This window comes from Paracoccus sp. NFXS7 (assembly GCF_040148865.1).
Classification (GTDB): domain Bacteria; phylum Pseudomonadota; class Alphaproteobacteria; order Rhodobacterales; family Rhodobacteraceae; genus Paracoccus; species Paracoccus marcusii.
Genome location: NZ_JAKEKV010000009.1, coordinates 1 through 166,404, shown reverse-complemented (window position 1 = coordinate 166,404; position 166,404 = coordinate 1). Strand labels below are relative to the sequence as shown.

Genomic DNA, 166,404 nt, shown 5'->3' with positions numbered 1-166,404 from the left:
CCATCGGTCCAAGCGGCCATGCGACGCCAAGGGTCCCACTTCACGTCGTTTGCCTGGACAGACCGCCTGCGACGGTCGGGCGTCCGCATCTCGATGGATGGCAAAGGCGTTCGCAAGCGCACCTTGGGCAACATCTTCATCGAGCGCTTGTGGCGCACCCTGAAATACGAATGCGTCTATTTGCATGCTTGGGAGACCGGATCACAGGCACGCACCGGTGTCCGCAACTGGATGGAATTCTACAACCACCGCCGGCCGCACAAGGCTCTTGGCGGCCGACCGCCAGCAATGGTCTGCTCACTGACAGGAGAAGCAACGCAACCCGATCAGCAGGAGCAGATCAGAGCTTAAAAAGCGCCAGATCCTGTCAAAAGAATGGAGAGCACATCACATCGCAACCCCGGCCTAGGGCATGTTCATCATTCGGATCGTGGATCACAATACTCCTCTGTCGACTACCAGTCGCTGCAAATGCGGCATCCTGATCTTAATGAGCGGGCGCAGGAACTGTTACGACAACGCGATGATCGAGACGGCCTTCAAGACCCTCAAGTCCAAGCGGGTTTGGCTGGTCAACTGGCAGTCCCACCAGCAGGCTGAAAAAGCCGTCGCCAGATACATCGACGGGTTCTGTAACCCCGTTAGGCGACATTCATCGCTCGGCTTCCAAAGCCCCACCGCCTTCAATCGTAAGGCCCCGGACGTGAGCTAAACGCTCTTTACAAAAGCCGGGCAAGTCCAATGATGGTGTGCTGCTTCAGTAGGTAATCACGATAAAGTGATGACCAGCGTCTTGCGGAGATTCCAGATCTTACAACCCAAGAGTGCGTAGAGTTTAAATTGCTCACCTTTAAGACTTTCTGCACTTTCTGCATTTATTTTATCTAAACATTTCGGTACGTTTCACCTCCGTTTCAGCGATAATTCACGTTGGTGAGAGGCGACGTGTCCTTAGCAGATTTCGTTCGCTCTGAACGTATCACTGCTAGAGTTGCAGCCCATCTCGACTGGAACCGTACCGTTCGGTTCTTTCTTGGTCATGCATCTTCGCGTACATAATGTGGTAATGAAGGTTAACAGGGTCGCCGTCGCGATCCTGCACTTGGCCCCTGCAGTATTTGCGCACGGGCCCCGATCGGAGCGAGGCCAGACCATGCGACACGGCATCCGACCCCATCCCCCGTGCCCGCACTGGCCGATCGCTTACTGACCCCTGAAGGGTGCCTTCGGGCGCCCCGGCAATTCCGATTACCTGATTGGCCCCCAGAGCTGTTCTGCGGGGACGGACCTCTTACGCCCCTGTTCCAAGGAGACGCCCATGCCCGTCCTTACCCAACTTGAAGGCACGACCATTACCGGAACCGTCGACTCTCCGGTGGTGACGCTGCCGCCCACCTCCGTGCTGAATGATTTCGGCGCCGGCCAGTCCTTCGACGGCTATCGCGTCCAGGACGATGAGACCGGACCGAACACCGTTACTGCCGGTGAGTTCCTGACGCCGATCATCGATGGAGAGCCCCTGCCGGGCACGTATCTAGGGTCCGGCGTCCTGTCGACAGCGGCCGCCAATATCGGTCAGCTGTCGGGTGCGTTGACCAACGGCGTCCGCCTGCAGGTCAATCCAGTGGACGTCGACTACTTCCGCGACAATGACGGCAACGTGTATTTCATCAGCGATCAGCCCCTGACCGCAGACCGCCTTCAGGCGACCCTCACTGTTCGGGTCCTTGGTGTGAACACGACCGTGACGGTTCCGCTCAACGAGGTGAACCAAACCATTGCAGGGCTGGACCCGACAGGGGCTCTGCGTGCCGCGCTGCCGCAGGTCACAGGATTGACCCAGCAGGTGCTTGATACCGCCGTGATCAACACCACGATCAGCGGTGACGGGACGCTCGTGCTGGCGGATGACGATATCGAAATCGTGTGCTTTGCCGCCGGCACCCTGATCGACACGCCGGATGGGCCGGTGGCCGTCCAGACCCTTCGCCCGGGCGATCTGGTCATGACGCGCGACAACGGGGCGCAGCCGCTGCGCTGGACGGGATCGCAGCGCCTGTCCGCGGTGGCGCTGGCGCGCAATTCGCGCCTGACGCCGGTCCGCATCGCGGCAGGTGCCCTAGGCATCAACACACCGTCCCGGGATCTGATCGTCTCTCCCCAGCATCGGGTGCTGGTGCGGTCCCGGATCGCGCAGCGCATGTTCGGTACGTTCGAGGTGTTGGTCGCCGCCAAGCAACTGCTGTCGCTGGACGGGTTCGAACTGGCCACCGATCTGGCCGAGGTCGAATATTTCCACATCATGTTCGACCGCCACGAGGTAATCCGGTCCAACGGGGCGGATACCGAATCGCTCTATACCGGCGTGCAGGCCCTGCGCATGGTCGGCCCGGCCGCACGGCAGGAGCTGCTGACCCTGTTTCCGGACCTGGTCGATGCGGGTCGCGCGACCCTTCCTGCACGCGATCTTCCGCAGAACAGGATGGTGCGCAAGATGGCCGAACGCCATCAGCGCAACGCCTGCGCACTGGTGGGCTGAACCGCCGGCGCGACAGCAAGAAGGCCGCCCGTCACGGGCGGCCTTTTCGATTCAGGCCCGTCGTGCCTTGCGGGCACGCTGCCAGGGGGCGCCGTGCTCCAGCCACAGGGCCGACACCCACCACAGCGCCACGCAGGCCCACAGATCGACCGCAAGACGCCGCCAAGTGGGCTGGTCCTCGGGGGTCATCTGGAACGCGTCGCCCAGCACCGACAGCAGCACGCAGGCCACGAAGGCGAACAGTCCGCCCTTGCCGATCTGCTGCAATGCGACGCCGGGGCGGGTGGCCGCCAGCCATTCCATCGGCCGTGCCAAGGGGACAGAGACCAGCCACGCGGCGGCGACGATCGCCAGATAGCGGGTGCCGTCCAGGCTCCATTTGTCGATGGTGCCATAGACCTGCATCAGCGCTTGGCGGAAAGCCAGCGCGGGCTCTCCGATCCGGGCGCCGATGACGATGGCGCTGCCGAAGGCGAACATCCCGATCGCCAGCACGGTCAGCACGTGCCGCCACGGCCACAGCACCGCCATGATCGTCTGGCGATAGAGGCCGATCGCCGTGCCGGTATAGAACAGCATCTGCCAGCCGAAGGGGTTGAAGAGAAAGCCGTTCTCGGTCCGGTGGTTCGGGATCATCGCGTTCAGTTCGGGCGCGTGCCACCACAGCAGGACCGACCCCAACGCCACGATCAGCGGCCAGCGCAGCATCAGCGGCACCACGACCACCGAAAGGGTGATCAGGATCACGTAGACGGCCAGCACATCGATGATGTTGGGCTGGACCCAGAAGGTGGCGACCGTGCCGACGAAGCCCAACGGGTTCTCCAGGATCCAGTTCGCGTACTGATTCCAGATCGCCGTGTGCGGACGATCCAGCGCCAGCAGGGCCGCCGACAGCAGCGCCATCAGCACTGCGCCGATCAGCATGGCGCGCCAGACCTCGAACGCGCGGCGGGCGAACCGGCGCTGGGCCATGCGGCGTCCCTCGCGAGTTTCGACGCTGCGCCAGACGAGGCCCACCAGGAAGCCGGACAGCAGCACGAACATCTCGGACGCATCGAAGATCGAGAAGTTCGGCAGCGTCGTCCCCCGCAGGACCGAGATCGGCATGTGGTTGATCATGATGCTGACCAGCGCGTAGCCGCGCAGCATATCCAGCGCAATCAGACGGTTCATGCGGGCAACCGGCTCCACCGGGTCAGGAGGGCCGGATCCAGCAGCATGGCATCCGTTTCGGTGCGATCCATGTCGTCAAGGGCGGCGACCTGTCCGCTGGCATGCTCGATCTTGGCGCCGGCGGTGATCCGGGCCAGGCGGACCGCGCGGGGCAGGTCGTCGGGCAGGGGGGCCAGCATCGCGACATGGCGCGCCAGCAGGTCCGCGTCGGACCCAAGCCGCAGCAGGCTGTCGCGCCCGGTCATGGCCTGGGGCAGGGACCGGCTGATGGCCGCGGCCTCTGTCAGGATGGCGGGGGGATCGCGTTCTTCGGGGGTGACCAGCAGGCCGCGCAGACGTGCCCACCGGCCGAAGACCGGGCTGGCCGACAGACGCGAGGTCAGAGGCGACAGGATCAGCCCCGCCAGGATCGGCGACAGCCAGATCAGCTGGGCAGGAGAGAAGGTCGCCAGCACGATCAGCGTGCCCAGGCCCAAGACGACATGCGCCCAGTGATGGCGCAGCACCACGCCCCAGGACGGCATCGACCCGGCGCGGGTCTGCGCGTTCCAACCGCTGTCGCGGCCCGACAGGATCTCGAAGATCTGGCGGGTCTGGACCAGCATCTGCACGGGCGCGATCAGCGCGGACAGGACCGTCTCGAAGATGGCGCTGGCAAAGATGCGTACGCGGCCGCCGGAATTGCGCGCCAGGGGACGCGCCCAGGCCCGGAAGGTCGCGATGAACTTGGGCAGAAGCAGCAGGCCCATGGCGATGGCGAACAGCCACAGCATCCGGCGGCTGTCGAAGACCGGCCATTCGGGGAACAGCTGATAGGCGTTGGGGAAATATTCCGGCGTCGACAGCAGCACGGTGGCCGACAGGACCAGACCCACCAGGATCAGGGCCAGCCACAGCGGGCTCATCAGAAAGCCCATGATGCCGATGATCATGTGCGCCCGGCTGACACCGCGCAGGCCCTTGACCCCCAGCAGGCGGGAATGCTGCAGGTTGCCCTGCGCCCAACGGCGTTCGCGCACGGCCATGTCCAGCAGCGTGGGCGGGCATCCCTCATAGCTGCCGCGCAGGTCGTGATCCAGGCGCACGGCCCATCCGGCCCGGCACAGGGCGGCGGCCTCCACGAAGTCGTGGCTGAGGATGGTGCCACCAAAGGGCGGATTGCCGGGCAGGCGGGGCAGGCCGCAGGCCTGGGCAAAGGCGCTGACGCGGATGATCGCGTTGTGACCCCAGTAGTTGCCGGTATCGCCCGACCACGCGGCCACGCCGCGCGCGATCATCGGTCCATAGACGCGGCCCGCGAACTGGGTCAGGCGGGCAAAGATCGTCTCTCCGCCGACCAGCATGGGCATGGTCTGGATAAGGCCCGCCTGGGGGTCCGCCGACATGCGCGCCGACAATGCGCGGATGGTGGCGCCCGACATCACGCTGTCGGCGTCCAGCACGACCATCTGGTCATAGCGTCCACCCCATTGGCGCACGAATTCCGCCAGGTTGCCGGACTTGCGATCGTCGTTGGACAGGCGGCGGCGATACCACAGGGGCAGCGGCGACAGGGCGCGGGCGCGGTCGATCACCAGCGTCTCGTTGACGGCGATGGCGGGGTCGCGGGTGTCCGACAGCACGAAGATCTCGGTCCGGTCGGCCATGCCCTCGGCCTCCAATTCTCGGGCGAGGGCGACCAGAAGGCCCGTGCTGGTCGCGACATCCTCGTGATAGATCGGCATGACGACGACGACGCGGGCATCGTTCGGCCCATCCGGCGTGGTCAGGCGGGGGGCCAGGAACCCTGCCAGCGTCCCGCAGAACGAAAAGCCCACCCAGGCAAAGGTCGGCACGAACAGCACCAACAACGCGATCTGCATCGGCGTGGGATCGGCGCCGAAGGCCGCCAGCATCTGCGAAAAGCCCACGACGGCCAGGACCGCGGTGCCGCCAAAGGCAATCAGCCGCGCCAGCCAGACGCGAAGGCTGTTCATGCGCCGCGCGGGCCCCGCCTGCGGGTGGCGCGCGAAATCCTGCACGGGCATCGTCAGCGGCGCCATAGGCGGCACAACGGGTGCCACGGCCGGCGCGTCGGAACGACCGGCCGTCGTCATGTCATGGTCCATGGTCATGCCGTCCAGCGCGTCAGCCAGGTCTCGCTGAGGGCGAGGCCGTCGGGATCGGTCAGCAGCGCGCTGAGTTCGGACAGCTGCGTCCGCCCCGGTTCGAATTCGAATGCCAGGCGCAGCACGCCCTGTTCCGGCAGCGGTTTCAGGTAGGCATGCGCGATCCGGCCCTCGGACGCGCTGACCTGGTAGTTGGGCAGCGTCTCGCGGAACATGCCAAGATCGAAATCGATGATATAGCTGCGCGTCGTCTCGACATTGATCGACCGGCCGGACCGCACCTGCCGGACCTTGGCCAGCGGCAGGTTGCTGGGCGGCAGACCCGCAAAGCTGAGGCGATAGCGGAACTCCGTCCGCTCTCCGCCGGGGATCGTGTCGGAGGGCAGCCAGTAGCTGACGATGTTGTCGTTGAACTCGTTCTCGACCGGGATCTCGATCAGGCGCACCTCGCCCGCGCCCCAATCGCCCTCGGGCTCGATCCAGGCGGAGGGACGCAGATGGTACATCGCCTCGGCATCCTGATAGGTCTCGAAGTCGCGGGGCCGTTGCACCAGGCCAAAGCCGCGCGGATCGGTGTCGACGAAACTGCTGATCTGCAGGTTGCGCGGCGACATCAGCCCGCGCCACAGCGACTGGCCCGCACCGGTCTGCATCTGCAGCCCGTCGCTGTCGTGGCAGGCGGGGCGATAGTCGTCGACGACCCGGCGGCTGGCCGGGCTGAACCAGAACATCGACGTCAGCGGCGCCAGGCCCGTCTCGCGCAGATCGACGCGCGGGAACAGCGCGACGCGGGTCCGCACCATGGTCACTGCGCCGGGCGTCACGTCGAACTGGAACGCTGCCGCGACCGACTTGCTGTCCAGGATCGCATAGATGCGGACGCTTTCGGCGCCGGGCTTGGGCTCGACGATCCAGAAGTCGGTGAACAGCGGGAATTCCTCGCCGTCGGGGCTGCCGGTCTTGATGGCCAGGCCGCGCGCCGACAAACCATACAGCGTGCCGCGCGCCACCGCGCGGAAATAGCTGGCGCCCTGAAAGACGATGAACTCGTCCATGACGCCGGGGCGGTTCAGCGGCGTGCGCATCCGGAACCCGGACCAGCCCATGTTGCCGATCGTGTTCAGGTCCGGGCCGTCGGGGAAATAGCGTTCGTCGAATTCCAGCAGCGCCGGGTCGAACGTGATCGGCCGGGTGACGCCGTCGCGGACCAGGTTGATCTGCACCGGTTCATAAAAGATCGAACCGGGCGACAGCAGGTCCACCCGGAAGGTCGCGTTGCCCGCCAGCGGGTCCTGGTCGCGGCGGAAACGGATGCCGCGATACTGGTCATAGTCCAGGTTGGCAAAGCTGCCGACCAGTTCCGCGACCGGCTGGACGTACAGGCGCGCGGACCGTTCCTGCGCCAGCGTCGCGACCTGTTCAAAGTCGAAGGGCTGCGGGGCAGGGGGCCCGAAGGCTGCGGGGTCCATGCCTTCGGCAGGCGCTTGGGCCTGTGCCGGGACCGCCATCAGCGATCCGCCGGCAGCCAGGGCGGTGGCAGCATTGAGAAATTGACGACGTTTCATATCCGGGGATGTCTCGACAAGGATAAGCGAATATACGGGGCACGCCGCAGTGCAGCAAGCGTGCCGGGCGGTTTGCTCGCTTATCGGCCGATATGGGCCCGCCGGGCAAGCAGGAATCGGCCTTATCGGTTCATTGTCGTGCAAGCCAGGCCGTCACGGGGCCGCGCACGCTGGTCAGGCCCTCGGCCTCGGCCTCCTCGATGACGCGGGCCAGCTCGACGATGCTGATGCGCCGGATGAGGTGCTTGACCGGTCCGATCGACGCCGGCCGCATCGACAGGCGATGGATGCCCAGAGCCGCAAAGACCAGCGCCTCGACCGGCCGCCCGGCATCCTCGCCGCAAAAGGACAGCGGCACGCGGGCATCGGCGCAGCGCGCGATGATCTGGCGCAGCATCGACAGGAACGACACGTTCAGCGTGTCATAGCGGCGGCGGACCCGCTCGTTCTCGCGGTCGGCGGCAAAGAAGAACTGCTTCAGGTCGTTGCCGCCGATCGAGATGAAGTCGCACATCTCGAAGAACCGCTTGGGTGCGAAGGCCAGCGACGGCGTCTCCAGCATGGCGCCGACGCGGATGTCGCTGGGCATGGAATGCCCCAGGCGCTGTTCGCGCGCCATCTCCTGCATCAGGATGCGGTGCGCGGCCTCGTATTCGGTGATGTCCGCGATGAAGGGGAACATGACGTGCAGGGGCCGGCCCACGCTGGCGCGGATCAGGGCCTGCAGCTGCATCCGCAGCACGCCGCGCTTGTCCAGCCCCACGCGGATCGCGCGCCACCCCATCGCGGGGTTCGGTTCGTCCTGCGGCTTCATGTAGGGCAGAACCTTGTCCGACCCGATGTCCAGCGTGCGGAACATCACCGGCTTGCCCTGGGCGTTGTCCATGACGCGCGCATACAGACCGGCCAGCTCGGCGCGCCGGGGGACGTGGCTGCGGACCAGGAACTGCAGTTCGGTCCGGAACAGGCCCACCCCCTCGGCGCCCGACCCCTCCAGTGAGGGCAGGTCGGCCATCAGGCCAGCGTTCATGAACATCTGGATGGTGGTGCCGCAGGTGCCCGTGGCGGGCTGGTCGCGCAGGTCGGCATAGCGGTCCTGCGCCTCGGCCTGCATGGCGATCTTGTCCAGGAACGCCTTGTGAACGGTCTCCTCGGGGCGCAGGTGGACGACGCCCTGATCGCCGTCGACCAGGATCGGGTCGCCGTTCAGCGCCTCGGTGGTGATGCGGGTGGCGTGGATGACCAGCGGAATGGCCAACGCGCGGGCGACGATGGCCGCGTGGCTGCCGACCGATCCCTCCTCCAGCACGACGCCCTTCAGCCGACGCCCGTATTCCAGCAGCTCGGCCGGGCCGATGTTGCGGGCGACCAGGATCGGGCGTTCGGGCATCTCGGCGCCGGTGTCGTGTCCCTGTCCGGTCAGGATGCGCAGCAGGCGGTTGGACAGGTCGTCCAGATCGTGCAGGCGATCGCGCAGATAGGGGTCGGCGGCCATCTCCAGCCGGGCGCGGGCGCCGGACTGCTCCTTCTCCACCGCGGCCTCGGCCGAAAGGCCAAGGCGGATGTCCTCCTCCATGCGCTTCAGCCAGCTGCGCGAATGGGCGAACATCCGATAGGTCTCCAGGACCGCGGCATGATCGCCGTCGCCCATGTCGACCGCGCCCAGCATCCTGTCGACCGTCTCGCGCAGGGTCTCCACGCCCTCGTGCAGGCGGGCCAGTTCCTTGTCGGGGTCGTCGCCGACCGGGTTGGCGATGACCACGCGCGCCTCGTGCAGCCAGACGCGCCCTTCGGCCACGCCCTCCTGCCCGGTGGCGCCGCGCACCAGAAGCGGAAAGCGGTGCGCCAGCGGCAGGCTGTCGGACTGGCTGCCCTGGAACGCGCCCAGTTCGGTCATCTCGGCCAGGACCATGGCCACGACCTCCAGGCCATAGACCTCGTCCTCGGAGAACTGCCGGGCGGTCGCGCATTGCACGACCAGGACGCCAAGCCGTTCCCCGACCCGCTGGATCGGCACGCCCAGGAAGGCGGGGAACACCTCCTCGCCGGTCTCGGGCATGAACCGGAAGCCGGGCTGGGCGGGGGCGTTCGCGGTGTTCACATTGCGCCCGGTACGGGCGACGCGGCCGACCAGACCCTCGCCCAGGCGCAGCCGGGTCTGGTGGACGGCCTCGGGGCGCAGCCCTTCGGTCGCGCACAGTTCCAGCGTGTCGGCATCGCGGAACAGATAGATCGAGCAGACCTCGGTGCCCATCGAATCGGCGATGTGGTGGGTGATCTGGTCAAGCCGATCCTGCCCACCGCCCGCCGCGGCCAAGATTTCCTTGAGCCGCTTCAGCAGCTTGCGAGAGTCGCTGTCGGTGCGATCCTGCATCGCCTGCCCCGCCTTCTGCCGTTACGCGCGTCCCCGACCGGGGAACCAACCAGAGGGCGTTATGCCTTCTCCAGTTCGAAGGCATCATGCAGCGCCTGCACGGCCAGTTCCATGTATTTCCGATCGATCAGCACCGAAATCTTGATCTCGGAGGTGGAGATGACCTTGATGTTGACGTTTTCATCGGCCAGCGCCTTGAACATGCGGGCGGCGACGCCCGCATGGCTGCGCATGCCGATGCCGACGACGGACACCTTGGCGACCTCGGTGTCGACGACCAGTTCGTCATAGGCGATGTGGCCGGCCTGGCGGGCCTCCTCCATCGCACGCTTGGCGCGCTCGACCTGGTTGATCGGCACGGAAAAGGTCATGTCGGTCACCGAACCCGGGTGATCGTCATAGTCCTTTTCCGAGATGTTCTGAACGATCATGTCGACGTTCACGCCCGCATCGGCCAGAGGCGCGAAGATCGCGGCCGAGATGCCGGGACGGTCCTCGACCGTGACCAGGGTGATCTTGGCCTCGTCGCGCGACGAGGCGACACCGTTGACGACTTTCGATTCCATGATTTCATCCTCATCGCAGATCAGCGTGCCGGAATTTTCGTCGGTATCCTCGAACGAGGACAGCACCCGCAGGCGCACCTTGTAGCGCATCGCAAGCTCGACCGACCGCGTCTGCAGCACCTTGGCGCCAAGGGATGCCAGCTCCAGCATCTCCTCGAAGGCGATACGGGGCAGCTTGCGCGCGCGCGAGGTGATGCGCGGATCGGTGGTATAGACCCCGTCCACGTCGGTATAGATATCGCAGCGTTCCGCATCGAAGGCGGCGGCGAACGCCACCGCGGTCGTGTCCGATCCGCCGCGGCCAAGCGTGGTGATGCGGCCTTCGGGCGACAGGCCCTGAAAGCCCGCGACCACGGCGACCTTGAAGCCTTCGGCGAACTTCTGGTCCAGGTTCTTACGCGGGATGTCCACGAAGCGCGCGGCCGAATAGGCGGCGGTCGTGTTGATCGGCACCTGCCAGCCCTGCCAGCTGCGTGCAGGCACGCCCATCTCCTGCAGGGTCAGGGACATCAGGCCTGCGGTCACGTTCTCTCCGGAACTGACCACCGCGTCGTATTCGCGCGCGTCGAACAGCGGAGAGGTCTGTTCGACCCATCCGACCAGTTCGTTCGTCTTACCGGACATGGCGCTGACGATGACGATCACGTCATAGCCCCGCTCGACCTCGCGCTGCACCTTGCGGGCGGCGTTCTTGATCCGGTCCAGATCGGCCACCGAGGTGCCGCCAAATTTCATTACCAGAAGCGGCATCAAGGGCCTCCAGCCAAAGGATGTGCGTCGGCGGGGCTTTTAGGGGCGGTGCGCGCGAACCGCAAGGGGCGGCGCTAGTTCGTCTTGGGACGCGGGACGAAGGGCAGGGGGGCCACGGGAACGCCGTCCTCGATCAGCTTGCGCGCATCCTCGGGGCGGGCCTCGCCATGGATGGCGCGGGCGGGCCGCGTGCCCTCGTGCATCGCGCGGGCCTCCTCGGCGAAGGACAGGCCGACATAGTCGGAGCTGGTCTCGATCTTGCGGCGCAGCGCCTGCAAGGCGGCCTCGGCGGGGTTGCGGGGGGCGGTCAGGGTCTTGTCGCTGACCGCCGGGGCCATCAGCGCCCGGTCGACCTTGGTGGCGCCGCAGACCGCGCAGCCGACCTGACCCGCATCGCGCATCGCCTCGAACCCGTCCGAGGACCGGAACCAGCCGTCGAAATCATGCCCCTGGTCGCAGCGCAAGGCATAGCGGATCATCGCAACAACTCCTGTCAGATGATCCCTATATCGGGTCCGCCGGGGGCGCGTGCAAGATCGTCCAGCCGCGCGATCAGCGCCGCAGGATCGCCCGCCCGGTCCACCAGCACGGCCCGCGCCGCGCGGCCCATCGCACGGGCCTCGTGGGGCGTGTCGGTCAGCCGCGACAGGGTCGCCGCCAGATCGCCCGCGGGTCGCGCCGCGCCGTGCCCGTCCAGCACATCGAAGGCCTCGACGAAGTTCCCGACATGGGGCCCGTGGATCAGCGCGCAGCCATGGGCCGCGGGCTCCCACGGGGTGTGGCCGCCATGGTCCTGCAGGCTGCCGCCGATGATGCAGATCCCGGCGCGCGCGTACCAGCGCGCCATCTCTCCCAGGGTGTCGGCCAACAGCACGCCGCCCGGCGGCGCATCGTCCGCGCCCGCGCTGCGGCGCGCGAAGGACAGGCCGCGCGCCGCGATCAGTGCCGCGATGGCATCCCCCCGGTCGGGATGGCGCGGCGCCAGGATCAGGCGCAGGTTGGGCCGGGCATCCCGCAGCGCGGCAAAGGCGTCCAGCACCGGCCCGTCCTCGCCCTCATGCGTCGATGCCGCCAGGATCACCCGGTCGCGGGCCGCGCTGTCCGGGGGCGCGGGCTGCGCCGCAGGGGCCAGCAGCTTGAGGTCCAGCCGCGGCAGCAGCGCGCGGGGCGGCAGGCCCAGGTTCAGAAGGCGCGCCTCGCTGCCCTGATCCTGCGCCGACAGGGCCGCGACGCGTCCCAGCATCGGCCCGATGATGCGCGGAAACCGCGCCCAGGTGCCCGCCGACCGTTCCGACATGCGCGCGCCGATCATCGCCTGGCGGATGCCGCGTTCGGCCAGCAGGCGCGACCGCAGCGGCCAGAACTCTCCCTCGACGGTGATCGCCAGCGCGGGGCGCGCGGCATCCAGGAAGCGCGTCAGCGCGCCGGGCAGGTCAAGGGGCGCCAGCCGCGCGGGCAGGCCCCAGTCCTGCGCCAGCGCGCGGCCCGTCTCGCTGTTGGTGGTGACCGCCAGGGGGTGGCGCGCGGCCAATGCCTCGATCACCACGCGGGCCGAGGTCAGCTCTCCGACGGATGCGGCGTGCAGCCAGATCGCGGCGGGGCCGGGCGCGCCCGTGCAGACCAGACGCTCGCGCAGCGCCCGCGATCCGCCCAACCGCGCGCGCAGGCACAGCGCGGCCTCGGCGATGCGGGTCGTGGCGTCATAGATCATGCAGGAAGGTCCCCTCGGTCAGGATGAGGTGGAGGCGGGTACCGGAATCGAACCGGTCTTCACGGATTTGCAATCCGGTGCGTAACCTCTCCGCCAACCCGCCGCCGTCGAGAGTGGCCGTGTCCTAGCGGATTGCCGCGACCCTTGCAAGACGCGAAGCGCGGGGCCGATGTCCTGCGTTGCCCAACTGCGGGAAACATGGCAATAGTCGGCCAAACAGGTCCAGCAGAGGTTCCCCGACATGAGCGATTTCGCCGCGCGCCGCACGACGATGGTGGATACGCAGGTGCGCACCAGTGACGTCACCAAGTTCCCGGTGATCGACGCGATGCTGACCATTCCGCGCGAGGAGTTCGTACCCGCCAGCCGCCGCTCTGTCGCCTATTCCGGCGAGAACCTGGACATCGGCCACGGCCGCGTCCTTCTGGAGCCGCGGACCCTGGCCAAGATGGTCGATGCGCTGGACATCCAGCCCGACGAGCTGGTCCTGGACCTGGCCTGCGGCTATGGCTACTCCGCCGCCGTCATGGCCCGCATGGCCGAGGCCGTCGTCGCGATCGAGGACGACGCTGAACTGGCCTCCGAGGCCGAACAGCGCCTGTCGGAGGCGGGCATCGACAACGTCGCCGTCCTGCACGCCCCCCTGACCGAAGGCGCGCCCAAGCAGGGGCCCTATGACGTGATCCTGATCGAGGGCGCGGTCCAGGACATCCCCGCCGCCATCGTCGAGCAGCTGCGCGAGGGCGGCCGCGTCGCCGCCCTGTTCGTCGAGGGCGCGCTGGGCGTCGCCCGGATCGGCACCCGGCAGAACGGCCAGCTCAGCTGGCGTTATTCGTTCAACGCCAAGGCTCCGATGCTGCCCGGGTTCGGCCTGCAACGCGGGTTCGCACTGTGACCCCGCTTGCGCGGTTCGCGGGGGGTGCGCTGCTGGCCTTGGCCGCGGCACTGCCCGCCCGCGCCGAATCGCTGGCCGACACCATGGTGGCGGCCTATCGCCATTCGGCGCTGATCGAACAGAACCGCGCCGTCCTGCGCGCCGCCGACGAGGATGTCGCGGCCTCCGTGGCGGCCCTGCGCCCGGTCGTCGAATGGGTCGCGCGCCAGTCCGCCTCGCGGACCGAGGGGGGCACGACCGTGCGCTCGACCTCGCTGTCCCTTGGCGCGCAGCTGACGCTTTATGATTTCGGACGCTCGCAGCTGGCCATCGACGGGGCCAAGGAACAGGTCCTGGCCACGCGACAGGCGCTGGTGGGGGTCGAACAGGACATCCTGCTGGCCGCGACCGTCGCCTATTTCGACGTGCGCGAGGCCATCCAGCAGGTCGGGCTGCAGGAAAACTCGGTCGACGTCCTGTCCAGCGAGCGCCAGGCCGCGCAGGACCGATTCGACGTGGGCGAGATCACCGTGACCGACGTGGCGCTGGCCGAGGCGCAGCTGGCGGCGACCCGCGCCGCGCTGGCTGCCGCCAACGGCCAGCTGGAGATCGCGCGCGAGGCCTATCTGGCCGTGACCGGCCGCCAGCCGGGTCGCCTGGACGCGCCGCCGCCGCTGCCCAACCTGCCCGCCACCCTGGACGAGGCACGCCAGATCGCGCAGCGCACCCACCCCGCCATCGGCCAGTCGCAACGCCAGGCCGCCGCGGCCGAGATCGGCGTTGCCGCCGCCGCCGCCGAACGCAACCCGACCCTGTCGGGCACGGCCAGCGTCGGCGTGACCCGTGCGCCCGAAGCCAGCCTGGGCGGCCGCTATGGCAGCCGCAATTCGTCGTCTGTGGGGCTGGAACTGAGCCAGACCCTGTATTCGGGCGGGCGCCTGTCGGCCGCGCATCGCCGCGCGATGGCACAGCGCGACCAGGCGCGTTCGGCGCTGCTGAACACCGCGCGCCAGATCAGCCAGCAGGTCGGAGAGACTTGGGCGAACATCGCTGTCGCCCGCGCGCAGATCACCGCGATCAACCAGCAGATCTCGGCCGCGCAGCAGGCCTATGACGGCGTCCGCGAGGAGGCGCTGCTGGGTGCGCGGACCACGCTGGACGTGCTGGACGCCGAACAATCGCTGCTGGAGGCGCGGGCCGACCGGATTTCCGCGGAATCGAATCTGCAGTTAGCTCATTATCAACTTCTGGCTGCTATGGGTCTGTTGACGGTAGAAAACCTGCAACTGGGGATACCCACCTATGACCCATCGCAATATTACAATGCTGTGCGGGACGCGCCCGCAACCAGCAAGCAGGGCGAAAGCCTGGACCGCGTGCTGCGCGCCATCGGCCGGAACTGATCCGGCCCCGGCGGTGCGCCATGACTGAGGCGCGCCGCATGACCCCCGTCGAGGATTCGGCGACCGACACCCCCGCACCGCGGCGCAGCACCGCCAAGGCCGCTGCGGCGCCCAAGGCACCCCGCCGCCGCAGTGCCAAGGCCGATGCGGCCGCCCCCGCCACCAAGCCTGCCCGTGCCAAGGCCCCCCGCGCCAAGGCCGACCCGGAGGCCAAACCCGCCCGCGCGCGCACCCGCAAGGTCGTGCAGGCGCAGCCCGCTCAGGTCGTCACCCTGCCGGTCCTGACCCAGGATCAGCCGATCGGACAGGCCGCCCAGGAAATCGCCCGCATCCGTGCCGAAATGCAAAGCATCCGGCACATGATCGACGGCCAGCCCGTGATTCACAGCGACGCGCGCCCGATGCTGCACCGCCTGTCTCAGGATCCGACCCCGCGGGGCATGCTGGCGGGCAGCACGGCCTCGGTCATCCAGCTGGCCCCGCATCTGCGCAGGGCGGTCGCGGATCTGCCGGACGACGGCGTCCCGCCGTCGCGGCCCCGGCGCGCGACAGGCAAGGCCCGCGGCAGGATGGCAGCGGCGCTGGCCCTGCCTGACGCGGTCGCCGAGGCGCCCATCGCCGATGCCCTGACCGAGGAGGTCGTGGTGCCTGCCGTGGCACCGGCGGTCATCCCGGCCGCAGCGGCGCCCCGGTCCCGCATCGCACGGCTGCTCTCTGCCTGGGGCGACTGGCTGCTGTGGCGCCTGCTGCCGCCGGCGATGCCCGCCCAGGCATCCGCCCAGGATGCGGCCGTCGGTCCTGCGCAGGTCTGCGGATCAGCGGCCGCCGATGTCGTCCCTGCGCCGCAGGCCCATGCGCCCGCGGGCGACGGTCCCGACCGTCCGCGGGCGGGCGATGCCGCCGCGCTGCCGCATTTGCCGGTCGCGCAGATCGTTGCCCAGACCGTCGCGCAGATGATGGACGACAAGACCATGCGCGCCCACCTGCAGGAGATGATCCGCGAGGAGCTGGAGGGAGAGATGGGCGCCCGCTTTTCGGGCAACCTGCGTGCCGTGGTGCGACGCGAGATCGCGACGGCGCTGGATGAACGCCTGACGCATCTCTGATCCCCGTCCGGGGATCAGTTCAGGTACCGCTCGGGGTCGACGCTTTCGAACCCCCGGCGGATCTCGAAATGGACGAAGCCCGCGTCGCCCGCCTGGCCCAGGGATTGTCCCGCGCTGACGCTGTCGCCCTTGGCGACGGCGACATCGCCCAGGTTGGTATAGACGCTCATCAGGTCGCCCTCGTGGCGGACCACGATGATCGGCGTGCCCGCGCTGTCGCGGGTGATCGCGGCCACTTGGCCGCTGCCTGCCGCGGTGACCGCTGTGCCGCCCGAGGCCGCGATGTCGATCCCGTCGTTCTGGCCCTTTTCATAGACCCGGATGATTGACCCCTGGACCGGCATGCGGAACTGGCCGCCGCCCGATGCCGCCGTCCGCGTGGATCCCAGGTCGGTCTGGGGCGTGTCGGGGGCGGGGGCTCCCGCGGGTGGGGTCTCCTCGGCGGGCAGGGGACGCGTGGCCGATGGCGGGGTCGGGGTCGGGCTCCCCGCGCCGGGGGCCGTCGTGGCCAGCCTGTCGGGTTTCTGGCCGGGCTGCGGCACCAGAAGACGCTGGCCGGTCCGCAGGCTCATGTCGGCCGGCAGGCCGTTCCAGCTGGCCAGATCCTGGACGCTGACGTCATAGCGGCGCGCGATGGCCCAGGCCGTCTCTCCGGCGGCGACGACATGCTCGCCCGGGTTTGCAGCGGCGGCAGGGGCCGGGGCGGCGCGCCGCGGCGTGGGGCTGGCCGGGGCGCTGCCGGCAAAGGGGTCGGTCACGATCGCCGTGCCGCCACCGGTCGCGGCCCCCGCGGGCGCACCGGCGGCGACCTGCGTCGGCAGGACCAGGACCGCACCCGCCAGCAGGGGCGCGTCGGCGGGCAGGGCATTGTGGGCGGCCAAAGCCGCCGCATCCAGCCCAAGCCGGGCGGCGATCGATGCGGGCGTGTCGCCCGCCTGCGCGACCGCGACCTGGCCGCTGGAAAAGCTGATGACGCCGCGCGCGTCGGGCGCCGGACGGGGTGCCGCGGCTGCGGCCGCGGGGGCGGTGTCCATGCCCCCGATCAGCCCGCGCAGGTCGGGGTCGAAACTGCCGTCCGGCCCGCAGGCCGTCAGCGCCAGCACGGCCAGCATGGCGCAGCCGGTCCGAATATCACGTCTTGTCATGGTCCTGTCCTCGGCCTGCCTGATGGTGGCCGGGGGTCATGTCTGGCCCAACCCCTCGACCAGCGGAACGAACCGCACCTGCCGCAACTCGTCGTAATCGAAACCCTCTTGGGTCCGCGTCACGCGGATCAGGGTCTGGACCGCGTCCGACTGTCCGACAGGCACCACCATGATACCGCCGATCTTCAGCTGTGCCAACAGGGGCCCGGGCGGATCCTCGGCCGCGGCGGTCACAAGTATGCGGTCGAAGGGGGCCTGGTCGGGCAGGCCCCGCGATCCGTCGGCCACCTGCGCGATGATGTTGTAGAGACCCAGTTCGCGAAAGATCGCCTCGGCCTCGTGGACCAGGCGGCGGTGGCGGTCGACGGTGTAGACGCGCCGGCACAGTCCCGACAGGACCGCGGCCTGGTATCCCGAACCGGTGCCGACCTCCAGCACGGTGTCGCGGGGACCGACGTCCAGGGCCTGGGTCATCAGGCCGACGACCGAGGGCTGGCTGATCGTCTGGCCGCAGGGGATGGGCAGGGGGGTGTCCTCATAGGCGCGGTCGGCGAACTGGCCGCGCACGAACAGGCCGCGGTCGATCCCCTCCATCGCGGCCATGACCCGCGGATCGGTGACCCCGCGGGACCGCAGCTGAAAGACGAACCGCATCTTGCGTTCCGCGTCGTCGTCCTCGTCGCTCATTCGGCGGCCCGTGCCAGCGGATCGTCCAGCGCCGCCGCCAGTCGGTCCAGCGACGCATGGCAGGTCAGGTCCGCCCGCATCGGCGTGACCGAGACGAACCCCTCCATGTTGGCGGCCACATCGGTCCCGTCGCGCGCCGGCGCCTGCTGCGACCCGCCCGCGATCCACATGAACCGGCGCCCGTTCGGCGCGCTGTAGGGCTGAGCGGCAAAGCGCGATCCCTGGCGCTGGCCCTGGGGTGCGACGCGCAGGCCCCGGACCTCCGCGGCCGGGACCGGCGGAAAGTTCACGTTGTAGAACAGGCGGAAGTCGGCATCCGTCGACCAGTCGCCATGATCCAGAAGGCGGCGGATCACCGCGGCGCCATGCGTGCGCGCGCCTTCGAAGGGGTCGGCAAGGTCCGCGGTGCGCGGGCCCAGGTACTGCGACAGCGCGATCGCGGGAAGGCCCTGCAGCGCGGCTTCCATCGCGCCGCCGATGGTGCCCGAATACATGGCATTCTCTCCGGCATTGTTGCCGCGGTTGACGCCCGACAGCACCAGGTCGGGGGCCGCGCCCACGATGTCGCCCAGGGCCGCCAGCACGCAGTCGGCGGGGCTGCCCTCGGCGGCATAGCGGCGTTCGGCCAGGCGGGCGACCATGGTGGGGTGGGTATAGCTGATGCAATGACCCACGCCCGACTGCTCGAACGCGGGCGCGACGGTCCAGACCTCGCCATGCGGGCCGGCCAGTTCGGTGGCGATCTGGTGCAGCACCTCAAGGCCCGGGGCGTTGATCCCGTCGTCATTGGTGATGAGAATGCGCATCCTGTCCCCTGTTCCGGCTGACCGCGCCCCTGCGCACGCGGATGTGACCCGATCTGCTTAGCGGGGGCGGCTTTCTGCTTCAACCCGTTCCTGCGCCGCAGGACGGAAGCGGTTTGACGTCGGGCGCGCCGCGTTGCATCGTGGGACGGTGCGCAACGGGCCGGGATGCGATGCAGATCTATCTTCCCATCGCCGAGGTCTCGGTCAACGCCTTCACCCTGATGGGGCTGGGCGGGCTTGTCGGCGTCATGTCCGGCCTGTTCGGCGTGGGCGGGGGATTCCTGATCACGCCGCTGCTGTTCTTCATCGGCATCCCCCCGGCCATCGCGGTGGCGACGGGCGCGAACCAGGTGGTCGCATCGTCCGTGTCGGGCGTGCTGGCGCACATGAAACGCAAGACCGTCGACTTCCGCATGGGGGGCGTGCTGCTGGCGGGCGGCATGGTCGGGTCCGGGCTAGGGGTGCTGGTCTTCAACATCCTGCAGCAGCTGGGCCAGGTCGAGCTGGTCGTCCAGCTGTGCTACGTCGTCTTTCTGGGCTTGATCGGCGCGATGATGCTGCAGGAAAGCCTGCGCGCCCTGCTGCGCGCGCGAAACCCCACCGGGCGGCGGCGCCTGCACCAGCACATGTGGGTCCACCGCTGGCCGCTGAAGGTCAAGTTCCGCGCCTCGGGCCTGTATATCAGCGTGATCCCGCCTTTGATCGTCGGGGTCGCGGTCGGCATCCTGGCCGCGATCATGGGCGTGGGCGGCGGCTTCATCATGGTGCCCGCGATGATCTATCTGCTGGGCATGCCCACCAAGGTCGTGGTCGGCACCTCGCTGTTCCAGATCACCTTCGTGACGGCCTTCACCACGCTGATGCACGCGGTCAGCTACAACACGGTCGACGTGATGCTGGCGGTGCTGCTGATCGTGGGGGGCGTCATCGGCGCGCAGATCGGCACCACGCTGGGCGCACGCCTGCGGGCCGAACAGCTGCGCATCCTGCTGGCGCTTCTGGTGCTGGCGGTCTGCGGCAAGCTGGCGCTGGACCTGTTCCTGACACCTGACGACCTGTTCGTCATCACCACGCGGGGGCAATGATGCGGGGGGTCGTCCTGGCGATGATGCTGGCGCTGCTGCCCGGTGCGCTGATGGCGCAAGGGGCGGGATCGACCATGCCCACGGACCCGGATGCGGGCCTGATCCCCCCGGTGGACGCCCCCCAGGTCTGGCCGCTGTTCCCCGATCCGGGGTCGCCGCGCGGTGATCCGGTCGCCCCCGCCGACCAGGGGGGGGAGCAGGTGGTGGCGGGCCTGTCGAACAGCGCCGTGGCGATCACGACCAGCTTTGATGGCAGCGACATCCTGATCTATGGGGCCGTGCGGCGCGAGACGCCGATTCCTGACGGCCCCCTAGACGTGATCGTGACGATCGAGGCCCCGTCCGAACCGCTGACCATCTGGCAGAAGGCCCGCCGCTTCGGCATCTGGGTCAACACCGAACGCGTCGATGTGGGGGCCGCGCCCAGCTTCTATGCGGTGGCGACGACGCGGCCCCTAGACGACATCCTGGCGCCGGACTGGGACAACCGGTACCGCATCTCGCTGCCGCTGGTGCTGCGCGCCTTCGCCGGCGCCCCCGAGGTCGAGGATACTCTGCCCTATACCCAGGCCCTGCTGCGCCTGCGCCAGCAGAACGGCCATTACCGGATGGAGGAGGGGGCCGTGACCCTGGTCGAGGACACGCTGTTCCGCACGGACATCCGCCTGCCTGCCAACCTGATCGAGGGCGATTACCGCGCCCGCATCTTCCTGCTGCGGGAGGGGGCGGTGATCGACGCCTATGGCGCCGCGATCGAGGTGCGCAAGGTGGGCCTGGAACGCTGGCTGTACCGTTTGGCCTTCGACCAGCCGCTGCTCTATGGCTTGATGTCGCTGGCGGTGGCGGTGATCGCCGGCTGGGGCGCCTCGGCCGCGTTCAGGAAGCTGCGGCGCGCGTGATCGCCGATCATCTTGGCTGCGGGGCAGCGGCGTAGGGTCTCCCTGCAATGTTAATCCCGCGTCTGCACGTCTTGATGGGCTTACGTGGCAATCGTCGGGGGCACTGCATGATACAGCTTGTAGCCATTCTGGCTGTCGAGCCGTCCGGGTATGCCATCCGCGGGATCGATCAGTCGGCCTGATCGGCGGGCCGGCGCATGTGGTCAATGTATCCTATGGCCCAACGTCGTTGATCGTCGAGGCGGAGCTGGAGGCTTGGAGCCCGCTCCAATGCACGGCACCGGGCGGTACAAGATTCAATGGTGGACAACGGACCGCAGACGGCGGCAGCGGAGGGCGGTGCTCGATATTGCAGGGTGACCGACGGCGCGCCCATCGGATGACCGGAACTGTTCCGGCGTTTGATCGGTGGGAGCAATCCAGAGGGTCATTTTGTCCCTGGCAAGCCGACTTTGGACCTGCATCGGCCGGATGGCTGTAGAAACAGCAATGCGTGCGAATGAGGAACCGCGCTGCGCTTGCGCTTCCGCCGCCACGAGGTAACGCCTGCTAAGGCGACGCCCGCGCCGGCGCGCCGGTTGACGGCGCGCGTCGCGTCACCCTTCGGACATACCGGGATGCGCGGTGGGCGGTACTGCTGGAGTTCGAGGGGAAGCAAGGTCCAGGGCGGCTGACCGGGATGGCTGCCGTGGCCAGGACCGTCCATGGTCCGGCCATCGGCAGGCCTCACCCGCGGTCATGCGATAAGGCCCCGCGATCACTCGCGGGGCCTCTCCTCCCTCGTGGTGCGGGCCGTTCCCCTCCACTGGTCCGGCCCGCGGGGGGTCTTCAGGCGCCGATCAGGTCGGACTGGCGCAGGGTCACCTCGGCCTGCTTGATCGACGCGATGTCAACCAAGCGGCCCTTGTAGACGGTGGCGCCGGCGCCTTCGGCCTTGGCCTTCTCCATCGCGGCCAGGATCTCGCGCGCCTCGGTGACGGCGGCCTCGCTGGGCGAGAACACCTCGTTGGCCAGCGCGATCTGGCTGGGATGGATGGCCCATTTGCCGACCATGCCCAATGTGGCGCTGCGCAGGGCTTGGGCGCGGAACCCCTCGGGGTCGCTGAAGTCGCCGAAGGGGCCGTCCACAGGCAGCAGCCCGTGCGTGCGGCACGCCGCGACGATGGCGGTCTGGGCCCAGTGCCACGGATCGGGCCAGTATTTCTGGCCGTCCCGGATCATGTAGTAATTCTCCTGCGTGCCGCCGATGCCGGTGGTGGCCATGCCCATGGACGCCGCGAAATCGGCAGCCCCCAGGCTGATCGCCTGCAGGCGCGGGGACGCGGCCGCGATCTCCTCGACATGGCAGATGCCGGCGGCGGATTCGATGATGACCTCGAAGGCGATCGGCTTGGTGCGGCCCTTTGCGCGTTCGATGGCGGTGACCAGCGCATCGACGGCATAGATGTCGGCCGCGCATCCCGCCTTGGGGATCATGATCTGGTCCAGCCGATCACCCGCCTGTTCCAGAAGATCGACCACGTCGCGGTACCAGAAGGGCGTGTCCAGCCCATTGATGCGCACCGACAGCGTCTTGGTGCCCCAGTCGACGCCGTTGATCGCCGCGATGATGTTGGCGCGCGCCTGGTCCTTGTCGGCGGGCGCGACCGAATCCTCCAGGTCCAGGTTGATGACATCGGCGGCAGAGGCGGCCATCTTGGCGAACAGCGCGGGGCGCGATCCGGGGCCGAACAGCTGACAGCGGTTCAGACGCGCGGGGGGCAGGGGCTGTTGACGAAAGCTCATGGCAGGGTCCTGTTCGACAAGATTCGGGCCTGCCATCGGTAATAATGTTGCGCTGCGGTTGCAGCAAGCCCTATTTCCGCAATGCGGCATCGGGCGCGGTTCTTGACGCAGCGGGGCTTTGGGCGCAGGACCGGGCCCGAACACGCGACGGCACGGAGGCAGCGATGACGCGGACGGTCTATGTGAATGGTGATTACACCCCCGAGGATCAGGCCATGGTATCAGTCTTTGACCGGGGGTTCCTGATGGCCGACGGCGTCTATGAGGTGGTCAGCGTGCTGGGTGGCAAGCTGATCGATTTCGAAGGGCACATGGTGCGGCTGAAGCGGTCGCTGTCGGAACTGGCCATCGCCAACCCGCTGTCGGACGATGCGTATCTGGCCGCGCATCGCGACCTTGTGGCGCGGAACGACATCACCGACGGGCTGGTCTATCTGCAGGTGACCCGCGGCAATCCGGGCGATCGCGATTTTGCCTATCCGTCCGCGGACACGGTGCCGACGGTGGTGATGTTCACGCAATCGAAGCCCGGCTTGGCCGACGCCCCCGCGGCCAAGACCGGGTGGAGCGTCGTCAGCGTCGATGACCTGCGCTGGGGTCGGCGCGACATCAAGACGGTGCAGCTGCTGTACCCGTCGATGGCCAAGATGGAGGCCAGGGCGCGCGGTGCGGACGATGCCTGGATGGTCGAGGACGGGCGCGTGACCGAGGGGACCTCGAACAACGCCTATATCGTCAAGGGCAACACGATCGTGACGCGGGAACTGAGCCACGACATCCTGCACGGGATCACCCGCGCGGCGGTGCTGCGCTTTGCCCGCGAGGCACAGATGCAGGTCGAGGAGCGCGCCTTCACCATTGCCGAGGCGCAGGAGGCGGACGAGGCCTTTATCACCTCGGCGTCGGCCTTCGTCATGCCGGTCGTGTCGATCGACGGGGCGCGCGTTGGGGCGGGCACGGTCGGCCCGGTGGCCACGCGCCTGCGCGAGATCTATCTGGAAGAGAGCCTGAAGACCGGGGTCTGAGTTGCGTCCCGCGACGGCGGGGGGCCAGCCCCCCTCACCCCCCGGCGGCGTCACAACCCGCTGTCGGCCAGCACCTTCGTGATCACCGGCGCCAGCCTGTCGGCCCAGATCTGCTGGCCTTCGGGGGTGGCGATGAGGTCGTTGCGGACCTCGATCAGCATGTTCGGGCGGCCGTGGCGCAAGGCGTGGCGATCGACGCTGTCGCCGTCCAGATGCCCGTCATAGGGCTGGTTCTCTCCGGTGATCCAGCCCTGATCGCGGCAGGCGGCGACCATCGCGGGGCCAAGACGCGGATCGGCATGCGAATAGAGGATGCCGACCTGCCACGGCCGCGGCGGGCGCCCCCGCAGCTGCGGGGTGAAGCTGTGGACGGCGCAGATGCAGCGGTCCGGGTGCAGCGCCGCGACCCGGGCCAGCGCCGCGTGATAGGGGCGGTGCAGCCGGTCCAGCCGGCGCTGGCGTTCGGCCGTGTCCGCCAGGCGGTTCGTTGGGATCACCGTCCCGTCATAGAGCCGCATCAGCAGGGTGGGGTCGTCCTCTCCGCGGTTCGGGTCGATCACCAGGCGCGAGAAATCGGACAGGATCGCCGGCGCGTCCAGCCGTTCGGCCAGCCGTTCGGTCAACCCGGCCGCGCCGACGTCGTAGGCGATGTGGCGGGCCATGTCGGCGGGCGCGATGCCCAGAGTGCCGCCGCCGACCCAATCGGGCACGCGGTTCGTTGCGTGATCGCAGGTGATCAGCCACCGCGAGGGGCGGTCCTGACCCAGGATGCGGAAGGGCGTCGCTGTCGTGTCATCGGTCATGATGCAGGCTGTCTACGACGGATGGCGGACAGACGCCAGTTGCCGACCATCGGCATTTGCGGCATAGATAGCGCTAAACCTGAGACAAGGGCGGGATGATGAGACGACATCGCAACGTGAAGATCGTGGCAACCCTGGGACCGGCATCATCGTCGAAAGAGATGATCCGCGCCCTGTTCGATGCCGGGGCCGACGTGTTCCGCCTGAACATGAGCCATGGCAGCCATGACGATCACCGGGCACGCCACGACACGATCCGCGAGATCGAGGCCGAGACGGGCCGTCCCATCGCCATCCTGGCCGACCTGCAGGGCCCCAAGCTGCGCGTGGGTCCCTTTGCGGCCGGGCCGCACGAATTGGCCGTGGGCGATCATTTCCGCTTTGACCTGTCGCCTGATCTGGGCGATGCGACCCGCGTCTCGTTGCCGCACCCCGAGATCTTCGCGGCCCTGATCGAGGGATCGGAACTGCTGGTCAACGACGGCAAGATCCGCCTGACGGTGCAGAAATGCGGACCCGATTTCGCCGATTGCGTGGTCACGGTCGCAGGTGCGATCAGCGACCGCAAGGGCGTGAACGTCCCGGACGTGGTGCTGCCGCTGGCCGCGCTGTCGGACAAGGACCGCGCCGACCTGGAATTCGCCTGCGAATTGGGCGTGGACTGGCTGGCCCTGTCCTTTGTCCAGCGCGCCGAGGACGTCGAGGAGGCCAAGACCCTGGCCAAGGGTCGCGCCGCGATCCTGTCCAAGATCGAGAAGCCCGCGGCCGTGCGCGCCTTTGACGAGATCCTGCAGGCGTCCGACGGGATCATGGTCGCGCGCGGCGACCTGGGCGTCGAGCTGCCGGTCCATTCGGTGCCGCCGATCCAGAAGCGCCTGGTCCGCCTGTGCCGCAGCGCCGCCAAGCCGGTGATCGTGGCCACGCAGATGCTGGAATCGATGATCGACAGCCCGATGCCAACCCGCGCCGAGGTCAGCGACGTCGCCAACGCCATCTATGAAGGCACCGACGCCGTCATGCTGTCCGCCGAGAGCGCCGCCGGCAGCTTCCCGGTCGAGGCCGTGCGCACGATGGACAACGTCGCCCGGTCGGTCGAGGCCGACCCGAACTATCGCTCGATCATCGAGGCGGCGCGCAAGGCCAGCCTGTCGTCGGTCCCCGACGCCATCGTGACCGCCGCGCGCGAGATCGCCGAGACGACCGACGTGGCCGCCATCTGCGCCTTCAGCCAGTCGGGCAAGACGATCAGCCTGATCGCCCGCGAACGGCCCCGCGTGCCGATCCTGGCGCTGTCGCCGATCCTGACGGTCACGCGCCGCATGGTGCTAACCTGGGGGACGCATTGCGTGACGACCCCGCGCATGTCGCGCTTCAAGGAGGCCGTGATCATCGGCACCCGCGCCGCCCGCGAATACGGCTTTGCCGATGAGACGCGGCAGGTCGTGGTGATGGCGGGCGTGCCCTTCAACGTGCCGGGCACGACGAACATCCTGCGCATCGCGCCCTGCGATGACCGCTTGATCTTCGCCACCGACCCGGAATAACGCTGGGGCCTTGAAACCCGGGGGGTGGTGATGTCCGATCTTCTTTTGCTGGCAGGGGTTGCCCTGTGCCTTCTGTCCGTGGTGCTGGCGGTGGTCCAGCTGCTGCAGACGCAGCCGCCGCGCGCGGCGATCCTGGCGCTTCTGGGCGGGATTGTGCTGCTGTTCGCGGGGGCCTGGATGGATCCCGAACCCTTCAGCCCGGCCGACATCCCGGCCGCGCTGGACACGGTCACCGGCGGCACGCCCGCGTCCTGACCCCTTGCGCATTCCCGCGCGCCTGTGTAAGGCGACGCTTCCGTTCCCGTGCGGCCGGCCGACATGGCATTGCCGAGCCGCGCGTTCACTCTGATGAAGGAGATGAAAATGCCGAAGATGAAGACCAAATCCGCTGCCAAGAAGCGGTTCTCGATGACGGCCTCGGGCAAGGTCAAGGCAGGTCAGGCCGGCAAGCGCCACGGCATGATCAAGCGCACGACCAAGTTCATTCGCGACGCGCGCGGCACCACCATCCTGTCGGATGCGGATGCCAAGATCGTCAAGAAATACATGCCCTACGCTCGCTGATCAGGAGAACCACACATGTCCCGCGTTAAATCCGGCAAGGTGACCCACGCCCGTCACAAGAAAGTCCTTGATCAAGCCAAGGGCTACTATGGCGCGCGCTCGCGCAACTTCCGCACCGCCACCCAGGCCGTCGACAAGGCCAACCAGTACGCGACCCGCGACCGCAAGAACCGCAAGCGCAACTTCCGCGCGCTGTGGATCCAGCGGATCAACGCCGCCGTCCGCGCCGTCGATGCCGAGATGACCTATTCGCGCTTCATCAACCTGCTGTCGAAAGCCGGCATCGAGGTTGACCGCAAGGTCCTGGCCGACCTGGCCGTGAACGAACCCGATGCGTTCGGCGCGATCGTGGCACAGGCCAAAGCCGCCGCCTGATCGCGGCCACCGCATTGCCGCAAAGGCCCGTTCCCGATCCGGGGGCGGGCCCTTTTCATGCGCGGAACCCGCATGCGTGTCGGGCGTTCATTCCCCACAGAGACATACCCATCAAGGAGATCCCCATGGGCGAGATGACCGACAAGGCGAAAGCCGCAGGGAACAAGCTGGCAGGCAACGTCAAGGAGGGCATCGGCAAGATGACCGACAACGAGCGTCTGGAAGCCGAAGGCAAGGCCCAGCAGGCCAAGGGGACCGCACAGAACGTGTCGGGCACCGTCAAGGGCAAGCTGGGCGACGACATCTGATCCTCATGCATTGTCTGCAAAGGCCCCGCGATTGCGGGGCCTTTTTCATGTGGTGCGTCACCCCAGCAGTAGCTTGGCGGCGATGGACCACATGACGACGGCGATCACCGTCTCTAGGACGCGCCAGGCAGTGGGATTGGCAAAGACCGGCCGCAGCCAGGCGGCGCCATAACCCAAGGCGAAGAAGAACAGAAACGATCCCGTCACCGCGCCCGCCGCGAACGCGTCGCGGTCCCCCGCGAACCGGGTCGAGATCGTGCCCAATAGCACGACCGTGTCCAGATAGACATGCGGGTTCAGCCATGTCAGCGCCAAGCAGGCCAGCACCGTTCGCCGCAGCCCGCCCGGTCCGCGCCCGCCGCCTGCCTCCAGCGCCCCGGTCGCGCTGATCGCCGCGCGCAGGCTGCGCGCCCCGTACCAGATCAGGAACGCCGCCCCTGCCACGCGCATCACCGGGTCGATCCAGGGCAGCAACTGCGCGATGCAGCCAGAGCTGGTGACGCCCAGCACGATCAGCACCGCATCCGACAGCGCGCAGGTCAGGCAGACCGCCAGCACATGATCCCCGCGCAGGCCTTGGCGCAGCACAAAGGCGTTCTGCGCACCGATCGCCACGATCAGGCTGAGGCCCGTCATCAGGCCGGTCAGAAAGATCGCAGGGCTCATGGGGCGTCTCCGGTCATGGGGTCGGGGTTGATCTAGCCGCCCGTGGCGGATTAGACAAACTCATGCTGCTAAGGCCGGGTAAGGAAAACTGATGCTGGATTATGCCGCTGCCCGTGCCGTTGCGACGATCGTGCGGACCGGCAGCTTCGAGGCCGCGGCGCGGGCTCTTGGGGTGACGCCTTCGGCGATCTCGCAGCGGGTCCGCAATCTGGAGGAGCGGTTGGGCACCGTCCTGATCCGTCGCGGACAGCCCTGTACCGCGACCGAAGCCGGAGCCCGCCTGTGCCGCCACATGGACCATGTGGGCATGCTGGAACAGACCTTGGCGCACCACCTGCCGGGGATGGCCGACGGGGATGCCGCGCGGGTCACGGTGACGATCGCGACGAATGCCGACAGCCTGGGCACCTGGCTGATGCCCGCCCTGGCCGCCCATGCGCGCGACAGCGGGCACCTGTTCCAGATCGCCATCGACGACGAACAGCACACCGCCGATGGGCTGCGGCAGGGCAGGGTGCTGGCCGCCGTGACATCGCTGGACAGCCCGGTGCAGGGCTGCGCGGTGCGGCCCTTGGGGCGACTGCGCTATCACGCGACGGCCAGCCCCGATTTCATGCGGCGGCATTTCCCTGACGGGGTGACGGCGGCGGCGCTGGCCCGTGCGCCGGCGCTGGCCTTTGATCGCAAGGACGGGCTGCAGCTGGCTTGGGTGCGGCAGGTCACGGGGCAATCGCCGGTGCTGCCCGCGCATGGCCTCGCCTCGACCCAAGGCTTCGTGGATGCGTGCCGCGCGGGGCTGGGCTGGGGGCTGAATCCGGAGATGCTGGTGGCGGATGACCTGGCCTCGGGTCGGCTGGTGCAGATGGTGCCGGGCACGCCGCTGGACGTGTCGCTGTACTGGCAGATCGGGCGGCTGGCTGCGGATCGGCTGTCCGGGCTGACGCGCGCGGTGCAGGCGGCGGCGGTCGCGGCCCTGCTGCCCGCGACATCTGGGCCGCTGTCCAACGGTTGACCCGCAGCCCCCGCGGCCCCAGCTTTGTAGGACAGCCCCAGCCAGAGGCCGCCGCCATGTTCGACCTGCCCCAAGCCGATCCCGCCAAGGTGCCGTTGGCGACCGTCCCCCTTGGCCTGTGGGGCACGGCCATGACCGCGCGCCGCAACGTGCTGGAACTGATCCCCGCCATCGCCACGCGCCAGCCCATCGTGTCGGGCAAGACCGGCGTCAGTTGGCACATGGTGATGGACCCGACCGCCCTGCGCCGGATCCTCAAGGAGAAGCTGGACGACTATCCGAAATCGGTTACGACCAAGCTGATCCTGAACCCGGCCATCGGCGACAGCCTGTTCGTGGCCGAGGGTGCGCATTGGCGCTGGCAGCGCCGCGCCGCCGCCCCGGCCTTTGCCCAACGCCATGTCGAGGCGCTTGGCCCCGTGATGACCGCCGCCGCCGAGGCGTCCTGCCGCCGTCTGGCGGGCGCGCGCGGTCCGGTCGATCTGTTCCAGGAGACGGTGGCCGCCACCTTCGACGTGATTTCCGATGTGACCTTTTCCGGCGACGGGATGTTCGACCGCGATGCGGTGCATCAGTCGATCGACGCCTATATCGCGCAGACGGCCAAACTGTCGCTGATGGACGTGCTGGGCCTGCCCGCCTGGCTGCCGCGGCCGGGGCGGCTGTTTTCCGGTCCAGGGCTGAAGCGGATGAAGGCCATCGCGGACCAGTCCATCGCCGCCCGCGCGCAGGCCGTCGAAAAGCACGGGCCGCCCGACCTGCTGGACCTGCTGCTGGTCGCGCAGGACCCCGAGACCGGGCGCACGATGACCCGCGACGAGCTGCGCGACAACCTGCTGACCTTCATCGTGGCGGGGCACGAGACGACCGCCCTGACGCTGGCTTGGGCGCTGTACCTGATGGCCTTTGCCCCCGACATCCAGGAGGCCGCCGCCGAGGAGGCGCGCTGTGCCTTGGGCGACCGCGCCGCCACCGCCGCCGATCTGGGCGCGCTTCCCCTGACCATGCGCATCGTGAACGAGACGTTGCGCCTGTACCCGCCCGCGGCTTTCCTGTCGCGCACCGCCCAGGCCCGCGACACGCTGTGCGGACGCCAGATCAATCCCGGCGATACGGTCATGATGCCGATCTATGCGCTGCACCGGCATCACCTGCTGTGGGACCGGCCCGACGCCTTCGACCCCGACCGCTTTCTGACCGCGCCCGACCGCTATGCGTTCCTGCCCTTCGGCGCGGGGCCGCGCATCTGCATCGGCGCCAGCTTTGCCCTGCAGGAGGCGGTGATCATCCTGTCGACGCTGCTGGCGCGGTTCCGCTTTGCCCGCGTGCCGGGGCGAGAGCCGCAGCCGCGCATGATCCTGACGCTGCGCCCCGAAGGCGGGGTCTGGCTGACCGTGACGCCCCGCGACTAAGCGGCTTGCGATTGCTCACATGGCTGTTACAGACTGCCCCTTGAAAAGGCAGCGGAGAACGCCATGACCGCCATCATCGATTTCCTCAACACCATCTTCTGGGGCTATGTGCTGATCTACGGCCTGCTGGCCGTGGGCATCTACTTTACCCTGCGCCTGGGCTTCCTGCAGTTCGTCCACTTCGCCGAGATGTGGCGCTGCGTTCGCGGATCGGGAGAGACGGACAAGGACGGCATCACCCCGTTCCAGGCACTGTCGGTGTCGCTGGCCAGCCGCGTGGGCACCGGCAACATCGCGGGGGTCGCGGTGGCACTGACGCTGGGCGGGCCGGGCGCGATCTTCTGGATGTGGATGGTGGCGCTGGTCGGCATGGCCACGGCCTATGCGGAATCGACGCTGGCGCAGCTTTACAAGGTGCACGGGTCGGACGGGATGTATCGCGGCGGACCGGCGCAATACATCGCCCGCGGCCTGGGCCTGCCCTGGCTGGCCGCACTGTTCGCGGTCGCGCTGATCGTCGCCTTCGGCCTGGTGTTCAACGCGGTCCAGGCCAACTCGATCGCGCAGGCGGTCGAGGGCGCCTTCGGCATCGGCGCGGGCATGGTCGGCATCGGCGTGGCGATCCTGTCGGGCATCATCATCTTCGGCGGCATCCCCCAGATCGCGCGGGCGGCCCAGTTTATCGTGCCGATCATGGCGGGTCTGTACCTGCTGGCGGCGGTCGTCATCCTGGTGATGAACATCACCGAGGTGCCGGGCATCCTGGGCGGCATCGTGCGTTCGGCCTTCGGCCTGCAGGAGACCGTGGGCGGGGTCGCGGGCGGCGTCGCGGCGGCCATGCTGAACGGGGTCAAGCGCGGCCTCTTCTCGAACGAGGCCGGCATGGGCTCGGCCCCCAACATCGCCGCGGTGGCAGTGCCCAACCCGCATCACCCCTCCAGCCAGGGCTTCGTGCAGGCCCTGGGCGTCTTCATCGACACCATCCTGGTCTGCACGGCGACCGCGGTGATGATCCTGCTGGCCGATGTCATGCCTTCGGACCAGCTGACCGGGGTGAACCTGACCCAAGCCGCGCTGACCGACCATTTCGGCGGCTTCGGCCAGATCTTCGTGGCGGTGGCGATCTTCTTCTTCGCCTTCACCTCGATCATCGGCAACTATTCCTATGCCGAGAACGCCATCGTCTATCTGGGCGCGGGCAAGCCGGGCATCATGGTCCTGCGGCTGGCGGCACTGGGAATGGTGGTCTGGGGCTCGCTGCAGGCGGTCACGACCGTCTTCAACTTCGCCGATGCCAGCATGGGGCTGATGGCCACGATCAACCTGATCGCCATCGTCGCGCTGTCGGGGACCGTCGCGGTCGTCACCCGCGACTATCTGCGCCAGCGCAAGGCCGGGCACGAGCCGACCTTCCGCATCGGCGATCACCCCGGCATCGCGCCGGGCGTGAACCGCGACATCTGGAAATAAGGCGGCACGGGCGCGCGGTCTTTACCCCGCGCGCCCGGCCATGCTAACGCGGGCGCAACCAGGAAAGGCCCCGCGATGGACGATCTGACCCCCCTGCGCCAGCAATGGCTGGACCGCATTTCTGCCGCCTCCGACCCTCAGGCCATCGAGGACGTGCGCCTGTCCGCGCTTGGCAAGAAGGGCGAGCTGAGCCTGATGATGCGCGAGCTGGGCCGCATGTCCCCCGAGGAGCGCCAGACCACCGGCAAGGCGCTGAACCAGATCCGCGACGAGATCGACGCCGCCCTGCGCGCGCGCAAGCTGGCGCTTGAGGATGCGGCGCTGGACGCGCGTCTGCGCGACGAATGGCTGGACGTGACCCTGCCGGGCCGTCCGCGCCGCCAGGGGTCGATCCACCCGATCAGCCAGGTCACCGACGAGGTCACCGCGATCTTCGCCGACATGGGTTTCGCCGTCGCCGAAGGGCCGCAGGTCGAAAGCGACTGGTACAATTTCGACGCCCTGAACATCGCCCCCGAACATCCCGCGCGGCAGGAGCACGACACCTTCTTCATGCACCGCGCACCGGGCGACGACCGTCCGCCGCACGTGTTGCGCACCCACACGTCGCCGGTGCAGATCCGCGCCATGCAGGATCACGGCGCCCCGGTCCGCGTGATCGCGCCGGGCCGCGTCTATCGCATGGACATGGACCAGACGCACACGCCGATGTTCCACCAGATCGAGGGCGTGGCCATCGACCGCGACATCAGCATGGCGCATCTGAAATGGACGCTGGAGGAGTTCTGCCGGGCCTTCTTCGAGGTGCCATCGGTCGAGCTGCGCTTCCGCGCGTCGCATTTCCCCTTCACCGAACCCTCGGCCGAGGTGGACATCCGGTGTTCCTGGGAAGGCGGCCAGCTGAAGATCGGCGAGGGCAATTCCTGGTTGGAGATCCTGGGTTCGGGGATGATGCATCCGCATGTCCTGCGCTCTGGCGGGATCGACCCGGATCAATGGCAGGGCTTTGCCTTTGGCATGGGCATCGACCGGATCGCGATGCTGAAGTATGGAATTCCGGACTTGCGGGCTTTCTTCGAAAGCGATCTTCGTTGGCTGCGCCACTATGGGTTTGGGGCCGGTGATGTGCCTAGTGTTAGCGGTGGGTTGAGCAGATAATATTTTAGAACACTCGAAACTAAAAGTTTATCAAGCTTTTTGTTAGTTATGTCTTGATATAATTTTAATTTGAAAAGGCAAAATATGGTTAGTTATTGGGTTCTGATTCCAGCAGTCCTTGCTTCGGCAACGGCCATATGGGTAGCGTATTGGGTTTATCCTCATCAAAAAGAGTTGGACCGTGCTATTCAGATCAGAACAGAAAAAAGATCCTCAATTATTGAGTATTTAGAATCTTCGCAAGATTATGTCGATAGTTGGAATCGCCGCGAACGCGACGATACAGTAAAGACACAAGCAAGGTTCGAGGCAGCAACCAGAAAACTTATGCTTTTCATCAGCAATGATGAGGTAAGCGCGCTCAAGGAGAGCTACAACGCGGCCAAAGATTACGGAAAATCGGTTTCTAAGTGGGCCAAAGCGAAATTGGATGGAAAAGATGAAGACCGGAAAAAATATTATGCTGATCGAAAGTTAAACTGGGAGAAATGGCAGACTTCCCGCAACAATTTCATTGCGGTTTCAAGAGCTGAGTTTACTCGGGGAAGCCCAGAATCAGATGAAGTGATAAAATTGCTAACATCGGGAAGCATATTAAAACTAGAAGATAACGCCGAAAAGGACGTCGCATCCATAGGCTAAGCGTTACCACCGCAACCGCCGCCGAATATCCTCCCGATCCCCCCGGATCATCCCCGGAATGAGGAACAGGTCGATCACGCACCAGATCGCGATAAAACCGACCGCCGGCCAGCCGATCAGGATCGGCACCGTCAGCCAGCCCACGCCCCAAATAGCCAGCATGATGAACCCGCTGATCCAGCGGCCCAGATACATGCGGTGCACGCCGAACCCCCACAGGAAGATCAGCAGCAGATAGGCGATCAGCGGCGATTTCGCCTCGTTGGCCACCCGCTGCTCGATCAGCAATTCGCGCTGCACATCCATCCGCAAGGCTCTCCTGTTCCATGTCGCGCCCACCATCCGGGCGCATTGCAAAGATAGGAACGCCCCGCCGCCACGCAAGATCCGCACCGCAGAACCCGACGGACCCTGCGCGCGGTCAGTGACCCCGCGATGCCCGCGGCGTTCCGGCAGTACCGCCGACCACGGCGCCGTGCCCCGGGCCGATCGGATCGACAGCGTCCGCGGTCACTCGACGCGCTCGAACCGCTCGAACACCAGGCCCACGGGGCGGATCGGCGCGCCGGGCTGGTCAGGGCGGTTCACGTCGGTCAGCGCCATCCGGTACTCTCCGGGTTGCAGCACCACCGGCCCCAACCGGGCGTCCACGCTGCCGTCCCTGTCGTCGGCCTGCGCCACGACCGCCCCGTCCCGCGAAAACAGCGCCAGCTTGGCATCGACGCCGACCAGTTCGCCATAGGCGCTGACAATCAGCGCGGTCTCCTGGTCCAGGGTGAAGGTCAGCCATTGCGCGGTGCCGTCCTGCAGGACGACCGTCTCGCGGTCGGCGGCCAGGTCGATGGCCTGCATCGGATAGTCGCCATCCGTGGGTGGGGCCAGTTCGCCCTTGCGCCAGGCGGTGCGCAGATAGCTGTCGCGGTCCAGCGCCTCGACGCTGACGGTGATCGTGCCCTCGCCCGAGGAGATCGGCGCGACACCCAGGCAATAGTCGCCTCCGGCCAGACCGCTTGGGAAATCGAGGCGCGCGTTCAACCCGTCGGCATCGTCGTTGGCGGCGATCTGCGTGCCCGACCCGTTGAACAGGATCATGTTCGGGTCCAACCCGCCGCTGACTGCGCGCAGGGTCACGGAGGCGCTGCCGTCCAGCGCGAATCGCAGATAGCGGACAGTGCCGTCCGTCTGCGCCTCAACGGGCAGGGCGGCGTTCAGCGGCCCCTGGCCCAGGGTCTCGGCAGGCGTTTCAGGGGTGCAGGCGGCGATGGTCGTGTCCACGGGATCGACCAGCAGGGCGTGCATGTCGGGACGCGTCAGCTGGACGGTCGCGGTCATGTCCGCGTCCCCGACGGGGATCAGCCGCACGCAATAGTCGCCCGGTCCGACGGACTGTTCGATCCGCGAATTCAGCCCGACCGCATCGTCGTTCTCGGCCAGCAGGTCGCCGTCGGGGGTTTCCAGCCTGATCGACGGGTCGCCGTCAGACATCGCCTCCAGCCTCAGGGGCTGCATGCCGCCCGTCACCCGGAACATCGCATAGGGGTTGGTGCCGGCGGTCGTGGTCATCTGCCGCGACAGCGCGGCCCCCGCCGCTGTGATATCGCTGGCATCGGGATCGTCGCCCAGCCAGGTGGCGGGCTGACCGGAACACTGCGGCTGGGCCGGGGCGTCCTGCGCCTGCGCGGGCAGGGCTGCCAGCAGCAGGAGGGGCAGGGGGGCAAGACGGGACATGAGACTCATGATGACACCTTCGGTTTGCTTCGCGCTACAGTTGCACCCTGCGCAGGGCCCGGCAAGCGTGGTGACGGGACGGGGATTCGGGGAAATCCGCTGATCCGGCTTGACCCAGGACGCATGGCACGGTTCAAGGCGGCAAAGTCCCCGCGCGGGCCGACCCGGAAGGCAGACGCCATGAAGTTCACCCTCTCCTGGCTCAAGGAGCATCTCGACACCACCGCGACCATCGACCAGATCGCCGAGGCGCTGACCGATCTTGGCCTGGAGGTCGAGGAGATCGCGGACCCCGCCGCCAGGCTGGGGACCTTTACCCTGGCGCGGATCGATCATGCCGAACAGCATCCCGATGCCGACCGCCTGCGCGTCTGCCGGGTGATGACGGACGAGGGCGAAAAGCAGATCGTCTGCGGCGCGCCCAATGCGCGGGCGGGCATCACGGTCGTTCTGGCCAAGCCCGGCGATTACGTCCCCGGCATCGACACGACGCTTGGCGTGGGCAAGATCCGCGGCGTCGAAAGCCACGGCATGATGGCCTCCGAACGCGAGCTGGAGCTGTCCGAAGAGCATGACGGCATCATCGAGCTGCCGTCCGGCGTGGTCGGTCAGCGCTTCGTCGACTGGCTGGCGCAGAACGCGCCGGACAAGATCGACCCGATGATCCACATCAAGATCACCCCGAACCGCCCCGACGCCCTGGGCGTCCACGGCGTCGCCCGCGACCTGGCGGCGCGCGGCCTGGGCACGTTGAAGGCCGTGACGGTCGATGCGGTGCCCGGCGCCTTTCCCTGCCCGGTGGGGGTGACCATCGACGCGGGCGTGGCCGCCAAGGCGCCGTTCTTTGCGGGCCGCGTGGTGCGGGGGGTGACGAACGGCCCGTCGCCCGCCTGGCTGCAGAAGCGCCTGCGCGCGATCGGCCTGCGCCCGATCAATGCGCTGGTGGACATCACCAACTTCTTCACCTTCGACCTGAACCGGCCGCTGCACGTATTCGACGCGGGCAAGGTCGCGGGCGACCTGATCCTGCGCGGCGCACGGGCCGGAGAGGAGCTGGTGGCGCTGGACGACAAGACCTATGCCCTGCCCGAAGGCGCGGTGGTGATCTGCGACGACAACGGCATCGAGAGCATCGCGGGCATCATGGGCGGCGCGGCATCGGGCGCGTCCGAGGAGACGCGCGACGTCTTCATCGAGGCCGCCTATTTCGATCCGATCAGCACCGCCGCCACCGGCCGCGCGCTGAAGATCAACAGCGATGCGCGCTATCGCTTCGAACGCGGCATCGACCCGGCCTTCACCCTGCCGGGGCTGGAGCTGGCTACGCGCATGGTGTTGGACCTCTGCGGCGGCGAGGCCTCCGAGGTGGTGAGTGCCGGCGCGCTGCCCGACACGAGCCGCGCCTATCGCCTGGACCCCGCGCGCACCAGCCGCCTGGTCGGCATGGATATCGACGAGGCCGATCAGCGCGCCACGCTGGAAGCCCTGGGCTTCCGGCTGGAGGGCGAGATGGCGCATGTCCCCTCCTGGCGTCCCGACGTGCTGGGCGAGGCCGATCTGGTCGAGGAGATCGCCCGCATCGCCAGCCTGACCAAGCTGCAGGGCAAGCCCCTGCGGCGGGCCCAGGCCGGGGTGCCAAAGCCCGTGCTGACGCCCCTGCAGGTCCGCGAGAAGACGGCGCGGCGCATGGCGGCGGCCTTGGGCTACAACGAATGCGTGACCTACAGCTTCATCGACCAGGCCTCGGCGGCGCTGTTCGGCGGCGGGGACGATGCGGTGCGCGTCGAGAACCCGATCAGCAGCGAGATGAGCCATTTGCGCCCCGACCTGCTGCCCGGCCTGCTGCAGGCCGCGGCGCGCAACCAGGCGCGCGGTTTCGCCGATCTGGCGCTGTTCGAGCTGGGTCCGGTCTTTTCGGGCGGAGAGCCGGGCGAGCAGGCGGTTCGCATCAGCGGGCTGCTGGTCGGCCAGACCGCGCCGCGCGATCCCTTCGGCAGCCGCCGCAAGGTGGACCTCTATGACGCCAAGGCCGACGCCGAGGCGATCCTGAACGCCATCGGCGCGCCTGCGCGTGCGCAGATCAACCGCAAGCTGGATGGCTGGTGGCATCCGGGGCGTGCGGGCAACATCGCGCTCGGGCCGAACGTGCTGGCAACCTTCGGCGAGATCCACCCCAAGGTCCTGCGCCAGATGGACGTCAAGGGGCCGGCCGTGGGCTTCACGATCCAGCTGGCCGCGGTGCCCTTCCCCAAGGTCAAGTCGCCCACGCGCCCCGCACTGGAGCTGTCCGAACTGCAGGCCGTCGATCGCGATTTCGCCTTCGTCGTGGATGCGGGGGTCGAGGCGCTGACCCTGGTCAACGCCGCCGCCGGGGCCGACAAGGCGCTGATCGCGGGCGTGTCCGTCTTTGACCAGTTCCAGGGGTTGGAGGGCGGCCAGAAGTCGCTGGCCATCACCGTGCGCCTGCAGCCGCGCGACAAGACGCTGACCGATGCCGACATCGAGGCGGTCAGCCGCAAGATCGTCGAGAAGGTCGAGAAGGCCACGGGCGGCCGCCTGCGCGCCTGATCCGTCCGGTCACGGACATGAAAAGACCCCGCCCGGTGGTCCGGGCGGGGTCTTTTCATGTCGGCCGTCCGGCGCGTCTCAGAAGATCAGCGACAGGATGCCGATCACGACCAGCAGGCCGATGATGAAGATGATGCCGGCGGCGCCGCCGATGAACTTGAGCATGTCGGTCTCCTGTTTGTTACGCAGGACAACCGGAAAGGCGCGCTGTTGTTCCCCGGCACGGGCCGCGCGGTGCAGGAAATCCGGATGATCATGCGGGGAAACGGTGAGAGGCTGGACAACGACCCATGCGGGACTCGTTACGGCTGCTTCCTTCCGGACCTGACCGATTTGGCGAGGCGCTTGCCCGCGCCAACCTCTCGGGCGCACAGATAGGATGGTCGCGCGGCGGATGCAAGCCCATGCGCACGGCTTACAGCGACAGGCGCATCACCGCGAAACCGTCCTCGTTCAGTCCCACGCCCTGCAGCCGGTCTGGTTCGGGCAGGGGACGGTCCAGCGCGGCGGGCGCTGTCTCGAACAGGACGGTGGTGCCGGGCTGGGGCGCGAAGGCCCAGTTGGGCCGGGCCGGAATGCGGACGCGCCGCAGCTGTCGGACATAGCGGCGCAGAACGTCCAAAGTCAGCGCGTCACGGTCCAGGATCACCCGGTTGCACGAGACCAGCGGACTGAACAGCCCGCAGCTTGCCAGCCGATACGAGTTCGTGGCCAGCACGAAGGCCTGGTCGTCCGCGACGGGCCGGGTCTGCCAGGTCAAATCGCGGATGCGGTGGGCATTCGGGTCCGCAAGCCGCCCATCGGGGTGAAACCGCGCCGGGGCGGACAGGTCGATCCGCCAGCTGACCCCGTCGATGACATCAAAGTTGTAGGCCGGAAACTCGGGGTTCAGCAGCGGCGCGTCGCGCGCGCCGGGCTGGACGCGATGAAACAGGCTGGCCGAACGTTCCAGCCATCCCCGCAGCTGCGCGCCCGTCAGGCGGATGGCGGTGATCCGGTTCGGAAAGGAGTAGAGGTCGGCCAGGTGCCGCAGGCTCAGCGTGCCCGCCGGGACGTCGGTGTAATGCTGCGGCCCGCCCCGCCCCCCGGCCCGATAGGGCGCCGAGGCCGATAGCACCGGCAGGTCCGCATCCGGCGTGCCCGCCAGCCGCTGTCGGACATGCCAGCGCTGTGCGAGGTTCACTAGGCGCAGGCCACAATCATGGCCGATCACCGCGAAATGGCTGTTCAGGGGTTGCGCCGTGCGGCCGATGCGCGTGGACAGCTGCCGCAGCGTGGCCTTGTGCGCGGTCGCCACCTGGCGCGCCACCAGCACCGCGGTCGGCATCGCCGGCGTGACCGATTCGGCGCGCACGGCAAAGCGGTCGATCGCCAGCCCGCCATCCGCACGCCTGGCAAAGCGCAGGTCGATCACCCCCAGATGCGATCCGCCAAAGCCGGGCATGACCGCGGGCTTGCCCGCCAGCGTTCCCCGATCGGCGTCGATGCCGGGGCGGCCGCGCCAGCGGGGGCCGGGAAAGACCTCGTGCGTGTGGCCGGCGATCAGCACGTCGATGCCGGGCAGGGCGGCCAGCGCATGGGCGGCATGCTCCATCCGGGGCAGGGGCTCGGGGCCGCCGATGCCGCTGTGGGCCAGCGCCACGACCAGATCGACCCCTTGGGCGTGCAGCCGCGGCACCAGGCGGCGGGCACAGTCCAGGATGTCGTCGCTGCGCATGACGGCGCGCAGGTCCTGGTCCCATTCCTCGGTCTGGGGCGGCAGAAAGCCGATCACGCCGATGCGCAGCGGCAAGCGGTTGCCCTGCGGGTCGGTCAGCTCACGCTCGATCACGCAGGTGGCGGCGAAATCGGCGCCGCGGCGCACGGTCAGGTTCGCGGCCAGCATCGGAAAGCGCGCCCGTGCCACCGCGCGCCGCAGGAAGGGCAGGCCGAAGTTGAAATCGTGGTTCCCCAACGCCGCCGCGTCATAGCCAAGCGCGTTCATCGCCGCGATGGCCGGGTGGGTGCCGGCGAAGGGTCCGCTGCGCCGCGCGACCAGGTCGCCCATCGGACCGCCCTGCAGAAAATCGCCGTTGTCCAAGAGGATGCTGGCATGCGGCCCGGTCCGCCGCGCCTCGATCAGCGATGCGGTGCGCGCCAGCCCGATCCGGTCCGACGGACGATCCGCCAGGTAATCGTAGGGCAGCAGGTGCATGTGCAGGTCGCTGGTGGCCAGGATGCGCAGCGTCATGCCGTCCGGGGGCGGATCATCCGCGGCCGTTGCGGGCATTTGCATCGTCTTCCTGTCAAACATGTGATCGCCCGACGCCGCGTTGCGCATGCCGTCATGTCCTTTCCGGGCACGGACGACATACCGATACCATGCTTACTGTATACAATTCGAACCACACAACCAAAGATTGAAGAACGCACGCTTTATCAGGTCATTGTGGCACAGAATTTCACAAATCCGAAACGTTGCGATGAATTCGGGCGCGCCTTGGTTTTCGGGTGCCATGATCGCCGTTTGGTAATCCCCCGGTTGAACCTGCCGCACGATCCGGATTATCTGCCAAGGGAGGGGTCGGCGGTCCTGGCCGCCCCGGATGGGTCATTGGGTCGTTTCAGATGAAGTTCTCCACGCGGATCGACACGGACCTTCCCGCGGAACGCCTTTTCGAGGTGGTCGGGAATTTCGACGCGCTGGAACGGATGGTGATCGGCCGCGGCGCAACCGTGGCGCGCATCGATCCGTCGAACGAACCGGGGATCGGCATGGGCTGGAACATCGGGTTCGACTGGCGGGGCAAGGCGCGGCAGCTGCGGCTGGCCGTCACGCGGTTCGACCGCCCCGAACAGATGATGATGGCCGGTCATTCCGATGCGCTGGACCTGACGGTGGTGGCCACCGTCGTCGCGCTGAGCCGCGTCAAGTCGCGGCTGATCTTCGAGACCGAGGTCCGCCCGCGCAACATGAAGGCCAGGCTGATGCTGCAGACCGCCAAGCTGGGCAAGGCGCAGCTTGACCGCCGCTATCAGCGCCGGATCGAGGATTTCGTCCACCAGATGCGCAACTTTGCCCGCTAGGCGGGATCAGTCCGCCATGCTTGCCTGTCGCTGCGTCTCGCGCAGCGGATCGGCCGGATAGACGCCCAGGATGTCCAGGCTGGAGGTGAAGTAGCGCAGCTCGTCCAGCGCCCGGGCGACGTTCGCGTCTTCGGGGTGACCCTCGATGTCGGCATAGAACTGGGTCGCGGTGAACACGCCGTCGACCATGTAGCTTTCCAGCTTGGTCATGTTCACGCCGTTCGTCGCGAACCCGCCCATCGCCTTGTAGAGCGCCGCCGGGATGTTGCGGACCCGGAAGACAAAGCTGGTCAGCATCCGCTCGGCGCGCCGGCTGTCGTCGGCCTGGCGCGACATGATCAGGAACCGCGTCGTGTTGTTCTGCCGGTCCTCGATCCGGTCGGCCAGGCGGTCCAGACCATAGATCTCGCCCGCCAGGGGCGCGGCCAGCGCGGCCAGCGACGGATTGCCGCGCGCGGCGACCTCCTTGGCGGAACCGGCCGTGTCGGCCCCGGTGATCGCGTGGATGGCGTTCCGGCGCAGGAACCCGCGGCACTGGCCCAGCAGGACGGTGTGGCTCATCGCCTCGCGGACCTGATCCAGGGTCGTGCCGGGCACGGCCAGCAGGCTGATATGGACGCGCACGAAGGCCTCGTCGATGATGCGCAGGCCGGATTCGGGCAGCAGGTGATGGATGTCGGCCACCCGTCCATAGGTCGAGTTCTCGACCGGCAGCATGGCCAGATCGGCGTCGCCCGCGCGCACGGCCTCGATCACGTCCTCGAAGGTGCGGCAGGGCAGGGCCTCCATTCCCGGGCGCGCGCTGCGGCAGGCCTCGTGGCTGTAGGCACCCGGTTCTCCCTGGAACGCGATGCGATTCGTGGTCATGGCCGGGCCCCCGCTGTTCTAAATTTGAGCGTGCCGGGGTAACTATACCTTGATCCTTGAAAGCGAAAGCGGATACATACCGCACGACCTGACGAGCTTACCAAGGCGGGACCGCACGCGATGTTCAATACGATGACCCTGACCAAGGCAGCCGGCGCCTTCATTGGCGCGCTGCTGTTTTTGATGCTGGCCAACTGGGCGGCCAGCGGCCTGTTCACTGTCGGACATGGCGGCGGTCATCACGGCGACGAGGAAATTGCGCAGGCCTATACCATCCCGGTCCCGGAAACCGTTCCCGCGGGCGAAGAGGAAGCGCCGCTGGACTTTGCCGCGCTGATGGCCTCGGCCGATGCGGCCGCCGGCGAGCGTGAATGGGCCAAGTGCCGGTCGTGCCACGCCCTGGACGGCAGCGACGGAGTCGGCCCGCACCTGAACGGCGTCGTCGGACGCCCGACCGCCAGCATCGACGGGTTCAGCTATTCCAGCGCGATGACCGAACATGCGGCCGAATACCCCACCTGGGATCCCGACCACCTGCAGGCGTTCCTGGAGAACCCGCGCGGCTTCGTCTCGGGCACCGCGATGAGCTTTGCGGGCATCCGCGATCCGCAGGCCCGCGCCAACCTGATCGCCTATCTGGAAACCAATCCCTGATCGGTCCCGCCCGACCGTGCGCCATCCAGAAAACCCCGGCCCGGCGCCGGGGTTTTTTCATGGCCCGCGTTCACGAAATCGCGGCTTGAAGCCCGGCCCCCCGCTGGCCTAGCCTCTCGCTGGTCCAGACCGGAGAGACGACATGCGCCACGCCGCCCGCTTTGCCACGCTGCTTCTTGGGATCGCCGTGGTCCCAGCCTGGGCGCAGGACGCGGCCGGCGATCCGACGGTCATCAAGACGCATGGCATCGCCACCTTTGGCGAGCCCGCACTGCCCGCGGACTTTCCGCATCTGCCCTACGTGAACCCGGACGCGCCCAAGGGCGGCGAGATGTCCCAGCACGGCATCGGCACCTTTGACAGCTACAATCCCTACACGTTCCGGGGGCGGGCCACGGCGCCGTCGGTGATGATGCTGGAACCGCTGATGGAGTCGGTCCTGGACGATCCGTATTCGATGTACTGCCTTCTGTGCGAGACGGTCGAATATCCCGAAAGCCGCGACTGGATCATCTTCAACCTGCGCCCCGAAGCGCGTTTCAGCGACGGCAGCCCGCTGACGGCAGACGACGTCCTGTTCACGTTCGAACTGCTGCGCGACAAGGGCTTTCCGTCCTACAGCGAGGCGCTGAAGACACGCGTCGCCAGTGCCACGGTGCTGGACACGCACCGCATCCGGTTCGATTTCATGCCCGACATCGAACGCCGCGACGTGCTTGGGCTGATGGGCAACCAGTCGATCTTCTCGCGCGCCGAGTTCGAAGCGACTGGCCGTGACATCCAGCAGACCAGCACGACGCCGTTCCTGGGGTCCGGCCCCTATGTCTTCGACAGCGCGGATTTCGGGCGGTCGATCACGATGCGGCGCAACCCGGACTATTGGGGCAAGGACCTGCCCATCAATAAGGGCCGGCACAATTTCGACACCCTGCGGTTCGAGTATTTCGGCGATTTCGACGCGGCCTTCGAGGCGTTCAAGGCCGGCATCTATACCTTCCGGGTCGAGCCGTCCGAACAGCTGTGGTCGACCGGCTATGACTTTCCGGCGGTGGCGGCGGGCGCCGTCATCAAGGAGGAGATCCCCGACGGCGTGATCGCATCGGGCGATGCCTGGGTCTTTAACCTGCGGCGCGACAAGTTCAAGGACATCCGCGTGCGCGAGGCGATCGGGCTGATGTTCAACTTCGAATGGTCGAACCAGGCGCTGTTCTATGGCATGAACACCCGGCTGGACAGCTTCTGGGACAACAGCGACCTGCAGGCCGAAGGCCCGCCCACGCCTGAGGAACTGGCGCTGCTGGAACCCGTCGCGGCCGATCTGCCGCCAGGCGTGCTGACCGACGATCCGGTCTCGGCCCCGGTCAGCGGCGAACGCCAGCTGGACCGCGGCAATGCGCGCCGCGCGGCGGCGCTGCTGGACGAGGCGGGCTGGACGACCGGCACGGACGGCATGCGCCGCAACGCCGCAGGCCAGACGCTGCGGGTCGAGTTCCTGGACTTCAACCAGAGCTATGACCGCATCGTGAACCCCTATGTCGAGAACCTGCGTGCGATCGGCGTGGACGCGGTCCTGTCGCGGGTTGATCCGTCGGAACTGACCACCCGCACCCGCAGCCATGATTTCGACATCGTTCGCGACAGCCTGGGCAACGGTTACGGTATCGGCGGCGGCACCGCACAGGCCTTTGGGTCCGAGCACAGCGACGACGTGTTCAACCCGATGGGCCTGGCCAACCCCGCCATCGACCGCCTGATCGAGATCGGCAGCGCCGCCACGACGGACGCCGAGAACCGCGTCGCCATCCGCGCGCTGGACCGGGCGCTGCGCAGCCTGCGCTTCTGGATCCCGCAATGGTACAAGCCGGTGACGACGGTCGCCTATTGGGACGTCTATGACCGGCCCGAGACCCTGCCCGCCCTTGGCCTGGGGGTCACGGACTTCTGGTGGTACGACCAGACCCGCGCGGACGAGCTGCGGGCGGCGGGCCAGCTGCGCTGAGACGGCGATGCGCTTGATTTCCCGGCGCGGATTGCCGACAAGCCCAGATAACGACAAGGCCCCGCCAAGGGGCACGGACCCAACGGGGAAGGGCATGCGCTGATGGGCGCCTACATCTTGCGGCGACTGCTGCTGATCATCCCGACCCTGATCGGGATCATGGTGGTGAACTTTACCCTGACGCAATTCGTCCCCGGCGGCCCGATCGAACAGATCGCGGCCCAGGTCCGGGGCGAAGGCGACGTGCTGGGCAACCTGGCCGGCGCCACGGCCGACAGCGCCGAACAGCTGGGCGGCGATGCGGGATACGAGGGCGCGCGCGGCCTGCCCCCCGAATTCATCGCCCAGCTTGAAAAGGAGTTCGGCTTCGACAAGCCCCCGGTCGAGCGGTTCTTCTCCATGATGTGGAACTACATCCGCTTCGATTTCGGGACCAGCTGGTTCCGGTCGATCAGCGTGATGGACCTGGTCGTCGAGAAGATGCCGGTCTCGATCACGCTGGGGCTGTGGTCGACGCTGATCGCCTATGTCATCTCTATCCCGCTGGGCATCCGCAAGGCGGTGCGCGACGGATCGCGCTTCGACACCTGGACGTCGGGCGTGATCATCATGGCCTATGCGATCCCAGCGTTCCTGTTCGCGGTCATCCTGATGGTGCTGTTCGCGGGCGGCAGCTATTGGCAGATCTTTCCGCTGCGCGGCCTGACATCGGACAATTTCGCGGACCTGTCGGTCTGGGGCAAGGTCAAGGACTATGCCTGGCACGCGGCCCTGCCGGTGATCGCGGCCACGATCAGCAGCTTCGCGACGCTGACGCTGCTGACCAAGAACAGCTTTCTGGACGAGATCAACAAGCAGTACGTGATGACCGCGCGGGCCAAGGGGCTGACCGAACGCCGCGTTCTGTACGGCCACGTCTTCCGCAACGCGATGCTGATCGTGATCGCGGGGTTTCCGGCGATGTTCCTGGGCGTGTTCTTCGGATCAAGCATCCTGATCGAGACGATCTTCTCGCTGGACGGGCTGGGGCGCCTGGGCTTCGAGGCGGCGGTGCAGCGCGACTATCCGGTGATCTTCGGCACGCTCTACGTCTTCGGCCTGATGAGCCTGGTGGTCGGCATCCTGTCGGACCTGATGTACGTCTTTGTCGATCCGCGCATCGACTTTGAGAAGAGGGCGGGCTGATGGCGATGTCGGAACTGAACCGCCGCCGCTGGCGCAACTTCCGCCGGAACGGACGCGCCTTCTGGTCGCTGGTGATCTTTGCGGTCCTGTTCGTGACCGCGATGTTCGCCGAGATCGTGGCCAACGACAAACCCATCGTCGTCCGCTATCAGGGCGAACTGTACTGGCCCGCCTACAACTTCTATCCCGAAACCGCGTTCGGCGGCGATTTCGGGACCGAGGCGATCTATCGCGACGAGGCGGTGCAGTGCCTGATCGTGTCGGGCGGCCGCGAGGAGTGCTGGGACGAGCCGGAGGGCTTCATGGCGGCGGTGCGGTCGGGTTCGACCGATGTGCCCAAGGCCGAACAGGGCTGGATGATCTGGCCGCCGATCCCCTATCACTACCGCACCATCAACAACGTGGGCACCGCGCCCTCCGCGCCCGACGGCAACCACCTGCTGGGCACGGACGACACCGCGCGGGACGTTCTGGCGCGGGTGATCTACGGGTTCCGCACCTCGATCCTGTTCACGCTGATCGTGACGGTGGTGGCCTCGACCATCGGCATCACGGCGGGCGCGATCCAGGGCTATTTCGGCGGCCGCACCGACCTGGTGTTCCAGCGCGTGCTGGAGATCTGGGCTTCGACACCCAGCCTTTACGTCATCATCATCCTGTTCGCGATCCTGGGGCGCAGCTTCTGGCTTCTGGTCTTCGTCACCATCCTGTTCGGCTGGCCCGCGCTGGTGGGCGTGGTGCGGGCGGAATTCCTGCGGGCGCGGAACTTTGAATATGTCCGCGCGGCGCGCGCCCTGGGCGTCAGCGACCGCAAGATCATGTTCCGCCACATCCTGCCCAACGCGATGGTCGCCACGCTGACGATGATGCCCTTTGTCGTCACCGGCACGATCAGCGGCCTGGCTGCGCTGGACTATCTTGGCTATGGCCTGCCCGCCGGATCGGCATCCTTGGGAGAGATGGCGCTGCAGGCGAAACAGAACCTGCAGGCGCCCTGGCTGGCCTTCACGTCCTTCTTCACCTTCGCGATCATGCTGTCGCTTCTGGTGTTCATCTTCGAGGGCATCCGCGACGCCTTCGACCCCAGAAAGACCTTCCGATGAGCGATCAGCCCGTCCGCCCCGCCCCCGGCGCCCCCGTGGCCGAGAGCCATAGCGGCTCGATGCCCGGCGCACCGCAGGCGCGTCCCGTGCCCGCCCCGTCCAGCGATGCCGTGCTGGCGGTCAGCGACCTGCGCATCGGGTTCCGGTCCGAAGGTGTCCTGACCGCGGCCGTCAAGGGCGTCAGCTTTCACATCGACCGTGGTGAGACCGTGGCCCTGGTGGGCGAATCCGGGTCGGGCAAGTCGATCACGGCGCTGTCCACCGTGCAGCTGCTGGGCGCCTCGGCCGAGGTCCAGGGGTCGGTGAAATACGCGGGCCGCGAGATGGTCGGCGCATCGGACCGCACCCTGCGCGACATCCGCGGCAACGACATCAGCTTCATCTTCCAAGAGCCGATGACCTCGCTGAACCCGCTGCACACGCTGGAAAAGCAGCTGTCGGAAAGCCTGGCGCTGCACCAGGGGCTATCGGGCGCCAAGGCGCGGGCGCGGATCATCGAACTGCTGACCCGCGTCGGCATCCGCGACCCGGAAACCCGCCTGGCCGATTATCCGCACCAGCTGTCGGGCGGTCAGCGTCAGCGCGTGATGATCGCGATGGCCCTGGCCAACGGTCCCGACCTGCTGATCGCGGATGAACCCACCACGGCGCTGGACGTGACCATCCAGGCCCAGATCCTGGCCCTGCTGGCCGAGCTGAAGGCCGACGAGGGCCTGTCGATGCTGTTCATCAGCCACGATCTGGGCATCGTGCGCCGCATCGCCGACCGCGTCTGCGTGATGAAGGACGGAGAGATCGTCGAACAGGGCGCGGTCGAGGACATCTTTGCCCGGCCCCAGCACCCCTATACCCGCAAGCTGCTGGCCGCCGAGCCGACCGGGCAGGCCGATCCCATAGCCCCCGATGCGCCGGTCCTGGTCGAGACGCGCGACCTGAAGGTCTGGTTTCCCATCAAGCGCGGCCTGCTGCGCCGCGTGACGGGGCACGTCAAGGCGGTGAACGGCGCGACCCTGTCGCTGCGCGCGGGAGAGACCCTGGGCATCGTCGGCGAATCGGGATCGGGCAAGACCACGCTGGCCCTGGGCATCATGCGCCTGATCGAGAGCGACGGCCCGATCCTGTATCTGGGCCAGGACATCCAGGCCTGGACCAGCGGCCAGCTGCGCCGCCTGCGCCGCGACATGCAGATCGTGTTCCAGGACCCCTATGGCAGCCTGTCGCCCCGCATGACGATCGAACAGATCATCACCGAGGGCCTGGGCGTGCACGGGGTCGAACCCGGCCGGGACCGCCGCCAGCTGGTCACCGAGATCATGACCGAGGTCGGGCTGAACCCCCAGATGATGCACCGCTATCCGCACGAATTCAGCGGCGGTCAGCGCCAGCGCATCGCCATCGCCCGCGCGATGATCCTGCGCCCCAAGGTCGTCGTCCTGGACGAGCCGACCAGCGCGCTGGACATGACCGTGCAGGTGCAGATCGTGGATCTGCTGCGCGACCTGCAGCGGAAATACGGGCTGGCCTACCTGTTCATCAGCCATGATCTGCGCGTGGTGCGCGCGATGGCGCATCACATCATGGTCATGCGCGCCGGAGAGGTCGTCGAACATGGCAGCGTCGCGCAGATCTTTGATGCGCCCCGGCAGGATTACACCCGCGCCCTGCTGCGCGCGGCCTTTCCGATCCACGAATGAAGATCCTGTTCGTCCACCAGAACTTTCCGGGCCAGTTTCCGCATCTGGCCCCGGCCCTGGCCGCGCGCGGGCACCAGGTCCTGGCCCTGACGGATGAGAACAACCAGCGGCCCAGCCCGATCCGGACCCTGCGCTACAAGGCGCCGGCGGCGGTGCAGACCGACAGCGCCCTGGGCCGGACCTATGCGGACCATGCGGAACGCGGCCTGCTGGCGGCGCGAGGCGCGCGTGCGCTGCGCGACCGGCACGGATTTCACCCCGACATCGTCATCGGCCATCCGGGCTGGGGAGAGACGCTGTTCCTGAAGGAGATCTGGCCCCACGCGCGCCTGCTGGTCTATGCCGAGCTGATGTACCGCACCCGAGGCCACGACGTAGGCTTCGACCCCGAGATCAGCCCCGACCGGGACGAGGTGCGCTTCATGACCGTCGCGCGGTCGGCGCATCTGGTCCAGGCGATGGTGCAGGCCGAAGCGGCCATCGCGCCCACCCGTTATCAGGCCGACAGCTTTCCGCCCGAGCTGCGCGGCAAGATCACCGTCATCCATGACGGCATCGACACCGCCCGCGTGGCCCCCGATCCCGCGGCCCGCCTGACCCTTCCGGGTGGCACGATCCTGCGCGCGGGGGACGAGGTGCTGTCCTTCGTGTCCCGTTCTCTGGAGCCTTACCGCGGGTTTCACGTGCTGATGCGGGCATTGCCCGACGTGCTGGCGGCGCGCCCCGACGCGCAGGTGGTCCTGGTCGGCGCCGAGGGCACCAGCTATGGCGCCAAGCCGCGGGATGCGAACAGCTGGAAGGACAAGCTGCTGGCAGAGGTCGGCGCCCGGCTGGACCTGTCGCGGGTGCATTTCCTGGGCCGCGTGCCCTATGGCGACTATCTGTCGCTGATGCAGGTGGCGCGGGTGCATTGCTATCTGACCTATCCGTTCGTGCTGTCCTGGTCGCTGACCGAGGCGATGGCGGCCGGGGGGTATGTCGTGGCGTCCGATACCGAACCGGTGCGCGAGCTGATCACCGACGGGGTGAACGGGCGCTTGGTGCCGTTCTTTGACGGGCCGACCCTGTCGGCGGCCCTGATCCGCGGCTTGGCGGGCGACCCGCAGGCGGCGGCGATCCGCAAGGCGGCGCGGGCCACGATCCTGGGGGGCTATGATCTGGCGTCGCAATCGCTGCCGCGCCAGATTGCCTGGGTGGAAAGCCAGGGCGCGATGCGATAGACCCTTGGCCACGCTTGCCAAAAGGGCCGCATCATGACGCAGATCAGGCTGACCAACACCCGCACCCGCCGCAAGGAGGAGTTCGTCCCCATCGACCCGGCCAACGTGCGTCTGTATCTGTGTGGACCCACCGTCTATGACCGCGCCCATCTGGGCAATGCCCGGCCGGTCCTAGTGTTCGACCTGCTGGTGCGGCTGCTGCGGCATGAATACGGCGACCGTGCGGTCACCTATGTGCGCAACTTCACCGATGTCGACGACAAGATCAACGCCGAGGCGCAGCGCCGCCGTGCGGCCGGGTCCGACCTGTCCCTGGAGGCGCTGATCGCCGAGCGGACCGAGGAGACGATCGGCTGGTATCACGCCGACATGGACGCGCTTGGCGCGGCTCGTCCGGACCACGAGCCGCGGGCGACCGCCTATGTCGGCCAGATGATCGCGATGACCGCCGACCTGATCGCCAAGGGCCATGCCTATGAGGCAGAGGGGCATGTGCTGTTCGACGTGCGGTCCTTTCCCGACTACGGCACGCTGTCGGGCCGTTCGGTCGACGACATGATCGCGGGCGCGCGGGTCGAGGTGGCACCCTTCAAGCGCGACCCGATGGATTTCGTGCTGTGGAAGCCGTCCTCGGACGACCTGCCGGGCTGGGACAGCCCCTGGGGCCGGGGGCGTCCGGGTTGGCACATCGAATGCTCGGCCATGTCGGCGGCGCTGCTGGGGCCGCATTTCGACATCCACGGCGGCGGCATAGACCTGCAGTTCCCGCACCACGAGAACGAGATCGCGCAGAGCTGCTGCGCCCATCCCGGCGCGGGTTTCGCCAATGTCTGGCTGCACAACGAGATGCTGCAGGTCGAAGGCAAGAAGATGTCCAAGTCCTTGGGCAACTTCTTCACCGTGCGCGACCTGCTGGACCGGGGCGTGCCCGGCGAGGTGATCCGCTTTGTCATGCTGTCCACGCATTACCGCAAGCCGATGGATTGGACCGAGGCCAAGGCGCAGGAGGCCGAAGCCGTGCTTCGGCGGTGGCATGGGCTTGTTGCGGGCATCGAACCCGCAACAAGCCCGGCACCCGCGCTGATCGAGGCGCTTGCCGATGACCTGAACGCTGCGGGTGCCATCGCGGTGTTGCACGACCTAGCGGGTCGGGGGGACGCGGAGACGCTGTTGGCATCGGCCCGGATGCTGGGCCTGCTGCTGCCGGGCATGGGCGATTGGGCCCAGGCCGATGCCGGTGCGGCGGGCCAGATCGAGGCGTTGCTGGCGGCGCGACTGGCGGCGCGCCAGACCCGCGATTTCGCCCGCGCGGATGCGATCCGGGACGGGTTCGCGGCGGCGGGCGTCGAGGTCAAGGACACGGCCAAGGGGCCCGAATGGTCGCTGGCCGCGGGGTTCGATCCGGCACGACTGGCCGATCTGGCGCGGACCCACGGCACATGACCCTGGAGGCCTGCACCGAGGCACTGCGCCAGAATGACCCCGACCGGTTCGGTGCGGTGCTGGTGGCCGAGGCGGCGGACCGTCCGGCGTTGGTCACGCTCTATGCGCTGAACCTGGAGATCGCCCGCGCGCCGTTCCAGTCGGCCGAGCCGATGCTGGCCGAGATGCGGCTGCAATGGTGGATCGACCGGCTGGACCAGATGGGGCAGGGCACCGCGCCCCCGCTGCACGACGTGCTGACGCCCCTGTGGGAGGCTTGGGGGACCGATGCCGGCGCCCTGTCGCCCCTGGCCGAGGCCCGGCGCAGGGATTGCGAACGCCAGCCCTTTGACGGGCCGCAGGCGGTGCTGGCCTATGTCGACGCGACGGCGGGCGCGCTGATGTGGACCGCCGCGCGCCGCTGCGGCGCGCCCGAAGGCACGCGAGAGATCGTGGCCCATCAGGCCCGCGGTGCCGGTCTGGCCGCGTGGCTGCGCGCGCTGCCGCAATTGCAGGCAGTCCGGCTGGGGCTGGAACCGGCCCGCCCCGAGGACGCGCGGGCCTTGGCGGAACAGGCGCGCGACGGGCTGCGCATGGCCGCACGGATGCACCGCAAGCTGCCGCGCCGGGCGGCGGCTGCGCTGTATCCCGGCCCCCGCGTGCCGCGCCTGCTGTCCGAGATCATGGCCGGGCGCACCGATCCGTTCGAGGCCACCACCGCGATCACGCCGTTTCAGCGGCGCGCATCGCTGGCGCGGCTGGCGCTGACCGGGCATTGGTGGCGCTAGGCGGGCCAGAAACCTCTTTTCCTCGCGCGCGGCCTGTGACAGCAATTGCGAAAGGCCCGGCGGGGCGGACGGAAGGGGATCGCCATGGCAAAGGCCAAGTTCGACGACCAGGCACGGGCCGGGCTGTCGCTGATCGCGCCGCCGTTCCTGTATGCGCTGGTGATCCTGGCGGCGCCGCTGCTGACCATCCTGGCCTACAGCTTCCTGACCGACGGCTATCTTGAGATCATCCGCGACTTCACGCTGGACAATTATACCCAGGTGCTGACCGACCCGATCGTGCGCACCGTCATGCTGCGGTCGCTGGTCGTGGCGGCCATCGTGACGCTGGCGACCGTGGTGATGGCCTTTCCGGTCGCCTATTACGTCAGCTTCTGCGTGCGGCCCGAAAAGAAGGCCATGTGGCTGTTCCTGATCACGATTCCCTTCTGGACCAGCTATCTGATCCGGGTGTTCCTGTGGAAGGTGATCCTGGGATATAACGGGGTCATCAACTCGTCCCTGACCGGGCTTGGCATCATCGACGAGCCGCTGACCTTCATCCTCTACAACACCAACGCCATCGTGCTGACGCTGGCGCATGCCTATGCGCCCTTCGCGATCCTGCCGATCTTCGTGGCGCTGGAAAAGATCGACCGCTCCCTGCTGGAGGCCGGGCGCGATCTGGGCGAAAGCCGGCTGATGACCTTCTGGCGGGTGACGCTGCCGCTGGCGATGCCGGGCGTCATCGCGGCGGTGCTGATCGTGTTCATCCCGACCATCGGCGACTATGTCACGCCCGAGGTGATCGGCGGCGGCAAGATCCCGATGATCGCCAACCTGATCCAGGTCCAGATGCTGGCGCTGGACAACCGGCCCCTGGGATCGGCGCTGGCGGTGACGGCCATGGCCATCGTGGCGGTGGTCAGCCTGGTCTTCCTGTTCCTCAACCGCCGCTTCCTCAAGGTGCGCCAATGAACCGCCAGGGACGCGGCCTGCAGGCCTATGCAATCTTCTATCTGCTGTTCCTGTATGCGCCGATCATCCTGCTGCCGATGTTCGCGTTCAACTCGGGCACGATCATCGCCTTTCCGCTGCAGGGGGTGACGACAGACTGGTTCCGGCAGATGTGGGCCGACGCGACGCTGCGCCGGGCGCTGACCAATTCGCTGACCGTGGCGGTGGCCTCGTCCATCCTGGCCACCTGCTTTGGCATCTTCGCGGCGCGCGCCTCGACCCGCTTCGTGTTTCCGGGCAAGGGCGGGATGATGGGGTTCATCATGCTGCCCATGGTGCTGCCGGAAATCATCGTGGCCATGTCGCTGCTGGTCGTGCTGCTGGGCATGGGGGTGCAGCTGTCGCTGATGACCGTCATCGCGGGGCACACGCTGATCTGCATGCCCTATGCCATCGCCGTGCTGACCACCGCCTTCTCGTCGCTGGACCGCAGCCTGGAGGAGGCGGCCTATGACCTGGGCGAAAGCAAGTGGGGCGCGTTCCGTCTGGTCACGCTGCCCTTGGTCATGCCGGGCATCATCAGCGCGCTGCTGATCAGCTTCACCATCAGCCTGGACGAGTTCATCCTGGCCTTCTTTTTGGCAGGGAACGAACCGACGCTGCCCACCTACATCTTCAGCCAGCTGCGTTTTCCGCGCGCGATCCCCGTCATCATGGCGTTGGGCACGGTGCTGGTGATCCTGTCGGTCGTCCTTCTGGCGATCGGCGAATATTTCCGCCGCCGGGGCAATGCCCGCATCGGCGGCAAGCCCACCGGAGGGTTGATGTGACCGAAGCCAAGCCGATGATCGAATGTCAGGGCGTCCACAAGTATTACGGCGACTATCACGCGCTGCGCGGGATCGACCTGACCATCCGCGCCGGAGAGTTCTTCTCCCTGCTGGGCCCGTCAGGCTGCGGCAAGACCACGCTTCTGCGCACCATCGCGGGTTTCGAGGACATCAGCGACGGCGCCATCCTGATCGGCGGCAAGCGCATGGAGGAGGTGCCCGCGAACAAGCGGCCCACCAACATGGTGTTCCAGTCCTATGCCATCTTCCCGCACCTGACGGTCGCCGAGAACGTGGCCTTCGGCCTGCGCCGCGATCCGCGCGGCAAGGCCGAGAAGGCCGCCGCGGTCGAGGAGGCGCTGGCCATGGTCGGCCTGAAGGGATACGGCGCGCGGTCCGCCCATGCCCTGTCGGGCGGCCAGCGGCAGCGGGTGGCCCTGGCGCGCGCGCTGATCCTGAAGCCCAAGGTGCTGCTGCTGGACGAGCCGCTCTCCGCCCTGGACCGCAAGATGCGCGAGCAGATGCAGGTCGAGCTGATCAAGTTGCAGCGGCAGGTGGGCATCACCTTCGTCCTGGTCACCCATGACCAGGAGGAGGCGCTGGTCATGTCCGACCGCATCGCCGTCATGTTCGAGGGAGAGATCGCGCAGCTGGACGGCCCCGAGGCCCTCTATGCCCGGCCGGCCACGCGCCGGGTCGCCGATTTCATCGGGGTGATGAACTTCCTGCCCGCCACGATCCTGTCGGAGATGGGCGGCACGGTCACCGTCGATGTCGCAGGCCTGGGCAGGGTCGAGCTGCCCGAGCGCCAGATCAGCCGCGCCAACCCGGACGACGAGGGGGACGTGATCGGCTTCCGCCCCGAGACGATGACCCTGGTCGCTCCGGGCGCGACCCACACGCAGCCGCGCGAGACCAACGCCACCATCGACGAGGTCGTCTATTACGGCGACATGACCTATTATGACCTGCGCCTGGACGGGGTCGCGCGCGACGACGGCAGGTCGCGCACGGTCCGCATCTCCATGCGCAACGTCTTTGGCCGCGACGTGCAGGAGGTCGGCACGCGGACCCGCCTGGCCTGGTCGCCCGGATCGCTGGTGCTGTTTCGCTGACGCGAAGGGTGTCCTGTTCCGCTAGCGCGGCGTCAGCCTGACCCAGATCCCGTCGCGCGCCCGGATCGTCAGCCGCGCCACGGGCATCGGCTGGCGGTCGGTCACCTCCAGCCGCCACCGCGCGGTGATCGCGGCCAGCATCACCACCCCCTCGACCATCGCCAGCCCCGCGCCGGGGCAGGCGCGCGGCCCGGCCGAGAACGGCAGGAAGGCCGCGCGGGCGCTGGCCTTGCCCTCGGGGCTGTCCCACCGGGCGGGGTCGAAATCGTCGGGCCGGTCCCACAGCCGGTTGTGCCGGTGCAGATGCCACGGAGAGATGACCAGCTGCGCCCCGCGCGGCACGGGCCGGTCGCGGAACGTCTCGGGGGCGGTGGCCTCACGCGCAAACATCGCGACGGCCGGATACAGGCGCAGCGCCTCGCGGAACACGGCACGCGTGGCGCGCAACCCGCCGACGCTGGCGAAGTCGTTCAGGGTCGCGGCCTCTGCCGCCACGCGCTCCTGCCAGTCGGGATGGGCGGCCAGCAACCACAGCGCCCAGGCCAGGACCGAGGCGCTGGTCTCATGCCCGGCCAGGAACATGACCGCGACCTGGTCGATCATCTCGGCTTCGGAAAACGGCGTGCCGGTCTCGGGGTCGGGAGTGGTCATGATCCGCGTGGCCAGATCGTCGGGCGCCGTGCCCGCCGCGATGGCCCGGCGACGTTCGCGCACCAGATCGCCGATCAGCCCGCGAATGCGCGCGGCGGTGGCGCGGGTGCGGCGCGAATGGGGCCGCGGCATCCAGGCGGGCAGGGGCAGCAGGGCCGCCAGGTTCACCAGGGGTTGAGCGGCCTGATGGTCGCGGAACGCCTCGAACACGTCGGACGCAATGCGGTGTTCGACGGGCATCGAGAACAGCGTGCGAAAGATCACGTCGGCGGCGGCATGGGCGGCCTGCGGCTCGATGTCCTGCACCCCCGGCGCCAGCCGCTGGCTGGCCGCGCGTGCGGCGGCCAACACGGCGGGAAAGCTGTCGCGCAGGCGGCCGCCGTCAAAGGCCGGGTCGATGATGCGCCGCTGGCGCGCCCAATCCGTGCCGTTCGCGATGAAGACGCCGTTGCCTAACAGTGGCGCCAGACCCTCGCGCATGCGGTTCGATTTCGGGAAATCGCCGGGGCGGTCCTGCAGGATCAGCCGGATCAGCGCCGGGTCGTTGCAGAAGAAGCTGTGGATCACCGGACTGCGGAATTCCGCCATCCACGCGCCGTACAGGCGTTCCGGCAGCGCGCCCAGCAGGTCGCGCCTGAACCCGCGGATCAGCCCGCGCAGGGTGCCGCGCCCCTCCGCTCCCCGGGGCCGGGGCGTCACCGCGCGCCCACGGGCCGGGTGATCCGCCCCGGCGACGGCTTGCGCCCGGCGAACCGCTGCGCCAGCGTCCGCGGCCCGGCGGTGATCGCGAAATAGTCGTAATCGCCCGGCCGATCAAAGGCGCACAGATACTGGAAATGCAGCTTGAACCATCGGTTCTTCAACGCGGCCTGCCGGTCGGGCGACAGCGTGTGCGTGAACGCCGCCGAAATCACCAGCGGCCAGCGCTGGTCCAGGCCGGCCTGTCCGCAGACCGCCACCGGATCGCACAGCGCGAAACAGCAGGCATCGCCCGGCGCCGTCACGTCCAGCCAGAACAACCCGTCGCTGCGCGCAAGCCAGCCCAGGTCGTCGCGCAGCCGCCCAGCATCGGGCAGGAACGCCGCCATCGGCACCACATGCCCAAGCGTCAGCAGCGACAAAGCCGGGCCGGGGTCGACACGTTCTCGCAGCAGATCGGCCAACAGCGACACCGCCAGATAGGCGCCCGAGGAATGGCCGACGACCAGCACCTCGTCCGGTCCGTCGTCCAGGATCGTTATCAGGCGGGCGCGGAACTGGGCCAGCCGGTCCTCCAGCGCGGGGGGATAGGCGCCGCGATGGCGCGCGGTGAAGGCGTAATCGTGCATCAGGTAATAGGCGAACAGCCGGTGATCCAGCCGCCGCCCCAGGACCAGCACGCCCCAGGCCACCGCCAGCCCCACGGGCAGGCCCGGCCAACCGCCGACGGCCGACGCCGCCAGCCCCCCAGCCAGCAAAGCCAGCACCAGCTGTGCCAGCAGCACCGCGATGGGATAAAGCGCCGCGATGACCGGCCCGCGCCGCAGCCGCATCAGCCGCGACAGGGTGCCCGTCGCGATATAGGTCCAGGACGTCCGCGCCAGCTGTGCGAACGTCCCCGCGATGCCCTGCCGCATCGAGGCCTGAACGATGTCGGACCACAGCGCGACCTCGATCACGGTGGTGGTGTCGCGACCCTCGACCCGGCCGTGGACGGCCCAGGCAAAGCCCTGCGCCTGCGCCTTGGTGATGCGCAGCCGGTGGCCCGAAATCCGCGCCTGATCCGCGGCCTCGCGCCGATACAGCTCGCGATAGCGGCGCGGCGGGATGGGGTCGAAACCCGGCAGGTACAGGATGTGGCGGCGGAACGGTGCGGTCATGGGGGCCCTTGACTGTCCGGCACCACCTTAGGTGGAAATGCCGCGGCGGCAAGACCCGGTCAGCCGCGCCAGCGTGCCTCGTGCGCCTCGATCGCGGCGATGCGGCGGGCGGCGGGGGGGTGGGACAGGAACCATGCGGGGGCGCCTGCGCCACCGCTGCCGGTCAGGCGGTCCAGCTTGCGGAACAGCGATTTCTGCGGGGCGGTGCCAAGGCCCGCCTTGATCATCAGGGCGCTGGCGAAGCGGTCGGCCTCGAACTCATCCTGGCGCGACAGGCGGGCGGCGACGGCGGTCGCGATCAGGTTGGCGATCCAGGCGCCGATGCCCGGCAGGATGCGCCCCAGAACCCCGGCCAGCGCCATGCGGATCGCGTTCTGCCCCGCGAAATCGATCATCCGGCGGCGCGAATGGCCCAGGCTGACATGGCCCAGTTCGTGCGCGATGACGCTGGCCAGTTCCTCGGGCGTGACCTCTTCGGCGTCCAGCTTGCGCAGGAAGCCGCGGGTCAGGAAGATGCGCCCGTCGGGGGCGGCAAGGCCGTTCACCGGCTCGATCTCATAGACATGGGCGCGGATCGGGGGCAGGTCCATCGCGCGGCCAAGTCGGTCCAGCATGGGCGTCAGGCGCGGATGGGTCAGCGGCGTGGCCTTCTGGTTCAGCTCCTGCCGAAGGCGCCATGCGGAAAAGAACCACATCGCGACCAGATACAGCGCCAGCAGGATGAAGGGCAGGTAACGCATCATGGTTCTTATATGGCGGCGCCGGACCGGCGATGCCAGAGCCTGCGCCCCGCCCAGATTGCCGCAGCCAGCACCGCGGCCGCCGCCAGCGCCTTGAGCGCCGCGGCCTCGTCCCCGCGAAAGCCGCGCCCGGCCAGATGCCCCGCGCCCAGATGCAGCGTGGCCCAGATCGCCTCTCCGGGGACCGAGGCGGCCATGAACCGCGCCAGCGACAGCCCCGCGGCCCCCGCGACGTAATTGGTGGCCGGACCAAGCGGCGTGACCAGCCAGCGCGACAGGAACACCGCCCCCGCGCCGCGCCGGGCGATCAGCGCCTGCGCCCGCGCCAGGATCGCCCCCCGCCTGCCGCGCATCAGCCACGGCCGCATCCGGCGCGCCAGCAGGAACGCCGCCGCGTCGCCCGCGCTGGCCCCCAGCACCGCGCCCGCGCCGATCAGCCCCAGGTCCAGGTGCCCGGTCCCCGTCAGCGCCCCCGCTGCCACCAGCACCGCCGAGGTCGGCACCGGGACCATCATGCAGGACAGGAACGCCATCGCCCCCACCAGCCACGGCCCCCAGACCGGCAGCAGGGCCGTCAGCTGGGCGATCATCCCAGCACCCGCATGGCGCGCGTCAGCCCGTCCAGCGTCAGGGGCAGCATCCGGTCGGGAAAGACCTGCTGCACCATGCCGATGGACTGGGTGTATCCCCAATGCGCCTCGGGGACGGGGTTCAGCCAGGCATGGTCGGGCCAGGCCCCGGCAAGGCGCTGCAGCCAGACCTGCCCGGATTCGGGATTCCAGTGTTCGTTGGCCCCGCCCGGCACCGCGATCTCGTAGGGCGACATCGACGCGTCGCCCACCACGATGCATTTGTAGTCGCGGCCATAGCGGTGCAGCACGTCCCAGGTGGGCGTCTGCGCGTCCCACCGGCGGCGGTTGTCGGTCCACACGCCTTCGTACAGGCAGTTGTGGAAATAGAAATGCTGCATGTGCTTGAACTCGGCGCGGGCAGCGCTGAACAGCTCGTCCACCACGCGGATATGGTCATCCATGCTGCCGCCCACGTCCAGGAACAGCAGCACCTTGACCGCGTTGCGCCGTTCGGGCCGCGTCTGCACGTCGATATAGCCGTGGTCGGCGGTGGCGCGGATCGTGCCGGGCAGGTCCAGCTCGTCCGCGGCGCCGTGGCGGGCCCATTGGCGCAACCGCTTCAGCGCGACCTTGATGTTGCGGGTGCCCAGTTCGGCGGTGTCGTCGAAGTCGCGGAACTCGCGCTTGTCCCAGACCTTGACGGCGCGGCGGTGGCGGCTGCCGTCCTGGCCGATGCGCACGCCTTCGGGGTTGTAGCCATAGGCACCGAAGGGCGAGGTGCCCGCGGTACCGACCCACTTGTTGCCGCCCTGATGGCGCCCCTGCTGTTCGGCCAGCCGCTTGCGCAGCGTATCCATCAGCGCCTGCAGGCTGCCCAGGCCCTGGACCTGCGCCTTTTCGTCGTCCGACAGCAGCCTTTCGGCCAGCTTCTCCAGCCACCCTTCGGGCAGGGCGCGGGGGTCCAGCAGGTCGCCGACATCGACCTGTTCAAGCCCCGAGAACGTGTCCGAGAACGCGCGGTCGAAGCGGTCGATATGGCGTTCGTCCTTGACCAGCACCAGCCGAGCCAGGCCGTGGAACCCCTCGACCGTCATGCCGTCCAGGCCGGCGCCCATGCCCTCCATCAGATCCAGCCATTCCCGCAGCGAGACGGGAACCCCGTGCCTGCGCAGATTGTCCAGAAAGGGCAGGAACATCAGCTCATCCGATGAACGATGATCGTGGCGACGACGCCGATCATGGCCAGGCCAAGCGCGAAGGCCACCGCATACTGGATGCGGTCGGCGCGGGTGCCGCCCAGCTGGCCGGCGCGGCGCCAGCCCAGGATGGCACCGATGATGACGGCTGCGATGACGATCATGACGGTCCTTCCCATGGCACCCAAGGCCCCCAGCAGATACCGCGCCCGGCCCCCGCCCGCAACCGCGACCGCTTGTCCCCGCGCGGCCGTGCCACTAGCGTCGCCACCGGGACGGAGGATCGGCATGCAGGATTTCGGCGATTACGACTATATCATCGTGGGCGCGGGCTCGGGCGGGTGCGTGCTGGCGAACCGGCTGTCGGCCGATCCCGCGAACCGGGTCCTGCTGCTGGAGGCGGGGGGGCATGACAACCGCTTCTGGGTGCATGTGCCGGTGGGCTATCTCTATGCGATGGGCAACCCGACGCTGGACTGGTGCTATCAGACAGATCCGGAACCCGGTCTGAACGGCCGCCGCCTGAACTATCCGCGCGGGCGCGTTCTGGGCGGGTGTTCGTCGATCAACGGCATGATCTACATGCGCGGGCAGGCGGCCGATTACGACCGCTGGCGGCAGATGGGCAACGCGGGCTGGTCCTGGTCCGACGTGCTGCCGCATTTCCGCGCGACGGAGCGTCATTACGAACCGGCCTGCGACATCCACGGCGACCAAGGCGAATTGCGGGTCGAACAGCAGCGGCTGCGCTGGCCGATCCTGGACGCGGTGGCCCAGGCCGCGCAGGAGCTGGGCCTGCCCGCCAACCCTGACTTCAACCGGGGCGACAACCTGGGCGTCGGCTATTTTCCGGTCACGCAGCGCAAGGGCATCCGCTGGAACGCAAGGAAGGCCTTCCTGAACCCCGCCCGCGGCCGCCCCAACCTGCGGATCGAGACGGATGCCCAGGTCCTGCGCCTGCAGATGGACGGCCGCCGCGTTACGGGCGTCCTGTTCGACCAGCACGGCCAGCGCCGGCTGGCGCGCGCGCGGGGCGAGGTGATCCTGGCCGCGGGCGCAGTCAATTCGCCCGCGTTGCTGGAGCTTTCGGGCATCGGACAGCCGGATCGCCTGGCGGCCCTGGGCATCGCGCCGGTCCACGCCCTGCCGGGGGTGGGCGAGAACCTGCAGGATCACCTGCAGCTGCGCACCGTGTTCCGCATCCGGGGCGCGCGGACGCTGAACGACCGGGCGCGAACGATCTGGGGCAAGGCCGGCATCGCGCTGGAATACGCGTTGCGTCGGACGGGGCCGATGGCGATGGCGCCCAGCCAGCTGGGGATATTCGCGAAATCGTCCGATGCGTTCGACACGCCCAACATCGAATATCACGTGCAGCCGTTGTCCCTGGGCAAGTTCGGCGACCCGCTGGACGATTTTTCGGGGCTGACGGTGTCGGTCTGCAACCTGCGGCCTGAAAGCACGGGGTCCGTGCACATCACCGCGCCCGATCCCCGGACGGCCCCCGCCATCGCGCCGCGCTATCTGACGACCGAGGGCGACCGACAGGTGGCCATCGACAGCCTGCGCCATGCGCGCCGCCTGATGGCGACCGCCCGCATGGCCGAATTCGCGCCCGAGGAGCACAAGCCGGGCGCGCATCTGCAAAGCGACGCCGATCTGGCGCAGGCGGCGGGAGAGGTCGGCACGACCATCTTCCACCCGGTCGGCACGACGCGGATGGGGTCGGACCCGATGGCCGTGGTCGATGCGCAGCTGCGCGTGCACGGGCTGTCGGGCCTGCGCATCGCCGATGCCGGGGTGATGCCCGCGATCGTGTCGGGCAACACCCATGCACCGGTCACGATGATCGCGGACAAGGCGGCGGGGATGATCCTGGCGCGTTAGGTCAGCATGGCGCGGAACGCGTGCCAGCTGGCCTTGGGGGTCCGCACCATCGTGTCATAGTCCACATGGACCAGGCCGAAGCGCGGGCCGTATCCCCAGCCCCATTCGTAATTGTCCAGCAGCGACCAGTAGAAGAACCCGCGCACGTCCACGCCCTGATCCATCGCCGCCTTGGTCGCGCGCAGGTGATCGCCGATGAACCGGATGCGGGCCTGATCGTCGGTCGGTACCTCGGAGGCCATGCCGTTCTCGGTGACATACAGCGGCAGGTTGCCGGTGTGGTCGCGCGCCAGGCGGGTCAGGAATTCGGTCAGGCCCTCGGGGCGGATCTCCCAGTCCATCTGGGTCTTGGGCAGGGGGCCCGGCACCTCGGAGGCGTGGGGCCACAGCCCGTCGTTCCGGGTGTACAGGCGCCGGGTGTAGTAGTTGACCCCCAGCCAGTCCAGCGGCTGCGCGATCAGGTCCATGTCATCCTGCCAGCGGTCGGGCAGATGCGGCCCGATCCCGGCCAGCGCGGCGTCCGGGTATCCCTGGCCCATCAGCGCGCGGATGAACCACTGGTTATAGATCGCGTCCTGCGTCTCTGCCGCCTGTTCCGCCTCGGCGGTGGTGTCGGCGGGGTGGCTGGTCTCGAAGTTCAGCACGATGCCCAGGTTCGTGGCGCCATCCGCCCGCAGCGCCTGCATCGCGGTGCCATGCGCCAGCAGGACGTGGTGCATGGCGCGGCTGGCGGCGCGGATGTCACGCAGGCCGGGGGCGTGGTGGCCGAGGAAATGCGACAGCCAGGCGATGCACCAAGGCTCGTTCAGGGTGGCGGCCGATGCCACGCGGTCCCCGATGCGGGCGTTGATCGTGGTGCACAGGTCCGCGAAACGCTGCGCGATGTCGCGGTTCTGCCAGCCGCCCTGCGACGACAGCGCCGCGGGCAGATCCCAGTGGTGATAGGTCAGGAAGGGTTTCAGGCCGCGTTCCAGCATGCCGTCGACCAGCTTGTCGTAGAAATCCAGACCATCGGGGTTCACCGTCACCCCGTCCGGCATCACCCGCGCCCAGGAGGTCGAAAAGCGATAGCCGTCAAAGCCTGCGTCGCGGATCAGGTCCAGGTCCTGCGGCCACAGCCGCAGGTGATCGCAGGCGCGGCTGCCGTCGCTGTTATCCATGATGTTGCCGGGCGTGGCGGCAAAGGTGTCCCAATGCGACGGGCCCGCGCCGGCCGTGCCCTCGATCTGATAGGCCGAGGTGGCGGCGCCGAAGGTGAAACCTGCGGGAAAGTCGGTGCGGGGCGGCAGCATGGGGGATCCTCCTGATGGCGCAACCATGCTGGCATGTCCGCGCGGGGCGGGAAAGGGGTCAGGCGCCGCCGTTCACGCGCGCGGCGCCATCTGCCGCCTGGCAAAGGCCAGCACGAAGACCGCGGTCAGGATCACGATGATCGTGGGGGCGGGCGCGCTGTCCAGCCAGAAGCTGGCCCAGATGCCTGCCAGCGCGCTGGCCACCGCGATGGCGGTCGCCAGCGCCATCATCACGGCCAGCCGGCGGGTCAGCAGAAAGGCGATGGCGCCGGGCGCGATCAGCAGCCCCACGGCCAGGATGATTCCCACCGCCGACAGCATCGCCACGACCGAGGCCGCGATCATCGCCAGCATCCCGTAATGCAGCCAGCCCGCCCGCAGCCCCGACACCCGCGCCTGCACCGGATCGAAGGCCAGCAGCGCAAAGTCCCGCCATTTCAGCAGGAGCGCCAGCGTCACCACGGCGGCGATGGGCAGGGCCTGGGCAAAATCGCCCGGCCCGATGCCCAGGATGTTGCCGAACAGGATATGGTCCAGATGCACCCCGGGCGGAAAGACCGTGAACAGGATCAGGCCGACGGCGAACATGCCCGCCATGACCACGCCAAGCGCGGTGTCGGACTTGATGCGGCTGTTGGCGTCCAGCCAGCCCGACGACAGCGCGCAGACCATGCCCGCCGCGAAGGCCCCGACCAGCAGCGGCAGGCCCAGGGCATAGGCCAGCACGATGCCCGGCAGGACCGCGTGGCTGATCCCGTCGCCCATCAGCGCCCAGCCCTTGAGGACCAGAAAGCAGGACAGCAGCGCGGCGGGCACCGCGACGATCACCGCGATTAGCGCCGCGTCCGCCATGACGGGAAAGGTGAAGGGCAGGATCAGCGCATTCATGGCTGCGCCCTGACGGCATCACGGGCGCGGCGGCGCGTGGCGCGCAGCCCGTGGGTGGGGGCGAAGGTGAAGGCCGCCAGGAAGATCAGCGTCTGCAGCGTCACGATGATGCCGCCCGTGGCCCCGTCCAAGAAGAAGCTGGCATAGGCGCCGATGGCCGAGGTCGTCGTGCCGATCACGACCGAGATCACGATCAGCCGCGGAAAGCGGTCGGTCAGCAGATAGGCCGTGGCCCCCGGCGTCACCACCAGGGCGATGACCAGGAAGGCGCCGACGGTCTGCATCGCCGCCACGGTCGAGGCCGCCAGCAGGGTGAAGAACAGCGCCTTCATGCGGTTCGGATGCAGGCCGATGGTGCGGGCGTGAACCTCGTCGAAGAAGACCACCATCAGGTCGCGCCATTTCATCAGAAGGATCGCCAGCGAGACGGTCGAGATCAGCACCAGTTGGATCACGTCGCCCGGCGCGATGGCCAGGATGTTGCCCATGGTGATCGCCTGCAGGTCCACCGCGACCGGGTTCAGAGACACCATGAACAGCCCGATGCCGAAGAAGCCGGTGAAGATCAGCCCGATGATCGCGTCCTGTTTGAGCCCCGTCCGGGTGTTCAGGAACAGCATGGTCAGCGCCGCCAGCCCGCCCGACAGGAAGGCGCCAAGCGCGAAGGGCAGGCCCAGCATGTAGGCCCCCGCCACGCCCGGCACGATGGAATGGGACAGCGCGTCGCCGATCAGGCTCCACCCCTTGAGCATCAGGTAGGCCGAGAGAAAGGCGCAGACGCCCCCGACCAGGGCCGAGACCCAGATCGCGGTCGCCATGTAGCCATAGGTGAAGGGCGTCAGGGCCAGGTCGATCATCGGGGGTCGCGCGCGGGGGTTTTGCACCCCCGCACCCCCGCAGGGTATTGGCGCAAAGGAGAAATGCTCATGCGCCGCCCCCCGTCCGGTGACGGTCGTCGTAGAAGATCAGCGGGCGTTCGTCGTCAGTGAAGACGTCCACGTTGCGCGCGTCCGCGTCGGCGTGCAGGTCGGTGCCGCCCAGCATGAAGTGGCGCAGCGTGCCGCCGAAGGCCTGGCGGAGGTTGGCGGGGGTGAAGGTGGTTTCCGTCGGACCCGAGGCCAGCACCGTGCCTTTGACCAGCACCACGCGGTCGCAATATTCCGGGACCGAACCCAGATCGTGGGTCGAGACCAGCATCACCCGTCCTTCGTCGCGCATCTGGCGCAGCAGGGTGATGATCGTCTGTTCGGTCTGCACATCGACGCCGGTGAAGGGTTCGTCCAGCAGGATCACCCGCGCCTCCTGTGCCAAGGCTCGTGCCAGGAAAACGCGCTTTTTCTGGCCGCCGGACAGTTCGCCGATCTGGCGGGTGGCGTAATCGGTCAGGCCGACGCGGGCCAGTGCGTCGGTCACCGCCTGTCGGTCTGCAGGGCGGGCGCGGCGCAGAAAGCCCATATGGCCGTAGCGGCCCATCATCACCACGTCGCGCACCAGAACCGGAAAGGTCCAGTCGACCTCCTCCGCCTGCGGGACATACGCGACCAAGTTGCGCGACAGCGCATGGCGGACGGGCAACCCCAGGATGCGCACCTGGCCCGTGGCGTGGGGCAGCAGGTCCATCAGCGCCTTGAACAGCGTCGATTTTCCCGCGCCGTTCACGCCGACCAGCGCGGTCACCGACCCTTGCGGCACGGTGAAGCTGGCCTGCGCCAGCGCGCGGTGGCCGTTGCGATAGGCGACGGTCAGGTCGTTGACCTCGATGCCCAGAGGATCATGGGGGGCGTGGGGATCAGCCATCGGCCAGCGCGTCCACGATGGTCTGCGATGTGACCCGCAGCAGGTCCAGATAGGTGGGCACCGGCCCGTCCGTGTCCGACAGGCTGTCCACATAGAGGACGCCGCCATAGTCCGCCCCGGTTTCCGCTGCGATGCTGCGCGCCGGACGGTCCGAGATGGTGCTTTCCGAGAAGATCACCGGCGCGCCGGTGTCGCGCATGGCGTCGATCAGGGCACGGACCTGCTGGGGCGTGCCCTGGCCTTCGGCATTGATGGGCCAGAGATACATCTCGGTCAGGCCGAAATCGCGGGCCAGATAGCTGAAGGCGCCTTCGGAGGTGACCAGATAGCGGCGATCCTGGGGCAGGGCCCGGGCGGCGTCGCGCAGCGGGCCCACGACATCAGCGATCTGCTGCTTGTAGTCGTCCGCATTCGCGGCATAGGCGGCGGCATTGTCGGGGTCGGCCTGGGCCATCGCGGCGGCGATGTTGTCGACATAGATCTGTGCCGAATCCAGCGCCATCCAGGCATGGGGGTTCGGCTTGCCTTCGTAATCGCCGCTGCGGATCGGCAGGGGGTCGATGCCCTGCGTCACCGTGACGATGGGCACGTCGCCCGCACGGTCCAGGTATTGCTGCGCCCATCCGTCCAGATTCAGCCCGTTGACCAGCACCAGGTCCGCATCGGCGATGCCGATGATGTCGCGCGGGCTGGGTTGATAGTCGTGGATCTCGGCCCCCGGCGGGGTGATGGACCGCACCTCGGCCAGGTGGCCGCCAACGTTGCGGGCCATGTCGGCGATCACGGTGAAACTGGTGGCGACCTGCAGCTGGTCGGCGGTCGCATGGGTCGGGATCAGGAACAGGAACGGCGTCAGGAATCGATACATCGCATCCTCCAATGCCCCTGTTATCTGCGAACGGTTCGCAACTGTCAACAGTTGAGAACCAGTTGCAACTGGACCCCGGCTGCGGCAGAATGCGCGGATGACCAGACGACGTGCGGACAGGTTGGAGCAGGCGTTGCGGGATGCGGGGGTCCGCGTCACGCGCCAGCGCGCGGCGCTGCTGAAGGTGATCGCCGCGGCCGAGGACCACCCCGATGCGGCCGAGCTGCATGCCCGCGCGGTCACCGCCGGGGCGGGGGTGTCGCTGGCCACGGTCTATCGCACGCTGACGACGCTGCAGGCGCAGGGCGTGATCGAGAAGCTGGAATTCCAGGGCGAACCCGCCCGGTGGGAGGCCGCCGACCAGCGCCACCACGACCACATGATCGACGTGGACAGCGGCGAGGTCATGGAGTTCACCAACGAACGGATTGAGCGCCTTCAGGCCGAGATCGCCGCCGAGATGGGATATGACATCGTCCATCACCGGCTGGAGCTGTATGTGCGGCGGCGCTGATGCAAGTGTTCGACAAGATCATCAGCGACCGGGGCTCGCGCTATGCGGTGTCGGGCGGGCCGGCCGCCGACCGGGCGGCAGTGGCCGCGATGCTGGCCGAACTGACGCGGGTCAAGCGGTTCCAAAAGGCCACCCATCACAGCTGGGCCGCCATCGTGGGCGGAGAGGGCGTCAAGGACGATGACGGGGAAAGCGGCGCGGGGCAGCTGATCCTGCAGATGCTGGACCGCGCCGGCCTGCAGGATCATGTGGTCATCGTCACGCGCTGGTACGGCGGCAAGCATCTGGGCGGGGACCGGTTCCGGCATGTCGCCGATGCGGTGCGCCATTACCTGCGCGAGACGGGGGCGGGCTGACCCGGCGACGGGTCACCCCCTCGGTCAGGGCCGGAACATCACCTTGCCGGTGCGGCCCGGCGTCAGGGCGGCGGTGACGGCCTGGGTCGGTTCGTCCAGTCCGAAGGTGCCGCCCGCGGTCAGGTCCAGCTTGCCGTCCATGACCAGCCCGATCAGTTCGCCGAACATGCGCTGGCGATCCTCTGCCGGGGTGGCGGGCATCACCTTGGCACCCCAGAAGCCCTTGACGGACAGGTGCTTGAAGATGATCGGCCCGGCAGGCAGCTGCAGGTCCTCTCCGGTGGTCGAACCGAAGGTGACCAGCAGCCCCTCGGTCCCCAGCAGGTCGACCAGCCCCGCCGCGACCGCGCCGCCCACGGAATCGACCGCCGCGCGGGCGCCGTCCTTGCCGATGATCGCGCGGGCCTTGGCCACCCAGTCCGGGTCGCTGGTCGAGATGACGTCGGTCATGCCCATCGCGGTCAGTTCCTCGACCGCTTCGGGGCGGCGGACCAGGTTCAGCAGGCGCACGCCGCGCGACTGCGCCAGCACGGCCATGATCTTGCCCACCGCGCCGTTGGCGGCGGTCTGGATCACCCAGTCACCGCGCGATACGTGCAGGAATTCCAGCAGCGTGATGGCGCTGAAAGGCATGGCGATCAGCTGGGCCGCGGCCGCGTCGGGCATCTCGTCGGGGACGGGGATGGCGCCGGCGGCCTGGGCCAAGGCGTATTCGGCCCAGGACCCCTTGAGGCCCGCGACGGCAACGCGGCGGCCCTTCAGGGCGGGATCGACGCCGGGGCCGGTCTCCTCGACGATGCCCACGGCCTCGCTGCCGGCGGTGGCGGGCAGGTCGGGACGCACGCCGTAGTTGCCGCGGATGGTCCACAGGTCGTGATTGTGGATGGGCGACAGAAGCACGCGGACCAGCAGCTCGCCGTCCTGCGGGGCGGGACGGTCGGTGTCGGTCGACTGCAGCACATCGGCGGGTTCGCCGAAGCGGTCATGGGTGACGCTGCGCATAAGATATCCTTTCGGTCCTGTTCGTTGCAGCTGACCTAGGCATTGCCCCCCGCCGTTGCCAGTGCCGGCGCGCGCGCGGCGACAGGATGACTCCGCGTCAAGCGGCCCGTTCGGCGGGAACCTCGCGGGCCAGCGCCCGCGCCTCGGCCCGGTCCAGGGTGGCCAGGATCTGGCCGATCGTGGCCCCCCGCGCCCGCTGTCGCTGCCAGATGCGCAGGCAGGAGGCGGGCGACCAGGGGAGGGCGGCGCGGCTCAGCCAGGCGCGCAGCGGCGCAGGCAGCGCGTCGAAGGCCGCCATGGGGTCGCGCGTGCGCCGCCGCTGGCGCTGCGCGGTCCGGCCCAGATTGGCACAGCGGCGCATCAGCACGAGGCGGCCTCCTCCACCGGATCGACCACCACCAGCAGCCGCGTCTGGCCGGGGATGGCGGGCGGCGACCGGTGCAGGATGCCCGTCGGCTGGACCCCCCAGCTGCGGCCGCGGAACAGGGCGGCGGTGCCCGTGGGCATCTGCTGGATGCAGTCGACCTGGGCCGGACCACTGGCGGGACCGAACTGCGTGCCCGCCCCGCGCAGCGTGCAAAGCAGCCGTGCGCGCACTGCATCCAGATGCCATTTCGGACAGGACTGGCCATCCGTGACCTCGACCCGCAGGGTGACCATCAACGCGCCCAGGGAACGCGCCGCGTGCTGCGCCAGCTCGGCGATCTGGTCGATCAGCGCCCTGCGGTGATCGCAATCCGCCAGCGCGGCCGCGTCGCAGGCATGGCGCAGGGCCGTCGCGGCGTCCTGCGGGCGCAGGGTCTGGCGCAGACGCGGCAACCGGTCCGGCGGCAACGCGTCCAGCCAGGCCTGCCATGCAGGATCGGTGGTCCGCTGCCACAGCGCGACCGCGACGCCGGGCAGCGCGATCGTCCCCAGCACGCGCGGATCGTGGCCGCTGTTCATCGCCGTCGCGGGGGCGGGGGTCGGGCGCAGGGCGACGCGCTGGTTCATGCCGCGACCTCCGCCGCGCGGCGCCATGCGGGGAAGGGGTCGGGCAGGGCGGTCCAGCCGGCCGGGTTGTCGCCCCATTCCTCGCCCAGAAGGCAGGCGTCCAGGCGGGCGCGGATGCGATCCTCGTCCATGCCGGTGCCGATGAAGACCAGCTCCTGCCGCCGGTCGCCGAAGGGGTCGGACCAATGCGCGTCCAGATAGGCGCGCCCCTCGGGGTGGGTCGGCCAGCGGTCGCGCGGGACCGAGGCCCACCACTGCCCCAGGGGCCGGACCGAGGACAGCGCCCCCGCCAGAGAGAACTCGGCCACCCAGTCGGGCCGCGTGGCGACCCAGAAATGCCCCTTGGCGCGGATCACGCCGGGCAGGGGGCCGTTCAGCAGCTCGTGGATCTTGCGCGGCTCGAACGGCTGGCGGGCGCGATAGACGAAGCTGGCGACGCCGTATTCCTCGGTCTCGGGGGTGTGGTCGGCATGGCCGTACAGCTCCTTGGCCCACATCGGATGGGTATGGGCGCGGTCGGAATCAAACAGGCCGGTGTTCAGGATGTCGCGGGGCGCGACGCGGCTGTGATCCGTCTCGATGATGCGCGCGTCGGCGTTCAGCGCGCGGATGATCTTGCGCGCGGCGTCCACGCGGGCGGGTCCGGCATCGCTGCATTTGTTCAGCACGATCACGTCGGCAAATTCCATCTGGTCGGTCAGCAGATCGACCAGCGTGCGCGCATCGGCGTCGCCCATCACCTCTCCGCGGTCGGACAGGAAATCGTGGCTGGAGAAGTCGGCCGTCAGGTTCACCGCATCGACCACCGTCACCATCGTGTCCAGCCGCGCCACTTCGGACAGGCTGGCGCCGCTGTCATCCGCGAACTCGAAGGTGGTGGCGACGGGCAGCGGCTCGCTGATCCCGGTCGATTCGATCAGCAGGTAGTCGAACCGCCCCGCCTGGGCCAGGCGGCGCACCTCCAGCAGCAGGTCCTTGCGCAGGGTGCAGCAGATGCAGCCGTTCGACATCTCGACCAGAGTCTCCTGGGTCTGCGACATGCCGCCCTCGGCGCGGACCAGGTCGGCGTCGATGTTCACCTCGGACATGTCGTTGACGATGACGGCGACGCGCAGCCCGTCGCGATTGTTCAGGACGGCGTTCAGCAGGGTCGTCTTGCCGGCGCCCAGAAAGCCGGACAGGACGGTGACGGGCAGGCGGGGATCGTGGGTCATGGCAGGTCCTCGGTGCTGTGGCTGGTCAGGTTAGTTATAGTATAACATTACTGATGACAATCCTGCAGCCTGCCTTGCCCGCCCCATTGACGACCCGCCCCCGATGGGCCATGCCGCGCGGATGCTGCACATCGATGACATCTCCTATTCCATCCAGGGCCGCCCGCTGTTCGCCGGCGCCTCGGCATCCGTGCCCGAAGGGCACAAGGTCGGCCTTGTGGGTCCGAACGGCGCGGGCAAGACGACGCTGTTCAAGCTGATCCGTGGCGAACTGGGCCTGGACGGCGGCGCCATCAGCCTGCCGACGCGCGCCCGCATCGGCGGCGTGGCCCAGGAATCGGCCGCGACCGCGCTGTCCGTGCTGGAGACCGTCCTGGAGGCAGACCAGGAACGCACCGCCCTGATGGCGGAATCGCTGACCGCGACGGACGCGCATCGCATCGCGGACATCCAGACCCGCCTGACCGACATCGATGCCTGGTCGGCCGAGGCCCGCGCCGCGACGATCCTGGACGGGCTGGGCTTCGACACCGCAGACCAGCAGCGCCCGACGAGCGACTTCAGCGGCGGCTGGCGGATGCGCGTGGCGCTGGCGGGGGTGCTGTTCGCGCAGCCCGACCTGCTGCTTCTGGACGAACCGACCAACTATCTGGACCTGGAAGGCGCGCTGTGGCTGGAGACCTATCTGGCCCGCTATCCGCACACGGTCATCATCATCAGCCACGACCGCGGGCTGCTGAACCGCGCCGTCGGCCATATCCTGCATGTCGAGGACAAGAAGCTGACGCTGTATACCGGCGGCTATGACAGCTTCACCCGAATCCGCGCCGAAAAGCGCGCCCTGCAGGCCGCCGAGGCCAAGAAGCAGACCGAACGCCGCGCGCATCTGCAAAGCTTCGTCGACCGCTTTGGTGCCAAGGCCAGCAAGGCACGGCAGGCCCAGGCCCGCGTCAAGGCGCTGGCCAAGATGGAGCCGATCACCGCGCCCGAAGAGGCCAAGTTCTTCCGCTTCAGCTTTCCTCAGCCCGAGGAGCTGTCGCCCCCCATCGTCGCGATGGAAGGGGTCAATGTCGGCTATGGCGACCGCACCGTGCTGTCGCGCCTGGGGCTGCGCATCGATCAGGACGACCGCATCGCGCTGCTGGGCCGCAACGGTCAGGGCAAGTCGACCCTGTCCAAGCTGCTGGCCGGGCGCCTGACGCCGATGGCCGGCAAGGTGGTGCAGTCGAACAAGCTGCGCGTCGGCTATTTCGCCCAGCACCAGGTCGACGAGCTGTCGCTGGACGACACGCCGCTGGACCACATCCGCGCCGTGCGCCCGAACGAGGCGCAGGCGCGCCAGCGGGCCCGCCTTGCCGGTTTCGGCCTGATGGAGGCGCAGGTCGAGACCAAGGTCCGCGCCCTGTCCGGCGGCCAGAAGGCGCGCCTGTCGCTGCTGCTGGCCACGATTGACGCGCCGCATCTGCTGATCCTGGACGAACCGACCAACCACCTGGACATCGAAAGCCGCGAGGCCCTGTCCGAGGCGCTGAACGATTACACCGGCGCGGTCGTGCTGGTCAGCCACGACATGCACCTGCTGGGACTGGTCGCGGACCGGCTGTGGCTGGTCAAGGACGGCGCCGTCGCCCCCTACGAGGGCGATCTGGACGATTACCGCAAGTTCCTGCTGTCGGGCGACGCGCCCGCCGAGAAATCCGGCGAGAAGACCCCCGAGGCGCCAAAGCCCGCCGCCCCGAAAAAGCCGAACCGCGATGCGGTGCTGGCCCTGCGGTCCGACGTGCGCAAGTCCGAGGAGCGGGTCCAGAAGCTGACCGAGATGATGGGCAAGCTGGACGTCAAGCTGGCTGATCCGGGCCTCTACAACGATCCCTACGAGGCCGAGAAATGGGGCAAGAAGCGGGCCGAGGCCGTGCGCGCCCTGGCCTTTGCCGAGGAGCTGTGGATGGCCGCGCTGGAAAAGCTGGACGCGGCCGAAAAGGGCTGACGGCGGGGTGATCATCGCGCTGTTGCGAAAATGCGGCGCATGGCCCAGGATGAGACGCGGACAGGTTGTGCCTTGAGGGGCACGGCCATAGATACCCGGAAAGCCCTTTTTGCGCGGAATCGCCCCCATGAAATATGCCTTGGCCCTTGCCGTCCTGTTCGCCGTTCCCGCCCATGCGCAGGATTTCGGGGCAACCGGGGGGCGCACGTTCTCGGTCGATCTCGGCGTCGGTGCGGTGCTGCGCCCGGCCTATCCCGGTGCCGAGGATGCCGAGGTCGCGCCGTGGATCATCTGGCGCGACGCGGGCTTCGGTCCGGTCGGCACGGCCCCTGCGCAGGGATTCTCGATCGCGCCGTCCTTTGGCACCGTGGGCAAGCGTGAAAGCAGCGACGACGCGGCCCTGACGGGGCTGGACGATATCGACCGCGCCTATGAGCTGGGCCTGCGGGTCAGCTATGGCGCGGGGCCGGTGACGGCCTATGGCAGCGTGCGCCGCGGGTTCGAGGGCCATGAGGGCATCACCGGAGAGGTCGGCGCGAAGTACCGCACCGAGCTGAGCGACCGCGTGACCCTGTGGTCCGGGGCCGAGGTCGTCTATGGCAATGACGACTTCAACAACACCTATTTCGGCGTGACGCCCGCCGAAAGCGTGACCAGCGGCCTGCCCGCCAGCGCCCCCGGCGGCGGTCTGAACGAGGCCGCGATCACCTTCGAGGCGCGCTATGCCATCAACGACACCACCGCCGTCCTGGGCGAGGTGCGCTATGGCAAGCTGATCGGCGACGCCGGCGATTCGCCGGTCGTCCAGGAAGAATACCAGCCCTCGCTGCGCCTTGGCGTGACGCGTCGGTTCTCCTTCGGCTTCTGATCGCCGCAGGGTCAGGGGATCGGGGTCACGCGTGGCGCGGCCCCATTTTCTTGGCCAAATGTTTTAAGCCTGAAATAATTTCTTGACAGGTCGCGCCCGCCTGTTGCGTTCTGGTGTCAAGGCATCCGAACCGGGCCGCGACCAACGCGGTCCCCGCCAACAGGGAAAGACCGCACCATGACCCAGACCCGTTCGCTGATCGCGGCGCTTGCCGCAACGACCGCCCTGGCCGCCCCGGCCATGGCGCAGGACGACACGCTGACCGTGGGCGTGCTGCTGACGCTCTCCGGCCCCGGCGCCGTGCTGGGAGAGATGGCGCGCGACGGCTTCCTGCTGGCCGCCGAGGAGATCGGCGATCTGGGCGGCATGCCCACCGAAATCATCGTGGTCGATGACGAACAGAAGCCCGACGTCGCCGCCAACAAGGCGCGCGAGCTGGTCGAGCGGAACGGCGCGGATATCGTGGTCGGGCCGATCTTCTCGAACGTCGCGGGCGCCATCGTGCAGCCGGTGACGCAGGGCGGCGGCATCCTGATCAGCCCGAATGCCGGCCCGTCGAACCTGGCCGGGGCGGAATGCAACAAGGCCTTCTTCGCGACCTCCTATCAGAACGACCAGATGCACGAGGTGATGGGCGCCCATGCGCAGGCGCAGGGGTTCCAGAACGTCTTCCTGCTGGCCCCGAACTATCAGGCCGGGCAGGACGCGCTGGCGGGCTTCAGGAAAAGCTATACCGGCGGCGTCGCGGGCGAAATCTTCACCCAGATGGGTCAGCTGGACTATTCCGCCGAACTGGCCCAGATCGCCGCGATGCAGCCCGATGCGGTCTTTGCCTTCATGCCGGGCGGCATGGGCGTGAACCTGGTGCGCCAGTATCGCCAGGCCGGGCTGGAGGGCATCCCCTTCCTGTCGGCCTTCACCGTGGACGAGGCGACGCTGCCCGCGCAGGCCGAGGCGGCCTTGGGCTTCTTCGCCGGGTCGAACTGGGCGCCCGATCTGGACACGCCGGAAAACGCCGCCTTCGTCGCGGCCTATGAGGCGAAATACGGCCATGTGCCCGGCGTCTATGCCATGCAGGGCTATGACGCGGCGCGCCTGATCGACGGCGCGCTGCGCGAGGCGGGCGGCACCGACCGCGACGCGCTGATCGCGGCGCTGGAAAAGGCGCCCTTCACCTCGGTCCGCGGCGATTTCAGCTTTGGTCCCAACCACTTCCCGATCCAGGATTTCTACCTGACCACGGTCGTGCAGCGCGAGGATGGCAAGTTCGCCACTTCGGTCGTCGAGAAGATCTTCGACGACTATCAGGACAACTACGCCTCCAACTGCCAGATGAACTGAGCCGATGACCAGCCTGTTCCTGCTGCAGCTGCTGAACGGGGTGCAGCTGGGGGTCCTTCTGTTCCTGATCGCCGCCGGGCTGACCCTGGTCTTTGGGATCATGGATTTCGTGAACCTGGCCCATGGCGTGATCTACATGGTCGGCGCCTATCTGGTGGTGATGTTCGCGGGCCTGACCGGCAGCTACGGGCTGGGCCTCGTGCTGACGCTGCCCGCGACGCTGGTCATCGGGCTGGTGCTGGAGGCGCTGATCTTTCGCAGGCTCTATGACCGCCCGCATCTGGATCAGGTGCTGGCGACCTTCGGGCTGGTCATGGTGGTGACGGAGCTGGTCAAGATCATCTGGGGCCAGTCGCCGCTGTCGATCCTGCCGCCCGACGCGTTGTCGGGGTCGGTGCCGCTGGTGGGCGCGCTGCGCTATCCGGTGTTCCGGCTGGTGGTGATCGCGGCGGGGCTGGCGGTCGCGGTGGGGCTGTGGCTGGTCATCACGCGCACCCGCATCGGCATGCGCCTGCGGGCGGGCGCCACGAACCGCGCGATGGTGGGGGCGCTTGGCGTCGATATCGGGCGGCTCTTCACGGTCATCTTCGCCTTCGGCGCGATGCTGGCAGGGTTCGCGGGGGCGATGGTGGCACCCATCCTGTCGGTCGATCCGGGGATGGGGGAAAGCGTGCTGATCCTGGCCTTCGTGGTGATCGTCATTGGCGGTATCGGCTCGGTCAAGGGCGCCTTCGCGGGCGCGCTGCTGGTGGGCATCGTCGACACGCTGGGCCGCAGCTTCGGCCCGATCATCCTGCGCGCGGTGATGGAGCCGTCCGCCGCCGCCCAGACCGGGCGCGTGCTGGCGCCGATGCTGGTCTATGTGCTGATGGCCGCGATCCTGGCCGCCCGGCCGCAGGGTCTGTTTGGAGCGCGCCCATGACCCGCTGGCTGATGCGCCGCCGGGTTGCGGCCTGGGCGATCTTCGGCGGTTTCGCCCTGTTGCCGCTGATCGCGGCGATGACGGGCGACCCCTATCTGGTCGTGGTGGCGACGCGCATTCTGGCCTTTGCCATGGCCGCCTTGGCGCTGGACCTGATCCTGGGCTATGGCGGCATGGTCAGCTTTGGCCATGCGGCCTATCTGGGGATCGGCGCCTATGCGGTGGCGATCCTGTCGCGCGCGGGCATCACCGATCTGGGCGCGCATCTGGGCGTGGCGGTGGTCGCGGGGGCGGGTTTCGCGCTGGTCACCGGGGCGATCAGCCTGCGCACGCGGGGCATCTATTTCATCATGATCACGCTGGCCTTCGCGCAGATGGCCTATTTCTTCTTCGTCTCGCTCTCGGCCTATGGGGGCGATGACGGGGTGACGCTGACGGCGCGGTCCACCGTGCTGGGGCGGGACTGGCTGGCCGATGACCGGGTGCTCTATTACGCGGCGCTGGCGATGCTGGCGGGGCTCTATCTGCTCTGCGTGGCGATCACCGGGTCGCGCTTCGGCCGCGTGCTGACGGGCGCGCGCGAGAACCCGCTGCGGATGCAGGCGGTGGGCTTCACCCCCTTCCGGTTCCAGCTGACGGCCTTCGTCATCTCGGGCGCGATGACGGCCATCGCGGGGGTGATCCTGGCCAATCAGGCCAGCTTCGTCTCGCCCTCCTACATGAACTGGCACCGCTCGGGGGAACTGGTGGTGATGGTCGTCCTGGGCGGCATCGGCAACCTCTTGGGCGCCATCGCCGGGGCCACGCTGGCGCTGCTGCTGGAGGAATGGCTGGCGCTCTTTACCGAGCATTGGCGGCTGATCTTCGGCGCGCTGCTGATCCTGGTCGTGCTGTTCTCGCGCGATGGGCTGACCGGACTGTTCAGGGGGCGCGGGAAATGAGCCTTCTCTCCGTGCGCGGTTTGCGCAAGGCCTATGGCGCGCTGAAGGTCACCGACGATCTGGACCTGGAGGTCACCGAGGGCGAGCTGCACGCCATCATCGGCCCGAACGGGGCGGGGAAATCCACGCTGATCGCGCAGCTGTCCGGGCAGGCCGGGTCGGATGCCGGCTCGGTCCGCTTTGCGGGGGCCGAGATGATGGGCCGACCCATGCCCGCGCGGGTCCGGGCGGGCATGTCGCGCAGCTTCCAGATCACCTCGATCCTGCCGGGCTTCACCGTGCTGGAGAACGTGGCCACCGCCGTGCAGGCCCATGCGGGCAGCAGCTTCCGCTTCTTCGCCCCGGTGGCGCGGGATGCGGACCTGAACGCGCAGGCACTGGACGCGCTGTCCCGCGTGGGTCTGGCCGACCGCGCCGACACCCGCGCGGGCAGCCTGTCGCACGGAGAGAAGCGCGCGCTGGAGCTGGCCATCGCGCTGGCCACGCGGCCGCGTCTGCTGCTGCTGGACGAACCCCTGGCCGGGACCAGCGGGGCCGAGGCCGAGCGTCTGGTCCAGGTCATGGCGGGCCTGAAGAGGCAGGTGACGCTGGTGCTGATCGAACATGACATGGATGCGGTCTTTGCGCTGGCCGACCGGGTCAGCGTGCTTGTCTATGGCCGGATCATCGCGACGGGCACGCCCGATCAGGTCCGCGCCGATCCGGCGGTGCGCGCCGCCTATCTGGGGGATGCGTGATGCTGGTCGTCGAGGGGCTGCAGGCCGGTTACGGAGAGGCGCAGGTCCTCCACGACATCCACCTGTCGGTCGGGCAGGGGCAGGTGGTGACCCTGCTGGGCCGCAACGGCATGGGCAAGACGACGACGATCAGCACCATCTTCGGCCTGCTGGCGGCGCGGGGCGGGCGGGTCAGCATCGACGGGCGCGACGTGACCCGCGCCGCGCCGCACCGCATCGCGCGCGCGGGCCTGGGCCTGGTCCCCGAGGGGCGGCAGGTCTTTCCCACCCTGGACGTGCGCGAGAACCTGATCGCCACCGCGCGCCCCGGCCACTGGACCCTGCCGCGCGTCCTCGCGCTGTTCCCGCGCCTGGCCGAGCGCATGGGCCACAAGGGCAGCGAGCTGTCGGGCGGCGAGCAGCAGATGCTGGCCATCGGCCGGGCGCTGATGACCAACCCCCGCCTGATCGTGCTGGACGAGGCGACCGAGGGCCTGGCCCCCCTGATCCGGGACGAGATCTGGTCCTGCCTGACGCGCCTGAAGGACCAGGGCGAGGCGATTCTGATCGTGGACAAGAACCTGTCGGCCCTGACCCGCTTTGCCGACCACCATGTGGTGATCGAGAAGGGCCGCACCGTCTGGTCGGGCGACAATGCGCAGCTTTTGAACGATCCCGCTGTGGCAGAACGGCATCTGGGCGTCTGACGGACGCACATCCCCCTTTACCGGCGCGGCCTGCGCAACATAATAAGATGCATTGGTCTGCGGCGACTGCCGCCCGTTTTTTTCAGGAATTCATCATGCGTCCGTCCGCGCGAATCGTGACCCTCGGTCTTGCTTTCGCGCCGCTGATGCTGGCCGCCTGCCGCGTCGATGCCGGCGGAGGCGGTGAGGCACCGACCGTCCAATGCGCCCCGGCCCAAGGTGTGGACATGGTCCAGGCCGATGCCCTGTGCGACGCGCTGCGCGCCCAGGACCCGAAGGGCGGGATGCGCCTGCGCGTCCTGGCCACGGGGCCCACGGCGTTGTCCGCACAGCTGGACCGCGTGACCGACCAGGGCGACCGGCCCGGCCAGCGGATGGATTTCAGCGTCACGGACCGGGACCTGCAGCCCGACGATTTCACCAGTTTTGCCCGCGACCTGCTGCGATACGGGTTGCCCGATTAGGAAAGAGCCGCACGCATGTGCCAGATCTGCGCCAACCTTCGTCCCTATGACAAATCCTGCGCCGGGTCGGAGTTCGCGGGTTCCACCGTCGATCTGCTCAGCGCGACGCTGCGCGAACAGGGCGACGCGCCGGGGGGACGGGGAACCCCCTATCGCATGGCGCCGGGGGACGTGTTCAACGGCACGGTCGGGTTTTCGGGCGACAACGACTGGGTGGCCGTCCGTCTGGAGGCCGGCACGACCTATCGGATCGCCCTGAACGGCATCAGCCTGTCGGACCCCCTGCTGGAACTGCGCGGCCCCGATGGCCGCGTGGTCGCCGTGAACGACGACGGGGGGCCGGGGCTGGACAGCCTGATCACCATCGCGCCCACGCAGACCGGGACCTATTACGTGAATGCGGGCGCCTATTCCGCGGGCACCGGCAGCTATCAGCTGGTCGTGACCGAGGCGCCCGTGCCCCGGCCCGCCCCGATGGCAGAGCTGGCCACCTATCTGACCGACGGCTTCTGGGCCGATACCGGACAGTCCGCGCGGTCCTTCGACATGTCGCGCGACAACATCATCACCTATGACTTCAGCGGCCTGACGCCGCAGGGCCGGGCGCTGGCGCGCGACGCGATGCAGGCCTGGTCGGCGGTCGCCAACCTGCGCTTCGTCGAACAGCGCGGCGATGCCGACATCACCTTCGACGACAACCAGGACGGGGCCTTTGCTCAGTCGACGATCATGGGCGGGCGCATCCTGCGGTCGTCGATCAACGTCTCCACGGACTGGATCTCGCAGGATGGCGCGCGCATCGGCACCTATTCCTATCAGACCTACGTGCACGAGATCGGTCACGCGCTGGGCCTAGGGCACCAGGGCCCCTATAACGGCAGCGGCAATTTCGCCGATGACGCATGGTTCGTGAACGACAGCTGGCAGGCCTCGGTGATGTCCTATTTCGGCCAGGACGAGAACCCCAACATCGCCGCCAGCGACGCCTATCTGGCGTCGCTGATGCCCGCCGACATCATCGCCATCCAGCGCCTGTATGGCGCCGCGGGTGCGGGGTCGCTGACCGCGGGCAACACGGTCTATGGCGTGGGCCATACGCTGGGCAGCAGCTGGCTGGGGCGCGTGTTCTCGGCCCAGGACGGGGGCTCTCACCAGACCGTCCAGAACGCGCGCGGCGTGGCGATGACCATCTATGACGCAGGCGGCCATGACGTTCTGAACTTCTCCAACGACGATCAGGCGCAGCGGGTCGATCTGCGTCCCGGGGCCATGTCGGATATCTATGGCCTGCGTGGCAATCTGCAGATCGCCCAGAACACCGTGATCGAGGGCTATGTCGCGGGATCGGGCAATGACGCGGTCCATGGCAACGCTGCCGGCAACGTCCTGCGCGGCATGGGCGGCCACGATCGGCTGTCGGGCGGATGGGGCAACGACATCCTGCATGGCGGCGCGGGGAACGACACCCTGCTGGGGGATGTCGGTGCGGACCGGCTGTTCGGCGATGCCGGGAACGACGTGCTGACCGACCTGCAGGGCGACAATGCGATGGCGGGCGGGACAGGGGACGATCGCCTGACCGCGGGGGCCGGACGCGACAGCCTTTATGGCGACGATGGCGCGGACATCATCCTGGCGGGGGCGGGCGACGACTTGATCCGCGGCGGGGCGGGGTTCGACACGATCCGCGCCGGTGCCGGCCATGATCGGGCCGAGGGAGGCCTGGGCAACGACATCGTCGATGGCGGCTGGGGCAACGACCGCCTGTTCGGCCAGCAGGGCAACGACACGATGGTCGGCGGGCTGGGGGCTGATTCGATGGCGGGCGGACTGGGCGCGGACACGTTCCGGTTTTTCTCTGCCGCCGACAGCAGCCTTGCCGTGCCGGACCTGATCGTCGATTTCGACCCCGATCGGGACGTGATCGACCTGCGGGCGCTGGATGTCGACTATGTCGGACGCGGGCAGCTGGCGGGGGATGCCTCGGTGCGGTGGGACCACGCGAACGGGATGACCCGCGTGCTGGTCGACGTGGACGGCGACCGCCTGCCGGACATGCTGATCCGCCTGAGCGGCAGGCTGCAGCTCGACGCCGACAGCTTCCTGCTGTGAGGCGGCCCGCGCGGGGCTTGCAAATTCCCCGCGACCGGGTCCATCTGCCTGCCAACACCGATGACAAGGACCGGCCATGGCATATGCACAGACCCTGACCCCCCGCCCCGGATTGGGCCTTCCCGGAACCGGCGCACTGGTTGTCCTGGCGCTTGGCACCATCGCGCTGGCGCTGACCCAGGGGGCGGCGCAGGGCGCGCTGTTCCTGGTGGGGGGCGCCTTGGGCATGTCGCTGTACCATGCGGCGTTCGGGTTCACCTCCGCGTGGCGGGTGTTCATCCTGGACCGCCGGGGCAGGGGCCTTCGGGTGCAGATGCTGCTGCTGGCCATGGCGGTGGTGCTGTTCTTTCCGGCCCTGGCATCGGGAACGCTGTTCGGGAACGAGGTGCGGGGGCTGGTCTCTCCGGCCGGGCTGGGGGTGATCGCGGGGGCGTTCATCTTTGGCATCGGCATGCAGCTGGGTGGCGGCTGCGCCTCTGGCACGCTGTTCACCGCCGGGGGCGGCAATGCGCGGATGCTGATCACGCTGGTCTTCTTCATCGTGGGGTCCGTGCTGGGCACCGTCCATTTCGACTGGTGGGCCAGCCTGCCAGCGCTGGAGCCTGTCGCCCTGTGGCAGCCGCTGGGTCCCTGGGGCGGGATCGCGCTGTCTCTGGCCATCTTCGGGGCGATCGCGCTGATCACGATGCGGGTCGAACGCAACCGCCACGGCACGCTGGAACAGCCCCCCGAAAGTGAGCGTCACGGCATGGCGCGCTGGCTGCGCGGGCCCTGGCCGCTGGTCGGTGGCGCGGTGGCGCTGGTGGTCCTGAACTTCCTGACGCTGGCGATCTCGGGGCGGCCCTGGGGCATCACCTCGGCCTTTGCGCTGTGGGGGGCCAAGATCGCGCAGGCCATCGGCTTCGATCCCACCGCCTGGGGCTACTGGCAGCGCCCCGCCAATGCCGAGGCGCTGCAGTCAAGCGTCTTCTCGGACGTCACCTCGGTCATGGATTTCGGCATCATCGCGGGGGCCATGCTGGCCGCGTCGCTGGCCGGTCGGTTCGCGCCGTCGCTGCGGATCCCGATGCGGTCGGTGATCGCCGCGGTCGTGGGCGGGCTGATGCTGGGTTACGGCGCGCGCATCGCCTATGGCTGCAACATCGGGGCCTATTTCTCGGGGATCGCGTCGGGCAGCCTGCACGGCTATCTGTGGGCGGTGGCGGCATTCGCGGGCAACATGTTGGGCGTGGCCCTGCGCCCGTGGTTCTTCATGGAACGCCGCACCAGCCGCGCCGACGGCTGAGATGGACTGGCTGGCCCCCGTCGACGCCTATTGCGAACGCACCGGGCCGGAATACTGGTCCGAACCCGTAAATGCGCTGACCAACCTGGCCTTTCTGCTGGCGGCACTGGTCATGGCGCGGCGCCTGCGCGGGCCGGGATTGGCGACGGGGCGCGTGCTGGCCGGGGTGCTGTTCGTCATCGGGCTGGGATCCTGGCTGTTTCACACCCATGCCAACGGACTGACCGGGCTGATGGACGTCCTGCCGATCCTGACGTTCATCCTGATCTACGTGTTTGCCGCCACACGCGACTATCTGGGCGCCCGGCCTTGGGTCGCGGCGCTGGTGACGGCGGGGTTCATCCCCTATGCGGCGGTCACGGTGCCGCTGTTCGCGCAGGTGCCGGGGCTGGGATCGTCGGCCAGCTATGCCCCGGTGCCGGTGCTGATCCTGGCCTATGCGGTCCTGCTGCGGAACCGCCTGCCGCGCGTGGCGCGGGGCCTGGCGATCGGGGCGGGGCTGCTGACGCTGTCGCTGACCTTCCGCACGCTGGACCAGGCCAGCTGCGCCGTGCTGCCCATCGGCACGCATTTCATGTGGCACATCCTGAACGCGACCATGCTGGCATGGATGATCGAGGTCTGGCGGCGTCATCGGACCGGTTAGGGGATCTTGGTGCACCCGAAGGGATTCGAACCCCTGGCCTCTGCCTTCGGAGGGCAGCGCTCTATCCAGCTGAGCTACGGGTGCACGCGCCGCCTGATTACCCGGCGGGGTCAGGCGACGCAATGGTGAAAATCGATCAGGCGGCGTCCAGGGCCATGATGATCGGGACAAAGTCGGCGGCCTTCAGGCTGGCGCCCCCCACCAGGGCGCCGTTCACATGCGCGATGGCAAAGATCTCGGCCGCATTCGCGGGCTTGACGCTGCCACCGTAGAGCAGCGCGACATCGGCCCCGTCGGACAGGCGCGCAGACAGGTGGTCGCGCATCAACGCGTGAACCTGGGCGATCTGATCCAGCGTCGGCGTGCGTCCGGTGCCGATCGCCCAGACCGGCTCATAGGCCAGGACGGTGTTGCGGGCGTTGGCGCCGTCCGGGACGGACCGGGCCAGCTGCGTGGCGATCACGTCCAGGGTGCGGTCGGCGTCGCGTTCGGCCTCGGTCTCGCCGACGCAGATGATGGCGGTCAGGCCTGCGGCATGGGCGGCCTGCGCCTTGGCGCGCACCATGGCGTCGGTCTCGCCGTGATCGGCACGGCGTTCGGAATGGCCCAGGATGACGTGCGTCGCGCCAGCATCGCGCAGCTGCAGGGCGGCGATGTCACCGGTATGGGCGCCCTTGTCGGCATGGTGGCAATCCTGCCCGCCGACCAGCAGGTCGCTGGCGCCGATGCGGGCCATCATCGGGTGGATCAGCAGGGCTGGCGGGCAGATCAGGACGTCGCAGGTCGCGCCTTCGGCGGCGGCGGCCATGTCGTCCAGCTGATCCAGCGCGGCCAGATCGCCGTTCATCTTCCAGTTTCCAGCGGCAAGTTTGCGCGGTGCCATGGGGGTCCTCCGTGGGTTCGGGACAGGCTTAGCCAGCGTCCCGCCCCCGCGCAAGGCTCAGCTCTGCGCGCGGCTGCCCTCGATCGGGGCAAAGTTCACCGACTCTCCGCAGCCGCAGCTGTCGGTGACGTTGGGGTTGCGGAACCGGAAGCCCTGCTCCAGCAGACCGGTCTCATAGTCGATCTGGGTGCCGAACAGGAACATCTGCGCCATGGGCGCGATGATGACGCGCGCGCCGTCCAGTTCGACCACCTCTTCGTTCGCGGTGGGGGTCTGGGCCAGCTCCATCGTGTATTCCATGCCCGCGCAGCCACCCTTCTTCAGCCCGATGCGCAGACCATAGGCGTTCTTGCCCGCCATCAACCGCGCGATCTGGGCGGCGGCGGCGGGGGTGATGGTCACGGGAGGGGTGCCGGGCATGGCGAACATGGCGATATCCTTTCGGGCTTGGCCTCAAGATAGTCATCCGGGGGGCATCGGTTCAAGACCGCCCCCCGGCCGGCGATCACATGAAGCCTAGTTCCAGACGCGCCTCGTCGGACATCATGTCCATGCCCCATTGCGGCTGGAACGTCATCTCGACATCGACCTGCTTGACGCCCGGCACGGCCTCGACGGCGTCGGCGACCCATCCCGGCATCTCTCCGGCGACGGGGCAGCCGGGCGCGGTCAGGGTCATGATCACCCGCACCTCGGAGGCGTCGTTGATGTCGATCGTGTAGATCAAGCCCAGGTCGTGGATGTTGACCGGGATCTCGGGGTCATAAACCGTCTTGCACGCCTCGACGATGGGCTCGTAGAGGGGATGGTCGGTCGAAGACGGCGCGATCAGGGGCGCGCCTTCCATCAGGGGTTCGGTCATCGGAGCATCCTTCAATTCCGACCGATTATATAGGGCACCGACCGCCTGCGGTCCAGTGGGCGCCCCACATTGCGCCGGGCGGGGGGCGGCGCTACAAGCGCCCGGTTCCAAAGGCTCGGGCGGACCCATGACCACGCGTTTCAACTTTACCCTCCAGGCGACCGACGGCGCGGCGCGCACGGGCGTCATCGACACGCCGCGCGGACCGATCCGCACCCCGGCCTTCATGCCGGTGGGGACGGCCGCGACGGTCAAGGCGATGCTGCCCGACAGCGTGGCGGCCACGGGCGCCGACATCCTGCTGGGCAACACCTATCACCTGATGCTGCGTCCCGGTGCGGAGCGCGTCGCGCGCATGGGCGGGCTGCACAGGTTCATGAACTGGTCTAAGCCCATCCTGACCGACAGCGGCGGGTTTCAGGTGATGTCGCTGGCGGGCCTGCGCAAGCTGACCGAGGAGGGGGTGACCTTCTCCAGCCATGTGGACGGGTCCAAGCATTTCCTGTCGCCCGAGACCAGCATGGAGATCCAGAAGCTGCTGGGCAGCGACATCGTGATGTGTTTCGACGAATGCCCCGCGCTGCCCGCGACCGAGGAGGCGGTGGCCAAGTCGATGCGCCTGTCGATGCGTTGGGCGCAGCGGTCGCGCGACGCCTTCGGCGACCGTCCGGGGCACGCGCTGTTCGGCATCATGCAGGGCGGCGTCACGCGAGAGCTGCGCGAGGAGAGCGCGCAGGCGCTGCAGGCGATCGGCTTTGACGGCTATGCGGTCGGCGGCCTGGCGGTGGGCGAGGGGCAGGAGGCGATGTTCGGCGTGCTGGACTATGCCCCCGGTTTCCTGCCGGTGGACAGACCGCGCTATCTGATGGGCGTGGGCAAGCCGGACGACATCGTAGGCGCGGTCCAGCGCGGCATCGACATGATGGATTGCGTCCTGCCCTCGCGGTCGGGGCGGACGGGTCAGGCCTGGACCCCGCGCGGTCAGGTCAACATCAAGAACGCCCGCCACCAGGACGACCCGCGCCCGTTGGACGAGGATTGCACCTGCCCCTGCTGCACGGGCTATTCCCGCGCCTATCTGCACCATGTCTTCCGGGCCAAGGAGATGATCAGCGGCATGCTGCTGACCTGGCATAACCTGCATTACTATCAGCAGCTGATGGCGGGGCTGCGCGACGCGATCGCGGCGGGACGGCTGGACGCCTTTGTGGCCGAATTCCACGCGCGCCGCGCAGAAGGCGATATCGAACCCGTGTGACGCCGCGACCTTGGAAGGTTTTTCCCCGTGCAGGCCTTGGCGCGGGCGGGCTGGGGCGTTATCTTGACGGTGTTCTCAGGGCGGGGTGCAATTCCCCACCGGCGGTGACAGCCCGCGAGCGCCCCTTGCCATGGTAGGGGGGTCAGCAGATCCGGTGAAATTCCGGGGCCGACGGTATAGTCCGGATGGAAGAGAACCGCCCCGTGTGCCACCCCGGCGCGCGTGGTGGTATGCCTTGGGGGCCTGACGCAACTTACGTAAGGTTCCTGAAAGATGACCAAATCCCCCCGTATCGCCTTCATCAAGGCGCGCTGGCACGCCGATGTCGTGGACCGCGCGCACGAAGGTTTCCTGACCCAGGCCGCCAGCCTGATGCCCGGTGCGCAGATCGAGGCATGGGACGTGCCCGGCGCCTTCGAGATGCCGCAGCTGGCCAAGAAGCTGGCTTTGACCGGCAAGTATGACGCCGTGGTGGCCGCGGCCCTGGTGGTCGATGGTGGCATCTATCGCCATGATTTCGTCGCCGGCGCGGTGGTCAGCGGCCTGATGCAGGCGGGCATGGACACGGGCGTGCCGGTGTTCTCGGTGTCCCTGACGCCGCACAATTACCAGGAGACCGAGCTGCTGACCGGTTTCTATCGCGAGCATTTCGTGAAGAAGGGCGCCGAGGCCGCCCATGCGGTCGCGCAGATGCTGGTCGTCGAGGGGCGCCTAGCCCATCTGGATCAGGCCGACGCGGCCTGATCCATCCGCAGGCGGTGCCGCGTCAGCAACATCGCCTGTGTCTCCCTCAGTTCGCGGTCGCGCCGCGTGGCGTCCCAGTCCAGCGCCGCCGCGCAGAGATCGGCAATGCGCGCCAGGTCGCGGGCCGACAGATGGCCGGTGACGGCCAGCGCGGTGCGGCGCATGACCAGATCGGCCAGGGTGCCGACCTGTTCGTTGCGGATGATCCAGCCCAGCTCCTGTTCGCTGTGATCGCTGTCGGCCAGCATGATGGGCGCCGCGCCTTCGACCGCCAGGATCGCCGCCGCCGTCGTGCCGTAGCGCGCCAGAAGATGGCGCGCGCGGGCGGGCGCGGCCAGGGTGCGCCGGGCCGCATCGTCGCTCCACGCGCCCGCATCGGCCGGGTAATCACGGCCACCGCCGATGGGCAGCCTGTCGGTGGCGATGCGGCGGGACGCGTTTAGGCGCGTCAGAAGATCGTCGGCGACCTCCTCGGCGAAGCCGCGGAACGTGGTCCATTTGCCGCCCACCAGCGCGATGATCGGCCAGCGGCGGTTGGCGTCGGGGGCGATCTCCGGCGCGGAATGGTCGCGGCTGATCAGGCCGGGATTGGCCGCGTCCGAGGCGGGCAGGGGGCGGATGCCGGAATAGGCATAGACGATCTGGCTGTCGTCGAAATGGAGCCCCGGCAGCAGGCCGCGCAGCGCGTCGAGGAAATAGGCGACCTCGGCATCGTCGCAGGCCACGTCGTCGGGGTCGTCTGCGCGGGTGTCGGTCGATCCGACCAGCGCGCGGTCCAGATAGGGAAAGACCAGGCAGATGCGTCCGTCATCGGCCTCGAAATAGATCATGCGGCCCTTCAGCGCGGCCAGCAGCTCGGGGTGGTCCAGCAGGATGTGTGAGCCCTTGGTGCCGCCGATCATCCGCGTGATCGCGCCAAGGGTCGCGTTCACGCGGTCGATCCAGGGACCGGCGGCGTTCACCACGATGCGGGGGCGCAGGGACAGCGCGCCCTGCGGGCCGGTCAGGTGGATCACGTCGCCGTCGGTCCCGCTCAGCGCGGTGTGGTTCAGCGCGCGCGCGGCGGAATTGGCGCGCAGCCCGTCCGCCACCAGCTCCCAGACCAGCCGTTCGGGCAGGGTGACGGCGGCGTCGTAATACTGTCCCGCGGCCTTGATGCGCGGGGTCAGGGGCGGGATCTCGCGCAGCGCGCGGGCGCGCGACCACAGCTGATGGCGCGGCATGACCCGGTGGCGGCGGCCATAGAAGTCGTACATGGCCAGCCCCGCCTTCATCAGCACCGCGCCGCGGCTGCGGGGTGCGGTGGTCGACCCCATCAGCGTGCGCAGTGCCGGCCCGATGCCGCGCAGCCAGGAGAAGATCGGGATGACCGTCGGCAGCGGCTTGACCAGATGCGGCGCGTTTTTCAGCAGCAGGTTCCGCTCCAGCGTGGACTGGGCGACCAGACGCAGCTCTCCGGTCTCGAGGTACTTGATGCCGCCATGGATCAGGCGCGAGGGTGCGGCCGAGGTGCCGCCGCCGTAATCGGCCTTGTCCACGATCACCGCGTTGACGCCCTGTTCGCACAGATCGCGGAACAGGCCCGCGCCGTTGATGCCCGCGCCCAGGATCAGCACGTCGATATCTTGGGTCATGGGATGTCCTGCAGGGCCTCGATTCGCGGCCACAGCGGGGCCATGGCGGCGGCGATGTCGGTGAAGACCCCAAAGCGGCGCGCCATCTCTGCGGCACGGGTGGGGTCGGGATGATGGGTGGTGCTGATCGCGCCCATGTCGCGCGGATCGTGGCGCGGCGAGGCGAAGATCCCGACCCCCGCGCCCGCGCAGAGCGCCGCGCCCCAGGCTGCGGCCTCCTCGGTCGCGCTGACGGTCACGGGCATGTCCAGTACATCCGCGAAGAGCTGCGCAAAGACCGGCGCGCGGGAAATGCCGCCGGTCAGCCGCGCCGCCCTGGGGGCGAACCCGTCGCGCAGGGCGTCGACATGGTGGCGGTGGTTGAAGGCGATGCCCTCGATCACGGCGCGCAGCATGTCGCCGCGATCCTGCCAGCCGCGCAGGCCGAAGAAGCCCGCGCTGGCCTGTGCCCCGTGCGGTGATCCGAACAGGTAGGGGTGGAACAGCGCGCTGGAGGGGCGGGCCAGGGCGGCCTCGATTTCCGGGATGACGCGCAGATGGGCGGGCTGGTCGCCCCCTTCGCGGCACAGACTGTCCAGGAACCAGTCGTAATTCGCGGCGGACGCCGGAGAGATCGACATGGCGTTCCATTCGCCCCGCGCGATGCCGTTGCGGCAGAACCAGCGCGGATCGGACAGGGGTCGGTCGGTGACGGTCTCGTTGATGGAATAGGTGCCGGCGACGATGGCGACGCAGCCCTGCCCGTAGCCGCCCGACCCCAGGGCCGATGCCGTCACGTCATGCAGTCCGGCCACAACCGGCGTGCCCGCGGCCAGGCCGGTCAGGGCGGCCGCATCCGCCGTGACATGGCCCACGACCTGATCGGGCAGGGCGATGTCAGGCAAGGGCAGGCCCGGCAGGCCGAAGATGCCGGGGATGTCGGGGGCGAAGCCCTGGGTCGCGACGTCGGTGAAGGCGGTGCTGGCCTCGGTCAGGTCGGTGCCGATGCGGCCGGTCAGGCGATAGGTCAGCCAGTCCTTGCAGGCCAGCACATGGCCGATCGCGGCAAACCGCGCGGGGTCATGGTCGCGCAGCCACGCCAGGATCGCCGACGGCGCCGAGGCATGGGGCATCTGCCCCGTCCGCGCCAGCGCGCGCGCGGCGGTCCCGTCCGCGACCCAGCCGTCCGCGACGCCGCCCGCGCGGCTGTCCAGCGACAGGATGCCCGGTCCCAAAGGCGCGCCCGCCCGGTCCAGCAGATACAGCCCGTCGCCATGCGCGGTCGTGGCGACGGCGCCGATGTCGCGGGCCGGGCGGCCGCAGGCGGCGATGGCCTCGGCCACGGCGGCGGCTGTCTGGCGCCACAGGTCCTCCATGTCGCGTTCGACATGGCGGGGCTGCGGCATGACCTGCGCCACGCGGCGGCGCGCGGTGGCCAGGACCCGGCCGGTCGCGTCGAAGATCACCGCCTTGGTGACGGTCAGCCCGTTGTCGATGCCCAGGATCAGCATGGCGTCAGTCCCCCGTCACGGCGATCTGGACCTCGACGCCGCGGCGGCGCAGGGCGGTGATCTGGTCGGGGGGCGTGCGGTCGTCAGTGATGATCAGGTCGAAATCCTCGATGCCGCCCATCGAATGCAGGGCGCGGCGGGTGAACTTGGTGTGATCGGCCAGCAGGATGCGGCGGCTGGCGGCGTCCAGCATGGCGCGCTTCGTCTCGGCCATCTCGGGGGACTGGTGAAAGACCTGGTCGTCGGTGACGGCGGCCATCGACAGGATCGCCACGTCCGCGCGCAGGCGGCGGATCTGGGCGGTGGTCTGCGGTCCCATGAAGGCGTTGCACCAATGGTGGAACTGGCCGCCCAGACCCAGCAGCGTCATGTCGCCGATATCCTTGATCGCGCTCATCAGCGTCAGCGAATTGGTGATGACCGTCAGCGGCACCCGTGCGGCCAGATGCGGCACCATGCGCAGCACGGTGGTGCTGTCGTCCAGAAACACCGCTTGGCCCGGTTCGACCTGCTGGGCCGCCAGCTGCGCGATGGCGGACTTCTGCGGACCTTGGCGGGTGTCGCGATACAGGTCGCTGGCCTCGATCAGGCTGGTGGGGGCGGCGGACACGATGCCGCGCGACTTGCGCAGCAGGCCCTTGGCGGCCAGTTCGTCCAGGTCGCGATGCGCGGTCATCAGGCTGATGCCGAAGCGGTCGGTCAGATCCTCGATCCGCAGGCTGCCCTCGGCCATGACGGCCTGCGCGATCAGCTGGCGACGCGCCTGCAGGCGGGCCTGTCGGCTGTCCGAGGGGATCATGTCCATGGGGATGCGGCCCTTGCGTGGGTGGGGCGCGCGCGTGACGGCGCGCGCCCCGGTGGCGTCACTGGTCCAGAACGAAGGCGGCGCTGTAGCTGTCCACGTTCTCCGGCGTGATCAGCAGGCAGTCGAACAGCTGCTTTTCGGTCTCGACCCCGGTCTCTCCGGTCTTGATGAAGGTGTCGGCCTGGCGGACGGCCTCCTCGGCGAAGACAGCGACGGGCTGCAGGACGGTATAGGCCATCTCTCCGGCCTTCACCGCCTCGACGGCGTCGGGGCTGCCGTCAAAGCCGCCCACGGTCACGGCGTCCAGCTTGCCGGCCTCCTTCAGCGCGGCGATGGCGCCGAGCGCCATCTCGTCGTTGCCCGAGATGACGCCGGTGATGTCGGGGTTCGCCTGCAGCAGCGACTGCATGCGCTGATAGCCCTGGGTGCGGTCCCAGTTGGCGACCTCCTGGCCGACCTTCTCGAACTCGGGATATTGGCTCAGCACGGTCTCGTAGCCGTTCGAACGGGTCTGGGCGTTGTTGTCCGAGGGGTTGCCGAACAGCTCGACGAACTGACCGCCTTCTTCGCCCATGGCCTCGACCCAGGCCTGCGCGCCCAGGGCCGCGCCCTGCGCGTTGTTCGACACCAGCTGCGCCTTGGCCAGGCCCTCCTGGTTGATCTCGGCGTTGACCAGGAAGACCGGGATGCCCGCATCGACGGCCTTCTGGACGGCACCGACCGAACCGTCGGCATTGGCCGGGTCCAGGATGATCGCGACCGACTGGTTGGTGATCGCGGTGTCGATCAGCGTGCTTTCGGTGTTGGTGTCGCCGCGATGGGCGGCCACGTTGGCGGTATAGCCCAGCTCCTCGGCGGTGGCCTTGGCGACCTCGCCCTCGGTGAACCAGTAGGGGTTGGCCGGATCGTTCACGATCACGGTGATCAGCCCCTCGGCCCAGGCCGATCCGGCCATCAGCGGCACGGTGGCCACGGCGGCCATCAGCATCCGGCGCGTCATCTTCATCATTTGGACTCTCTCCCTTGGTGTGGTGATCCTGCCCGGTGCGGGGCAGTCTTTCCGCGCGCCATCCCTGTGGCGCGCGGGGAAGGTCGGGGGCAGGGCCTCACGTCTTGCGCGTGCTGCTGCCGTATTGAAGCGAGTTCATCAGCACGGCCAGCACGATTACCGCGCCGGTGAACACCGTCTGCCAGTAGGAGCTGACCCCGATGATCACCAGGCCCGCCGACAGGAAGCCGATGACGAAGGCGCCCAGCATCGTGCCGCGCACGTTGCCGCGCCCGCCGGTCAGGGCCGCGCCGCCGATCACGACCGCGGCGATGGCGGTCAGTTCATACGCGTTGCCCGCCGTGGGTCCGGCCGAGGTCAGCTGCGACGCCAGGACCAGCCCCGCGGCGGCGGCCAGCGCGCCCGACACCATGTAGACGGTGATCTTGACCCGCTTGACCGGCACGCCGGACAGCTCCGCCGCACGTTCGTTGCCGCCCGATGCGTAAAGCCAGCGCCCGAAGGCCGACCGGCCCAGCATCAGCCCCGCGGCGATCGCCACGACCGCCAGCACGATCACGCTGATGGGCACGCCGCCGATGCGGTAGAAGCCCAGCCAGTTGAAGCCGGTGTTGCCCAGGGCCTCGGAACCGCGCAGGTTGTTGTAGGTCAGCCCGTTGGTCATCAGCAGCGCGATGCCGCGGGCCACGTACATGACCCCAAGCGTCGCCACGAAGGGCGGCACCTTGAAGATCGCGACCAGCACGCCGTTGACCGCGCCCACGGCCGCGCCCACGCACAGCGTCAGCACCACGACCGCCCAGACCGGGGGATACAGGATCACGCCAAGCGCATCCAGTTCGACCCCCTGCATCATCGCGCCGGCGACCACGCCCGACAACGCCAGGATGGAGCCCACCGACAGGTCGATCCCGCCGTTCAGGATGACCAGCAGCATGCCGATGGACAGGATGCCGAAGATCGCCACCTGGCTGGACATGATTAGCAGGTTCGACAGCGTGAAGTAGTTCGGCGACAGAAACGAGAAGACCGCGATGATTGCGATCAGCGCGAAGAAGGCGCGCCCTTCCAGCAGCAGGCGGCCCAGATGGAACTGGCGGCCTTTCGCGGGGGCGGTCGTGGTGGTTGCGGACATGAGTTCCCTCCCTCGGGCGCGTCAGGCGGCCACGGACTCGCCCGAGGCGGCCATGATCCGGTCCTTGGACACGGTGCTGTCGAATTCGGCCGTGATGCGGCCCTTGTGCATGACGATGATCCGGTGGGCGATGGACAGGCATTCGCTGACCTCGGAGGTGGAATAGACCACCGCCAGCCCGGCGCGCGCGCCTTCCGCCAGCAGGCGGAACACCTCGGCCTTGGCGCCGATGTCGATGCCGCGCGACGGCTCGTCCAGCAGGATCGCGCGGGGCCGGGTGGCCAGCATCTTGCCGATCACGACCTTCTGCTGGTTGCCGCCCGACAGCGACCCGATGGGGGCGCCGCCGCCCGATGTCTTGACCGTCACGCGGCGGATGCTGTCGTCGATCAGGTCGCGTTCGGCGCGGGTGCTGGTGAACAGCCCCCGTGTGAACCGCGCGATCGAGGCCAGCGACAGGTTCTGGCCGACGCTCATGGTCTGGACCAGGCCGTCGCGCTGGCGGTCCTCGGGGACCAGGGCCAGGCCGCGGGCGATGCGGTCGCCGATGGACAGGTGGCTGATCTCGTGCCCTTCCAGCACGATCTGGCCGCCGGTGGCGCGCAGCCGCCCCGCGACCGTCTCCAGCAGTTCGGTGCGGCCCGCGCCCATCAGGCCATAGATGCAGACGATCTCTCCGGCGCGCACGTCCAGGTTCAGCCCGCGCACAAGGTCCTGGCCGGTGGCGTCCGGGACCGACAGGTCGCGGATCGACAGGGCGACCTTGCCCATGGTGCTGTCCGGGGGCGATCCCAGGTCGTAATTCTCGCCGACCATGTTGCGCACGATCCATTCCAGGTCGATGTCCGCGCGCGGCGCATAGGCGGTCATCACTCCGTCGCGCAGCACCACCGCATGGTCGGTGATGGTCAGCGCCTCCTCCAGGTGGTGAGAGATATAGACGATGCTGACGCCGCGCGCGGTCAGGTCGCGAATGACCTTGAACAGCACCTCGACCTCGCTGGCGGACAGCGCGCTGGTCGGCTCGTCCATGATCAGGATGCGGCTGTCCACCGACAGGGCGCGGGCGATCTCGACGATCTGCTGCTGGCCCAGGCGCAGGTCCTCGACCAGGGTCGCGGGGTCGATCTGCTCCTCCAGCTCCTCCATCAGGGCGCTGGTCTGGCGGTCCTCCTCGGCGTAATCGACGCCAAAGGGGCCCATGATCTCGCGGCCCATGAAGATGTTGTCGCGCACCGACAGGTTCGGGGCCAGCGACAGCTCCTGGTGGATGATGGAAATCCCCCGGTCGCGCGCGTCATTCGCATTGGCAAAGGCCACCGGCTGGCCGTCCAGCACGATCTGGCCCGATGTGGGTTGGATCACGCCCGACAGGATCTTCATCAGCGTGGATTTTCCCGCGCCGTTCTCTCCGAACAGGGTGGTGACCTGGCCGCGATGGATGTCGAAGTTCACGCCCTTCAGCGCGTGGACCTGGCCATAGGACTTGGCCACGTTGCGGGCGGCAAGGACGACCTGGGCGCTCATTGGACCTCCAGCGCGACGGGGGTGATCAGCCAGTTCGACGGGTTGATCAGCCGGAACGCCCCGGTCACCGTCACCTGCTTGCCCGCCAGGGCGGTGGTGTCGATGGGGGCCAGCACTTCGGCCGCCATGGCGCGGTTGATGCCCGATCCCGCGTCCTGGTATTCGATCTGGTTCTTGAAGGCGCCGAAGGCGATGTCGCCCGGCGCGTCGCGCAGGTCGGTGCCGTTGATCGCGGGGCCGGTCTGCACGCGGATGCGCAGATCCTCGGGCAGGCCCTCGACGGTCAGCGGATAGACCCCGGCCCGCGGCTCTCCGGCGGTGCCGGTCACGGTGACCATCATGATGGCGCCGGTCGATGCGGGCGTGCCGTATTCGGCGATGGCCGCGTCCTGATCGGCGGCGATGGCCGCGGCCAGGTCCGTCGCGGGCACTGCGCGTTCGATCACCGCGTCGCGGATGCGCGGGAATTCCTGCGTGCCATAGGTGTCGGGCGAAAACGCCTGCTGGCGGGCATCCGCCTCGGAGCCGACCTGCACCACGGTGGTATCCAGCGCGATGGCGGCCAGGACGGCCAGGCCCAGGGCCACGGACAGGATCAGGCCGCGACGGCTGGCGGCGGGGGCCCGGGGGGCGGTGGTGCTGTCGGTCATCGGTCTGCCTCTGGCTGGAACACGGGGCGGGCGGGCGCACATCTCATGGTTGATGATAACTTCACGTGATCGACCTCGCGGAGAACGTGCGCATCGGGGCCTGCCCTGCGGCGGTCGCCGCACGGGCCGCATCCATGGCGCGAAGGCATGCGGGGCGCAAGCCTGTGCTGGCGAAAGTCGTCATGCGGTCCGGCCTCCCCTCCGGTCGATTCGCGTGGCGCGGGCCTGTGATTGCGGCGATTCCGCGCATCCTGTCGGACGCGAACGGGACCAGCTTAGATGAAATAAATTGCCGTGTCCGTAAAAAAATACGTTCCCTGTGCGATCATCGTGATATAAACCGGGGCCAAGGGATGGAGGCATCATGACGGACAAGCAGCGCGACGTGCTGATCGGAATCGATGCCGGGACCTCGGTCATCAAGGCCGTGGGGTTCGATCTTTCCGGGCGTCAGCTGGGCGCGGCGGCGGTGCCGAATCGCTATGCGACCGGGGCGCAGGGCGCAGCGACGCAGGACATGGCCCGCACCTGGGATGATTGCGCCGCCGCGCTGCGCGGGCTGGCCGATCATATCCCGAACCTGGCGGGGCGGACCGCGGCGCTGTCCGTGACGGGGCAGGGCGACGGCACCTGGCTGGTCGGAGACGACGGCCCGGTGGGCGATGCCTGGCTGTGGCTGGACGCGCGTGCCGCACCGACCGTCGGCCGGTTGGGCCAGGACCGCGCCCGGTTCGAGGCGACGGGCACCGGCCTGAACACCTGCCAGCAGGGCGCGCAGATGGCCCATATGGACGCCCATCATCCGGACCTGCTGGATGGGGCACGGGTCGCGCTGCATTGCAAGGACTGGCTGTATCTGAACCTGACCGGCGTTCGGGCGACAGACCCGTCCGAGGCCAGCTTCACCTTCGGCAACTTCCGCAGCCGGGCCTATGACGACACGGTCATCGACGCGCTGGGCCTGACGCATCGGCGCGGCCTGCTGCCGCCGATCATCGATGGCACGCAGGTGACCCATCCGCTGACCGCGGATGCCGCTGCGGCGACGGGCCTGCTGGCAGGCACGCCGGTCAGCTTGGGCTATGTCGACATGGTGATGACCGCGCTGGGTGCGGGCGTGCTGGGTGGGGCGGGCGACGTGGCCTGTTCGACGGTCGGCTCGACCGGGGTGCATCTGCGCGCCGTGACCGCCGACCGGGTGCATCTGAACGATCAGGGCACGGGCTATGTCATCTGCCTGCCGGTGCCGGGCGTGGTCACGCAGGTCCAGACCAACATGGCGGCGACGCTGAACCTGGATTGGGTGCTGGGCCTGGCGGCGGGCATCCTGTCGGACATGGGCCAGCCGGTGACACATCGCGACCTTGTCGCGCGGCTGGACGGCTGGCTGGGCCAGGCCGCGCCGGGGCAGATCCTGTACCACCCCTATATCTCGGATGCCGGGGAACGCGGGCCCTTCGTCGATGCGGCGGCGCGGGCCGGGTTCACCGGTCTGTCTGCGGGCCATCGCTATCCCGATCTGGTGCGCGCCGTGGCCGAAGGGCTGGGCCTGGCCATGCGCGACTGTTACGCCGCAATGGGGCCGCTTCCGTCCGAACTGCGCCTGACCGGTGGGGCGGCGCGGTCGCCCGCCCTGCGGCGCATCCTGTCGGCCGCGCTGGATGCGCCGGTCCGCGTGTCCGACCGCGACGAGGCCGGGGCCGCGGGGGCCGCGATGATGGCCGCCGTGGCCATCGGCGCCTATCGCGACATGGACGCCTGCATCGCCGAATGGGTCACGCCCCTGCTGCGCGCCCCCGAGGCCCCCGATTCCCATCTGGCCGCGACCTATGCGCGGCTGTTCCCCGCCTTTGCCGCGACCCGCGCCGCCCTGCCGCCCGTCTGGGCAGCCATGGCGCGGGCCCGCACCACGACAGGAGAGTAGGATGACCCAAGGCCACGAGATGATCGATCTGTTCGTGATCGGCGGCGGCATCAACGGCGCGGGCGTCGCGCGCGATGCCGCGGGGCGGGGCCTGTCGGTCGTGCTGTGCGAAAAGGACGACCTGGCGCAGGGCACCTCGTCGCGCTCGGGCAAGCTGGTCCATGGTGGGCTGCGCTATCTGGAATATTACGAATTCCGCCTGGTCCGCGAGGCGCTGATCGAACGAGAGGTGCTGCTGGGCGCGGCCCCGCACATCATCTGGCCGATGCGCTTCGTGCTGCCGCACAGCCCCGACGACCGGCCCGCCTGGTTGGTCCGGCTGGGGCTGTTCCTCTATGACAACCTGGGCGGGCGCAAGAAGCTGCCGGGCACGCGCACGCTGGACCTGCGCCGCGATCCCGAGGGCGCGCCGCTGCTGGACAAGTACCACAAGGGGTTCGAATACAGCGACTGCTGGGTCGACGACGCGCGGCTGGTGGTGCTGAACGCGGTCGATGCGGCGGAGCGCGGCGCGACCGTCCTGACCCGCACCGCCTGTGTGTCGGCACGCCGCGAGGGCGACGCCTGGTCCGTGACCACCCGCGACACCGTCACCGGAGAGGAACGGCAGTTCCGCGCCCGTTGCCTGGTCAACTGCGCCGGTCCCTGGGTCAGCGACTTCATCACCCGCGTTGCGGGGTCGAATTCGGCCCGCAACGTGCGCCTGGTCAAGGGCAGCCACATCATCGTGCCGAAATGGTGGGCGGGGACCAACGCCTATCTGGTGCAGAACCACGACAAGCGCGTGATATTCATCAACCCCTACGAGGGCGACATGGCGCTGATCGGCACGACCGACATCGCCTATGACGGCCGGGCCGAGGACGTCACCGCCGACGAATCCGAGATCGACTATCTGCTGGCCGCCGTGAACCGCTATTTCAAGGAGAAGCTGCGCCGGTCCGACGTGATCCACAGCTTTTCGGGCGTGCGCCCGCTGTTCGATGACGGGCAGGGCAACCCGTCGGCGGTCACGCGGGACTATGTGTTCGACCTGGACCAGACCGGAGGCGCGCCGCTGCTGAACGTCTTCGGCGGCAAGATCACCACCTTCCGCGAACTGGCCGAACGCGGCATGCACCGCCTGACCGAGGTGTTCCCGCAGATGGGCCCCGACTGGACCAAGACCGCGACCCTGCCGGGCGGCGAGATCGCCAATGCCGATTACGAAAGCTTTGCCAACCTGCAGCGCGAACTGCACCCCTGGATGCCGCGTGCGCTGGTCCAGCATTACGGTCGCCTGTACGGCGCGCGGACCAAGGATGTCGTGGCGGGCGCCATGACCCTGTCGGACCTGGGACGTCATTTCGGCGGACAGCTTTACGAGGCCGAGGCGCGGTACCTGGTCGCCAAGGAATGGGCACGCACGCCGCAGGACATCCTGACCCGGCGCACCAAGCATTATCTGCACCTGAGCCGGGACCAGCAGGCGGCCTTTGCCGCGTGGTTCGACGACACCCTGGCGCCGGAGATCGCGTGATGCTGACCCTGTCGCTGAACACCAATCCGCTGGTCAACCGCTTTGCCGATCCGGACGACCTGATCGACACGGTCGCGCGGGATCTGCGCATTCGCGACCTGCAGTTGACGCATGAGTTCATCAATCCCTCCTGGCCCGCGCCGGTGATCCGTCGCCTGACCCGGCAGATGCGCGCGGCGCTGGACCGGACCGGGGTGCGCGTCACCAGCGGCATGACCGGGCCCTATGGTCGGCTGAATCATTTCGGCCATCCCGATGCGGATGTGCGGCGATACTATGTCGACTGGTTCAAGACCTTCGCGGACATCACCGCCGATCTGGGCGGTCGGTCGGTGGGCACGCAATTCGCGATCTTCACCTATCGCGATTACGACGGTCCGGCCCGGCGCGAGGACCTGATCCGCATCGCCATCGACTGCTGGGCCGAGGTCGCGGATCACGCGAAGGCCGCCGGGCTGGACTATGTTTTCTGGGAGCCCATGAGCGTGGGCCGCGAATTCGGAGAGACGATCCCGGCCGCCCTGGCGCTGCAGGACCGGCTGAGCGCGGCCGACATGGCGGTGCCGATGTGGATGATGGCCGATATCGACCACGGCGACGTCACCAGCCCCGATCCGGACGATCTGGACCCTTATGCCTGGGCCCGCGCCGTGCCGCGCGTCAGCCCGATCATCCACATCAAGCAGTCGCTGATGGACAAGGGCGGCCACCGCCCCTTCACCGCCGAATTCAACGCCAAGGGCCGCGTCCAGCCGGAACCCCTGCTGGCGGCGCTGGCCCAGGGCGGCGCGGTCGACAACGAGATCTGCCTGGAGCTGTCCTTCAAGGAACGCGACCCGAACGACCGGCAGGTCATCGCCCAGATCGCCGAAAGTGTCGCATTCTGGGCGCCGCATATCGACACCGGGGCGGATAAGCTGAATATCTGACCCATCATCGACAGGACGCCCCATGCCCCAGCTCTTTGCCTTTGCCACCGCCACCGAGATCCTGTTCGGCCGGGGGCAGGCGGCGATGGCCGCCGGGCGGGTCGCGGCCCTGGGGCGGCGGGTCCTGCTGATCCATGGCCGCGATCCGGGCCGCAGCGCGGCGCTGGCTCGCGATCTGGCCGCGGCGGGCTGTTCGGTCGCAACCTTCGCCGTTCCGCATGAACCCGACATCGCCCTGATTGAGGCAGGCGTCCGGACGGGCGCGGAGGTTCAGGTCGTCGTCGCGATGGGCGGCGGGGCGGTGATCGACGCGGGCAAGGCCCTGGCGGCCTGCCTGACCATGACCCGTCCGCTGATGGATCATCTGGAGGTCGTGGGACAGGGGCTGCCGCTGGACCATCCCCCGTTGCCCTTCGTGGCCATCCCCACCACCGCCGGCACCGGGGCCGAGGTCACCCGCAACGCCGTGATCGGCGTCCCCGAGGCGCGCCGCAAGGTCAGCCTGCGCGATGCGCGGATGCTGCCGGCGCTGGCCATCGTGGACCCGGCCCTGACGGACGGCTGTCCGCGCGCGGTGACGCTGGCCTCGGGGCTGGATGCCGTCACGCAGGTGATCGAGCCCTATGTCTGCACCCGCGCCAATCCGCTGACCGACGCCCTGTGCCGCGATGCGATCCCGCGCGGGTTGGCGGCGCTGATCCGCCTGATGCAGGCCGAAGACCCGCAGGCGCGCGACGAGATGGCCTGGGTCAGCTTGTGCGGCGGCATGGCGCTGGCCAATGCCGGGCTGGGCGCGGTGCATGGGCTGGCCGGCCCCTTGGGCGGGCTGACCGGGGCGGCGCATGGCGCGATCTGCGGCACGCTGCTGCCGCATGTGCTGGTGGCAAACCGCCGGGCGGTCACGGACCGCGCGCTGGCGGCCCGGCTGGACCAGGTGGGCGCCTGGATCGGGGCGGCGTTCGGGCGGGCCGATGCATCGGTCGCCGAGGCCGCAGCGCTGCTGGCCGACTGGTCCCGTGCGGCGGGCCTGCCGGGGCTGGACGCCCTGGAGATCGACGCGGCGGCATGCCAGGCCGCGGCGCAGGCGGCGGCCGGGTCGTCGTCGATGAGGGCCAACCCGGCGCCCCTGTCGGCCGACGATCTGGACGCCTTGATGCGGGCCGCCGCCTGATGGCCCGGCGGGGACCGGTCGATCCGGAGCAGAGCCTGGCGATCCGGGCGGCTTGGCTGCATTATGCGGGCGGGCTGACGCAGGCTGCCGTAGCCAAGCGGCTGGGCCTGCCCGGCGTCAAGGCGCACCGCCTGATCGCCCGCGCCGTGGCCGAGGGCGTGGTCAAGGTCACCATCGACGGAGAGATCGTTGAATGCGCCATGCTGGAGGATCAGCTGTGCGCGCGCTATGGGCTGGACCACTGCGAGGTTGCCCCCGACCTGGGCGAGGACGGCATGCCCCTGCGCGCCCTGGGCCTGGCTGGCGCAGGCTTTCTGCGCCGCGAGATCGAGCGGGGCGCACACAGGGTCATCGGGCTGGGTCATGGCCGGACGCTGGCGGCGGCGGTCCGGCAGATGCCGCGCTTTGACGCGCGCGCGGTGCGGTTCGTCGCGGTTCTGGGCGGGCTGACGCGCAATTATGCGGCGAACCCGCATGACGTGATGCATACGCTGGCGGAAAAGACCGGGGCGCAGGCCTTCGTGATGCCGGTGCCGTTCTTTGCCAATTCCGAAGGCGACCGGGCCGTGCTGCTGTCCCAGCCCGGCGTGCGCGACATCTTCGATCTGTCGAACAGCGCCACGCTGACCTTCGTGGGCATGGGCACGGCGGATGCGGGCGCGCAGCTGGTCGCATCCGGCATGATCGAGGCGCGCGAGATCGCCGAGATCAACGCCGCGGGGGGCGTCGGAGAGATGATGGGGTATTTCTTCGATGCCACCGGCCGTGTGCTCGACACGACGCTGAGCGCGCGGACGCTGTCGGTGGACCTGAACCGAGGGCAGGATCAGCGTATCGTAGTCATCGCCGGCGGCGCGGAAAAGGTCGCGGCCATCCGCGCGGTGCTGAACAGCGGGCGCCTGTCCGGGCTGATCACCGACGAGGCGACGGCGCGCGCGCTGATGGCGGGGTGACCCAAACGGGGACGGGTCGGGGAAACCCCGACCCGGTCGCTGCCGCTGGGCCCCGCGCGCGCTTTGCGCGCGTGGGAAGCATCGTGCCAAGGCCGCGTGCGGCCTTGGCCTTTGGATCAGTGGCCTGTCACCAAGCGGGCGCGGGCGATGATGGCCTCGGGGGTGATGCCGAACTCCTGGTACAGCCGGTCGATCGGGGCCGATGCGCCAAAGCCGGTCATGCCGATCACGTCGTCCTCGGTCGCGACATAGCGGGTCCAGCCGAACTTGCCCGCAGCCTCGATCGCAATGCGGGGTGCGGTGCCAAGCACCTGGGCGCGGTAATCCGCGTCCTGCGCCTCGAACAGCTCCCAGCTGGGCATCGACACGACCGCCACGGCCATGCCTTCGGCGGCCAGCGCCTCGGCAGCCTCCACCGCGATGGCGACTTCGGTGCCTGTGGCGATCAGGGTCACGTCGCGGCCCTCGCCGAACTGGCGGATCACATAGGCGCCCTTGGCAGTCAGGTTCTCGGACCCGGCCTCCGTGCGCAGCTGCGGGACGTCCTGGCGGGACAGGGCCAGCAGCGACGGCACGTTGCGGTTGCGGATCGCGATGTCCCAGGCCTCCAGCGTCTCGACCGTATCGGCAGGGCGCAGGACGGTCAGGCCGGGGATGGCGCGCAGGGACGCCAGATGTTCCACCGGCTGGTGGGTCGGGCCGTCCTCGCCCAGGCCGATGCTGTCATGGGTCATGACATAGATCGTGCCCACGCCCATCAGCGCCGACAGGCGGATCGCGTTGCGGGCATAGTCGGAAAACACCAGGAACGTGCCGCCATAGGCGATCACGCCGCCATGCAGGTTCAACCCGTTCATCGCGGCGGCCATGCCGAACTCGCGCACGCCATAGCCGATGTAGCGGCCGGGCGCCTCGCGCGTGAACTGCGTGTCGACGGCCTTGACGCGGGTCAGGTTCGATCCGGTCAGGTCGGCCGATCCGCCGATCATCGCGGGCACGGCCGGGGTCAGCGCCTCCAGCGCCATCTGGCTGGCCTTGCGGGTCGCGGCTTTCTTGGGCGCGGCGAACAGGGCGTCGCGTGCTGCGGAGACGGCCGCGTCATAGCCCTCGGGCAGATCGCCCGACAGGCGTTGCGTCAGGGCCGCGGCCTTGGGGGATGCCGCCAGACGGGCCTCCCATGCCTCGCGGTCGGCGGCACCGCGCGCGCCGATTTCGCGCCACTCGGCGGCAAGATCGTCGGGGATCACGAAGGCGTCGTGGCTCCAGCCCAGGGCCTCGCGGGTCAGCGCGCCCTCATCCTTGCCCAAAGGCGATCCATGCACGGAATAGCTGCCCGCGCGGTTGGGAGAGCCGAAGCCGATGATCGTCTTCATCGCGATCAGCGAGGGCTTGCCCGTCTCCGCCTTGGCGGCCGCCATCGCGGCGTCCAGGGCGCGGCCGTCATGGCCGTCGCAGCTCTGGACATGCCAGCCGCAGGCCTTGAACCGTGCCGGGATGTCCTCGGAGAAGCTGACCGACGTCGGGCCGTCGATGGTGATGCTGTTGTCGTCATAGAGCACGATCAGCTTGCCCAGGCCCAGATGGCCCGCCAGGCTGATCGCCTCCTGGCCGATGCCTTCCTGCAGGCAGCCGTCGCCCAGCATGACCCAGGTGCGGTGATCGACCAGATCATCGCCGAACTCTCCGGCCAGCGCGCGTTCCGCCAGCGCCATGCCGACGGCGGTGGCCAGGCCTTGGCCCAGGGGGCCGGTCGTGGTCTCGACGCCCTTGGCATGGCCGTATTCCGGATGGCCGGCGGTGATCGCGCCCCATTGGCGGAAATTCCTGATCTGATCCAGCGTCATGTCCTGATACCCGGTCAGGTGCAGCAGGCTGTAGAGCAGCATGGATGCATGCCCGTTCGACAGCACGAAGCGGTCGCGGTCGGGCCAGTCGGGATTGGCCGCGTCGAACTTCAGGTGGTTGCGGAACAGCACGGTGGCGGCATCGGCCATGCCCATCGGGGCGCCGGGATGGCCGCTGTTGGCGGCGTTCACGGCATCAATGGTCAGCGCGCGGATGCAGTTCGCCAGGGCGAAGTTCTGCGGGTCCAGATCGGCCTTGGCGGCGATGGCGGGGTCTTTGGGGGTGTCTAAGGGCATGGCGGTCCTCCTGTCGCGCCCTCCATAACCCGCCGCCGTCATCATCACAACAAAAAATCACAAAGTCACAAAGTCGGTGTTGTTATGTGCGCGGATCATGTTATGAAACCGGCGACCAGGGGAGGGTTTGGGTGAAACGCGAGGAACGCAGACAGGCGATCATGGATCTGCTGGTCGCGGCACGTGCCGTGGACCTGGACGATCTGGCGGCCCGTTTCGCGGTCAGCAAGATGACCATCCATCGCGATCTGGACGACCTGGAACAGGCGGGCCTGCTGCGCAAGGTCCGCGGCGGCGCCACCATCGAGGCCGGTACCCAGTTCGAGAGCGACTTCCGCATCCGCGCCCTGCAGGACGGAGAGGCCAAGATCCGCATGGCCCATGCCGCCCGCGCCCTGATCGAGCCGGGGATGACCGTGATGGTCAATGACGGCTCGATGGCGGCGCTGCTGGGCGCCAGCCTGACGGAATGCGCGCCCCTGTCGGTCATCACCAACAACGCCGCCGTGATCGAGCGGCTGAAGGATGCGCCGCGCGTCACGCTGATCGCGCTTGGCGGCATCTACAGCGCCAAGTTCAACGGCTTTTTCGGCATGGTCACGGAAAGCGCGCTGGCCGGGCTGCATGCGGACCTGGCCTTCATCTCGACCCCAGCGGTGGCGGGGTTGCGGGCCTTCCACATGGACGACAACGCGGTCCGGGCCAAGCGCGCGATGATGCACGCGGCGGAACGCAGCGTGCTGCTGGTCAATCACGCGCGGTTCGGGCGCAGCGCGCTGCATGCGCTGGCCGACCTGACCGAATTCGACGCCATCATCACCGACGCGCCCCCTGCGCCCGAGGATCGCGCCGCGATCGACCGGGCAGGCATCGCGCTGACCATCGCAAAGGACCCCGCATGACCCCATTCTGGATCGGCACCAGCTGGAAGATGAACAAGACCCTGGCCGAGGCGATGACCTTTGCCCAAGGCCTGCGCGGCACGCCCGCGCCCGCGGGCATCCAGCGTTTCGTCATCCCGCCCTTCACCGCCTGCCGCCAGGTGGCCGAGGCGCTGTCGGACACCGACGTCAAGGTCGGCGCGCAGAACATGCATTGGGACGACGCGGGCGCCTGGACGGGAGAAATCAGCCCCGTGATGCTGACCGATTGCGGGCTGGACATCGTGGAGCTGGGCCACAGCGAACGCCGCGAGCATTTCGGAGAGACGGACAGGACCGTGGGCCTGAAGACCGCCGCCGCCGTCCGCCACGGCCTGATCCCGCTGATCTGCATCGGCGAGACCCTGGCCGAGCGCGAGGCTGGCCGCGCCACGCAGGTGCTGGAGACGCAGGTCCGCGCCGCTTTGGAGCCGGTGGCAGGGTCCGACGCCACGATCCTGCTGGCCTATGAGCCGGTCTGGGCGATTGGCGCGAACGGCATCCCCGCGACCTCGGATTACGCCGACGCGCGTCAGGCCGAGATTATCGCGGTCGCGCAGGACGTGCTGAGCCGCCCTGTGCCCTGCCTTTACGGCGGGTCCGTCAATCCGGGCAACTGCGCGGAACTGATCGCCTGCCCGCATATCGACGGGCTGTTCATCGGGCGGTCGGCCTGGGACGTGAACGGCTATCTGGACATCCTGGCGCGCTGCGCCGCAACCATCGGAGATGACGCATGAAACTGGCAATCGCAGGGGACAGCGCGGGCGAAGGTCTGGCCAAGGTTCTGGCCGACCACCTCAGGGACCGCTTCGACGTGGCCGAGATCAGCCGCACCGACGAAGGCCCCGACGCCTTCTATGCCAACCTGTCGGACCGAGTGGCCAGCCAGGTCATGGACGGCACCTATGACCGCGCCATCCTGGTCTGCGGCACGGGCATCGGCGTCTGCATCGCGGCCAACAAGGTGCCCGGCATCCGCGCCGCCCTGACGCATGACACCTATTCGGCCGAACGCGCCGCGCTGTCGAACGACGCGCAGATCATCACCATGGGCGCCCGCGTCATCGGGGCAGAGGTCGCCAAGACCATCGCCGACGCATGGCTGGCGCACACCCAGAACTTCGACCGCAACGGCAAGTCGGCGGGCAATGTCGACGCCATCGACGCGGTCGGCGCCAAGTACGCAGGGCGGTGATGCTGCGCCTGCCGACGGACGGGCCCGCGACGGGGCCGCTGCTGGAAGCTGTGCTGGCGCGCGAGGGCGCTGCGGCCATCGTGGCGGCCATCGCGCGCGCGCTTCCGCCCCTGGCCGCGCGGCTGGCGGCGGGGCGCCTGCATGGCGACCCCGAAGCCATCGTCGGCACCAATGACAGCGGCGACCGGCAGAAGGCGCTGGACGTCGCGGCCCATGATTACATGATCGCCGCCCTGCGCGCGGCGGGCGTGCGGCAGGTCCTGTCCGAGGAGGCCCTGGACATCATTCTGCTGAACGAAGGCGGCGTCTTCGACGTGGCGATCGACCCGATCGACGGCTCGGGCAGCATCGGCATCGGCGCGCCCCTGGGGATGCTGTTCAGCATCCTGCCCGCCGATCCGCAGGGATTTCAGCGGACGGGCCGGGCGGTGGTGGCGGCGGGCTATGCCTCCTTCGGTCATTCGGTCGATTTCGGCTGGTCCACCGGCGCGGGCGTCCATGTCGCGACCTGGGACGCCGAGGCCCATGCCTTCCGCGTCAGCCGCCAGAACCTGCGGCTGAAGCCCCAGGCCTCGACCATCGCCTACAACGCGTCGAACGAGCGCCACTGGGCGCCGGGCCTGCAGGCCTGGGCGCGCGATCTGCGCGCGGGGCGCGACGGGCCGCGCGGACGCGACTTCAACATGCGCTGGCTGGCCGCCGCCGTGGGCGAATTGCACCGCATCCTGTTGAAGGGCGGCGCATTCCTGTACCCCGCCGATGCGCGGCCCGGATACGGCGACGGCCGGCTGCGGCTGATCTATGAATGCGTGCCCATCGCCTTTCTGATCGAACAGGCCGGGGGCCGCGCGACCGACGGGCATGGCCCGATCCTGGACCGCGTGCCGCGCGGGCCGCATGACTTCACCCCGCTGTTCTTCGGCGCGTCCGAGGAAATCGACGCGCTTCACGTCGCCCTTCAAGGATAACATCCCATGCCGATGATCACCCTGCGCCAGCTTCTGGACCACGCGGCCGAGCATGACTATGCCGTGCCCGCCTTCAACATCAACAACATGGAGCAGGGCCTGTCGGTCATGCAGGCGGCCCAGGCCACCCGCAGCCCGGTGATCCTGCAGGCCAGCCGCGGCGCGCGGGCCTATGCCAATGACGCGGTGCTGGCGGGGCTGATCGCGGGTCTGGCGCGGGCCTATCCCGACATCCCGATCTGCATGCATCTGGACCATGGCAACGGGCTGGAAACCTGCGCGACCGCGATCCAGAACGGCTTCACCTCGGTGATGATGGACGGGTCGCTGAAATCGGACGGCAAGACGCCCGCCGATTACGCCTACAATGCCGACATCACCCGCCGCGTGACCGAGATGGCCCATGCCTGCGGCGTGTCGGTCGAGGGAGAGCTGGGCGTGCTGGGCAGCCTTGAGACCGGCATGGGCGATGCCGAGGACGGCCACGGCGCCGAGGGCAAGCTGTCCGAGGATCAGCTGCTGACCGACCCGGACGAGGCCGTGCGGTTCGTCGAGGAGACCGGCGTGGACGCCCTGGCCATCGCCATGGGCACCAGCCACGGCGCGTATAAATTCACGCGCAAGCCCGATGGCGACATCCTGGCCATGCACGTGATCGAGGAGATCCACCGCCGCCTGCCCAACACCCATCTGGTGATGCACGGGTCCAGTTCGGTCCCCGAGGATCTGCAGGCGATCATCAACGCCCATGGCGGCGACATCCGCCCGACCTGGGGCGTCCCGGTCGAGGAGATCCAGCGCGGCATCCGCCACGGCGTGCGCAAGGTGAACATCGACACCGACAACCGCCTGGCGATGACCGCCGCGATCCGCCGCGTGATGGCCGAACACCCGGCCGAGTTCGACCCGCGCGCCTATCTGAAGCCCGCGATGGCGATGATGGCCCAGGTCTGCCGCGACCGCTTCGAGGCCTTCGGCACCGCCGGCAACGCCGACAAGCTGCGCCCGCTGTCCCTGCCCGAGATGGCCGCGCGCTACTGATCCGCGCGGGTCAGCAGCTCCTCGACCTTGGGGCCGATCGCATCCACGATCTGTTCGACGCCGCGCGCGTTGGGGTGGATGCGGTCGTCCTGCATCAGGTCCGACAGGGACAAGCCCTGCGTGGCCTTTTCCCCGATCGGACCCAGGAAGTCGGGGACCAGCACCGCGTCGTATTCAGTGGCCAGATCGGCATACATCGCCTCGAAGTCGCGCTTGAACTCGGGGCCATAATTGCCCGGCGCGGGCAGGCCCGCCAGCAGCACCGGCACCCCCGCCGCCTGCGTCTTGTCCAGGATCGCCGCCAGGTTCGCGCGGCTGGAGGCCGGGTCGATCCCACGCAACAGATCGTTGCCGCCAAGCGCCACGATCATCGCATCGGGCCCGTCCGCCAGCGTCCAGTCGATCCGCGCGGCACCCCCCGCCGTGGTATCCCCCGACACGCCCGCATTGGTCACCGCGACGTCCTGGCCGCGCTCGCGCAGCCACGCCTCCAGCACCGGGACGAACCCCTGATCCTGCGGCAGGCCGTATCCCTGCGTCAGACTGTCGCCCATCGCGGTCAGGCGCAGCGTCTCTGCGTCAGCAGGGGCTGCCCATGATGCCGCGATGGTGACCGCCAGCGCCGCGACGGCGGCCGTCAGGCGGTTGCCTTCGCGGGCGGGCCGACCATATCGTGCCCCGATACCCAGACCGCGACGAAGGAACGACCCGATGGCCGACCCCGTGATCCGCCTGTCCGATGCGCATCTGACGTTGCAGGGCAATGCCGGGCCGGTCCCGATCCTGCGCGGCCTGTCGCTGCAGGTCGAACGCGGAGAGACGGTCGGGCTGGTGGGTCCTTCGGGATCGGGCAAGTCCTCGCTCCTCATGCTGATGGGCGGTCTGGAACGCGCCACGGGCGGCCTGGTCCAGGCGATGGGTCAGGACCTGACCGCGCTGGACGAGGATGCGCTGGCGCGCTTTCGTCTGTCCCATATGGGGGTCGTGTTCCAGTCCTTCCACCTGATCCCCACCATGACGGCGCTTGAAAATGTCGCGACGCCCCTGGAGCTGGCCGGTGCGCCCGACGCCTTCGACCGCGCGGCGGCGGAACTGGACCGCGTGGGCCTGTCCGCAAGGCGCGACCATTACCCCGCGCAACTGTCGGGCGGAGAGCAGCAGCGCGTGGCCCTGGCCCGCGCTGCCGCGCCGCGACCGGCCATCCTGCTGGCGGACGAACCCACCGGCAATCTGGACGGGGCGACGGGGCAGGCGATCATGGACCTGCTGTTCGGGCTGCGCGCCGATCATGGCGCGACGCTGGTCCTGGTCACGCATGACCCGGACCTGGCGCGACGCTGCGACCGGGTGATCCGCCTGGCCGACGGCCGTCTGGCCGCCGAGGCCGCGGCATGAGTCTGGCGCTGGCGGCCCGGCTGGCGCGGCGCGACCTGCGCGGGGGCCTGCGCGGGTTCTGGGTGCTGCTGACCTGCCTGGCGCTTGGCGTGGCCGCCATCGCCGCCGTGGGGTCGGTGCGCGCGGCGATCCAGGCGGGGCTGACTTCGCAGGGCGCGATCCTGCTGGGCGGTGATGCCGAGGTGCAGCTGACCTATCGCTTTGCCACGCCCCCAGAGCAGGACTGGCTGGAGGATCGGGCCGTAGCGGTATCCGAAATCGTCGATTTCCGGTCCATGGCGGTGGTCGGGCAGGGGGACGCGTCCGAACGCGCCCTGACCCAGGTCAAGGGTGTGGACGCGGCCTGGCCCCTTCTGGGGCAGGCGGTGCTGGACCCGCCGATGCCGCTGGCGCAGGCCTTGGGGGCGACCCCGCAGGGCCTGCCCGGGGGCGTGATGGCGCCGCTGCTGGCGGACAGGCTGGGGCTGTCTCCGGGCGACGTGTTCCGCCTTGGCACGCAGGATTTCGTGCTGACCGCGCGGCTGGTCAGCGAACCCGATGCGGGCGCGGCCAGCTTTGGCTTCGGCCCCCGCACCCTGGTCCTGCGCGAGGCGCTGGCCGACAGCGATCTGTTGGGCGCAGGCACGCTGTATGACAGCAACTACCGGCTGGCGCTGCCGCAGGGGACCGATCTGGACGCGCTGCGGGCCGACTGGCGCGCGGCCTTCCCCGACAGCGGAGCGCGCTGGCGCGACAGCCGCCGTGGCGCGCCGGGCATCGACAGTTTCGTGGACCGCATCGGGGCGTTCCTGGTGCTGGTCGGGCTGACCGGGCTGGCCGTGGGCGGCGTCGGCGTGTCGGCGGCGGTGCGCGCCCATCTTGCGCGCAAGACCGAGACCATCGCCGTGCTGAAGACCTTCGGCGCGTCGGGGCGCACGATCTTTCAGGTCTACCTGCTGCAGATCGGGGCGGTGACCGCGATCGGCGTCGCGGCGGGGCTGATCCTGGGGGCGCTGGTGCCGCTGGCGCTGGCGCCGCTGCTGACGGCGCGCCTGCCGGTGCCGGCGGTCTTTGGCGTCTATCCGGGCCCCTTGGCGCAGGCGGCGGTCTATGGCGTGCTGACTGCGTTCATCTTTGCGCTGTGGCCCTTGGCGCGGACGCGGCGCATTCGGGCGGCGACCTTGTTCCGCGACGCGGACGCATCCGGGGGCGGCTGGCCCGAACGGCGCTATCTGGTGATGATCGTCGCAGCGCTGATCGCGCTGGTGGGGGCTGCCGCACTGTTTTCGGGGCTGTGGCGGCTGACGCTTGGCATGGCGGGGGGCGTCCTTGCGGCCTTTGTCGTGCTGGCCGGGGCGGCGGCGCTGGTCCGGCGCGCGGCGGGGGCGGGGGCGCGCCTGGCGCGACGCAGACCCGCGCTGCGGCTGGCGCTGGTAGCCATCGGCGGACCGCGCAGCGAGGCGCTGTCGGTGATCCTGTCCCTGGGCCTGGGCCTGACGGTGCTGGCGGCGGTGGGGCAGGTGTCGTCGAACCTGCGCCAGGCCATCGCGACCGAACTGCCCGAACGTGCGCCCAGCTATTTCTTCCTGGACATCCAGCCCGATCAACTGGACCCGTTCCTGACCCGGCTGCGGGACGATCCGCTGGTGGGCGACGTGCAGACCGCGCCGATGCTGCGCGGAATCATCACGCAGCTGAACAGCCGCCCCGCGCGCGAGGTCGCGGGCGATCACTGGGTGCTGCGCGGCGACCGGGGCATCACCTATGCCGCGACCCCGCCGCCGGGCACCCAGATCACCCGCGGCGACTGGTGGCCCCAGGATTACGACGGCCCCCCGCTGGTCAGCCTGTCCGAGGAGATCGCGACCGAGATCGGCCTGGACCTGGGCGACACCGTCACCGTCAACATCCTGGGCCGCGACATCACCGCGACCATCGCCAACCTGCGGGTGGTGGATTTCAGCGACGCGGGCATCGGCTTTGTCATGGCGCTGAACCCCGGCGCGCTGGCGGGCGCGCCATACACCCACATCGCCACCGTCCATGCCGATCCGGCGGCCGAGGCGCAGATCCTGCGCGATCTGGGCAACCGCTTTCCGAACATCACCGCCGTCCCCGTGGCCGAGGCGATCGACCGCGCCTCGAACGCCCTGGCGGGGATCGCTGCGGCGGTGGCCTGGGCGGCGGGGGCCACGCTGGTCACCGGCTTCGTCGTGCTGATCGGGGCCGCGGCGGCGGGCGAACGCGCGCGCGTCTATGAGGCCGCGATCCTCAAGACGCTCGGCGCGTCGCGCGCGCTGATCCTGGGCAGCTTCGCGCTGCGCCAGGCGCTGATGGGGGCGGCGGCGGGGCTGGTCGCGCTGTTGGGCGGGGGCCTCGCGGGCTGGGCTGTCAGCCGCTTCGTGATGGACGTGCCCTATCGGTTCGACATGGGCTCGGCGCTGCCCATCGTGGCGGGCGGCATCGCCGCGACCGTCGTGGCGGGGCTGGCCTTTGCGTGGCGCCCGCTGGCCGCGCGGCCCGCACAGGTCCTGCGAGCGCAGGACTAGGGGTCGACGGGACCGGGCAGGGGGGCCGCGGGCTGGGACACGTCGCGCTGCCATTCCCGCCAGATCGACATCAGCAGCGCCATCAGCACCGGCCCCACGAACAGGCCCACCAGGCCCATCGTCTTGATCCCGCCGATCAGCCCGAAGAACGTGGCCAGGAACGGCAGCTTGACCGGGCCGCCGATCAGCACGGGGCGGATGGTCTTGTCCACGATGAACAGCTCGACCGTGCCCCACAGGAACAGCGCGGCGCCCGCGACCGGCGTTCCGCTGAACACCAGATACGCCGAGATCAGCGTGAAGGACAGCGGCGCCCCGCCCGGGATCAGCGCCATGAACCCGGTCACGACCCCGAAGAACACCGGCGAGGGCACCCCCGCCAGCCAATAGGCCGTTCCCAGGATCACCCCCTCGCCGATGGCGATCAGGGTCATGCCGGTGACGGTCGCGCTGATCGTGGCGGGGACCACGCGCGACATGTGCGACCAGCGGCCGGGCAGGATGCGCGCGCCCACGCGGTCCAGTTGCGCCACGATGCGTTCGCCGTCGCGATAGAACACGAACAGCGCGATCAACGTGAACAGCAGGTTCAACATGAAGTGGAACGCGGTCGATCCCGCGGTCAGGATGCCGCGATAGACGGAATAGATGTTCGACCCGGTGACCGCCTGAACCAGCTGGCTGATCGCGCCGGGCTGACCGATATAGGTGCGCCATTGCTGGTCCAGCCATGGCCCCACGCGGGGGATGTCGGCGATCCAGGGGGGCGTGGCCTCGCCCATGGCGTTCACGTTGCCCGCCCACAGGATCCAGACGCGCAGTTCGGCCGCCGCATAGGTCAGCGCCATCAGCAGCGGCACCACCAGGATGCACAGGATCGCCAGCACCAGCAGCGTCGCGGCCAGCGTCGGCCCGCTGCGCTGTGCCAGACGCTCGCGGATGCGCCAGCTTGCCACGCAGATGATCGTCGCGGCCAGGACCGGGATCAGGAAGCCGTGGAAGAAATAGATCGACGCCGCAAGGATCCCCAGCAGCAGCCAGCGCGCGGCCGACAGGTCGGTGACCAGCGGGCGCGGCGCCGGACGGGGAACGGCGTTGCGGTCGGCCCCTGGGGTCATTCGCGCGGCTCCGGGTGGTCGTCGCCAGGGGCGGGGGGCAGCGTGCCCTCGGCCCGGTCGCGGTGCAGGGCGGCGCGGCCCAGCAGCATCAGCGTGACGGGGACCGTCGTCATGATGCCCAGGCCCACCATCAGCTCATGCAGGATCGGGCGCCCCTGCTGAAAGCTGGCCAGCAGCGCCGACCCCAGGATCACCCCGCCCGTCCCCCAGCTGGAGGCCAGCGTCGGCGCATGCAGCCGGTCATAGAAGCTGTTCATCCGCAAGAACCCCCAGGCCCCGATCAGCGTCAGCGTCGCGCCCAGCATCACCAGCCCCGCCACCGGAACGGCCAGCCACAGGGGAATGTCGTCAAGCGGGCTCATTCGATCACCTCTCCGCGGAACAGGAACTTGGCCAGCGCGATGGAGGCCACGAACCCCATCACCGCGATGACCATCGCGGCCTCGAACAGGTACAGTGAGCCAAGGCGCATCCCGGTGACCAGGAACAGCAGCATCACCGCGATATACAGCGTGTCAAGGGCCAGCACCCGGTCCTGGGCACGGGGACCGCGCAGGATGCGCAGGCCCGCCAGGCAGCCCGCCAGGGCCAGGACCACCTGGGCATAGCCGATGGCAAAGGTCAGGATCGTGCCGCTCATTCGAAGATCTCCTGCAGCATGGGTTCATACACGTCGCGGATGACATGCAGGTAATGGTCGGTTTCGGCCCCGTCGAAGACATGCAGGACAAGCGTCTGGCGGTCGTGGGAATATTCGATCCAGGCGGTGCCGGGCGTGGCGGTCAGGATGATCGACAGCACCGCCAGCCCGGTCGGGCTGCGCAGCTGCAGCGGCACCTCGAGGAAGGCCGAGCGGCGGCCCGACCGCCCCTCGGTCAGGATCAGCCGCGCCACGCGGATGTTCGACCGGACGATGTCGCCGAACAGCATGGCGATCAGTCGCGGCACCACGCGCCAGTTGCGCGGCGTGGCCCGTTCGGGGTGCAGCGACGACATCGCCCAGCCCGCCAGCAGCGCCAGCGCGCCCCCCAGCAGCAGGTGACCAAGCGAGAACCGCGTCATCACCATCCACAGCAGCGTCAGCAGGCCCGACTGGACGGGATAGGGGACAAGCCGGGTCATCATGGAACGTCCTCTGGGGTGGGCGGCTGCGCGTCGTCGGCACGGGGCGCGGTCAGCACGCCCTGGGCATAGCGCGACGTCTGGTGCAGCGCCTGTGCGGTGCGGTCGGTATAGCGCAGCACGGCCTCGGATTCGATGCTGATCACGGCCAGGACGGCGATCAGGGCCATGATCGGGGCGATCTCCATTGCCATGACGGGGGAATCGCGGTCGTCATTGGCCCAGAAGGTCTGGATGCCAATCCGCGCCAGCCCGATCAGCGTGGCAAAGCCCGACACTAGTAGCAGCGCGACGAAGGCCCAGCCCAGCCAGGGGCTGGTATCGGCCGTGTCGAAGACGCCCTGGATCATCGTCAGCTTGCCGATGAAGCCGGGCATCGGCGGCAACCCCGCCAGCGCCAGCAGGCACAGCGCAAAGCATGCCGCCAGCAAGGCGGGGCCCGCGGCGATGGCGGGGCCGTCCGGGCCGTCGTCGTCTGACGGCAGGTCGGCCTTGGCGCCATAGATCTCGGCCGTCAGGGCCAGCATGGCGGCAATGCCGCCGTCGTCGCGCGACATCGGCTCGACCATCAGGAACAGGGCGCCCGCGGCCAGGGTCGACGCGACCATGTAATGCAGGGCGCCCGCCAGCATCCATTCCCCGCCCCCCGCCAGCGCCAGCCCGGTCACGGCCAGCATGGTGCCCGACGACAGGATCACCGCATGCGCCGCGATCCGCCCCAGGCTTTGCGACGCCAGCACGCCCAGCATGCCGAAGACGACCGTGGCCATGCCCAGCCCGATCAGCAGCCCCGCGCCCAGCCCCGCAGACGGGCCCGATCCGGCCGCGAACAGCAACATCGTCAGGCGCAAAATCGCATAGATGCCCACCTTGGTCATGATCGCGAACATCGCGCCCACCGGCGCGGCGGCGGCCATGTAGGCGTTGGGCAGCCAGAAGGACAGCGGCCAGATTCCCGCCTTGACCAGGAAGGCCACCCCCATCAGCGCCAGGCCCATCTGAAGCAGGGGCCGGTTGGCGGCATCGATGTCGGGCATCATGCTGGCCAGATGCGCCATGTTCAGCGTGCCCGTCACGCCGTAGATCAGGCTGATCCCCAGCAGCAGCAGCAGGGACGCCGCCAGGTTGATCGCGATGTAATGCAGCCCCGCGCGGACCCGCACCTGCCCCGACCCGTGCAGCAGCAGGCCATAGGACGCGGCCAGCAGCACCTCGAAGAAGACGAACAGGTTGAACAGGTCGCCGGTCAGGAACGCGCCGTTCAGACCGACCAGCAGGAACTGGAACAGCGAAAAGTAATGCTGCCCCTGCCGATGCCAGGACGCCCGCGCATAGACCAGCGACGCCAGCGCCAGCACCGATGTCAGCAGCAGCATCATCGCCGCCAGGTGATCCAGCACCAGGACGATCGCCATCGGCGCGGCCCAGTCCCCCAGCAGGTAAAAGCCGATGTTCTCGGCCCCTTCGGACGCGCCCAGCTTGGCGCGCATCAGCAGCGCCACCGCCACCGCCAGCGTCAGCCCGGTCGCGATCAGGCTGAGCCAGAATTTCGCCGCGCGCTGGCGGTCGTCATAAAGCAGCATCAGCGCGCCGGCGACGAAGGGGATCAGGATCGGGGCGATGATCAGGTGCTGGCTCATGGCTGCTCTCTCTCGCGGCCGTCGACATGGTCGGTGCCGGTGAACCCGCGAGAGGCGATCAGCACGACCAGGAACAGCGCCGTGGTGGCAAAGCTGATGACGATGGCGGTCAGGACCAGCGCCTGGGGCAGCGGGTCGGCATAGCGGGTCGGATCGACGAAGCCGCCCTTGGGCATGATCGCGGGCGCCGACAGCGTCAGGCGCCCCATGGAAAAGATGAACAGGTTCACCGCATAGGACAGCAGGCACAGCCCGACGATGACCTGGAAGCTGCGCGGGCGCAGGATCAGCCAGATGCCCGACGCCGACAGAACGCCGATGGCCAGGGACAGCACGATCTCCATCAGCGGATCTCCTTTGTGGCGGGGGCGGCATCGTCCTGTTCGCGCAGGCGCGCGGCGCGCAGGGACTGGTGGGCGATGGCGATCAGCATCAGCACCGTCGCGCCCACGACCAGGGCAAAGACCCCCAGGTCGAACAGCAGCGCGGTCGCGGCGGGCACGTTCCCGATCAGCGGGATCGAGACATAGCGGGCATGGGCCGACAGGAACGGATAGCCGAAGATCCACGACCCCATCCCCGTGCCCACCGCGATCAGCAGGCCGATGCCCATCCAGCGGATCGGCAGGATGGTCAGCCGCGCCTCGACCCAACGCACATTAGTGGCCAGGTATTGCAGCAGGAAGGCGATGGCCATGGTCACGCCCGCGGCGAAGCCGCCGCCCGGCAGGTCATGGCCGCGGAAGAAGAAATAGGCCGCGACCATGATCAGCACCGGGAACATCCACAGCATGATGACCGACGGCACCATCAGGTAGTCGTCCAGCGCCTGCTGGCTGGTGGCCTGCTGCTGGTTGGGCTGGTCCACGCTTTCGGGGGCGGGGCGGAAGCGGCGCAGCAGCGAATAGACGGTCAGGCCCACGATCGCCAGCACGGCGGTCTCTCCGAACGTGTCGAAGGCGCGGAAATCGACCAGGATGACGTTCACCACATTGGTGCCGCCGCCTTCGTAATAGGCGTTGGCCAGGAACCAGTCGCCCACGTTCGGGACCAGCGGCCGTGTCATCACCGAATGCGCTACCAGCGCGATGCCCGACCCGCCCGCGACGGCCATCACCAGGTCGCGCATCCGCCGCCTGCGGGCGGATGCCAGGTTGTCCTCGGGCAGGCCCGCCCGGCGCTGGGGCAGCCAGCGCAAGCCCAGCAGCAGCAGGACCGTGGTCACCACCTCGACCAGCAGCTGGGTCACGGCAAGGTCGGGGGCCGACAGCCAGGCGAAGGTCAGGCAGGTGACCAGACCCGCGCCGCCCAGCATCGCCAGCGCGGCAAAGCGGTGGTACTTGGCCTGCCACGCCGCGCCCACCGCGCAGGCCCCGCCGATCAGCCACATCAGCGCGAATGCCGGGCTGAAATCGGTCACCCGCGCCGGGGGTGCCCAGGGGAACCGCGCGCCGATGGCCGCGACGGCCAGAAACAGCGCGACCGCCACCAGCAGGCGCAGCTGCGGCTGCAGCCGTTCGGTCGCCAGCCTGCCCAGCACGCGGCGGGGCAGGACCCACGCCCCCTTCAGCATCAGCCGGTCGAAGACGCGCTGCCCGCGCAGGCGGTGCAGCAGGGGCGGGCCTTCGGGTCCCAGGGGGATGCGGGTCCGGGTCATCGCATAGATCAGCGTGCCCACGCCCAGGGACACCAGGCTGAGCATCAGCGCCGCATTGACCCCGTGCCAGATCGCGATGTCGTAATAGGGCAGGTCGGGCCCAAGCACGGCGCGCGCGGCGCGGTTGATGACGGGGCCGATCACCGGCGCGGGCAGGATGCCCACCGCCAGGCAGGCCGCGGCCAGCAGGCTGACGGGCAGGCGCAGCAGGACCGGCGCCTCGGACACGCGGCCGCGCAGGGCGTCGGGCAGCGGACCGAAGAACACCGACGCGATGAACCGGATCGCATAGGCGGCGGAGAACGCGCTGGCCACGACCGCCAGATAGGGCAGGCTGTCATCCAGCCAGGTGCCGTTGTGCCAGGCGACGGCCTCGGCCAGGAACATCTCCTTGGACAGAAAGCCGTTCAGCAGCGGCACGCCCGCCATCGCGGCGGATGCGATGATCGCCAGCGTCGCGGTGAAGGGCATCACGCGCGCGAGGCCCCCCAGCTTGCGCAGGTCGCGCGTGCCGGCCTGGTGGTCGATGATGCCCGCGGTCATGAACAGCGACGCCTTGAAGACCGCGTGATTGCAGATGTGAAAGATCGCGGCCAGGATCGCGCCCTGGCTGCCGATGCCGGCCAGCGCGGTGATCAGGCCCAGATGGCTGATCGTCGAATAGGCCAGCAACCCCTTGAGGTCGTGGCGGAACAGCGCGATCACCCCGCCGGTCAGGAAGGTCGCCATGCCGATGCCGGTCACGGCCAGGAACCACGCCTCGGTCCCGCCCAGGACGGGAGAGAAGCGGATCAGCAGGAACACCCCCGCCTTGACCATCGTGGCGCTGTGCAGGAAGGCCGACACGGGGGTCGGCGCCGACATCGCGCCGGGCAGCCAGAAATGGAACGGGACCTGCGCCGACTTGGTGAACGCGCCCAGCAGGAACAGCGCCAGGATCGCGCCGTACAGCGGGTGGTCGCGCACCTGCGGCCCCGCAGCCAGCACCACGTCCAGATCGTGGCTGCCCACGACATGGCCCAGCATCAGCATCGCCAGCAGCAGGCACAGTCCGCCCATCGCGGTGATCAACAGCGCGGTGCGCGCCCCGTCGCGGGCCGCCTGGCCCTGATGCCAGAACCCGATCAGCAGGAAGGACACGACCGATGTCAGCTCCCAGAACACCACCAGCATCAGGATGTTGCCCGACAGAAGGATGCCCTGCATCGCGCCAGTGAACGCCATCATCAGCGCGAAGAACCGCGGCAGGCGGTCCTTGCCGGCCATGTAGACATGCGCATAGACGACGACCAGCAGGCCGATGGCCATGACCAGCGTCGCGAACATCCAGGCGAACCCGTCCATCCGCAGCGACAGCGACAGCCCCGCCGACGGCACCCAATCGACGGATGCGCGCAGCACGTCGCCCGACATCACAGGGCCGGCCAGCCCGGCCAGCAGTGCGATCCCGGCCAGCATCGCGACGCCTGCCAGGATGCTCGCCGCACGGCCCGACACGCTGATCAGCAGAAGCGAGGCCAGAAACGGCAGGACCGCCAGCAGCACAAGAAGGTTCTGCTGCGCGATGGCGGTGGTGCTGGTCATCAAGGGTGGTCCTCTGGTTGGGCAGGGTCAGGTGATGGCATGCCCCCCCGTCGGGGATCATGCCGGGGCCGCGTGACAGCGGCAAGGCGCTGGCTAGCCGGCAAGCCCGGCAGCAAGCGTGCCCAGCAGCATGGTGCCGGCGACAAGGGTCATGATGACGTATTTCACGGTCGGTGAGGTCATGGTGAGGATCTTTTCGTCCATGCCGGTCCCGTGGCGTTCGTGACGCGGACGGGCGGCGGTCCTTTGGTGACGCCCCGGCCTGCACGGCAGGTGCCGGGGGCGGGCGGAACGGGGCCGTCGGACCGGACAGCCGTGGCTGCCGGTCGCGGCGCATCACGCCAAGGGGGGACCGCGCGCGCGGGCAGGGTGGGTCTTGTCCTGCGCCAGGGGTACCGTGGTATCGGTCGCAGCGATCAGCGACGCCGTCTGCGCCGGGGCCGGACCCATCGTGGCGCGGTACCAGGGATCGGCATCGGGCAGCGGCGATTTCGCCAGCGGGCCTGGATGCGCCTTGGAGGACAGGACGGCGACCTGGGCGGGACTGTCGGAATACAGCCGCTGTTCCTCGGTCAGGCGCAGGAATTGCGGCCCCAGCTCGACCGAGGCAGGCGCGGTTGCCCCGTACAGCGCAAGCTGCACGATGCTGGCCATCAGGACCAGGACGCGCATGATGCGCGCCAAGGGGATCCGCTGTGCGTCCATGGCGCGGATATTGCAGGCGGGACCGGGGCGATGCAAGGCCGGGCGGGCGCAAGACGCGCGGTTTGTCACGCGACGGGCAGGTGCAGCTCGGCCCGCAGGCCGCGCCCGTCCGCGCCCGCGCGCAGCCGCAGGGTGCCGCCGAACAGCTGCGCGATCTCTGTCACAATGGACAGGCCCAGGCCGCTGCCGCCCGGTCGCGCCTCGGCCGACGCGCCGCGGGTAAAGCGCGATGTCAGCTGGTCCATCGCCGGGGGGGCGATGCCGGGGCCGTCATCCTCGACCGAGATCACCGCGACGCCGTCCTGCGGCTGCACGCGGACCGTGACCTCGGCCCCCTGGCCGGCATAGGCCAGCGCGTTGTCGATCAGGTTCTTCAGCGCCTCGGCCAGCAGGACGGGTTCGGCGCGGATGGTCACGGGCTGTCCGTCATATCCCAGGTCGATCCCGGCACCGGCGGCGCGCGGGATCATCTCTCCGGTCAGATCGCGGGCCAGGGCGTGGGCATCCAGCGGCGCGACCATCGGATGGCCCGCGGCCGCATCGACCCGCGCCAGCAGCAGCAGCTGCGCCAAGATCCGTTCGGCATCGGCCAGCGCCGCGTCGCCCTTGGCCACCGCCGATCGCGCGGCCTGCGCGTCGCCCGCCCGCTGCGCCAGGGTCAGCTGGGTGCGGATCACCGCCAGCGGCGTGCGCAGCTGATGGCTGGCATTGCCGGTGAAGTTGCGCAGCGCCGACAGCGCCGTGTCCAGCCGCACCATGAACGAGTTCATCGCCGCGACCAGGTCCTGGACCTCCTGCGGGACGTCGGTGGGCAGCGGGGACAGGTCGTCCGCGCGCCGCGCGCTGATCGCGTCGCCCAGCCTGTTCAGCGGGCGCAGCGCCAGTGGAACCGCGATCCAGATGATCGCCGCCGCCCCGCAGATCATCAGCGCCAACCTGGCCGCCGAGCGCAGCAGGATCGCCTGCGACAGCTGGTTCCGCGCCAGCTTGGATTCCGCGACCGTCACGCGGAACGGGATGGATTCGATGCCCGTCGACACGGTCCGCGCCAGCGTGATGACCCGGATCGGCGCGCCCGCGAACACCGCATCCGCGTAGCCCGCCCCATCCGAGCCCGGTTCGGCCAGCGGCAGGTCGGCATAGCCGGTCATGAACCCGCCCGGCCCGTCGACGCGATAGAACACGCTGTCCTGCGCGGTCGAGGTCAGCATCTCCAGCGCGGAATAGGGGATGTCGGCCTGCAGGGCGGCATCGTCGCCCACCGTCACCCGTTCCGCGATGGCCAGTGCCGATCCGGTCAGCACCCGGTCGGACACGGCGCGCGCGGTGGACACGGCCTCGGACCAGGTGTCGGCCATCGCCAGCGTGCCCAAGGCGGCCGTGGCCGCCAGCAGCCAGGCCAGCAGGCGGCGGCGAAGCGATCCCATCGGCGCTCAGACGCCCTTGTCGATGTAATAGCCGATGCCCCGCGCGGTGCGCAGCTGCACCCCGTGGGGCGCCAGCCTGCGGCGCAGGCGGCTGGCATATTGCTCGATCGCGTTGTCCGACAGGGTATCCTCCAGCGAGGTCATGGACTGCATGATCGTCTCCTTGGGGACGACCTTGCCGGCGCGCATGAACAGCAGTTCCAGCAGCGCATGTTCGCGGGCGGGCAGGTCCATCGGCTGCCCCTCGGCCAGGAAACGGCGCGCGGTCAGGTCCAGCATGACGCCGCCGATCGTGACCTCGGCCGCGCGCAGGCCCGCCTGGCGGCGCAGCAGCGACCGGACGCGGGCCTCGAACTCGGTGATCTCGAAGGGCTTGACCATGTAGTCGTCGGCCCCCAGGTCCAGGCCCCGGACGCGTTCCTCGGGCGTGCCGCGGGCGGTCAGGATCATCACCGCGGCTGGGTCGCGGCGGGTGCGCATGCGGCGCAGCACCTCCAGCCCGTCCATCTGCGGCAGGTTCAGGTCCAGGATCACCAGGTCGAACCGCTCCGCCGCGATCAGCGCCTCGGCCGAGGCGCCGTCATCGACGTGATCGACGGCATGCCCCGCGCCGGCCAGAAGCTGCACCAGCCCGTCGGCCAGCGCCGCGTTGTCCTCGACCAGCAGAATACGCATCGACCGTCCCCCCGGCGGCGATCTTAGGGCCGCGCGGGCCGGGCAGGCAAGGGCGCGCGGCCCGCTTGTCCGGCGGGGCGGCGGGTGCCACGATGCACCATGCTGGTGCGCATGATTCCCCGCCTTTCCTGCGTTGCGCTGATCCTGTCCGTCGTCGCCGGGGCGGCGGCGGCCGACACGCTGCGGTTTCCCGCGCCATCAGGCGCGCAGGACCGGCCGCTGCGCCTTTACATGTCGCTGGACGAGGATCTGGCCCGCCCGCTGATCCATGGGTTCCAGGCGCTGAACCCCGACATCGCCGTCGAATACCAGGACCTGCTGACCGGCCAGATCTTTGCGCGCATCACCGAAGAGACGGACGCCGGCGGCACCACCGCGGATCTGGCGTTCTCCTCGGCCATGGACCTGCAGATCAAGCTGGCCAATGACGGCTATGCCCAGGCGGTGGCCACGCCGTCCTCGGCCGACTGGCCGCGCTGGGCGAACTGGCGCGACACGGCCTATGCGATCACGTTCGAACCCGCCGTCCTGGTCTATCACAAGCCCAGCTTCCGCGACCGCCGGCCCCCCGCGACCCGGTTCGAGCTGCTGGACTGGCTGGATCATGGCGGGGCGACGGTGCAGGGGCGCATCGGCACCTATGACATCGCGCTGTCGGGGGTGGGATACCTGTTCCTGGCCCGCGACCAGGAGCATTTCTTCGACATCTGGAACCTGGGCCAGGCGATGGGTCGCGCGGGCGTCCAGCAGTTCGCGACCTCGCGCGAGATCCTGGAACGCGTGGCCGACGGGCGGCTGGCGGTCGGATACAACATCCTGGGGTCCTATGCCGCGGACTGGGCGCGGCAGGAGCCGGACGTGGGCCTGCTGTTGCCGCGCGACTTTACCGTGGTCGTGTCGCGGGTGGCGCTGGTGCCGCGTGCGGCGGCGCGGCCCGACCTGGGCGCGGCCTTCCTGGCCTTCCTGATGTCGCGCGAGGGCCAGACCATCCTGGCCGAGGAGCTGCGCCTGCCCGCCGTCAGCCTGGAGGTGTCGTCGGGCGCGGACGGCATGCCCCCGGCGCTGGGCGCGCAGCTGCGCCCCGTGGCGATCAGCCCCGGCCTGCTGGCCTATCTGGACCAGTCGCGCCGTGCCCGGCTGATCGCGCGATGGCAGCAGGCATTGTCCCCGCCGGAGCCGGAGCCGGGCCAGGAATAATCGCGCCGATGTCAGCTTTGCGTCAGGTTGGCGTGTCAGGATGCCCGTTGCCGGGTGGAGGCCCGGCCAATGGGGAGGACTATCTTGAAACACGCGATTCTTGCGGGCCTGTTCACCGCGGCCCTGGCCGCTCCGGCGCTGGCCACCGACTATACCATCCTGGCGCCTGCCGCACCGGGCGGCGGCTGGGACCAGACCGCCCGCACCATGCAGGAGGTCCTGCAGGCCGAGGGCATCTCTGATTCCGTGCAGGTCCAGAACGTTCCGGGCGCCGGCGGCACCGTGGGTCTGGCGCAGTTCGCGTCCTCGGCTACCGGAAAGGCCGACCAACTGATCGTGGGCGGCTATGTGATGGTCGGCGCGATCCTGACCAACGCCTCGCCCGTGTCGCTGGCCGACGTGACGCCCATCGCCCGCCTGACCGGCGAATACGAGGCGATCGTGGTGCCCACCGCATCCGAGATCCAGGACATCAACCAGCTGGTCGAGATGCTGAAGGCCGATCCCGGCTCTGTCAGCTGGGCCGGCGGTTCGGCGGGCGGCGCGGACCACATTGCGGTCGGCCTTCTGGCCAATGCCGCCGATGTCGACCCGACCGCGATCAACTACATCGCCTATTCCGGCGGCGGCGAAGCACTGGCTGCGATCCTGGGCAACCAGGTGACCGCGGGCATCTCCAGCCTCGGCGAATTCAAGCCGCAGGCCGATGCCGGGACGCTGCGCATCCTGGCCGTCACCTCCGAGGAGCGGATCGAGGGCGTCGACGCCCCCACCCTGACCGAGGTCGGCCTGGACGTCGTGCTGCAAAACTGGCGCATGGTCGCCGCCCCCGCAGGACTGTCCCCCGAGGACGAGGCCGCCATCGCCGCCGACATCGAGACGATGGCCAAATCGACCGCATGGCAGGAGGCGCTGGCGACCAAGGGCTGGGCCGACACCTATCTGGCGGGCGACGCGTTCCGCGCCCAGCTGGAGGAGGAGACCGCCACGACGGCCGCGGTCCTCAAGGACATCGGGCTGGTCGAATGACGACTGCCCCGGACACGAGACGCCGCCCCGACGGGGCGGCGCTGACCGTGGCGGCCGTGCTGGCGCTGATCGCGGTCATCATTTTCCGCGACGTGGCCACGCTGCCGCAGAACCGGGGCTATTCCGGCGTCGGCCCGGCCGACGTCCCGCGCTGGATCGCCTGGGCGCTGCTGGCGCTGTCGGCCTGGACCGCCGTCGCGGCATTCCGCGACGCGCCGGTCGAACGCCCGGCCCAGGATCCCGCACCCATCGCCTGGATCATCGGCGGCCTGGCCGCGCAGCTGGCGCTGCTGAACACGGCGGGCTTCGTCATTGCGACCGCGCTGCTGTTCGCGGCCACCGCCCGGGCCTTCGGCAAGCGCAACCTGGCGCTGACCCTGCCCATCGGGCTGATCTTCACCGGGACGATCTATCTGGTCTTCTCCCAGCTTCTGAACCTCAGCCTTCCGGCGGGTCCGCTGGAACGCCTGATCACGGGGGGCTAGGGGCATGGACACGTTCGGATACCTGTTCCAGGGCCTGATGGTCGCGACCGACCCGATGATCCTGCTCTACGCGCTGATCGGCGTGACCGTGGGCACCGCCGTGGGCGTGCTGCCCGGCATCGGGCCCGCGCTGACCGTGGCGCTGCTGCTGCCGGTGACCTACGGGCTGGACCCGGCCGGGTCGCTGGTCATGTTCGCGGGCATCTATTACGGCGGCATGTATGGCGGATCGACCACGTCGATCCTGCTGAACACGCCGGGCGAAAGCGCCTCCATCGTGACCGCGCTGGAGGGCAACAAGATGGCCCGCGCCGGACGCGGCGGGCCGGCGCTGGCCACCGCCGCCATCGGGTCCTTCGTCGCGGGGCTGGTCGCGACGCTGCTTCTGGCCTTCGTCGCGCCGACCGTGGTCAAGCTGGCCCTGACCTTCGGCCCGCGCGAGTATTTCGCGCTGATGGTGCTGGCCTTCGTCACCGTGTCGTCTGCCTTTGGCGACAGTGCGCGCAAGGGGCTGATATCGCTGTTCATCGGCCTGGCGCTGGCCCTAGTCGGCATCGACCAGCTTACTGGTCAGGCGCGGCTGGACTTTGGCGTCCCGCAGCTGCTGGACGGGATCGAGGTCACGACCCTGGCCGTGGCGCTGTTCGCCGTGGGCGAGGCGATGATCGTCGCCGCCAACCGTCATGGCGTCGAGGACAAGGTGACGGCGGTCAAGGGATCGGTCTGGATGACGCGCGAGGACTGGAAGCGGTCCTGGAAGCCCTGGCTGCGCGGCACCTTCATCGGCTTTCCCATCGGCGCCATGCCCGCGGGCGGTGCCGACATCGCCACCTTCCTGTCCTATGCCGCCGAAAAACGCGCCGCCAAGCGCCCCGAGGAGTTCGGCCACGGCGCCATCGAGGGCGTCGCCGGGCCCGAGGCCGCGAACAATGCCAGCGCCGCGGGCACGCTGGTCCCGCTGCTGACGTTGGGCCTGCCGACCACCGCCACCGCGGCGATCATGCTGGCCGGGTTCCAGCAGTTCGGCCTGCAGCCCGGACCGCTGCTGTTCGCGACCAACCCGGACCTGGTCTGGGGGCTGATCGCGTCGCTGCTGATCGCCAACGTGATGCTGGTGATCCTGAACCTGCCGCTGATCGGACTGTGGGTGCGCCTGCTGACCATCCCGCGGCCGTGGCTTTACGCGGGCATCCTGTGCTTTGCCACGTTGGGCACGATCGGCGCCAACCCGTCCCCGATCGAGCTGTCGATGCTGCTGATCTTTGGCGTCATGGGCTATCTGATGCGCCTCTACGGCTATCCCATCGCGCCGGTGGTCGTGGGGCTGATCCTGGGCCCGATGGCCGAACAGCAACTGCGCCGCGCGCTGTCGATCAGCCAAGGCGACGTGATGACGCTGGTCTCGACCCCGGTGTCCGCGGGGCTGATCGCGGTCGCGGCCTTTGCGCTGATCGTGCCGATGATCATGCGGGCCCGCGGCAAGGGTCAGGTCCTCAGCCAGATGGCATCGGACGAGGATTGACGCGAAACCCCGGCCCGGTGACGGGCCGGGGTCATGCACCCGGCGCAAGGCTGGGTTGATCGGATGCTGCATTGCAGAAACGGGGGTCGGACCCGATATCTCTGCTGTCACCTGATGACGGAAAGAGAGACCGAAATGACCACCCTGCGCAATGCCTGGAACCGCCTTCTGTCCGCGATGGACACTCTGGGTGCCAGCCTCGAGGCGGCCCGCGCCGTCCGCGCCCATCGCCGTCCCGCCGATGCCAGCCTGAAGCAGCTGGGCATCCGCCGCGACAGCTTTCCGACCCATATCTGATCGCGGCCCCGGCCCGATCCGCCACCCGGCGCGCCGCCCCCCGCGGCGCGTCTTCGTGTTTCCGGGCGACGGCGGCGGAAAACCGACGATTGCGTGAACGGACGCGGAAAGGTGCTGGTCCGATGGGGGGCTGTCGCCTATCGTGGCGGTCCAGGACGGCCATGACGCCGCCTTTCATCAGCTGACGAAAGTCCCATGCTCCTCGAAATCGCCATCGTCCTGCTGTTGACCCTGTTCAACGGCGTTCTTGCCATGTCCGAACTTGCCATCGTCTCTGCCCGGCCCGCCCGGCTCAAGACCATGGCCCAGCAGGGCAGCCGGGGGGCCGCGACCGCGCTGGACCTGGCCGCCGATCCGGGCCGGTTCCTGTCCAGCGTCCAGATCGGCATCACGCTGGTGGGCGTGCTGTCGGGCGCCTTCTCGGGCGCGACACTGGGCACGCGCCTGGCCACCGCCCTGGTCGCGGGGGGCATGCAGCCCGCGTTGGCCCATACGCTGGCCGTGGGCGGCGTGGTCGTCGCCATCACCTATCTGTCGCTGATCGTCGGGGAACTGGTCCCCAAGCAGATCGCCCTGCGCGCCCCCGAGGCCGTGGCCGCGCGCATCGCGCCGCTGATCCGGATGATCTCGCGCATCGCGGCGCCGGTGGTCTGGGTGCTGGACCGGTCGGGGCGGGTGCTGCTGGCCCTGCTGGGCCAATCGGGCAAGGCCGAGAGCAGCATGTCCGACGAGGAGATCAAGGTCATGTTGGCCGAGGCGCACAACGCCGGCGTCATCGCCCCGGCCGAGAACGAGATGATCGCCGGCGTCATGCGCATCGCCGACCGCACCGCGCGCGGCCTGATGACCCCGCGCCACGAGGTGCTGATCGCCGACGCGAACGCCACCCCCGACGATCTGGCGCAGGTCTTCCGCACCGGCCACCGCTCTCGCATCCTGCTGCGGGACGGGGCCGATGACGACATCGTCGGCGTCATCCATGCCCGCGACCTGATCCGACTGCAGGCCGATCCCGCCGCCGACCCGCGCGCGCTGATTCAGGTGGTGCCCGTCGTGCGCGACGGTCTGCCGGCGCTGAACGTGATCGAGCAGCTGAAATCCTCGCCCGCGCACATGCTGCTGGTCTTTGACGAATACGGGCATTTCGAGGGTGTGATCACCGCAATGGACGTGCTGGAAGCCATCGCCGGCGACTTCCCCGACCCCGGAGAGGACGAGCCCAAGGCCGTCCGGCGCGACGATGGCAGCTGGCTGATCGCGGGCTGGATGCCGGTGGACGAGTTCTCCGACCTGCTGGGCGTCCCGTTGCCCGAGGATCGCGATTACGAATCCGTGGCCGGCCTGGTTCTTGACCTTGCGGGCGTCCTGCCCGAGGTGGGCGCCCACGTGACCCTGTCGCCCTGGCGGATCGAGGTGGTGGACCTGGACGGCCGCCGCATCGACAAGCTGCTGGTCGCCCGCATCGACTGAGGAACGCCAGAACCGATGTCCGCCCCGCCGAACGCCGCATCCCATAACAGCCTCAGGACCGTTGTCCTGAGGCTGTGGGCCGTCTGCGCGGTCCTGCTGCTGGTCGCGGCGGTTGCGGTTTCCCATCCGGCCTGGCAACGGCAGGTGCCGCATCTGTCTGGCGACCGCCTGTCACAGCTCGGCCTGCCCGCGACCGTCGCGCTGGTCGACCGTCAGGGCGTGCCGGTGGTGCCGTCACCCGCCGCGGGGGCCGATCCGGAACCGTTTTCGCCGCCGCCCCCGCGTGCGCCCGTCAGGCTGGTCCTGCCGCAGGCACGCCGCGCCGCACCCCCGCGGCCTGTCCGGCGGACGCGCAGGCCCCGCGCGCCGCCACGCCCCTGAAACAATGACGATCTGAACGGACACCGCCCCGGCGGGCGGTTCGTCGCGACCTCATTCTTTCAGGACATCCAGATGACAGAGATGAACCAAGACCGGGCGGCCACGCCCCCGGCACCGACCGACATGGACGCGCAACCCGGCCCGGTCGATGACTGGCGCCTGGTGCAACCCCCGACCACGCCGCACAGCGTCCTGCTGCACTGGGCGATCTTCGCGCTGGTGTTCGGCGGGGTGATCGGTGCCCTCGTGCTGATCTACTGACCGGCGCGGCATGGCGCGGCGGGGCCGTGCCATGCCCGTGGCCTGTAGAAAAGGACAACTCTCAATTGGGCAGCGTTTTGGACTAAACCGACATAAGTCAGCGGGTGCGAATCGCCGGGCAGAAGCCCTCAGCGACCCGCGGCATGTGATGTAACCAGCGACATTGTGAGGACTATCCATGGCCGCAGATCTTCCCGGAACCACGGGTGACGACACGATCGTGGGCACCGCCGAGGGCGACACGATCAACGGCGGCCCGGGCAATGACACCATCGACGGCGGTCCCGGAAATGACACCGTCAACGGTGGCGAGGGCGCCGACCATCTGACCTGGAACGGGTCGGCCGAGGGCGGTGAGCACGACACGTATATCGGTGGCGACGGGCATGTGCCCGTCTTCGACGGTTCCTATGTCATCGGCATGACGGGGTCCGAGAATTACACCTTCGATCCCTACAACCACAACGGCGGCGACACGCTGAGCCTGAACCCGGACAGCGACGCCGACATGACGGTCACCTATTCCTCGACCGAGGCAGGGACCGCGACCGATTCCAACGGCAACACCATCGAATTCCAGGGAATCGAGCGGGTGTACCTGGGCGACGGCAACCACAATGTCGACGCCTCGAATGCCGACATCCTGTATGTCGACGGCCCGACGCACACGGTCGGCATGCGCCTTTATTCCGGCAACGGCAATGACACGATCCTCGGCAGCTCGGGCACGGACTACATCCAGAGCGGCGGCGGCAACGACATCGTCCATGGCGGCGACGGCAACGACGTGATCGAGACCGGCGGCGGCGACGACGTCGCCTATGGCGGGGACGGTGACGACGGCTATCGTTGGGGCAACGGCGGCAGCGACGCGCCGATCGGGAACGACCTGTACGACGGCGAAGGGGGGTACAACACCCTGAACGCTTGGCAGTCCGCCCCGTCGGAGCCCACCGAATCCGCGCCCGGCGTGCATGTCGTGCTGGACAGCTCCAGCTCGGGCGACATCGACGCCCTGGGCGGTGTGGACGGGCATCTGCGGTTCCTGAACATGCAGAACCTGCGGACCGGCGGCGGTCATGACGTGATCGACGGATCGGCTGCAGGCGTCGACGGATACCGCGTCTTTGCCGACGCGGGCGACGACATGATCATCGGCAGCGACGGCAACGATGTCCTGGAAGGAGGGTGGGGCGCCGATACCATCATCGGCGGCCTTGGCAACGACGAGATCTCGATGAACGGCGATCTGTTCGCCGCCGTCAGCCGTCCCGATGCCGAGGTCGACACGCTGGTCCTGACCGACGGCTTTGGCCATGACACGATCCGCGGGTTCGGGTTCGGGGACGAGCTGGACAGCGAGGGCAACCCCGCCGCCGCGGACGTGCTGGACCTCAGCGGCCTGCATGATGCCGATGGCAACCCGATCGACCTGTCAGACGTCAAGATCCGCGCCGATGTGGACGAGTGGGACAACAAGTACGCCGTCATCTCCTTCCCGAACGGGGAAGAGCTGTGGATGCGCGACGTCGATCCCGACAGCCTGACGCCGTCGCGCCTGAACGGGATGGGCATTCCCTGCTTCTGCGCGGGCACGATGATCCGCACCCCCGATGGCGACGTCGCGGTCGAGGACCTGCGCGTGGGCGACCTGGTCGAGACCCGCGACAACGGCGCCCGTCCGATCCGCTGGATCGGGGGGCGCGCGCTGGACCGCGTCGATCTGACCATGGTTCCCAAGCTGCGTCCGATCCGCATCCGCGCGGGCGCCCTGGGGCAGGATCTGCCAAGCCGCGACCTGATGGTGTCGCCGCAGCATCGCGTGCTGGTCCGGTCGGCCATCGCGCAGCGCATGTTCGGCACGACCGAGGTTCTGGTCGCCGCACGTCAGCTGACCGCGCTGGACGGCGTCGACGAGGTCGCGGTGGACTCGGTCCAGTACTATCACATCCTGTTCGCCCGCCACGAGATCGTCTTCTCGAACGACGCGCAGACCGAGTCGCTGTATACCGGGCCCCAGGCGATGAAGTCCTTGGGCCAGGCCGCGCAGGACGAGATCTTCACGCTGTTCCCCGAACTGCGTGCTGGCCCGTCGGAACCCGCACGGCCCTTCGTGCCCGGCGGCAAGGCCCAGAAGATGGTTCAGCGCCACCGCCGCAACGGCAAGACGCTGGTCTGCTGACCAGGACCAAGCGTTCGCGGCCACTGCATCCGAAGGCATGCCACCTTCGGTTGCGGTGGCCGGTCATTTCGGCGTCGGCCATCAAATTTCTGCATCCGAAGATGCGGTCACGTCGCGGGCGGGACAGTGTGCAATGCGCCGATGTCACCGGCGGCCACCGCCACGGTCTTCAGGATCGCGTGGCAGGGCTGCCCCGGCGCAAGACCCATCGCGGCGACGGAGCGGCGCGTCAGGCGGGCCGTCAGCGTGTCGGACCCGACGGTCAGGACGACCTGCGCGTTCGGTCCTTCCTCGGTCGTGATCGCGGCGATGCGGCCCGCCAGGATGTTCAGCGCCGACAGGCCCTGCGGCCGATCCCGTGACAGGATGACGTCGCGTGCCCCCACGCGCAGGCGCACATGCGTGCCGGGCGGGGCATCCAGGCGGGCGACGAAGACCGGACCCGCCCCCGTCTGCAGCCGTGTCAGCCCGTCTGCATCATGGCCGGCGACGCGCGCGGTCAGGACCGATGCCGTGTCCGCACCGACCGCGCCCGCATCGCCCAAGACCTGCGCCGGCGGCCCGATGGCCGCGATTCGCCCGGCCCGCAGCGCCACGACGGTGGTGGCCAGCCGCGCGACCTCGGCGCTGGAATGGCTGACATAGAGGATCGGCACGCCGGCCTCGTCGCGCAGGCGTTCGAAATAGGGCAGGATCTCGGCCTTGCGGGCCTCGTCCAGGGCGGCCAGCGGCTCGTCCGCCAGGATCAGGCGCGGGGCGGCCAGCAGGGCGCGCCCGATGGCCACGCGGCTGCGCTCTCCGCCGGACAGGGTTCCGGGACGGCGGGCCAGCAAGGGGCCGATGCCCAGCATCTGCACCACGCGATCCAGATCAGGCGCGGTGGCGTCGCGCGGCGCGAACCACCGGCCATAGAGCAGGTTCTGGCGGACCGACAGATGCGGGAACAACCGCCCTTCCTGGAAGACATAGCCAAGGCGGCGGCGGTGGGGGGGCAGGTGGCGCCGAAGGGCGCTGTCGGTCAGGACCCAGTCATCGACCGCGATCCGCCCCGCATCCGGTCGCAGCAGGCCCGCGACCGCGTTCACGACCGTGGTCTTGCCCGAACCGGATGGCCCGAACAGCACCGTCAGCCCCGGGGGGGCGTCGAACGCCACGTCCAGGTCGAACCCGGCAAACCGGTGGGTCAGGCGGACCTGCAGCGTCATGCGCCCGCCACCCGCCGCGCGACGCGGCGCGCCAGAACCTCTGACAGCAGCAGCGCGGTCATGGCAATGGTGATCGACACCAGGACCAGGCGCCCCGCCGCCGCCTCTCCACCCGGCGCCTGCAGCAGGGCATAGATCGCCGAGGGGACGGTCTGGGTCTGGCCGGGGATGTTCGACACGAAGGTGATGGTCGCCCCGAATTCACCGATCGCCTTGGCAAAGGCCAGGATCGATCCGGCCAGCACGCCGGGCAGGATCAGGGGCAGGGTCACCGTGGCGAACACCCAGGCCGGGCTGGCGCCAAGCGTGCCCGCCGCGGCCTCCAGCCGGGGATCGACGGCCTCTATCGCCAGGCGGATGGCACGCACCATCAGCGGAAAGGCCATGATCGCGGCCGCCAGCGCCGCCCCGGTCCAGCGGAACGAGAAGATGATGCCCACCGTCTCCAGCCATTGCCCGACGCTGCCCCGCCGCCCGAAGGTGACCAGCAGCAGATAGCCCGTGACCACCGGCGGCAGGATCAGCGGCAGGTGGACGATGCCGTTCAGGATCTGCTTGCCGGGAAAGGACCAGCGCGCCAGCGCATAGGCGGTCAGGATGCCCAATGGCAGGCTGACCAGCGTGGCGACCAGCCCGACCCACAGCGACAGGCGCACCGCCTGCCATTCGGTCGGTCCCAGCCAGGAGGTGACGGCGTCGGTCATTTCAGGGTCGTGAAGCCGTACTCTGTCCAGACCGCCCGTGCCGCGTCCGACGACAGATAGTCCAGAAAGGCCTGCGCCTGATCATTGTCCGACTGCGCGGTGATGGCGGCGGGATAGACGATCGGGTCGTGGCTGTCGGCGGGAAAGGTGCCCAGGATGGTCACGTCGTCCTGCGCGGCGGCGTCCGTGGCATAAGTGATGCCCAGGGGCGCCTCTCCGCGCGCGACGAAGGTCAGGGCGCTGCGCACGTTGTCCGATTGCGCGACCATGGGCGCCACCGCGTCCCATAACCCCAGATGGGTCAGCGCGGCCTTGCCATAGATGCCCGCCGGGACGCTGTCGACCATCGCCATGGACAGCCGCCCCCCGTCCAGCATCGCCGTCAGGTCCAGCGTCGTGTCGATGATCACCGGGGCCGCGTCGCCATGCGCGATCAGCACCAGGCTGTTGCCCAGCAGGTCGCGACGCGTGTCGGGACGGATGTCCTCCGAGGCCTGCACCGCGTCCATCCACTCCTCGCTGGCCGAGATGAAGATGTCCGCGGGCGCGCCCTGCTGGATCTGGCGGGCCAGAGCGGACGATCCGGCATAGGACATCACGGCCGTCCGGCCGGTCTCTTCGCTCCATTGGGCCGCAATGCGGTCCAGCGCGTCGGTCAGGCTGGCGGCGGCAAAGACGGTCACATCATCGGCCAGCGCGGGAGACGCGATCAGCGCCACGCAAGCGGCAAGGGCAAGGCGATCCGGGCCGGGCATGGCAATCTCCATCGGTGATATGTCCGGGTGGATATAACGCAACGAAGGGCGGACCTGGCAAGCGCTATTTTCCGGCGGACATATCGACGCGCGGGGCGGGTCAGGGTGCGGACGATCAGGTGAGTTGGGGATGGCGGAGGCGGTGGGATTCGAACCCACGGTGGACTTTCACCCACGTCGGTTTTCAAGACCGGTGCATTTAACCACTCTGCCACGCCTCCGACCGCTGCGGACTAGCGCGGCGCGGGCGTTTGCGCAAGCCTTCAGCGGGTCAGGGTGATTACGCGGTCGCCGCCCTCGACCTGGATCGCGGACAGGCGCGACAGACGCAGGAAGCTGATCGGCAGCGCCACCGTGATCGTGTCCGTGACGGGATTTGCGGGCAGGGCCGCCGCGGGGTTGTCCGCGACCGGAGGCGAGGCCACGAAGCGCAAGCGCAGGACGCCGTCAGAGTCGGGCTGCAGCTGGTCGCCGGACCGCGGCACCGACCGGACCAAGGCGGCCGAGTGATAGCCCTTGACCGGGGCAAAGCCGCGCAGCACCAGCAGGCGGCCGTCGCTGAGCGGTTGCCATTCGGCACCCAGGATCTGCGGCACCGGGGGGCGTTCGTCCTGGGCCGTGGGATAGCCGCCTTCCGGGGCCAGGGTTTCGGGGGTCGACGCACCCGCGCCACGCCAGCCAAGCGGGTTCCAGCCGCTGTCGCCGAACCGCCCGCAGCCGGACAGGATCAGGGCGCCGATCAGCAGCGGCAGGGTAAGTCTGGTCATGGCATGTCCCCTTGGCGGTCCTTGGCCCCGTGATAGGCGATCCGGGCCGCGCCGAAAAGCCTCTTTGACCTGACCGCCGCGGCGCGCTAGGCCATGACCCCTGATATCAGGAGAGACCCATGGCCACCCCCGCCTTCGAGGACATCGCCGAAACCTTCGACTTTCTGGACGATTGGGAAGACCGCTATCGTCACCTGATCGAAATGGGCAAGGCCTTGCCGCCCATGGACTCCGCGGTGCAGGTCCCGGCCACCAAGGTCGACGGCTGTGCCAGCCAGGTCTGGATCCTGCCGCGGATCGAGGGGCGCAGCTTTGACTTTCAGGGCGACAGCGATGCGCTGATCGTGCGCGGCCTGATCGCGGTGCTGCACGCGCTGTATGCCGGGCTGCCGGTGGACCAGGTCGAGGCGGTGGACGCCCAAGCCGCGCTGGCGCGCCTTGGGCTGGACGAACACCTGTCGGCGCAACGATCGAACGGCGTGCGCGCGATGATCGCCCGGATCAGGCAGCTGGCCGCCGACGCAGGCTGATCCAGCCGCCGCCCAGGACGCGCGTGCCCTCGGCCTCGTAGAAGACGCAGGCCTGGCCGGGGCTGACGCCGTCCTCGGGGTCCAGAAGTTCGACCTCGGCACGGCGGCCGGGCAGGGGGCGCAGGATCGCGGGCCGCGGCGGGCGGGTGGACCGAATGCGGACCAGGCAGGCGATCTCTCCCTCGAAGGGCTGATCGCCCAGCCAGTTCACCTCGGTTACGGCGATGGTGCGCGTCGACAGCGCCTCGCGCGGGCCGACGACGACGCGGCGCGTCTCCGGCTCCAGCCGCAGCACATAGAGCGGGCTGCCGCCGCCGATGCCCAACCCGCGCCGCTGTCCGATCGTATAGTGGATCACCCCGCGATGGGTGCCCAGAACGGTGCCCTGCTGGTCGACGATCTCGCCGGGATCTGCGGCACCCGGGCGCAGCTTCTCGATCACCGCGGCATAGTCGCCGTTGGGGACAAAGCAGATATCCTGGCTGTCGGGCTTGTCTGCGACGGACAGGCCGTAATCGGCGGCCAGGGCGCGCGTCTCGGCCTTGCTGACCAGATGGCCCAAGGGAAAGCGCAGGAAATTCAGCTGTTCCTGGGTGGTCGAGAACAGGAAATAGCTCTGATCGCGGTTCGGGTCGGCCGCCATGTGCAGTTCGGCGCGATGCGCGCCGTCCTTGCGCTGGATGTAATGGCCGGTCGCCATGCAGTCGGCATCCAGGTCGCGCGCGGTTTCCAGCAGGTCGCGGAACTTGACCCGCTCGTTACAGCGGATGCAGGGAACGGGCGTCGCGCCGGCCAGATAGGCATCGGCGAATTCGTCGATGACCGATTCGCGGAACTTGTTCTCGTAATCCAGGACATAATGGGGAAAGCCCATGCGTTCGGCCACGCGACGGGCATCGTGGATGTCCTGGCCCGCGCAGCACGCGCCTTTCTTGGCCAGTGCCGCGCCGTGATCGTACAGCTGCAGCGTGACCCCGATGACGTCATAGCCCTCGGATTTCAGCTGCGCCGCGACGACGGAACTGTCCACGCCCCCCGACATCGCCACCACGACACGCGTCTGCGCAGGGGATTTTGCGAAACCAAGGCTGTTCAGTTCGGTCGCGGGCGCATCGGCACGCAGGGCAGCGGTCAGGGTCATGGATGATCTTTCGGCCCGCCAGGGGCGGTGCTGGTCGGGCGGCAAAGGGATTTGCGTCAAAATATAGGCAAATTGGTCGGATTCTCAACCCCGGCCGGGGTCGAAATCCCGATCAGGCTAACCGCGCCTTAAGTGCTTTCGACCAGAACTTGCAGAACGTGACGGAAGGACGCTGCAATGTTCGTGAAAAAGACCACAGGCCCGCGGATCGTGACACTGGCGGATGGGCGCATCCTCAGCGTGGCGGATTTGCCGATGGCCGACACCAGATGGGTCGCCAGCCGCAAGCAGACGGTCGTGCTGGCGGTGTCGCACGGGCTGATCAGCCGCGACGACGCACTGCGCCGCTATGGCCTGTCGGAGGAGGAGTTCGACGGCTGGTGCACCGCGGTCGCGCGCCACGGAAAGGCGGCCTTGAAGGTGACGGCGCTTCAAAAGTATAGACAACCATAGGGTGCATGACGCAGAAGGAATGCAAGTGGTAACGACATATTAACCTGTTCGTCAGATTGTCGGGACATGACCTTCGGCGAATCGGGGAAAGACCAAGCCATGCGAATCCTTCTGGTAGAAGACGACCCAAGCACTGCACGGGCGATCGAACTGATGCTGACGGCGGCCAGCTACAACGTGTTCCTGACCGACATGGGCGAGGAGGGGATCGATCTGGCCAAGCTGTACGATTACGATCTGATCCTGCTGGATCTGGACCTGCCCGACATGCATGGGATGGAGGTCCTGCGCCATCTGCGCCTGGCCCGCATCGACACGCCGATCCTGATCCTGACCGGGTCCGACGACACGGAAAGCAAGCTGCGCGGCTTCGGCTTCGGCGCGGACGATTACATGACCAAGCCCTTCAACCGCGAAGAGCTGCAGGCCCGCATCCAGGCGATCATCCGCCGCTCCAAGGGGCACAGCCAAGCGCTGATCCGGACCGGAGAGATCACCGTCAACCTGGACGCCCGTTCGGTCGAGGTAAAGGGCAAGCCGGTGAACCTGACCGGCAAGGAATACCAGATCCTGGAACTGCTGAGCCTGCGCAAGGGCACGACCTTGACCAAGGAAATGTTCCTGAACCACCTGTACGGCGGCATGGACGAACCTGAACTGAAGATCATCGACGTGTTCATCTGCAAGCTGCGCAAGAAGCTGTCCGAGGCCTTGGGCGGTGAGAGCCATATCGAGACGGTCTGGGGCCGCGGCTATGTCCTGCGCGATCCAGGTCCGGGGCAGGCGGAACGACTGGCGATCGGGGCCTGATACGGCTTCTGGACGATTGCCTGCCCTTGGGCGATACCCACATCTGAGACGGTCGCGTGTTTCGGCTGGATGCGGATGATGGGGGCGGTGATGGCGCAGGACAAGTCGGTGGGGCAACCGGACCGGAAGATGGATCGCGGTCAGGCCGCGGACCGCATCGCGGATCTGGCGGCGCGGGTCGCCGCCGCGAACCAGGCCTATCACGCCGAGGACGCACCGCAGATATCGGACGCTGAATACGACGCGCTCAAGGCGCAGCTGGCGGCGCTGGAGCGGGACTTTCCCGATCTGGCGCTGCCCGACAGCCCGACCGGTAAGGTCGGCGCCGCCCCGGCCGAGGGCTTCGGCAAGATCGTCCACGCGCAACGCATGATGTCGTTGGGCAATGCCTTTACCGAGGGCGACGTTGCCGACTTCACCACCCGCGTCCGCAGCTTTCTGGGCCTTGCCCCCGACATGCCCCTGGAGGTGACGGCCGAGCCGAAGATCGACGGCCTGTCCCTGTCGCTGCGCTATGAGGGCGGCGTGCTGGTCCATGCCGCGACCCGCGGCGATGGCGTGGTGGGAGAAAACGTGACCGCCAACGCCCGCACGATTTCCGATATCCCCCACCAACTGGAGGGCGACGTCCCCTCCATCCTTGAGGTGCGCGGCGAGGTCTACATGGGGCATGACGACTTTGCGGCGCTGAACGATGCGGGGCGGGTCTTTGCCAATCCGCGCAACGCGGCTGCGGGATCGCTGCGCCAGATCGACCCGGCGGTGACCGCGCGCCGGCCGCTGCGCTTCTTCGCCTATGGCTGGGGGCAGCTGTCCGAACCGCTGGCGCCGACGCAGATGGCCTCCGTGGAGCGGCTGGCCGCCCTGGGGTTCCAAACCAACCCGCTGACGCGCCTGTGCACCGACACCGCGCAGATGATCGCCACCTGGGCCGAGATCGAACAGCAGCGCGCCACCCTGGGCTATGACATCGACGGCGTGGTCTACAAGGTGAACGACCTTGCGTTCCAGGGGCGGCTTGGCTTTCGGTCGACCACGCCCCGATGGGCCTTGGCGCACAAGTTTCCGGCCGAGACCGCCTGGACCCGGCTGGAGCGGATCGAGATCCAGGTCGGTCGCACGGGCGCCCTGTCCCCCGTCGCGCGGCTGGAGCCCGTGACCGTGGGCGGCGTGGTCGTGTCCAACGCGACCCTGCACAACGAGGATTACATCGCCGGGCGGGACAGCTCTGGCGCACCCATCCGTGACGGTCGCGACATCCGTGAGGGTGACTGGGTCAAGATCTATCGCGCCGGCGACGTGATCCCCAAGATCGCCGATGTCGACCTGTCGCGCAGGCCCGCGGACAGCGTGCCCTATGTCTTTCCGTCGCACTGCCCCGAATGCGGGTCCGAGGCGATCCGCGAGCCGGGCGACAGCGTGCGCCGCTGTACCGGCGGCCTGATCTGCCCCGCGCAGGCGGTGGAGAAGCTGAAGCATTTCGTCAGCCGCGCGGCCTTCGACATCGACGGGCTGGGCGCCAAGCAGATCGAGATGTTCTTTGCAGACGATCAGCTGCACATCCGCGAGCCCGCCGACATCTTCACCCTGGCCGATCGCGATGCCCGGAACTTTACCAAGCTGAAGAACCGCGAGGGGTTCGGCGAACGCTCGGCCGAAAAGCTGTTCGCCGCAATCGAGGATCGCCGTGCGATCCCCATGGCCCGGCTGATCTTTGCCCTGGGTATCCGCCATGTGGGCGAGGTCGCGGCCGCGACCCTGGCCCGGCATTTCCACGACTGGCCTGCCTTGATCGCCGCCATCGACGGGGCGGCACGGGAGCCCGCCTTTGCCGCCCCGGACGACAAGGCCCGTCGCGTGGCGTTGGCCGACAGCCCGAACTGGGCCGAGCTGACCGGCATCGACGGCATCGGCGCGGTGCTGGTCGATTCGCTGGTGACGACGTTCGCGCAGCCGACAGAACGCGCCAGCATCGACCGGCTGGCGACCCTTCTGGACATCCGGCCGGTGGATACCGCCAATGCGGTGCAGACCGAGATTTCCGGCAAGACGCTGGTCTTCACCGGCACGCTGGAGCGGATGACCCGTGCCGAGGCCAAGGCGCGGGCCGAGGCGATGGGGGCCAAGGTCGCGGGGTCCGTCAGCGCCAAGACCGACCTGTTGATCGCGGGGCCCGGGGCGGGGTCCAAGGCCACCAAGGCCGAGGCCCTTGGCGTCACCGTCATCGACGAGGACGAATGGCTGCGCATCGCGGGGGCCGGATGACCGCGCCCAAGGGCCGCCCGCCCGCGCTGTTCCCGCTGTTCGCGGCCATCGACACGCTGCCCGGCATCGGCCCCAAGGGGCGCGCCGCGCTGGAACAGATGGGCATCGACAAGCCGCGCGACCTGGTCCTGACGCTGCCGGCCAGCGGCATCACCCGCCGCCGCATCGCGCGCATCGCCGACGCCCGCGCACCCGAGATCGTGACGATCACGGTGACCGTCACACGCCACCATCCGCCCCAGGTCCGCGGCCGCCCGTTCCGGGTGCATTGCACCGACGGAGAGGGCGACCTGACGCTGGTGTTCTTCCGTCCGCGCGACAACTGGATCGAAAGCCAGCTGCCCGTTGGCGCACGTCGCATCCTCAGCGGCAAGCTGGAACTGTTCGACGGGCTGGCCCAGATGGTGCATCCCGACCACATCCTGGCGGATGGCGAGGCGCTGCCGCCGAGCTTCGAACCCGTCTATCCCCTGTCGGCGGGGCTGACACAGAAGGGCATGGCCAAGGCGGTCGATGCCGCGCTGACCCGGCTGCCCCCGGTCGAGGAATGGATCGACCCGCAGCTGATCGCGCAGCGAGGCTGGCCCTCCTTTGCCGATGCGCTGCACCAGGCGCATGCGCCGCAATCGCCCGGCGCGCTGTCGCCCGACAGCCCGGCGCGGGCGCGGCTGGCCTATGACGAATTTCTGGCCCATCAGATGACCTTGGCGCTGGTGCGGCGGGACAAGCGGCGGCTGAAGGGGCGGGCCAGCGCGGGTGACGGCACCCTGCGCGCGCGGGTGCTGCAAAGCCTGCCCTGGCCGCCCACGGGCGCTCAGAGCCGCGCGATCGCCGAGATCGCCGATGACATGGCCAGTGCGCGCCGCATGAACCGCCTGCTGCAGGGCGATGTCGGCGCGGGCAAGACGCTGGTCGCGCTGATGGCTGCCCTGGTCGCGGTCGAGGCCGGGGGCCAGGCCGTGCTGATGGCGCCCACCGAGATCCTGGCCCGCCAGCATGCCCGCGCGCTGGAGCCGCTGGCGCGTGCGGCGGGGGTGCGGCTGGCGGCGCTGACCGGGCGCGACAAGCGCGACCTGCGCGGGCAGATCCTGACCGATCTGGCGGACGGCACCATCGACATCCTGGTCGGCACCCATGCGGTGTTCCAGAAGGACGTGACCTTCCACGACCTGCGCCTGGCCATCATCGACGAACAGCACCGCTTCGGTGTAGCCCAACGGCTGGAGCTGTCGGCCAAGGGCGACGTGCCGCCCGACATGCTGATCATGACCGCGACGCCCATCCCCCGGTCGCTGGCCCTGTCGCAATATGGCGATCTAGACCTGTCGGTGCTGGACGAAAAGCCGCCGGGGCGCCAGCCCATCACCACGGTGATGATCGCGGACACGCGGTTGGACCAGGTCACCGAACGCCTGCGCGCCGCGATGGCGCAGGGCGCGCGTGCCTATTGGGTCTGCCCCCTGGTCGAGGAGAGCGAGGTCACCGACCTGACCGCGGCAGAGGCGCGGTTCACCCATCTGCGCGCGATCTTCGGCGACAGGGTGCGGCTGATCCACGGCCAGATGCCCCCCGACCAGCGCGACGCGGCAATGGCCGATTTCGCCGACGGTACGGCGCAGCTGTTGGTCGCCACCACCGTGATCGAGGTGGGCGTGGACGTGCCCCAGGCCACGATCATGGTGATCGAACGCGCCGAAAGCTTTGGCTTGGCGCAGCTGCACCAGCTGCGGGGTCGGGTCGGGCGCGGGGCAGGGGCCTCGACCTGTCTGCTGATGTATCATGGGCCCTTGAACGAGACCGGCGCCCGCCGCCTGACCACGCTGCGCGACACCGAGGACGGGTTCCGCATCGCGGAGGTCGACCTTGAGATGCGGGGCGCGGGCGATGTGATCGGCACTGCGCAATCGGGCCTGCCGCGGTTCCGCATCGCGGACCTGGAACACCAGGCCGGGCTGATGGCCGTGGCGCGCCAGGACGCACGGTCGCTGCTGGAACGCGACCCGACACTGGAGACCCCGCGGGGGCAGGCGCTGCGGCTGCTGATGTGGCTGATGCAGCAGGATCAGGCGATTCGACTGATCCAGGTGGGCTGACAAGGCGGAATGTTCTTAAAAAGTTCTTTACCGAATCAAGAGAACATGAGAACAAAGAGGCAACAGAGAGGAGTTGCCGTCATGACCAAAGACACCGCCATCGACCTGATCGGGGCCGCCGCGCTCAGCCTGACCACCATTGTCCTGCTGTGGCTGCCCGCCATGCTGCAGGTCTGACCGACTGCCCCGCGACGCAGGGATGGCGCCCCGCCTGTGCGCCATCCGTCCCCAAAGCTCGCGCACCTGGCCGGCCCCGCAGGGGGCCGGCCCTTTTCATGCAGATGCCTTGTCCAGCGCCTCCAGCGTGGCGTCCCAGGCCAGCAGGATCGACGGATGGCGGTTGGGATAGGCGCGCGCGGGCGTCAGCGCCTCGAGGTCGGAAAAGGGCGCGCCGGGGGCGGGGGCATCCTGGGTCAGCATCGCGCGCAGCTGATCGCGCGCCTGCACGATGCCCGCCCGGTCCATGCCGATCACCGCCTGTCCCAGCACGGATGCCGAAGCCTGACCCAGGGCGCAGGCCCGCACCTCCTGCGCGAAATCGCTGATGCGGCCATCGGCCATCGACAGGTGCACCGTCACGGACGATCCGCATTGCGGCGACCGGCGCTGGACGCTGGCCTGCGCGTCGTCCAGCCGGCCCTGATGGGGGATGGCGGTCGTCAACGCGAGGATGCGTCGCGAGTAAAGCTGCATCAGATCGGTTTCGGCCATGCGTCATCCCTTGGGGTTTCATCAGCGCGGGTCGATGAGTAGATAGGGACGGCCATGCCGAAAGGAAACCCGATGTTCGACCCCCTCAGCCTGAAATATGACGCGGCCGGCCTGATCCCCGCCATCGCGCAGGACGCCGCCTCGGGCGAGGTGCTGATGATGGCCTGGATGAACGCCGACGCCGTGGCCCGGACGCTGGAGACCGGGCGCGTGACCTATTGGTCGCGGTCGCGGTCGTCGTTCTGGATCAAGGGCGAAAGCTCGGGCCACGTCCAGGCGCTGGTCGAGATGCGCGTCGATTGCGACCGCGACTGTCTGCTGGTGCTGGTCGACCAGACCGGGCCCGCCTGCCATACGAACCGGCGCAGCTGCTTTTACACCGGCATCCGGGACGGGGCCGAGGTCGTGCTGACCGAACCGATGGTCTAAAGCCCGACCATGCGGCGGATGTCGTCGGGGGACGCGCCGTCCGCCCGGTACTGGCGGATCGCGCGGGCATCGTCGCGTTTCGCCAGCCGCCGCCCCGCCGTGTCGCGGATCAGCCGGTGGTGCAGATAGGCCGGCGTCGGCAGGTCCAGCAGGTGCTGCAGCAGCACGTGGATATGGGTCGACGCGAACAGGTCCATCCCCCGCGTCACCAGCGTGATCCCCTGTGCCGCATCGTCCACGACAACCGCCAGATGATAGGACGTGCCCATCCCCCGTCGCGACAGGACCACGTCGCCGATGCCCGCCAGGAACTGCTGACGGGTCAGGATGTGGCTTTGGCCTTGGTCCGTGAACCCGATGCTGTCCAGCCCAAGCGCGTCGAAGGCGCGACCGGCGTCCAGCCGGATCACGTCGTCGGGGCCGGCATCGCGCAGGTCGCGGTGGCGGCAGGTGCCCGGATAGATCAGGCCATCCGGCCCGGCGGGTAGGGTGCCCTCCTGCGGGGCGGACAGCGCCGCGCGAATATCGCCCCGGCGGCAGCGGCAGGGATAGGTCAGTGGCGCCAGCCGCGCCAGCGCGTCCTGATAGGCCGGCATGCGGTCGGACTGGCGCATGACCGGCTGCGGCCAGTCCAGGCCCAGCCAAGCCAGGTCTTCAAAGATCGCGGCCTCGTATTCCGGACGACAGCGATCACGGTCGATATCCTCGATCCGCATGTGGAAATCCCCCTGCGCCGCCGCGGTCAGGGCCGAAAACGCATGGCCCAGGTGCAGCAGCCCCGTGGGCGACGGCGCGAACCGTGTTACTGGGCGGCCAGCCATGCGTTGAAATCGTCCTTGGCGCGCTGCGTGTAGGCGGGATAGCGGTCCTTGCGGCCGCGGCGACCCGACCGGCTGTCGGGCAGGGGCGGGAACAGGCCAAAGTTCACGTTCATCGGCTGGAAGGTCTTGGCCTCGGCCCCGCCGGTGATGTGGTTGACCAGCGCGCCCATCGCGGTGGTGAAGGGCGGCGGCGCCAGATCGCGCCCCAGGGCCTGGGCTGCGGCCATGCGCCCCGCCAGCAGCCCCATCGCGGCGCTTTCGACGTATCCCTCGACCCCGGTGACCTGCCCGGCAAAGCGCAGGTTCGGCGCCAGGCGCAGGCGCATGCGGTCGTCCAGCAGCGTCGGGGAGTTCAGGAAACTGTTGCGGTGGATGCCGCCAAGCCGGGCAAAGCCGGCATTCTGCAGGCCAGGGATCATCCGGAACACCTGGGTCTGCGCGCCGTATTTCATCTTGGTCTGGAAACCCACGATATTGTACAGCGTGCCCAGCGCGTTGTCGCGGCGCAGCTGGACCACGGCATAGGCCTTTTCCTGAGGCTTGTGGGCATTGGTCAGGCCTACGGGCTTCATCGGACCGTGGCGCAGGGTCTCGCGGCCGCGTTCGGCCATGACCTCGATGGGCAGGCAGCCATCGAAATAGCCCGCGGTCTCGCCCTCGTGGAACTCGGTCTTGTCGGCGGCCAGAAGGGCGTCGATGAAGGCCTCGTATTCGTCGCGGTTCATCGGGCAGTTGATATAGGCCTTCTGCTCGGCCTCCGTCTCGCCCTTGTCATAGCGCGACTGCTCCCAGGCGATCGACATGTCGATCGTGTCGGCATGCACGATGGGCGCAATGGCGTCGAAGAAGGCCAGCGCGTCCGTCCCCGTCACGCCGCGGATCGCCCCGGCCAGCGCGTCCGAGGTCAGCGGCCCCGTCGCCACGATCCAGTTGCCGGTGCCGGGCAGTTCGGTGATCTCTCCGGGAACGATGGTGATCAGCGGCTCCGCCTGCAGCGCGGCGGTGACGGCGGCCGAAAAGGCCTCGCGGTCCACGGCCAGCGCGCCGCCCGCGGGCAGGCGGTGGCGGCCCGCCATCTCCATGATCAGACCGCCGGCGGCCCGCATCTCCCAGTGCAGCTGGCCGACGGCATTCATCACGTCGTCATCGGACCGGAAGCTGTTCGAACAGACCATCTCGGCGCAGTCGCCGGTCTTGTGGGCAAAGGTTTCAACCTGCGGGCGCATCTCGTGCAGCACGACGGGCACGCCCATCCGGGTGATCTGCCAGGCGGCTTCCGATCCGGCAAGGCCGGCACCGATGATGTGGACGGGTTCCATGCGTGTCTCCATGACGGGTGGGCTAGCAAGGCCGTGGCGGAATGGAAAGGGGCGGCGCCGTCGGCACCGCCCCCAGGGTCATGCGACCGATCCGCGCGGGATCACGCCTCGGCGGCTGCCTCGGCGGTGTCGCCGTCCTCTGCATCATCCTCGGCGCGCAGGGCCGACGGTGCGGCCAGGTTCGCGATGACGAAGTCGCGGTCGATCGTCGCCTTGGCGCCGTTCGGCAGCGTGACGTCGCTGATGTGGATGGTGTCGCCGATCTGGCGGCCTTCCAGGTCCACGGTCAGATGATCGGGGATGTCACCCGCGGTCACGACCAGCTCGACCTCGGGACGCACGGTGACCAGGGTGCCGCCGCGCTTGAGGCCGGGGCACTTGTCCTCGTTGATGAACTCGACCGGGATGAACAGGTTCACCTTGGACGTGCGGCGCAGGCGCATGAAGTCGATGTGGATCGGCAGATCCTTGACGACGTCGCGCTGGACGCCGCGGCAGATGACGCGGACATCGTCCTGTCCCTCGACCTGCAGGTTCCACAGCGTGGACATGAAGCGGCCGGCGCGCAGCGTGGTCAGCAGCTTGTTGAAGTCGAACGCGATCGAGACGGGCTCTTTGCCGTCGCCATACACGATACCGGGCACCTTGCCTTCGCGGCGGGTCTGGCGGGCGGCCCCCTTGCCTGACCCCGCGCGTGCCTCGGCCACCAGATTCGGAATCTCTTTGGCCATTTTCTTAATCCTTAACCATGATTGAAGACGCCACCCTCCAAGGGTGCGTGGCGCCAAGCGGTGCCCTTAGCGCAGACCGGCCCGGATGTGAAGTCAGAAATGCCACGCCGCGCGACGCATGCGCGCAGGTGAATTGACTTGCCGGTCCCCCCGGCCCTATGGGCCGACAGGGCCTGCGCGCAAGGCGTGGGCGGGGCTTGGGGGAAGCGGTGGACAAGACGCAGGCGCGGCTGATGTCGGTGGACTATCTGCGGGTGGTGCTGGCCGCCTTCGTGGTCGTCGCGCATTCGGGCCTGGCCCGAGAGACGTTCCGGAGCTGGGGCGATGCGGGCCTGGTCGCGCTGGCCACGGGCAACAGCGTGCTGCGCGTCGCGGTCCCGGTCTTCACGCTGATCGCGGGGTATTTCCTGGCATCGGTGCTGCGGCGGGCGCGGCTGTCGGATTGGGTGGGGCATCTGCTGGTGCTCTATGCCGTCTGGTCGGTGGTCTATCTGCTGTTCCTGTGGCCCTATTACACGAACCGGCCCCTCGGGCTGACTGCAACCGACCTGACGCTTGGCTTCATGCACCTGTGGTTCCTGGAGGGGCTGGCGATCTCCGGCGTGATCCTGGGCGCGATGCGGCTGCTGGGATCGGGGGCCGTGGTCGCGTCGGCGGTCGTGCTGGGGCTGGTGGGGGTCGCGCTGCAATACGCGCGGATGGCGGGACTGTCCGAGATGCCCGTCGAACATTATCGCAACGGCCCCTTCTACCTCTATCCCTATCTGGTGATGGGCTGGTTGATGGCCGTGCATCCGCCGCGCCTGTCGACGGCACTTCTGTGGGCGATGGTCGCGGGGGGGCTGGCCCTGACCATCTGCGAAAGCCTGTACTGGCTGCGCCGTATCGGAGAGGAGCCGCTGCTGGAGATCCCGGTCGGCCACCTGATCCTGTGTCCGGCGCTTCTGCTACTGGTCATGCGGCTGCGGGTGCCCGACACGGCGCTGCCCTTGGGGCGGGCGGCGGCGGGGATCTATGTGCTGCACGTGATCGTTCTGCAGGGGCTGCCGAAGCTGGGGGTGGACCATCCCGGCGTCACGGCGGTCCTGGGGATCGCCTTGCCGTTCCTGCTGGTCTGGGGCGTCAGCCTTGCGGGTCGACGCCACCGCTGGTTGTCGCGCCTGTTCTAGGCCGGCTGGCCGATCTGGTATTCGTCCAGGAAGTCGCGCGGGATCAGCAGATGCTCGGGCCCGATATTGTCCAGGTCGCGTTCGCCGCACAGCGCCATGCTGATGTCCAGCTCCTTGCGGATGATCTCCAGCGCGCGGGTCACGCCGGCCTCTCCCATCGCGCCCAGCCCGTGCAGCCAGGCCCGTCCGATCCAGGTGCCGTGCGCGCCAAGCGCCAGCGCCTTGAGCACGTCCTGACCCGACCGGATGCCGCTGTCCATGTGGACCTCGACCCGGTCGCCCACCGCCTTGACGATGTGGGGCAGCATCCGGATCGACGACAGGGCGCCGTCCAGCTGTCGCCCGCCATGGTTGCTGACGATGATCGCGTCGGCGCCGAAGTCGGCGGCCATGCGCGCGTCGTCGGGGTCCAGGATGCCCTTCAGGATCAGCTTGCCGCCCCACATGTCGCGGATTTTGGCGATCTTGTCCCAGTCCAGGCGTTCGTCGAACTGCTCCGCCGTCCAGCTCATCAAGCTGGAGGTGTCGCCGACGCACTTGGCATGGCCCACGATGTTGCCGAAAAAGCGGCGCTTGGTCTTCAGCATGCCCATGCCCCACCGCCAGCGGGTGGCCAGGTCCAGCACCGTGGGCAGGGTCATCTTGGGCGGCGCGGACAGGCCGTTCTTCAGGTCCTTGTGCCGCTGGCCCAGGATCTGCAGGTCCAGCGTCAGGACCAGCGCGCTGCAGTTGGCGGCCTTGGCGCGGTCGATGATCGCGGCCACGAAATCCTGGTCCTTCATCACGTACAGCTGGAACATGAAGGGCGCGGTCGTGTGCGCGGCCACGTCCTCGATCGAACAGATGGACATGGTGGACAGGCAGAACGGCACACCGAACTTTTCCGCCGCGCGGGCGGCGTGGATCTCTCCGTCGGCGTGCTGCATGCCGGTCATGCCCACCGGGGCCAGCGCCACTGGCATGGTCACGGCCTGACCCGCCATCTGGCGCGACAGGCGGCGGTCGGACATGTCCACGGCCACCTTCTGGCGCAGCTTCAGCCGCGCGAAATCGGTCGTGTTGTCGCGAAAGGTCTGTTCGGTGTAGCTGCCCGATTCCGCGTAATCGTAGAACATCTTGGGCGTGCGGGCGCGGTGCATCCGCTTGAGATCGTCGATGCAGGTGATGACGGGCATGGCATGGCCTTTCGCGAACTGGTAAAAACTTATTACCAGTTGCGCGGACCTCTGGCAATCACCCGCCCGCGCGTCCCCGCAGGCCCGGATCGACCACCGGGCCGCGCAGCGCATCGGCCCGCGCCTGCAGGGCGGCTGCACGGGCGGCGGTCGCATCCTCCAGCGGTGCGGGGTCGGTGCGGGCCGCGGTCGCATGGGCGGGCAGGGCGGGTTCGGCCAGCGCCTGTTCCGTCGGCAGCAGGCGGGGATAATCCCCGTCGGCGGTGCAGGCGGCCAGCGTCAGCGCAAGGATCAGGACGTGTCTCATGGCGGCGACGATACGCGGGCCGGGGGCGCCCGGCAACGCCTTCCCTCGGCCACGGCCGCGCGCTAGACACGGGGCCATGGCCCGCACCACCGGTTCCCGCGCTGAAATCACCGGCCCCCTGATCCGCGACAAGGCCCGCCGCCTGTTCGCGCGGCAGGGCTATGCCGCCGTGTCGATGCGCCAGATCGCGGCCGCCGTGGGCGTGCAGGCCGGCGCACTCTACGCCTATACGCCCGACAAGCAGGCGCTGCTGGCCGACCTGCTGGAAAGCCACATGCAGGAGCTGCTGGACGCCTGGTCGGACGATCCGGCGGCCGGTCCGCTGGCGCGGCTGGAACGCTTCGTGCGGTTCCACATCGATTTCAGCCTGGATCACAGCGACGCGGTGTTCCTGTCCTACATGGAGCTGCGCAACCTGACGCCCGACAATTTCGCCCGCATCGCGGCGCTGCGGGGCCGGTACGAGGCCGCGTTGGAACGGATCCTGCGCGACGGGGTCGCCTCCCGTTCCATGCGGATCGAGGATCCCAAGCTGACCACGCTGGCCCTGATCGCTATGCTGACCGGGGTGACGAACTGGTACCGCGAAGGCGGGCGCCTGGACAGGGGCCGCATCGCCCAGATCTATTGGGGGCTGGCCCGCGGCGCCGTGGGTGCCTGAAGGCGCTTGCTGCCCCCCGCGCCATGCCGGATAATCGCGCCCATGTCCCTGCCCCCCGGTTTCCTTGACGAGATTCGCAACCGCGTCCCGATCAGCCGGGTGATCGGCAAGAAGGTCACGTGGGATCTGCGCAAGTCGAACCAGGCCCGCGGCGACTGGTGGGCACCGTGCCCCTTCCACCAGGAAAAGTCCGCCAGCTTTCACTGCGACGACCAGAAGGGCTACTATTACTGCTTCGGCTGTCAGGCCAAGGGCGACGCCATCGGTTTCCTGCGCGACCATGACGGGATGGAGTTCATCGAGGCGGTTAAGCTGTTGGCCGCCGAGGCCGGGCTGACCATGCCCGAACCCGACCCCCGTGCCCGCGAAAAGACCGACAGGCGGACGCGGCTGCTGGAGGTGACTGAGGCCGCCTGCCGCTGGTTCCGCCTGCAGTTGCAGACCGGCGCCGCGGCGGATGCGCGCGATTACCTGGACCGCCGCGGCTTGGACGCGGCCGCACTGGACCGGTTCGAGATCGGCTTTGCCCCCGATCACCGCACCGCCCTGACCGCGGCCCTGCGCGACAAGGGCTTTGCCGAGGATCAGATCGTCGAGGCCGGCATGTCTGCCCGGCCCGAAGGCGGCGGCGCGGCCTATGACCGGTTCCGGGGGCGCATCATCTTTCCGATCCGCGACGGACAGGGCCGCTGCATCGGCTTTGGCGGCCGGGCGATGGACCCGAACGCGCGGGCGAAATACCTCAACAGCCCGGAAACGCCGCTTTTTGACAAGGGGCGCAATCTGTACAATCTGGGCCCTGCGCGCAGCGCGGTCGCCAAGGGCCAGCGGCTGGTCGTGGCCGAAGGCTACATGGACGTGATCGCCTTGGCCCGCGCAGGGTTCGAGGGGGCGGTGGCCCCCCTGGGCACCGCCATCACCGAGGAGCAGCTGCGCCTGATGTGGCGCGTCTCGCCCGAACCGGTGATCGCGCTGGACGGCGATGCGGCGGGCCAGCGCGCGGCGCAGCGGCTGATCGACCTGGCGCTGCCGCTGACCGGACCCGGACAGGCACTGCGCTTTGTCATTTTGCCCGCGGGGCAGGATCCCGACGATCTGATCAGGGCATCCGGCCCGGGCGCGATGGGGGTGCTGCTGGATCAGGCACGGCCCATGCTGGATCTGCTCTGGGCGCGCGAGACGCAGGGGCAGGTCTTCGACAGCCCCGAACGCAAGGCGGCCCTGGATCGCCGCCTGGCCGAGGCTGTTGCCCGCATCCCCGATGAACGTACCCGCGCGCTGTACTCCGAAGATATCCGGCGCAAGCAGTGGGAGCTGTTCGGCGGTGGCGCCCGCAAGACCACCCCGCGGGGGGGCGCGGCCGGGCGTGGCCCGGCCCGGCGCCAAGGGGCCTCGATGGCCCCGCGGGCGGCGTCCCTGCCGGTGGGGATCAACGTCCCGGAACAGGGAGAGGGGACGCTGGAGGGCGCCGCCCTGCTGATCTGTGCGTTGCGCCCTTCGGTCGTGGCGCATGTCGAGGCGCGTCTTGAACGCGTGCTGCCGCGCGACCCGGACCGCGCGGCGCTGCTTCATGATCTGCTGACCCATACCGACAGCCCGGCCGGGCGGCGCGGCCTTGAAACCCTGCGCCGCGACGCCCATCTGGGCCTGACGCCCGCAATCATCGAACGGAAGGACGACGACGGCGCCGTGACGATGCTGCTGGACCTTCTGGACCGCATCGAGGTCGCGCGGGCCACGACGCACGAACTGCCCCGCGCCGAATCCGAGATCCAGGGAGAGGCCGATGAGGGACTGACATGGCGCATCAGCCAGATAACCCGCGCCCGCCACCGGGCCGAGAACCCCGATATGGAGACGTCGGGCGACATGAACGAGGATCGCGACGCCATGTCGGCGCAATTGTCGGATTGGCTGTCGGGCCAGATCTGGCGCAAGCCGCCCCGGCGGTGACCGCGATTCGCAACCCCCGGGGGTTGCGAATCATCAGCGCGCCCGGCCTTTGATTCGGCCGGGAAGCACGCTAGAACCGAAGCAACTTTGCGACGATTCGCACGCACATGCGAATCACCCGCCCACGATCTCGCCGAGAAGGAGCCCTGGATGGCCGCCAAGGACGATGACCACGACAAGACCGACAAGGACGACAATGCCCATACGCTGGACATGAGCCAGGCGGCGGTCAAGAAGATGATCGCCGAGGCACGCGAGCGTGGCTACATCACCTACGACCAGCTGAACGCCGTCCTGCCGCCCGAGCAGGTCAGCAGCGAGCAGATCGAGGACGTCATGTCGATGCTGTCCGAAATGGGCATCAACGTCATCGAGGACGACGACGCTGCCGAGGAGTCGGAGGGCGGGGCCATCGTCACCACCGGGTCCGGGTCGCGCGAACTGGCCGTGTCGGCCAGCGAGACCGAAAAGCTGGACCGCACCGACGACCCCGTCCGCATGTACCTGCGCGAGATGGGATCGGTCGAGCTTCTCTCCCGCGAGGGCGAGATCGCCATCGCCAAGCGGATCGAGGCGGGCCGCAACACCATGATCGCGGGCCTGTGCGAGAGCCCGCTGACGTTCAAGGCCATCACGCTGTGGCGCGAGGAGCTTCTGGACGAAGAGATCCTGCTGCGCGACGTCATCGATCTCGAGACCACCTTCGGCCAGTCCATGGACGACGAGGAGGCCGAGGAGGTTGAACTGACCGTCGAGGGCGAGGCCAGCCCTGCCGCGACCAAGCGCGAGGAGTTCGACGCCGACGGCAACCCCCTGCGCGTCGAGGATGACGAGGACGAGGACGAGGGCGCCAACCTGTCGCTGGCCGCGATGGAGGCAAGCCTCAAGCCCAAGGTCCTGGAGACGCTGGAAGCCATCGCCCATCACTACGAGGGGCTGGCCGACATGCAGGACCAGCGCATGTCCGCGACGCTGAACGAGGACAACAGCTTTTCGGCCAGTGCCGAGAGCGACTATCAGAACCTGCGGTCGGAAATCGTCGTCCTGGTGAACTCGCTGCACCTGAACAGCGGCCGGATCGAGGCGCTTGTCGATCAGCTTTACGGCATCAACCGCCGGATAGTCACCATCGACAGCGGCATGGTCAAGCTGGCCGACGCAGCCCGCATCAACCGCCGCGAGTTCATCGACGCCTATCGCGGCAGCGAGCTGGATCCGAACTGGGTGGACCGCATGTCCGCGCAGGCCGGGCGCGGCTGGCAGGCGCTGTTCGACCGGTCGCGTGACCAGGTCGAGCGTCTGCGCGGCGACATGGCCGAGGTCGGCCAGTATGTCGGTGTCGACATCGAGGAATTCCGCCGGATCGTCAGCCAGGTCCAGCGCGGCGAAAAGGAAGCCCGCCAGGCGAAAAAGGAGATGGTCGAGGCCAACCTGCGCCTGGTGATCTCGATCGCCAAGAAATACACGAACCGCGGCCTGCAGTTCCTGGACCTGATCCAGGAGGGCAACATCGGCCTGATGAAGGCCGTGGACAAGTTCGAATACCGCCGCGGCTACAAGTTTTCGACCTATGCGACCTGGTGGATCCGTCAGGCGATCACCCGGTCCATCGCGGATCAGGCGCGCACGATCCGCATCCCGGTCCACATGATCGAGACGATCAACAAGCTGGTCCGCACCGGCCGCCAGATGCTGCACGAGATCGGCCGCGAACCGACCCCCGAGGAACTGGCCGAGAAGCTGCAGATGCCGCTGGAGAAGGTCCGCAAGGTGATGAAGATCGCCAAGGAGCCGATCAGCCTCGAGACCCCGATCGGGGACGAGGAGGACAGCCAGCTTGGCGATTTCATCGAGGACAAGAACGCCGTCCTGCCGCTGGACAGCGCCATCCAGGAGAACCTCAAAGAGACCACGACCCGTGTCCTAGCCAGCCTGACGCCCCGCGAGGAACGTGTGCTGCGCATGCGCTTCGGCATCGGCATGAACACCGACCACACCCTGGAGGAGGTCGGCCAGCAGTTCAGCGTGACCCGCGAACGCATCCGCCAGATCGAGGCCAAGGCGCTGCGCAAGCTGAAGCATCCGTCGCGGAGCAGAAAGCTGCGGTCTTTCCTTGACCAGTGATCTGGACGACCTGCAGGGCCTGGGCTTTGTCCTCTACCGCAGCACCGCGCGTGCCGGTCTGGACGGCTCGGCCATGCAGGACATCCTGCGCACCGCGCGCCATCGCAACCAGTCGCTTGGCCTGACCGGATGCCTGCACCACGAGGACGGCCTGTTCTTCCAGTGGCTGGAGGGACCGGCCGACGGCCTGCGGAAGGTGGTGGCGTCGCTGATGGACGACGACCGTCATTGCGATTTCGAGATTCTGGACCAGGGCGCTTTGGATCACCGGCGCTTTCAGGATTGGCGGATGCGGTTCTCGGACCGGGACAGGGCATCGCTGATGGACTGGTTCGCACGGTCCGACAGTTCGACCGTGCATCGCGGGGATTATGCGGGCGGCGTGGTCGCCTTCATGATGGGCCTTGATCTCTGACAGCGCCTTGCGCTTGCGGCACAAACTGTGAACACTGCCCCGAAACGACGGGGTGATGACAGGATGCAGTTCGACGATGCCGGGGCGTGGCTTTCCGACATGACGGTGATCGGGCCGGCCTTGGCGGTCGCGCTGGCGCTGCTGCTGTGGTGGCGCGGGCAGGTGGCACTGTCGCGGATGCGTGTGCGCGCGACACTGGCCGAGGATCGACTGCACGAGGCGAACCTGGACCGCACCCGCGCGCAGACCCGGGGCGAGGCGCAGGATGCCCGCCTTGCCGATCTGACCGAGGAGCGGGACGGTCTGTCCGACGCGCTGCATCACGCCCGCCGGCAGGCGGCGCAGCTGGAGACCCGTCTGGCTGAAACACGCCTGCGCGCCGAGAAGGACGCCGAGGCCAGCGCGCGCGAGGTCGCCACCCTGCGGGAACTGCGCGCCGAGATGACCCAGCAGTTCAAGCTGCTGTCGGCAGAGACGCTGCGCGCGCAGCAGGACGATCTGCAGCGGTTGCAGAACGACCAGCTGGCGGCCCTGCTGACCCCGTTCCGTGATCAGGTCGGCCGGTTCCAGACAGAGCTGCAGGCCCGCAACAAGGTGCTGGACGAGGAATCGGCCCGCCTGCGCGAACAGATCCTGTCCCTGCACAACCGCAGCGAACAGATCAGCCGCGAGGCCGTCAACCTGACCCGCGCCCTGAAGGGTGACAAGCAGCAGCAGGGTGCCTGGGGCGAGATGGTTCTGGAGCGCATCCTGGAGGATTCGGGGCTGATGGCCGGGACGCATTACGACCTGCAGTCCAGCTGGCGCGACGACGACGGCAAGCTGTGGCGTCCCGACGTGGTGGTCAAGATGCCGCGCGGCAAGGTCATGGTCATCGACAGCAAGGTGTCGCTGAACGATTACGAGGCCTCGGTGACGCTGGACGATCCGGCGGCCTCTGCCGCGGCGCTGCGCCGCCACGTGGCCGCCATCCGCACGCACATCGCCACGCTGTCGGGCAAGGGCTATCAGCGGATGGACGACAACTCCGTCGATTACGTGCTGATGTTCATCCCGATCGAGGGGGCGTTCTCGGACGCGCTGCGGGCCGATCCGGCATTGGCGGCATTCGCGATGGAACGCCGCGTGGGGCTGACGACGCCCACGACGCTGATGCTGACGCTGCGCACGGTCGATCACATCTGGGCGGTCGAGCGGCGCGAAAGCAACGCGCTGGAGATCGCGCGCCGGGCGGGGCAGCTGTATGACAAGGTCGCGGGCTTCGTCGAGGCGATGGACGGCGTCGGCCGCGCACTGGACCAGGCCAACCGTGCCCACGGGCAGGCGATGGACCGGCTGACGCGCGGGTCCGGCAATGTCATCCGTCAGGTCGAGATGCTGCGGTCCTTGGGCGCGCGTGCCAGTAAGCAGATCGACCTTGACCATGACCGCGACGATGCCCTGCTGGGCCCGGAGGCCGCCGAATGATGCATGTCCTGACCGTCGCCACGCAGGGGCCCGCCTGTCACGACATCACCGCGGAACTGGCCGATTGGCTGCGTTCCGGCGGCGCGGTCCGGGGGGTGCTGACCCTGATCGTGCAGCATACGTCCGCGTCGCTGTTGATCCAAGAGAATGCCGACCCCGAGGTGCAGGCGGACCTCTTGGCATGGCTAGACCGCCTGGCCCCACCTGCCGACGATCCGTCCATGCGCTGGATCACGCACCGCTATGAGGGGCCTGACGACATGCCCGCGCATCTGAAGGCGGCCGTTCTGCCAACGTCCCTGCAGATCCCGGTCGATCGGGGTCGGATGATGCTGGGTCGCTGGCAGGGCATCTATCTGGTGGAACACCGTCGCGCCCCGCATCGGCGTCAGGTCGTGGCGATGTTCGCGCCTCAGGCCTGAGGCATCAGATACACCTCGCGGATCGCGGCGCGGTCCGGGGCGGTGATCATGTGCATGACGGCGGCGGCGACATCGTCCGGCTGCAGCTTGTCCGGGGCGCCGTCGTCGAAGAACGCGGTGTCGACCATCCCCGGCGCCACGACGCAGCAGCGCCCACCCCATTCGCGCATCTCTTCGGCCAGGTTGCCGGCATAGCCATGCACGAACCACTTCGTCGCGCCATAGATCGAGCCCTTGATGTGCTGGCGTCCCGCCGCGGACCCGGTCAGCACCAGCGTTCCGCGCGTCTTGCGCAGATGCGGCAGCAGGGCGCGCGCCGTCAGGACAACGCCCATGACGTTCAGGTCGATCATCCCGCGAATGTCGTGCAGATCGCCCGCCTCGGTCCCCGGCTTGGAAAGGCCGCGCCCCGCATTGGCATAGGCCGCGTCGATGCCGCCGAAATGGTCGGCGACCTGGGCCGTTGCGGCGGTCAGCGCGTCGATGTCGGTGGCATCGCCGCTGACGACCATCGCCCGGTCGCCCAGTTCCTCCGCCAGGGCAGACAGCTTGTCCGCGGACCGGGCGAACAGCGCGACGTTCCAGCCGGCGGCAACGGCGGCGCGCGCAGTCGCCGCACCGATGCCCGAGGAGGCGCCGGTGATGAACAGGGTCTGGGTCATGGATGCCTCAATCGGTTGAATCCCGCAGGAAATTACGGGCGGCAACGCGGCATTCGGGCCACAGGTTCCAGGGGGCCTATCTTGTGGGCTGTGGATAAAGCTACCCAATCCCTGCCAAGGTGCCTATAGTGACGGTGGATCGCCTTGGCACAGGGACAACGGAATGCGCTGCCCGTTTTGCGGAAATGTCGATACCCAGGTCAAGGACTCGCGCCCGGCCGAGGATAACGTGGCGATCCGCCGCCGTCGCTTCTGCCCGTCCTGCAGTGGTCGTTTCACGACCTATGAACGCGTCCAGCTGCGCGATCTTGTCGTGGTCAAGACGAATGGCCGCCGCGAGGATTTCGACCGTGACAAGATGGCCCGGTCGATCCGCATCGCCATGCAGAAGCGCCCGGTCGAGCCGGAGCGCATCGAACAGATGATCAGCGGCATCGTCCGCAGGCTTGAAAGCACCGGAGAGACCGACATCCCGTCCAAGACCATCGGCGAGATCGTGATGGAGGCTTTGTCGCGCATCGACAATGTCGGCTATGTCCGGTTCGCCAGCGTCTACAAGAACTTTCAGGATGCGGACGACTTCGACAAGTTCGTGTCCGAGCTGCGCCCCGGCGCCGCCAACGATTGACCCCCGATCCGACAGAAGACGCCCGGCACATGGCCCATGCCCTGCGCCTGGCGCGGCGCGGCCTGGGCAACGTCTGGCCGAACCCCGCGGTGGGCTGCGTGCTGTTGCGCGACGGTCGAGTCGTCGGACGCGGCTGGACCCAGCCCGGCGGCAGGCCGCATGCCGAACGCATGGCGCTGGACCAGGCGGGACCGCTGGCGGCGGGGGCGACCGCCTATGTCACGCTGGAGCCCTGCGCCCATCACGGCCGCACACCGCCTTGCGCGGCGGGGCTGGTCGGCGCGGGTGTTGCGCGGGTGGTGACGGCGCTGACCGACCCGGACCCGCGCGTGGCCGGGCGGGGTCACCAGATGCTGCGCGATGCCGGCATTCCGCTGATCGAAGGCGTGCTGGCGGATCAGGCCGCGGACCTGCAGGCGGGGTTCCTGCTGCGCATCACCGCGGGCCGCCCCTTCGTGACGCTGAAGCTGGCCAGCAGCCTGGACGGGCGCATCGCCATGGCCAGCGGGGAAAGCCGGTGGATCACCGGGCCCGCCGCCCGCGCACATGTCCATGCCCTGCGGGCGCAGCATGACGCGATCATGGTCGGCGGAGCGACGGCACGCACCGACCTGCCGCATCTGAACGTGCGCGGCATCCGCACGCCACAGCAGCCGGTCCGCATCGTCGTGTCGGCACAGGCCTTGCCGCCATTGCCGCCGCAGGACGCCCATCACGGGCCGCTGTGGCGGGTCGACGGGCCCCCGGCACAAGTCCTGGCCGATCTGGGCGCGCGCGGCATCACGCGGGTCTTTTGCGAAGGGGGCGGACGGCTGGCTGCCAGCCTGCTGGCCGCGGGGCTGGTCGATCAGCTGGTCGGCTATACCGCCGGCTTGGCGCTTGGGGCCGAGGCGCGGCCGTTCTTGGGTCCGACCGGCTGGACGCATCTGGCCCAGGCACCGCGGTTCCACCTGGCCGAGACGCGCGCCATTGGCGGCGATCTGTTCCATCGCTGGACCCGCGCCTGACTAGCGGCGCCAGATCCAGGCATGTCCGGCCAGCGCCCCTTGCGCCTTGGCCAGCAGCCGTAGGGCCGGTGGCGGATGCGCCTGTCCCGCCGCAAGCCTTTCCAGTGCAAGTTCGACCGGGCAGGGCAAGCCCGTCACCGGATCGCGATAGCGGGGATAGGCGATCAGGCAGGCATGGACCAGCGCCGCCAGATCGGGGCGCGCCTGACGCCGGGCGGGCAGGGGGCCCAGATCGCGGGTCAGCCCCCAGCCCGCATAGAAGGGCGCACCCAGCACCGTCACGGGCTTGCCGCGCAGCAGCGCCTCGAACCCCAGGGTCGAGGTGATTGTCCAAACCTCGTCCACGGCCTCGATCAGCGCGACTGGGTCGGCATCGGTGGCGACATGATCGGCCAAGGCTGCCAGCGATGCGGCATCGATCACGCCGGGGCGTAACCCCGCCTCGACATCGGGATGCGGCTTGTAGATCAGGCAGGCATCCGGATTGTCCGCCCGCACCCGCACCAGCAGCGTCAGGTTGGTCCGTTCGGCGCCCGCGCCCTTCAGGATCGAGGCGTCATCCTCGACCTGTCCCGGCACCAGGATGCGGCGGCGCCTGTCGCGCGGGGGCAGGTCAATAGTCCCGCCCAGATTATACTTGGTCAGCCGCGCGGCGATCAGCGCGGCGATCAGCCGTTCCGCCCTGTTCCGTCCGCAGGGCGGCGGGCCGCGAGAGATCAGCGCCTCCAGCCGCGAGGGCGCGGTCGGGTCGAAATAGATCCCCAGATCGTCGGCCACCACCGACAGGGGCGGGGTCAGCGCGGCACCAAGGCCGTTCGATCGCAGAAAGCCGTCCTCGACCCGGATCGCCTGCGGCACCTGAGGCGCAGCCCCGGCCCAAGCCAGGGTCACCTGCGGTCCGGGTTCAGCCGCAAAACGCAGCGGGCGGGCATCGCCGAATTCACGGGCCAGAAAGCGGCGCTTCCACAGACGCATGCCATAGGCCGTGTGGCCGTGCCGATCCTGGCGAAAGGCGCGGGTCTCGGCCTCGATCTGATCCACCGCGCCTTCGAAATTGGTCAGACGGTCGCGGCAGGGGTCGTACCATGTGGGCCCGGTCAGGTGACTGGCGGCGAACAATGCCTCGCGCGTGGCGCGGCCGCGCCGGGCGGGCGGGGTTTCGTCATCGCTGAGGCCCCAGCCTGCATAGAACGGCTGACCGAACAGGCGCGGTCGGTGCCCGGCCAGCAAGGCCTCGTATCCCAGTTGAGAGCTGACGGCATAGACCGCATCGGCCCCCTCGACCAGTCGCCACGGGGATACCGCTGCGTCGCACAGCGTGTCGCCGGGACGCAGGTCCTCGGCGGTCAGATGGCCGGGCCGGAGCCCCGCCGCGGTTTCGGGATGAGTGCGGATCACGACGCGGCAGCCGGGATGTTCGTCACGCGCGGCCTGCAGCATCGTCAGAAACAAAGCGCGGTCCGCGCCGCGCAAGGATGCGTCGCCCCGCGTCTGATCGATGACCAAGACATAGCCGGGCGGCGGCAGCGGCGCGTCGGGATCATGAAGATTGTATTTCGACAGATCCGCCGCGCGCAACCGGGCCAGCAGGCGAACCGCGCGGTCGCGCGTGGTGGGTGCCAGCGGTTGTCCGATGAGGTGTTCCAGGCGGGAGGGCCGGTCGGGATCGAAATGCAGCCCCTGGGGGTCGATGATCAGTCCGACCGGACCGCGAGCCGCCAGTGTCCCCCGCGCCCGGCCGGGCAGGACCGATCGCAGGAATGCATCCTCCACCGTGATCAGCGGGCAGCGGTGGCGTTGCGCAATGGCCCGACCGCGCCATGCCGTCGGGCTGCCGCCCCAGATGCCCACCGCATCGCCAAGCCGGGGCAGGGCCAGGACCGGACGGTGGCCGGCCAGCGTCAGGATGCGTGCGATCCGGGGGCGGGTCAGGAAACCAAGGTTGAAAACGCAAAGCCGCCGGGTTTCCCCGGCGGCTGAACGATCGTCTTGCGGCGTCGGCAGCAGATCAGTTGCCGATGCTGGACAGGCTGTCTGCGGTGGCGGCGCTGCCGGTGACGGCGGACAGGGTCTTCTGCCACTGGACGTAGGGCGCCTCGGTCACATAGACGGTGTCGCCGTCGCGGATGACAAAGTCGCGGGCCAGGAACAGGCCGTTGGGGCGAGTCAGGTCCAGGACATAGGCGAAGCGCTGCGTGCCGACGACCGGCTTGCCCAGGACGCGCGAGGCGACTGATTCCGGCTCGTCGCGCAGGACGAAGACGCCGGTGGGGTCGGCCAGGGCGCTGGTCAGACCGCCGACCATGGCGATGGCCTCGGCCGCGTTGATCACCTCGTTGCCTAGGGGCACGCGGGTCTGGCCACCCAGGGCGCCGAGGGCGGTGAAGGTCCGCTGGTCTTCCTCGACCACGATCAGGTCGCCCGGGCGCAGGGCGATGTCGTTGGTGGGGCTGCTGTAGAGGTCGGTCAGCCAGACGCGGCCGCTGTCGTTGCCGCGCTTGACGGTCACGACGGCGACCTCGGGCTCGATGGCGACGCCGCCCGCACGGGCCAGCATGGCCGACAGCGACCGGGTTGGACGCTCGATCGGATAGACGCCCTGAGCGCCGACGCGGCCCACCACGGACACGGTCGCACCGTTGCCTGCGACGCGCTGGACGGTCACCTGCGGGTCGGGGGTCTGCGCGCTGAGCGCGTCAGTGATGACCTGGCGCAGCTGATCGGGCGTGTTGCCCGCGGCGCGGACCCGGCCGGCATAGGGCACGAAGATGAAGCCGTCGCTGTCCACCTGGATTTCGGTCAGGGTGGTCGAGCTGGCGCCGAGTGAGGTCAGCAGACCGTCATCGACGTTCTCCCAGATCGACAGGCCAAGCGTGTCGCCGGCCCGGATCTCGTCCGCGCCGACCTGTCCGGCATTGCGGAAGCTGTTCGAGAACCCGTAGGCGGGTGCGAAGGCGGAGGCACGGGTGACGTGGTCGTTGACGTAGATCACCTGCGTGTTGCCGCCGCGTTCGACCGCGCCGTTGAAGATCTCGTTCTTGTTGGGGCCGGAACGGGGCAGCGCGCAAGCGGCCAAAAGGCTCATTGACGCGATCATCAGCATCCGCAGGGTGGTCGACGACCGGGATAAAACTGTCACCTCTGATACTCCATGTTGTCTGGTTCCGGCCTTGTATGCCGGTTTGCATCCACTGTAACCCTGTCCGCAAAGACAGGCTATATCATCTTGAGCAATGTCGGCGGGGCGTTGCCTTTCAGCCATGGCGGTCCGCCAGTTGCTGCCGCGGCAGGATTCGGCCGGTTGCCAAGGCCTGGTAGGGGTCGTCCGGCGACAGCAGCATGTCGGCCACCAGGCGCAGCGCGTGGGCGCGCGACCGGCTGGCATAAAAGCCGCCGGGGATCTGGCTGGTCTGCAGCAGATAGTCGCGAAAGACGCGGTAGGCCTGCGGATCCGGGGCGTCAGGATCGGCCAGGAACTCCTCCAGCGTCTGCTCGGACACCAGCCCCGGCTTGTCATAGACGGCGCGGCCCAGGGTCTTGACCGGAATCCCGCGCCACAGGGCCTGCTGGCCGGCGGTGGAATTGACGGTGACCACGGCGCGGGCATGGGACAGGATCTCGGCCAGCTTGCCGCCGCTGACGTAATGCACGCGGTCCGACACCCCATGTTCGGCAGCCGCCGCGTGGATGGCGGCGCGGTTCCCCGCGCGACCGTCCTCCAGCGGGTGGGCCTTGAAGATCAGGTGGTGGTGTCGGTGGGCTGCGCGGGCGAACCCCTCGATCACGGTGCGGACGAACTGGGCGTTGCGGGTGAAGGGCGAATGTCCCAAGAAGTTGGAATCGTGTTCCAGCTGCATCAGGACCAGGTTGTAGGGCCAGCCCGACAGGCGCAGGCGCCGCCATTGCAGCGCGCGGCCCAGGTTGTAGGCCGGGGCCAGCACCAGCCGCCGCAGGTTGAGGCGAAATTCCTGCACGACGCCGATCGCACGGTGCCCCGAATAGGCGCGGTACCGGCCATTCGCGACCAGGATCAGGAAATGATAGAAGGCGCCGTAGAACTTGTGATGGCGCATATCGCCCCAATGGGCGGGCGGGCGGCGCACCTCGTTGATCTGCTCGCGCAGGGCGGCACGCATCTGGGCCAGCGGAATGCGCATCAGAACCGAGTTGCCGTTCGATCCCTGACGTTCATAGCTGACCCAGTAGGGACGCAGATAGCCTTCCTCGAACACGTGGACGCGCAGGCCGCGGGCTGCGGCCAGGCGGCGGGCGGTGGCGTGGATCGGGCGGACATCGCCGTAGAGGACGATGTCGGTCACGCCCTTGTCGTCCAGGATCGCCGCCAGATGGTCGGGCCATTCGTCGACGCTGCCCTGATGGCGGATGAAGCTTTTCGGGTCGGACCAGAAGAACTCATCCCCTGCGTTGAAGCCGCAGCGCCAGACCACCGCCCCCGCCGCGCGCAGCAGCCGTCCAAGGCGGTCGAAGAACGGACCGTGGGGCCCCTGCAGCATCAGGAAGACCGGATCACCCTGCGCGGACACGCGGCCCGTCGGCGCGTGCGAGGTCTGGGGCAGGGGGGTGACGCCGGTCTGAATCATGGTCGACTTGAAAAGGAGGGGCGGCCGCAATGCCTGGGGCCATGCGTCAGACATGCCATGTCATGCCCCACCGATCCATCATTTTGTGCATCAAGCTTTACCGGCCCGGGGCGGGGGCGGGGGCTTGGTGCTTGAACGGACAGGGCCGATGGCCTAGTTCGGACCAGGATCATCAGGGAAGGGCTGCGATGTTCACGGGGATCATCACGGATATCGGCATCGTCCGCGCGGTCGAGATGCGCGGCGACATGCGCGCGCGCATCGGCTGTGCCTATGACATGGCGGGCGTGGATCTGGGCGCCTCGATCGCCTGCGACGGGGTCTGCCTGACGGTCGTGGCCAAGGGCCCGGACTGGTTCGACGTCGACATCTCGGCCGAGACGCTGTCCAAGACCAGCATCGGCGCCGAGGGTTGGTCCGTGGGCCAGCGCCTGAACCTGGAACGCGCGCTGCGCGTCGGCGACGAGCTGGGCGGCCATATCGTCAGCGGCCATGTCGACGGCGTGGCCCAGATCACCGCCGCCGCAAAGGACGGCGACAGCCTGCGCCTGACCTTCGAGGCGCCCGCGGACCTGGCACGCTTCATCGCGCAGAAGGGGTCGGTCACGCTGAACGGCACCTCGCTGACCGTGAACGAGGTCTTTGGCAACAGCTTCGGCATCAACCTGATCCCGCATACCCAGCAGGTGACCACCTGGGGCGATGCGGCGGTGGGCGATGTCGTGAACCTGGAAATCGACACGCTGGCCCGCTATGTCGCGCGGCTGGCCGAAGCCGGACAACCGATCGGCGCGTGACGCCTGCGTGAAGGACGAACAGATGCAATTCGAAGAACCCGGCCCCGTCGAACGCGACCTGTCGGCCTCCATCTCTCCGATCGAGGACATCATCAACGAGGCCCGCAACGGCCGGATGTTCATTCTGGTCGACCACGAGGACCGCGAGAACGAGGGCGATCTGTGCATTCCCGCCCAGATGGCCACACCGGATGCCATCAACTTCATGGCGACGCATGGGCGCGGGCTGATCTGCCTGACGCTGACCGCCGACCGGATCGAGACCCTGGGCCTGACGCTGATGAGCCCCAAGAACTCCAGCCGGCACGAGACCGCCTTCACCATGTCCATCGAGGCGCGCGAAGGCGTCACCACCGGCATCAGCGCCGCCGACCGCGCACGCACGATCAGCGTGGCGATCGACCCGACCAAGGGCGCGCCCGATATCGCGACGCCGGGCCACATCTTTCCGCTGCGCGCCCGCGACGGGGGCGTGCTGGTCCGCGCGGGCCACACCGAGGCTGCGGTCGACATCTCCCGCCTGGCCGGGCTGAACGCGTCGGGCGTGATCTGCGAGATCATGAACGACGACGGCAGCATGGCACGCCTGCCAGACCTGGTCGATTTCGCGCAGCGCCACGGGCTGAAGATCGGCACGATCAGCGACCTGATCCGCTATCGCCGCCGCCACGACAACCTGATCGCCGAGCGGTCGCAGAAGGCGGTTCATTCCGCCCATGGCGGCGACTGGATGATGCGGGTCTTTGCGGACGAGACGCAGGGCAGCGAGCATATCGTCCTGACCAAGGGGGATCTGACGACCCCCGAGCCGGTGCTGGTGCGGATGCACGCGCTGGACCCGCTGCACGATGTGCTGGGCGTCGGGCGCGAAAGCGCGGGCAGCCTGCCCGCGGCGATGCAGGCCATCGCCGACGAGGGGCGGGGCGTCGTCGTGCTGATCCGCGACCTGTCCCATGCGATCGCCGATCCGGGCGATGTCGGGCCGCATACCTTGCGCCAATACGGCCTGGGCGCGCAGATCCTGTCTGCCCTTGGCCTGTCGGACCTGATCCTGCTGACCAATTCGGCGCCGGTGAAGGTGGTTGGGCTTGACGCCTACGGCCTTTCCATCCATTCCACCCGGCCTATCCCCAAGGACTAGGTACATGGCCTCGAACACGCAACATCACGAACTGGCGCTGCCGCGTCTGGATGCTCCGGTGCGCCTGCTGGCGGTCGTGGCACCCTATTACAAGGACATCACCGACGGCCTGCTGTCGGGGGTCCGCGCCACGGCGGATGCCGCGGGCGCCAGCCTTGACGTGATCGAGGTGCCCGGCGCGCTGGAGATCCCCACCGCCGTGGGCCTTGCCGCCCGCAGCGGTCAGTATGACGGCTTCGTGGCCCTGGGCTGCGTCATCCGCGGAGAGACCACGCATTACGACACCGTCTGCAACGACAGCTCCCGCGCGCTGACGCTGCTGGGGCTGCAGGGCGTCTGCCTTGGCAACGGCATCCTGACGGTCGAGACGATGGCCCAGGCCCAGGTCCGCGCGGACCCGGCGGGTCAGAACAAGGGCGGGGGCGCCGCGGCGGCCGCGCTGCATCTGGTGGCACTTGCGCGCCGTTGGGCGGCGACACCGCAAAAGGCTGCGGCCCATGACGTGATCCGCTTGGCGGGCGAACTTGAAGGGCAGGGCAAGGCATGACCGACCACGACCAGGACAAGCGGCCCGACCGGCGCGCCCTCAGCAGCGCCGCGCGGATGTATGCCGTGCAGGCGCTGTTCCAGATGGAGGCCGCGGGTCAGTCCGCAGACCGTGTCACGCGCGAATTCCAGAACTTCCGCATCGATTTCGACGACCGCGACGGCCCGACCGATCAGGCCGACGAGGCGCTGTTCACCCGCATCGTCGACGATGTGGTCATGTGGCAGTCCAGGATAGACCAGGCCACCGATCGCGGGTTGGTGGCGAAATGGCCCATCGACCGGATCGATCCGGTGTTGCGCGCCGTGTTCCGCGCCGCTGGCGCCGAACTGGTGGCCGAACGTGCACCCGCCAAGGTGGTCATCACCGAATACGTCCGGCTGACGCAGGCCTTCTTTCCGGACGGCCGCGAGGCGCGCTTCGTGAATGCCGTGCTGGACCACATGGCGCGTGACTTCAAACCTGATTCCCTTGGCTGACGGACCGTCCTGTCATGACGATGCGGCCCGGATCCCTGATCCGGGCCGTTTTCATTGGACGGACGGGTTCATTCGCTTGACAGACGCCTTGCACGTCGTGTCATTCTGACAGCGGGATCGTGGCATCTGTGCAACATTTATGATGCCTGAACGCCGTCAATATCTTGCCCAATATTGAGGCACTCACGCTGATGTTTCAGTCGGTTGTTTTTGCGGCCTTAAGCGACAGCATAGAACGAAACCCATAAAAACGTCGCGTTCCAAGTAGGTTCGTCAAGTCGCGAAAAAGTTGCATCACCAAACATTACACGTCGTTTTCGGCAAGGTTTCGCCGTTTTCTGTCAAGACCCAAGCATGCTCACGATTGCGCGACTTGCAGAAGAAATGCGGCGGGCTTTGAACCGAAAGGGGGGGGCGCTAATTGATGTCCCAGCAGAGATGCTCTGGTGCCCGGAACGGGGCCGGGACAATCCTACTCAGCTCGTGAGGACGACGAAAATGAAAAAAGTTACGCTGCTGACCAGCACCGCCGCAATCCTGGCCGCCCTGTCGGTTCCGGCATTCGCGCAATCCGAGATCTCGACCGGCGCCGACGCTGCCGGCGTGTCGGCCATCAACGACCGCATCACCGACATCGAAGAAGATGTGACCGACGCGTTCGACCGTGACAACGACGCTGACCGCTTCGGCCCCGCCGACCGTCGCCAGGGCCTGTTCGGCAACATGTCGCTGAGCTACACCGGCCGCACCGGCAACACCGACAACCAGGATCTGGCGATCGGTGGTCGCGTGAACTACAACCAGGGCGTGTTCGCGCAGAGCGTGGGCCTGTCGCTGGAATTCGGTGAAGACGATTTCGGTAACAAGGACCAGGAAGACGTCGCCGCTATCTATGACGCGCAGTACTACTTCAACGACCAGCTGTACGCCTTCGCCCTGGGCCGCATCAACCAGAACGGTCTGGTCGACGGCGTCCGCAACAGCCCGTCGCAGACCGATGAAGATTTCGCAGACGAGTTCAGCGATTTCCGCACCGACGCGTTCCTGGGCTTTGGTCCCGGTTACCGCATCCTGAACTCCGACCAAACCACTTGGCGTGTGCAGGCCGGCGTTGGCGTCCGTTACACCAAGACCGGTGCGCAGGAAGCTGGCTTTGATCTGGTCGAGGGCCCCGATGGCGATCTGATCCCCGTTGGCGTCTCGTCGTCGTCGGACACTTCGGTCGGCTACATCGCGTCGTCGCGTCTGTACCACCGGTTTAACGACAACATCTTCATTACCAACGACACCGACTACCTGGGTTCGGAAGATTCGGCTGACGTGATCACCAACGAGTTCGGCGTGAACTTCCGCGTCTCCGAGCAGCTGGCGACCCGTGTGAGCTACACCAGCGAATACCAGGAAGACCGTGCGATCCGCACCGACAACACCGTCGGTCTGGCAGTGGTCTACGGCTTCTGATCCATCCCACGGGATGATTGGATGACGAAAGGGCGGCCCTCGGGCCGCCCTTTTGCGTATTGCGCCATGGCTTCGACAGGACTGCAGCGGACGAACGTCTTCTGCTGAGAGGTGCTGCATGGATGGGAGTGGGGAGGGTGTGGCGGGAACCGCAGCGACCGCGACGGCGACAGATTTCCCGAAAGCCTGATATATCAGGTGGGCACCGGGTAACGTGACCAGGGTCACGACAGAGCCAGCGCCCTCGGAAAACTTATAGGCCAGTGGAAATTTGGCCGTACGCGGGAAGAGCAGAAGCCCGCCACAACTTAAATCTAGGCCCGCGCCGCATATTAATCAAGGTGGGGCCGCATCGGGGGGGGGCGCCGACCGTATGCCAGATGCGGGTGAGGGCTCCTGAGTCGGTCTGGCAGCGAACCTGATTCTGTGCTGCAACGCCGATGAAAGTAGAAATCATCTGATAAAAATCATTTACAATCAGTCATCTATGAAGTTTTTCATGCGGGGATGTCATTTTCTTGTTGCGTGTATTTGTTCTCGGGCCTAAACACCGCTTCACCGAAGGCGGGAACGCTGGAGGGGCCGGGAAGGCGGTGCTGGGAAGCGCGGTTGGAACGGGAGACATTCTGGGGATTGGGTGACGGTTGTGGCGTCGAGTTGACGTCGT

Annotated in this window: 158 protein-coding genes, 3 tRNA genes, 1 other RNA gene, 1 pseudogene and 1 riboswitch; of the genes and pseudogenes, 89 read left to right on the top strand and 74 right to left on the bottom strand. The window is 68.5% G+C overall.

What is annotated here, in order from left to right:
* The 3 genes and pseudogenes from LZ686_RS15245 to LZ686_RS15235 all read left to right on the top strand — a co-directional run.
* Positions 1 to 351, top strand: a 351-nt coding sequence (locus tag LZ686_RS15245) for an integrase core domain-containing protein (RefSeq protein WP_349548342.1), incomplete at its 5' end; no start/stop codon positions are given.
* A 42-nt stretch (positions 352 to 393) separates the two neighbouring features.
* Positions 394 to 712: pseudogene (locus LZ686_RS15240) on the top strand (transposase); the annotation flags it as partial.
* A 606-nt stretch (positions 713 to 1,318) separates the two neighbouring features.
* Positions 1,319 to 2,539, top strand: a complete 1,221-nt coding sequence (locus LZ686_RS15235; RefSeq protein WP_139085991.1) for a Hint domain-containing protein — start codon at positions 1,319 to 1,321, stop codon at positions 2,537 to 2,539.
* A gap of 51 nt (positions 2,540 to 2,590) precedes the next feature.
* Here LZ686_RS15235 and opgC read toward each other — a convergent pair whose 3' ends face one another.
* The 8 genes from opgC to LZ686_RS15195 all read right to left on the bottom strand — a co-directional run bounded on the left by opgC (position 2,591) and on the right by LZ686_RS15195 (position 12,892).
* Entirely contained in the window at positions 2,591 to 3,715 is a 1,125-nt protein-coding gene (gene opgC / locus LZ686_RS15230) for an OpgC domain-containing protein (protein ID WP_349548341.1), read from the bottom strand.
* The gene (gene mdoH, locus LZ686_RS15225) at positions 3,712 to 5,829 is read right to left on the bottom strand and encodes a glucans biosynthesis glucosyltransferase MdoH (protein WP_349548340.1); all 2,118 of its coding nucleotides are present in this window, start codon (positions 5,827 to 5,829) and stop codon (positions 3,712 to 3,714) included. Before mdoH ends, opgC begins: the two co-directional genes overlap by 4 nt.
* The gene (locus tag LZ686_RS15220; RefSeq protein ID WP_349548339.1) at positions 5,826 to 7,331 is read right to left on the bottom strand and encodes an OpgD/OpgG family glucan biosynthesis protein; all 1,506 of its coding nucleotides are present in this window, start codon (positions 7,329 to 7,331) and stop codon (positions 5,826 to 5,828) included. The genes mdoH and LZ686_RS15220 overlap by 4 nt, the downstream gene beginning before the upstream one ends.
* A gap of 187 nt (positions 7,332 to 7,518) precedes the next feature.
* Complete coding sequence (ptsP, locus tag LZ686_RS15215; protein ID WP_127897964.1) at positions 7,519 to 9,762, bottom strand: phosphoenolpyruvate--protein phosphotransferase; 2,244 nt, start codon at positions 9,760 to 9,762, stop codon at positions 7,519 to 7,521.
* Positions 9,763 to 9,821: 59 nt separating this feature from the next.
* The gene (locus LZ686_RS15210; RefSeq protein WP_045981474.1) at positions 9,822 to 11,078 is read right to left on the bottom strand and encodes an aspartate kinase; all 1,257 of its coding nucleotides are present in this window, start codon (positions 11,076 to 11,078) and stop codon (positions 9,822 to 9,824) included.
* 74 nt (positions 11,079 to 11,152) lie between these two features.
* Complete coding sequence (locus LZ686_RS15205; RefSeq protein WP_045981475.1) at positions 11,153 to 11,557, bottom strand: DUF1178 family protein; 405 nt, start codon at positions 11,555 to 11,557, stop codon at positions 11,153 to 11,155.
* 14 nt (positions 11,558 to 11,571) lie between these two features.
* Positions 11,572 to 12,789 carry a 3-deoxy-D-manno-octulosonic acid transferase gene (locus tag LZ686_RS15200; RefSeq protein ID WP_349548338.1) on the bottom strand — a complete coding sequence of 406 codons (1,218 nt, stop codon included), beginning with the start codon at positions 12,787 to 12,789 and terminating at the stop codon, positions 11,572 to 11,574.
* A gap of 29 nt (positions 12,790 to 12,818) precedes the next feature.
* Positions 12,819 to 12,892 (bottom strand) — tRNA-Cys (locus LZ686_RS15195).
* 138 nt (positions 12,893 to 13,030) lie between these two features.
* Between LZ686_RS15195 and LZ686_RS15190 the strand changes: the two genes are divergently transcribed.
* From LZ686_RS15190 to LZ686_RS15180, 3 genes are read left to right on the top strand one after another with little or no spacing between them, the layout of a single operon-like run.
* On the top strand, positions 13,031 to 13,684 hold the full coding sequence (locus LZ686_RS15190) for a protein-L-isoaspartate O-methyltransferase family protein (RefSeq protein WP_045981477.1): 654 nt from the start codon (positions 13,031 to 13,033) through the stop codon (positions 13,682 to 13,684).
* Positions 13,681 to 15,066 (top strand): TolC family outer membrane protein, encoded by a 1,386-nt coding sequence (locus LZ686_RS15185; protein ID WP_349548337.1) that lies wholly within the window; start codon positions 13,681 to 13,683, stop codon positions 15,064 to 15,066. The genes LZ686_RS15190 and LZ686_RS15185 overlap by 4 nt, the downstream gene beginning before the upstream one ends.
* A 20-nt stretch (positions 15,067 to 15,086) precedes the next feature.
* Positions 15,087 to 16,172, top strand: coding sequence for a hypothetical protein (locus LZ686_RS15180; RefSeq protein WP_349548336.1), 1,086 nt, complete (start codon positions 15,087 to 15,089; stop codon positions 16,170 to 16,172).
* 14 nt (positions 16,173 to 16,186) lie between these two features.
* Here the strand turns inward: LZ686_RS15180 and LZ686_RS15175 are convergent, their stop codons facing one another.
* From LZ686_RS15175 to surE, 3 genes are read right to left on the bottom strand one after another with little or no spacing between them, the layout of a single operon-like run.
* Positions 16,187 to 17,317, bottom strand: coding sequence for a LysM peptidoglycan-binding domain-containing protein (locus LZ686_RS15175; protein ID WP_349548335.1), 1,131 nt, complete (start codon positions 17,315 to 17,317; stop codon positions 16,187 to 16,189).
* A 36-nt stretch (positions 17,318 to 17,353) separates the two neighbouring features.
* Positions 17,354 to 18,004 carry a protein-L-isoaspartate(D-aspartate) O-methyltransferase gene (locus LZ686_RS15170; RefSeq protein ID WP_045981481.1) on the bottom strand — a complete coding sequence of 217 codons (651 nt, stop codon included), beginning with the start codon at positions 18,002 to 18,004 and terminating at the stop codon, positions 17,354 to 17,356.
* Complete coding sequence (gene surE, locus LZ686_RS15165; RefSeq protein WP_045981482.1) at positions 18,001 to 18,810, bottom strand: 5'/3'-nucleotidase SurE; 810 nt, start codon at positions 18,808 to 18,810, stop codon at positions 18,001 to 18,003. Before surE ends, LZ686_RS15170 begins: the two co-directional genes overlap by 4 nt.
* Before the next feature lie 170 nt (positions 18,811 to 18,980).
* Between surE and LZ686_RS15160 the strand changes: the two genes are divergently transcribed.
* Positions 18,981 to 19,895, top strand: coding sequence for a sulfite exporter TauE/SafE family protein (locus LZ686_RS15160; protein ID WP_349548334.1), 915 nt, complete (start codon positions 18,981 to 18,983; stop codon positions 19,893 to 19,895).
* Entirely contained in the window at positions 19,895 to 20,794 is a 900-nt protein-coding gene (locus LZ686_RS15155; protein WP_239441281.1) for a TIGR02186 family protein, read from the top strand. The genes LZ686_RS15160 and LZ686_RS15155 overlap by 1 nt, the downstream gene beginning before the upstream one ends.
* 828 nt (positions 20,795 to 21,622) lie before the next feature.
* Here the strand turns inward: LZ686_RS15155 and LZ686_RS15150 are convergent.
* Entirely contained in the window at positions 21,623 to 22,579 is a 957-nt protein-coding gene (locus LZ686_RS15150; RefSeq protein ID WP_349548333.1) for an L-malyl-CoA/beta-methylmalyl-CoA lyase, read from the bottom strand.
* 164 nt (positions 22,580 to 22,743) lie between these two features.
* Here LZ686_RS15150 and LZ686_RS15145 point away from each other — a divergent pair, with 164 nt between their 5' ends.
* On the top strand, positions 22,744 to 23,604 hold the full coding sequence (locus tag LZ686_RS15145; RefSeq protein ID WP_349548332.1) for a D-amino-acid transaminase: 861 nt from the start codon (positions 22,744 to 22,746) through the stop codon (positions 23,602 to 23,604).
* 50 nt (positions 23,605 to 23,654) lie between these two features.
* Here LZ686_RS15145 and LZ686_RS15140 read toward each other — a convergent pair whose 3' ends face one another.
* On the bottom strand, positions 23,655 to 24,407 hold the full coding sequence (locus LZ686_RS15140; RefSeq protein WP_295169541.1) for an N-formylglutamate amidohydrolase: 753 nt from the start codon (positions 24,405 to 24,407) through the stop codon (positions 23,655 to 23,657).
* 98 nt (positions 24,408 to 24,505) lie between these two features.
* Between LZ686_RS15140 and pyk the strand changes: the two genes are divergently transcribed.
* The 5 genes from pyk to LZ686_RS15115 all read left to right on the top strand — a co-directional run bounded on the left by pyk (position 24,506) and on the right by LZ686_RS15115 (position 27,198).
* A complete protein-coding gene (pyk, locus tag LZ686_RS15135; protein ID WP_046000136.1) occupies positions 24,506 to 25,951 on the top strand; it encodes a pyruvate kinase in 1,446 nt (481 codons plus the stop codon).
* A 30-nt stretch (positions 25,952 to 25,981) separates the two neighbouring features.
* A complete protein-coding gene (locus tag LZ686_RS15130; RefSeq protein ID WP_282029513.1) occupies positions 25,982 to 26,206 on the top strand; it encodes a hypothetical protein in 225 nt (74 codons plus the stop codon).
* A 108-nt stretch (positions 26,207 to 26,314) separates the two neighbouring features.
* Entirely contained in the window at positions 26,315 to 26,515 is a 201-nt protein-coding gene (gene rpmI, locus LZ686_RS15125; RefSeq protein WP_042244892.1) for a 50S ribosomal protein L35, read from the top strand.
* Positions 26,516 to 26,530: 15 nt separating this feature from the next.
* Positions 26,531 to 26,890, top strand: coding sequence for a 50S ribosomal protein L20 (rplT, locus tag LZ686_RS15120; RefSeq protein WP_045981489.1), 360 nt, complete (start codon positions 26,531 to 26,533; stop codon positions 26,888 to 26,890).
* A 125-nt stretch (positions 26,891 to 27,015) separates the two neighbouring features.
* On the top strand, positions 27,016 to 27,198 hold the full coding sequence (locus LZ686_RS15115; protein WP_045981490.1) for a CsbD family protein: 183 nt from the start codon (positions 27,016 to 27,018) through the stop codon (positions 27,196 to 27,198).
* A gap of 57 nt (positions 27,199 to 27,255) precedes the next feature.
* On the opposite strand, the gene LZ686_RS15110 is transcribed toward LZ686_RS15115, so the two are convergent.
* Positions 27,256 to 27,864: a LysE/ArgO family amino acid transporter gene (locus tag LZ686_RS15110; RefSeq protein ID WP_349548331.1), complete on the bottom strand. Its 609-nt coding sequence runs from the start codon at positions 27,862 to 27,864 to the stop codon at positions 27,256 to 27,258.
* Positions 27,865 to 27,955: 91 nt separating this feature from the next.
* Here LZ686_RS15110 and LZ686_RS15105 point away from each other — a divergent pair, with 91 nt between their 5' ends.
* From LZ686_RS15105 to LZ686_RS15085, 5 genes are all read left to right on the top strand, one after another.
* Positions 27,956 to 28,876: a LysR family transcriptional regulator ArgP gene (locus LZ686_RS15105; RefSeq protein ID WP_349548330.1), complete on the top strand. Its 921-nt coding sequence runs from the start codon at positions 27,956 to 27,958 to the stop codon at positions 28,874 to 28,876.
* A gap of 56 nt (positions 28,877 to 28,932) precedes the next feature.
* Complete coding sequence (locus LZ686_RS15100) at positions 28,933 to 30,288, top strand: cytochrome P450 (protein WP_349548328.1); 1,356 nt, start codon at positions 28,933 to 28,935, stop codon at positions 30,286 to 30,288.
* A 63-nt stretch (positions 30,289 to 30,351) separates the two neighbouring features.
* Entirely contained in the window at positions 30,352 to 31,758 is a 1,407-nt protein-coding gene (locus LZ686_RS15095) for an alanine/glycine:cation symporter family protein (RefSeq protein WP_194885138.1), read from the top strand.
* A 75-nt stretch (positions 31,759 to 31,833) separates the two neighbouring features.
* Positions 31,834 to 32,916 (top strand): phenylalanine--tRNA ligase subunit alpha, encoded by a 1,083-nt coding sequence (pheS, locus tag LZ686_RS15090; RefSeq protein ID WP_349548327.1) that lies wholly within the window; start codon positions 31,834 to 31,836, stop codon positions 32,914 to 32,916.
* A gap of 84 nt (positions 32,917 to 33,000) precedes the next feature.
* Positions 33,001 to 33,558, top strand: a complete 558-nt coding sequence (locus LZ686_RS15085) for a hypothetical protein (protein WP_349548326.1) — start codon at positions 33,001 to 33,003, stop codon at positions 33,556 to 33,558.
* Between the two features lie 3 nt (positions 33,559 to 33,561).
* On the opposite strand, the gene LZ686_RS15080 is transcribed toward LZ686_RS15085, so the two are convergent.
* Together LZ686_RS15080 and LZ686_RS15075 are read right to left on the bottom strand one after the other, a co-directional pair.
* Complete coding sequence (locus LZ686_RS15080) at positions 33,562 to 33,864, bottom strand: TM2 domain-containing protein (RefSeq protein WP_349548349.1); 303 nt, start codon at positions 33,862 to 33,864, stop codon at positions 33,562 to 33,564.
* A 204-nt stretch (positions 33,865 to 34,068) separates the two neighbouring features.
* On the bottom strand, positions 34,069 to 35,295 hold the full coding sequence (locus LZ686_RS15075) for a hypothetical protein (RefSeq protein WP_349548325.1): 1,227 nt from the start codon (positions 35,293 to 35,295) through the stop codon (positions 34,069 to 34,071).
* A 171-nt stretch (positions 35,296 to 35,466) separates the two neighbouring features.
* Between LZ686_RS15075 and pheT the strand changes: the two genes are divergently transcribed.
* Positions 35,467 to 37,854, top strand: a complete 2,388-nt coding sequence (pheT, locus tag LZ686_RS15070; protein WP_349548324.1) for a phenylalanine--tRNA ligase subunit beta — start codon at positions 35,467 to 35,469, stop codon at positions 37,852 to 37,854.
* Between the two features lie 78 nt (positions 37,855 to 37,932).
* On the opposite strand, the gene LZ686_RS18850 is transcribed toward pheT, so the two are convergent.
* The 3 genes from LZ686_RS18850 to LZ686_RS15060 form a co-directional block, all read right to left on the bottom strand.
* Positions 37,933 to 38,019, bottom strand: a complete 87-nt coding sequence (locus LZ686_RS18850; RefSeq protein ID WP_127899305.1) for a small membrane protein YohP — start codon at positions 38,017 to 38,019, stop codon at positions 37,933 to 37,935.
* A 102-nt stretch (positions 38,020 to 38,121) separates the two neighbouring features.
* An RNA gene (gene ffs / locus LZ686_RS15065) (signal recognition particle sRNA small type) lies at positions 38,122 to 38,218 on the bottom strand.
* Between the two features lie 51 nt (positions 38,219 to 38,269).
* A complete protein-coding gene (locus tag LZ686_RS15060; RefSeq protein WP_349548323.1) occupies positions 38,270 to 40,129 on the bottom strand; it encodes a bifunctional 2',3'-cyclic-nucleotide 2'-phosphodiesterase/3'-nucleotidase in 1,860 nt (619 codons plus the stop codon).
* A 332-nt stretch (positions 40,130 to 40,461) separates the two neighbouring features.
* On the opposite strand from LZ686_RS15060, the gene LZ686_RS15055 reads away from it, so the two are divergent.
* Positions 40,462 to 40,920: a hypothetical protein gene (locus LZ686_RS15055; RefSeq protein WP_046000145.1), complete on the top strand. Its 459-nt coding sequence runs from the start codon at positions 40,462 to 40,464 to the stop codon at positions 40,918 to 40,920.
* 6 nt (positions 40,921 to 40,926) lie between these two features.
* Here LZ686_RS15055 and LZ686_RS15050 read toward each other — a convergent pair whose 3' ends face one another.
* Positions 40,927 to 41,787, bottom strand: a complete 861-nt coding sequence (locus LZ686_RS15050; RefSeq protein WP_045981499.1) for a prephenate dehydratase — start codon at positions 41,785 to 41,787, stop codon at positions 40,927 to 40,929.
* A 120-nt stretch (positions 41,788 to 41,907) separates the two neighbouring features.
* Here LZ686_RS15050 and LZ686_RS15045 point away from each other — a divergent pair, with 120 nt between their 5' ends.
* The 11 genes from LZ686_RS15045 (at position 41,908) to LZ686_RS14995 (ending at position 54,733) form a co-directional block, all read left to right on the top strand.
* On the top strand, positions 41,908 to 42,441 hold the full coding sequence (locus LZ686_RS15045; protein WP_046000146.1) for a c-type cytochrome: 534 nt from the start codon (positions 41,908 to 41,910) through the stop codon (positions 42,439 to 42,441).
* 142 nt (positions 42,442 to 42,583) lie between these two features.
* Positions 42,584 to 44,440 carry an extracellular solute-binding protein gene (locus LZ686_RS15040; protein WP_349548322.1) on the top strand — a complete coding sequence of 619 codons (1,857 nt, stop codon included), beginning with the start codon at positions 42,584 to 42,586 and terminating at the stop codon, positions 44,438 to 44,440.
* 102 nt (positions 44,441 to 44,542) lie between these two features.
* Positions 44,543 to 45,625 carry a microcin C ABC transporter permease YejB gene (locus LZ686_RS15035; RefSeq protein ID WP_046000148.1) on the top strand — a complete coding sequence of 361 codons (1,083 nt, stop codon included), beginning with the start codon at positions 44,543 to 44,545 and terminating at the stop codon, positions 45,623 to 45,625.
* Complete coding sequence (locus tag LZ686_RS15030; protein ID WP_045981503.1) at positions 45,625 to 46,728, top strand: ABC transporter permease; 1,104 nt, start codon at positions 45,625 to 45,627, stop codon at positions 46,726 to 46,728. The genes LZ686_RS15035 and LZ686_RS15030 overlap by 1 nt, the downstream gene beginning before the upstream one ends.
* Positions 46,729 to 46,787: 59 nt before the next feature.
* Positions 46,788 to 48,422, top strand: coding sequence for an ABC transporter ATP-binding protein (locus LZ686_RS15025; RefSeq protein WP_349548348.1), 1,635 nt, complete (start codon positions 46,788 to 46,790; stop codon positions 48,420 to 48,422).
* Entirely contained in the window at positions 48,419 to 49,642 is a 1,224-nt protein-coding gene (locus tag LZ686_RS15020) for a glycosyltransferase (RefSeq protein ID WP_349548321.1), read from the top strand. The genes LZ686_RS15025 and LZ686_RS15020 overlap by 4 nt, the downstream gene beginning before the upstream one ends.
* 33 nt (positions 49,643 to 49,675) lie before the next feature.
* Positions 49,676 to 51,085 carry a cysteine--tRNA ligase gene (gene cysS, locus LZ686_RS15015; RefSeq protein ID WP_349548320.1) on the top strand — a complete coding sequence of 470 codons (1,410 nt, stop codon included), beginning with the start codon at positions 49,676 to 49,678 and terminating at the stop codon, positions 51,083 to 51,085.
* Entirely contained in the window at positions 51,082 to 51,852 is a 771-nt protein-coding gene (locus LZ686_RS15010; protein WP_349548319.1) for a squalene/phytoene synthase family protein, read from the top strand. Before cysS ends, LZ686_RS15010 begins: the two co-directional genes overlap by 4 nt.
* A gap of 84 nt (positions 51,853 to 51,936) precedes the next feature.
* Positions 51,937 to 52,809 (top strand): ABC transporter permease, encoded by an 873-nt coding sequence (locus tag LZ686_RS15005; protein ID WP_046000153.1) that lies wholly within the window; start codon positions 51,937 to 51,939, stop codon positions 52,807 to 52,809.
* Positions 52,806 to 53,618, top strand: coding sequence for an ABC transporter permease (locus tag LZ686_RS15000; protein WP_148910523.1), 813 nt, complete (start codon positions 52,806 to 52,808; stop codon positions 53,616 to 53,618). The genes LZ686_RS15005 and LZ686_RS15000 overlap by 4 nt, the downstream gene beginning before the upstream one ends.
* A gap of 14 nt (positions 53,619 to 53,632) precedes the next feature.
* On the top strand, positions 53,633 to 54,733 hold the full coding sequence (locus tag LZ686_RS14995) for an ABC transporter ATP-binding protein (RefSeq protein ID WP_349548347.1): 1,101 nt from the start codon (positions 53,633 to 53,635) through the stop codon (positions 54,731 to 54,733).
* A 21-nt stretch (positions 54,734 to 54,754) separates the two neighbouring features.
* Here the strand turns inward: LZ686_RS14995 and LZ686_RS14990 are convergent, their stop codons facing one another.
* From LZ686_RS14990 to LZ686_RS14965, 6 genes are read right to left on the bottom strand one after another with little or no spacing between them, the layout of a single operon-like run.
* A complete protein-coding gene (locus LZ686_RS14990; RefSeq protein ID WP_349548318.1) occupies positions 54,755 to 56,083 on the bottom strand; it encodes a cytochrome P450 in 1,329 nt (442 codons plus the stop codon).
* On the bottom strand, positions 56,080 to 57,243 hold the full coding sequence (locus LZ686_RS14985; RefSeq protein ID WP_349548317.1) for an alpha/beta hydrolase family protein: 1,164 nt from the start codon (positions 57,241 to 57,243) through the stop codon (positions 56,080 to 56,082). Before LZ686_RS14985 ends, LZ686_RS14990 begins: the two co-directional genes overlap by 4 nt.
* 59 nt (positions 57,244 to 57,302) lie before the next feature.
* Positions 57,303 to 57,986 (bottom strand): M48 family metallopeptidase, encoded by a 684-nt coding sequence (locus LZ686_RS14980; RefSeq protein ID WP_045981511.1) that lies wholly within the window; start codon positions 57,984 to 57,986, stop codon positions 57,303 to 57,305.
* Positions 57,987 to 57,991: 5 nt separating this feature from the next.
* Positions 57,992 to 58,573, bottom strand: a complete 582-nt coding sequence (locus LZ686_RS14975; RefSeq protein WP_295165946.1) for a DedA family protein — start codon at positions 58,571 to 58,573, stop codon at positions 57,992 to 57,994.
* On the bottom strand, positions 58,570 to 59,751 hold the full coding sequence (locus LZ686_RS14970) for a vWA domain-containing protein (protein WP_349548316.1): 1,182 nt from the start codon (positions 59,749 to 59,751) through the stop codon (positions 58,570 to 58,572). The genes LZ686_RS14975 and LZ686_RS14970 overlap by 4 nt, the downstream gene beginning before the upstream one ends.
* Positions 59,751 to 59,915: a hypothetical protein gene (locus LZ686_RS14965; protein WP_164871398.1), complete on the bottom strand. Its 165-nt coding sequence runs from the start codon at positions 59,913 to 59,915 to the stop codon at positions 59,751 to 59,753. The genes LZ686_RS14970 and LZ686_RS14965 overlap by 1 nt, the downstream gene beginning before the upstream one ends.
* Positions 59,916 to 60,039: 124 nt before the next feature.
* Here LZ686_RS14965 and LZ686_RS14960 point away from each other — a divergent pair, with 124 nt between their 5' ends.
* Positions 60,040 to 61,638 carry a GMC family oxidoreductase gene (locus tag LZ686_RS14960; protein WP_349548315.1) on the top strand — a complete coding sequence of 533 codons (1,599 nt, stop codon included), beginning with the start codon at positions 60,040 to 60,042 and terminating at the stop codon, positions 61,636 to 61,638.
* Here LZ686_RS14960 and LZ686_RS14955 read toward each other — a convergent pair.
* From LZ686_RS14955 to LZ686_RS14935, 5 genes are all read right to left on the bottom strand, one after another.
* Complete coding sequence (locus LZ686_RS14955; RefSeq protein WP_349548314.1) at positions 61,635 to 62,930, bottom strand: GH1 family beta-glucosidase; 1,296 nt, start codon at positions 62,928 to 62,930, stop codon at positions 61,635 to 61,637. The genes LZ686_RS14960 and LZ686_RS14955 overlap by 4 nt on opposite strands.
* A gap of 72 nt (positions 62,931 to 63,002) precedes the next feature.
* A complete protein-coding gene (locus LZ686_RS14950; protein WP_349548313.1) occupies positions 63,003 to 63,818 on the bottom strand; it encodes a metal ABC transporter permease in 816 nt (271 codons plus the stop codon).
* On the bottom strand, positions 63,815 to 64,675 hold the full coding sequence (locus LZ686_RS14945) for a metal ABC transporter permease (RefSeq protein ID WP_349548312.1): 861 nt from the start codon (positions 64,673 to 64,675) through the stop codon (positions 63,815 to 63,817). Before LZ686_RS14945 ends, LZ686_RS14950 begins: the two co-directional genes overlap by 4 nt.
* 67 nt (positions 64,676 to 64,742) lie before the next feature.
* Complete coding sequence (locus LZ686_RS14940; protein ID WP_349548311.1) at positions 64,743 to 65,615, bottom strand: manganese/iron ABC transporter ATP-binding protein; 873 nt, start codon at positions 65,613 to 65,615, stop codon at positions 64,743 to 64,745.
* Positions 65,608 to 66,483, bottom strand: coding sequence for a metal ABC transporter solute-binding protein, Zn/Mn family (locus tag LZ686_RS14935; RefSeq protein ID WP_349548310.1), 876 nt, complete (start codon positions 66,481 to 66,483; stop codon positions 65,608 to 65,610). Before LZ686_RS14935 ends, LZ686_RS14940 begins: the two co-directional genes overlap by 8 nt.
* A gap of 97 nt (positions 66,484 to 66,580) precedes the next feature.
* Here LZ686_RS14935 and LZ686_RS14930 point away from each other — a divergent pair, with 97 nt between their 5' ends.
* Positions 66,581 to 66,997, top strand: coding sequence for a Fur family transcriptional regulator (locus LZ686_RS14930; RefSeq protein WP_148910514.1), 417 nt, complete (start codon positions 66,581 to 66,583; stop codon positions 66,995 to 66,997).
* Positions 66,997 to 67,353 carry a YigZ family protein gene (locus LZ686_RS14925; RefSeq protein ID WP_349548309.1) on the top strand — a complete coding sequence of 119 codons (357 nt, stop codon included), beginning with the start codon at positions 66,997 to 66,999 and terminating at the stop codon, positions 67,351 to 67,353. The genes LZ686_RS14930 and LZ686_RS14925 overlap by 1 nt, the downstream gene beginning before the upstream one ends.
* 24 nt (positions 67,354 to 67,377) lie before the next feature.
* On the opposite strand, the gene LZ686_RS14920 is transcribed toward LZ686_RS14925, so the two are convergent.
* The 4 genes from LZ686_RS14920 to LZ686_RS14905 all read right to left on the bottom strand — a co-directional run bounded on the left by LZ686_RS14920 (position 67,378) and on the right by LZ686_RS14905 (position 70,562).
* Positions 67,378 to 68,355 carry a zinc-binding dehydrogenase gene (locus tag LZ686_RS14920; RefSeq protein ID WP_349548308.1) on the bottom strand — a complete coding sequence of 326 codons (978 nt, stop codon included), beginning with the start codon at positions 68,353 to 68,355 and terminating at the stop codon, positions 67,378 to 67,380.
* A 97-nt stretch (positions 68,356 to 68,452) separates the two neighbouring features.
* Positions 68,453 to 68,716 (bottom strand): DUF6525 family protein, encoded by a 264-nt coding sequence (locus LZ686_RS14915; RefSeq protein WP_349548346.1) that lies wholly within the window; start codon positions 68,714 to 68,716, stop codon positions 68,453 to 68,455.
* A complete protein-coding gene (locus tag LZ686_RS14910) occupies positions 68,716 to 69,348 on the bottom strand; it encodes a DUF1826 domain-containing protein (RefSeq protein ID WP_349548307.1) in 633 nt (210 codons plus the stop codon). The genes LZ686_RS14915 and LZ686_RS14910 overlap by 1 nt, the downstream gene beginning before the upstream one ends.
* On the bottom strand, positions 69,345 to 70,562 hold the full coding sequence (locus tag LZ686_RS14905) for a GTP-binding protein (protein ID WP_349548306.1): 1,218 nt from the start codon (positions 70,560 to 70,562) through the stop codon (positions 69,345 to 69,347). Before LZ686_RS14905 ends, LZ686_RS14910 begins: the two co-directional genes overlap by 4 nt.
* Before the next feature lie 121 nt (positions 70,563 to 70,683).
* Between LZ686_RS14905 and LZ686_RS14900 the strand changes: the two genes are divergently transcribed.
* The 11 genes from LZ686_RS14900 to LZ686_RS14850 all read left to right on the top strand — a co-directional run bounded on the left by LZ686_RS14900 (position 70,684) and on the right by LZ686_RS14850 (position 82,551).
* Positions 70,684 to 72,549: an ABC-F family ATP-binding cassette domain-containing protein gene (locus tag LZ686_RS14900; protein WP_127898001.1), complete on the top strand. Its 1,866-nt coding sequence runs from the start codon at positions 70,684 to 70,686 to the stop codon at positions 72,547 to 72,549.
* Positions 72,550 to 72,676: 127 nt separating this feature from the next.
* The gene (locus LZ686_RS14895) at positions 72,677 to 73,417 is read left to right on the top strand and encodes a MipA/OmpV family protein (protein WP_349548305.1); all 741 of its coding nucleotides are present in this window, start codon (positions 72,677 to 72,679) and stop codon (positions 73,415 to 73,417) included.
* A 177-nt stretch (positions 73,418 to 73,594) separates the two neighbouring features.
* Positions 73,595 to 74,758, top strand: coding sequence for an ABC transporter substrate-binding protein (locus LZ686_RS14890; RefSeq protein WP_349548304.1), 1,164 nt, complete (start codon positions 73,595 to 73,597; stop codon positions 74,756 to 74,758).
* Between the two features lie 4 nt (positions 74,759 to 74,762).
* Positions 74,763 to 75,680, top strand: coding sequence for a branched-chain amino acid ABC transporter permease (locus LZ686_RS14885; protein ID WP_349548303.1), 918 nt, complete (start codon positions 74,763 to 74,765; stop codon positions 75,678 to 75,680).
* Complete coding sequence (locus LZ686_RS14880) at positions 75,677 to 76,621, top strand: branched-chain amino acid ABC transporter permease (RefSeq protein ID WP_349548302.1); 945 nt, start codon at positions 75,677 to 75,679, stop codon at positions 76,619 to 76,621. Before LZ686_RS14885 ends, LZ686_RS14880 begins: the two co-directional genes overlap by 4 nt.
* On the top strand, positions 76,618 to 77,358 hold the full coding sequence (locus LZ686_RS14875) for an ABC transporter ATP-binding protein (RefSeq protein WP_349548301.1): 741 nt from the start codon (positions 76,618 to 76,620) through the stop codon (positions 77,356 to 77,358). Before LZ686_RS14880 ends, LZ686_RS14875 begins: the two co-directional genes overlap by 4 nt.
* Entirely contained in the window at positions 77,358 to 78,044 is a 687-nt protein-coding gene (locus tag LZ686_RS14870; protein WP_349548300.1) for an ABC transporter ATP-binding protein, read from the top strand. The genes LZ686_RS14875 and LZ686_RS14870 overlap by 1 nt, the downstream gene beginning before the upstream one ends.
* A gap of 95 nt (positions 78,045 to 78,139) precedes the next feature.
* Positions 78,140 to 78,508, top strand: coding sequence for a hypothetical protein (locus LZ686_RS14865; protein WP_157020454.1), 369 nt, complete (start codon positions 78,140 to 78,142; stop codon positions 78,506 to 78,508).
* 15 nt (positions 78,509 to 78,523) lie between these two features.
* Positions 78,524 to 80,620: a M10 family metallopeptidase C-terminal domain-containing protein gene (locus tag LZ686_RS14860; protein ID WP_349548299.1), complete on the top strand. Its 2,097-nt coding sequence runs from the start codon at positions 78,524 to 78,526 to the stop codon at positions 80,618 to 80,620.
* A gap of 76 nt (positions 80,621 to 80,696) precedes the next feature.
* A complete protein-coding gene (locus LZ686_RS14855; protein WP_349548298.1) occupies positions 80,697 to 81,905 on the top strand; it encodes a YeeE/YedE family protein in 1,209 nt (402 codons plus the stop codon).
* Position 81,906: 1 nt separating this feature from the next.
* Entirely contained in the window at positions 81,907 to 82,551 is a 645-nt protein-coding gene (locus LZ686_RS14850) for a ceramidase domain-containing protein (RefSeq protein WP_349548296.1), read from the top strand.
* A 7-nt stretch (positions 82,552 to 82,558) separates the two neighbouring features.
* On the opposite strand, the gene LZ686_RS14845 is transcribed toward LZ686_RS14850, so the two are convergent.
* The 4 genes from LZ686_RS14845 to LZ686_RS14830 form a co-directional block, all read right to left on the bottom strand.
* A tRNA-Arg gene (locus tag LZ686_RS14845) sits at positions 82,559 to 82,635 on the bottom strand.
* A gap of 52 nt (positions 82,636 to 82,687) precedes the next feature.
* On the bottom strand, positions 82,688 to 83,434 hold the full coding sequence (gene tpiA, locus LZ686_RS14840) for a triose-phosphate isomerase (protein WP_349548295.1): 747 nt from the start codon (positions 83,432 to 83,434) through the stop codon (positions 82,688 to 82,690).
* 57 nt (positions 83,435 to 83,491) lie between these two features.
* Positions 83,492 to 83,863 carry a HesB/IscA family protein gene (locus LZ686_RS14835; protein WP_217844734.1) on the bottom strand — a complete coding sequence of 124 codons (372 nt, stop codon included), beginning with the start codon at positions 83,861 to 83,863 and terminating at the stop codon, positions 83,492 to 83,494.
* Positions 83,864 to 83,939: 76 nt separating this feature from the next.
* Entirely contained in the window at positions 83,940 to 84,296 is a 357-nt protein-coding gene (locus LZ686_RS14830) for an SUF system Fe-S cluster assembly protein (protein WP_045981535.1), read from the bottom strand.
* A 127-nt stretch (positions 84,297 to 84,423) separates the two neighbouring features.
* Here LZ686_RS14830 and tgt point away from each other — a divergent pair, with 127 nt between their 5' ends.
* Both tgt and LZ686_RS14820 read left to right on the top strand, forming a co-directional pair.
* The gene (gene tgt / locus LZ686_RS14825) at positions 84,424 to 85,554 is read left to right on the top strand and encodes a tRNA guanosine(34) transglycosylase Tgt (protein WP_349548294.1); all 1,131 of its coding nucleotides are present in this window, start codon (positions 84,424 to 84,426) and stop codon (positions 85,552 to 85,554) included.
* Positions 85,555 to 85,621: 67 nt separating this feature from the next.
* A riboswitch (FMN riboswitch) is annotated at positions 85,622 to 85,755 on the top strand.
* Between the two features lie 72 nt (positions 85,756 to 85,827).
* Positions 85,828 to 86,298, top strand: a complete 471-nt coding sequence (locus LZ686_RS14820) for a 6,7-dimethyl-8-ribityllumazine synthase (protein WP_349548293.1) — start codon at positions 85,828 to 85,830, stop codon at positions 86,296 to 86,298.
* On the opposite strand, the gene LZ686_RS14815 is transcribed toward LZ686_RS14820, so the two are convergent.
* The 7 genes from LZ686_RS14815 to LZ686_RS14785 all read right to left on the bottom strand — a co-directional run bounded on the left by LZ686_RS14815 (position 86,280) and on the right by LZ686_RS14785 (position 94,548).
* Positions 86,280 to 87,932, bottom strand: a complete 1,653-nt coding sequence (locus LZ686_RS14815; protein ID WP_349548292.1) for a glycerol-3-phosphate dehydrogenase/oxidase — start codon at positions 87,930 to 87,932, stop codon at positions 86,280 to 86,282. The two genes, LZ686_RS14820 and LZ686_RS14815, sit on opposite strands and share 19 nt — an antisense overlap.
* Positions 87,929 to 89,422 carry an FGGY-family carbohydrate kinase gene (locus tag LZ686_RS14810; protein WP_349548291.1) on the bottom strand — a complete coding sequence of 498 codons (1,494 nt, stop codon included), beginning with the start codon at positions 89,420 to 89,422 and terminating at the stop codon, positions 87,929 to 87,931. The genes LZ686_RS14815 and LZ686_RS14810 overlap by 4 nt, the downstream gene beginning before the upstream one ends.
* Positions 89,423 to 89,426: 4 nt before the next feature.
* Positions 89,427 to 90,227 carry a DeoR/GlpR family DNA-binding transcription regulator gene (locus tag LZ686_RS14805; RefSeq protein ID WP_349548290.1) on the bottom strand — a complete coding sequence of 267 codons (801 nt, stop codon included), beginning with the start codon at positions 90,225 to 90,227 and terminating at the stop codon, positions 89,427 to 89,429.
* 58 nt (positions 90,228 to 90,285) lie between these two features.
* Positions 90,286 to 91,236, bottom strand: coding sequence for a D-ribose ABC transporter substrate-binding protein (locus LZ686_RS14800; protein ID WP_045982694.1), 951 nt, complete (start codon positions 91,234 to 91,236; stop codon positions 90,286 to 90,288).
* Positions 91,237 to 91,333: 97 nt separating this feature from the next.
* On the bottom strand, positions 91,334 to 92,371 hold the full coding sequence (locus tag LZ686_RS14795) for an ABC transporter permease (RefSeq protein WP_349548289.1): 1,038 nt from the start codon (positions 92,369 to 92,371) through the stop codon (positions 91,334 to 91,336).
* Between the two features lie 21 nt (positions 92,372 to 92,392).
* Positions 92,393 to 93,898, bottom strand: coding sequence for a sugar ABC transporter ATP-binding protein (locus LZ686_RS14790; protein ID WP_349548288.1), 1,506 nt, complete (start codon positions 93,896 to 93,898; stop codon positions 92,393 to 92,395).
* Positions 93,895 to 94,548 carry a DUF2291 family protein gene (locus tag LZ686_RS14785; RefSeq protein WP_217844726.1) on the bottom strand — a complete coding sequence of 218 codons (654 nt, stop codon included), beginning with the start codon at positions 94,546 to 94,548 and terminating at the stop codon, positions 93,895 to 93,897. Before LZ686_RS14785 ends, LZ686_RS14790 begins: the two co-directional genes overlap by 4 nt.
* Before the next feature lie 364 nt (positions 94,549 to 94,912).
* Here LZ686_RS14785 and LZ686_RS14780 point away from each other — a divergent pair, with 364 nt between their 5' ends.
* The 5 genes from LZ686_RS14780 to LZ686_RS14760 are packed head-to-tail and all read left to right on the top strand — an operon-like array spanning position 94,913 to position 101,044.
* Entirely contained in the window at positions 94,913 to 96,472 is a 1,560-nt protein-coding gene (locus tag LZ686_RS14780) for an FGGY family carbohydrate kinase (protein ID WP_349548287.1), read from the top strand.
* A 1-nt stretch (position 96,473) separates the two neighbouring features.
* Complete coding sequence (locus LZ686_RS14775; protein ID WP_349548286.1) at positions 96,474 to 97,991, top strand: glycerol-3-phosphate dehydrogenase; 1,518 nt, start codon at positions 96,474 to 96,476, stop codon at positions 97,989 to 97,991.
* A complete protein-coding gene (locus LZ686_RS14770) occupies positions 97,988 to 98,920 on the top strand; it encodes a sugar phosphate isomerase/epimerase family protein (RefSeq protein WP_349548285.1) in 933 nt (310 codons plus the stop codon). The genes LZ686_RS14775 and LZ686_RS14770 overlap by 4 nt, the downstream gene beginning before the upstream one ends.
* Positions 98,921 to 98,942: 22 nt before the next feature.
* The gene (locus LZ686_RS14765; RefSeq protein ID WP_349548284.1) at positions 98,943 to 100,091 is read left to right on the top strand and encodes an iron-containing alcohol dehydrogenase; all 1,149 of its coding nucleotides are present in this window, start codon (positions 98,943 to 98,945) and stop codon (positions 100,089 to 100,091) included.
* Positions 100,091 to 101,044 (top strand): sugar-binding transcriptional regulator, encoded by a 954-nt coding sequence (locus LZ686_RS14760; RefSeq protein ID WP_148910494.1) that lies wholly within the window; start codon positions 100,091 to 100,093, stop codon positions 101,042 to 101,044. Before LZ686_RS14765 ends, LZ686_RS14760 begins: the two co-directional genes overlap by 1 nt.
* Positions 101,045 to 101,160: 116 nt before the next feature.
* Here LZ686_RS14760 and tkt read toward each other — a convergent pair whose 3' ends face one another.
* Positions 101,161 to 103,185: a transketolase gene (gene tkt / locus LZ686_RS14755; RefSeq protein WP_349548283.1), complete on the bottom strand. Its 2,025-nt coding sequence runs from the start codon at positions 103,183 to 103,185 to the stop codon at positions 101,161 to 101,163.
* A gap of 131 nt (positions 103,186 to 103,316) precedes the next feature.
* Between tkt and LZ686_RS14750 the strand changes: the two genes are divergently transcribed.
* The 5 genes from LZ686_RS14750 to fba are packed head-to-tail and all read left to right on the top strand — an operon-like array spanning position 103,317 to position 107,312.
* Positions 103,317 to 104,087, top strand: coding sequence for a DeoR/GlpR family DNA-binding transcription regulator (locus LZ686_RS14750; protein ID WP_045982702.1), 771 nt, complete (start codon positions 103,317 to 103,319; stop codon positions 104,085 to 104,087).
* A complete protein-coding gene (locus LZ686_RS14745; RefSeq protein WP_349548282.1) occupies positions 104,084 to 104,845 on the top strand; it encodes a triose-phosphate isomerase in 762 nt (253 codons plus the stop codon). The genes LZ686_RS14750 and LZ686_RS14745 overlap by 4 nt, the downstream gene beginning before the upstream one ends.
* Positions 104,842 to 105,303: a D-erythrulose-4-phosphate isomerase gene (gene derI / locus LZ686_RS14740; protein ID WP_349548281.1), complete on the top strand. Its 462-nt coding sequence runs from the start codon at positions 104,842 to 104,844 to the stop codon at positions 105,301 to 105,303. The genes LZ686_RS14745 and derI overlap by 4 nt, the downstream gene beginning before the upstream one ends.
* Positions 105,303 to 106,271: a class 1 fructose-bisphosphatase gene (locus tag LZ686_RS14735; protein ID WP_349548280.1), complete on the top strand. Its 969-nt coding sequence runs from the start codon at positions 105,303 to 105,305 to the stop codon at positions 106,269 to 106,271. Before derI ends, LZ686_RS14735 begins: the two co-directional genes overlap by 1 nt.
* A 6-nt stretch (positions 106,272 to 106,277) precedes the next feature.
* A complete protein-coding gene (fba, locus tag LZ686_RS14730) occupies positions 106,278 to 107,312 on the top strand; it encodes a class II fructose-bisphosphate aldolase (RefSeq protein ID WP_339819346.1) in 1,035 nt (344 codons plus the stop codon).
* Here fba and LZ686_RS14725 read toward each other — a convergent pair.
* On the bottom strand, positions 107,306 to 107,866 hold the full coding sequence (locus tag LZ686_RS14725; RefSeq protein WP_349548279.1) for an arylesterase: 561 nt from the start codon (positions 107,864 to 107,866) through the stop codon (positions 107,306 to 107,308). The two genes, fba and LZ686_RS14725, sit on opposite strands and share 7 nt — an antisense overlap.
* A gap of 157 nt (positions 107,867 to 108,023) precedes the next feature.
* On the opposite strand from LZ686_RS14725, the gene LZ686_RS14720 reads away from it, so the two are divergent.
* Both LZ686_RS14720 and LZ686_RS14715 read left to right on the top strand, forming a co-directional pair.
* The gene (locus tag LZ686_RS14720) at positions 108,024 to 108,707 is read left to right on the top strand and encodes an ABC transporter ATP-binding protein (protein WP_349548278.1); all 684 of its coding nucleotides are present in this window, start codon (positions 108,024 to 108,026) and stop codon (positions 108,705 to 108,707) included.
* Positions 108,704 to 111,235, top strand: a complete 2,532-nt coding sequence (locus tag LZ686_RS14715) for an ABC transporter permease (protein ID WP_349548277.1) — start codon at positions 108,704 to 108,706, stop codon at positions 111,233 to 111,235. The genes LZ686_RS14720 and LZ686_RS14715 overlap by 4 nt, the downstream gene beginning before the upstream one ends.
* On the opposite strand, the gene LZ686_RS14710 is transcribed toward LZ686_RS14715, so the two are convergent.
* The 10 genes from LZ686_RS14710 to LZ686_RS14665 form a co-directional block, all read right to left on the bottom strand.
* A complete protein-coding gene (locus LZ686_RS14710; RefSeq protein ID WP_045983161.1) occupies positions 111,232 to 112,353 on the bottom strand; it encodes an AI-2E family transporter in 1,122 nt (373 codons plus the stop codon). The genes LZ686_RS14715 and LZ686_RS14710 overlap by 4 nt on opposite strands.
* Positions 112,350 to 112,715 (bottom strand): monovalent cation/H(+) antiporter subunit G, encoded by a 366-nt coding sequence (mnhG, locus tag LZ686_RS14705; RefSeq protein ID WP_349548276.1) that lies wholly within the window; start codon positions 112,713 to 112,715, stop codon positions 112,350 to 112,352. Before mnhG ends, LZ686_RS14710 begins: the two co-directional genes overlap by 4 nt.
* The gene (locus tag LZ686_RS14700; protein ID WP_045983163.1) at positions 112,712 to 112,993 is read right to left on the bottom strand and encodes a K+/H+ antiporter subunit F; all 282 of its coding nucleotides are present in this window, start codon (positions 112,991 to 112,993) and stop codon (positions 112,712 to 112,714) included. Before LZ686_RS14700 ends, mnhG begins: the two co-directional genes overlap by 4 nt.
* Positions 112,990 to 113,478: a Na+/H+ antiporter subunit E gene (locus LZ686_RS14695; RefSeq protein ID WP_349548275.1), complete on the bottom strand. Its 489-nt coding sequence runs from the start codon at positions 113,476 to 113,478 to the stop codon at positions 112,990 to 112,992. The genes LZ686_RS14700 and LZ686_RS14695 overlap by 4 nt, the downstream gene beginning before the upstream one ends.
* Positions 113,475 to 115,115 carry a monovalent cation/H+ antiporter subunit D gene (locus LZ686_RS14690; protein ID WP_282029287.1) on the bottom strand — a complete coding sequence of 547 codons (1,641 nt, stop codon included), beginning with the start codon at positions 115,113 to 115,115 and terminating at the stop codon, positions 113,475 to 113,477. The genes LZ686_RS14695 and LZ686_RS14690 overlap by 4 nt, the downstream gene beginning before the upstream one ends.
* Positions 115,112 to 115,459 carry a Na+/H+ antiporter subunit C gene (locus LZ686_RS14685; protein ID WP_045983165.1) on the bottom strand — a complete coding sequence of 116 codons (348 nt, stop codon included), beginning with the start codon at positions 115,457 to 115,459 and terminating at the stop codon, positions 115,112 to 115,114. Before LZ686_RS14685 ends, LZ686_RS14690 begins: the two co-directional genes overlap by 4 nt.
* Positions 115,459 to 118,338, bottom strand: coding sequence for a monovalent cation/H+ antiporter subunit A (locus LZ686_RS14680; protein ID WP_349548345.1), 2,880 nt, complete (start codon positions 118,336 to 118,338; stop codon positions 115,459 to 115,461). Before LZ686_RS14680 ends, LZ686_RS14685 begins: the two co-directional genes overlap by 1 nt.
* Positions 118,339 to 118,692: 354 nt before the next feature.
* A complete protein-coding gene (locus LZ686_RS14675; RefSeq protein ID WP_349548274.1) occupies positions 118,693 to 119,040 on the bottom strand; it encodes a hypothetical protein in 348 nt (115 codons plus the stop codon).
* An 86-nt stretch (positions 119,041 to 119,126) separates the two neighbouring features.
* Complete coding sequence (locus LZ686_RS14670) at positions 119,127 to 120,488, bottom strand: sensor histidine kinase (RefSeq protein ID WP_349548273.1); 1,362 nt, start codon at positions 120,486 to 120,488, stop codon at positions 119,127 to 119,129.
* A 6-nt stretch (positions 120,489 to 120,494) separates the two neighbouring features.
* Positions 120,495 to 121,163, bottom strand: coding sequence for a response regulator (locus LZ686_RS14665; RefSeq protein ID WP_046000203.1), 669 nt, complete (start codon positions 121,161 to 121,163; stop codon positions 120,495 to 120,497).
* A 111-nt stretch (positions 121,164 to 121,274) separates the two neighbouring features.
* On the opposite strand from LZ686_RS14665, the gene LZ686_RS14660 reads away from it, so the two are divergent.
* The 9 genes from LZ686_RS14660 to LZ686_RS14620 all read left to right on the top strand — a co-directional run bounded on the left by LZ686_RS14660 (position 121,275) and on the right by LZ686_RS14620 (position 129,987).
* Positions 121,275 to 122,360: an ABC transporter substrate-binding protein gene (locus LZ686_RS14660; RefSeq protein WP_349548272.1), complete on the top strand. Its 1,086-nt coding sequence runs from the start codon at positions 121,275 to 121,277 to the stop codon at positions 122,358 to 122,360.
* Positions 122,361 to 122,444: 84 nt separating this feature from the next.
* A complete protein-coding gene (locus LZ686_RS14655) occupies positions 122,445 to 123,389 on the top strand; it encodes a tripartite tricarboxylate transporter substrate binding protein (protein ID WP_349548271.1) in 945 nt (314 codons plus the stop codon).
* Positions 123,386 to 123,874: a tripartite tricarboxylate transporter TctB family protein gene (locus tag LZ686_RS14650; protein ID WP_347918168.1), complete on the top strand. Its 489-nt coding sequence runs from the start codon at positions 123,386 to 123,388 to the stop codon at positions 123,872 to 123,874. Before LZ686_RS14655 ends, LZ686_RS14650 begins: the two co-directional genes overlap by 4 nt.
* A 4-nt stretch (positions 123,875 to 123,878) precedes the next feature.
* On the top strand, positions 123,879 to 125,396 hold the full coding sequence (locus tag LZ686_RS14645; RefSeq protein ID WP_045982029.1) for a tripartite tricarboxylate transporter permease: 1,518 nt from the start codon (positions 123,879 to 123,881) through the stop codon (positions 125,394 to 125,396).
* A 135-nt stretch (positions 125,397 to 125,531) separates the two neighbouring features.
* Positions 125,532 to 125,693 (top strand): hypothetical protein, encoded by a 162-nt coding sequence (locus tag LZ686_RS14640; RefSeq protein ID WP_157020456.1) that lies wholly within the window; start codon positions 125,532 to 125,534, stop codon positions 125,691 to 125,693.
* Between the two features lie 195 nt (positions 125,694 to 125,888).
* Entirely contained in the window at positions 125,889 to 127,163 is a 1,275-nt protein-coding gene (locus LZ686_RS14635; RefSeq protein ID WP_349548270.1) for a hemolysin family protein, read from the top strand.
* A 15-nt stretch (positions 127,164 to 127,178) separates the two neighbouring features.
* Entirely contained in the window at positions 127,179 to 127,544 is a 366-nt protein-coding gene (locus tag LZ686_RS14630; RefSeq protein WP_349548269.1) for a hypothetical protein, read from the top strand.
* A gap of 72 nt (positions 127,545 to 127,616) precedes the next feature.
* Entirely contained in the window at positions 127,617 to 127,805 is a 189-nt protein-coding gene (locus LZ686_RS14625; protein ID WP_045982032.1) for a hypothetical protein, read from the top strand.
* A 178-nt stretch (positions 127,806 to 127,983) separates the two neighbouring features.
* The gene (locus tag LZ686_RS14620) at positions 127,984 to 129,987 is read left to right on the top strand and encodes a Hint domain-containing protein (RefSeq protein ID WP_349548268.1); all 2,004 of its coding nucleotides are present in this window, start codon (positions 127,984 to 127,986) and stop codon (positions 129,985 to 129,987) included.
* Positions 129,988 to 130,094: 107 nt separating this feature from the next.
* On the opposite strand, the gene modC is transcribed toward LZ686_RS14620, so the two are convergent.
* The 5 genes from modC to LZ686_RS14595 all read right to left on the bottom strand — a co-directional run bounded on the left by modC (position 130,095) and on the right by LZ686_RS14595 (position 133,418).
* Positions 130,095 to 131,192, bottom strand: coding sequence for a molybdenum ABC transporter ATP-binding protein (gene modC, locus LZ686_RS14615; RefSeq protein ID WP_349548267.1), 1,098 nt, complete (start codon positions 131,190 to 131,192; stop codon positions 130,095 to 130,097).
* The gene (gene modB / locus LZ686_RS14610) at positions 131,189 to 131,896 is read right to left on the bottom strand and encodes a molybdate ABC transporter permease subunit (protein WP_349548266.1); all 708 of its coding nucleotides are present in this window, start codon (positions 131,894 to 131,896) and stop codon (positions 131,189 to 131,191) included. The genes modC and modB overlap by 4 nt, the downstream gene beginning before the upstream one ends.
* Complete coding sequence (gene modA / locus LZ686_RS14605; protein ID WP_349548265.1) at positions 131,893 to 132,651, bottom strand: molybdate ABC transporter substrate-binding protein; 759 nt, start codon at positions 132,649 to 132,651, stop codon at positions 131,893 to 131,895. Before modA ends, modB begins: the two co-directional genes overlap by 4 nt.
* A gap of 131 nt (positions 132,652 to 132,782) precedes the next feature.
* Positions 132,783 to 132,872, bottom strand: a tRNA-Ser gene (locus tag LZ686_RS14600).
* A 42-nt stretch (positions 132,873 to 132,914) separates the two neighbouring features.
* Entirely contained in the window at positions 132,915 to 133,418 is a 504-nt protein-coding gene (locus LZ686_RS14595) for a hypothetical protein (RefSeq protein ID WP_349548264.1), read from the bottom strand.
* A 119-nt stretch (positions 133,419 to 133,537) separates the two neighbouring features.
* Here LZ686_RS14595 and LZ686_RS14590 point away from each other — a divergent pair, with 119 nt between their 5' ends.
* Positions 133,538 to 133,948, top strand: a complete 411-nt coding sequence (locus LZ686_RS14590) for a SufE family protein (protein ID WP_045982037.1) — start codon at positions 133,538 to 133,540, stop codon at positions 133,946 to 133,948.
* Here LZ686_RS14590 and mnmA read toward each other — a convergent pair.
* Positions 133,920 to 135,089 (bottom strand): tRNA 2-thiouridine(34) synthase MnmA, encoded by a 1,170-nt coding sequence (mnmA, locus tag LZ686_RS14585; protein WP_217844701.1) that lies wholly within the window; start codon positions 135,087 to 135,089, stop codon positions 133,920 to 133,922. The genes LZ686_RS14590 and mnmA overlap by 29 nt on opposite strands.
* A 177-nt stretch (positions 135,090 to 135,266) precedes the next feature.
* Here mnmA and sciP point away from each other — a divergent pair, with 177 nt between their 5' ends.
* The 4 genes from sciP to recG all read left to right on the top strand — a co-directional run bounded on the left by sciP (position 135,267) and on the right by recG (position 140,710).
* Positions 135,267 to 135,542 carry a CtrA inhibitor SciP gene (sciP, locus tag LZ686_RS14580; protein ID WP_042249233.1) on the top strand — a complete coding sequence of 92 codons (276 nt, stop codon included), beginning with the start codon at positions 135,267 to 135,269 and terminating at the stop codon, positions 135,540 to 135,542.
* 99 nt (positions 135,543 to 135,641) lie between these two features.
* Positions 135,642 to 136,352 carry a response regulator transcription factor CtrA gene (ctrA, locus tag LZ686_RS14575; RefSeq protein ID WP_042249236.1) on the top strand — a complete coding sequence of 237 codons (711 nt, stop codon included), beginning with the start codon at positions 135,642 to 135,644 and terminating at the stop codon, positions 136,350 to 136,352.
* Positions 136,353 to 136,427: 75 nt separating this feature from the next.
* Positions 136,428 to 138,617 carry an NAD-dependent DNA ligase LigA gene (gene ligA, locus LZ686_RS14570; RefSeq protein WP_502922016.1) on the top strand — a complete coding sequence of 730 codons (2,190 nt, stop codon included), beginning with the start codon at positions 136,428 to 136,430 and terminating at the stop codon, positions 138,615 to 138,617.
* Positions 138,590 to 140,710 carry an ATP-dependent DNA helicase RecG gene (gene recG / locus LZ686_RS14565; RefSeq protein ID WP_347918204.1) on the top strand — a complete coding sequence of 707 codons (2,121 nt, stop codon included), beginning with the start codon at positions 138,590 to 138,592 and terminating at the stop codon, positions 140,708 to 140,710. The genes ligA and recG overlap by 28 nt, the downstream gene beginning before the upstream one ends.
* Positions 140,711 to 140,983: 273 nt before the next feature.
* On the opposite strand, the gene LZ686_RS14560 is transcribed toward recG, so the two are convergent.
* Complete coding sequence (locus tag LZ686_RS14560) at positions 140,984 to 141,421, bottom strand: iron-sulfur cluster assembly scaffold protein (protein ID WP_045982039.1); 438 nt, start codon at positions 141,419 to 141,421, stop codon at positions 140,984 to 140,986.
* Between the two features lie 72 nt (positions 141,422 to 141,493).
* On the opposite strand from LZ686_RS14560, the gene hisI reads away from it, so the two are divergent.
* Positions 141,494 to 141,850 carry a phosphoribosyl-AMP cyclohydrolase gene (gene hisI / locus LZ686_RS14555; protein WP_127898056.1) on the top strand — a complete coding sequence of 119 codons (357 nt, stop codon included), beginning with the start codon at positions 141,494 to 141,496 and terminating at the stop codon, positions 141,848 to 141,850.
* On the opposite strand, the gene gluQRS is transcribed toward hisI, so the two are convergent.
* The 3 genes from gluQRS to LZ686_RS14540 form a co-directional block, all read right to left on the bottom strand.
* Positions 141,847 to 142,671 (bottom strand): tRNA glutamyl-Q(34) synthetase GluQRS, encoded by an 825-nt coding sequence (gluQRS, locus tag LZ686_RS14550; RefSeq protein WP_349548263.1) that lies wholly within the window; start codon positions 142,669 to 142,671, stop codon positions 141,847 to 141,849. The two genes, hisI and gluQRS, sit on opposite strands and share 4 nt — an antisense overlap.
* Complete coding sequence (gene trmFO / locus LZ686_RS14545) at positions 142,653 to 143,990, bottom strand: methylenetetrahydrofolate--tRNA-(uracil(54)-C(5))-methyltransferase (FADH(2)-oxidizing) TrmFO (protein ID WP_045982042.1); 1,338 nt, start codon at positions 143,988 to 143,990, stop codon at positions 142,653 to 142,655. The genes gluQRS and trmFO overlap by 19 nt, the downstream gene beginning before the upstream one ends.
* A gap of 101 nt (positions 143,991 to 144,091) precedes the next feature.
* Positions 144,092 to 144,721 carry a 50S ribosomal protein L25/general stress protein Ctc gene (locus LZ686_RS14540; RefSeq protein ID WP_349548262.1) on the bottom strand — a complete coding sequence of 210 codons (630 nt, stop codon included), beginning with the start codon at positions 144,719 to 144,721 and terminating at the stop codon, positions 144,092 to 144,094.
* 209 nt (positions 144,722 to 144,930) lie between these two features.
* On the opposite strand from LZ686_RS14540, the gene LZ686_RS14535 reads away from it, so the two are divergent.
* Positions 144,931 to 145,890, top strand: coding sequence for an acyltransferase family protein (locus tag LZ686_RS14535; protein WP_349548261.1), 960 nt, complete (start codon positions 144,931 to 144,933; stop codon positions 145,888 to 145,890).
* On the opposite strand, the gene LZ686_RS14530 is transcribed toward LZ686_RS14535, so the two are convergent.
* Both LZ686_RS14530 and LZ686_RS14525 read right to left on the bottom strand, forming a co-directional pair.
* Entirely contained in the window at positions 145,887 to 147,065 is a 1,179-nt protein-coding gene (locus LZ686_RS14530) for an alpha-hydroxy acid oxidase (RefSeq protein ID WP_349548260.1), read from the bottom strand. The genes LZ686_RS14535 and LZ686_RS14530 overlap by 4 nt on opposite strands.
* Positions 147,066 to 147,123: 58 nt before the next feature.
* Positions 147,124 to 147,372: a hypothetical protein gene (locus tag LZ686_RS14525; protein ID WP_148911405.1), complete on the bottom strand. Its 249-nt coding sequence runs from the start codon at positions 147,370 to 147,372 to the stop codon at positions 147,124 to 147,126.
* 76 nt (positions 147,373 to 147,448) lie between these two features.
* Between LZ686_RS14525 and LZ686_RS14520 the strand changes: the two genes are divergently transcribed.
* From LZ686_RS14520 to LZ686_RS14495, 6 genes are all read left to right on the top strand, one after another.
* On the top strand, positions 147,449 to 148,033 hold the full coding sequence (locus LZ686_RS14520; protein WP_045982046.1) for a TetR/AcrR family transcriptional regulator: 585 nt from the start codon (positions 147,449 to 147,451) through the stop codon (positions 148,031 to 148,033).
* 42 nt (positions 148,034 to 148,075) lie between these two features.
* Complete coding sequence (gene dnaG / locus LZ686_RS14515; protein ID WP_349548259.1) at positions 148,076 to 149,986, top strand: DNA primase; 1,911 nt, start codon at positions 148,076 to 148,078, stop codon at positions 149,984 to 149,986.
* 150 nt (positions 149,987 to 150,136) lie between these two features.
* Positions 150,137 to 152,110 (top strand): RNA polymerase sigma factor RpoD, encoded by a 1,974-nt coding sequence (rpoD, locus tag LZ686_RS14510; RefSeq protein WP_045982048.1) that lies wholly within the window; start codon positions 150,137 to 150,139, stop codon positions 152,108 to 152,110.
* Entirely contained in the window at positions 152,100 to 152,525 is a 426-nt protein-coding gene (locus LZ686_RS14505; RefSeq protein WP_052715208.1) for a BLUF domain-containing protein, read from the top strand. The genes rpoD and LZ686_RS14505 overlap by 11 nt, the downstream gene beginning before the upstream one ends.
* 63 nt (positions 152,526 to 152,588) lie before the next feature.
* Positions 152,589 to 153,992 carry a DNA recombination protein RmuC gene (locus tag LZ686_RS14500; protein ID WP_349548258.1) on the top strand — a complete coding sequence of 468 codons (1,404 nt, stop codon included), beginning with the start codon at positions 152,589 to 152,591 and terminating at the stop codon, positions 153,990 to 153,992.
* The gene (locus LZ686_RS14495) at positions 153,989 to 154,414 is read left to right on the top strand and encodes a secondary thiamine-phosphate synthase enzyme YjbQ (protein WP_349548257.1); all 426 of its coding nucleotides are present in this window, start codon (positions 153,989 to 153,991) and stop codon (positions 154,412 to 154,414) included. Before LZ686_RS14500 ends, LZ686_RS14495 begins: the two co-directional genes overlap by 4 nt.
* On the opposite strand, the gene LZ686_RS14490 is transcribed toward LZ686_RS14495, so the two are convergent.
* Complete coding sequence (locus LZ686_RS14490) at positions 154,405 to 155,076, bottom strand: SDR family oxidoreductase (protein ID WP_349548256.1); 672 nt, start codon at positions 155,074 to 155,076, stop codon at positions 154,405 to 154,407. The two genes, LZ686_RS14495 and LZ686_RS14490, sit on opposite strands and share 10 nt — an antisense overlap.
* A 163-nt stretch (positions 155,077 to 155,239) precedes the next feature.
* Here LZ686_RS14490 and nrdR point away from each other — a divergent pair, with 163 nt between their 5' ends.
* Together nrdR and ribD are read left to right on the top strand one after the other, a co-directional pair.
* Positions 155,240 to 155,704: a transcriptional regulator NrdR gene (gene nrdR, locus LZ686_RS14485; RefSeq protein WP_045982052.1), complete on the top strand. Its 465-nt coding sequence runs from the start codon at positions 155,240 to 155,242 to the stop codon at positions 155,702 to 155,704.
* Positions 155,701 to 156,711 (top strand): bifunctional diaminohydroxyphosphoribosylaminopyrimidine deaminase/5-amino-6-(5-phosphoribosylamino)uracil reductase RibD, encoded by a 1,011-nt coding sequence (gene ribD, locus LZ686_RS14480; RefSeq protein WP_349548255.1) that lies wholly within the window; start codon positions 155,701 to 155,703, stop codon positions 156,709 to 156,711. Before nrdR ends, ribD begins: the two co-directional genes overlap by 4 nt.
* On the opposite strand, the gene LZ686_RS14475 is transcribed toward ribD, so the two are convergent.
* From LZ686_RS14475 to LZ686_RS14465, 3 genes are all read right to left on the bottom strand, one after another.
* Complete coding sequence (locus LZ686_RS14475; RefSeq protein ID WP_349548343.1) at positions 156,712 to 158,715, bottom strand: capsule polysaccharide biogenesis protein; 2,004 nt, start codon at positions 158,713 to 158,715, stop codon at positions 156,712 to 156,714.
* A 4-nt stretch (positions 158,716 to 158,719) separates the two neighbouring features.
* Complete coding sequence (locus LZ686_RS14470; RefSeq protein ID WP_232303314.1) at positions 158,720 to 159,814, bottom strand: polysaccharide biosynthesis/export family protein; 1,095 nt, start codon at positions 159,812 to 159,814, stop codon at positions 158,720 to 158,722.
* A gap of 151 nt (positions 159,815 to 159,965) precedes the next feature.
* Positions 159,966 to 161,312 carry a capsule polysaccharide biogenesis protein gene (locus LZ686_RS14465; RefSeq protein WP_349548254.1) on the bottom strand — a complete coding sequence of 449 codons (1,347 nt, stop codon included), beginning with the start codon at positions 161,310 to 161,312 and terminating at the stop codon, positions 159,966 to 159,968.
* Positions 161,313 to 161,500: 188 nt separating this feature from the next.
* On the opposite strand from LZ686_RS14465, the gene LZ686_RS14460 reads away from it, so the two are divergent.
* The 5 genes from LZ686_RS14460 (at position 161,501) to LZ686_RS14440 (ending at position 165,737) form a co-directional block, all read left to right on the top strand.
* Positions 161,501 to 162,109, top strand: a complete 609-nt coding sequence (locus tag LZ686_RS14460) for a riboflavin synthase (protein WP_127898071.1) — start codon at positions 161,501 to 161,503, stop codon at positions 162,107 to 162,109.
* Between the two features lie 22 nt (positions 162,110 to 162,131).
* Entirely contained in the window at positions 162,132 to 163,250 is a 1,119-nt protein-coding gene (ribB, locus tag LZ686_RS14455; RefSeq protein WP_252929992.1) for a 3,4-dihydroxy-2-butanone-4-phosphate synthase, read from the top strand.
* A 4-nt stretch (positions 163,251 to 163,254) separates the two neighbouring features.
* Positions 163,255 to 163,797 carry a 6,7-dimethyl-8-ribityllumazine synthase gene (locus LZ686_RS14450; protein ID WP_046000249.1) on the top strand — a complete coding sequence of 181 codons (543 nt, stop codon included), beginning with the start codon at positions 163,255 to 163,257 and terminating at the stop codon, positions 163,795 to 163,797.
* The gene (nusB, locus tag LZ686_RS14445; protein ID WP_349548253.1) at positions 163,794 to 164,276 is read left to right on the top strand and encodes a transcription antitermination factor NusB; all 483 of its coding nucleotides are present in this window, start codon (positions 163,794 to 163,796) and stop codon (positions 164,274 to 164,276) included. Before LZ686_RS14450 ends, nusB begins: the two co-directional genes overlap by 4 nt.
* Before the next feature lie 498 nt (positions 164,277 to 164,774).
* Complete coding sequence (locus LZ686_RS14440; RefSeq protein ID WP_127898075.1) at positions 164,775 to 165,737, top strand: DUF481 domain-containing protein; 963 nt, start codon at positions 164,775 to 164,777, stop codon at positions 165,735 to 165,737.
* Positions 165,738 to 166,404: the final 667 nt, after the last annotated feature.

Coding starts and splice junctions, on each gene's coding strand:
- pheS (WP_349548327.1), top strand. CDS start 31,834: ATGGACGATCTGACCCCCCTGCGCCAGCAATGGCTGGACCGCATTTCT.
- LZ686_RS14590 (WP_045982037.1), top strand. CDS start 133,538: ATGGCCACCCCCGCCTTCGAGGACATCGCCGAAACCTTCGACTTTCTG.
- LZ686_RS14815 (WP_349548292.1), bottom strand. CDS start 87,932: ATGACCCAAGATATCGACGTGCTGATCCTGGGCGCGGGCATCAACGGC.
- LZ686_RS14760 (WP_148910494.1), top strand. CDS start 100,091: ATGGCCCGGCGGGGACCGGTCGATCCGGAGCAGAGCCTGGCGATCCGG.
- LZ686_RS14530 (WP_349548260.1), bottom strand. CDS start 147,065: ATGCCCGTCATCACCTGCATCGACGATCTCAAGCGGATGCACCGCGCC.
- LZ686_RS15075 (WP_349548325.1), bottom strand. CDS start 35,295: ATGAGTCTCATGTCCCGTCTTGCCCCCCTGCCCCTCCTGCTGCTGGCA.
- LZ686_RS14860 (WP_349548299.1), top strand. CDS start 78,524: ATGTGCCAGATCTGCGCCAACCTTCGTCCCTATGACAAATCCTGCGCC.
- LZ686_RS14540 (WP_349548262.1), bottom strand. CDS start 144,721: ATGGCCAAAGAGATTCCGAATCTGGTGGCCGAGGCACGCGCGGGGTCA.
- LZ686_RS15140 (WP_295169541.1), bottom strand. CDS start 24,407: ATGACCGATGACACGACAGCGACGCCCTTCCGCATCCTGGGTCAGGAC.
- mnmA (WP_217844701.1), bottom strand. CDS start 135,089: ATGACCCTGACCGCTGCCCTGCGTGCCGATGCGCCCGCGACCGAACTG.
- LZ686_RS14665 (WP_046000203.1), bottom strand. CDS start 121,163: ATGCGTATTCTGCTGGTCGAGGACAACGCGGCGCTGGCCGACGGGCTG.
- ptsP (WP_127897964.1), bottom strand. CDS start 9,762: ATGCAGGATCGCACCGACAGCGACTCTCGCAAGCTGCTGAAGCGGCTC.
- LZ686_RS14470 (WP_232303314.1), bottom strand. CDS start 159,814: ATGCTGATGATCGCGTCAATGAGCCTTTTGGCCGCTTGCGCGCTGCCC.
- LZ686_RS14905 (WP_349548306.1), bottom strand. CDS start 70,562: ATGACCCACGATCCCCGCCTGCCCGTCACCGTCCTGTCCGGCTTTCTG.
- LZ686_RS15025 (WP_349548348.1), top strand. CDS start 46,788: ATGCCCGGCGCACCGCAGGCGCGTCCCGTGCCCGCCCCGTCCAGCGAT.
- LZ686_RS14440 (WP_127898075.1), top strand. CDS start 164,775: ATGAAAAAAGTTACGCTGCTGACCAGCACCGCCGCAATCCTGGCCGCC.
- LZ686_RS14500 (WP_349548258.1), top strand. CDS start 152,589: ATGCAGTTCGACGATGCCGGGGCGTGGCTTTCCGACATGACGGTGATC.
- LZ686_RS14685 (WP_045983165.1), bottom strand. CDS start 115,459: ATGGAGATCGTGCTGTCCCTGGCCATCGGCGTTCTGTCGGCGTCGGGC.
- nusB (WP_349548253.1), top strand. CDS start 163,794: ATGACCGACCACGACCAGGACAAGCGGCCCGACCGGCGCGCCCTCAGC.
- LZ686_RS15110 (WP_349548331.1), bottom strand. CDS start 27,864: ATGAGCCCTGCGATCTTTCTGACCGGCCTGATGACGGGCCTCAGCCTG.
- pheT (WP_349548324.1), top strand. CDS start 35,467: ATGAAGTTCACCCTCTCCTGGCTCAAGGAGCATCTCGACACCACCGCG.
- LZ686_RS15210 (WP_045981474.1), bottom strand. CDS start 11,078: ATGCCGCTTCTGGTAATGAAATTTGGCGGCACCTCGGTGGCCGATCTG.
- LZ686_RS15035 (WP_046000148.1), top strand. CDS start 44,543: ATGGGCGCCTACATCTTGCGGCGACTGCTGCTGATCATCCCGACCCTG.
- LZ686_RS14725 (WP_349548279.1), bottom strand. CDS start 107,866: ATGGGCGACAGTCTGACGCAGGGATACGGCCTGCCGCAGGATCAGGGG.
- LZ686_RS14595 (WP_349548264.1), bottom strand. CDS start 133,418: ATGACCAGACTTACCCTGCCGCTGCTGATCGGCGCCCTGATCCTGTCC.
- fba (WP_339819346.1), top strand. CDS start 106,278: ATGCCGATGATCACCCTGCGCCAGCTTCTGGACCACGCGGCCGAGCAT.
- LZ686_RS14790 (WP_349548288.1), bottom strand. CDS start 93,898: ATGAGCGCCCAGGTCGTCCTTGCCGCCCGCAACGTGGCCAAGTCCTAT.
- LZ686_RS15150 (WP_349548333.1), bottom strand. CDS start 22,579: ATGAGCTTTCGTCAACAGCCCCTGCCCCCCGCGCGTCTGAACCGCTGT.
- cysS (WP_349548320.1), top strand. CDS start 49,676: ATGACGCAGATCAGGCTGACCAACACCCGCACCCGCCGCAAGGAGGAG.
- gluQRS (WP_349548263.1), bottom strand. CDS start 142,671: ATGGCTGGCCGCCCAGTAACACGGTTCGCGCCGTCGCCCACGGGGCTG.
- LZ686_RS14885 (WP_349548303.1), top strand. CDS start 74,763: ATGACCAGCCTGTTCCTGCTGCAGCTGCTGAACGGGGTGCAGCTGGGG.
- LZ686_RS14820 (WP_349548293.1), top strand. CDS start 85,828: ATGACCAAATCCCCCCGTATCGCCTTCATCAAGGCGCGCTGGCACGCC.
- LZ686_RS14875 (WP_349548301.1), top strand. CDS start 76,618: ATGAGCCTTCTCTCCGTGCGCGGTTTGCGCAAGGCCTATGGCGCGCTG.
- LZ686_RS15000 (WP_148910523.1), top strand. CDS start 52,806: ATGAACCGCCAGGGACGCGGCCTGCAGGCCTATGCAATCTTCTATCTG.
- LZ686_RS15080 (WP_349548349.1), bottom strand. CDS start 33,864: ATGGATGTGCAGCGCGAATTGCTGATCGAGCAGCGGGTGGCCAACGAG.
- LZ686_RS15235 (WP_139085991.1), top strand. CDS start 1,319: ATGCCCGTCCTTACCCAACTTGAAGGCACGACCATTACCGGAACCGTC.
- LZ686_RS15160 (WP_349548334.1), top strand. CDS start 18,981: ATGCAGATCTATCTTCCCATCGCCGAGGTCTCGGTCAACGCCTTCACC.
- ligA (WP_502922016.1), top strand. CDS start 136,428: ATGATGGGGGCGGTGATGGCGCAGGACAAGTCGGTGGGGCAACCGGAC.
- LZ686_RS14465 (WP_349548254.1), bottom strand. CDS start 161,312: ATGATTCAGACCGGCGTCACCCCCCTGCCCCAGACCTCGCACGCGCCG.
- LZ686_RS14710 (WP_045983161.1), bottom strand. CDS start 112,353: ATGACCCCAGGGGCCGACCGCAACGCCGTTCCCCGTCCGGCGCCGCGC.
- LZ686_RS14660 (WP_349548272.1), top strand. CDS start 121,275: ATGATTCCCCGCCTTTCCTGCGTTGCGCTGATCCTGTCCGTCGTCGCC.
- LZ686_RS14925 (WP_349548309.1), top strand. CDS start 66,997: ATGCAAGTGTTCGACAAGATCATCAGCGACCGGGGCTCGCGCTATGCG.
- tgt (WP_349548294.1), top strand. CDS start 84,424: ATGACCACGCGTTTCAACTTTACCCTCCAGGCGACCGACGGCGCGGCG.
- LZ686_RS18850 (WP_127899305.1), bottom strand. CDS start 38,019: ATGCTCAAGTTCATCGGCGGCGCCGCCGGCATCATCTTCATCATCGGC.
- sciP (WP_042249233.1), top strand. CDS start 135,267: ATGTTCGTGAAAAAGACCACAGGCCCGCGGATCGTGACACTGGCGGAT.
- LZ686_RS14775 (WP_349548286.1), top strand. CDS start 96,474: ATGACCCAAGGCCACGAGATGATCGATCTGTTCGTGATCGGCGGCGGC.
- LZ686_RS14735 (WP_349548280.1), top strand. CDS start 105,303: ATGCTGCGCCTGCCGACGGACGGGCCCGCGACGGGGCCGCTGCTGGAA.
- LZ686_RS15115 (WP_045981490.1), top strand. CDS start 27,016: ATGGGCGAGATGACCGACAAGGCGAAAGCCGCAGGGAACAAGCTGGCA.
- LZ686_RS14810 (WP_349548291.1), bottom strand. CDS start 89,422: ATGCTGATCCTGGGCATCGACAACGGGCTGACCGTCACCAAGGCGGTG.
- LZ686_RS15200 (WP_349548338.1), bottom strand. CDS start 12,789: ATGATCTATGACGCCACGACCCGCATCGCCGAGGCCGCGCTGTGCCTG.
- tkt (WP_349548283.1), bottom strand. CDS start 103,185: ATGCCCTTAGACACCCCCAAAGACCCCGCCATCGCCGCCAAGGCCGAT.
- LZ686_RS14855 (WP_349548298.1), top strand. CDS start 80,697: ATGGCATATGCACAGACCCTGACCCCCCGCCCCGGATTGGGCCTTCCC.
- LZ686_RS14920 (WP_349548308.1), bottom strand. CDS start 68,355: ATGCGCAGCGTCACCCATGACCGCTTCGGCGAACCCGCCGATGTGCTG.
- LZ686_RS14975 (WP_295165946.1), bottom strand. CDS start 58,573: ATGATCGCCCAGCTGACGGCCCTGCTGCCGGTCTGGGGGCCGTGGCTG.
- dnaG (WP_349548259.1), top strand. CDS start 148,076: ATGTCCCTGCCCCCCGGTTTCCTTGACGAGATTCGCAACCGCGTCCCG.
- LZ686_RS15055 (WP_046000145.1), top strand. CDS start 40,462: ATGAAGTTCTCCACGCGGATCGACACGGACCTTCCCGCGGAACGCCTT.
- LZ686_RS14625 (WP_045982032.1), top strand. CDS start 127,617: ATGACAGAGATGAACCAAGACCGGGCGGCCACGCCCCCGGCACCGACC.
- LZ686_RS14960 (WP_349548315.1), top strand. CDS start 60,040: ATGCAGGATTTCGGCGATTACGACTATATCATCGTGGGCGCGGGCTCG.
- LZ686_RS14620 (WP_349548268.1), top strand. CDS start 127,984: ATGGCCGCAGATCTTCCCGGAACCACGGGTGACGACACGATCGTGGGC.
- LZ686_RS14490 (WP_349548256.1), bottom strand. CDS start 155,076: ATGACCCAGACCCTGTTCATCACCGGCGCCTCCTCGGGCATCGGTGCG.
- LZ686_RS15050 (WP_045981499.1), bottom strand. CDS start 41,787: ATGACCACGAATCGCATCGCGTTCCAGGGAGAACCGGGTGCCTACAGC.
- LZ686_RS14640 (WP_157020456.1), top strand. CDS start 125,532: ATGACCACCCTGCGCAATGCCTGGAACCGCCTTCTGTCCGCGATGGAC.
- LZ686_RS14995 (WP_349548347.1), top strand. CDS start 53,633: ATGATCGAATGTCAGGGCGTCCACAAGTATTACGGCGACTATCACGCG.
- LZ686_RS14450 (WP_046000249.1), top strand. CDS start 163,255: ATGGCCTCGAACACGCAACATCACGAACTGGCGCTGCCGCGTCTGGAT.
- LZ686_RS14560 (WP_045982039.1), bottom strand. CDS start 141,421: ATGGCCGAAACCGATCTGATGCAGCTTTACTCGCGACGCATCCTCGCG.
- LZ686_RS15095 (WP_194885138.1), top strand. CDS start 30,352: ATGACCGCCATCATCGATTTCCTCAACACCATCTTCTGGGGCTATGTG.
- LZ686_RS15040 (WP_349548322.1), top strand. CDS start 42,584: ATGCGCCACGCCGCCCGCTTTGCCACGCTGCTTCTTGGGATCGCCGTG.
- LZ686_RS14970 (WP_349548316.1), bottom strand. CDS start 59,751: ATGTTCCTGCCCTTTCTGGACAATCTGCGCAGGCACGGGGTTCCCGTC.
- rplT (WP_045981489.1), top strand. CDS start 26,531: ATGTCCCGCGTTAAATCCGGCAAGGTGACCCACGCCCGTCACAAGAAA.
- LZ686_RS14650 (WP_347918168.1), top strand. CDS start 123,386: ATGACGACTGCCCCGGACACGAGACGCCGCCCCGACGGGGCGGCGCTG.
- derI (WP_349548281.1), top strand. CDS start 104,842: ATGAAACTGGCAATCGCAGGGGACAGCGCGGGCGAAGGTCTGGCCAAG.
- nrdR (WP_045982052.1), top strand. CDS start 155,240: ATGCGCTGCCCGTTTTGCGGAAATGTCGATACCCAGGTCAAGGACTCG.
- LZ686_RS14720 (WP_349548278.1), top strand. CDS start 108,024: ATGGCCGACCCCGTGATCCGCCTGTCCGATGCGCATCTGACGTTGCAG.
- LZ686_RS14985 (WP_349548317.1), bottom strand. CDS start 57,243: ATGACCGCACCGTTCCGCCGCCACATCCTGTACCTGCCGGGTTTCGAC.
- LZ686_RS14805 (WP_349548290.1), bottom strand. CDS start 90,227: ATGGACATGATCCCCTCGGACAGCCGACAGGCCCGCCTGCAGGCGCGT.
- LZ686_RS14780 (WP_349548287.1), top strand. CDS start 94,913: ATGACGGACAAGCAGCGCGACGTGCTGATCGGAATCGATGCCGGGACC.
- opgC (WP_349548341.1), bottom strand. CDS start 3,715: ATGAACCGTCTGATTGCGCTGGATATGCTGCGCGGCTACGCGCTGGTC.
- LZ686_RS14910 (WP_349548307.1), bottom strand. CDS start 69,348: ATGAACCAGCGCGTCGCCCTGCGCCCGACCCCCGCCCCCGCGACGGCG.
- ctrA (WP_042249236.1), top strand. CDS start 135,642: ATGCGAATCCTTCTGGTAGAAGACGACCCAAGCACTGCACGGGCGATC.
- LZ686_RS14745 (WP_349548282.1), top strand. CDS start 104,084: ATGACCCCATTCTGGATCGGCACCAGCTGGAAGATGAACAAGACCCTG.
- LZ686_RS14890 (WP_349548304.1), top strand. CDS start 73,595: ATGACCCAGACCCGTTCGCTGATCGCGGCGCTTGCCGCAACGACCGCC.
- LZ686_RS14525 (WP_148911405.1), bottom strand. CDS start 147,372: ATGAGACACGTCCTGATCCTTGCGCTGACGCTGGCCGCCTGCACCGCC.
- LZ686_RS15220 (WP_349548339.1), bottom strand. CDS start 7,331: ATGGCGGTCCCGGCACAGGCCCAAGCGCCTGCCGAAGGCATGGACCCC.
- LZ686_RS14670 (WP_349548273.1), bottom strand. CDS start 120,488: ATGGGATCGCTTCGCCGCCGCCTGCTGGCCTGGCTGCTGGCGGCCACG.
- LZ686_RS14645 (WP_045982029.1), top strand. CDS start 123,879: ATGGACACGTTCGGATACCTGTTCCAGGGCCTGATGGTCGCGACCGAC.
- LZ686_RS14520 (WP_045982046.1), top strand. CDS start 147,449: ATGGCCCGCACCACCGGTTCCCGCGCTGAAATCACCGGCCCCCTGATC.
- LZ686_RS15190 (WP_045981477.1), top strand. CDS start 13,031: ATGAGCGATTTCGCCGCGCGCCGCACGACGATGGTGGATACGCAGGTG.
- LZ686_RS14765 (WP_349548284.1), top strand. CDS start 98,943: ATGCCCCAGCTCTTTGCCTTTGCCACCGCCACCGAGATCCTGTTCGGC.
- LZ686_RS14950 (WP_349548313.1), bottom strand. CDS start 63,818: ATGAATGCGCTGATCCTGCCCTTCACCTTTCCCGTCATGGCGGACGCG.
- LZ686_RS15180 (WP_349548336.1), top strand. CDS start 15,087: ATGACTGAGGCGCGCCGCATGACCCCCGTCGAGGATTCGGCGACCGAC.
- LZ686_RS14495 (WP_349548257.1), top strand. CDS start 153,989: ATGATGCATGTCCTGACCGTCGCCACGCAGGGGCCCGCCTGTCACGAC.
- LZ686_RS14785 (WP_217844726.1), bottom strand. CDS start 94,548: ATGACCGACAGCACCACCGCCCCCCGGGCCCCCGCCGCCAGCCGTCGC.
- LZ686_RS14630 (WP_349548269.1), top strand. CDS start 127,179: ATGTCCGCCCCGCCGAACGCCGCATCCCATAACAGCCTCAGGACCGTT.
- LZ686_RS14830 (WP_045981535.1), bottom strand. CDS start 84,296: ATGACCGAACCCCTGATGGAAGGCGCGCCCCTGATCGCGCCGTCTTCG.
- trmFO (WP_045982042.1), bottom strand. CDS start 143,990: ATGGAACCCGTCCACATCATCGGTGCCGGCCTTGCCGGATCGGAAGCC.
- pyk (WP_046000136.1), top strand. CDS start 24,506: ATGAGACGACATCGCAACGTGAAGATCGTGGCAACCCTGGGACCGGCA.
- LZ686_RS14865 (WP_157020454.1), top strand. CDS start 78,140: ATGCGTCCGTCCGCGCGAATCGTGACCCTCGGTCTTGCTTTCGCGCCG.
- LZ686_RS15005 (WP_046000153.1), top strand. CDS start 51,937: ATGGCAAAGGCCAAGTTCGACGACCAGGCACGGGCCGGGCTGTCGCTG.
- modB (WP_349548266.1), bottom strand. CDS start 131,896: ATGACCGACGCCGTCACCTCCTGGCTGGGACCGACCGAATGGCAGGCG.
- LZ686_RS14460 (WP_127898071.1), top strand. CDS start 161,501: ATGTTCACGGGGATCATCACGGATATCGGCATCGTCCGCGCGGTCGAG.
- ribB (WP_252929992.1), top strand. CDS start 162,132: ATGCAATTCGAAGAACCCGGCCCCGTCGAACGCGACCTGTCGGCCTCC.
- LZ686_RS14880 (WP_349548302.1), top strand. CDS start 75,677: ATGACCCGCTGGCTGATGCGCCGCCGGGTTGCGGCCTGGGCGATCTTC.
- LZ686_RS14935 (WP_349548310.1), bottom strand. CDS start 66,483: ATGTATCGATTCCTGACGCCGTTCCTGTTCCTGATCCCGACCCATGCG.
- LZ686_RS14800 (WP_045982694.1), bottom strand. CDS start 91,236: ATGATGAAGATGACGCGCCGGATGCTGATGGCCGCCGTGGCCACCGTG.
- LZ686_RS14895 (WP_349548305.1), top strand. CDS start 72,677: ATGAAATATGCCTTGGCCCTTGCCGTCCTGTTCGCCGTTCCCGCCCAT.
- LZ686_RS14980 (WP_045981511.1), bottom strand. CDS start 57,986: ATGATGCGTTACCTGCCCTTCATCCTGCTGGCGCTGTATCTGGTCGCG.
- modC (WP_349548267.1), bottom strand. CDS start 131,192: ATGACGCTGCAGGTCCGCCTGACCCACCGGTTTGCCGGGTTCGACCTG.
- surE (WP_045981482.1), bottom strand. CDS start 18,810: ATGCGCATTCTCATCACCAATGACGACGGGATCAACGCCCCGGGCCTT.
- LZ686_RS14915 (WP_349548346.1), bottom strand. CDS start 68,716: ATGCGCCGCTGTGCCAATCTGGGCCGGACCGCGCAGCGCCAGCGGCGG.
- LZ686_RS15170 (WP_045981481.1), bottom strand. CDS start 18,004: ATGAGCGACGAGGACGACGACGCGGAACGCAAGATGCGGTTCGTCTTT.
- mnhG (WP_349548276.1), bottom strand. CDS start 112,715: ATGAGCCCGCTTGACGACATTCCCCTGTGGCTGGCCGTTCCGGTGGCG.
- LZ686_RS15030 (WP_045981503.1), top strand. CDS start 45,625: ATGGCGATGTCGGAACTGAACCGCCGCCGCTGGCGCAACTTCCGCCGG.
- LZ686_RS14870 (WP_349548300.1), top strand. CDS start 77,358: ATGCTGGTCGTCGAGGGGCTGCAGGCCGGTTACGGAGAGGCGCAGGTC.
- LZ686_RS15085 (WP_349548326.1), top strand. CDS start 33,001: ATGGTTAGTTATTGGGTTCTGATTCCAGCAGTCCTTGCTTCGGCAACG.
- LZ686_RS15155 (WP_239441281.1), top strand. CDS start 19,895: ATGCGGGGGGTCGTCCTGGCGATGATGCTGGCGCTGCTGCCCGGTGCG.
- LZ686_RS15130 (WP_282029513.1), top strand. CDS start 25,982: ATGTCCGATCTTCTTTTGCTGGCAGGGGTTGCCCTGTGCCTTCTGTCC.
- recG (WP_347918204.1), top strand. CDS start 138,590: ATGGCTGCGCATCGCGGGGGCCGGATGACCGCGCCCAAGGGCCGCCCG.
- LZ686_RS15020 (WP_349548321.1), top strand. CDS start 48,419: ATGAAGATCCTGTTCGTCCACCAGAACTTTCCGGGCCAGTTTCCGCAT.
- LZ686_RS15145 (WP_349548332.1), top strand. CDS start 22,744: ATGACGCGGACGGTCTATGTGAATGGTGATTACACCCCCGAGGATCAG.
- LZ686_RS14700 (WP_045983163.1), bottom strand. CDS start 112,993: ATGAGCGGCACGATCCTGACCTTTGCCATCGGCTATGCCCAGGTGGTC.
- hisI (WP_127898056.1), top strand. CDS start 141,494: ATGTTCGACCCCCTCAGCCTGAAATATGACGCGGCCGGCCTGATCCCC.
- LZ686_RS14835 (WP_217844734.1), bottom strand. CDS start 83,863: ATGTTCGCCATGCCCGGCACCCCTCCCGTGACCATCACCCCCGCCGCC.
- LZ686_RS14715 (WP_349548277.1), top strand. CDS start 108,704: ATGAGTCTGGCGCTGGCGGCCCGGCTGGCGCGGCGCGACCTGCGCGGG.
- LZ686_RS15205 (WP_045981475.1), bottom strand. CDS start 11,557: ATGATCCGCTATGCCTTGCGCTGCGACCAGGGGCATGATTTCGACGGC.
- LZ686_RS14690 (WP_282029287.1), bottom strand. CDS start 115,115: ATGAGCCAGCACCTGATCATCGCCCCGATCCTGATCCCCTTCGTCGCC.
- LZ686_RS15105 (WP_349548330.1), top strand. CDS start 27,956: ATGCTGGATTATGCCGCTGCCCGTGCCGTTGCGACGATCGTGCGGACC.
- LZ686_RS14930 (WP_148910514.1), top strand. CDS start 66,581: ATGACCAGACGACGTGCGGACAGGTTGGAGCAGGCGTTGCGGGATGCG.
- LZ686_RS14635 (WP_349548270.1), top strand. CDS start 125,889: ATGCTCCTCGAAATCGCCATCGTCCTGCTGTTGACCCTGTTCAACGGC.
- tpiA (WP_349548295.1), bottom strand. CDS start 83,434: ATGGCACCGCGCAAACTTGCCGCTGGAAACTGGAAGATGAACGGCGAT.
- mdoH (WP_349548340.1), bottom strand. CDS start 5,829: ATGACCATGGACCATGACATGACGACGGCCGGTCGTTCCGACGCGCCG.
- modA (WP_349548265.1), bottom strand. CDS start 132,651: ATGCCCGGCCCGGATCGCCTTGCCCTTGCCGCTTGCGTGGCGCTGATC.
- rpmI (WP_042244892.1), top strand. CDS start 26,315: ATGCCGAAGATGAAGACCAAATCCGCTGCCAAGAAGCGGTTCTCGATG.
- LZ686_RS15060 (WP_349548323.1), bottom strand. CDS start 40,129: ATGCAAATGCCCGCAACGGCCGCGGATGATCCGCCCCCGGACGGCATG.
- LZ686_RS15175 (WP_349548335.1), bottom strand. CDS start 17,317: ATGACAAGACGTGATATTCGGACCGGCTGCGCCATGCTGGCCGTGCTG.
- LZ686_RS15100 (WP_349548328.1), top strand. CDS start 28,933: ATGTTCGACCTGCCCCAAGCCGATCCCGCCAAGGTGCCGTTGGCGACC.
- rpoD (WP_045982048.1), top strand. CDS start 150,137: ATGGCCGCCAAGGACGATGACCACGACAAGACCGACAAGGACGACAAT.
- LZ686_RS14940 (WP_349548311.1), bottom strand. CDS start 65,615: ATGGCTGATCCCCACGCCCCCCATGATCCTCTGGGCATCGAGGTCAAC.
- LZ686_RS15010 (WP_349548319.1), top strand. CDS start 51,082: ATGACCCTGGAGGCCTGCACCGAGGCACTGCGCCAGAATGACCCCGAC.
- LZ686_RS14695 (WP_349548275.1), bottom strand. CDS start 113,478: ATGATGACCCGGCTTGTCCCCTATCCCGTCCAGTCGGGCCTGCTGACG.
- LZ686_RS14955 (WP_349548314.1), bottom strand. CDS start 62,930: ATGCTGCCGCCCCGCACCGACTTTCCCGCAGGTTTCACCTTCGGCGCC.
- LZ686_RS14900 (WP_127898001.1), top strand. CDS start 70,684: ATGCTGCACATCGATGACATCTCCTATTCCATCCAGGGCCGCCCGCTG.
- LZ686_RS14850 (WP_349548296.1), top strand. CDS start 81,907: ATGGACTGGCTGGCCCCCGTCGACGCCTATTGCGAACGCACCGGGCCG.
- LZ686_RS15045 (WP_046000146.1), top strand. CDS start 41,908: ATGTTCAATACGATGACCCTGACCAAGGCAGCCGGCGCCTTCATTGGC.
- LZ686_RS14795 (WP_349548289.1), bottom strand. CDS start 92,371: ATGTCCGCAACCACCACGACCGCCCCCGCGAAAGGCCGCCAGTTCCAT.
- LZ686_RS14945 (WP_349548312.1), bottom strand. CDS start 64,675: ATGATCGACCTGGCCCTGACGCCCTTCACCTATGGCTACATGGCGACC.
- LZ686_RS14965 (WP_164871398.1), bottom strand. CDS start 59,915: ATGATCGTCATCGCAGCCGTCATCATCGGTGCCATCCTGGGCTGGCGC.